This window comes from Pseudoalteromonas sp. PS1M3, assembly GCF_016865405.1.
Lineage (GTDB): Bacteria > Pseudomonadota > Gammaproteobacteria > Enterobacterales > Alteromonadaceae > Pseudoalteromonas > Pseudoalteromonas marina.
Genome location: NZ_AP022625.1, coordinates 519,043 through 711,752, shown reverse-complemented (window position 1 = coordinate 711,752; position 192,710 = coordinate 519,043). Strand labels below are relative to the sequence as shown.

Sequence of the window (192,710 nt, the reverse complement as noted above, 5' to 3'; positions counted from 1 at the left end):
CCTGTTCTCCTTTGATTTTTTATCATATAAATATGCTAATTAAACTTTAGCGTATTTTTAACAATTAAGAAACCTAATTAATAGAGACTACAACGGCGGCTATGGGGACTATTTCTAATCAACTAAGTTTCAGACTATTCAATATAATGTTTTTTATAGCGCTTTGTTAATTTGAGAGATCTAATTTGGTCGCAAATTAAAGTAAACACTGCTGATGCATTTTCTTTCGCACCTTTGCCTTGGCCTATACGACGAATTTGCCTTTTTACTAATGCCATGGTGGCAAGGCCTGCTATGGTTTTATCTTTAATCTGAACGTTTGGCGCTGCAGGAATAAACTCGGGTTGTTTTTGCCAAATACTGACTAAATCAGGTTTATACGCAAGTGCCGTTGCAATACCGGCCAAAGCTACGCCAGAATCAATAACATTATTAGCCACTGATAGGCGACTGATACCACCCGTGGTCATAATAGGAATACTGGATTGTTCACTAATTGTTTTGGCAAATTCTAAAAAGTACGCTTCACGAGCGAGTGTACGTTCATCGGCCGTTTTACCTTGCATGGCAGGTGCTTCGTAACTACCGCCCGAAAGCTCAACAAAATCTATATTTAAGTCACTTAATAGAGTAATTACTGCTTGGGCGTCGCTAGGTTCAAATCCACCGCGCTGAAAATCAGCCGAATTTAGTTTAACCGATACCGAAAAGTTATTTGCGCAACTAGCCTTAATCTTTTGCGTTATTTGTGTGAGTAAACGCGCTCGATTTTCAAGGCTACCACCGTATTTATCATCACGCTTATTGGTTAAAGGCGATAAAAACTGTGCTAATAAGTAACCATGAGCCGCATGTATTTGCACGCCATCGAACCCTGCCTTTTGTGCTTGTAATGCCGTATTTGTGAATCGCTCAATCACATCATCAATTTCATTGTGTGTCATTGCTTTTGGCTGGCCAAATAAATGAGAGTGTTTTCCCATGCTTAATGCCACATTGGAGGCTGAAAGAACCTTTCCCCCCATTTTTTTAAACACTTGACGACCTGGGTGATTAATTTGCATCACAATTTTACTGTCGTTTTGCTGCCCTAAACGCGCAAGCTCCGCAAAAGGCGTTATATCGGTATTATGCTCAAGCGCAAGGCCACCGGGGCCAGTCATAGCTAAGTGATCAACCATTACATTACCGGTAATAATTAAACCAACCCCGCCCTTAGCCCATGCGTTATAACAATTTTTAAGTACTTGAGAGGGTGTGAGATCGGCATCTGCTAGATTTTCTTCCATGGCCGCTTTTACTAGCCTATTTTTTAATACTAAACCGCTAGGTAAAGTAACCGATGTAAATACGCTCTGTTGTTGATTTTTTGGCATGTTAGTAACCGTTTAAATTGACATTAATGCCACTATAACTTTAAAGTCAGCTTTAAGGTCAAGGCAGTATTTATAACTAATTTAGGACCACTATGAAAATAAGTGAGCTTGCAAATCTTGTTGGCGTTGCCCCCAGTACAATTCGTTATTACGAAGGTAAAGGTTTATTACCAAAAGGCAGCCGCAACAGTAATGGTTATAGGCAATACGAGCATTCAAGCATTGAGCAAATAAAAATGATTAAGTTTGCACAAAGTTTAGGGTTTTCGTTAGAGGAGATACCAACATTAAAAACGCCAGAAAATGATCTGGATCACACTGTTATTATTGAGCGTTTGCAGCAAAAGCAAAACGAAGCGAATGCGCTGATTGCTCAGCTGCAAAAAAAGTCGCAGCGTATTGGTGATTTAGTCACGCAATTAAATGCTAGCTGGTCAAATGGACAATGTTTAACACAACAACAAATGAGTGACTTATTGGATGAGGTTCAGTTTTAACGGTTAGGTGCTTTGATCTGTGTTAAAAATACCCAAGCAAAAAACACCATAAACACAAAATCGTTGATACCGTAAATACTGTAAAAAATCCCAGCGAATACATCTTTATCGTAAACGTCATCAAGGTTATTGTTTGCTAACCATAATGACCAAGCAACAACATAAACCAGTTTTTCAATTACAAAAGCGCCAGCTAACCACTTTATATTTGAGGTAATAAAAGCACTAGCCAAATATGCTAAGCCCCATATAACAATCATTAACAAGCCAAAATTAGACATAACAACAGGGTCTAGTTCGTTTATCATGGAATTTGTAAATAACCGCGAGAACAGTAAAACACCACCTATATTCATGGCCGCAGCCATAATAAAACCAAATTTAATTAGTTTATTTTTTGTCATGTTTTTCTTCCTATCAGGCTTATTAATTAAAAGCGGAAAACTTAATCACATATTTTGTTAGTGAACTTCAAGCTGCATTGCTGTTTTTAAAATACCATGTGCGGGCAACCACTGTTTATATTCAGAAAAGCCATGTTTTTTATATAAATTTATTGCTGGCGTATTTGCTACAGCAGTTTCTACTATAGCTTTATTATACGTATGCAAAGTAAGCGCATGAGTAATTAACTTCCCTGCGATTCCTTTTTTAAAGTAGCAAGGGTGCACTGTTAAGCTTTCGATACTTAAGCACTTATTTTTTACTGTAATTTCTATAACCCCCGCAAGCGTACTCTCATAATAAAAACCATAAAATAGCGCGTTGCTGCGCACAATGGCATGCTGCGTTCTGCTAAGAGGGGGAAAATGTTCAGCCTTTATTAAAAGCGCCTCTATTTTATAAGCACATTGAAAAACGTTATAAATTTGCTCTGCAACAGAAGGAACTGCATTTTTTAGTTGAGTGATCATTTTAATTTCACTTATTTATTTTTAGATACTGCAGCGATTGGAAAAAATGAATTATTAATTGGTATATTCAATTAGCTCTTCAACGTATAAATACCCTTTTTGACGCTGAGTTAACTTAATGAATGTTTTTAGTGTTGGTGCATACAAGTGTATGTCTTGTGTGTCGGCTGAATAGCCTCTCGAATTAGTAATTTTACCCGTGTACTCAATGGTGTAGGCTTTATATGTGCCCGCCTCTACTTTTTCATCTTTAAAAGAGACAACTTTAGCGTTTTGAATTGTTGAGCCTTTGGTGCCATCTTCGCTTTCCCAGTGCTCTTCAAATACCCATGTTTTGCCTACATATAACGGCCAATAATAACGAGAGGTTTTACTGTTATTTGGTTTTGTTAATACCTTTAGTAACGTAGACCCCTTAGCCGTTAACATACTAAGTGCGCCATTTTCGCTGACTATTTGTTTAGTATCGGTGCCTTGTGCACGTATTTCATTGCTAGGTGTTACCCCTTTATATTTCCATACCCACTTTTCTCCTTCACTATAATCAGCTTCTGTTGGCTGATACGCTTTTTCATTTGAAGCTTGGGCAAAAAAGCTTAATAGGCTTAAGGCAAAAATAATAATTTTAGCGTTCATTCGCGTTGTTCCTTTTATTGATTTTTGTATGTGTGTTCAAGCCAAATAATTAGGTGCATTGACCTGAAAAAAGTGTGAACAATAGCGCTTACAATTTATAAGCGCTTTTATAAAGCTAAAAGGACTAATCTAACTCTAGCTGTGCTCGCTCTACGCTCTCGTTGGGTAACTCTTTTTGAACAGATACACCAAGCTCTTTAAATTCGGCGGCTTGTTTAATTAAGTTTCCCTTACCTCGGTAAAGCTGAGAAAAGGCCTTGTCGTAACTTTCTTTTGCTCGGTCTAATTGTTTACCAACACCTTCCATGCTGAGTAAAAAGCCATTTAATTTGTTGTAGAAGCGCTCTGCTCGATTTGCCAGCTCCTTTGAATATTTAGTTTGCTCTTCAAAACGCCACAGCTGTTTAACAATATTTAAACTGGTTAACAGCGTAGTGGGAGTAGCGACCAGAATGTTTTTTTCTATCGCTTGTTGATAAATATCACTTTGATATTTAAGCGCCTCTACAAAGGCTGACTCTATAGGTACGAACATAATGACAACCTCAGGTGAATTTAACCCAGGGAGGCGGTCATATGACTTACTGGCTAGTTCGTTTATTCGAGCCGTAACTGCATTTACATGCTCTTTAATAGCTTGATTAGCATCTAGTTCATTTTCAGCATTTACATAACGGGTGTAGGCATTAAGGGATGTTTTTGCATCTATAACTAAATGTCGCTCTTGTGGTAAGTACACTACAACATCTGGGCGCAAACGACCGTCCTCGGTATTAAACGAGACCTCGCGTTTGTAATCGGTACCCGCGCGTAAGCCTGCGCTATCGAGTACATTTTCGAGCATGAGTTCGCCCCAGTTACCTTGGGTTTTCTTTTGCCCTTGTAAGGCGTTACTTAGCTTATCGGCTTGCTCTGTGATGGATTGGCTTTTGGCTTGTAAATGTAAAAGCTCAGTTTTTAATTGTGCACGCTGTTTTAAGTCCTCAACATGAATTGATTCCATTTTATCTCTAAAGCCTTTTAACTCACCTTGAACGGGTTTAAGCAGTTGTTCAATACTTTCTTGGTTAGTCACTTTAAAGCTTTGGGTTTTTTCATCGAGGATTTTATTGGCTAAATTTTCAAACTCTTTTTTAAGTACGTTTTTACTTTCTTCTATTTGAGCTAACTGCTCAGTAAAGCTTTGCTGCTTTTGCTCAAGCATAGTTCGCATGGAGTTAAGCTCTACATCGCGTTGATTATATTGTGCACGCAACTGCGTTATTTCTGTTTCGGCTTTTTGCCAAAACTGATTGTATTGCATGCTTTGTTTTTCTTGTTCACTGCAGCGCGTTTTAAAATGCTGCGCTTCGTCGCGTTGTTCTTGGTGGCTATGCTCAAGCAACTCATGTTCATCTTGTAAGGCGCTAAGTTGCTCAGCTTTGTTATCGAACTGACTTTGTAATAAAGAGAGTTGCTGTTGTTGCTCGTTAATTGCTTTTTTTAATTTTCTGCGAGGCAAAACACCAATAACACTATAAAGCACAACACCTGCCGTAAACCCTGCAGCTGTGCTTACCCAATCAATTTGGGTGAGTATTTGAGTAATCATAAAATAAACTTATAAAATTTATGGACATGCCATCATAACGAATAAGTTTGAGTAGAAGTAGGGGGTAACAAATAACAGCCATAAAAAAAGCCAGTTCAAATGAACTGGCTCAACCATTACTAAATAAGTAACACAACAGGGGAATCAACATAAAACTTGAATTAACTGCAATTAATCAACAAGCACAATAGTAGACGCCCTGTTTTGAATTAAGTTCATTAAAAGATCAAATTATTTTAAAAAACTGATCTTTGGCAAATAAAGCATTAAACGGTAAAAATTAAACATAAAAAAAGCCAGTTCAAAATGAACTGGCTTGATCATTACTAAATAAGTAACTAAATGGGGGGGAATCAACATGAAAACTTGTGTTAACTGCAATTAATCAACAAGCATAATAGTAGACGACCTGAGTTCAAATAAGTTCAAAAAAAAGCTCAAATTAATTTAAATAACTTTAGCCCCGACTAATAAGCAACTAAACACTAAAAACAGGCATAAAAAAAGCCAGTTCAAAATGAACTGGCTTAATCATTACTAAAAATTAGTAACTAAATAGGGAATCAACATGAAAACTTGTGTTAACTGCAATTAATCAACAAGCATAATAGTAGACGCCCTACAGTTAAATAAGTTCAAAAAAGATCGCACTAATTTTAAAATAAATTAATTTTTTATAAGTGATAGCATTTGTTGCTCATCGAACTGTGTAAAACTCATTGATTTGTCTGTAAATAATGCATCAACAAGTGCTTGTTTATCTTCTTGCATTTTAAATACTTTTTGTTCAATTGAATGACTCATAATCAACTTATAAACAAAAACTGGGTTTGTTTGCCCAATACGATAGGCACGATCGGTGGCTTGTTTTTCTACTGCGGGGTTCTACCATGGATCGAAATGAATAACCGTATCGGCTTGCGTTAAATTAAGCCCAGTGCCGCCTGCTTTTAAGCTAATTAAAAAAACAGACGTTTTGCCACTGGTAAACTCATCTATAACTTTATCGCGATGGCGAGTTTGGCCTGTTAATAAACTAAAGTTAATGTCCAATTCAGTTAATTGCTTAGCAATTAAATCTAACGCTGATGTAAATTGGCTAAATATAATTACTTTACGCCCCAAACTTAGCATTAAAGGAAGGTGAGTAGATAACCATTCTAATTTTGCAGACCCGGCTTGTGTATCAGGTTCAATGAGCTTTGGATGACAACAAATTTGTCTTAGCTTCAGTAAAGCCTCTAAAAAGGCAAGTTTACTTTTTTGAACGCCTTGCTCAGCAAATAAATCAATAAGTTTTTCTTCAAGGGCACGTGTTATCCCTTGATACATTTCTTTTTGTTTGGGCTCAAACTCAAACTCTTTAGTTATTTCTGTTTTTTGCGGCAGTTCTTGCGCCACTTGTGCTTTTGTTCGGCGCAGTATAAACGGCATTATGAGTGCTTTTAATTGCTCTGCACGCTGCATGTCGGCCTCACGCTCAATAGGCGTTTGAAAATGTTGTTTAAAATGAGCCTGAGAGCCTAAAAGAGAGGGCATAGCAAAGTCGAGTAAAGACTTGAGTTCAAGCAAGTTGTTTTCGATTGGGGTACCGCTTAAGCACAATTTAAAATCAGCATTAAGACGTTTTACCAATCGAGATACTTGCGCCGTGTCATTTTTAATATATTGCGCTTCGTCTAGCACTATGTTTTCAAAAAAAAGCGGTGAATAATAAGCTATATCACGTTTTAACAAAGGGTAAGTAGTCAATATACACTGTGCTTGCGCTAGGTGTTGCAGTGGCTCGTTACGATTAGACCCAAATATGGTGGTTACCTTTAATCCTTTGGTAAATTTAAGTATTTCGTTTTGCCAGTTACTCACTAAACTGGTTGGACACACGATTAGTGTAGGACCTGCCTGCGGACGATTATACGTACTCGTTAAAAACGCAATAACCTGCAGCGTTTTACCTAACCCCATATCGTCAGCTAAAATGCCACCAAGTTTGTGGCGTTTTAAAAAACTCAGCCAATCAACACCTTGCTGTTGATACTCTCTAAGTTCGACAGACTCATTTAAACCATGCAACGATACGCTCGGCATTGTTTTATGTGTATTGTTAAGCTCCTCAAGATAGAGCTCGAGTGAGTCGTCGTGCAGCTCAACATTAATTGCAGTGTGTTTTACAAGTTCTGGCAAGTACGAAAGGGGTATATTGAATTCGTCACGTGTTTTTACAAACTCAAAACGTTGCTTAAAATCAGACAAAACGTTCATGGCTGACTTATTAATAACACCAAATTGGCGGCCAACAGGGTAGTAATGAAATAACTGACTTTGTCGATTTAACGATTGATAAAGTGAATCTTCATTGCTAAAAAGTTGTGAAAGCTTGCTGCTGTTAATAAGCACTTTACAGTGCATTTGATGCCCTGCAGCTCTATTAGCAATCAGTGTAACTTCACTTTGCGGATTGGCGATACCCATCTTACCAACAGTTACTTTCCAACCATGCTCTTTAAAGCTAGGAAATACCTCGTAAGTTAACCAGTGCAAATGAATTGCTGATTGCTTATTAAAAGTAAACTCGCTTTGTAAACCCCCTTTACAAAATTCAAAACCTAAATTAACAAGCTCATTGGTTACTGTATTTTCAAACGCGCTGTTAATTAAATTATTTGGCGCTGTACCTGCGGGGTAATGTTTATTTTTATACTTAAATGATAAAGACAGCCTTAAACCAGTCTCTTCCATAGTCACTTTAATTACTGCATTACTTGCTGTATGCGGTAAAACAGATTGCGTATTGGTAGGATGGGGAATAACACCCGCACCAAAGTTATCTGCAAGCTGTTTATAAATACGGTCGAAATTAGGGCTGTGTATTGCAGGCATGGTTTGTAAGTGGGCTATTTCATCGCCACTTAACGGTGTGCGTATACGGCCAACTTTTAAGTGGTCAAGGTCAAGGTATGTAGGAGGTGTAGTTTTGAGTACCGCCCAATTTTTACTTTGTTCTAAATTAACGACTAATTTTGTAAGCTCTTTTTCTTGTTGCCAATTAAAACTAAGCGCCTGGCCACTTTGAGGCTTTATTGCAGTTCGAGAACGATGCAAAAATAAGCGCTCGGTTGCAATCAACTGCTGTAACGCGCTAAACCCCCATTGACCTTTTAACTCAAGACTACCAACTGCATTTTGTGAACGAATCCAACTATAAAGTCTAAAGTCGCTTTCAAGTAAATCATTTGGCGTTATAAAGCTATTTAATTGCTGGTCGGTTAGATTGCGCCCTAAGGTATAATTTTGGTCTTTGTCGAAATTAGCTATTTTAGGAGATATAAATACTTTTTTATTTTCAACACTTAATACAAAAAGTAGTACTTGAGACGGTGTTGTTGATTCGGTACTTTTAAGTGTACTTAATTCGCTGAACCAATCATTTATAAAATAGTCTTCGCCATACTCACCGGAGTGCTCAATTTTGAGCTTTAACAAAATGGCTGCTAGGTGTAGGCATTTAGATTTGATATTACAGGTACAGTGGGTATCAACAGAATAACCTGTTGGTAATTTACTGATCTCGATTCGCTGATTATAAGAGGCGCCGGTATCACTTTGAACGGTTGAGTCTATCACCGAAAAATCACTGTTATGTTCTAACCAGGCGATTTTACCATTTTTATAATACGCTTTACCCTTTGCCAACACATTTGGCTTAAACAGTTTATTTATAAAACGCTCAGAAAGAGGAAACTGGGTAGCCTGCTCATTTTTAATTTCTTCAAAAATAGCCAGTAAATCATTTTTTGATAAGTTAGCAGACATGTCACTCAAAAGATTAATTTTTTAAAATAATTTTCCCAGTATATGCCTTATAAGCGCTGAGCTAAAGCACTATTCACAGTAATGTAAACTGGTTGGAGTTGATAGGTTAGTAAAAATTCGGTTTAAGGTGTTAAACAGCAGCGCAATAAAAAACGAACAGTAACCCACAAATAACAAACAAAATATAAACACCTTACACACAGCGTAGGGGCTTTACAGATCATAATTTTACTAAGAGATAAGATAACTACAGAAGAAGGACCAGAAAATGGATAGTAGTTAGTAAAAAAATGATCTCATTAAGGCTATTTAAGTAAAACAGCTATAACAACACTAATATAGATCAAATTTTTACTAACTAGACAGACTGCTAGATCATAGTTTAACTAACTGATAGGACCTAGCAGATCGTTATTTTACTAACTAATTAAATGCACTTAATAACTTGGTCAACTGCTCTAAACGTTTGTCGGTCATTACTTTATTATTAATTTTAATCGACACATCGCCACTTTTTAAGTTTCGTTGCAACATTACATACTCGTTTTCCAACACAGCTTCTTTCTTTGAAGGTGCTTGAGGTTCTGCAGTCAATAACTTAGTGATAGCCATAGCACGCTTGTCGTCACTTGTGATGGCGTTTACCTCAGCGTTACTAGCAACATTAGCTACTAACAGGTTAAAGCTCTCAGCATCGCGCTCCTTGGCAATAACAAGCTTTTTAGCGACTTCTCTACCAACGTGATTTGCTGTTGGGTACAAAGCAATAACAGAAGACGGTATTTGCTCATACGCTTTTATTGCATCTGCAATTGCTGTGTGGGATACACCTTCAATGGCTGCAATTTCGCGATACGATCCTTTTTTACCTTGTTCAAGAAGTTCGTTTTTGGTTTGTTGATAAGCTTGACCTAATTCCCACAAGCTGGGGGCTATATATTGGTCAGACGAAACAGCTAAAATTTTAGCATCTTGCTCTGTGAAATCGCTTGAACTTAAAACAAGATAATCTGCATTACCTAAAATACATGCCATTCTGCGGCGAGAACCAGCGAGTACTAAACTTGTATCTCCTTGCTCCCAAAGCAGAGCAGGATGCTGATTTCGTCCGTCTTCACGAATAGCAGGAAGAATATCCGACACCGATTTTTCATTTAAAAGCGACTGAACACGACGGTTTTTGCCATAAACATGAGTCGTTTTTTCAATATCAGCATGTGAGATTACTTTACAAACAAGGGTAATTTGTCGCGAAGAATCACTCGGTGCTGGCATTTTAATTACATCGCCAGCATTAGCTTGTTCTAAAAGCGCATCTAGGCTGCTATTTCCTACAGCTGTTGCAAATGGGTCTAAGCGGGTGTCGTTTTTACGTTTTTTAGCCATTATTATTTAACATCCTTACTTAGGTGTATTTAATTTTGATTGAGTAGATTGCCAATTGGATCTGATCAGCATTTCAAGTTCGTCAACAACGTCTTTAATATTTTCTTGAGCACGCATAAGAGACTCGCGACTTGCTAAACTGTCTGATGCTTTTTGATCAAAAATGGTATTGAACGATGATGAGCTCGCCGTGATAGCTGAACTGTGGTTAATTGGGTAACTCATTACTTGGCGACCAAAAGCACTACGTACATCTTTAACAATGTCACGTTGTGAATGGTTACCTTTTACGTAATTAGTAACTAAAAACTGCATAAAGTCCCAACCTTCATGGCCAAGTGCGGCAACAGTATGATAAATCTCACCTAAACGTTTTAAATATTTATTATTAGCATCAAAATCAACAGCTTCTGGATGAACAGGAATTAACATAGCAGTAGATGCCATTAATGCATTATAAAACATAAAGTTAAGGGTAGGGGCAGTGTCGATTAGTAATATGTCGAACTCGTCTTTTACCGGATCAATTACTTTTTCGAGTAATTTGTGATAGTGACGTGTTTCTTCATAATTTGATGTGTCTTTGAGTAAAGTGGCGGTTTCGTGTTCAAAGTAAAAGTCATCCATACCTGAAGGTAAAACACGAATATTAGGAATATGTGTTGGTAAAAATGAACTTGAAACAAATTCTGGCCAGGTTTCACCGTCGTCTAAGTCGATACAATCGCGCATTAGATCCCCAACAGTAATGGGATCGTGTTCACTCGATGGGAAAAAACTCGATGAAGAACCTTGAGGGTCTAAATCTATAATCCCAATTCGGTATCGCTTAATATTAGTAGTGGCAAGTGCCGCTGCAATGTTAACCATACTGGTTGTTTTGCCACAGCCCCCTTTGAGTGAATTAATAACAATAACTTGTAGTTTATCACTATCAGAACGGTGATCTGGCTTTATGTCCATAATATCTGCCATTGCAAATATATTAACCAATGTGTAAGCATAATGGCCGTTAGCGCCCCGTTTAATATTCAAATCGTCAAAATCGCCATTATCATGACGACGTTTTAGTGTACGATTGTTACATCCTAATAAATCAGCGGCTGCTTTTTGGGTGTATGTTCTTAATTCTTTTTCTTCTGATTTAAGATGAGCGCGATAATGTTGAATACGTCCTTCTAATGACTTTTCAGCAACTTCGGCAGTTGCTTTTAAAAGTCGATATGTATCAAGCGCATTATTGTTAATTGACATACTTTCCTTCCTCAAAGTTAAGCAATTAGTATAATGTCCATTCAAATACCTGTAAACAACTATTTATGACGACATGTGTTTTAAAAAGAAGACATCATAATATAAATTTACACCTTTAATATTGCTTAGTATAAATAAAGAAGTTTAAAGGTGGTTAGATATATAAGGTAATAAAGGTTAAGAGGTTAAAAGTATAGTTTAACTATATGATAAATATAGATAAACTATAAAAAGTTAGATCAGCATTATACGTGGTTAAGATCAGATCTTTAATAACTAACAGATCAGCATTTTATTAACTGCTAAATAAATTTTATAGTTATACACAGCTTACCCTTAAGGTTATAAACAAATAGGTCGATTAAGATCATGCTTTTACTAAGTAAATTAGAATGTTATGCACCGTTCAATGTAGAAAAAGCAGGTATCAATTGGTATAGATCTGATCTGTAGTAAGTACAGATCAGATCTATGCTAACTAACTAAGTCCTTATCCACAGGCTAGTATGAAAAAGAGCAAATTTGTCGTGCTTTGCAGTCTAAATTTAGCATAGTAGTGGACAAATTTATAACTGAGTTAGTAAAAATGAGATTTGAAATGCACGTGTTAGTATAATAATGATCTTAAATTAAAGAAAAATGCTAGTACTTAGTATAAAACTGATCTGAGTAGATTAATTAGAGCCAGATCACTTTTATACTAACTTAAACATTTAACTTTTTTTGTTTTATGTGTTGTTATTAGCTGTCGCAATAATAAATGGAAATAAGAACAATGAGCCGAAAGGTCAACATCTCGGTAGATAACTTGCCTGATACACTAAGAGGCCAAATTCACGGGGTGGAAAGTGCAATTGATAATGAAAGTTTAGCACTATTTACTGATAACAAAGATGTTCGCATTTCTATTGAGAATGCAGCTCATGGTTTACGTGCCTATTCAAATACATTTAATCATTACGATTTATGGGGACGTTTTGTTCGCTCGGGTCATAAAAAACTTCCATTAGAAGAAGCGCCTAAAAAAACAATCATTACACGTAAAATATCAGAAAAAGTAGATGGTATTTTATACGATGGCGAAATAAAAATAACACCAGCCGTTGTTAGTACCCGCAAAGACGGTGAAGATATTGAATACCTAGTATGGCCATCAGATAGAGAAGAAAAAGTAGAACGAGCTCTTATCCGTTTAGCCTCAAAAGGTAAAATAGTAAAAATAAATTTTAAGTCCGGTATTCAATATGCCGTTGTTTTTTCGATGAACGAATTAGCACAAGAACTTAAAGCCGTTGGTCAGTCCATGCCATATCCTGCAATTAAAGAATCACTTGAAGCACTTCAAGGGTCAAAACTTTCATTTAAATACTCTGCAACAGATACTAAAAATTCAGATATTGATGATTCATTCTACGAGTCAAATATGAATTTTTTATCGTCTTTGCATTTTAGTGGGAAAAAAGGTCAGGGCGGTAATGTTAAATGTGTTGCCTGTTTAAATGCTTTCGTTCATAACATGATCGATAACTTAGAATATAAAGGTTATTATTTTAACAGTGCGCAAGAACTAAAGCGTGGTTTATCACGTTGGATGATGCTGCGTTTGTATCACTTATGGCGCTACGCGGCACCGGGTAAAACATATCATTTTAGATTACTTTCTATTATGGAAAAATATGGTTCGATATACTCAACCGACAACATAACAGAAAACAAATTAAAAGCATTACGTCGTGATATGACAACTACCATGAAAGACCTTATAGAAAAGGGTGCCATTTCAGAATACAGCATTACCAATGTTAAAGACGATAAGACCGGTAATATTATAGATTACACCTATGAAATGCATCCGTCAGATCAGTTTTGTGATGAAATACTTACATTGAATAAGCATAACAAACGTATAGAGATTCAAGGCGGTAAACGCATAGTTGAAAATGCCGTTTTAATAGATGAAGATAAAATAGAAGAAATAGTCGAAAAATAGTTTTTTATTTATCTTTGTTATACAAATACTAAAAGGCCACTAAATGTGGCCTTTTTAACATAATTAATTTGTTACTTGTTCAAGGTAAAGCCTATCAACCAGAAAATCATAATCTCGTTTTCGAGGATGACTATCTGGCTTTTCGTAATCTGGTAAGGTTCCTATTTTAACATCGGGCTCTGGGTTTATTAATATAAATGGTAATGCAGCACTAACGTGGTAACGATTTTGTGCAGTGTATCTGATATTTACTTGAGGACTAACTCGAGTAGGGCGTCTTATTCTTAGTTTTTCCTTTTCACCTAAGCTAGCAATCCTCATTTGTTCTTGAGCGACCAGAGATTGCCACTTTTGCTGATCGATCATTCTTGGATTTGTATAACCTGCAGATTTACTCAACATTTCAAGAGCCATCTTTTTAGTGAGGGTTTTAGTTGCATGTTTGTGCATCCATGTAAATCTAACAGAAAAAGGTGATTCACTCTCACTGTGTATTTTTCTGTATGCAGCTAAAGTAATTAAATTTGGTACTGCATTATGAACAGCTTCAAAACGAGCGTCGTTGTTATCAATACTTAGAATACATTCCTTAAATGCTGCTTTAGCTTTATTAACCTGATTAATCCTATCATTGAGTGCCTGTTTATTAGCATTTTTTATAACTAACAAACCAGGGTGCCTTTTAAGTACTCGGCTACTTAACCCTGACTTTGTATACATATCAGTAAATGAATTTAGAATAGCTCGTAGGGCATTATCTCCCGTTAGTTTTGAAACGGGTATACTTTGCGGGACATTATTTTCTTCACTAGTAAGAACCTCAGGCAATTTATAGTATTCAGCTTTTGAGTATTCACATTGTTTGAGTTCATCAATTAACAATGAGGTAAGCTCACTCATTAAATCAAACTGACTTCTTATTTTTATTTTAGAGACCATCACACACCAAGAACACATCTTACTTTAACTAGAAATGATACTAACCTTTTGCTCTGATAGCTAGATTTTAATTAATCATTTGTCGCTTAGATTAACATATACTATTAATTTTGTATGATGTGTTCTTACGTATTTGACATATAAGCTATTATTTATATTAAATATTATTAATGTTATAGGTCCGCCGCTTAAACTAGGTTTTGCTCCTTTAGCATATATAAATATAAATACAATCCTCATGATTATAATTTTTAAATTTAACTGTAAAGTTTAGAATACAATTGACGCAAATTAAGTATGATGTGTTCTTTCTTATTCTGTATATAATATCTGGTATTAAGCTTAGTGTTCTCGAACTCTTTGAAATTAACATTTATAAGTGTAATTAACTGATAATAAATGGTTTTAGTAATAGTTTGATTAAGCTAATTTATGAAATATATACATATGGAAAGTTGTTAATTGGTGTTTATAACTAGCCCATAACAAAATAATTAGTAAATAGTGAATTTAGTACTTGAACAGAGGTACGTGCATACGTTAATTTCAGTACATCAGGTAAAGTAGGAATGAGGAAAGAATATGCAATCGTGGAACCCAAATAGCTGGAGAGAGCTGCCAATACTGCAGCAGCCACAATACCCAGATCAAGACGTGTTAAAATCTGTTGAAGGCCAATTAAAAACTGCACCCCCATTAGTTTTTGCAGAAGAAACTCGTAGTTTATTTAAGCAACTTGAAGATGTATGTGAAGGCCGTGCATTTTTACTTCAAGGTGGCGACTGTGCAGAATCGTTTAGTGATTTTAATGCAGCAAACATTCGCGACACATTTAAAACAATTTTACAAATGGCTGTAGTTTTAACCTACGGCGGTAAATGCCCAGTTGTAAAAATTGCCCGTATGGCTGGACAGTATGCAAAACCACGTTCTGCTGATTTAGAAACTATTGACGGTGTTTCACTTCCATCATACCGTGGCGACATAATTAACAACATAGACTTTACAGCTGAAGCCCGCATACCCGATCCGCAACGTTTAATGACGGCTTACCACCATAGCGCAGCTACATTAAACTTACTACGTGCATTTGCACAAGGTGGCCTTGCAGATTTACACCAGGTCAATCGCTGGAACATGGGGTTTGTAGCCGCCAATCCTCAAAAGCAAAAGTACCAACAGCTTGCTGATAAAATTCAAGACGCACTAGAGTTTATGGAAGTGTGCGGTATTAATTCGACCATTGCACCAAGCCTTAAAGAGACAGATCTCTACACATCTCACGAAGCATTGTTACTGGGCTATGAAGAAGCACTAACACGACGCGATCACTTATCAGGCGACTGGTATGACTGTTCAGCGCATTTTGTTTGGATCGGTGAACGTACACGTCAATTAGACCACGCACACATTGAGTTTTTTAAAGGAATTAAAAACCCAATTGGTGTAAAAGTAGGTCCTGGTATGGACCCAGATGAATTAATCCGCCTAATTGATGCATTAAATCCTGACAATATTCCAGGACGACTAACCTTAATTACACGCATGGGGGCAGATGTACTGCCAGAGAAACTACCAGCACTCGTACGTAAAGTACAACAAGAAGGGCGTAAGGTAATTTGGAGTTCAGACCCAATGCATGGCAATACTGAAAAAGCGACCTCTGGATACAAAACGCGTAATTTCGACAATATAATGCGCGAAATCAGCCAGTTTTTCTCTGTTCACAAAGCAGAAGGTTCATATGCAGGTGGCGTACACCTAGAAATGACAGGTCAGCACGTTACAGAGTGTACCGGCGGAGCATATGGTCTATCAGACGACGATTTAGCACAACGCTACAAAACACAGTGTGACCCACGTCTTAATGCAGACCAAGTATTAGAGCTAGGGTTTTTAGTTGCTGATTTATTAAAAAACGCACGTAAATAAAGTTTCGAACATATAAAAAAAGCCGCTTAACAGCGGCTTTTTTGTGGCGTAAATATTTAACTAAGTTAGTACTTACGACGCTCTAAATCCGTATCCATTAATATTTTTGCAGAAATTTCTTCAACAGAATGGTGGGTTGAATTGAAGTAGGCAATTTTATGACGCTTGTAAAGCATTTCAACCTCACGTACTTCAATACGACACTGCCTTATAGATGCATATTTAGAGTTGGCCATGCGTCGATGCCTAATTGCAGCAAGTCTCTCTGGGTCAATAGTTAAACCAAACAATTTATGTTTATAAGGTACTAAACATTTCGGCAAGCCTTCGCTTTCTAAATCTTCTTCTGTAATAGGGTAGTTTGCTGCTTTTATGCCATATTGCAACGCTAAATATAAGCTCGTTGGGGTTTTACCACTTCGGCTCACACCTATTAAAATAATATCTGCCTCGGAAAAGTTTTTGATATTGCCGCCGTCGTCATTCATTAAAGCATAATTCACCGCGTCTATTCTAAAGTCATAACTTTTTTCGTGTATAGAGTGTGTACGGTGCATTTTTGGTACAGGCGCCACCTGTAATTCTTTTTCAATTTTTTCGCTATAAGTGGTCAAAAAATCATACGGGATAGCATCCGCTGACTTTATGATTTCGCTCAAACTGTGATTCACAAATGTAAAAAACACAAAGGGTTTTTCACCTGTTTTTGCAGCTGTTGCATTAATTAACGCTTTAATTTCGTGTGCTTTTTCTTCTGTTTCTACGAAAGGAATAGTTTTATGATTAAAATCGATTGGAAACAAAGATAACGTTGCATGACCAAACACTTCTGATGTAATTGCTGTTCCATCAGATATATAAAATGCAGTTCTCATAATTAACCTTTTTGTTACTTTTAATCCCTAAAATGGGTTACTCACGGTTTACGCGAGGACTGTTGCCAGTGTAGAATGAAGGTGGCCTTTATAAAAGGTTTTCTTTCTTAACTCTCACAGTTTCAACTACAATTTGTTTTTTGGAGAAAGACCCGTGCAAGAATACGTTCTCTGGTATCAAGAGCTTGGTATGCAAGATGTTCCTCGAGTTGGCGGTAAGAACGCCTCTCTTGGTGAAATGATCTCTAACCTAGCTAACGCTGGTGTACAAGTACCGGGTGGTTTCGCAACAACCGCCGATGCTTTTAATGAGTTTTTAGACCAATCAGGACTCAATGCCAAAATTCATGACATCCTAGATACACTCGATGTTGATGATGTAAATACACTCGCCAAAGTAGGTGCCGATATCCGCCAATGGATAATCGATACACCATTCCAACCAAATTTAGACCAAGCCATTCGCGATGCATACAGCCAACTTCATGGCGACACATCAGCTGATGTTTCATTTGCTGTACGTTCATCAGCAACCGCAGAGGATATGCCAGACGCATCTTTTGCAGGCCAACAAGAAACATTTTTAAATGTTGTTGGTATCGATTCGGTTATGGTTGCTATAAAGCATGTATTTGCATCTTTGTTTAACGACCGCGCAATTTCTTATCGTGTTCACCAAGGTTATGATCATCGTGGTGTTGCATTATCTGCAGGCATACAGCGTATGGTACGCTCTGATAAATCAGCATCTGGCGTTATGTTCAGTATCGACACTGAATCTGGCTTTGAAGATGTTGTATTTGTAACCTCAAGCTACGGTTTAGGTGAAATGGTTGTACAGGGTGCTGTTAACCCAGACGAATTTTATGTACATAAACCAACATTACTAAAAGATAAGCCATCAGTAGTGCGTCGTAATATTGGCTCTAAAGCCATTCAAATGATTTATTCAAACGACAAAGCACATGGTAAACAAGTAGAAATAGTTGACGTAAACCCTGAACTTTCTAACAAATTTTCGATTACAGATGAAGAAGTACAAGACCTTGCAAAGCAAGCTGTAATCATTGAAAAACATTACGGTCGTCCTATGGACATCGAATGGGCAAAAGACGGCAACGACGGCAAACTATATATAGTACAAGCTCGTCCAGAAACTGTACGTTCAAACGAAGATACAAATGTAATGGAGCGTTTTCAGTTAAACGGTTCAAGTAACGTTGTTGTAGAAGGTCGTGCAATTGGTCATAAAATTGGTAGCGGTGTTGTACGTGTTCTTGACTCGATTGATGAAATGGATCAAGTGCAAGTTGGTGATATTTTAGTCACCGACATGACCGACCCAGACTGGGAACCTATCATGAAGCGTGCAGCAGCGATTGTTACAAATCGTGGTGGCCGCACATGTCACGCAGCAATCATTGCTCGTGAACTGGGTATCCCTGCAGTTGTAGGATGTGGCAATGCAACCGACCTAATCAAAGCTGGTCAAGAAGTCACTGTATCATGTGCCGAAGGCGATACTGGTTTCATTTACGAAGGTATTTTAGACTTTGAAGTGCTTACTTCACGTGTTGACGAAATGCCAAACCTACCAATGAAAGTAATGATGAACGTGGGTAACCCGGACCGCGCATTCGACTTTGCACGTTTGCCACACTCAGGTGTTGGCCTTGCACGTGTTGAATTCATCATCAACCGTATGATTGGCGTGCATCCAAAAGCATTATTAAATTTCGACGCACAAACAGATACCCTTAAAGAAGAAATAACCGACATGATTGCTGGTTACGATTCACCAGTAGAGTTTTATATTTCAAAACTTGTTGAAGGCATTTCTACGCTAGGTTGTGCGTTTGCTCCCGAGCGAGTAATTGTTCGTATGTCTGATTTTAAATCTAACGAATACGCTAACTTAGTGGGCGGCCAACAATACGAACCTGAAGAAGAAAACCCAATGATTGGTTTTCGTGGTGCAGCACGTTATATATCTGAAGACTTCCGCGACTGTTTTGCACTAGAGTGTGAAGCAATCAAGCGTGTACGCAATACTATGGACATGACTAACATTGAGATCATGATTCCATTCGTACGTACACTTGAAGAAGGTAAACGCGTAATTGAATTACTAGAAGAGCATGGCCTAAAACGTGGCGAAAATGGTCTTAAAGTAATTATGATGTGTGAGCTGCCGTCAAATGCATTACTTGCCGAAGAGTTCTTAGAGCACTTTGACGGTTTTTCAATTGGATCTAACGATTTAACACAGTTAACACTAGGTTTAGACCGAGATTCTGGTTTAATTGCTCATTTGTTTGACGAGCGTGACCCAGCAATTAAAAAGCTTCTTTCTATGGCAATTCAAACAGCCAAAGCAAAAGGAAAGTATGTAGGCATTTGTGGACAAGGTCCTTCAGATCACGAAGACTTTGCTGCATGGTTAGTTGACCAAGGTATAGACTCTGTATCATTAAACCCAGATACAGTAATCGAAACTTGGTTATACTTAGCTAAAAAATTAGCTAAGTAACCTGTTATAGCTATGTAAAAGCCAGCATATATTGCTGGCTTTTTTGTTGGTCAATTTATTTTAACTGCGTGCTAATTTTTTATCTAAATACTGACAAGATTTAGTCAGTGCTTTTTGGCAAAGGGTCAAATAATAACGCGCTTTTGGGTAATAAAACGAATAACACAATAAACCAGCCATAAAAAATATAAGTGATGGACCAGGTACAACCGCAAATATTAATCCTAATAAAATAAATAACGCACCCATGATCTGTAATACAATTTTTTTCATATAAATGACCTCTCATGTAGTTAACTTGATTATAATTACAGCAGCGCTTAAATCGACTAAAAGAGTGTTACAAACTGTAAATTCTTCAATTTCTATTAGCAATCAGCATGATATAATTAACCAAATGTCTAAAAGTATGCCGTTATGATCGCAACAATTACTCAGCAAGATGCCGCGTCAGACCTTGTCGCAAATTACCTAAATACATTACAAAAGCAAGGCTTTACCGGTGATACAGATGCAAGTTATGCAACACGTATTACCGCTTCAACCGATAACAGTATTTACCAGCAATTGCCAAAAGGTGTCATTTTTCCCAAAAACGAAAAAGACATTCAACTTGCTTTGCAAACTGCATCACGGGACCCTTTTTTATCATTAACATTTGGACCGCGCGGTGGTGGAACTGGCACTAATGGTCAGTCTTTAACTCCGGGTATTGTTGTTGATTTATCCCGCTACATGCGTGAAATTCTAGAAATTAATGTCGAAGAAGGGTGGGTTCGAGTTCAAACTGGCGTAATAAAAGATCAGCTAAATGACTTTTTAAGACCTTATGGATTTTTCTTTTCTCCCGACTTATCTACCAGTAATCGTGCAACTATAGGCGGTATGATCAGTACCGATGCTTCAGGGCAAGGTTCACTTGTTTACGGTAAAACAAGCGATCATGTTTTAGGCCTTACAACCTATTTAGTAGACGGTACACCAATGAGTACCGCTCCAATAAATGTCGAAAAAGCAAAAATAATTGCAGAGCAAGACACGCTAGTTGGCACAATATATAAAACTGTACTTAATATAGCAATTAATGAACGTGATGCTATTTTAAATAAGTTTCCTCGGTTAAATCGTTTTTTAACCGGCTATGACTTAGAGCACGTCCTAAGTGATGACTTACTTACTTTTGATATGAGCCGTTTAATAACAGGTTCAGAAGGTTCACTAGGTATTGTCACCGAGGCAAAATTAAACCTTACACCGATTGCCGAATTTAAAACACTTATAAATATTAAGTACGATAGCTTTGATTCAGCACTTCGTCACTCTCCATTTTTAGTTGATGCCCGTGCAACTTCAGTTGAAACTGTCGATAGCAAAGTATTAAACCTAGCTCGCGAAGATATCATTTGGCATTCAGTATCGGACTTAATAACCGATGTGCCAAATAAAAATATGCAAGGGCTCAACATGGTTGAGTTTAATGCAGTATCACCCGACGATATAAAAGACAAAGTAGATACGCTTTGTACATTGTTAGATGAATGTGTAGCCAATCAAACCAATGGTGTAATAGGCTACCAGCTAACAAATGATAAAAGTGACATTTTAAAAATTTACGCAATGCGTAAAAAGTCAGTTGGTTTACTTGGAAACGTAAAAGGCAGCCAAAAGCCATTGGCCTTTGCAGAAGATACTGCAGTACCGCCTGAAAATTTAGCCGACTATATAGTTGAGTTTAGAGCCTTACTCGACAGTCATAATCTACAATATGGTATGTTTGGCCATGTTGATGCCGGTGTTTTGCATGTAAGACCCGCACTGGATATGTGCGATCCTGAACAAGAAAAACTTTTACGTACCATTTCAGATGAAGTTGTTAAACTCACAGCTAAGTATGGCGGTTTAATGTGGGGCGAACATGGTAAAGGCTACCGAAGTGAGTATGGACCTGAGTTTTTTGGTGAACATTTATTTACCCAACTGCGCATAATCAAAACAGCGTTCGACCCATATAACCGAATAAACCCAGGGAAGATATGCACACCTATCGATAGTGAAGACTCACTAGTTAGTGTTGATGGGCAGAAAAGATCGTGGTTCGACAAACAAATTTCAATTGATGTTAAAACGAGTTTTAACAACGCCATGACCTGTAACGGAAATGGTATTTGTTTTAATTATGATGAAAACTCGCCAATGTGTCCGTCGTATAAAGTAACCGGCGATCGCCGTAACTCACCAAAAGGGCGAGCAAGTTTAATGCGTGAATGGCTACGCCTTCAAGAATCTAAAAACATAGATCTGCTGGGTGTAGAAAAAGAATTAAATAAAGGTGAAGTAATTACCTGGTGGGAAAGGTTTGTACATAGCCGAGAAAAAAAGAAAGGCATTTACGATTTTTCACACGAAGTAAAAGCATCTATGGATGAATGTTTAGCCTGTAAAGCATGTACAACTGCTTGCCCTATTAAAGTTGATGTACCTACTTTTCGTGCGCGCTTTTTAAATTATTATCACAGTTATTATGCGCGTCCACTCAAAGATTACTTAGTGGGTAATATTGAAATTAGCGCGCCACTTATGGCTAAATTCGGTAAAATAATAAATCCAATCGTTAAAACAAAATTTGTTAGCAGCATAATTAAAAACACGGTGGGTTATGTTGATACACCACAACTGAGCATTCCGTCACTAGCAAAACGAATAAACAAAGCACAGCAATTTAATTTTGAATTTTTGACTAATTTAACCGCCGAACAACAAAGTGAATACGTTTTAATAGTTCAAGACCCGTTCACTAGCTTTTATGAAGCCGAACTAGTTGAAAGTTTTATAACCTTAATTGCTCAACTTGGTAAAAAACCAATGTTGTTACCTTTTAAACCTAATGGTAAACCACAACATGTAAAAGGTTTTTTGCACGAATTTAAAGTAACTGCCAAAAATTCCGCAGAATTTTTAAATCAACTAAACGATATTAATGCGCCACTAGTGGGATTAGATGCGTCTTTGGTTATGTGTTATCGCGATGAGTACAACACAATTTTAGAAAATAACCGCGGCGATTTTAACGTACAACTTGCTCACGAATGGTTAGAAACGCAATCTTTTAAAGGGCTAACTGCAAATAATAATAATGAAACTGAATTTACATTATTAAGTCACTGCACAGAAACTACATCTTTGCCAAAAGCAGCTAATGTTTGGAAAACTATATTTACAGATATCGGACTAACTTTAAATACAACTAATACCGGTTGCTGTGGTATGGCGGGTACTTACGGACATGAAGCACAAAATCAAGATAACTCACGCGCACTTTACGAAATGAGTTGGAAACCCATAGTTGAAAAAACTAAATCAGAGCAACTTTTGTCAACTGGATTTTCGTGTCGTAGCCAAGTAAAACGCTATGAAAAGTTTAAGCCTAAACATCCTATCGAATTACTTGCCCATGTACTAAGTTAAAATTTTTTTAAATATATTTAAAAGGCGTAACTTAAATTTAGTTACGCCTTTTTTATTTTACTTTGCACTTTTAAAACTTTCAGCAATCGGTTTTGTACTAATACCATGAATAAATACACTAAACAAAATTGTAGTCATGGCAATGCTCGCAATCTGAAATTTATTTTCTATTTGCTCGTCAATCACCATAAGCGTAAATACAATTGAGGCCAATCCTCTTGGCCCAAACCATGCAAAGGTAAAACGCTCTTTTAAATTTAAAGATGTAAAAAGTAATGACAACATTACAGGTATAATTCTTATCAATGTAGTACTTAATAATGCATACGTTACTATTTCAAAATTTAATTTTGGCAATACTAAATAAGCACATGCATAACCGAACAAACACCAAATCATCAGAGACGTAAAGTCAGCAATATGTTCTGAATCTTCTATTAATTCAGTACGCACTGTTTTAGTTGAAAACTTATCAAACAATAAACCCGCTAAAAACACAGCAATAAAACCACTGCCATGCAAATATTGGGTAACAGAAAATACCGCCATTGCAAAACCTAATAATAAAAATGGGCTAGTGTTTTGAGCAAAGTAATGCCGCCTCATTGCAAAATTTAAACTTGGAATAAAAATCGAAATACTCGTTATAGCAACAAGTAATGCAATACCTAACTCTCTTGAAAATACACTCACTACATGAGAGGTTGTAATTGCTGACTCAGGATTTTTTGCCAATAAAATAAATATTAAAAATACGGGTACACATAATCCATCATTTAATCCGCTTTCGGTATTGATCCCTTCACGAATTTTTTCGGGCACTTCACTGCTTGATAGTAATCCTTTGCTAAGTGCTGCATCTGTTGGCGTTAAAATAATAGCAATTAATGCCGCTTGAATTAACGAAAGCTCAGCAAACAAAAATAAACCAACCGCAATTCCCAGTAATAATGTTAAGGGGAGGGCAATAAATAATAATAAGCCAGGGTATTGAAAACTATGCCTTAATACACTTAGTTTAGATTTAGCCGCATCCGAAAATAAAAATATACTCAAAGTTAATTCTATAAACGGCAGTAATAAATCAACGCCCGCTTTTAACTCACCGCCATTATTGGGCATTAAATTGGCTAATGTAATACCGCCAATAACAAAAAACATAGGGCCAGTTACTTCTGTTTTTTCTAGTTGGCGAAGCGTCAATGAATATATTAAAAACAAAGCGCCTATAAACGCTATCACTAAGTAGGTCATTAAATTTTCCTTTTAGCTCCGGATTTTGCTCGCTCTTTAATATTTGTTTGAATATAAATTTGATCGGTGGTCGCAATTTTTGCATGTCCTAAATCTTCAGATAAATGCTTAAGTGGCCGCGTTTGCGCATCGTGTGTTGCTCCCGTATGGCGCAGCCAATGGGCAGTTGCTGCACCTAATTGTTCAGCATCATCTTTAAAACCATCATCCAACAATGATTGTTGCGCATAATCAAAACTTTGTTGAACTAATCGCCTAATTTGCCTAACAGTCATACCACCTTGGCCTCTAATTTTATGAACCAGTGGCTCGGCTTCATCAACGCGGGGAAGGGCAGGTAGCCCTCGGTATAATCGGTAACGTTTTAAATATTCAACAAAATCATCACTTAACGTAACATCTCGTAGCTTGTTACCTTTACCCATTATTCGTAAAAACCAAAAGCCGTCGTTATCTTGCCAAAAGTGAGACATAACCGGTGACCACTGAGGTCGCTCAGATAATTCAGAAATTCTTAAATATAATCCCTTTAAACACGCTAGGGTAAATAAGTTTCGTTCTAAATCTGGGTTTTGTTCACATAAATCGCGAGTTACTCCAAACACATACTCCCATTGTATATCGCTTAATGTGTCTGGGATCTGAATTTGAGATTGCACAACTAAATACGGGCTATTTTTTTTCACTACTGGTACAAAGTTAGCAAACGTTTTTTCTTCAAGTAATGAAAATTTATAAAATACATTAAGCGCTGTAAACATAGCCGACAATGTTTGTTGGCTAGCCGTAGATTCTTTAAGCATAAAAGGGCGCCAGTTTTTATTTAATCGGCGAATCCCTTGCTCATCTTTATAACGCCACTGAACAGAAGTCGTTGCCCACTTTTTATCGGGTTCAACCATAAAATCAACATAGGCTTCAATATCTTCACGTTTTAATTCGAATACTGACTTTTCGGCAATTAACCACGACCATAAATAAAACCGTTCAAGTTCGTTTCTAAATCGACTGTATGTTGCTTCTGATTTTCGGCCATAGACATATAAAAATTGATGTAAAAATTTAAGATCCGATTCTGATTCAGTTACAGTCAAGGCAACTTGCTGTATAAAGGTTGCAAGTTCTGGGTATTCCGAATTAAGAGTACCGTCATCAAGATGAGCAATTTGATATCTTAATTGTTTTAACGTATCGACCAACGCAACAAGCATAGTATATAAATATTTAATTAAATAAGTTAGTTACAGAATAACCTTTAAGTCCGATACTGTCTAGTATTGGACATAGCAAATAACTGTTTATTTTAGGCTATGCTTAAATGGCCATGCCAAACCTTATTAAGGAAAAGTTATGAAACAAGTTAGTATATTATTTTTACTTACACTCTCGTTAATACTCACAGGTTGTGCGACTACTGGTAGTGCATCTCCTAGTGAAAAACGTTCTTTAGTACAAAGTATGAAAAGTAACACACTTAGTAAACTTTATACTAAAAAGCCAGATGTTAAAACGCAAATAGCAAACTCTGCTGGTTATGCTGTTTTTGATAACGCGAATGTTAACGTTATTCTTGCTAGTTTTGGTGGTGGTTATGGCGTAGTAAAAAATAACCTAACAGGTAAATCTACTTACATGAACATGGGTGAAGCTGGTTTAGGGTTAGGTTTAGGTGTTAAAGATTTTAATGTAGTTATGATTTTTCATACCCAAGCAGCAGTAAATAGATTTATTGAACACGGTTGGGCGTTTGGTGGGAACGCAGATGCTGCAGCAAAATACGAAGATAAAGGTGGAGCATTGGTGGCCGAAGCCATTGCAGACCAAGTTACTGTATATTCTGTAACCGAAAATGGACTTGCTCTACAGGCTGTTCTAAAAGGGACTAAATTTTGGGTAGATTCTGAGCTAAATTAACCGTTAATAACTCTCCTAAAAGCGGGCTGATTTGTATAATCACGCTCGCTTTATTGTTAATATCGAAATTTAACATAACGTAATTTATGGGTTGTCAGTTGTCAGTTGTCAGTTGTCAGTTGTCAGTTGTCAGTAACATGAAAAATTAGAACCGTTTAAAATCAAACTTAGCCGTATCTAAATATTTATCAAAAGCTTCAGCCAATTTTTCAGTTTCACTAAACACAGTATTCCAATATTTAATACGCGTGTCGGCATCGAGATCGGTAAAGTCGTTTCTGACTGGAATTTTTCCGTAAGGTAAACCGGCTACAAATTCTTTTGATGGGGTGATCATCACCACGTTGTCGTAATTTTGTGGTGCTACTTTGCGTTTTAAGTTTTTATCAAACCACCCTGCTTTTGGGTCGCTATTAAAATGCGGATACAAAATTAAGCCAGGGTTATTAATTTTTACATCAAAGTGGTAGTCGATTATTCCGCCATCGCGATACATGCCTTGTGGCGAGCCTGCAATATTTTTTATACCTTCCATAACAAGCGGTATAGAGCCCGATGCAAGTAAGGCATCTTTTAAATTTGTTTGGTTAAGTGCTATGTTTTGCGTTTTAAAATTATAACCGTCGGTTATTGATAAATTACTGTTTGGCGCACCAAAAATAAATCGCTCGTACTGCGAGCCTAATAATTTTCGGTTTACGCGGTTTAGCATGTAACTTATTGATAAACCTAAAAGCTGAATTAATTTATTTTCGCTGGCTATAAAGCCATTAGATTTAGCGACTATAAAATGTGCTTTAAATACGGGGTTATTTATTATTTCGGTAACGCCATTATCGCCAAATACATCTTCAAGTAATGCGCGGGCTTTAATTGTAATTTCAGCAGGTGTTGGTTTATTACTTGAATAACGCGTTTGCGAATACGATGTTGCTAAACGCTCAATGGCGGCAACCGGGTCGTTTTGTGCAAAACACGCAGAGCGAAATGCGCCAGCTGATGAGCCAATTAAATTAAGCGGTTGGGTTCGGTTTTTAAAAAATTCACCAAAAATATATTTGTCTAATCCAAATAAAGTAAACCATTTAGGCCCGCCACTTGCGCCTAAAAATGAAGTAAATAGTTCAGGCTTAAAGCCTTGCTCGTTTATTATTTTTGCTGCGTTCTTCCCTGCGACAATGTCGATCATGTCTGTATTTTTACCTTTTATATATGTATTTTGAACTCTTTAACGCGCTACAAATGTGAATAGTTATGCAAAATTAAAAAGCGGTTTTATGCTGCCATAAAACCGCTATTTGTAGTTAAAGTTAGCTAAAATACATGAATTAATCCCAAATGCCGTCTTCGCATTTTCCCTGAACTTTTACATCTTTTACTTTAAATTCGGGTTCTATACCTTTGTCTCTTTGCGTGTGGTAATCGTGCGTTACCGACAAAATAGTAGGTGTTAACAGTATGATAGCGATTACGTTAACGACTGTCATTAACCCTAACGCAATATCGGCTAAATCCCATACTTCTTTTAATGTGGCCGATGCGCCCCACAACATCATTGATAAATATAGTAAGGTGTAAATACCACGCCCTACTTTGTTATCGAGCTTAAATAGATGTAAGTTACTTTCAGCGTAGGCGTAGTTAGCTACCACCGAAGTAAAGGCAAATAACGTAATGGCTGCAGCTACAAAGTACACGCCACCTTGCGCCAAATGCGCGGTCATAGCGCTTTGTGTTAAACGTATGCCTTCCATTTCTCCGCTTATGTCTATATCAGCTAATAAAATAACAACGGCTGTACAACTACAAAGTACGATTGTATCGAAAAACACACCAAGCATTTGTATGTAGCCCTGTGTTACAGGGTGATTAGGAATAGGGCTAGCACTTGCACTGGCATGCGGAACACTCCCTGCGCCCGCTTCGTTAGAATATAAACCGCGTTGAATACCATTTTTAATGGCAGCCCCCATCGCGCCTGCTCCCGCTTCTTGTAATCCAAAGGCTGAAAAAAATATATCTTTAAGCATGGCCGGTACTTGAGTAAAGTTTATAACGGTAATAATAACGGCGGCTAATACAAAAATAATGCCCATAATGGGCACTACGCGCTCTGCAAACCGGGCAATGGCTTTAAAGCCGCCTAATATAATTGAGCCTGCAAGAACTGTAATAACAATACCGGAGTAAAACGTGGGTACTTCAAATGCGTAGTTTAGTGCATCAGTAATCGTATTGGTTTGCATTGCGCTAAAAGTAAACCCGTACCCCAAAAATAAGCACGCGGCAAATACAATTGCGAAGGCACGGCTTCCCAGCCCTTGTTGAATGTAATACGCAGGGCCACCTCTAAATTCGCCGTTACTATCGCGAATTTTATACACTTGGCCTAATATACTTTCTGCAAATCCGGTTGCCATGCCCAATACAGCAATGACCCACATCCAAAATATTGCACCACTACCACCAAGCGATATAGCGACTGCAACACCGGCTAAATTACCCGTACCTACCCGAGCACAAAGCCCTGTACACAATGCCTGAAATGACGAAATGTCGTTTTTATTACATTTACTGCTGCCTTTTAATAGGCTAAACATATGCTTAAATTTAACTATTTGAATTGCTTTTAAACGCACAGAAAACCATACGCCGGTGAAAAGTAAAATATAAATGAGTACCTGACCTTCTCCCCACAAAAGGTTATTTACACTTTTTACTACCGTATCGAACATTGCAGATTCCTTATTATATTTTTATAGTTATGCGCTTTAACATAGGCATTTTAAAATGTACTGGCAACGCTTAATATTTTATACGAAATAAAGGCAACCTTGTTGCCTTTAGGTTTTGTCATTTGCTTTGTAAATGTACCCCTGCAATCATACACCTTACTGAACCACCAGCAGATTCAATGGTAGGTATTGGCAAAGGCACTAGTTTAGCCGTTTTTTGTATTGCAATTATTTGCTCGGCTGTAAGCGCATTATAGGCGGTTTGTGACAGCGCTAAAATTCGCCCATTTTTACCGTGTAATTCAATGGCATTCCCGCAAAAGTTATTTATTTGCTCAACCGACAAATCAATCACTTCGTGATGACTTTGTAAAAAATGCCCTACCAGCTCACTGCGTTGGTCTTCAGGCACCATATTTAAGCCAATCATTACAAACTTGCTAGCCACACACATTAGTACATTAGTGTGATACACCGCTATACCTTGCTCGTCAGTTGCATTAAACACAACCGGCTTGAACGAAAGTAAATTACACACCGTATTAACGACCGACCTTGTTGTGCGTTTAGATTCTACCGCGTAGGCAAGTTTATATTGGTGATCGAGCACCAGTGAACCGGTACCTTCCAAAAATGAATTTTCTTTCGCTAAATGCGCATAATCAGTCACTACCGCCACTTTATAGTGATCCGTTAAAAAATCAATTATATCTTTACGATATTCTAATCTTCTGTTTTCAACAAACATTGGGTAAATAATTAATTCCCCATTTTGATGGGTAGAAAACCAGTTGTTTGGAAAAACCGAGTCGGGTGTGTGTGTTTGCTCGTCTTCAAATAAATGAACGGTTACACCTTCGTTTTGTAGTAACTCAACCGCGTGGGTCACCTCTTTAAATGCTTGCTCGCTTTCATTTTTTACTTCACATTCGCTTTGAAATGCATTGTCGAGCATGGTTTGTGGATTAGAAGTAAAGTGATGCGGACGAACCATAACAACCGCGTTCGGTGCTTGTTGTGTTAGGCTCATGCTGCACTCTCTTTATCTTTATGCGGTATTTCAAGAACTGAAAATAAATTGCGTGGGTCGCCCTGCTGAGTGATCAGGTCGAGTATTTCGTATTCTCCTGACTTAATAAGCTGCTCGCGAATATACACTAACGCGCTAAAGTCTTCGCTTGCAAAGCCTACACCGTCAAAAATAGTAAGCTCTTTTTCGCATGTACGACCAAGGTGCTGTTTATTAATTACTTTATGAAATTCGGTTACAGCAAAACACCTGCTCATTTGTTGAATTTCGCCCTCTACTCTAGTTTGTGGTTCGTACTCTACAAATACATTAGCACGCTCCAACAACGCTGAATCAAGCTCAGTTTTTCCAGGACAATCGCCACCAATCGCATTAATATGAACACCTTGTGGGATCATATCGTTCGTTAAAATTGTTGCGTTGGTTTTATCGGCCGTGCATGTGGTAATTATGTGCGCGCCCTTTATTGCTTCCTCTACACTTTCACAGATAGTCACGGTTAAGCCTTTATTGTTTAAGTTATTAAATGCTTTTTGAGAAGCTGCTTCGTCTATATCGTATAAACGAATGTGCGTAATACCTAATACCGCTTTAAATGCTAAAGCCTGAAATTCTGACTGAGCCCCATTGCCAATCAGAGTTAAGGTTGTTGAGTTTTTTGGTGCTAAATAAGTAGCCACAAGCGCTGATGTTGCAGCAGTGCGTAGTGCGGTTAATAAGCACATTTCGCTAATCATTACCGGGTAGCCGCTATCAACATCTGACAAAATACCAAAAGCCGCAACCGTTTGAAGTTCCTTAAACGTGTTTTTTGGATGGCCATTGACATATTTACAGCTAAACATTTTTCCATCGCTTACCGGCATAAGCTCTATTACACCATCCGGAGAGTGAGCTGCATAACGCGGCGATTTATCAAACTCATGCCACCGAGCAAAATCCTGTTTTAACGTGTTAGTTAGGCTAACTAATACGTTTTCTATTCCTAATGTATTTATTAGCTTAGCCATAGCTTGAACATTTACAAATGGAACGCCTTGTTTTGGCTCTGCTATAAAATGACTCATGACTACCTCTGTAATAATAATATGAACTAATTAAAATAAGTTTATCGACTACAGATGCCATTTAATATGGCAATACTTTATACAAATAGTAGTGATTTTTATCAATTTGCTATGCATAAATGTAAAGTTTTAGTATTTTGTATAAAAAATAACTAGAGGTAAGCGAATGCTCCCTTACATTTACGACTCTTTAGATAACGCCTTAATAGCCGAATTAAGAAAAGATGGCCGTGCTTCTATTTCAGCCCTAGCCGATGTTTTAAAGGTGTCGCGCGGGACAGTACAAAATCGTTTAGACCGTTTAGTTTCATCGGGCGCGATATTAGGCTTTACGGTGCGTGTACACGAACACATTGAAACCGAAGCAGTAAGAGCAATAATGATGGTAGAAGTGGTGGGTAAATCTACATCGCAGGTAATTAAAACTATGCGCGGCATACCAGAGCTCACTAAATTGCATACCACTAACGGCGCTTGGGATTTAGTAGCAGAAATACAGACGGCAAATTTAGGTGAGTTTGATGGCGTACTCAGGCAAGTGCGCGAAATAGAAGGCATTTTAAATAGCGAAACCAGTATATTATTATCATCTACTTAAGCATTAATGTTAACACGTGAATATTAATATCGCCTTGCTCATGTCTGATCTTACAGTTTAAGTAATTAGATTTAGACCTCATTTAGCAGACAGCTATTAGGGGTTTTGTGCCCATCCCCTCGAAATGAACCTTAAGATTATTTTCTGACCGATCATAAGTTATGATGATGAAAAATAATTATAAAGGTCAACCATCATCACTAATTCAGCCACTAAACGTATTCACATACTTAACGAATCCGAAATAAACGAACTTTACGCTCTACCTAACTTTAATCGTACAGACAGGGAAGACTATTTTTCACTGGATAATGAGACCCAAAAGCTCGTTAATGAGTTAAGACGATTAGAAACCAGAGTATATTTTATTCTGCTATTAGGGTATTTCAGATCACGGCCTATTACCTTTAACTTTTCGTTTGATGATGTTGTGGTTGATCTTGATTATGTTCGAAGTAAATATTTCAATGGCAAAGACATGCTATTAACTGATTTATCTCGAACAACAAAAACAAAGCTGGTTAGTAAATTACTTAAACATGTAGGTTTTTCAATTTACCAAAGCAAAATTAACAAAGCCCCATTAATTGGAAGATTAAATGATGTTGTAAAAATAAATTTAGAGCCTAGATATGTTTTCGATGAGTGCATTGCATATTTTGGTCAAAATAGAATAGCGCTAGCGGGTTACACAACGCTGCAAGATACTATATCAACGGTATTATCAAATGAACGCAATCGTATTGAAGTTGTTCTCAATGAAAATTTAACACTATCCACAAAAGCAACATTGCTGAAATTACTTGAATCAAATAATACCTTTACTGATTTAGCTAAATTAAAAAAGATGGCTAAAGACTTCTCGGCCAGTCAAATAGCACAAGAGTTGAAGACACATAAAATTATACGTTCACTTTATCCTGAAATTAAAGTGCTTATTACTGAACTGGAGCTATCCCCTAAAAACCTTGAATACTACGCGTCATTAGTTAAACACAAGACCGTTTATAAACTTAGAAGACACGATGACAGCCAAACTATTTTATATCTTGTTTGCTATTTATTTTTTAGGTACCGAGAAACCAATGACAATTTGGTTTCCGCTTTTATCTATATGATCAGAAAGTTAACTGAATCAGCTAAAGGCTATGCAAAACAACGCATTGTAGAAGATGTCACTATTGTTCGCACTAAATTAAAATCTGCGGGTAGTTTATTAAAGTATTTTATCGATGCCGACATGGACGATAACCTTAGCTTTGGTGATGTGCGTAAGAAAGCCTTTGAACTTATTCCCGCAGAGAGTATTAAGTTACTAAGTGATCATCTAGATAACAATGACTTTGATGGCCGTCAATATGAATGGCAATTTATCGATAAACAATCGAGTAAAATTAAAAAACTTATCCGCTCACTCTTCTTGTCTATTGATATCGAGTTCATTCACCTAAAAGATGAATTACGCGAACAATACACCACAGCTCACGAAGAATTAGGGGCGTTCAAAACGATAAAAACAATTAACATCAATGTGGTACCTAAAAGTGACCGAGAATATTTCGAAGGCGATAATACCAAATTAATTGCTAATCGGTTTGAGTACTTTCTTTACCGAAAAGCAGAACAGCTATTTCATAGCAACAGCCTGACCGTTAAAGAGAGTGTTAATAATAGAAGCTTAACTTCTGACTTAATCCAACCTAAAGAATGGGAGAAAAAGGCTGAAATAATTGAAAATACAGGACTTGATAAGTTGAGTGCTTCCATTAATCAAACATTAACGGATAAGAGTCAACAGCTAGAAGCTAAGCTGAAGGAAGTAAGTGAACACATTTTTAATGGCGACAATAAGTATGTTGAATTTATTCCTGGCAAGGCCGAACTTAAGTGGTCTATTCCTAATAAACGATGGCAAGAAACTATCGACAATCCACTTTATAGTCAAATTCAACATATGGGTATTGTTGAACTCATGCTATTTGTTGATCAAAAAACAGACTTTTTAAAATCATTCACTCACATTTCAGTTAACAAAGAAAAAGCACCGGCTAATAAGGAGGATTTGATCGCTTGCATCTTAGCTAATGGCACCAATTACGGTTTATATAAAATGGCGAATATTTCCGACCGTTCCATGGGTAAATTACGCAGTGTCGATGATAGTTATATTCGATATGAGACATTAACACAGTCGAATGTTCAGGTTTCCAATGCAATAGCCACGTTACCAATATTTGCCTATTACCATGTCGACGATAACCAATTGTTTTCAAGTATTGATGGTCAAAAATTTGAGTGCCGCATTAATACCTTTAAGGCGCGTTATTCATCTAAATATTTTTCTAAAGGTAAAGGCGTTTCGGCGCTTACATTAGTTTCAAACCATGTTCCAGTGAGTACGCAAGTGATTGGTGCTAATGAGTATGAAGGTCATTTTGCTTTCGATTTACTTTATAATAATTCATCAGACATACAGCCAAGTACGTTATCCACTGATACGCATGGTACCAACAATGTCAACTTCGCTATTTTGGACTTCTTTGGCTATACGTTCGCCCCTCGATACGCAAAAATGAAAAAAATATTTTTTAATTTATTTGAAGTGTCTGAAGAAGATGGTGGACGTATTCAATTGATAAAAGAAATCAATCATAAACTCATTACTGAAGAGTGGGATGACATTCAACATATCTTGTGTTCATTGAGCCGAAAGACTACCACACAAAGCACTATCATTAGAAAGTTGAGTAATGGCAAGAGTCGCACATTGGCAGCCATTCATGAATACGACCGTTTGATAAAATCAATTTATGTTTTGGAATACGTTGATAATTCCACGCTACGCCATTATGTTCAGCAAGCCTTGAACAGAGGTGAAGTGTAGTGGTCAACTAATTTTGGCCACAGTTTTAGAATCTTGATATCTAACCTCAGATTCATTCGGCGCTAAACCAGCATTATAATGATGTGGTCTAACATTATTGTAATATCCGTTGATATAATCACTCACACTATATTTAGCATCTTTAAAGTTTTCGTATCCAACCTTTGGCATCCACTCCGTTTTAAAGCTTCTAAAAAATCGCTCCATTGGCGCATTATCCCAACAATTTCCGCGCCTGCTCATACTTTGTGTAATTTTATAGCGCCATAAACGTTGACGATATTTTAAACTTGTATAATGACTACCTTGGTCTGAATGAAACATCAGTCCTGTCGGTTTTCCTCTACTTTCATACGCGAGTTCAAGTGCTTTTAGCGTTAAATTAGTATCTGGCGACAACGACATGGCCCAACCAACGACTTTACGTGCAAATAAATCAATAACAACGGCTAAATAAGCCCAGCGATTACCTACCCAAATATACGTCACATCACCGCACCACACGGTATCTGGCTCAACAACATCAAACTGCCTATCTAGCAAATTTGGGATTTCAAGATGCTCATTACTACCCCTTTTATATTGATGTTGTGGTACTTGGCAGCTCTCTAGTTTTAGTTTAATCATGAGCTTAGCGGCGCGATAACGGCTTAATTCAAAACCGTTATTCGTTGCAATTGCTGCGATTGTCCGTGCCCCAGCTGAGCCACCGCTCATTGCATGTATTGCTTTAACTTCAGCCTCTAGCCTTACTTGCTCTGGCGTCGGCGTTGTATCCCGTATGACCCAGTACTTATAGCTGCTGCGATGCACATTGAATACACTACATAGCACACTAATTGGATAACGCTCTCGTTGATTTAACTTCTCGATTAACGAGAATTGTTCAGGGAGTCGGACATCAAGAGAGCGGTAGCCTTTTTTAATATATCCTTTTCTAATTCAATGCGTTGGATTTGCTTTTTAAGTTCGCGGATTTCAATTTGTTCGGGCGTCATTGGTGAAGCAGATGGTGTCTGGCCATTCCGCTCTTGCTTTAATTGAGTAACCCACTTACTGACGGTTGATTTACCCACCCCCATCGCTTTGGCTGCTTCTTCTTGAGTATAACTTTGGTCAACTACAAGCTGAGCTGTTTCTAACTTGATTGCCGCAGAATACGTTGCGCGTTTTAATTTCGTCATTTTTTCACCCAAATTTGTATGCTTATTAGCATAACATTTCTTTCTTAATGGGTGGCCAAATTAACTATGCCACTACAAAGCGTACCACCAATTAAAACGAGCTATAACTTCCGTTAATGGTAATAAATTTCGTGGCGGTAATGATTACCAAGTATCACAATGGAACGACTGCGCCCGACTTATTTCAAACTGTATTATTTATTATAATTCTGCGTTACTGTCGGCATTTCTGCAAATTCAAGAAAAGAATGGTAGGCAAGACGTTGTTGATATTATTTCAAGATTATCACCTGTCGCTTGGCAGCATATAAATTTGAATGGTGAATATGCCTTTAATAAAGACCGTAAGGAAATTGATTTAATCGGTTTACTAAATGGTATTGAAACACTTGATAGTATCAATTGAAAACCAAAATAACGGTTATCATAAAGTATACTTTATGATAACTACATTTGACTATTATCAAAACTACTCTCATAATGTTTTTATCAAAACATCTTAGAGTATAAAATAGGTTTATGCCAAAAATTGGATACGCAAGAGTTAGCTCGACGGGACAAAGTTTGGAAGTACAACTTGATAAATTAAATTTAGCCGGTTGCGATAAAATTTATCATGAGAAGCAGAGTGGGAAAACAGCTGAACGTCCAGAGTTTCAAAAGTGCATGAATTATCTTAGGGAAGGAGACACACTCGTTATCACCAGATTAGATCGTCTTGCGCGTTCAGTTATTCATTTGTCACAAGTTGCTGAGCGCTTTCAGGAAGAAAGTATTGATCTAGTGGTAATTGATCAAGCAATTGACACATCAACGCCCACAGGGCGCTTAATGTTTAACATGTTAGCGGCAATCGCAGAATTTGAAACAGATTTACGCTCAGAAAGGCAATTAGAAGGTATTGCCAAAGCTAAAGAACTCGGAGTTAAATTTGGGCGGCCAACAAAAAGAACTGATGAAATAGACTTAGAAATTTATAATAAAAGGAAAGAAGGCGTATCTATTGGTCAATTGGCAAAAGGTTATGACTTAGGCTCGGCTACGATTTATAGAATATTGAATGATGTTCTTGAAAAAACACCAACTGATACAACGAAATTATAAAGCTTGACCTAATTTATTATTTATTTCAGATAGTTTAACTTTAAACTTCTAATGCCGATTCGAGAGGATGGGCACACCCCCCTAATAGACTAAATTCACGCAAAGCAATCTTTATATTGTTTTGGCGTTGCCGCGACTATTTGTTTAAAGTTTCGATGAAAATGACTTTGATCAGTAAAACCTAAATCTACAGCTACTGAAGCTATATCTGTCCCATAACGTAATAGCGTTTTTGCTTTATTAATCCTTCTTGCTAATTGATAAGCGTGTGGTGTCATTCCAAACTCCTTTCTAAACGCATGGATTAAATAATAACTACTTAGTCCAGCAGCACAGGCTATGTTATCTATTTTAATATTTTTCTCGAAATTATCAGTAATATAATCTCTGGCAAGCGCTAAAGCGTTGTGTTTTGATTTTTTTATTACCGTTTCTTTTCCTTGATCTTCTTTAATTAAGTGGGAGAAAAATGATATTGCAGACTGTTCTTTATGTAATTGACTGGAGTTACTCACTAAAATATTAAATAGTAATTTAAACTGATTGAATGTGTGTTGGTTTGTTAAATGGTGTTGATGAAAAGGCATAAACTCTTTTGTAGTATTATCTAACACCTCACTTTGTATACAATGCAACCATTGTGGGTCAACAAACAACATTTTATAATTCCATGTATAACCATTTTTAGGGTTACAAGAATGAACATCACTTGGGTTAATAATGACGGTTGAGCCATTTCCTATTTCTTCTTTTTTTCTTGTGTTAAAATATTCGCTAACGCCTTTCTCGACAATACCAACGGAAAATTCTTCATGGGTATGCTTTTTATAACAAGCTTCTGAATTATCAGCACTTCTAGCTTCTATCGGGAGTCCTATTGAATGATAAAACAAGGGTTTTCCGTTATTCATATTTATACTATCTCCTTGTAAGCAGCAATCTAATATATTAGTAAATAAATAACAGTACTTGCTAATATACAACCCATGATTAAATTAAAAATCTTATAATGTTCAGGGTGTGACAACAGTTTTTTAATAGTCACCCCCATCACCGCCCATATTGATATTGATAAAAAGCATACCACAAAGAATACCAAGCTAAATAATAATATCGATGATGTATTATTTTCTCCATTAGATGAAAAAACTGTAACGCCTGAAATGGCTACGATCCATGCTTTTGGGTTTAGCCATTGGCAAAGTAATCCTTCTACTATGGTAGGTGGAGTAGCTTGATTTTCTTCATCAACTTTACTTATAGGAGAAAATGCAATTTTATAGGACATATATAATAAAAAAGCAGCCCCTATATAACTTAAGTAATTCATAATCTCAGGGTTTTCATGAAATACTTCTATAACACCAACGCCCAATAGTAACAGAATACTGGTAAAACCTATTGTAGCACCGGTTATATGGTGTAAAGTTTTATTGAAACCAAAGTTTGCTCCAGAAGATGTTGCTACTATATTTACTGGCCCTGGTGATATTGATGTAACAAATGCAAATAACGCCATAGCTATAAGTGTTGACATAATAGTCCTTATAATCTTTAAAAATTAGTTACTTCAGCACCTTCAATAAAACGGTGCTCTTGTAAATCGACAATTCGATACCTTTTAGGCTTTACCTTACCTTCCTTACAATAACCAGCCATCGCCTCCCAATGACCAGCCTCAAACTCATTCGTAATGTGCAGCTCACTTAGCCCTTTTATTCCTTTATAACGGTACAAGCCAAAATCAATTAAGCGTACTGGATAACCTTCTTCCAGAGATAAAGGTTGACCATCAACATCGAAAATCAACATAGCTTTTCTTTCGAAAGCATCATCGATACGAATAGTTGAATCATATTTTCCTTTTTCAGCTGTGCCTATACTAATTTGCTTAAGAAATTTACCTTTAAATTGGCTTTCTTTGATTTTTAAATATTTAAATAGATCTTCTAAATAAATTCCTGTCCAAGTTCTACGAATGCTCCAATTGCATACGCATACAACCCTACGGTTTTCTGTTCGCTGAAGAATAGATCTTAGTTCGTTATAATTAATTTGAATTGGTTTCTCTTGATCAGGTATAAATATATTCAAAGTCCATTTGTTTAAATCAGCTAATGATGGTGGCCCTTCTTGGTAATACCGTAATGAAGATGGCTTTTTTTCAATCCAAGGAGTTTTAGGTATAGTATTATTCATTTTAAATTTTACTCACTATCTTTTATTAATAACTTTACGCAACGAAACCCGACAATATTATCTCTTACAGTTGGAGGATATGGATCTCTACTGCTACAGCGCATATATTCACTATCATGTAAGCCAGACCCCCCTCTTGTAACAAAGTCATCTGTAATACTGCTTTTATATAATGGATTTATACCACTTTGATCCCAGTTATAATTAGGGGAATAATTGTCTTGGCACCATTCTGCTAAGTTTCCAGCCATATCGATACAACCAAAGGGTGATCTATTTTGTATATGAGCATGCCAAGGTGTCGAACGCCGATTTAATTCCGTTGGCTCACAATCAGGAGCAAAATTTGCTAGTAATAGTGATGCTTCAGCATTCCCCCAAGGATATTTGCGATTATCGTTTCCTTTCGCTGCAAACTCCCATTGAGCTTCGGTAGGTAAACTTTTACCTACAAATTTTGCATATGCGACAGCTTCATGCCAACTAATACCTGTGACAGGTTGATCTGCTTGGTTCCAATTAGGATCATTCCAGTATAGAGGTTCTTTGATGCCCAATTGCGAAATAAACTCTAAACCTTCTGAGCTCCATAAATCCGCTTCTTGGTAGCCTCCCTGTTCTATAAAAACTTGAAAGTCTTCATTAGTGACTGGTTTCACATCCATAAAAAATGGATCTAACTTAACTTGCATAAGTGGCATTTCATCTGGAGATTCTAATGAACCACGTGTGAATTTTTCACCAGAAATCAAAGTCATATTTATCATCTAAGTAATCCTAAATTTCCAGTAAACTTGTTAACAATTTTCTTGTTACCATATATAGCTATTCCCAAATATTCTAAACTCATTGCTGTAACTTCTGATAGGCGATTAGAATAATCTTCATAATTTTTAGTCATTTGTGCTGCATGATTAAAATCAATAACAATTAAGTCTGGTTCGTACTCCCTAAGTTGTTGACGCAGACTTGACAATGAACTTCCATCGCCCGTTAATATCGGGATAGGTATAGTGGTTATGCCCTTATGAACTTTACCATCATAATCATTAATATCTTCACCTATAAGTTCAGGTTTTAATTTCCCTAAAGACAGTGTTAATATAGCAGCCGTATTAGCAATAAGTCCTATAGGTAAATTTTTATCAATTATTATTGCACAGCGCTCAATAGACATTGCTTATGCTCCTTTAAATTTATATTAGTTTTGACAAATACAACCCACGTCATTTCAATAATTAGTGGGAGTGAAATTATTTCTAAGTTGGAATGTTTAGCGGCTATTTCATTAGATAAACAACAATCATATAATCCATTACTGACATCCTGAGCACCTTTACTGGTGGCTTCGGTATAATGAACTTCAATTTTATCTTCCGAAAATTCATAGCCATTGTTTTGCATTGAAGAAATGACATCGTTTAATCGTGATGCGGGGGCTTTATGAGTTACTATAGAGATTCGTTTTTTATTCTCTAACTTTCTTTTTAATTCATCTTTACTGCGAGAACAAATAAAATAATGCGGAGGGCTAAAGAAAAAAGAACCCATTAGTGTTGTTTTTGGATTCATATAGAAATAATCTGAATCCCGATATGCATTAGCAACTAAAAGAGCACAGTCGGTATGATTTTCAGTATAAGCGGACGCTAGTTCAAAGCTGCTAAATAAATGTATATTAAGCTTCCTACCTAGTAGTATTTCCATATGAAGAGCTGCTGCCTCGCTACTTGAACCAACAGGTCCGAGTGTTGAAATACAGGTAATGGATTCATTGTTACGTAGCCAAAATCCGTGTTCAGTAATCATCTTATCGAAATTCCCTTCAAGCTTTAATTTATCTAGAGTAATAAGTTAAAGCTCATGGTTAGATGATTATTGTATAAAACTGCTTTTTTGAAAGTAATTTTAAATTGATGAGTATATGGATAACTTTAGTTTTTTGAGTGGTGATAATGGTTTCCTCTAATTTTTTTCATTATCATACATTAATTTATTGTTCAAAAAATAGGCTTAAGGTTAATTTCGAGGGGATGGGCGCAAAACCCCTCGATGCCTGCGGGCAGATCAAGTGCTTGCCAGGATTTCAGGCGCTCAATATGTTCGAGCATGTGGCGAGAGTTCGGTTTGGCAGGCGACTGGCGCAGCCATGCCAGCCACGTCACTTTACTGCCGTCCTTGCGCTTGAGAAGTTCGTCCAGGCGCTGACGGTGGGGTGATAACAAAGAATCGGTCAGCGCCGCGTAAATGCGTCGGTTGGCACGGGTGATGGCCTCGGCGCTTGCGCGCTCGATGGCATTCATGGCGGGCAGGATAATGCTCTGCCGCCGCAGATTCTCGACAAGTGCGCTCGCCAGCACGATGCCTTTGTCGGTCTGCAAGGCCAGCTCGGTCAATGTATGCACGGCTTGCCGATAGTGGCTCATGGTGAAGGGCTTGAACCCAAAAACCGTTTGCAGCTCGACCAAGTGCTCCCGCCGTGTCTGTTCGCGCTGGCCGTACTCGCTCCAACTTTCCACTGGCATCTTGAGTTGCGCGGCCATCATGCGCAACAGGGGCGGAAACGGAAGCTCATCGACGCCCAAAAAGGTGCCAGGGAATCGCAAGTAGCAAAGCTGCACAGCGAAGCCCAATCGATTCGCGGCGCCGCGACGCTGACGGATCACCGACAGGTCGGTTTCGTTGAACGTGTAGTGCCGTATCAGTTCGTCTTTGGCATCTGGCAGTGCCAGCAGGCTTTCGCGCTCGGTGGCGGACAGGATTGAGCGGCGTGGCATGGTCAGTCTTCCCGCAGGTACTGGTACAAGGTTTCGCGGCTGATGCCGAAGTCACGGGCCACCAAGGTTTTTTGGTCGCCTGCCGCAACTCGCCGTTTCAACTCGGCAATTTGTTCGCTGTTCAGCGATTTCTTTCGTCCCCGGTAGGCACCGCGCTGCTTGGCCAGCACGATTCCCTCGCGCTGACGTTCGCGGATCAGGGCGCGCTCGAACTCAGCGAAGGCTCCCATGACCGACAGCATCAGATTGGCCATCGGTGAGTCCTCGCCGGTGAACTTCAGCCCTTCTTTGACGAACTCCATGCGCATGCCCCGTTGTGTCAGCCCTTGGACGATGCGGCGCAGGTCATCAAGGTTGCGTGCCAGCCTGTCCATGCTATGCACCACCACGGTGTCGCCCTCGCGGACGAAGGCCAGCAGCCTTTCCAGCTCGGGACGCTGGGTGTCCTTGCCAGAAGCCTTGTCGGTGAACACCCGCGCCACCTGAACACCCTCCAATTGCCGTTCCGGGTTCTGGTCGAAGCTGCTGACGCGGACATAGCCGATGCGTTGACCTTGCAAGATGCCTCCAAAGGCAAAAGTGTCAGGATGAAATCTATTACCTTTGACGGAATATGTCAATCAATAGGAAATTTAACTCTATTCTGACATCGTTTGCACATGGCATCTGACATCAAGTTAGGGTATACGTGTCATTTTCAGAAGGCGATAGCACGAATTATCAAAAGTCGGCCGCACGGTTTTTTCTGACGGTTGACGTCACCTCAGAAAACGGAAAATAAAGCACGCTTAGGCGTAGTTCCCTTGGCTACACCGCGTCGGTACTGCGCGGTTCTTTCTTCCCTTGCAGTGAAGCAATCAGCGGGCAAGAAACATTCCCCTGCCGCAGGTGGCAGGCACACACAAGTTCGGAAAGCACCGACTCCATACGCGCCAAGTCAGTCATTTTTTCGCGCACGTCCTTGAGCTTGTGCTCGGCCAGGCCGCTGGCTTCCTCGCAATGGGTGCCATCCTCCAGCCGCAGTAGCTCGGCGATTTCGTCCAGGCTAAAGCCCAGCCGCTGGGCCGATTTCACGAACCGCACTCGTGTTACATCCGCCTCGCCATAGCGGCGAATGCTGCCATAGGGCTTGTCTGGCTCCGGCAGCAGGCCCTTGCGCTGGTAGAACCGGATGGTCTCCACATTGACCCCGGCCGCCTTGGCAAAAACGCCAATGGTCAGATTCTCAAAATTAATTTGCATATCGCTTGACTCCGTACATAACTACGGAAGTAAGCTTAAGCTATCCAAACCAAATTTGAAAGGACAAGCGTATGTCTGCTCTCACCGGCCAACCGCCGCTGCGAACTACCACCCAAACACGGCTAACTGCATTGGCAATTGCCGAAACGAAAAGGAACGATGCAATGTATTTGAATATCACCGGAATGACCTGCGACTCGTGCGCGACACATGTCAAGGACGCCCTGGAGAAAGTGCCGGGCGTGCTGTCGGCGCTCGTGTCCTACCCGAAAGGCTCCGCGCAACTCGCCACCGATCCCGGCACCTCGCCAGAGGCGCTGACCGCCGCTGTGGCCGGCCTCGGCTACAAGGCCACACCCGCCGATGCCCCATCCACTTCAGCGCGGGGCAGACTGCTGGGCGGTGGCGACAAGGCTGGTGGTGATGGGGACGGACTGCACGTCGCCGTTACAAACATGGACAAGACTATTTATTCCAAAAAGATTGCTGAAAGCCTCTCATCTGGCAATCATCCAGAGGAGTTCGCAACCCTTTTTGTTACGCTCCTTCGTCAGCTTGTGCTGGGAAGGCCTGTTTCACTCGTAGCGCTCGACGCCGCGCTCGGTTGGCCTGCGCAGAGAGTTGCAACCGTACTTGAGCAGGCGCCCGGTACCGAATATGACGAACAGGGCAATATCCTTGGCCTTGCTCTAACACTTCGCGAAACCCCTCACGTTTTTGAAGTGGAGGGGCGCCGCTTATACACCTGGTGTGCGCTCGACACCTTGATGTTTCCTGTTTTGATTGGCAAGACAGCCCGTGTCGCCTCTCGCTGTGCTGCCACCGGTACGCCGATTACTCTCACAGTTGCGCCAGAAGCAGTGCTTGATGTCGAACCGGCAGAAACAATGGTGTCACTGCTAACGCCGGGTACTTCACCTGACATTCGCTGCTCCTTTTGCTGTCATGTGCACTTTTTTGCATCACCTTCTGCTGCAAATGCATGGGCTTTGACGCACCAGGGGATAGAAGTCGTGCCTGTCGAGAGTGCATTCGGTCTCGGGCATGAGATCGCGCATAAGCTGTTAGAAGATAGCGAGCGAAGTACACTATGAATGCGTATTCGATATCGAAGCTGGCTGAAGACGCGCGCGTCAGTGTGCATGTTGTGCGCGACTACATGACACGCGGCCTGTTACACCCCACCCGGCGAACCGAAGGTGGCTACAACGTTTTCGATAGCAAAACACTAGGAAGGTTGCGCTTTCTACGCGCAGCCTTCGAGTCCGGAATCAGGCTCGATCAACTGACGCGACTTTGCAGAGCGTTAGACGCAGGCGATAGCGAAGACTTGCACGGATGTGTCGAGCAACTGCGTCGGAAGATCGATGTGCGCCGAAAAGAGCTGATGGTGATCGAGACCTCTTTAGGCGAGTTGGCGTCCAGTGCATAACCTCACTTTCGCTGTGAGGAGCACGCTACTTAAGGATGACCAAGGTACCATTTTAAGGAAAGCAACTGATGGACAAGAAACTTGCGATGAAACTGCTTGCCCGCGGATTTGGCGCCTGCCTGCTCCTGTACATCGCGGCCCTGGCGTTGGTGTGGAAGGGGCCCTTCCTTTCTTGCTGTCCGGTCAACTTTCAGCGGCCAACGACGGCAAAGGCACAGCCGACAAGCCGGGTAGCGTATTGTCATTTTCAGAAGACGACTGCACCAATCAACGAGACATGAAGCCTGCTGTGCATACGGCTCCTGACAGCCCGATATCAGGACTCCTCTGCACGAAACTCGTCTATGCTCAATACTCGTGTGCACCAAAGCGAGGCGAGCATGGCGACCGATACCGTACCGATTGCCGAGCGCGGCGTAGCCACCCTGTCAGAACAGGCATGGGAGCGTGCTCGCTGCCGCGCGGAGATCATTGGGCCGTTGGCGCAGTCGGAGACGGTCGGGCATGAAGCGGCCGACGCAGCAGCCCAGGCGCTGGGTCTGTCCCGGCGGCAGGTCTACGTCCTGATCCGCCGTGCCCGGCAAGGTTCGGGGCTGGTCACTGATTTGGCTCTTGGACAGTCGAGCGGTGGCAAAGGTAAAGGCCGCTTGCCGGAGTCGGTCGAACGAATCATCCGCGAGCTACTGCAAAAGCGCTTCCTGACCAAGCAGAAGCGCAGCTTGGCGGCGTTCCACCGTGAAGTTGCGCGGGTGTGCAAGCTGCAAAAGCTGCGGATGCCGGCGCGCAACACGGTCGCGTTGCGGATCGCCAGCCTTGATCCACTCAAGACCACTCGACTTCGGGAAGGCCAGGATGCGTCCCGCATCCTGCAAGGTGTTGGCGGTGTTCCTCCGCCAGTCTCCGCACCGCTGGAGCAGGTACAGATCGACCACACAGTCATCGACCTGATCGTGGTGGACGAGCGCGACCGGCAACCGATTGGCCGTCCGTACCTGACCCTCGCCATCGACGTGTTCACCCGCTGCGTGGTTGGCATGGTGGTCACGTTAGAAGCGCCATCTGCCGTCTCGGTCGGCCTGTGCCTCGCACACGCCGGTTGCGACAAGCGCCCTTGGTTGGAAAGGTTGGACGTGGAAATGGACTGGCCGATGAGCGGCAAGCCCGCGCTGCTCTACCTGGACAACGCGGCCGAATTCAAGAGCGAGGCGCTACGCCGTGGCTGCGAGCAGCATGGCATCCGGTTGGACTATCGGCCTCTCGGGCAGCCGCACTATGGCGGCATCGTGGAACGGATCATCGGCACGGCGATGCAAATGATCCACGACGAATTGCCGGGGACGACCTTCTCCAACCCTGACCAGCGCGGGGAATACGCCTCCGAGAAGATGGCCGCCCTGACACTGCGCGAGCTGGAACGCTGGCTCGCATTGGCGGTTGGCACCTATCACGGCTCCGTGCACAACGGCCTGCTCCAACCGCCGGCCGCACGCTGGGCCGAAGCTGTCGCGCGTACCGGCGTTCCAACCGTCATCACTCGCACCACGGCTTTTCTGGTCGATTTCCTGCCCGTCCTCCGCCGCACCCTGACCCGCACTGGCTTCGTCATCGACCACATCCACTACTACGCCGATGCGCTCAAGCCGTGGATAGCTCGGCGCGACCGCCTGCCTGCGTTCCTGATCCGGCGCGACCCACGCGACATCAGCCGCATTTGGGTGCTGGAGCCGGAGGGGCAGCACTATCTGGAAATTCCATACCGTACCTTGTCGCACCCGGCTGTCACCCTCTGGGAACAACGGCAGGCGCTGGCGAAATTGCGGCAGCAAGGGCGCGAACAGGTGGATGAGTCGGCGCTGTTCCGCATGATCGGGCAGATGCGCGAAATCGTGACCACTGCGCAGAAAGCCACGCGCAAGGCGCGACGCGGATCGACGCCAGCATCTCAAGTCAACGGAACAACCTGTCAAAACCACGCCACCAGCGGACACGGACATGGCAGACCCGCAGGCGGACAACCAGCCACCTGCCAAACCGTTCGACCAGATTGAGGAGTGGTAGCCGTGGACGAATATCCCATCATCGACCTGTCCCACCTGCTGCCGGCGGCCCAGGGCTTGGCCCGTCTCCCGGCGGACGAGCGCATCCATCGCCTTCGCGCCGACCGCTGGATCGGCTATCCGCGAGCAGTCGAGGCGTTGAACCGGCTGGAAGCCCTGTATACGTGGCCAAACAAACAACGCATGCCCAACCTGCTGTTGGTCGGTCCAACCAACAACGGCAAGTCGATGATCGTCGAGAAGTTCCGCCGCGCCCACCCGGCCAGCTCCGACGCCGACCAGGAGCACATCCCGGTATTGGTCGTGCAGATGCCGTCCGAGCCATCGGTGATCCGCTTCTACGTCGCGCTGCTCGCGGCGATGGGAGCACCATTGCGACCGCGCCCACGGCTGCCGGAAATAGAGCAACTGGCGCTGACACTGCTGCGCAAGCTCGGTGTGCGTTTGCTGGTGATCGACGAGCTGCACAACGTCCTGGCCGGCAACAGCGTCAACCGCCGGGAATTCCTCAACCTGCTGCGCTTCCTCGGCAACGAATTGCGCATCCCGCTGGTCGGTGTGGGCACACGCGACGCCTACCTGGCCATCCGCTCGGATGACCAGTTGGAAAATCGCTTCGAGCCGATGATGCTGCCGGTGTGGGAGGCCAACGACGATTGCTGTTCACTGCTGGCCAGCTTCGCTCCCGCTGCGGCGACCTTCGTCGATTGCCACGCTGGACATGGCTCGCTACCTGCTCACGCGCAGCGAGGGCACTATTGGCGAGCTGGCGCACCTATTGATGGCGGCGGCCGTGGCCGCCGTGGAGAGTGGTGAGGAAGCGATCAACCACCGCACGCTCAGCATGGCCGATTACACCGGTCCCAGCGAGCGGCGGCGGCAATTCGAGCGGGAACTGATGTGAAGCCAGCGCCACGCTGGCCACTGCATCCGGCACCCAGGGAAGCCGAAGCCCTGTCTTCGTGGCTCAACCGCGTGGCCCTTTGCTATCACATGGAAGTGTCCGAGCTGCTGGAGCACGATCTTGGTCACGGCCAGGTTGATGACCTGGACACCGCGCCACCACTGGCGCTGCTGGCGATGCTCTCCCAGCGGAGCGGTATCGAGCTGGATCGGCTGCGCTGCATGAGTTTCGCCGGCTGGGTGCCTTGGCTACTGGACAGCCTTGATGATCAGATTCCAGCCGCATTGGAAACCTATGCGTTCCAGCTCTCGGTACTGCTGCCGAGACTCCGCCGTAAGACGCGATCCATCACGAGCTGGCGTGCCTGGCTGCCCACCCAACCGATACACCGCGCCTGTCCGCTCTGCCTGAACGATCCGGAGAACCAAGCCGTACTGCTCGCGTGGAAGCTGCCCCTGATGCTGAGCTGCCCACTGCATGGCTGCTGGCTGGAATCCTATTGGGGCGTACCAGGGCGGTTTCTCGGCTGGGAGAACGCCGACGCCGAACCGCGCACTGCCAGCGACGCGATTGCGGCGATGGACCAGCGTACCTGGCAGGCACTGACGACCGGCCACGTGGAGTTGCCGCGCCGACGCATCCACGCCGGATTGTGGTTTAGGCTGCTACGCACGCTGCTCGATGAGCTGAACACCCCGCTTTCGACGTGCGGCACCTACGCTGCGTAATACCATGATGCCGATCGCTCAATACCATTCAAGCCGATCACTTTTTTGTCTGTCAGTAGACCTCAGTAAAATCTAACTTGAGTGATCGGCATCAGTCAAGAAATTTAGTTTTTTTCGCATCGACTCGCCTTTTAATTCCAACTTTATCGCCCCGTGCACAAGCCTATCTAGAATCGCATCCGCGTGTGTCGATTCTCCGATCATTTCATACCAATTTTCTATCGGTAATTGACTCGCTATTAAGGTCGATTTTGTATCATATCTTGCATCAATTAATTCCAGTAAATCACTCCGTTGTTGAGCCGTTAATGGCTCTAATCCCCAATCATCTAAGATCAGTAAATTGGCAGAGCTAAGCTTGTTGATCAGTTTTCGATAACTACCATCGGCTTGCGCTAGAAACATCTTTTCTAATAGCTCTTTGAGCCTAAAATAATAAACGCTACTCCCTTGTTGGCAGTGGTTTTGACCAAGCGCGCAAGCGAGGTAAGTTTTGCCACAACCTGTTGCTCCTGTGATCAAGATGTTTTGGTGAAGACGAAGCCATTCACCTTGTGCTAATGAACGGATCTGAGCTTTATCGAGTTGTCGTGCTGCGCCATAGTTGAGTTGGGCAAGTGTGCCGCCAACTCTGAACTTTGCTTGTCGCGTTAGGCGATCTATTTTACGCTGATCACGCTGCGTTATTTCATGTTCAAGCAATAAACTTAGCCGCTCTTCGAAGCTTTGTTCAACGTATAAATTGGGTTGCTCGTATTGCTGCAATAGCGCATCACGTATGCCGCTTAGCTTTAAATTACTTAACTGATTATTAACTTGTTGATTGATATTTTGCATAATGAATCGCCCCGTGTTTGCCAGAGACTCAATAACTTGAGAAACTGGAACTATGAAAAAATCAAATCGCTATACATCAGAATTTCGTGAACGTGCAATTAGGCTTGTTACCACACAACAGCATGAATACCCTTCTCTTTGGGCTGCGCTAGTATCGATTTCAGATAAACTGGGATGTACCCCAGAAACACTTAGAGCATGGGTCAAGAAATCTCAAGCTCAACCGTCTAAACCCTCTTCTAATACGCAATCAACTGAAGAACGCCTTGCCGTCTTAGAGCGCGAGAATAAAGAGCTCAAGCGAACGAATGATATCCTGAGGTAAGCTGCCGCTTTTTTCGCCCAAGCGGAGCTCGACCGCAAACAGAAGTAATAGTGGATTTTATTGATGCTTGCAGAGAGCATTACGGTGTCGAGTCAATTTGCAAGGAATTGCCGATTGCACCATCAACGTATTATTCTCATAAACAGATACAAAGAGAGCCTGAGCGACTGTCTAACCGCAAAAAGCGTGATGCTGAGCTGATAATACTCATTCGCGAAGTGTGGGAGGATAATATGTCAGTTTATGGTGCAAGAAAAATATGGAAGCAGCTACAGCTTGACGACCATCAAGTCGCCCGCTGTACAGTCGAACGATTGATGCGAGTTATGGGAATTCAAGGTGTTCGTCGGGGTAAAGCACATAAGACAACGATACCTGACGAGCAACAAGATAAGCCACTTGATTTAGTTAATCGTCAATTTACTGCTGAGCAGCCAAATCAACTTTGGGTAGCTGACATCACCTATGTTGCCACATGGAGTGGGTTTGTTTATGTCGCTTTCGTGATAGATGTTTTTTCACGATACATTGTAGGTTGGCGTGTATCAACGACAATGCACACAGAGCTTATTCTTGATGCGTTAGAGCAAGCTATTTGGCATCGTGGCAACCCCGAAGGGTTAATTCACCACAGCGACAGAGGCAGCCAATATTTGTCTATACGATACACTGAGCGACTTGCTGAAGCTGGAATTCAAGCGTCTGTAGGCAGTGTGGGTGACTCTTATGACAATGCATTGGCTGAAACAATAAATGGATTATTTAAAACAGAGATTATTCGCAGAAATGGCCCGTGGAAGAATGTTGATGCTGTTGAATACGCAACGTTAGAGTGGGTCAATTGGTTTAATAATCAACGCTTATTATCTTCAATTGGGTATATTTCACCAGCTCAATATGAAACAGACTACTATGATAATTTAAACGAGTCAGGTAAAGTGGCCTGACTTAAACAAACTGGTCTCCGATGAACTCGGGGCGATTCAACTTAGCTGGTTTACTTAGTGATGTAGAATCAATAAGTTAAAGAATGCCATCTGTTTGTATTTCTAATTCAAAAGGTACTGCGCATCAAAGTGCCATTAAAAATTGGAGGTGTTGATATTCTATATGCTTGATATATACAAGCTAACATTGATAGAAAACAGATAAGCTAACAAGTTTTTAGTCGAGCCATGAACTGTTCTATAATTGTTCTAATTGCAAAACTCTTCAATTTGGTTTGTTACTAGATTTAAAAATACTTTTCTATGCTCGATTTTAGTAAGTAGCAGCTTTTGGATGTCTTCAGGAACTTTTCTTTCTCCTGCATCTATTGCCATTAGTAATGGCTTGATATCAACTACAAGAAGACCTGCCGCCCTTGCTGCTCGAATGAACTTTAATCTCTTTGCATATTCTCTCCAGCTTTGATCACCCAATTGCATTAACTTTGATCGCTTATTCTCATTAAGCTTTGATCACTAAAATCACTTGTAAATGATCACATTTATGCTCTTAATGATTTTGCCGATCAAAGCTTAATACCACTCGTAACCGAGTTCACGTTTTATCATTTTTGTAGGTGTGTTAAACCGTTATCTGAATCGTTTGATGAGGATAACAACAATGACAACAAGACCTATATCTATGAGTAAATTACATTCCATTTTACGGCTGAAGTACTCAGCACAATTATCCCATCGAGAGATTGCCAGAAGTTTAAATATTTCACCTGGTACTGTGGCTAATTACCTTAAAAAGGCCAATGAGTTAGGCTTAAATCAATGGCCAATACCAGAGGATAAACAGCAAAATACATTTTTCAACACCAAACTCAAGCGCTTCTCAACGCGTAAAAAAAGACACCCAACGCCTGACTGGTTAAATATCAATAAAGACTTAAAACAACATAAACACCTAACATTACAGCTCGTATTTGATGAGTTACTTGAAAAAGTGGGTGAGCCTTATTACAGCTACAGTCACTTCTGCCGAGCTTATAAACAATGGTTAGGTACCCAGCGACTCTCAATGCGTCAGCAGCATAAAGGGGGTGAAAAGCTGTTTGTGGATTATTGTGGCCCCACAATTACCATTACTTGTCCGACGACACAAGAAAAGCGCACTGCTCAGATATTCGTTGCTGTACTAGGTGCATCAAATTATACCTATGCTGAAGCAACGTATAGTCAGCAACTTGAAGATTGGGTAATGAGTCATGCGCGTTGCTTTGAATTTTTAGGCGGCGTTCCTGACGTTGTTATTCCCGATAATCTCAGAAGTGCTGTCAGTAAAACCTGTCGCTACGAGCCTGATTTAAATCCGACGTACCACCAGTTAGCCGAGTACTTTAACGTTGCTGTCATTCCGGCTAGACCTTATAAACCCAAAGATAAATCGAAGGCTGAAGTCGGCGTACAAATTGTTGAGCGTTGGATCATGGCACGCTTACGTAACCAAACCTTCCACAGCTTAGCGCAACTCAATCATGAAATAGCAAAGCTACTGGATATGATGAACAATAAGGTGATGAAGCAATATCAACAATCACGCAAACAGCTATTTGATATGGTGGATAAAAACGCATTAAAGCCATTGCCTGAAAAGCCCTATCAATATACACAAATCAAAACAGTACGTGTGCATATTGATTACCATGTTGAAATAGAAAAACATTACTACAGCGTGCCTTATCTGTGGGTTAAAAAACAATTACGCGCACACATATCCAATCAACTCGTGCAGCTTTATTATGACGGCACTTTAATAGCACAGCATCCTCGCTCAAACCGTTTAGGCGGACATACGACACAGACACATCATATGCCAAAGGCGCATCAAAAACAGCATGAGCAGTCACCGATAAATTTACGCTCATGGGCATTGAGTATCGGTGATTATACTCATCAAGTCGTTGAATTATTGCTTAATAGCAAACGTCATCCAGAGCAAGCTTATCGCACCTGTTTAGGGGTATTAAGTTTAGCTAAAACGTATTCAAAAGAACGCCTCGAGCGAGCATGTTACCGAGCAATTTGCATGAATACGACCACACACAGATCTATTAAGCAAATGCTGCAAAAAGGGTTAGACCAACAACCATTACCCACACTCCAAACAGAGCCAGAAAAGCCAATTACACACAGCAACATACGTGGCACAGATTACTACCATTAAGGAATGTAAACATGATAGAAACAATTAATCAGCAACTTCAATTGCTCAAGTTATCGGGTATAAAGCAAGCACTCAAGCAGCAGCTTGAACAGCCAAACCTATATCAAGAACAAAGCTTTATAGAGCGCGTCAGTTTATTGCTAACGCATGAAATTGATACGCGTAACCAAAGAAAAATAGAGCGACTGGTGCGACAAGCAAAATTCCGCGTACCGGGTCAGTTAAATCAACTCATTTACTCGCCGAAGCGTAATCTAGATAAAGCACAAATACGCGGCCTCAGCCAAAGCACCTGGCTGAGTTTACATCAGAATATATTAATTACAGGCGCCACAGGCTGTGGCAAAACCTACCTCGCGTGTGCATTGGGTCACGAGCACTGTTTACAAGGAAAAAGTGTCTTCTATATTCGATTAAAAGAATTACTTGAAAGTCTATTTCTAGCACAGGCCGATGGCAGTTATCGAAAATTATTGGGTAAACTCATTAAATACGACTTACTTATTTTAGACGATTGGGGGCTAGAGCCACTCAGTGCTCAGCAACGAAGCGACTTACTTGAATTAATCGATGCTAGATATGGTTATAAATCACACATCATCATTAGTCAGTTACCACAGGAAAACTGGCACCAAATGATCGGCGAATCAACGCACGCTGATGCTATTTTAGATAGGCTGATTCATGGTGCAATTAAGTTGAATTTAAAAGGAGAATCGATACGAAAACAGTTAAATGAATTGACTGATGATGATCAGTTAAGTTAATTTAAAAATGGCTCTACAAAATGATAAATCAAGCGATCAAAGCTGATGAGAATCGGTGATCAAAGTCATGAGAATACGCAATCTCTTTAATGCACATAAACCGTAGAGGGCATAACCTGATTTAGTTTTTTCTTCGCAGTGTATTATATTCTCAAGTGCATAATTCCTTATAGTATGGACAGACGTTTGTGCAGCTTGTGCCAGTTGAGAAATACTCAAAGGAAAATCCAACGCATCATCATCACTATTAATGAACTTACTGATGTCAGGGATCTCCGTTAAAAAACTGACTTCACCAACAGGAATGTTTTCAACCTTAGATTTAATCATGGTTTAGCATGTTTCCAATTTGTGTTGTTAATGGAATGCCTTAATATATCTTGATTACATTCAATCAATTGGCACTCCATTAACATTTCTATAAGTATATTACCGTTAAATGATTACCCCGCGCAGCAAGATAGCTCTTTAACGTCTTTGCTAAAGGTTTGAGCGCATAGCTTCAATCCTTCAACCATCGTCAAATACGGAAATAGTTGACCTGCTAAATCCTCTACGGTCATGTTGTTATGAATGGCTAATGCTGCACTTTGTATAAGTTCACCACCTTCATGCGCGAGTATTTGTGCGCCTAATATCTCACCTGTTTGTTTTTCTGCAACTAGTTTGATAAATCCATCAGTTTCAAAATTTGCTAATGCTCTAGGTACGTTTTCCATATCAAGTACACGACTTATCGTATCTATTCCTTCCGCTGAAGCTTGTTCTTCAGTTAGACCTACCGTAGCAACTTGTGGGTCAGTGAATATAACAGCAGGCATGGTAGATAGATCGAGTTGTGCATTTCCACCCGTCATATTAATTCCGGCTCTACTTCCGGCAGCAGCAGCAACATAGACAAACTGTGGCATATTGGAGCAATCACCTGCGGCATAAATGTTAGCTGTTGATGTTTCCATCATACTATTAACAACAATGGCACCACTTTTATCTGTTTTAACACCAACGTTTTCTAAACCAAGCTTGCCAGTATTTGCATGGCGACCAGTAGAAATAAGCAATTTTTCAGCGATTAATGTTCCTTCGTCAGTTTCCAATGAAAACCCATTGCTACCATAAGAAACATGACTTGCTTGCGTATTATTAAGTACACGAATGCCTTCTTTTTCAAAACATTCAGTCAGCTTTTCACCTAATAACGGATCTTCTGCATATAAAAGCGTATGTCGTGCTAATACTGTTACACTACTACCCAAACGGGCATAAGCTTGTGCAATTTCCAGTGCTATAACAGAAGAGCCGATGACAACCAGACTACTTGGTAACTCCTCCGAAAATAAAGCTTCGGTTGATGTCCAATAAGGAGTATCAATTAGCCCATCAATAGGTGGAACGCTTGGTGTAGAGCCTGTAGCAATTAAAATGCGATCTGCAACTAACTCTTCTTCACTACCATCAGACTTTTGAACTAACAAGGTATTTTCATTTTTAAAACGCGCATAACCTTTAAGTAAAGATAGCGCGGGGTTGTTCTCTAAAATACTTTGATATTTAGCATCGCGTAATTCTTCAACGCGAGCATTTTGCTGATGTGCTAATAAGGAGCGGCTAAGTTGTGGTTGAATATTCTCTAAACCATCAAACGGGTTAGTACGCTGCTGGTGCGCTAATTGTGCAGCACGGATCAATATTTTTGAAGGCACACAACCTACATTGACACAGCAACCTCCGATAACATCAGCTCCCTCAATGATAGTAACTCTTGCTCCGCCTTCTGCGGCTTTAATAGCACTGGCAAAAGCTCCTGAGCCACTACCAATAATGGCGACATGTAACTGTTCTGGCTGAGAGTTATCTGACGAGCAACAACTATTCGTTGACATATTTTATTCCTCTTTAAACGTTAAGCGGTACAAGTTTCATCGTCACAGCGCTTATTCGCTGGAGAAACCATGTCCCAAATTGATACGGCAACCATCAGTCCTAACCCAGTATAGGTAGCGTATGAACTCCAGCCATATTGAAACCAAGGGTATAAGGATAATAAGACTAAAACAGGTCCAGTTATGCCTATGAGAGTGCGTTGCCATTGGCGGTGACTAAACCAACCTAAGATATTCATTGCCAGCGCTAATACTGCAAACAGTGGTAACAACGTATTGATAAATACCCCTTCCCACTGACTAAGAAATCCCATCCCAATTGCCGCACCAAGACTAGCTATCGCGGGAAAACACATGGCGCATCCCATTGCCGAAACAAGTGCACCTATAGAGCCTGCTTTATCTCCGATACGCGTAACTAGTTCTAAGGGGCTAAACATTACTTATTTTCACTTTTTAAATTTGAAGGGTAGCCAGCGTTGGTAGTCGCTGCAATTAATGCATTGATGTTGGTTTTAGTGTCATCAAAAGAAACAACAGCTAGCTTAGGCTTGTAGGTAACTTTCGCATTTTCAACGCCATCAACATTTTCTAATGACTTTTTAACTGTGATTGGACATGTCGCACAGTTCATCGTTGGCACTTCCAGTGTAACTGTTTTTACTTCAGCAAAAGCACCAAAACTAGAAAGTGAAAGCAGTGCGGTTAATAATAATTTTTTCATAATTAGCTCCAAATTTTAAAATGTTATAAATTTCTTGATCTGTATATTAAGCAAACAAAAGTATCCAATAATTACTGGTCACTAAAATTGTCGCAACTATAGCGCTCAGCCAGAAAATGACTTTTCGTTGTTGCTGTTTCTTAGGAATTGCACAGGCCGTTCCCGGCTCACACTCTTCTACAGGACGGTAAATTTTCCAACCTGAGTAACCAAACAACAACACTACAAATGCGATAAATAATGGCCTATAGGGTTCAAATGCAGTTAAATTACCAATCCATGAGCCACTAACCCCCAGTAGTAGCAGGACTAAAGGACCTACACAGCATACGCCTGCGCCTAATGCTGCGATGATGCCTCCTATCATTGGAAGGTTTGATTCTTTTTGATTCATATGGATACCTCATTAAGTGATAATGCAAGTGTATTGTATGTACCTAGGTACGGAGTCAAGAGTGATTTATAAAAAATTTTATATTGGATAATCTGCTACGACAAATATGGGGAATAAGCTGACTTGAATTAAGGCGCAGACGTAAAATTGGATATGCTGTTTTAGTAGGAAATGGTAGTTAACCGAATCGTTTACTTCGGTTGCAACGAATCAATTATTGGGCAGTAGCTATCGTCATCATTATTTTGGCATTGTCCTAAATGTTCTTCCAAAGCGTGTTCTAACAGCAACAAGTCAGCCATCTTTTTTTGTACTGCGATCAGCTTTTTATTAGCTAACTCTTGGACTTTACTACATGGGCTATCGTTTAATGCAAGTAACCCTTCAATCTCATTTAGCGTAAAACCTAATTCTTGAGAACGCTTAATAAAGTGTATTCTGTTTACCGTTTCATTCGGGTAATGTCTATAGCCCTGCATAGGCTTTGGTGGCTGATTAATTAAGCCTTTGCGTTCATAAAAGCGAATTGTCTCGACATTTACGCTCACTTCTTTAGCCAACATACTTATGGTTCGTTTAGACACGTTATCAATTACCTTACTGACTTTTTGTTTACTTACTTTATATCTAATTAAAGTGACCATCAATGAATACCAGTTTAAACATCGCTAATTGATTTTGTTTTTTCTTCTATTAAATAAGTAAAGTTACCGTTGTTACAACAATATTAAACCACAACAATGTATGGTTTATCCTTTTTCATTATCAAAGTCCAAATTAGTGTTATTACATGCAGTTCTACATGAGTACACCCTAAAGATACTGTTAATATATCACAGGCAATTACGTAATGACACCACTTAAATAAACCTATATGATATGACACCATCTAAATAGACCTAATTAGGCAAAAATGTTCATAAGAGCATATTTACGAGCATCAACTTCTGAGCAAGATGCAAATAGAGCAAAAAGCTCATTAAAAAAATTCGTTTCTTGCTTCAGCAAACGAATTGCTTCTTTTTATATAGAAAATAAATCTGGTAATTCTTTAGATAGACCAGAGCTAATTCGTTTATTGGATGAATCAGAGTCCGGTGATGTTTTGTTAGTTGAATCAATCGATCGTTTAACAAGGCTAAGCCCTGATGATTGGAAAACTCTTGTAGCCTCAATAAATGAAAAAGGAATTAGTGTTGTTAGTTTAGATCTACCAACCAGTCATTTAACATTTGGCAGTTTTCCAAGTGATGATTTTATGAGATCAATACTTAGTGCTATTAATAATATGCTGTTAGAAATATTAGCGGCCAGTGCATATAAAGAATATCGAGAACGTGAACGTAAGCAAAAAGAAGGTATTGTAAAAGCACAGCAAAAGGGACTTTATCACGGTCGTCAGCCTGATTTAGAGGCTCATGATAGGATTGCCTCGTTTACTGAAGCTGGATTTAGTATTAATAAAACGGCTGAAGCAGTTGGAGTTAGTCGAAGTACGGTAATTAGAGTTAGAAAAAAGCTTAAAAATTTAGACTAAGGTTAATTTCGAGGGGATGGGCGCAAAACCCCTATTAGCAAGAAGTAGTTAGTCAAAATCTTAATGTCTGAAGTCAAGATTTGACCCTAGGCTTTTAATTAATACTGTCGAGTGAGCATATAGTCGGCAATGTAATTTAAATACGCAGAGCGAGTTTTTATTTTCAATCCGTCGAATTTATGCTGTATATATGCAGAGTAATAGCTCAGTCGCTCGCATAGTCAAGAAAACGACCCAGTCGCTCGTTTTATACTGAGAAGAAAAGCGAGCACGCATGAATTTTAATAACACTGGCAATTAGTTGACAAGTTTGTTAAAAATAAACCAATAAGAAAACGAGCTACGCTGTGGTAGAAATACGCGCGATTAGCTCGCTATAAACATGTTAAATTGCAAAGGAAGCATCGTGTCAAAACTTAATGAAACGTGGGATTTATTCGCATTATGGATCTCTAAAAAGATTCGAAGTCCATTTTCAAATTTCGCTACAAAATTCACATTAATTATTGGAAGTACGATTGTTGCTTCCCCGATAATTGAGCATTTGCTATTCAATGCAATACTCAAGCAGTGGTTGAATATAGATTTAAATATTGAAGTACCAGATCTTAATGCTTATATATTTGGTTCATCATTAATCGTTTTTTCATTAATTCATAATTTAATATATGTAAAATTAACCAATCAATATCAAGTTAAACTTAAAGAAGTTGAAGGCTCTGTTTATAAAAAATTGTGGGAGCACTTAGACACAGTTATTGATAATTCGGCTAGGTTAATTAATTTGTATACTAAAGTGTATGATGAGAGCTTCGACGAGTATGCTCTGAAAGCTGAGGAATCAATAATCGCTTGTGCTGATTTTCTTAGAAAGAACCGCCCATTTTTCTTTTCTGAAAACTTTTATGAAAAGTGTGTAGATATCAATAGCGTTTCTTATAAAATTACTGAGTATTATCGTGTCTGCTTAAAAGCACAAAAATATGATAAAGGTCTTTTAAAATCACAGGATATTAATAATGTTAGTCTTGAGAGAGTTTTCAAAGAATTTAATTTCCTTGAAGCCCAAAAAGATGTGAAGAACTTATTTTCACCTGCTAAAGAAGACTATGAGTTAATCTGCTCTGAAATAAGAAAGCGCATAAATGCAATTTAATCGGGTAGCCGGAGGTCTCTAACCTCCAGCCCCCACACCACCCATCATGCGGGTCCGCAATGGGCGGTTCATCTCCCGTAATGAATATTGATCCAAATATCTTTCAATGACACTAAACCTTGTGATGCTAAATAGTCATTACCTAGCGCAATGTTAATTCCTTTTGTTTTTGAGCTTCTACAAGGGCCTTTACTGGTGATACCACAGGCTATGGCGAGTCGCTCGCTAACACCCAATCTCATTAAACTGCGTACTTTAGTGCGTGGTTTACGCCATTGTCGCCAGTAGCACATTCTTATCCTGCGACGGATCCAGTGATCTAAATCCACCGTTAATTGATAAGCATTGGCTATTAGGTAATAGTATCCCCATCCGCGTAAGTATTGCGTCAGTTTATGAATTTGTAGGGTCATTGAGATCCCCCAGTTGCGGTTAGTGAGTTCTCTTACATTTGCTTTAAATTTCTTTAGCGCTTGTTCGTGGATCTGCACTTGAGCGTAACGGAAGGTAAACCCGAGAAATTTCGAGCCTGATACGGGACCGACTCGACTTTTCGATTCATTCACTTTGAGTTTTAATCGCTGAGTGATAAACGCAGTAATTTCCCGTTGGATTATGAGTCCTTCGCTTTTCGTTTTTACTAAAATGATTATGTCATCAGCGTAACGTGCAAACTTAAGGTGTTTGTAGGTTAGCTTCTTATCTAATTCATCGAGTAAAATATTGGAAAGTAAAGGGGATAATGGCCCACCTTGAGGGACTCCTTTGGTTGACTCAAACCACAGACCCGTTTCGCGCTCTGCGATCCCCGCTCGGAGGTATTTACCAAGTAGGCGCATGAGTGCTTTGTCTTTGACTTTACGACCAACACGATTCATCAGCATGTCATGGTTTACTTCATCAAAGAACTTAGACAAGTCAATATCAACTGCTGTTTTATAACCTTGTTTAACACAAGATTGAACATGATTTACTGCTTGGCTGGCTCTTTTATGAGGGCGATAACCATAACTATGTGGTGAAAATAGAGGCTCAAAGTAAGGGCTAATCACTTGAGCAATAGCTTGTTGGATCACTCTGTCGATAACAGAAGGGATCCCAAGCATTCGCTCACCGCCATCGGGTTTGGGTATCATCACGCGTTTGACTGGCAAGGGTTGATAAGTGCCGCTAAGTAATTGTTGTTTAATACCCAGCCAATGTAACTTAGCGAAGTCATTAAATTCCTCAATACTCATATTATCAATACCCGCAGCCCCTTTATTGCGCTTAACATGTTGCCATGCTGCACCAATATTGTGGTTGCTCAGTACCCTTGCCATCAGGTCACGATCTGTTTTGTTGTATTCATTCGAGGTATTATTCACAGTCGAACGCCGTTCATCACTATCACAACACGGTGATCTATGTGAATTCAAGTTCATTTGTAGTATCTCCTCTGGTTAAGATGTTCAGGCCTTCACCGTGTCCCCTCCATTACGATGGGCGTTTGGCTACTATGCCGTCTGCTGACTTCTGATAAATCACTCTAGCGATTACTCGATAAAGCGCGTCGAAACTAACGCTTGTTTACTGCTATTTCGCTCGCTGTAGGTCGCAGCAACCAAAGCGCCAAGGGTTGAACAACCAGTCCCTAACTGGTAATCTCCAAGCGTTAGCGCGGATGCGTGTTTATCAGATCTCCCCGAATAAGGTGCATCGACTTTCTCTGCACAACTGCATCATCTACGGTGGCCGTTAGATCACATGACTTCGCTATCTTGTGCTAGCTCGTCTCCAGCCTACGCCTCATATGATGTTTTTGTTCATCAGCTCACAGATTTGCTAGCGGCTTCCTCTAGACTATATCTCGCGATTTAGCCCTTGCCATTCGCTAGTAGTTATCGTTTAATAACAGTGTGTTATTTAAACGGTGATCTTCCTACAGAGGACTTTCACCTCATAAGTCAATGCCCATGTCGGGCGTACACAAGGCGTTTAAACGGAACTAAAACAGTGGGTTACGTTTCGCTTCGCTACACATTTTAACCCACAATTTTAGTCCGCTTAACGCGGCGTTATATTTCGAGGAGAGTTCGTGTACAAGCTAACTATTGCAATAATATTAATGTCACTCGTAGGGTGTGCATCGGTGCCAGCAAATTATGGAAAGCCAGAAGTAGGATCAAAAATAGGAGTAATGTTACTTATAGATGAGTCACCAACATATCAACATATTGGCACGACTATCTTTAGTAATAAAAATCTTAGTGAAACTTCAAACACTAATTATCATCAGAAATTTAATCATAAAATATCAACTATATTGACAAACCATGGCCACATTCCTAAATTAATTACTGCAAATCCAAGTCTTCTTGAAAACAAGAACTCCTTATTTAGTTACGTTGATTTTAAAGATAAATATAAAGCTACTCTGGATAAAATTGCTCAAGAAAACACCCTAGATTTCATAGTTATTGTTTATCCTCCATCTGGACCAGCGTGGGTAAACTCATCGGCTTATCTATCAGGTTATGGTTTATATTCTAGGTGTATCTTCGGATCATGCGATGCTTATGCTTTAAATTATGTGAGTGCTAGAATTTATGACGCTAAAAATAAAACATCTCTAAATCCAATGGATTTCGGTTTCTTTGAGCAAGTACCAATGCCAGAAGTTAATATTCCTGATGAACCTAATGAGATTCAGGCTGATCAGGTGGATGCTGCTGCAGATAAAGCACTCAACAACTTCATGACTAAATTCACTGAAATGCTAAAAACCTCAGAGTTTATTTAAATTGAAATATAACAGGTGACTAAGGTTATGACTGTCCGCAAATCACTGTGACTATCATATTTAGTAAAGACTTATTCAGTTAAACAACAGTAATATTTTACGGTTGTTTCTAAACTATTCGCTTCACAGCTACATGGCGTAGCTGTGTGCATAATCTACAATACGTGCATTTTGGCTTTTTAAGTATTCACGGCCTGCTTTTACACCAAGCTTATGATCTTTACGTAGATCGTCGTTTGTACTGCCTAACAGTTTGCTGTGCAGTGTTTCGTCTGCAAAAATTTGTATAATTTCTACATCACTTGGCGGGTTTGCCATAAAGTTTAGCTCGTCTAAGTAAGCTTGTTCGTGCTGAATTAGGTAGTCGAGTGTTTTTGGGCAGTAACCGGCAGCTGTAGCAAGCGATCTAAGCTTTTGAACCCATGCAGATTGCGCTTGAAAATCAGCATCTACCGTTCTAATAACCACAATTTTACGTGCCCCACGGTTATACGCTTCGCGTACTGGTAATGGTGCTGCTAGCCCTCCATCAAGAAAAAAATCTTCTTGGGCTTTGTTTATTTGCGTGGTTTCGTTAGCCGCTTGCGCATTTAACCAAGGCGTTAATTTAACACCTTGTTTGTATAAAAATGGTAAAGCACTTGACGCTTTTAATAGCTCTCTCCATTGATGCTCTTCACCCGTTGGCGATAAGTAATAGGCTTTTCTGTCGCGTGCGTTTGTAGCAGTAATAAGTAACTCACGTTCACCTAAAGACGTTTTAGCTGTTTTAAAGTCAATTGCTCTATTTACTTCTTTGGTTTTATCAAAGTACCAGTCTAAATCAACAATGTGTTTTCCCATTAAGCCACGACCTAGCTGAAAAAAACGTTTATTACGAGACAGCCCTCTAATTAGGCGTTTAGCGTAACCTTTTTGACGTGCTAAATAACTTGTTAAGTTTTGTGAACCTGCCGACGTACCAATAAATAAATCGAATGGGTCGTAGTTTTGCTCTAACCACGCATCAAGTACACCTGCGGTGAAAATCCCTCGCTGTCCGCCACCTTCAGCAATTAACGCAACCTTAGGCTGTGCTATTTTAGTTACTGAAGAAGCTGTTGCGCTGTTTAGAGAGTTCACGGTGTACCTGCCTTTAATTTAGTAATGTTTGTTTCAATAAATACATTTTATAGAATTAAAGTAATGCCTTAAAATTGATTGTTTAAATCAGTTTGATTGATAAAATAGAACGAAAAACTATCCATTAGTACACTTAGCTAATAATGACCAATGCGTTTTTCTTATTTTAAATATTTAGGCATCACATCAATTAATTTAAATTGTAAATTACTGATTGATGCCACTACTTTAACAAGCCTTAGGTGTACGCTTGCTTAACTAAAATAAAAATGAGTATTGACGAGTGTATTAAATAGCTAAATAACCTATTTTACTTAGCTACAAAGAATTAAGCCGTTTGTTTATTAGCTTGGCGCTCTAACTTGTAGTTTTCTGAATTTAAGCCTTTTTTCCAGTAACCTGATGCCACTATGTTGCCCCTTGGTATTGAATGCGTGTTAGTTAATGCTGCTTTAAGCTCACGCACTAGCCCAGCCTCAAGTGCCATAAATACAATAGGCGGCTGTTCATAATGCTGTAGTGTGGTTAATGCATTAGCCATCTCAACCTCTGGCGTTGTAGTTATTAACCAAGTGACCTGGCGCGTTGAATCTAAGCTGATTATATCCGCTTTAGTCGGAGCATGAATAAACGCGTCAATTTTGGCGTTTATTGGCAATTGCTTAATGTAGCCTTTTATAGCGTTTACTGAGGTCAAATCGCCCATCAATATATAATGAGGGTGGGTAAAATTATCTAGCTTTTTAGGACCGGGGCCTGCAATAGCCAGTTCATCACCTACTTTAGCGGCTTTAGCCCAGTTAGTTGCAGGACCTTGGTGCATATTAATAACAAAATCGAGCGTAATTGCACCATTGCTTTTATTTACATTTTGTATTGTGTACGAACGCATACACGCCGTTTTTAAATTGAAGTCGGCCACACCGTTTTTTGGAATAAGCACTTTTACATAACTACCAATGTGATCGGAAGTTAAATCTGTAAACTCTTCAGAGCCTAAAACTATACGTTGTAAATGTGGGGTTAGTTGCTTTGTGCTTAATACTGTTGCTTTGCGTACTTTTTTTGCCATATAAATTAACCTCATTGATTAAAAATCACTGCTTTATAAAGCAGACATTGCACAACGCCCCATTGGTTGATAAAATCAACTATATAGATTTAATTGACTTTGTCAACCATTTGGAATGTGTTATGAACACCTCTTTAGCCAATACGCTATTTATGTTAATGCAAAACTACCGGGTAACCATACGCGAAGCCATTAATGCCAGCGAGCTCGGTTTAAATGCAATGCATGTACGTTGCTTACATATTATTGCAAATACCTCGCAGTGCACAGCAAACGACATTGTGAATAAAACCCAACGAGATAAGGCTCAAATAGCGCGGCTTGTAAAAGAACTTATAGCTTTAAAGCTTATAAATAAGTGTGCCAGCGAACACGATAAGCGCTGTTTTATTTTAACGTTTACAGATCAGGGGGCCGTGCTTTTTGAAAAATTACTGGCCGCAGAAAAACATGTAAACGATCAAATGTGTAAAACGTTAAACCCAAATCAAATCAATGACTTTTTAAACACGGCTCAGCAAATGATCAAAAATATGCAATGATCTTTACTTCATTACTTGGCATAAGTTAAACAAAACACATATACTGTACACTTATACAGTATATGTGTTTTGGTTATTTATTTATGTTTGTTATTCCTATTTATATAGAAGCAGGTATTTGCGGGTTTGAGTCTCCTGCAGCACAATACACTGAGCTTGGCGTTTCCCTTGATGAGCTATTAATAAAGCACCCTGATGCCACTTTTATTGGTATTGCGTCGGGTAGCTCTATGCAAGAAGTAGGGATTTTTGAGGGTGATTTACTTGTAGTAGACCGAGCAGAACACGCTAAAGATGGCGATGTAATTGTGGCTAATTTAAATGGCTTATTTGTGTGTAAGCTACTTGATAAAACAAACGCTCGATTACTATCGGCTTCGCCTTTATATCAACCCGTTAATATTACGCCTAGCGATGAATTTCAGCTTGAAGGCGTAGTCAGTTTGTCAATTCGTATGCATCGCCAAAGCCCTGAGTTACTTTCATGTATGCCTTAGTCGATGCCGTGGCGTTTTATGCCAGCGCCGAAAAAGTATTTGATCCCGCCATTCGTTCAAAACCTGTGGTTGTGCTCACTAATAACGACGGTTGCGTATGTGCGGTATGCCCTATTGCGCGACGTTTAAATATTCCTAAATTTGGCCCTTATTTTAAAGTTAAGCAGTTACTAGAACAAAACAATGTGGTTGTACGCTCTAGTAACTATGAACTATACGCTAATTTAAGCGACCGAATGATGAGTGTGATTGGCCGCTTTTGTGACACCCAGCATATTTACAGTATTGATGAATCGTTTTTGCACTTTAGCGGCTACGAAAACGTTGTAAAAGATTGGCATACTTACGGACACCTTATTAGACGAACCGTATGGCGAGAAACAAAACTTCCCGTTGGCGTGGGGTTTGGGCCAACGCCTACACTTGCAAAAGCGGCAAATCATGCAGCTAAAAAATTAACAGGCTTTGACGGTGTTGCTGTCATAAATGACGAAGCAAGCCGGCGAGCTATTTTACAGCGCATGGACTGCCAAGATGTATGGGGAATTGGCAAGCGCTTAGCTAAAAAGCTAAAAATAATGAACATAAACACCGCATGGCAACTTGCCCAACAAAACCCAAAAACTATGCGCCGCGCTTTTAGTGTGGTGGTAGAGCGCACAGTAAGCGAGCTTAATGGCTTAGTATGTTTAAACTGGGATGATGTACGCCAAGATAAACGCGAAATTTACTCAACTCGCAGCTTTGGAGAGCGTATTTATGAACCAACCGCTCTTAAAACCGCTTTAATTAACCATGTCACTATTGTGGGCAAAAAACTAAGAGCCCAAAAGTCGCTAACAAAGCAATTATATATTTTTGCATCTAGCTCATCTCATGAAGATGTATTTTATAAAAAGTCTTATATGTATCAGTTTAGTATGCCAACAAACGATACTTGCGTTATGGCCAATGCGGTGTCTGAAGTGTTTGAAAAAATTTACCAACCTGGCGTGCGGTTTTATAAATGTGGTGTAGGTGCACTAGAGCTTACCGCTGAGCAATTTCAGCAAAGTGACTTATTTGCACCACAACAAGATAACCCAAAGTTAATGGGCTGTTTAGATGCTATTAATACCCGATACGGCAAGGGTATGTTGGGCTTAGCAAGTAGTAAACTAAACGATCGCTGGCATATGAACAGAGATTTTTTATCGCCTCAGTACACAACCCGCTGGCGGGATATACCAAAAATAAAATGCGATTTATAGACGCTTTAATTCAAACTTGCACTCAACACTTGCTGAGCTTAATGTATAAATAAGCATGTCGTTAGGTAAAAAACGAATGCTTTGTCGAATTGTTTTTTCGTTTACAGGATCCTCACAACGGCTCATTCGTAAACCATTATCAAGCCCATCACTTTTATATTTTAACGAACTAGTAATAAAGCAAAAGTTTGGCTTTTGTATAGTTTGAGTTCCGTTATGTAATGAGCCAAACACAATTTGTTCACCCAGCTTAAACCCCTCACTTGGGTTACTTGCATTAATTAAACTCAAGTCACTGTTTACGCATAACCCTGAATTAGCAGAAACCACCTTATATGTACCAAGTTTTGATTTTAAAAGGGGTATAAAGCGTGCCTTATTGCTTGGCTCAGCGGCTACGTGGACGCTGACCAAAACAAACATGAATAAAGTCAATTTGATGTGTTTCATTAAGTAAACGTATCCTTATGCGTTAATTATTTTTTAGTTCGTATACTAAATGGCTTAACTTTATTACATAGCTAAATATAACAGAGATTTACTACTAGAAGACAAGGCTATATAAAAAGAAAAAACTAAATTAAGGCATGTAGTTATTAATCACACTTTGAGATACGTTATCGAACAATAAAACGATTTAAAATAATGCGCTAAATTAAGCGCATTACTATAAGATTTACTGCCAATATTTTGCGAATAATTGCGGGTAGGCTTGTTTTAAAAATTTTGCTTTGTCTTTAAAGCGTTTACCTGCGGGTTGATCGCCTGATGGCACGAAGGGTAATTCATCCTCATTGCGCTCTTCATATAATAAGCCGGCGATGAGGTCGTATTCGTCAATATATGGGTAAGGCTGTTCATTTAAGTGATAAACAGGTGTACATAATGCAATGGAGTCGGCATTAACGAGCGCGTTATCAAACACAGTTTTACCGCGTGAAATAAGCCAACATCTAAATTCACTAAAACCATATTCGTCATTGCAGCCTGCCATAACAAATGCAGCGCCAAATAAATCCCATGTAAAACATTTACGCATATTTATGCCAAAAAACTTATCAAATGCAATAAGTTGCTGATCGTCTAAATTGCTTAGATTTGCTCTAAGGTGATCGCTTACACTTTGCGGATCAAGGCCTAAGTCGGGTGTAGTCACTAATTCCCAAAAAGCCTGCTCTGATAACGCTGCCATTATAGAATCTCTTTTACTCGGCCTACTTGGCCATCTTCTAATCTCACTTTAATACCATGCGGGTGGTTTGGTGATTTAGTTAATAAACGCTCTACCACGCCTTCCGTTAATGTCCCGCTTCGTTGATCTTCTTTTAAAACAATATTAACTACAGTGCCTGGTGATATTTGCGAACGAGAAGGAACAGCCATTATTTAAACCCTAAATATAATTTTTTTAATTATAACGCCCAACTGCAGGCAAACCAACAAAACCCATTTTAATTGGCAAAAAACACGATATGTGTCGGTTTCATCGTCAATTTAATACCCGCTAGTTGAGTAATAATTATAGATTTAAGGTGTTCAATCTCAGAGTCAGCGTTATTAAGCGCTATAGTATCTTCAAAATAGCAGTTAACTTTTAAGGTGTTAGCTTCGTTATTTAAATCAACAGTGTGAGTAAGGTATGCAAAATCGGTCACTGAGTCTTTTATAGACTCACAGGCTTTAGTCAGCGCTGCGCGTATTTGTTTGTCTCGTTGTTTTTGTGTTTTAGTCATGAGGAGGATTATTTACTTTTTTCTGCTTGTTGTTTTTTAAATTCTTCGTAATTTGAGTCTTGCTCTTTAAGGCACTCATAATACTCTTTATCGGCTTTGTAATTACATTCGTTAAGGCGGGCTGATTGCAATTGTTCAAAGCGTGCGTCGGAACTACACCCAGCTAAAATAGGTAATCCGATTATAAATACAGCACACACTTCTAATTTATTAATAACCATTAAATTTCCTTACACTATTGCGTTTAAAAAGACGTTAAATTATGCCGAATATATTGTATATTAGCGCCATAAAAATCTTCGTATTTACAGGACCACTTATTATGATGTCGCAGTTACAAGCCTTGTTTCAGCGTATAGACAAAAGCAAGATATTTCAATCATTTGTTATAGCTGTCATTATTGTTTCTGCCCTTACTGTAGGCGCTCATACCTATAGTCTTCATCCTACGGTTGAGCTTGCACTTAACTGGATGGATATTGGCATAACCGCATTCTTTTTAATTGAGCTGATTATTCGCTTTGTTGCAAGCAAAGGCATAAAAGACTTCTTTTCGAAGGGCTGGAATATATTCGACACCATTATTGTATTGGGTAGTTTATACCCCGCTGCGGGCTCTACAATGCTAATAGCGCGTTTACTACGTATATTTAGAGTGCTCAGGTTAGTGTCGATGATACCTGAACTTAGACTACTCGTTAACTCCTTGCTCAAAGCAATTCCGCAAATGGGCTACATAGCTCTGCTTATGTTTGTTATTTTTTATATTTACGCCGCTATGGGCAGTATGATGTTTGCCGACATTAACCCCGTGCTTTGGCAAGATGTGTCTATTTCAATGCTAACGCTATTTAGAATAGCGACCTTTGAAGATTGGACCGACATAATGTACGAAACAATGGCGGTGTATGAGCTAAGCTGGATTTACTACCTGACCTTTATATTTTTAACCGCCTTTGTATTTTTAAATATGATGGTTGGCGCAATTTTAGAAGTAATGGGTGAGGAACACCGAAATGCACGAGAAGAACAGGCCGATAACGACTCGCTTCCTGCAACACAAGGACAAGTTAACGAATTACAAGCGCAAATAGCAGAGTTAAAAACATTGCTGAGTAAAAAGTAACAGTTTAAGCCTCACAAAATATGTATGTGGGGCTTAAAACTCAATTAGCCTGTGAATCGCCCCGTGTTTGCCAGAGACTCAATAACTTGAGAAACTGGAACTATGAAAAAATCAAATCGCTATACATCAGAATTTCGTGAACGTGCAATTAGGCTTGTTACCACACAACAGCATGAATACCCTTCTCTTTGGGCTGCGCTAGTATCGATTTCAGATAAACTGGGATGTACCCCAGAAACACTTAGAGCATGGGTCAAGAAATCTCAAGCTCAACCGTCTAAACCCTCTTCTAATACGCAATCAACTGAAGAACGCCTTGCCGTCTTAGAGCGCGAGAATAAAGAGCTCAAGCGAACGAATGATATCCTGAGGCAAGCTGCCGCTTTTTTCGCCCAAGCGGAGCTCGACCGCAAACAGAAGTAATAGTGGATTTTATTGATGCTTGCAGAGAGCATTACGGTGTCGAGTCAATTTGCAAGGAATTGCCGATTGCACCATCAACGTATTATTCTCATAAACAGATACAAAGAGAGCCTGAGCGACTGTCTAACCGCAAAAAGCGTGATGCTGAGCTGATAATACTCATTCGCGAAGTGTGGGAGGATAATATGTCAGTTTATGGTGCAAGAAAAATATGGAAGCAGCTACAGCTTGACGACCATCAAGTCGCCCGCTGTACAGTCGAACGATTGATGCGAGTTATGGGAATTCAAGGTGTTCGTCGGGGTAAAGCACATAAGACAACGATACCTGACGAGCAACAAGATAAGCCACTTGATTTAGTTAATCGTCAATTTACTGCTGAGCAGCCAAATCAACTTTGGGTAGCTGACATCACCTATGTTGCCACATGGAGTGGGTTTGTTTATGTCGCTTTCGTGATAGATGTTTTTTCACGATACATTGTAGGTTGGCGTGTATCAACGACAATGCACACAGAGCTTATTCTTGATGCGTTAGAGCAAGCTATTTGGCATCGTGGCAACCCCGAAGGGTTAATTCACCACAGCGACAGAGGCAGCCAATATTTGTCTATACGATACACTGAGCGACTTGCTGAAGCTGGAATTCAAGCGTCTGTAGGCAGTGTGGGTGACTCTTATGACAATGCATTGGCTGAAACAATAAATGGATTATTTAAAACAGAGATTATTCGCAGAAATGGCCCGTGGAAGAATGTTGATGCTGTTGAATACGCAACGTTAGAGTGGGTCAATTGGTTTAATAATCAACGCTTATTATCTTCAATTGGGTATATTTCACCAGCTCAATATGAAACAGACTACTATGATAATTTAAACGAGTCAGGTAAAGTGGCCTGACTTAAACAAACTGGTCTCCGATGAACTCGGGGCGATTCACTGTTACTCATTCGATATACTTTCTACTGTTTCAAACGATATCACGTCGTCCACTTCCATTTTAAACGCCTCTAAAAACGCATTTTTTAATACCGACACCACTGCCTGAAACGTAGATATATCGGTGTTGTATAATGTGCCATCGATCGGTATGCGCGCAGCAACTAACTCAGATTCATCATTTTCAAGTAATTCGCTGAGTATATCTATGCTGCCTTCAAAAATAGCAGTGAACAATCCGTCGTCGTCTTTTTCTATATCTTCACGCCACGAAAAAACACTCAAGTCATAAACACCGGCCTTTGCATAGCCGTTTAAAACATTGTCTTTTGCAGCAACCTCCATTGCACCATCAATGCCTCCTGCTTCAATGTCAAACGGAGTGTACACTTTAAAAACCGTTTCTAAATGTTTAACCGAAAAACGTTGAACCTCTACATTAAAGTCAAAGTTTGCTTTTTCACTAAATGGGTCTAATTGCCCTTTAAGAGACAATGCAGCTTCGCCCATTAAATCCCCTTCAATGTTTAACGAAGTCACTAAGGTTTTTGTAAGGTTTTGAGCATTGGTTATGTTTTTAATCTCTGCATCAATATTTGAGATATAGGTAGGTTTATCACCCTCGCTGGTGGCATTTACTAACGAAACTTTACCGTTATCAATACTTAAAGTGTCAATTGAAAAAGGGACTAAATTATTAGCAAGCCCTACCCAGGTTGTTTCATTTTTAACTTGTTTATTTTGCTCTGTTTTATTAGGGGCTTTGTCGTAAACCACAATTTCAGGGTAGGTAAATTGCATATTTGTCACTAAATTCCCTTTCAGTAGTGCTGACCATGAAAGCGAAAAATTGAGTGTTGCAACGCTAAGTAGTGGTTTAGGCGCTAAATTATCCTCTTTGGCATAAATTTTTATGCCGTCAATAGCATACGCACCGCGGTACAAATATAAATCAACGTCACCTACGTGGCCTGTTATTCCCTGCGTGTCTTTAATTTGTTGATTAACATAATATTGAATAGCATGGGGCGCACCAACACGGAATATTAATAAAAGCACAATGATTAAAACAAAACCAGTAAACCATTTAGCTCGAGTAACCTTTGAAATTAACGCCATATAACCATCCTTATTTGTGTAATTATGAGCATGACAATGTGTAAAAACTACACAAAAATAAGCACAACTGCGCTGTTAAGTACTTAAATTACTGGGTGCACGCAAAATACTATTTTAACTTTTGCAATGGGTATGCCACACAGACAGTTATTTAAAAGCCACAAAAGAGTGTAAAAGGAAGGAATAAAAACTAAAAAGGGTTAGCACTATGCTAACCCTATAAAATAAAGAAATTAAAAAACTAAAATTACTCAGCGTCTACAATAATGCGAAGCATACGACGAAGTGGCTCTGCTGCACCCCATAAAAGCTGATCGCCCACTGTGAATGCGCTAATATATTTAGGTCCCATAGCAAGCTTACGAATACGTCCCACTGGGATACTTAGCGTGCCTGTTACTTTAACCGGCGTTAAATCGGTGGATGTAATATCACGCTCATTTGGAATAACCTTAACCCACTCGTTGTGCGAAGCTAATATTTCTTCTATTTTCTCTACGCTTATGTCTTCGCGTAATTTAATAGTCATTGCTTGGCTATGACAACGCATTGCGCCAATACGAACACATAAACCATCAATAGGTACAGGCTGCTGAGTAGAGCCTAAAATTTTGTTAGCTTCAACTTGTGCTTTCCATTCTTCCTTTGATTGTCCACTTGGCATAGGCACGTCAATCCATGGGATCAAGCTACCTGCTAATGGCACGCCAAATTGATCTTGTGGTAAATCGCTTGAAGCCATTTTTTCACTGACTATTTTATCAATTTCTAAAATAGCTGAACTTGGGTTATCGAGTTGCTGAGCAACACTTGAATGAATAGCGCCCATTTGTGAAATCAGCTCTTTCATATTGCGTGCACCCGCACCCGAAGCTGCTTGGTAAGTCATAGGGCTTACCCATTCAATAAGGTCTTTCTCAAACAAACCACCTAAAGCAAGGAGCATTAACGATACCGTACAGTTACCGCCAACAAAGGTTTTAACGCCTTGCTCTAAACCTTGAGTAATGACATCTTTATTTACAGGGTCAAGAACAATAATGCTGTCATCACTCATACGAAGTGCAGAAGCTGCATCAATCCAGTAACCATCCCACCCCGATTCACGAAGCTTTGGGTAAACCGCTTTGGTGTAATCGCCCCCTTGACACGTAACAATAATATCCATTTTTGCAAGTTCAGATACATCGCTTGCATCAAGTAGCGGTTTTGCATCACCCGCTAAATCAGGACCAAGTTGTCCGGCTTGTGAGGTAGTAAAAAAAGTGGTGTCTATATTGGCAAAATCATTTTGCTTTTCCATACGCTCTAATAACACAGAGCCAACCATGCCACGCCAACCGACCAAACCTACTTTTTTCATTGTTTTATCCACTGTTTTGTTCATAAAAAATGCCTTAATACATTAAAAATTAAATTCATTGCGTGAGATTCAATTTTCAAGTTAACAAACTAACACTGCTAGACGGCTAAAACTAGTCAATAAAACAGAACTTAAAAATTTTTCATGCGAAATTAAGGTATAAAAAAAGCCCTGTATTTAATACAGGGCTTATAGCGCGAATGTACAAGGTTTAACGCAAGCTAAAATTAAAATTCATAACTATAGCTTAAGCTAAACTCGGTGCCTGTTTCTTGGCCCCAAAGGGTTAAACCTTCTTGCTCTATTTGTTTTTCTTGGCCAAGAATATTCTTCACTTTAAAATTAACTTTAGAGTTAAAGTTAGGAAAGTAAGAATAAACTAAATCAAGTGAGTGAAATGACTTTTCTTCAGCATCTTCGTTTCCACGCGTACCTGGTACGATAATTCGCGGCCCAAACACATTGTAAATAACCGATGTTGAATGAAAACCGTCATCTGAATCGTAACCCATTTGTAAGTTAGCAACCCATTCAGAGTGGCCTACTAAACGGCGTTTGTTGTTAGTAACAATGTTTGAAACGGTATCGGCTTCGAGTGCTTCTTTAAGTTGCGTTTCAAATAATGAATCGACATTATCTGAGTCATTTATACCTAAATTGACGCTCGAATCAGATAGCGTTACGTTACCCGACAAAAATGCAGACGACCAATCTTTATTAATAAAACCAAAGTCAGTTAAAAAATCTACCTCAATACCAGATAGCTTACCCGACTGCGCATTAGCCGTAAGTAATTGCGGAGACGCACCACCTACACCTGCAAGTTCAACCATTTCAATTGGGTTTTCTATGTCCTTGTAAAACAATGCAACTGACAGGTTATTACCTGTTGGCATGTACCACTCAAACCTAAAGTCAACATTCGTTAATTCAGAGCTTTGTAAGCTAGGCGAACCACGAACCAAAAATTCAGTCAGCGGGTCAACAAAAAACGAAGTACTTACATCACGTAAATCTGGGCGAATAGTGGTTTCACTCACGTTTAAGCGAAACTGCATTTCTTCATCCATGATGTACGTAACAGCAAGTGATGGAAAAAAAGTATCTTCGTTAATGACAACGTCTTGAATTTCTTCAAGCGTGTTTTCGAATAAGTTTGAATGTGCCTGATAGCCAATCGATACTTGTTTGAAATCTTCCCAGCGAACACCGCCGGTAATACGCCATGTATTTTCAAAAAAGTAGTCAGCCATAAAGTAATAAGCATCTAACTTATGCGCTGCACTGTATTTGTCACCGTCAGTTGTGCCATCATCAAAAATACCTGAACCCGTAGCACTTGTGTAAAACGCGTCGTTTGATGTGTTTGCATCAGCAAAAATATCGCTAATGTTATTACCAAACGTAAACTCATCGCTTATACCACGGTGCGTTATGCCAAATTTAACATTGCTTGCATCACGTTTTTTTTCTGAAAAGTCACCGCCAATTTTAAGTTCGAGCTCGTAGCCGTCCCCATAAAAAGGTAACCCCATGTTCCAACCAAATGTTTCTACGTCATCGTGAAGTACCTGGTATTCACGCGTAATATTAGTTGCTGCAACATCTTGAAGCTGCTCTGACTCAAATACACCGTCGTTATAGTTTTGTTGAAAAACAACATCTAAACCGCCTGGTGCGTTACGATTAGCTCTACTTAAGCCACCATACCAATCAAAAAATAAATTATTTAGCTCTGGAAAGTTATGCGTGCCTTTAAGCTGAGAAGAAAACATTTCACGTTCTTCGTAGCTAATATCAACACGGCGAAGCTCAGTAACACCCTCTTCGGTTTCATTGGCATCGTAATAGTTACGATTACGAACCCGATCGCTCATATCGTGTAGCGCAATGTTAGTAAGCTCAAATCGATGGTTTGAGTTAAACTCATAGCCAAGATTTAATGTTCCGCTCCAACGAACATTTTGTTCAGTCGATGTGCCATCGTAATATTGTGCAAAACATTTGTTCTCACAACCCAAACTACCTAGGCTTGAACCACTTTGTTCTTGAACAACTTCCCATTCGTTGTCATAAGAAACAGCCGCAAGCACACCAAAGGTACCTATTTCGCTTTCTAGTCTATCGCCCACGGCAACAGAAAAGCTCATAGCTGGGTCAACATCTTCCTTGCTAATGCCTACATTCCAATCAAGCGATTGAATAAGATTTTTACGCTCTTCAAGCGTAGAATTAATATTGCCTTCAAGGCCTGCGTCGCTGGTAAGTGCGGTAGTAAATACATTAGATAGCGCACGTGTGCCATCATCACGGCCCATCCAATCATCATCACCGCCTTCGTAAAAGTAGCCAGAATCACTATTTGACGTGTTATACGATGAGCCTACTTGTACTTTAAATAAAAAGTCAGACGGAATAGACTTGGTACGAATGTTGACATTACCACCACCAAAATGCGCAGGCATATCTGGTGAAAATGATTTTTGTACACTTAAGCTTTCGATTATTTCAGATGGAAATAAATCGAGCGGCACAACCGAGCGAGTAGGATCGGGGCTTGGTACATACATGCTATTTAATTGTGTACTTGAGTAACGCTCACCTAAACCACGCACATATATAAATTTACCGTCAACTAAGGTTAAGCCTGTTACACGGCGAAGAGCCGATGCAGCATCACCATCGCCGGTGCGTGAAATTTGGTCGGCACCCATAATATCAGCAACAAACGCCTGATTTTGGCGTTCTTGCAGTACTGCACCTGCGCTCCCTTTGAGTCGTTGCCCTACTGCAACCACTTCTTCTATTTCTTGCTCTTGAATGTCGGCTTCTGCAGCAGCAGTATTTACCGACCAACCAAATAGTGCAGCCAAAACGGCGCAATTTAATGTTGATAAGGCAAGTTTAGAGGGTTTATAAGAATTCATTTTTATACTCCGAAACAAAACAAGACATTAGCCGGGCTTTCGCCCGGCCTAAAGCGTTTAAGGTTAAAGACCTACTTTTACCCAACCCGCTGTCCAGTCTGTTTGTGCATCCATTGCACCAATGTAATCTACTGTATCAAAGTAGCTATCTAGGCTAGAAGAATCAAAACCTGCACCTAGTAGTAATGATTCACTTGAAGGCATGTAACCGTTACTCGCTAGTGCAAGACTTGCAGCTGTTTGCACTGAGTTACCAGCTTGACCTAAGAACCAAGACTCAACATTGCCATCACCAATTGCTTGAGTACCAAAGTTGTTAGCTGTTTCACACGCAACCACTGAGTGAGTGATAGTAAGTGAACCGTCTTCGGCACGTGGTGCTGAGTCAGAACCTACACGTAAACAGTTTGCGTAATCTGCGCCACCCGTTACCACTACGTTTTTAAGTATGCCCGCAGTACCTGCACGTAAGCGAATACCGTTTACGCCTGCGTCACCAATAATGGTTACATTAGAGATAGTAGGCATAGTAAGCGGTGATGCATCTGAATCAAATTCAGAGTTATCAGCTTCAATCGCGTTATCGCCCTCAGATCCTGATTGTTTGATAAGTACGTATTGCGCTTTACCCGTCCAACCAAATGACCAATCTAAAGAGTCGTCACCAATATTTGTAAGCACTAAGTGGCTGATGTTTGCAGTGCCACCGAAAAACTCTACGCCGTCATCTAGGTTTTCATGAACGTGGATGTAATCTAGCTCTGTTTGGCTACCTACACCAGCAAGTGATATACCGTTTAGTTCATCACCATTACCTAAAGTTTTGCCGGCTTGTTTTACAGCAACATACTTTAATGTACCTGAGTTATCTTCTGGGTCATTACCACCAAATTGGCCAGCATCACCTTCAGCAGATATACCACAGTTTGCAAGTTCATCAGCTGTTGCTTCACCTTCTTGGTCGCCACATGAGTTAGCCGGTGCATTACCTAATAATACTAAGCCGCCCCATTGGCCAATCGTTGTTTCGCCACCCGTTACATCTTGAATAGACGTCATGGTGATTGGCTGAGTTGCTGTGCCTACGGCCTCAATTTTTGAACCACGACGAACAACTAAAAAGTCATCGCCCGATTCACCAATTAATGTTGTACCAAACTGAACATACAATGTTGTGTTATCTGCCCGGTCATTACCAACAGCTGTACGTCCTTTTAAAATCCAATGTGCATCATTTGTTAGTGTTACATCAGCTGTGAATACCACATCTGAATTTAACTGATAAACAGGCTTATCGGTAATAGCTGGGAAACTTGAAGACACATCTGTTGCTAGCCCTTGCTCTAATGCGTTTTGGATATCAGTTGGGAAGCTAGGTTTAATAGCAACGGTCCAGCCTTCCATCCAATTATTATCACCGTCAAACGCACCAATGTAATCGGTTTTAGTGAAGAACGAATCAAGGCCAGAGGTATCAACACCTGCACCTAGTAAAGGTGAACTTGACTTAGGTGTATATCCATCAGTTGCTAAGCTTAGGTTTGCAGCCGTGAGTGTTTGGTTGCCTGTTTGGCCTTCAAACCACGATTGAACGTTACCACCAGCAATCGCTTCGCTACCGAAGTTATTATCTTCATTACAGGCTACTACTGAGTTTTCAATAGAAAGCTCACCCGATTCTGCATTAGCTACCGAGTCAGAACCTACACGTAAACAGTTTGAATACCCATCTGGGCCAGTGATAACAACATTACGAAGCACACCCGCTGTACCTGCACGTAAACGAACACCGTTAGTACCATCTGCACCTACAATAGTTACGTTAGAAATAAGTGGCTTAGTCAATGGCGTTGCATTTGAATCAAATTCAGAGTTATCAGCTTCAATGGCATTATCGCCCTCAACAGCACTTTGTTGAATGTAGATATTTTGTGCACGACCAGTCCAACCAAACGACCAGTCAAATGCGTCATCGCCAATATCAGTCAGTACAATGTTACGTACGTTTACTGTACCACCAAAAAACTCTACACCGTCGTCTAGGTTTTGGTGAACCTGGATATATTCAACCTTAGTTTGTGAACCTACACCAGCAAACGAAATACCGTTTAGTTCATCGCCATTACCCAGTGTTTTACCAGCATGTTTTACAACAATGTAACGAAGAACACCTGAGTTATCATCGCTGATATCACCACCAAACTGACCTGCATCACCTTCTGCCGATACACCACAGTTAGCCAGTTCTTCTGGTGTAGTCTCACCTTGTTGGTCGCCACAAGAGTTAGCAGGAGCATTACCAAGTAATACTAAACCACCCCATTGGCCAATATTTGTTTCGCCACCCGTTACATCTTGAATAGATGTCATAGTGATAGGTGCTGTTGCATTACCATTAGCGTTAATTTGTGAACCACGGCGAACAACTAAGAAATCGTCACCAGTTTCACCAATAAGCGTAGTGCCCGCTTGAACGTAAAGTGTAGTTGCATCAGCGCGATCGTTACCTACCGCAGTACGGCCATTTAAAATCCAATGCGCATCGTTTGTAAGCGTTACATCGGCTGTAAATGTTGTATCTTGTGTTAAACGGTAAACAGGCTTATCAGTAATTTGTGGAAATTCACTTGATACATTGGTCGCTAAACCTTGATCCAACGCATTTGAAATATCTGTTGGGAAGCCACCATTAATACCTACTGTCCAACCTTCCATCCAGTTAGTTGTACCATTAAATGCACCAATTTGCCCATTGGCAATAAGCGGTGAACCCGGCAGTGGTGTGTAACCATTATCATCAAGCATTAAATCTGCAGGAGTTAGCGTTTGGTTGCCGTCTTGAGCTTCAAACCACGATTTAACATCGCCGCCATTAATAGTTTCACTACCAAAGTTGTTAGCTGTTGTTTGACATGCAACAACTGAATTAGTGATAGTTAATGTACCGTCTTCTGCGCGTGGCACAGAGTCTGAACCCACACGTAAACAATTTTCATAAGTAGCTGGCCCCGTTACGAATACATTACTTAATGCGCCCGCAGTGCCTGCACGTAAACGAATACCGTTGTTACCTTCAGCACCTACAATTGTTACGTTTGAAACGGTTGGCATTGTAAGTGGTGTTGCACTTGAATCAAACTCAGAGTTATCTGCTTCAATCGCATTATCACCCACGTTTGCAGCTTGTTGAATGTATACGTTAGTTGCAGAGCCTGTCCAACCGAACGACCAGTCAAGAGAATCATCACCAATGCTGGTTAATACAACATTGCTTACATCAACTGTACCACCGAAAAACTCGATACCGTCATCAAGGTTTTCGTGTACTTGAATGTAATCAACAGTTGTTGCAGAACCTACACCAGCAAACGAAATACCGTTTAGCTCATCGCCATTACCCAGAGTTTTACCTGCTTGCTTAACGATTAAGTACTTTAATGTACCTGAGTTATCATCTGCAACATCGCCACCAAACTGGCCGGCGTCACCTTCAGCAGATACACCACAGTTAGCTAGCTCATCGGCTGTTGCTTCACCTTGTTGGTCGCCACATGAGTTAGCAGGTGCATTACCTAATAATACTAAACCACCCCATTGACCAATGGCTGTTTCACCACCTGTTACATCTTGAATAGAGGTCATAGTAATTGGCTGGCTTACTGTACCAACCGACTCAAGCTGTGAACCACGACGAACAACTAAAAAGTCATCGCCAGATTCACCAATAATTGTTGTGCCTTGTTGAATATAAAGCTTTGCGTTATCTGCACGGTCATTACCTACTGCTGTACGACCATTTACAATCCAATACGCGTCGTTAGTAAGTGTTGCATCGGTAGTGAACGTTGTATCTGCTGTTAGGCGATACACTGGCTTATCAGTAATTTCCGGAAATTCGCTTGATACGTCTGTGGCTAAGCCTTGAACAAATGCGTTATCAATAGTAGTAGGAAAACCAGTTGTGCCGTTTTGTGAATCATCACGAGATGACGTTTCACCGCCTGTGTCTGAGCCGCCTTCAACAACGTTTGTTATTGTATCGCCTTCGTTAATTGTTGTGTCGCCTTCAGATACTACTAAGTCACCACCACAACCCGCTAAAGATACTGCAGTTGCAATCAAACTAACTTTGAATAAGTCAGATAATTTCATTGTTCACTCCGTTAAAGTATTTAATTATTTTGTTAGCGCTTTATAAAAACTCAAGTCACTTTAAAGCACTTAATAATGCGTTAAGGTCACTTGAGTTATCAGCAGGGCTTACCTTACGGGAGCTATATGACACTGGAGTTACACTTTAATAAACATAACATGACAAAACTATATTATTAAAATTCAACAACTTAATTGCTAAGGCAATAAAAAAAGCCGACTCAATTATTATTGAGCCGGCTTGCGTAGTGCGATTATGAAATTGATATTACAAGCACCAACGAAGTAGTGACTTGTTGTTTTAAAATTTAAAGCAGAGCGGTTCTTAACGTTTCAGCATGTACTTTTTCACGTTTAACATACTTAATCCATTGCTTAGCCAAACGCTGTGATTTTTTGTGTTTTTCAGCTTGTTCAAACGCTAAAATAGACGCATCGAAATTTTGCAAATTGTACTGCGCCATACCCAGTGCAACAAAGGCATTTGACTCAAAATCAAGTCCCCCTTTATCAAGCGCTTTACGAGCTGAATCGGCAGCATCTTCATAGTGCTCTGTATTAACATACACCTCAGCTAAACGCTGATCGTATTGCCCATGATCTGATAAATCGGCGGCTTTAACAAAATACTCTATCGATTTTTCATCTTCTTTTGCTTGGATCATCGCCTCGGCTACAAACGCATAGTTTTTAGCTGTTTTTTCGGCAATGCCATTATCTATTGCTTTACTCATAACTTCTGCCGCTTTAAAAGCAAGTCCATTGTATAAGTAAACTTGAGCAAGTTGGCGTAAGTCGGCTCTTGATGTTAAAAACCCTTGCTGATAGGCAGCTTCAATAACAGCTAATTGCTTTTTCTCTTGCCCTGTTTCACCATACATACCCGAAAGCTGTACCCAGTATTCTGGTTTATCATAAAGCTTAACCATGCGTTCAAGCACTTCAACCACTTTGTTAGTTTGATTTAGTGAATAAAACATAGCGCGCTGTAATACAAGCCAGTTTTCTTTTGGGGTTTTACCTTCGTCATCACTTAATGAAATAACTTTAGTGATGTAGTCTAGGCCTTGCTTATAGTCTTTTAACTGGTAATACGTTTGTGCACGAAGTAAGTAATACCCTTCAGGTATTGGCTGAGTGTTAATCTCATCCCAGTTATCCAAAAAGGCAATGACTTTATCGTAATCGCTGTTTGCCATTGCAAGCTGCGCTAAACTAAAAGTAGTGCTTAAACGCAATGTTTCAGGGATCCCTTCTTCTGCCACAACGCGTTCAAATGAAGCTATCGCTTTTGGTAAGTCATTTTGATTGTAGTAAATGAACCCGTAAAAATTATGCATCATGGCTATTTCGTACGAGTTCATACTTGAAGAACGTTCATTAATGCTATCGAGCGCTTCAAGTCCAGCTTTTACATCGCCATCGTCTGCCAATTTTTGTGCGCGAGCCAGTTGGCTGTATACTTTTTCACGAAGCGCAGGAACGCGTTTTGTTTTTTGCTCCTGCGCCGCTTGAGCACTTGCAATTGATACGCCAGGTAATAACGTTAGTGCACTGGGTGTAACAATACTGAACCCTATCGCAGTGGTACAAAGTAGTGTTACTTTTAAAAGTTTAGTTTTGGTTAATAATTTCATAATCGCCTCACGGTCTTTTCTAGTTAGCTACTATCCGCCAATTTGAAAAGATATTTTGTTCTGAACACCCGCTACTTCAACAGCTTCACCGTTGACAACACGCGGTTTATATTTAAATTTAAGAGCAGCGTCCATTGCAGCCCGATCAAATAACGACTCTGGCTCTGCTTTTAAAACTTGCGGATCGCGAACGGTACCTTGCTTTGTCACTGTAAATTCAACAATCACATACCCTTCAATACCGCGCGATAGCGCACGACGCGGATAAACCGGTGCAACTTTTACAATGGGTAAATATTCGCCATCGCTCGTTTCCAGTGCTAATCCACCCGCCAGGTTCACTTCGGCATCAACATTAGCACCAAAGTCAAAGTTGTTAGCGTTGGCATTAGCATCACTACTTTGCATTTGTGGCGACTCCATTGGTGGTGGCGGCTCTTTTGGCGTAGGTGGCTTTTGTGGTTTACGCTCTTTCTTTTGAACACTTTCTTCTTTTTTCAAACGAACAAAATCAAGTACATTGCCTTTAGCTGGTTCGCTCATTGCCCCTTCACCGCCGGTTATAAGTGCTTGCATGCCCAAAAACAGCATAAACGTGACTACACCGGCAACAATTAATGCTACTAAATAACGCATTACTTACCCTTACGCTTCTTGAGCCGCAATTGACACATCAAACACACCTGCAGCGCGTGCGGCATCCATTACTTTAATTAACGTATCGGTGGTTGCTTTTTTATCGGCTTGAATTACAACGCTACCTTGTGGGTTTTCAGCTTTTAAGCGTTCAATATTCGCCTGCACTGCGCGAACATCTATTTGGCGTTTGTTAATCCAAATTTCACCCTTATCTGAAATAGCAACTAAGATATTGGCTCTTTCTTTTTTAACCGCAGTTGCGGCTTCTGGGCGGTTTACGTCAATGCCTGCTTCTTTAACAAATGAAGCTGTTACAATAAAGAAGATAAGCATAATAAATACAACATCTAGCATGGGTGTCATGTTTATTTCTTCAGCTTCATCTTCTTGCATTAAATTACCTAAAGGCGCTCTCATTTTTATTCTCCTGATATGAGCGGGTATGTTTAGCCGCTCATAAAACTTATTTAGTGATCTAGCAACATGCTATCTTCAAGTAGTTCTACTTCACGTTTGGCTTTACGCTGTAAGTACGTTGAGGCAAATACACCAGATAATGCCCCTACCATACCCGCCATCGTCGGGATTGTGGCTTTAGATACACCTGACGCCATTGAACGCGCACTCCCGGTGCCTGTTATAGCCATTACATCAAACACTTCAATCATGCCCGTTACTGTGCCAAGCAACCCAAGTAGTGGACACAAAGCCACCATGACATTGATAAGCGGAAGGTTTGCATTTAAACGCATACTTGCTCGCGAAATCATAGCTTGGCGTATTTGCTCAGCATTCCAACTATTGCGTTCGTTACGGGTTGACCATGTTCCTTTAATGCTATTTTTGTATCCGCGAAACCCGTTGAAAAAGTATATAAATCGCTCGAGTATCAATAACCACATCGCGAAGATTAACACCCCAATGACCAAGAGGACTTGGCCACCGGTGTCGAGAAAATCACGGATAGCATTGATTGAGTCAATCAATAGCACCATGGTTTATTCTCCCTTCTCGCTTCGCTCAGCAATGATACCTGCGCTTTGCTCTTGTAAAATAAGCAGTAAGCCTTTTGAACGCGTGTTTAGTAATGTGTATATAAACACTGTTGGGATTGCCACAACTAAGCCAAGTACGGTCGTAACTAGTGCCTGAGAAATACCACCAGCCATTAGTTTAGGGTCGCCAGTTCCAAATAATGTGATTGCTTGGAACGTGTTGATCATACCGGTAACTGTACCTAGCAAGCCAAGTAATGGGGCAACAACAGAGATGATTTTTATAAGCGTTAAGTTACGTGTGATTTTTGGCATTTCACGTAAAATTGCTTCACTTAATTTAAGCTCTAACGTGTCGTAAGCAACATGTGGGTAGTCGTCTTTTACTTTCATTACACGACCTAGCGGATTGTCGTCACGCGCTACTGAATCTTTTAATTGGCGACGAATTTTTCCACCAACAAGTAACAATGAAATAAAGCGCTCAATTGCAATTAATAAAGCAAGCAAACCAACACCTAAAATTACATAACCAACCGCACCACCTTGATGAACTTGCTCTGATGTATCTGGTGCTTGAACAAGTAAACCTAAAATAGAGCCTCCTGTTGGGTCTAATGCAAACTGTACAACACCACTTTTAGCGTCTTGTAAGTCAGCAGCTGTAGCGGTATAACGAGACACTGGTTGGCGAGTAAGCGCGCTCAGCGTGTTTGTTCCTGGGTTATATTCTAAGTATTGACCCTGTGAAATTAAGTTAAAGGCACCAACACGAACAACTTCTTGCTCTGCTTTATTTCCACCTTCAACAATAACTGAAGTATTAAAGCGACTGACTTTACCTTGCTCAGTCATTTCACGTTGCAGCTCGTACCACACCTTTTCAATATCTTCTATTGAAGCAAGCTTAGACGTTGAACCCATTTTTTGAGCTAACTCGTCCATAAAGTCACTACGGCCCGGTAATTCTGCTGATACAACCGAAGTAGCAAACTTATTACTAGAGTCCCCAGCGACTTGCTGTAATACCCCAAATAACTCTTTAAGTGATCCCATTCGCCTAGATAAGGTATCGGTTAAGTTTGCTAATTTAACTTCGTTTTCTTCAAATTGTGTTTCAAGGCGCTCTGATTCAACAAGCATTTGGTTTCGCTTTGCAGTTGTATCATTTAACATTTGAACTTGCTGGTTTTGGCGAGAAGTAAACTCCTGCTCTCGTTGTTTATTTTGCGCACTTTGAACGGTCTTGCCGTTTTCTAATGTTTTTAATAATGAATCAAGATCCATTGTTTCTGCCGCAGTGGTAACGCCTGCAAAACCGAGGCTTGTAACAAACAATGCCATTTTTGTCATTTGAGTAAACAATTTCATTTTTAACCTCTTATTCTGCTGCGTGTACTGGCAGAGTTAGCATATCTGGGGCAAGTTGCTTGCGCGCAATACGTAAACCTTTATTGATTTGACTAATTGTTGAATCTGGTAATGTTTCAAACGTTTTAGTCTCTGTGTTGTAGCTACCAGCTTGCTTACCATCACGTGTTAGGTAAATCAGCTCTAATCGGCCAATGCGTAAAAAGTCAACTTCACGCTCTTTACCGTTTACATCTAACAATGCGGTGTAAGCTTCAATAGTGCGCCCGTAGTCTACCTCTACTTGGTAAGCTTCTAGCACACGACGAAATTTTTCACTCGAGGTGATATCAGCGCGGTCCATCATGGCTTTAAGTGATACTAAACGCTTAGCGCGCTCGTCTTGCAAAAAGGGAATGTCTAACGATACAAACTGCTCAAGACCGGTGATCATTCGCATCATAAGTGGTGTAATTTGGCGCTCAATAATAGAAACCTGATCCATTGATAGGTTAAGCGATTCCATTTCTTCAATTTGATTATTAAGCTGTTTATTTAACTGCGCGTTATAAACAGCTAAACCGTCAATCTCTTTATTGAGCGTTTTAAATTGCTGTAAACGTCCTTGCATTGAATCTGCAATCTTGTCTATTTTTGTTTGTGATTGCGCAGCTGATTTATTAATTTCGCTGCTTTTATCAATAACCTTATCTAAATCGTTAGCGTGTACTGCTGCACTTGCGGCCACAATACCAGCTAAGATTAATGGTTTAACGCCTTTCATCGCATACACCTTTACTCGTTAATTAGCGGATTTGCTAGGTTGTATTTCAAGCCAATAAACAGAGCTTTAGTGGCTTGAATAATTCAATGAAGGGAAGTTTATAGATAAAAGATGACAAGGATGTTGCGCAAAAAAGTCGCTTTTATGACAGCTGTCATAATTAGGACTTATAGCAGAATAAAGACGGTCGAAGCGTTAAAATTAACGCTGCCTAATCAATAATATTTAAAATTTGGCTGTAAGTACTTTGCCAGTCTGTGTAATTAACGCCAATAGGATAGTAGCTGTTGTTATGAATAAGTACCAAGGAAGGAAAGCCATTAATAGGCAACGCATTAACAAATGCCAACTCGTCACTCAATTCATTATTTAATGATGAACTGACTAATTCATTTTCAAATCCCTCTTTATCTAGACCAATGCCTTGAGCGAGCGCTACCAAGGTGGCTTCATCAGAAGGGTTTTGCGCATTTAAATAGTAAGCATGTTGGATTGCTTCTATCATTTGCGCTTCTTTATTGGTTTTACGCGCGATCAGAGCTGCTCTACAAGCCGGGTAAGTAGAACGTCGAGGTTCGCAATTACGCCAAAAGTCATGATTAAACTGGGTACCTAACTGCTTTTGTATTTTGTGCCACGTATCTTCAAGCATTTCTTTCATTGCTTTTGGCATAGGCTGCTGACTATCGGCAGCTAAGCCGCCCACTTTATATTCAACAATAATTTTATGCTCAAGTTGTTCTTTTAATTTTAGCCACGTAGGTGCATAGCCCCAACACCAACTACACATTGGATCGTGTATATAAATTAACTTACTTTGAAACATAACAACTCCTACATAAAAGCTGAAACAACTTTATTTCGACCCGTTTCCTTTGCTTTATAAAGGCATCGATCGGCTTGTTTTAAAGCATCATTGTAATCTGATAGTTTATTTACTTGTGCTACACCTATGCTACAGGTAAGTACTACGTTTTTACTATCAACATTCAAAAGTGTTGTATTGGCGACACTTTCTCTAAAGTTGTTAGCAATGTGCTCTGCAATTTGAATAGTCGCTTTTGGGAGAATAACCACAAACTCTTCACCACCATAACGCGCTTTTATTGAATCGCTACTGAAGTGTGACTCCAGCATTTTAGTAAATTCTATTAGGACAGTATCACCACTATCATGACCATAGTTATCATTAATAGATTTAAAGTGATCTAAGTCCAAAAGTAAAATTGAGAACGGTAAATAATTATCGGGATTATCGCTAACCAGCTTAAAAAAATGAGATGTAACAAAACGCCTATTGGCAGCCCCTGTTAGCTGATCGGTATACGCATCCTTTTTTTGTGCCAAAGTTATTTCAGCAATAGATTGATGGCTTTTATATCTAAAAAATTCACCAATCAACGAAAAAATAAACACCAAACTAAACGAAGCCATAAAACGTGATTTTTCTACAAAACCGTAATCGACCTGCCCAAAATTAGGGCCGTATAATAGCCCTAAACAGCAGACCAATAAAAACCCACTAAGCCATAACCCTAATTTAACACCGAGAGTAGCAAAGGTAACAACTGGATAAAACATGAGCCAATACAGCGCTGTGTTCTCTTTACCACCTGTGTAAATAAGCGCAATACACATAATAAAAATGATTAGCATGGTTATTAAAGACACAACCTCTAGCTTACCGGTTTTGAAGAAGTAAACAGTGCAGGCAATGATCGTCATATTAGCAACGAGCAAAGCCACACTTAAGATGGGCGAATACACATCATAATTAGATAGAAGTAAAAAACCCAATATAAGAATAGCAAAGGCTATCATTGTAAATAATGAAAGTGCTTGGCGTTGCCTGTCCGAATTGTAAACGCTATCTATGTTAATTAAATTGCGCCAATTTGACTTAGCTAATTTTTCCTCTTCCATATCTATACTTTAAACTTTTGGACCATTTGTTCTAAATCACCGAATTGTTGTCTCAGTTTTGTACATTCGTTCAGAGTATTATTTAGATTGGTTTTACTTTGAATAGATAGTTCACTGATAGTTTGTATATCTGCATCTAGTGATTTAACAACTTGATTTTGTTCTTCTGTAGCGTCTGCAACGGTATGATTGGCAACACTTATTTGTTTTATATCTTCTATAACTTGCTGCATTAATTTTCCAACTGCATCAGCTTCTGACACGCTTTTTTCACTGCCTTGTAAACTTGTTTTCATTAACTCCACAGCCAAAGTTGACCCTTTTTGCAATTCTATGACTGTTTCTTCAATCTCTTGCGTTGATTCTTTGGTGCGATGAGCTAATTGTCGAACTTCATCTGCCACTACTGCAAAACCACGCCCTGCTTCACCTGCGCGAGCTGCTTCAATAGCTGCATTCAATGCAAGTAAGTTGGTTTGTTCACTCACGCCTTTAATCACTTCTAAAACATTACCAATGCTTTCTGTATGTTCATTTAAGCTATTAATAGTTTGTTGAGCTTGCACTATATTGGCAGATAACTCATGGATCCCTGCAACATTAGTGCTTAATATTTCCTGGTTTTGTGTAGAGTGCTTATTCGCATCTTTTGCAAGTGTTGATGCGTCAGACGCACTATTAAATATATCTGATGTCATCCCTGTAAATTGATTAATTGCAGCTGCAACGCTATCAGTACGCATACTTTGATCGTCATACATAGCAAGTGAAGAATGTGTTTGTGATAGCAGACTGGCTATTACGTCATCAAGAAGTATTGTTGTATCTTTAACTTGTTCGATTGATGATTGAATTTTTTCAATAAACACATTGAATGAATGGCTGAGTTCACCAAACTCATCGTCATTTTCTATCTCTAAACGACGTGTTAAATCACCTTCTCCCTGTGAAATATCTTTTATAGCGTCATTTAACCGATTCATTGGACGCATTAAATAACGAAGTAAAAATTGCATTAAAATTACAATTACGATTGTACCCACAATTAAGTAAATAAATGCCGTTTCACCAAAACTAGATACACTAGCAAATGCTTTTTGTTGATCAATAACAACCCCTAAATACCAATTTACATTTTCAATACCACGTATTTTATTAAACGAAACTAATTTAGTTTCGCCAGCTATTTGATATTCAACAAACTCGCTACTAAGTGATGGTTTGGTGCCAAATAACTCAGCGATATTTTTTAGGTTAACATTGCTTTGTGGGTGACTTAATATTTGGCCGCTGTCATCGAGTAAAAAACCATAACCCAGCCCTAAAAAATCAATATTATTAATAATTTCTGTCACAGTTTGCATATCAATATCAGCACCAGCAACACCAACAAAACGGTCATTGTGGTTTATAGGCACAACAGCAGATATAGTTAACTCGTTAGTTGTTACATCAATATAGGGAGTAGTAAAGGCAGTATTGGTTTTGTTTTCGACTAGCTTATACCAAGGACGTGATGTTGCATCAAAATCTGGCGGTAAAACGATGCTTTGATCATTTAAAATAAAATTACCGTTAGATTGGCCAATATAGGTGTTTTTAAAACTACCTGCTAACCCTGCTGTGTTTAATTGTAGTAATGTAAGCGTATTTGGATCTGATGGTTGGTGGGTTTTAGCAAACGCGCTAACAATGGCCAGCTTTGCATTTAACCAGCTAGCTATATTTTGAGAAACAGATTCTGAGTTTTGTTGCAAGACGAGAGCAAGCTGATTTTGTGTTTGGTTTTTTAAGGTAAAGTAGTTATTTACAGTGAATAACCCTAATACCAAAACGAGTACAACAGACGCTGCTATTGTGACTTTTGTCGTAAACTTGAATGCCCCAAACATAAATGCCCTTTAATTTATTTTTAGCATTCTAGTTTTAGCAAATATTGTGAGCATTGTCTTAGCTATTTTCGGTTTTTCCGAAAATAGCAGCTAAAAACAATAAAAAAGGACTAGAAAAACTTAATTACAAATTTTAAGTAATTAATTTTACATAAATAATGTTCAATAGATAACAAAATTTGGAATGTTCCAAATAAAAAGAAAATAATAATGACTGAATACGTATTCAGCTATTATTATTCAATACATTTTCTACCATTTTTTAGCTAAACGAACAGCATTTAAACCATACCAAGCTATAAATACATAACATACCATAGGCACGAAAAAGCTATCTTGAATATTTACGGTATCGGCAATATACCCTTGCAATAAAGGCACTAATGCACCACCTACAATCGCTAAACATAGCCAACCGGAGCCTTTACTAGTTAACGGGCCTAATTTTTCAATCGCAACAGAAAATATAGTTGGAAACATAATTGAATTAAACAACCCGATTGCCAATACTGAATACAAAGCGACATCACCTTGTGTAAAAATGGTGATTAATAACAACGCAATAACACTGATAGCATTAAAGGCAATTGCTTTAGAAGGCGCAATTTTTTGTAACAACGCAGAGCCTACAAAACGCCCAACCATTGCTCCGCCCCAATAATAACTAATAAGTGCCGCGGCAGCATGCTCTTCAAGCCCAGCAATGTGTGCTTCACCAAAGTAATTAACTAAAAAGCTACCTATAGCTACTTCACCGCCTACATAACAAAATATTGCTACAACCCCCATAGTAAGGTGAGGTGCTTGCATTAAAGAACGAGTTTCGGTGTCTGTGCTGTCTTCCTTATGGGCTTCAATTTCAGGTAACTTTATAAATGCAAACACAATGGTAATTAATAAAAGTGCTGCAGCCAACATTAAATAAGGCACTTTTACTGATTCTGCCGATGCAGCAGACGCAGCGAATGTGCCAGCAGTACCGAAAAAGAGAATGCCTCCTACGTAAGGCCCTACTGTAGTACCCAGGGCATTAAGCGCTTGCGCTAAGTTTAATCGTGAAGAGGCGGTTTTATCTGGGCCAAGAGCCGCAACGTATGGATTAGCTGATACTTGCAATACGGTTATACCAGCAGCGAGTACAAACAATGCGCCTAAAAACAACCAATACTCATGCACTACTACCGCAGGGTAAAAAAGCATACAACCAATCGAAGCAATAATAAGGCCCGTTAGAATACCTTTTTTATAACCAAGCTGTTTAACTAAAATACCAGCGGGAATAGATACAATGAAATAGGCACCAAAAAAGCAAAACTGCACTAGCATTGCCTCAAAGTAGCTAAGATCAAATACGCCTTTTAATCGTGGAATCAATACATCATTTAATACTGTAATAAAACCCCATAAAAAAAACAGGGTTGTCATTGCAGTTAGGGGAAACAGATAATTTTTGTTGTGCTGTTTATTAACGCCATAATCGTGATGTGTGTTCAGTGTGCTCATTTTTATTTTCACTCCATTAACAAGTTAAACTGATTCTACATTGTTAATAAGTTGTTTGGGCACAAGGTAATTAGAACGTTCCAAACCATCATACTTATTCAAACTGCACATTCTTCTGAAACAGTATTGATTAAACGCTCAGTCTCACCGCTATTATAAAATATATATAAGGCTTGATTTATGTCATCTAGCACTTCAAGCCAGTTAGGAGTTAGCTTACTTATAGCAAAATACAATGAGTTATAATGTAGTGGTTTACCATCTTGCTCAACTGCATTAAGCAGTTTTATTTTTTCATTTTGGTTAAGCTCAGAAAACGTAACTGAATGGGTTAACACCGAAGGATCGCCTATAATAAGATCGACCCGCTTGGCAAAAAGTAATTGCATTAACTGCAAATCGTTTACCGCACTAATAACTTTAAACTCTTCATTATCCATCATGGCATCAAATTCAGGCGTGTTTTGATACCCTCTTACAACACCTATTGTTGAGCCTTTTAATGAGTTTAGATTACCTGTAAAAATACCATGTGCGTTTTTTCGCTTTAGAAATACAATATTTCCACCTTGAAACGAATTTGAAATACCAAGCAGCTCTCTTCGCATTTTATTTTTAACATAGTCTGAAGGCGCAGTGTCTTCAATAAAGTACTCAGGCATTAAAATATCGGCTTTTCCAAGTTCCACATTACGCACAGCTCTTGCCCAAGGTAAAAATTCTAAATAAACGCTGTAACCCTGACTATTAAGAACAGCAACGGCAAAATGATAGACCCACCCTTTGTTACATAAGTCGTTACTTATATAAGGCGGCCAATCTAAAGTAACAATATGTAATGTGCGTTTACTATTTGGGGCGCTATATAAAAGCCCCGATTTATAACGCTGCCCTTCTACAGTTTTAAGGCTATTTTTATGAATGAAGGTTACGCTTTGACTCGCGAAACTAAAACAACTAATAAAGGACAACAAAAAGACTACAATGCGCATAATAAAGCTATCGTCAAACTAATAGTCAGTTAAGTGTAGGCGTTATTTACACTTTTGAAGGAGGAATTAATCAAGAGAATGAAAAATTGGTAGAACGTGAAATTGAATATAGACAGTGTCTAATGCCAACTAGCAGATTTAATTGGCATTACAAAAGTTATAAAGCAGGTTTAACCCATTTCATTTTATTATTGGTATCGCGCGAACTTATTATTGTGTCATCACTGCTTTTAACACCACCTAATTTAGAAAGCCTATCGTAAAGTACTACATTACAGGTTGCAGCTAAGTTCATGCACCCTATAGTAGGAATGTAAACTACTTCATCGCACCACTTTAGTACGTCTTTAGGAACAGAACCATCTTCTGGGCCCAAAACATAAAATGCATTTTCTGGGTGCTTAAATTCAGGGAGCGGTGTAGCCCCTTCAATTAACTCAACGACAACAACGGTTGCCCCTTCAGGTTTTACTTTTTCTAGGCTATCGGTAGAGGTTAATGGAATACGTTCAACCACATTTTTAGTATCGGTATGAAATTTTTGCGCATTAAGATATCGATTACCCGTAAAATAAACCTGCTTTGCGTCGTAACACCCAGCAGCTCGTAACACACCGCCAACGTTAGTAGGGCTCTTCGGGTTTATTAAACCAATACTCGCTTTTAACTTGCTCATTAATCGCAATCCTTTGTTGGCCACTCAGCAATGTATAAATCAAAATCATCTAATTTTACATTACTGTCTTTGACTGTTTTATCTTTTACTGAAATACCGAGATCATGCATAAGTGTTTTATCGCCGTTATTTAATAACGGGTGCCACGAAGCTAAACCACGCCCTTCATGCAGGCGGCGGTAACTGCAGCTCTGCGGCATAAAGAAAATATCTTTAAGGTTTTCTTTGGTTAGTTTTACGCAAGAAGGGACAAGTGTTTGGCGGTTTTCGTATTCGCTACACCCACAGGTATTATTATCTAAATACTGACAAACAATATTTGTGAAAATGAGCTGTTCACCTTCACGTAGCTGATCGGTTGGGGCAAAATCGTCTTCATCTTCACTATCTATAAACGTATTTAAACAACATTTACCACAGCCATCGCAAATAGCCTCCCATTCATTTTGGCTCATTTCGCTCAAGCTTTTTGTAAGCCAAAACTGTGTATTTGCTAACTGTTGATCAAACATAGTGTTCTCGCGCCCTTTTAAGAGCGCGCATTCTAACGTATTGCACTAAATGGCGCAAAGCGAATACCTCAATTTGATAATCACTTTGCGCTATTCATTAACGCTGCGATTGCACCCAACGCTTTATTTTTTTCTCCAAAATAGGCATGGGTAATGCGCCATCTATTAATATTTGCGTATGAAACGCTTTAATATCAAATTGGGAACCTAGCTCTTTTTTACAATAATCGCGAAGTTCTTTAATTTTAAACTCCCCTAATTTGTACGAAAGTGCTTGCCCTGGCCACGCAATATAACGCTCAACCTCTGCCACTACATCGCTTTCAGCCATTGATGAATTAGCAAGCATGTATTGTATACCTTGCTCGCGCGTCCACCCTTTTGCATGAAAACCAGTATCGAGCACTAAACGCATTGCCCGTAATTGCTCGTCAGCCAAACGCCCATACCACATATAAGGATCGGTAAATAATCCAAGCTCTTTCCCTAAACTTTCTGCATACAGTGCCCACCCTTCAGCAAAAACCGTATACCCACCAAATTTACGAAAATCAGGTAAACCGTCTATTTCTTGTTGAAGAGCAATTTGAAAATGATGACCAGGTGCCGCTTCATGAATCGAGAGTGTTTCGAGTAAAAACTTAGGTTGTGCTTTTAAATTAAAAGTATTGATATAAAAAATACCCGGACGTGAACCATCTGGTGCAGGGGCTGCATAAGAAGCACCCGCCGCAGACTGAGCACGATAAGCCTCTACTGGTTTAACAATGTAGGGCGCTTTAGGAGCCACATCAAATAACTGCGGTACTTTTGCATCAATTTTTTTCTTAACATTTTCGTACGCTTCAATAAGCTCATCAGCGGTATTAAAGTAGAACTCATCTGAATCACGCAAGTGAGTAAAAAATGCAGGCAAATCGCCGTCAAAGCCAACGGTGTGTTTTACCTTTTTCATTTCGCTCAAAATACGCGATACTTCGCTTAAACCAATATTGTGAATTTCGTCAGCAGATAAGTTAAGCGTTGTGTTTTTCTTTATTTGGTATTCGTACCAAGCTTTACCATTAGTAAAATCACTGTAGCCTACTGACACACGACTACTAGGTATATAATCGTTAATTAAAAATGTGTGCATGCTTTGATAAGCCGGCACTAATTGCTTCATGATTAGATCGCGGTATTTCGCTGTTATTTCTTGTTTTTGCTCAACTGTAAACGAATTTGGTAAGTTTTTTATAGGTCCCCAAAACAGTGAGTCTTCAGGCTTATTTACAACATGCGCACTAAATTGTGGAGCTAACTTTTTTGCAAGTGGCAAAGGTAAAACAATATTTTGTTTTATACCTTCAGCCATAGAAAGCTCAACACTTTTAAGCCATTTGATGTAGCCATCACTACGTTTTAAAAAATTATCGTAATCCTGTACTGTTTTAAAAGGTTGTGCACTTTGCCCAGAGCCAAATCCAGCAAACACATTATGTGCTCCCGACATTTGATTAATAGGCAGAAAGTAGCTTGGAAATTGCATCCCCTCGAGGTTAAGTGCAAGGTCACGTTTTAAAATCTCATAACTTAATAGCGCTTGCCCTGTTAACTGCTTTGAATCAATGTAAGCAAGGCGTTGTTGATACTTTTTATAAAAAGCCGCCTTTTTGTTACGATTTGTCGCTGAAATTTCAGGCGTGAACTGATCATTAAATTCATTTTTACCGCTATATGTTGCCATTATTGGCGAAAGTGCAAGCGACTCGTTGTAGTATTGATCAACAAGCACGTCTAATTGCTGTTCGGCAGATAATTCTGAAACCACAGCATTTATAGATGATGAAACGGGTTTACTATTATTTTGTTGAGACGTTGTGCTACTACACCCCATAAGCGCACCGATCACTGAAGAAGCGACCAGTGCTAATTTTAATAATTTCATATTAATCCTTATAAAAAACTCAGCTCGATTATGAGCTTTAAATTAAGCTAAATAAAGTAGTAACTTAGTCGTTATTTTATTGCACTTTTACTTGAGCTTGGTAAAGTCAAAACAACGTAACTTTCATATAAAAGAATTAAAAAGTGAAAAAGCACCTATTATCAGCCTCAATAGCCATATTATGTTTGAGCAGTCTACCTGCCCAGGCAGTCACCTACATTTCTGCAAAAGCCATGTTAGATGTAGAAAATGGCACACTCATTCAATCGCCATTAATTACTATTGATGACGGTGTGATCACCTCAATAGAACGTAATAAAAAGCCGCAACTAGGTAAAAGTGATGAACTTATTAATCTGCCACAATTAACACTAGTGCCTGGATTGATGGACATGCATGTACACTTAACGAGTGATCCTACTGTTTCTCGTAGTGAGCGCTTGGGTCAATCAATCCCACGCATGGCAGTTAAATCGGCTTATTTTGCTAATAAGACCCTTGAAGCAGGTTTTACTACCGTAAGAAATGTGGGCGCAGATGGTTATAGCGTTATTGCGGTACGAGACGGTATTAATGCGGGTGACATTGTAGGTCCACGAATTTGGGCAGCAGGTCCTTCACTGGGTATAACTGGCGGGCACTGTGACAATAACCGTTTACCGCCTGAGCTAAAATATACTTCAGCAGGTGTTGCAGACGGTCCATGGGCGGTTAGAACAAAAGTACGTGAAAACATAAAGTACGGTGCAAACGCTATAAAATTTTGTGCTACAGGTGGTGTTTTTTCAAAGGGTACCAAAGTAGGTGTACAACAATATTCGCTTGAAGAAATGAAAGCCATTGTTGAAGAAGCGCACATGCGCGACCTTCCCGTTGCAGCACATGCACACGGCACAAGCGGCATAAAAACAGCTATCATTGCAGGTGTTGACAGCGTAGAACACGCAAGCTTTTTAGACGATGAAGCCATAGCCCTGGCTAAAAAACATGGCACTTGGCTTTCTATGGATATATACAACACAGAATACACTTTAAGCTTTGGCGAACAAAATGGTGTAGACGAAGAAAACCTAAACAAAGAACGCCAAGTTTCTAAAAAACAAAGAGATAGCTTTAGCCGAGCTGTAAAAGCTGGTGTGAACATGGTATTTGGAACTGACGCTGCCATCTACCCACATGGTGATAATGCAAAGCAATTTTCACGTATGGTTCAATTTGGCATGACTGAACTGCAAGCCATTCAATCAGCTACCATAAACAGCGCTAAACTGTTAAAAATGCATAATACACTAGGGCAAATAAAAACGGGATATGCCGCCGATATTATTGCTGTTGAAGGAAACCCATTAAAAAACATTTCAACATTAGAGCAAATACCGTTTGTGATGAAAGCAGGTATTGTTTATAAAACTGAAAAATAAAATTTAAATCTAAGTTAAGGCTGGCTTTATAGTGTTAGCCTTTACTTTTAACGTTAAAATTCATTAAATTTTAATTCTCAACCCTAAAAACACTAAAATTAAAAGATTAGTAAAACAATGTGTTAAAGGTAAAGCTTTAATAGCATTGTTTTACCTGGTCTCTATTGTCATTTTTAGTTTATTACTCTTAATTTGGGAGAGCTGTTAAAGAAAATCATATTGCAATTTATTTTTCTTAATTGCCAAATTCGTCCCCTCCTTTATATTTGTTTGGTTTTTATTAACTAAGCCCGCTTATTTGTATGAAAAACATGCAAACAGTTGTTTTAATCTAATATTTATTGAACTTTTAGTATATTTTGCAAATAATAATCATTACCATTAGCGCAAATCAATAAATGCGAATGGTTATCATAATGAAACAGTTTAATTACTCACTCCTCACCCTTGCTTGTTTAAATGCACAAGCCGCTTTAGCATCAACCACTGCAGAACAAGATATTGAACACATAAGTGTTTATCAAAAACAAAATCAAGTTGTTATGAGTTCGGGTCTTGCCACAAAGTCAGATATGTCCTTAATGGAAACCCCTGCTCCTGTTGTTATTATTGATCGTGAACTAATTGAATCACAGGGCGTAGACAACCTACAAGATCTTGTCCGTAATGTGAGTGGTTTAACCCAAGCGGGTAATAATTATGGCATTGGCGATAACCTGGTTATTCGTGGTCTTGACGCCAATTACACTTATGATGGTATGTATGGGGGAGCTGGACTTGGAAACACCTTTAATCCAACTCGCTCATTAACCAATATTGAGTCGGTTGAAGTGTTAAAAGGCCCAGCTACAGGTTTATATGGTATTGGTAGCGCTGGTGGTGTAATTAATTTAATTGAAAAAAAACCTGAGTTTGAAGAAAAACATAAAGTCGCTTTAGAGCTTGGTCAATGGGACAGCTACTCTCTTGCTTTTGACAGCACAAATGCACTTAGCGACAACTTAGCGTATCGCGTAATGGCTAAAACGGCCTCGAGCGATGGCTTTCGCGATTTAAAAGAAGAGCGTGATGAAATTTATACATCACTTAAGTATGTGTTAAACGATAAACAAGACGTTATGCTCTCTGCTGCCTATATTGCATATTCCGGAGCATCGTGAACAGTGATTCCGGCCCATCGTGAACACCCGTTCTGGTTTTAGCGTGAACGCTCATTCCGGTTTTATCGTGAACACTTTTGACTGATTTTCCGGAATCGGTGTTCACACCAAACCAGTACAATTTCAACGCATTGATTATTAATTACTTTGTTAAGCTATTTCCTTTTTGTATTACTGAGGAAGGGATATGGCGACTAAGAGGATCACAATGCGTAAAATTCGAGAAGTGTTGAGGCTACATTTTGCTGCCCAACTCAGTGTCAGAAAAATAAGTGCCAGCACTAAGATCAGTGTCGGTGGTATTCAAAAACTACTCACTAAAGCCAGAGCTTTATCGTTAAGTTGGCCACTGCCCGACGAGCTTGATGATTCTGTGCTTGCTAGTCAGTTCTATCCTCGCGCCGACACTCGGCCATCCCAGCGATTTGAAGTGCCAGATTGGCCAGCCATTCGAAAAGAATTAACGGGCAAAGGCGTCACCAAGAACTTACTCTGGGAAGAATATACTCAGCAATATCCGAATCGTTGTTACAGCTATTCTCAGTTCTGCGATCGCTATATGACCTGGCTTAAAAAGCAAAAACGTTCGATGCGACAAGTGCATAAAGCAGGAGAAAAACTCTTTGTCGATTATGCGGGTCAAACGATGCCCATTGTTTGTAATGCGACGGGTGAAGTGAAGTTCGCCCAGATATTCGTGGCGGTGATGGGCGCATCAAATTATACATTTTGTGAAGCAACCTGGAGCCAAAGTCTACCCGACTGGATCGGCAGTCACGTGCGAGCATTTGAATTTATCGGCGGTATACCTGACATGGTTATCCCCGATAATTTACGCAGTGGTGTCAGTAAAGCGTGTCGCTACGACCCTGATGTTAACCCGAGTTATCAGCAATTGGCCGCGCATTATGGCACCGTGATTGTGCCTGCTCGTCCCAGAAAACCACAAGATAAAGCCAAGGCCGAAGTGGGCGTGCAAATCATTGAACGCTGGATACTCGCCAAGTTACGACACCAAACCTTTTTCTCATTAGCTGAGCTAAACCATTGCATCAAAGCCTTACTGCTTGAGGTCAATAATAAGCCCTTTAAGCAACTGAGTGGGACACGACAATCATGGTTCGAGTCAATCGACAAACCCGCCCTCGCGCCTATGCCCAAACTAGCTTATCAATTCACGGATATTAAACACGTCAAAGTGAATATTGATTATCACGTTCAGTATGATAACCATCTTTACTCGGTACCCCATCACTTGGTGGGTGAAAAGCTTGAACTTCATGCCAAAGACAACTTGATTGAGGCTTATTTCAAGCATAAACGCATCACCAGTCACCCGAGAAAATATCATCCGGGCATGACCACCACATCCGAGCACATGCCTGTAAAGCATGAGAAGCATCATAAATGGTCACCAGGGCGTTTAATGAATTGGGCGAAAGATATTGGAGATGACGTTTTGCTCTGGGTGAAAGCACAATTGGCACAGAAACAACATGAAGAACAAGCGTATCGTGTGTGCTTAGGCTTACTCAACCTATCAAGAAGCTATCCCGCCGATCGGCTCAATAACGCCTGTGCGATAGCCAATCAATACAGTTTATATCGGTTAAAACATATCAAAGACATACTCAGTAGCAACCAAGATAAATTGCCGCGAACGCAAGAAGAGCCGTCGACGTTATTGCCACAATCCCATGAAAATATCCGTGGTCCTAAAAGCTTCCATTAAGGTAAGGAAATTCTATGTTAGAACAAACGATAACTCAGCTTCGTCAACTCAAACTCAGTGGTATGGCCAACGCCTTAGTGAGCCAAATGGAACAACCAAGTACTTATGAAGGGTTGTCCTTCGATGAGCGACTACAACTGCTAGCAGACAGTGAAGCCCAAGACCGAGAGAGCCGAAAACAACAACGCTTACTTAAAGCGGCAAAACTTAAATTAGCCGCTAACGCCAGAGACATAGATTATCATCACCCGCGAGGTCTCAATCAATCGATGATGGCATCGCTACTGCAATGTGATTGGCTGAATAAATCACAAAACTTACTGATCACAGGCCCTTGCGGTAGCGGTAAAACCTATATCACTTGTGCGCTTGCGCATACAGGATGCATGAAAGGCTACAGCGTTAAATATTACCGACTCTCAAGGTTGATGCTTGCGCTGACACAAGCCAAAGCAGATGGCACTTACAGTCGAATGTTACAGTCACTCGCTAAGATCGACTTACTCGTTTTAGATGATTGGGGGCTTGAGCCACTTAAAGCGGCACAACGAAATGACTTAATGGAGATCATGGATGATAGGCACGGCAGTTCATCAACCGCCATCATCAGTCAATTACCCACCGAAGAATGGCATCAATCCATCGGCGATAATACCTTAGCCGATGCCATTTTAGATCGACTAATGCACAATGCTCATCGGATAAAATTAAAGGGGGAGTCTATGAGAAAAATTCAATCTAAAATTGACCATCGTGAACACTTAGGTTAAAAATGTCATGAACCCAATGCGTGGAATTTAAGTGTTCACGATAAAACCGGAATCGGTGTTCACCATCACCGGAATACGCATATATTAAGGATTCAATTGCTGTTGACTCAATTGGCCACCCTATTCGCATATACAACGCAGAGACAGCGAATGGCTTAACTGCTGGTGAAGTAACCGCTGCAGACTTAGTAAACGATCCGACAGGCAGTGGCTTACAACTGACAAGTGAACAGCAATTACAATTAGCGAACTCTCTTTCTGCAACAGATGGTTTAACACCCTATGACTTTGGTACCAATGGGATTATTTCACCAATGGCCGATGATAATGAAGGTGAAGAATTACGATTTAAGCTTACGCATAATTACTTTATTACTGATGACTTATTCTTAAACCAGCAACTACAGTACCGTAATTACACATCAAGCTTTGCTCGTCAAACAGGGGCTTTTAATTACGTGTACTCAACTCGCAGTGGCGTTATTAATCAAGACCCTCGTGCTCCTTTAGTTGAAAATGATGTACTTTATCCATTTGCAGCTAGGCGCCAAGAGTATCGCCAAGTAGAAGCAGATGAAAAATCATGGCAGTACTTTTTAGATTTAAGATACGACTTTGAGATAGGCGATATTGATAACGAACTCTTAGTTAATGCAAATTATGAAGACCGAGATATTGGTTTCAAACAATACTCTATTTATGACAGCGATAAAGTAATTTACGACACTGATGGTAATGTGCTTTATCAAGGTGCTTTACCCTACATCTATGACATGAGGCAACCAAATTGGCCAATCGGTGGCTTTGACGATTACGACCCGCTAAAAACGAGTGATTATAATAAAAAGGTTCAAGCATGGGGAATGGGCGTTCAGCATGTAGGTTATATTAATGACATACTGACTACACGCATAGGAGTCGCCTATAACCGTATTAAGCAGAGCTACGAACATAATGGTGTAGATGAACGTTACAGTTCAAGCCGTGCAGAGCCAACCCCTGAGGCAAACACATCTGATTCAGGTTTAACCTATAATTTAGGTGCTACTTATCAGCCTACTGAAGATTTTTCTGTGTTTGTTAATCACTCTAAAGGCCGAACCGCATACAGTGTATTAGGCTCTGTTGCTGGTAACGAAGCAGATAGAGAAGACTCAGAGTCAATAAGTAATGACTTAGGCTTTAGGTATAAAGCATTTGACGACCAGCTACTAGCTACTTTAGTTGTGTTTGAAAGCGCTCGTACAAATCTTGAATACAGTAACCCACTGTATGAAGCTGGTGTGTCTGGCCCTGATATAGTAGAAAGCTACTTTGATGGCGAAGAGCAAACCAAAGGCGTTGAGCTTGATTTAAATGCGTATTTAAATGAGCAGTGGAAAATAAATGTTAACGGCGTATATCAAGACGCGCGTGATAAATCTAACCCCAATAGCAGCGCTTACGACACTCGTCAAAAAGGGGTGCCTTATGTAACTGCAAGCACATGGGTTACTTACTATGCAAACATATTTAATTTACCCGAGTCAGTTAATATTAGCGGGGGTATTACTTACGTTGATAACAGAAGTACTAACTCAAGTTCATTTAGTATTCCTGATGGCTATGTACCTGGCTACACTGTGTACGATGCTGCAATTTCGTATACAACTAAACAGTGGAACATGCAGCTTAATTTAAACAACCTATTTAACAAACAGTATTATTCTAAAGCGATGTTTTTAGGCGGTATGCCTGGTGAAGAGCGTAATGCTAAATTAAGTTTTAGTTACACACTTTAGCGGTTAAAATTTATGGGTGCTTGTATTTACAAGCGCCCTTAATATTTAAAAACTATGCATAAAATGGCTTAAATTGTATTTAAGCCAAACTAAGATTATTTTAGTGCACTTAATGCCTTGCTATCGCAAATCAACATGCTAGCATTTAATTTCTGAAATTACTGAAAGTTAATGATATGACTTTATCTGAAAAGAATTTTACCTTTGTGATGCATTGTGGCGAAATGGGCAGCCGTTGGGGCTTTAACCGTACAATAGGCCAAATGTGTGGTTTACTAATCATTACTAAAAACCCGATGACAGCGAATGAAATTGCCGACTCACTAAGTATCTCTCGTGGTAATGTAAGTATGGGCATAAAAGAGCTGCAATCTTGGCAATTAATTAAAGTTCAGCACATTCCGGGTGATCGTAAAGAGTATTATGCGCCTGCAGGCGATATTTGGGATATGGCTAATCGAGTATTTGAAGAGCGAAAAAAACGTGAAATCGATCCAACGCTCAGCCTTTTGCGAGATAACTTACTTGACGAAGCGAATAACGAAGAGGAAGTGTATGCCCAAAAGCAAATGGAAGAAATTCACAATCTACTTGAAACGGTCACTAAATGGTCGTCTGAGTTACAGCGTTTAACTCCCGAGCAGCTCAACAAACTTATGAAACTGGGATCAGGAATTGGCAAGGTCATCGATTTAAAAGAGAAAATTTTTAAAAAAGAATAAAGCCGCATTGTGCGGCTTTATTTTTTGTTGAACTATATTTTTGGGTATCCGATTCTATCAGACAAATAACCCACACTCGTTGCAAAGTAATAAGAACGGTTCCAATGCATTAACACTTTGTAATTATCATAGGCCAAAAACATACGGCCGTTGATATCATCGGGCATAACCAGTGCTGCTCGTACATCAACATTAGGCAATGCAGTACCGTCGACTCTTCTCACCCCTAAAGCCTGCCATTCATTGAGTGAACGCTCAGAGTCATTCCAATACTCAAGCCATTGTTTACGTGTTTTAGTACCACGAACTAAAATATATTTATTGTCAAAGTTATCAGGAAGCATAACTTGACGACCCCAAGTTAATGAATCGTTCCACCCTTCTTGCTTTAAATAATTAGCAATTGAAGCAAACGCATCTTCTTTTGTAGTCCAAATATCTTTGCGACCATCATTGTTATAATCAATTGCGTAAGCATTAAAAGACGTTGGCATAAATTGAGTTTGCCCCATAGCCCCAGCCCAAGAACCTTTAAACTTATCTAAGGTAATATGACCCGATTTTAAAATGTCTAAAGCCGCCCACAACTGGCGTTTATAAAGTGCTTCACGGCGGCCATCAAAGGCAAGTGTCACTAATGATGAAATAACATTGTGACCGCCTTGAATAGTACCAAAGTTACTTTCAAGACCCCATAAAGCGACTATAAAGCGTGCTTGTACGCCAAACTCTTTAGCTACTTGCTCAAGAATATCTTTGTTCTCAGCATAAAGTTTACGAGCACGGTCAATTTTCCATTGTGGTACACGTTTTGGTAAATAGGTCTCGAGTGTTTCTTTCACTTCAGGCTGGTTTTTATCAGCTGATACCACTTTCTCTTTATAAGTCGCGGTCGCAAATGCACTATCAATTAACGACGTTTCGTAGCCTTTTGCGATTGCTTCTTCTTTTAGGTTTACTAAGTAATCTTTAAATTCGGCTTGTGTTTTGGCAACAACTGACGAACTCAAGCATAAACCACATAATACAACTGCCAGTTTTTTAATCACGATCGGCTCCATTTTGTTTTCTTAGTTCAGTAAGCAAATTATCTTCCGGTGGTGGAAGTTGTAAATAGTATCCTTGATCGGTTAATGCACCCTTAACGGTTTCCAAATCCGCACCACCTAGGTGCTCACGTTTAGCTAAGTTGATGAGCATCACATATTGAGGTTTGCCAAACATAGCCATTAGAGGTTCTGGAACTTTGCTAAAATCATCTCTTTTTTCAACAAATAAGAAGGTATCCGTCTTTTTCTTACTTTTATATACCGCAGTTAACATTATGACCCTATAAATTCTTGCACAACAATGCTGCACACTATACCATGAGAGTAATAATAAGTTAGAAAATTTAGATTAGAAATTTTGATTAAGGCCTTATTCAGCCTGTGTTTATCTAATTATAATTTCTTATCATACAATTCAATTGAGCGTGTATGTCGGACCAAATTTTTGAGTTAAAAGGGAATCTTTTTACGTTATCAGTTTTACATCTTTATAGTGCTGATATAAACCTTTTAGCAGAACAATTGTACGTAAAAATAGCCCAAGCCCCTCGTTTTTTTGAAGGAGCCCCTATTGTTGTCAATTTAGAAGAAGTAAAAAGCAGCTCTTTAGACTTTGTTCATTTAAAGTCACTTATCGAACGAATGAGCTTCAACGCAGTGGGTGTATGCAATGGCTCTGATGGGCAGCATGCAAATGCCAAAAAAGCTGGCTTTTCAGTATTAAATTATTCGCAAGACGTAAAAGCAGAGCCCGTTGAAAAGCAACCTAACACGTCAATTGTCGAAAAAAATATTATACTTCCAGCACAAATAATTAACGGTACTGTACGCTCGGGTCAACAGGTGTATGCAAAAGACCGCGACCTTATTGTATTAGGCGCTGTTAGTCATGGTGCAGAAGTAATAGCAGATGGCAACGTACATATTTACGGAACCCTTCGTGGTCGCGCAATAGCGGGCGCAAAAGGATTAGAAAACGCACATATATTTTGCCAAAAGCTAGAAGCAGAACTTGTTTCCATAAATGGCAACTACTGGATCAGTGACTCTCTACAAGGTGAGTTTTGGGGCAGTGCAGTGCAAATACAACAAAAAAATGAATCATTAGAAATTTCAGCTTTGGTTAAAGGATAAATTTCATGGCAAAAGTAATTGTCGTTACCTCGGGTAAAGGTGGTGTTGGTAAAACAACATCAAGTGCCGCAATAGGCACAGGCTTAGCATTAAAAGGCTACAAAACGGTTATTATCGATTTTGACATCGGTTTACGTAACCTTGATTTAATTATGGGGTGCGAGCGCCGCGTTGTTTATGATTTTGTAAACGTCATAAACGGTGAAGCAAACCTAAACCAAGCACTTATCAAAGACAAACGTGTTGAGAAGTTATTTTTACTGCCAGCATCGCAAACGCGTGATAAAGATGCACTAACTCGTGATGGTGTAGAACGCGTTTTAAACGAGCTAAAAGAAGACTTTGATTATATTGTATGTGATTCACCAGCAGGAATTGAAGCGGGTGCGATGATGGCAATGTATTTTGCTGATGAAGCGATTGTAACCACCAATCCAGAAGTGTCATCTGTACGAGACTCTGACCGTATTTTAGGTATTTTGCATAGCAAATCTAAACGCGCTGAAGAAGGCCTTGAAAATATCAAAGAACACCTATTATTAACACGCTACAACCCTGAGCGTGTTGCTAAAGGTGAAATGCTTTCGGTAGAAGACGTACAAGACATATTAGCTATCGATTTGTTAGGTGTTATTCCTGAGTCACAAGCAGTATTGAGTGCATCAAATTCAGGTCAACCGGTAATATTGGATGGCGAATCAGATGCTGGTCAAGCATATGCTGATGCCATAAACCGCTTACTTGGTGAAACCGTCGATTTTCGCTTCTTAGATGTAGAGAAAAAAGGCATTTTTAAACGGATTTTTGGAGGCTAATGTGTCGTTACTTGACTATTTCCGCTCAGAAAAGAAAAACAGTGCGTCTCTTGCAAAAGAGCGATTGCAAATAATTGTCGCACACGAACGTTCTCAGCGTGGAACACCTGAATACCTACCACAATTAAAACAAGATATTTTGGATGTAATTCGAAAATATGTGAACGTTAATAGTGATGCAGTGCAGGTACAATTTGATCAGAATGAAGACGACCTAGCTGTATTAGAGCTAAACGTAACTTTACCTGACGAAGAAAAGAAATAACTGAAGAATGGGCGCGTTAAGCGCCCTCTTTATAACTAACAACTACTAAAATATTAACCTTTTAGGTATCCCACTCTTTTAAAGCTTCTTTAATAAAGCTATAACGCCAAGAGCTCAATAAATCTGGCTTTATATGTGTCTTTTTTTGCTCTGCCGTCAACTTCCAATTCCAGCTAATTAATTGATTTACTTGTTTTTTAGATGCTAAAACATCCTCAGGAATATTATTAGCTTTAGCAACTTTCGTTATTTTTTGCTTAATATCTTTTGCCGTTTGTTTATAATTAGGAAAATCGATTAAACGCTTCAACACTTGCGGGTGCTCGTCAACAGCAATTGCTTTAGCTTTTTCTATACACTTTAAAATCTCAACCCCTGAGCGATTAACTTCAATCGATTCTACACCCGGTATTTGACGCAATGAATTTAAACTAGATGGCCCTCGCTTAGCGATTTCGGTCATGTTATGTTCTTTCAACACAAAATTAAGAGCAAGGTTTTTACGTATTGCTTTATTACGGCGCCATATTGCTAGCTCTTTTAATACAGCTAATTCATGTGGTTTTAACTGCCAAGCATTTTTAATATCTTTATAGAGCAATTCATCCGGTGTTTGAAAAGCCCGTTTATTAGCAATTAATTCGCTCTCATCCAAAATAATCTCAAACAAATCAGCTTTGTTAATGCGATCGATAATTAATTCAAAGCACGGTAATAAATGAAATGTATCAGCGGCAGCATAATCAAGTTGCTTTGTAGTTAGCGGTCGTTGTAACCAATTGGTACGTGATTCGCTTTTATCTATTTCAATACCTAGGAGTGTTTTAACCATAAGGGCAAACCCCATACAGTTTCCTTCACCAAGCAATTGCAAAGCAAATTGAGTATCAAACAATGGTGCAGGAACAAACCCAGCATATTTTTGAAATACTTCAATGTCTTCAGATGGTGAATGAAGCACTTTTAAAACTGCGGGGTCTTTTAAAACCTGCCAAAAATCAAATAACGAGAGCTCAGCTAAAGGATCGATAAGTGCTAGATGCTCACCGTCAAAAACCTGAATGAGTGCAACTTCTGGATACAAAGTGCGACGACGCATAAACTCGGTATCAATAGCTAATATAGGCTTATTTTGGATCTGCTCAACAAAGGTATCAAGCTGAACTTGTGTTTGAATTAATTGATATTGCACTTAGTCTCCTACAATAAAAAAGCCGGCTAATGCCGGCTTTTTTATAGTTTTCTAATCTTTCAAGGCTCGTCTGAGTATTTTACCTACGTTTGTTTTAGGTAACTCATCCCTAAACTCAACGAGTTTTGGAACCTTGTAATTAGTTAAATTATCACGACAATGGTTTATTATATCTTTTTCAGTTAAAGAAGGGTCTTTTTTAACAACAAAAACTTTAACTTGTTCACCGCTGACATCATGAGGAATACCAACAGCCGCCACTTCAAGCACACCGTCGTGCATTGCAACAACTTCTTCAATCTCATTTGGGAAAACGTTAAAGCCAGATACTATAATCATGTCTTTTTTACGATCTACTATATAGAAGAAGCCTTCATCGTCATATGTAGCAATATCACCTGTTGCAAACCAACCGTCTTGTAAACATTCGGCTGTGGCATCTGGGCGCTTATAATAGCCAAGCATAACCTGAGGGCCTTTAACGCATAATTCGCCAGGCTCACCTTTAGCTGCCTCTACACCATTCTCAAGCATTAGCTTAATGTCAGTATTTGGTGCAGGTAAACCAATAGAACCGTTATAAGACTCTAAGTCGTAAGGGCTAATTGTAACAAGTGGAGCACATTCAGTAAGGCCGTAGCCTTCCATCAGTTTTGACCCCGTCACTTTTTGCCACTTTTCAGCAACAGGACGTTGAACCGCCATACCACCACCTAACGACATTTTTAGGTGGCTAAAATCAAGTTCATCAAAACCTGGTGTGTTTAGTAAACCATTAAATAATGTGTTAACACCGGTGATTGCTGTAAATTTAGTTTGGCTTAACTCTTTTACAAAACCCGGCATATCACGCGGATTAGTAATCAATAAGTTTAAACCACCATATTTCATGAACGTTAAGCAGTTAGCCGTAAGTGCAAAGATATGGTAAAGCGGAAGTGCAGTAACAACCACTTCTGTTCCACGGTTTAGTACCTTATCTAAACAACCAGTCACCTGCTCAAGGTTACCCACCATATTACCATGGCTCAACATAGCACCTTTAGATACACCGGTCGTACCGCCTGTGTATTGTAAAAATGCTAGGTCAGATAAATTTAATTCAGGGCGTGTGTAAGCATTTTCGTCAGCGTTTAACAAATCTGAAAATTTAATCGTGTTTGGTAAGTTGTATTTAGGCACCATTTTTTTAACGTGCTTAACAACAAAGTTAACAATGTGCTTTTTAAAGCCACCCACCATGTCACCAACTTGAGTAACCACGATGTGTTTAACGTCTGTTTTACCTAAAGCCTTTTCAAGAGTATCTGCAAAGTTTGCAAGAATGAAAATGGCGCTTGTGTCTGAATCTTTTAACTGATGTTCGAGCTCACGTACAGTGTATAAAGGGTTAACGTTAACTACCACACACCCGGCGCGTAAAATACCTAAAATAGAAATAGGTGTTTGTAATAAGTTAGGCATCATTACGGCAACTTTGTCGCCTTTTTTGAGTCCCAAATCATTTTGAATATACGAGGCAACTTTTTTAGTTGCTGTGTCTATTTCTTCATACGACAACGTTTTACCCATGTTTGTGAATGCAGGTAAATCTTTGTAATCAGAAAAACTTTTTTCGAACACTTCGAGTAACGAGTTGTAATGCTCAGGATCGATTGTTTCAGGCATACCTTCTGGGTAGCGCTTAAGCCAGATTTTTTCCACTCTTAGCCCCTGTTTATAGTTATATTTTTATTAACCTTAATCTAAGTAAGGCACTTTAACAATTGAGCAAATACTCTAATGCGGGAATAATCCCACATTTAACGTCAATATACAATTAACGTGCACCACTTTGCACCATAAATGCTTGAATGTGTTCATAACATTCTTTGCTACTTTGCATATGGCAATGGTGCCCACCCTCCACATTAACTACACTCAAGTCATTGTAATAATTAATATATTTTTCTAAATTTTGTTTTACAAACGCGTAACCTTGGTTACCTAAAATTAATTGGCATGGTGCAATTAATTCTTTTATTGCACCAATACATTGCACTTCATCAAACCTAAAACCTGAATGATTTTTGAGCTTAGGATCGGTTGTTAGTGCAAAACCCTTAGAGACTGTTTTGATATTTCGTTCCATCAATAGCGAAATTAATTCAACATCTAAGTCGGTTGTTTTAGACCGTGCCTCGTAAATATCTTTTTTACAGGGATATATTCTTGTTTTTTTATTATGCGTTCTTGCACGATTAAGCACAGCATTTTTTAGTTGCTCCGTAACTTCCTCGCTGGGTGTTGTTACGCAGCCAATACCCTCAATAAAATTTACCGATTTAACCATTTGACTAAAGCAACTGGCGAAAAAACCCGCGACCATAGCTCCCATAGAATGCCCGACTAAATGAACTTTGTCAGCACCAATGGCTTCAATAAATTGATAAACATCATCGATGTAATCAACAAAATAGTAATGAGCGTCATCACTGCGCCACGATGTTAAACCATGTCCAGAAAAATCAATACAGTACCAAGTTTGCTCTGGCTTTTGGCCATCAAGCATGGGCTTAAAACTATTACAATTATCTAACCAACCGTGAAGTGCTATTACTACCTCTTCACCAGAGCCTATTTTTAAACCATGAATATCTAAATTACGTGTTTTAATATTAAATGGCCGCACATAAACCCCTTTTTATTTTTTTAAATTTATAACATACAAGTTGTCAGACCACTAAATAGTTTCACTAAATGTTTGTTATTTTAGTCGCTGAGGCTACAACTGCAACCTAGAAGAATAAATAAAAACCGTCATTTATTCATAATGTTATTTTTAATTTAGCTCGACTATTATGTGTGTTTTTTTTGTTATTTGGTGTTTCCTAATAGATATTTTAAGGCTTTACAATAATTTTTACGCACAATAATCAGCTTATATATAGCTAAATCATCATTTGTCGCAATCTATTAATTTATTTATCATAGTTAAGGTATACAATAATTTAGCTATTAATAAAGTACACTCAAAAGGTACATAAAACATGAAAAAACAATTAAGTGTGTTAGCTCTAATGTGCACTGCATCTGGTGCAATGGCCGAAACTGCACCTAAAAATGTAATTTATATGATTGGTGATGGCATGGGGCCTGCTTATACTACTGCTTATCGTTATTTTAAAGATGACCCCACTACAAAGTCTGTTGAGCAAACCGTTTTTGATACCATGCTGACAGGAATGGCGCGTACTTACCCTGAAGATCACACAGTTGTAACCGATAGCGCCGCAAGTGCGACAGCGTTGAGCAGCGGGCATAAAAGTTATAATGGTGCAATTGCCGTAGATACTGATAAAAAACCACTTAAAACAATGCTTGAAATCGCTAAACAGCGAGGCATGACTACAGCCCTATTAGCTACATCACAAATAAACCACGCTACACCAGCAAGCTTTGCCGCTCATAATGAATCACGTAATAATTACGACGAAATTGCTAATGATTATATTGATAATAAAATTGCAGGCAAACTACCCGTTGACCTAATGCTGGGTGGTGGTACTAAATACTTTATTCGAGACGATAGAAATTTAGTTGACGAATTTAAAGCCGCGGGTTACCAGTATGGTGACGATATTCAAAACCTTGATCAAATTACGCAACTTCCAGCTATTGGTTTATATGCCGCTAAAGGCTTACCTTTTGCCTTAGACGAAAACCCAACAAGGTTAACTAAGCTTACTTCTAAAGCACTCGACCTTCTAGACAATCAAAATAAAGATGGTTTTTTTGTAATGATTGAAGGTAGCCAAATTGATTGGTGTGGGCATGCAAATGATATAGCCTGTGCCATGGCCGAAATGGATGACTTTGCATCTGCTATCGAAAAAGCTAAAGCGTATGTTGATAAAAATAAAGATACTTTATTAGTTATAACTGCTGATCACTCTACAGGAGGCTTAACATTGGGTGCGCACGGCCAATATAAGTGGGAAGCAGATGTTGTGCATGGCGTAAAAGCAACAGCGGGTACAATTACACAACACTTACTTGAGTCTGATGATTTAAAATCAGTGTGGAATAAATATACCAGCATTGCATTTACCCCTGAAAACAAAATAAAACTTGAGCAAGCTAAATCTATGGGTGACAAAGCACTCAACTTAGCCGTTAAAAGTATTATTAGTGACACAAGCTTTACTGGATGGACTACGGGTGGCCATACTGCAGCAGACGTACAAGTTTTTGCTTATGGTAAAGGGAGTGAACAATTTGTTGGCTCTCAAAATAATACAGATATAGCTGATAAGTTAATACACTTTATAGAACAGTAAAATACGTATAAAGCAAAAAAAACCGAACAATGTGAAGTGACCCCCAATAGTTGGACAATCCAATTACTGGGGGTCTTTTTATGTCCAAGTACAAAAGAATATTTAAGTTAAAGCTCGCACAACTTGCTGAGCAGGAAAACTCTGAAGCATTAAGTAGAAAGTACAATATTAGCGCTCGGCTTATTCGTTATTGGTTTCAGGTCTACCTGCTTAATGGGTCAAAGAGTTTTATCCATAAACAGTTACCTTATTCAGGCGAGTTCAAAATTCATGTGCTCGAGACGATGGAAATTAATGATTGGTCTTTGGGTTATACTAGCGCCTATTTCGACTTATCATCCCCAGGTATTTTATTTCAATGGCAAAAGCTTTATGCTCACGGGGGTATAACCCGACTAAAACCACAGAAAAAAGGTAGGCCTCGCGTGACGAATCATTCTTCAACTCCTAAACCATCAGCAGACATGTCTGAAAAAGAGCTCAGGGAAGAATTGGATTATCTACGTGCAGAGAACGCAGTCTTAAAAAAGTTAGAAGCCTTGGCTCAGGCCAGAAAGAAAAAAGCAAAGACAAAACGATAGTTGTCGAAGAGCTCAAGGCAAAATACAGCTTACAACACTTATTAAAGGTCACAGGGCTTCCCAAGAGTGTGTATTATTACCATCGTAATACACTGGTTCAGCCCTGTTCCAACACTGACTTATGCGAAAGAATACGTGATATCTATCACAAGCACAAAGGACGATACGGCTACCGTAGGGTAACTTGCACGCTAAGAGCAATGGGTTTGATGGTTAATCATAAGCGCGTGCAACGCTTGATGGGCGAACTTGGCTTGAAATCAAAAGTCAGACCTAAACGCTACACCTCTTACAAAGGTGAAGTCGGTAGAATCGCTGAAAATGTTCTCAAGCGTGAATTTACGGCAAAGAAGCCCAATCAAAAATGGGTGACCGATGTCACTGAATTTAAAGTCAATGGAGAAAAGGTATACCTGTCACCGGTAATAGACCTATTTAACCAAGAAGTGGTCAGCTATGAGGTAAGGACATCTGTCACGCTACCACTAGTGACTGACATGCTTAAAGCCGCAACAGCAAAGCTGTTGAAGCATGAGAGACCACTCGTCCACTCAGACCAAGGTTGGCAATATCAAAATAAACGATATCAACAACACCTGAAAAAGCATGGGCTAATTCAAAGTATGTCTCGAAAAGGAAACTGCTTAGACAATGCCGTTGCAGAAAACTTCTTCGGCATATTAAAAACTGAGATGTATCACAATGAGACGTTCAAGGACGCAAATGAACTCATTGAAAACATCAAAGAATACATCGATTATTACAACAACGAACGCATTAAGCTAAAACTAAAAGGCCTGAGTCCGATACAATATCGAAATCAGGCCTTGGTTGCCGCTTAGAAATGAGTCCAACTTATTGGGGTCACTTCAATGTTCGGTTTTTTTATTAAAGGTTGATTACTTTTAAGCGTAAATATCTACCCCAATTAAATTTTGTACTTCAGCTCTGCGTTCTAAATTTGCAAACTCAGTATAGGTAGAAATGGCTTTGCTATTTTTTGCACTAGGCTGGTCGTAAATTGTTTGGCTGAAGTTATCACCCTTTGCGCTAGTTTTGAACAATCGATTAGCAAGCTCAACGCCCTCGGCACTGGTTTTTACATAATCAGTATTTGTTTTTTGATCAGCAGCTTGATCTGCCAAACCTTGTGGTCTTGCAGTTACTCCCTTAGCAGGGATTACTCTACCAGGAATATCACCTGTAAAAAAACCTGAGCCAATAGGCAGCGTCATCACGCTTCTCCAACCTTAAACATAACTAAAATTATGATTTAAAAACAATCAATTTGCAAATTAACGCGGTACTGTTTTATTCGCGCCCTGGTAACTTTTTCCATGTTACGGTATCACGAACGTACTTTGGTTGGGCATCACTTGCTTGAACGCCCTGGCCTGCAATAAATGCGGCATCAACAAAGGCAAGCATAAAACGTGCATCTGGTAACGTTATGTCTGTATTAATAGTGATGTTTTCAAAGTTTGCTAATGCATCAGGGTACGTTTTAAAACCTGTGCCTACTGCAACTGATGCTTCGTTACTCGTTATATACTCATTAGTTAAAAGTTCAGGTTTAATAACACACTCGTTATTAACTAATTCCATTAAACCATTATTTTCTTGGTATTGTGCAAAGTAAATTTCACCCATACGCGCATCTATACTTGGAAAAACAAGTGAGCTGTTGTTTTGCTCGTATGCTTGTTGCGCCATAACAGCCAATGTAGAAACACCTACCAATGGTAAATTAGTTGAGTACGCTAACCCTTGAGCTATAGCAACACTAATTCTTACGCCTGTAAAACTACCGGGCCCTTGGCCAAAACCAATAACATCCAGTTCTTTTAATTTACAATTTGCTTTGGCCAAAAACTCATCAATCAAAGGTAGAATTTTTTGACTATGCTGCTGAGGGCACTCTTCAAAATGATGAAATGTCTCTCCCTTATAATGTAAAACAAGTGATAGTGCTTCTGTTGAAGCATCAAGGGCAAGAATATTACTTTTGATCATTTTATTACTCTAATTAATTTGTTGTAAAAATGTATTAGCGACTTCTAAGCTTCGCGTACGACGCATTGCAGGTAAGCTTTTTAAGAACACTTGACCATATTGGCGTGTTACTAATCTATTATCACATATAACAAGCACGCCTTTATCTTTGCTATCACGAATTAATCGCCCTACACCTTGCTTTAAGGCAATAACTGCTTGTGGTAATTGGATATGTGCAAATGGGTCTTTTCCCTGCATTTGGCAATCCTGCATTTTAGCTTGCAACAAGGGATCGTCTGGCGCTGCAAAAGGCAATTTATCTATAATAACACAGCTTAATGTACTGCCTCTCACATCTACCCCTTCCCAAAATGATGCCGTACCGAGTAGAACTGCATTACCATGGCGGGTAAATTTTTCTAAAATAATCCGCTTAGACATTTGCCCTTGCATATAAACGGGGTAGTCTATTTGCGTTGTGAGCCCCTCTGCAACTAAATGCATCATACGGTAACTTGTAAAAAGCACAAAACAGCGCCCTTGCGCTGATTTTATAAGCTCAAGGGTTAATTTTACAATAGCATGAGGCATATTATCAGCATGCGATTCTGGCAAGTATCTTGGCAAACACAATAATGCTTGGTTTGGGTAATCAAACGGGCTGTCAACCATCATGCTTTGTGCTGGTTTTAGCCCTAAGCTTGCATTAAAGTGGTCAAGCTTATTATCAACCGAAAGCGTTGCAGAGGTAAACACAAATGCAGCACCGGTGTCTTGCATCATTTGTGAAAATTTTGCTGATACATTTAACGGCGTAATATTTATAGTTAAAAAGCGCCGTGTTGTCTCATACCAGTAACTAAAACCAGTTTGTGCTGTATCAAAAACCCGCTCTAATTGACCTTTAAATGCTAAAGCCCGTTCAAACGGGTGTTCTATTTTATCGCTTCTGTCTAAGCATAGTTTTAGTACTTGATAAACAAAGTCCAAATCGCTAATGACACGATGCAGTGCTGCACATATTTGCTTATCGCTAAGCTTTTCTCGCCAATCACCTCTACTGCCATCGACACCAAACTGCAAGCGTAAATCAGCTACACTGGTCTCTAATTTATTCAAGCTTTTACCAAGTTGTAACATATCAGGAATTTCAGCTCGGTATATCGCGCGTAAATCGTTAATTAAATCCACCAGCTTTTTAGTACTTACACTTTCACCAAAATAGTCGCTGGCAATTTCGCTTAGTTGGTGAGCTTCATCAAAAATATAAGCGTCGGCTGTGGGCATCAATTCAGCAAAGCCACTTTCTTTAACAGCCATATCTGCAAAAAATAAGTGATGATTAATAACAACAACGTCAGCTTCAGCAGCAGTTAAACGCGCTTTTCGTATGTAACACTCTTGAAAGTCTGGACACTCTTTACCTAAACAATTATCTGCAGTGGAGTTCACATAAGGTAAAACTTTGGCGTCATCTTCTATACCAATACAATCAGCTAAATCGCCTGATTGTGTTTCACTTGCAAATTTAGCAACCATGGCAAGTTGATGCATAACATCGGAATCGTCTGTAGGCACATGCGCAACATGTTGATTTAGCCTGTAAGTACATAAGTAATTAGCGCGACCTTTTAGTAAGGCCGTTTTTTTTGTAGCACTGAGTGCCTTTACTAATTGTGGTAAATCACGATGATACAGTTGCTCTTGCAATGCTTTAGAGCCAGTAGAAATAATTGTTCTACCCTTAGACTTAAGCGCGGGTGCCAAGTAAGCGAACGTTTTGCCCGTACCTGTGCCGGCCTCAACAACGAGTTGGGAACTGTTTTTTAACGCTTGGGCAACTGCAACGGCCATATCAATTTGCGGTTGACGTGGTGTGTAGCCATCAAAAGATAACGCTAAGGGGCCGGTTGCACTAAACAATTGTTTGATAACAGCAATCACATTTTAAAAACAATAGCGCGATTTTACGTAAGGCTGTAACCAAGGGCAAGCAAATCCCCCTCCTAACAAAATATAAAAAATTAAAATTAAGTAATAAAGACTGCAAAAGGAGCAATACATATAAAATATTTACTTACCAATATTTGAAAAATCGAGAGCTAAATGCGGGTAATAGTGATCACAATTTTTGTTAATGAGGGCCGTTGGCATTGCCACAAATTGACCATGATCTTTTAAATACTCCATATGCTTTTCGCCGTCAGCAGTAAATTGATGAAATAAAGAGTGGTTTACTCCATCAAATTCTAATGGCTTTATATTAACGAGATCACACAGCTCTTTATTAAAGGCAGGTGTTGATTTCACCCACTTTCCCTCAATAAACTGCTCTACATAAGCGTGCATTGTAAACACATCATTTTTTAGTAACTTGTCTAACTTAGGTGTACTTAAATGATTACGAACATCTGCCAAACCCAAGCGGGCAGGAATATTAATAGCTCGGCTCAATGCAATTTGTAATGATGCCTTTGGAATACAGTATGCTGCTTTATTGTCTAAGCAATAGTCACTACTAAGTGACTTTGCCCCATCTAAAAGTGTAAAAGGATCATATTTAATTCCATCTCTTACAAGATAATAAATTGATACGGCCTTAGTACGTTCGTCATGGCCTTTAACATTTTTCAACCAGTTATTTATTTCACTGTGCTTTTGATTAAAATAAGCATCATTTTGTATATACTGCTGCAAACCATTCCCCTTTGTGACTCTGATTTTTATAAATTAAAATATTTAAAATGCATTTAATATTAAATAAAACAACTTTAAAACAGTCACTTAAAAAATAACCGCTATTTAAAGTAGGTTTTAATGTTACTAATACAAAAATTAAAATAATATGTCTGCACGGGTACTTTTAACAGTCCGATTGGGCCAAATGAAATTATGAAAAATATAGCAATTATTGCCTACGAGGGATGCTGGGCCGTCAGCGTATTATTAGCTAAAGACTTTTTTACCATTGTTTCGTTACTCGACTCGCATTATTTATTGCCTCAAAGTTATAACGTAGAAATAGTTACAACAGACGGTGCACCTATAACAAGCTCAAGTAATTCAATTGTTGTTGCCGATAATTCGCTTTCTGACAAACCGTATGATTTAGTAATTATTCCACCAATTGAGGGCTCTAAATTAAAGAGCATGCCCTCTAGCAGTATATTAATAATTGAATGGTTAATACCTAAAATCAATAGTAGCACGTCTATTCTCAGCTTGAGCACTGGTTCTTATTTTTTAGCCGCCACAGGCGAGTTAAATAACACAGCCATTGCAACTCATTGGAGTTTGGTTAAACCATTAAGAAAACTATTTCCCGACTGCCAGTTTATTAATCATAAATCGTATTTAAAAATGGGAAGTATCTATACAACGGGCTCTTTTGAGGCGGGAATAAGTGTACTACTAGAAATAGTTGCAAAAGACAAAGGCGATCGCTTTTCCCAGCAATGTGCCACACATTTACTTATTTCTGACTCTGGTAAGTTAAATTTTGCATTACCAAAATATAGTAGCCACAGAGACGAAAAAATTAGTGAAGTGCAAGACTGGATCTATAATCACTCAAGCAGCGTAATCACAATCGTTGAGTTAGCAAAATACTTTAATTTTAGTGAACGCAATTTAAAGAGGCGATTTACGCAAGCAACCGGTATATCTATAAATAGGTACGTGCAAGAAGTGAGAATAGACAAAGCCAAAAAACTGTTACTATCTACAGATAAAACCGTAAACGAAATATCAATTAACGTAGGCTACGAAAACAGCAGTTTCTTCACCCGCCTGTTTAAAAAAAACACAGGGATAACACCCGCAAAGTGGCGTAAAAATGAATAATAAGTTTTAATTTTTGGGCACTTATGCCCATGTGTCTAAATGCTCGATACCATCGTCATCTTGATTAACGCTTTTTTTATGGGTTGACGGTAGAGTCTCATCACTTAAACCGTTTAGTTTTTTCTTTTTCTGTAATTCTCTCTTTTTTTTGTTTTCAAGTTCTACTTTTTCACTCGCCGCGCTACTTTGCACACCTGCAATATGGAATGCCCCTTTAGTTTCAATTGACAGTCGCGTTATTCTACCCAAATAAGGGATCATCATATCCATTAATACATCCTTAAAGCCAAAGCCTAGTTGTGAGTGAAAATCAACCAATTGATATAATACAAACTAATGCGGTTACATCTATAGTATCGGCAGTTATAAGATATGCTTTAATTAAGCTTAAAAAACACTTGCCATAGTGGTGCATAATATGTTTTTATAATCGCGAAATTTATTAAAACAGATATTTGTTGAGCGTTACGTTAGTAACGAGCAGCACAAAGGAAATAAAATGCGCTTAAACCTGACAACAGTACATCATCACCACCATTCACCGGAATAACCTGTCAGGTCTTTCGCTGAGAGGTTATTCCTAAAAGGAACCTCTGGCGATTCAAAACACATTGATTCATTTTCGCCCTGAGGTTCCCCTCGGGGTTTTTAGTTTTTAAATTAAAGGAAAATGAATAATGAATAACACAAATCGTCTACGTATCGCCATCCAAAAAGGCGGTCGCCTGTCTAAAGATTGTCAAGACTTACTAAAGCAACTAGGTGTTAAATTAAACCTACGTGAGCAACGCTTAATTGCACACTCAACTAATATGCCAATTGACGTACTTCGTGTGCGCGATGACGATATTCCGGGCTTGGTAATGGACGGTGTATGTGATTTAGGTATTGTTGGCGAAAACGTGCTAGTAGAAGTTCAAGCAGAACGTGAACGCCAAGGTGTACCAAGCGAAGTTAGCAAACTAGCAAAACTAGACTTTGGTTACTGCCGCCTTGCACTTGCATGGCCACAAGAGCTTGGCCCACGTGATAAAAGCTGGTTTGAAGGCAAACGTATTGCAACAACCTACCCAGAAATATTAACGCAGTGGTTAAAGCGCGAAGGCATTAATGCAAGCACTGTAATGCTTACAGGCTCAGTAGAAGTAGCCCCACGTGCCGGTCTTTCTGATGCAATTTGTGATTTAGTTTCAACCGGTGCAACGCTAGAAGCGAACGGCTTGATTCAAGGTGATACAATTTTAGAATCAAACGCATGTTTAATTCAAAATAAAGACCTGCAAGATGAAGACAAACTAGCGCTAATCAATAAGCTTATGCCACGCCTTCGCGGTGTTAAACAAGCTAAAGAAAGCAAATACATTATGCTACACGCGCCAAAAACTAAACTTGATGAAATTTGCGAAATTTTACCAGGCTCTGGCCAACCTACTCTACTTGCACTTGCTGGTAATGAAGAGTACGTAGCGCTTCACATGGTAAGCAGCGAAACATTATTTTGGGAAACAATGGAGCAGCTTAAAGCCCTAGGCGCTAACTCTATTTTAGTAATGCCAATTGAAAAAATGATGGAGTAAGTACCATGCTTCGTTGGAATGAGGAATCTTCACAAGTACAAGCAGCGGCGCTAATGCGCCCTGCGGTTTCTGCCAGCGCAAAGGTTGAAGCAATATGCCAAACAATTATGAGCGATGTGAAAGAGCAAGGCGATAAAGCCTTACTTGATATGGCTAAAAAGTTTGATAATAGAGCTAACCCTCGTTTACGTGTACCGCTTGATGAAATAAACGCATCAGAGCAGGCACTAAGCGCAGAGCTTAAATACGCAATTGACACCGCTTATGCAAACGTGAAACGTTTTCACGAGGCGCAATTGCCTAAAGATATTAAGTTATCAACCCAAACTGGCGTTGAATGTGAACTGAAATATCAGGCCATCGAAGCTGTGGGTATTTATGTACCTGGTGGCAGTGCTCCACTGCCATCATCGGTTATTATGCAAGGTGTACTTGCACAATTAAGTGGTGCTAAAACCGTCGTACTTGCAACCCCTGTGCAAGGTGATGAAAGCATTAACCCTGCGATATTATATGCAGCTAAGTTATGTGGCATTACAACTTTAATTGAAAGCGGTGGCGCAGGTGCTATAGCTGCAATGGCCTACGGCACTGAATCAGTGCCTAAAGTGAACAAAATTTTTGGCCCAGGTAATAGCTTTGTAACGATGGCCAAACAGCTTGTTGCACAAACAATTCCTGGTATGGCAATCGATATGCCAGCAGGCCCGTCTGAGGTGTTAGTAATAGCAGATGAGCGTGCAAACCCAGAATTTATAGCGGCAGATTTACTCTCGCAAGCTGAGCACGGCGCAGACTCGCAAGTTATTTTATTATGTAACAGCGAAAGTATCATTGAGCAAACGCAGCAGGCACTTACACGCCAGCTTGCTAAATTAAGCCGCAAAGATACAGCCGAGCAAGCTTTGGCTAATTCATCACTTATTTTAGTGGACTCTGTTGAGCAAGCATTTGACGTATCAGCGCAATATGGCCCTGAGCACTTAATTTTGCAATTAGCAGATTCAACACCTTACTTAGATAAAGTAAAAAATGCAGGCTCGGTATTTGTTGGCGACTACACGCCAGAATCAGCGGGCGATTACGCATCGGGTACTAACCACGTGTTACCTACCTACGGTTACAGTGCAACCTACTCAAGCTTAAACTTGCTTGATTTTTTCCGCACTTACACAGTACAAACTATAAGTAAAAGTGGCCTCACACAGCTGTCAAAAGCTATTTTACCACTTGCAGATGCAGAAGGCCTTGATGCCCACGCTAATGCGGTTTCAATTCGTTTAGAGGCAATTAAAAATGAGCAATGAGAGCGCACAAGCGTCTAGCTTATTACCACAAAATATTGCAGCCCTTGCTGCATACAGCTCTGCAAAAAGTGAAAAGCTAACCGGTACTACGTGGCTAAATGCTAACGAAAGCCCGTATGCTAAAAATATTGAGCTGAGTATTGAAGATTTAAATCGCTACCCAGATCCACAGCCGCAATTGGTTATTGACCGCTACGCTGCGTATGCAGAGCTTGAAAGCGAAAACGTATTAATGACTCGCGGCGCCGATGAAGGCATTGAGCTTTTAGTACGTACCTACTGCGAACCTGCAAAAGACAGCATTGCGTTATTTTTGCCAACCTACGGTATGTACAAAGTAACCGCTGATACGCATAACGTTGCAATCAATGGCTTAACCCAAGCGCTATTACTTGATGGCAGTGTTGATGAAATAGTTGAGGCTGTGGGCAGCTCAAAACTGGTGTTTATTTGTAACCCAAATAACCCAACTGGTAGCTTAACCCCCCTTGAAAAAGTAAAAGCACTGGCAACAGCGCTTGCCGGTAAAGCCTTAGTTATTGTTGATGAAGCCTATATTGAGTTTTGCCCTGAGCAAAGTGCTACAGCGCTGATTAACGAATATAGTAATGTAGTGGTACTGCGCACTTTATCTAAAGCGTTTGCGCTTGCAGGGCTAAGAACCGGTTTTACACTTGCACAAAAAAGTGTACTTGCACCTATTCGTAAAGTGATTGCGCCGTATCCGGTATCTGGCGTAGTGGCAAGTATTGCTGCGCAAGCAATTGCACCTGATGCAATTACATCAATGCGCCGCCAAGTGACTATTTTAAATAGCTTAAAAGCTAAACTTGTACAGTGGTTAAACTCCTCCCCCGCTGCATTAAAAACTCTCACTGGTGAAGGTAACTTTGTTACCTTAAAATTAGCCGACAAAAACTACTTTAAAGTAGCACTTGAACAAGGCTTAGTGATGCGCGCGTTTACCCTATACGGTGAAGACGATTGGCTACGAATTTCAATTGGTAGTGAACAAGAGCTCGAACAAGTAAAAATTTGGTTAGATGGCCTTGATAAGCCAGCAACCTCACCTCTTTTATCAGGACAAGAAGTATCATGAGTAACCCCTATTTATTTATTGACCGTGACGGCACCATAATTGAAGAGCCAATCACCGACAAACAGGTAGACAGCCTAGAAAAATTAGCGTTTTTACCTGGTGTTATCCCGGCTTTATTACAGTTACAAGCCGCAGGGTACCGTTTAGTGATGGTATCGAATCAAGATGGCTTAGGCACAGACAGCTTCCCGACTGCTGACTTTGACATAGCCCAAGATAAAATGATGGACATAATGCAAAGCCAAGGCATTAGCTTTGACGAGGTATTAATTTGTCCACACTTTGACGAGCAAAACTGTGATTGCCGTAAACCTAAAACAGGTTTATTAACTGAACTTATGCGCTCTGGCAAAGTTGATTTAGCACGTTCATATGTCATTGGCGATCGCCAAACCGATATTGGCCTTGCTCAAAATTTATGTTGTGAAGGCATTTTGTATGATGGCAGCTGGCCTGCCATTGTTACAAAGCTTACAACGGCTAACCGCGAAGGCCGTGTTACGCGTAACACCAAAGAAACCCAAATTGATGTAGCCATAAACCTAGATCAAACTAAAAACGGTAGTATCGAAACAGGCCTTGGCTTTTTTGATCATATGCTTGATCAAATTCGCACGCACGCCAACATTGGTTTAAACATTAAAGCGAAAGGCGATTTACACATAGACGAGCACCACCTTGTTGAAGATATTGGTATTGCCCTAGGTGTTGCACTTAAACAGGCGCTTGGCACTAAATCGCAAATAGCGCGCTATGGTTTTGCACTACCAATGGATGAATGTAAAGCAGAGGCACAGATTGATTTATCGGGCCGCGCTTCATTTGTATTAAACGCTAATTTTAGCCGCGAAAAAGCCGGCGATTTAGACGTACAAATGGTGGAGCACTTTTTCAAAAGCTTAAGCGATAATGCCGCTATTAGCCTTATTTTATCGGTGAGCGACGGTAACTGTCATCACCAAGTAGAAGGCTTATTTAAAGCGTTTTCACGTGCCCTTCGTATGGCAGTAGCACAAGACACGACCCAACAAACAGCCAGCTCTAAGGGATGTTTATGATTGCTATAATTAATACCGGGTGTGCCAATATAAATTCAGTTCGTTTTGCCTTTGAACGCTTAGGTCAAACGCCAACGGTCATTACCTCGCCAGAGCAATTAGCTGGCTTTGAGCGTGCAATATTACCAGGCGTTGGACATGCATCTGTTGCCATGAAGCGCCTTGTAGATAACGGCTGGCAACAAGCTATAAATGAATACCAGCGCCCTCTCATGGGTATTTGCTTAGGTATGCAGTTACTGTGCGAAAGCACCGAAGAAGGTAACGTTCAATGCTTAGGTAAAATACCAGGCCAAGTAAAAGCCCTTGATGTTGGCAATTTAACATCGCCGCATATGGGTTGGAATAACTTAAGCGTAAATAAAGAGCATGCACTTACCAAAGGCTTAACGCAAGACGAGCAAGTGTACTTTGTACATAGCTTTGCGCACACCGTAAACGATGCAACACTTGTAAGCGGCGAATACGGCCAAACCTTTTCGGCCATAGTTGCAAAAGACAACTACGCTGGTATGCAGTTTCACCCAGAGCGCAGTGCAAAAGTAGGCACACGTTTATTACAAAATTTTGTTGATTGGCAGTTATAAACAGCCCATTAACCAACAATAAAGAGATTATTTGTGATTATTCCAGCATTAGACGTATTACAAAATCAAATTGTTCGTTTATACCAAGGTAAGTACGACACCGCTCAGTTTTACCCTTTTGAGCTTGGCGCACGCTTAAAAGAATACGCCGACAGCGGCGCAGGTAAATTGCACCTTGTAGATTTAGAAGGTGCACGCGATCCAAGTAAAAAACAGTGGCAACATATTCAAACTGCAACTAAAGCGCTTAACGTACCATATCAAGTGGGCGGCGGTATTCGCTCAGAGCAAGATGTAAGCGATTGGCTAAAAGCCGGTGCTAACCAAGTTGTTATTGGTTCTATGGCGGTAGAAAAACGCGAGCAAGTAAAAGCCTGGATTGAACAATTTGGCGCCGAGCACTTTGTTATTGCTCTTGATGTAAATAAAACAGCCACGGGCTGGGCTCCTGCAACCCATGGTTGGTTAAGTGAATCTGAGTTTGGTTTACTTGAGCTTGTAGATTTTTATGTAAGCTTGGGCGTTATTGATTTTTTATGCACGGACATCAGTAAAGATGGCACCATGACTGGCCCATCGTTTGAGCTTTATGAAGATTTAACTCGCCATAACAGCAGCATTAAAGTGCAAGCTTCGGGTGGCGTAAGTTCACTTGATGACATTAAAAAGCTTAAAGAGCTTGGTGTAGGTGGCGTTATTTTAGGTAAATCACTGCTTGATGGCGCATTTAGTGTTGAGGAGGCGTTGGCATGTTATCAAAACGCATAATCCCGTGTTTAGATGTAAAAGACGGCCAGGTAGTAAAAGGCGTTAAATTTAAAGGCCACGAAATAGTGGGCGATATTTTAACAATGGCAAAAGCATACAGCGATGCCGGCGCCGATGAACTGGTTTTTTATGAAATCAGCGCAAGTGTTGAAAAACGCCTACTTGATGTAAATTGGGTAGAGAGCATTGCCCGCCACATCGATATTCCATTTTGTGTGGCTGGCGGTATTAAATCGGTAGCCGATGCAGCACGTGTACTAGAGCGTGGCGCTGACAAAATAAGTATTAACAGCCCTGCTATTGCCCGCCCTGAGCTTATAAAAGAGCTACACGATGAATTTGGTAAGCAATGTGTTGTTGTAGGTATTGATAGCTTTTACGATGAAGTGACCGGCGAGTATTTAGTGTATCAATTAACCGGCGATCCTAATGCATCAAGCCGTACACGTTACAAAACCGAGGAATGGGTTAAACGCGTACAAGACTTAGGCGCAGGCGAAATTGTTTTAAACTGTATGAACCAAGATGGCGTACGTAACGGTTACGACAATGAGCAGCTAAGTAAAATGCGCGCATTATGTAATATTCCTTTAATCGCATCTGGCGGTGCAGGCAGTATGCAAGATTTTGTTGATGTATTTAAACAAAGCGAAGTCGATGGCGCATTAGCAGCAAGCGTTTTTCACAAAAATGTGATTAACATTGGCGAATTAAAACAATTTTTAACCGATAACCAAGTGGCAGCAAGACTATGCAAGTAACACAACAAAACCAAACTCAAGTAGATTTTGCTAAAAGCGAAATGATCCCTGCGATTGTTCAAGATGCTCGCTCTGGTGTTATTTTAATGCAAGGGTTTATGAACAGCGAAGCACTAAAGGCGACGCTTGAAAGTAACAAAGTAACCTTTTACTCGCGTTCAAAGTCACGTTTATGGACCAAAGGTGAGTCATCAGAAAACTACTTAAACGTAGTATCGGTGCATACCGATTGTGACTACGACTCAATTTTAGTACTGGCTAATCCAGAAGGCCCAACATGTCACTTAGGCACACAAAGCTGCTTTGGTGATGACGCTAAACCTAGCCTGAGCTTTTTAGCGCAATTAGAAGATGTGATTGTTGAGCGTAAAAACGACGACCCAGCAAAAAGCTACACCGCTTCATTATTTGCTAAAGACTTAAGCCGTAGCTGTCAAAAAGTGGGCGAAGAAGGCGTAGAAGTAGCGCTTGCCGCAATGAAGCACGATAACGATGAGCTTACTAATGAATCGGCTGATTTAATTTATCACCTTACTGTATTGCTACAACGCCAAGGCTTAGCCCTAGAAGACGTTGTAAAATGCCTACAAGGTCGCCATAAATAGCGCCTACTAAAGTAAATTAAAAAGAGGCTCATATTTTATGGGCCTTTTTATTTTCCCTTTTAGTTGAATAAATGATGTGTGTTATAGTGCATGGCTCAATTTATCGGTTACTGTGAACTATGAAAAACTATATTATCCTTCTTATTATCATGTTTATTTTAGCGGGCTGTACCAGCAAAACTAATCAGACCACAATTACAGCAACTACAACGCATCAGTCAGTAAAAACCAAAATCACATCCGATGAATGTAGCAGCGTAAATAACCTAATAAATGGTTATGAGTTTGGTTTTAATTCAATCAAAGCAGATAAAGTGAATAACCCGTTTTCAAACCAATGGCACACTAATACTCATATCATTGGATCTGCCTGTACAATTACTTTAAATAAGTCTGAGCAAGTAAGTTACCAATGCCAAACACCTGTTAAAGCGCAAACGCATGCAGTAAATTCGCATCAAACACTTGCTGAACAGTTACGCCAATGCCTATCAAAAACAGGTTGGTTTGAAAGCCAAAAAGAAACAGCCAGTTCAATTTACAGCACCTTTGTACTTGATACTAAAAACCCGGTTATTACACTGTCTACAAATCAAGAAGGTAATGGGTTTTCTACTCGCTTTGAAATTGCTCCACCGTTAGGATTTTAATAATGCGAAAAACGAATAAAAACACATCTAAATTAAAAAGCGACTGTTTAGGCATATGTGAACGTCGCAGCGGTTATTGCACTGGGTGCGGTCGAACTAATGAAGAAATATTTGATTGGATCATTCTTTCTCAAGAAGAAAAAAACGCCATTTTAGCACAGCCGCGAGCTGACTTAAAAAATCCATAAATTTGCCATTTGCGTGTAACAGCCCCTCTTTAGTATTGCTGAAAACGCTAGGGGGTGAACATCATGGCAGCATTATTTGTAATAAACTTAGCGCGCTCAACGCAGCGACTCGCAAATACTCAAACGCAACTGGCACGTGTTAGCTTGCCATTTGAACGTATTGATGCCGTAGATGGCGCACAATTGAGTACACTACAAAAGTACCTACATTACAGCCCGCAATTGAATAAACAACAGTATCACTATCCGCTAAGCAATGGCCAAATTGGCTGCTATTTAAGCCACCGTAAAGCATGGCAAAAAATAGTTGATGAGAAATTAAAATACGCGATTGTGCTAGAGGATGATTTTTATATTGATGACAGCATTCATAATGCGATAAAAAATATTGAGCAGCTACAGCAGCCCTGGCAGCTTATTAAACTCGCCGCTTATGAAAACCGCACTCGCCCTATTGCCTATCAGCAAAACCTAAATAACCACCAGCGATTAGTCATACATAAAAAACTAATGACCGGCTGCTGCGCCACAGCAATAAGCTATGAAGGGGCTAAGCAATTACTTAAAGCCACAGCTCAATTTGGCCGCCCTGTAGATTGCGACTTACAACATATTTGGGAAACACACGTAAATGGTTTTTCGCTTATGCCATACCCTGTTTCGCAAAATACAGATATACAGAGCGATATTGCAAGCTGCGCTACTAAAACCAAGGTTAAAAAAGCTTTTTTGCGGCGTAAAGCACAGCAAATTAAAAGCTGTATTTTTAATAAGGTTTGTACAAGCGCCTTTGTAAAAAAATTTAAACAAAATGAAAAAGGAGCCTCAAAGGCTCCAAGTTTAATTACTCAACGCTTATAACATCCTTAAAAGTTGAGAACCTGGTATGCCAGTTTGCGGTAATAACGCGGGGGTAACTGCAAATACTTCTGGGATTTTACTACTGATTTCGTTCATCTTTTTGCGGTTATTTTGTTTATCATAAACATAGTATTTAAGGATATTTCCGTATACATCATCTTTTGCATCTACCTGCTCTAGAGTTTTTAAAGCCTTATCGTAATCAGCAAGGTAAATGTATGCCAGTGCTAAGTTATCAGCAGAGCCAACATGTAGTTTCCCTCCAAGCTGTTTTGATAAATCTTCAAGCTCTTCAACTGCAAGCTCATAACGCCCTAGTTGTATATACGCGGTTGCTAGTGAATTTTTTAAAAAGTAAGGCGGGTTACTACCAGGCTCATACCATTTTTCGTAAGCACTCAATATATCTTCATATTGCTCGAGTTTAGAGTAAACGTGATTTAGCAGCCTAAAGCTTTGTAGTTTGATTTCAGCTTCTTCAAAACCAGCAAGTTTATCTCTATTTAAGTGCCATTGTTGAATGCCTTGCGCAGCTTGGGTTAACAGTTCAGAGTTATCACTTTTTGCCCCTGCTGCACTTTTAAGAAGTTGTGCAAGTTGTTGATTATAAGCTTCACTTTTTACAGGTACCTGAGAAGTTTTACTACTTTGCTGTTTACTACTCGTATTACCATCTACAATTTGCGCTGCAGCTAAAGCACTAAAAGACATTGCCGCCGCAACCATAACCAAATATTTACTTTTCATTGTTTTTTCCTTGTTTAACATTTTGATCCTCTGAATATTAAAGCTCTTAGAATGAGCAATATTCAAAAGTGGGGGGGTAAAAAAGTTGTTTTTATTTATAACGTTTTGCTTTTTTAGTAATAAGCTGGCTAAATCTAATTGGTATTTATCTTTTAGCTTTTCCATACACAACTCGTCACAGCTAAGTTCAAGTTGCTCTCTTGCTAAACCAGTTAACTTTAAGCAGATAGGATTCCACCATAAAACGCTTTCTATAAAACAAATAAGCCACGTCCAATAAATATCACCTTGTTGTAAATGGGTTGCCTCGTGCTGAATGACTGAATCTAATTCTTCACGATTTATCATCGTCGACTCTAACCAAATAACAGGCTTTATTAATCCTGTAGCAAAAGCTGGCTCTGTATGGGTTGTTAGCCTAATTGGATACTGATTTTTGATGTGTTTAAGTTCAGGACTTGGCTTTGAGTTAATGTATAGATTTTTTATAAGCTTTACATATAAGCCCATGCGTAATAAAAACAATCCAAAACCGGCTAAAACTAAAACCATAAAAACATTACTAAGTGATGGCAATAAGTCCCATATACCCATATCGCTTTGTAATTCGTCCTTAGTTGCTACTTGTTCAGCGTTTGGTATTAATGCTTTAACATCGGGAATTAATTGCGCCACGTTGAATGTGTAACGATTTGTCCCTTCAAATAACGGTAGCTGGGAAAAGTACTGCCAAGGGACAAACCAACATGCCAAGGCAATCATTAAAATGTAAAAGTTTAATCGTGCAGGGGCATTTTATAACCCTTTTACTGTAAGTAAAATACATAAGCTAATAAGCGTGCAAGTTAGTAAATAATCCGTCATTACCCTCTCCTTTAATCTAACTTCTTATTTTTTAAAAGCGTTTGTAAGTATTCTATATCTTCATCATTTAGCTTTTCTTCTTTGATAAAGTGGGCAATTAAACTACGAGAATTACCTTTAAAAAATCGTTGCATAAAACTAGGCATAGCTTGCTCAGATAACATGTCTTGAGTCACGATAGTTCTAAATACGATAGCTCGCCCTTCAAGCCCACAGCGCTCTATAGCACCTTTTTGCTCTAGCCTATCAACAATGGTTTTAACCGTTGTATAAGCTACTTTTTTATCTTTTTGTTTATCTGATAAAAGTACTTTATGTAGTTGACTTGCGGTGCAGGGTTCTTCCTGCCAAAGCAGCTGCATAATATCCATTTCAAAATCACTAAGTTTCATTGTTGCTCCTATTACTACACTTGTAGTTGTACTGTTACAAATGTAGTAGTAAGAAACCTTAGTGTCAAGACAAAATTGACATATGAATAAAAAATAAACGATAGAAATATAAAAGTCTTAAGAAGGTTTTATAGAAAAGGCATATAAAATAAAGAGATATACTTATTAATCGATTTTAGAAAAACATAAAAAACGAGAGTGTATTTTCAACTAACGCTTTTTATGCTTTAAAGTTTTTTATGACAGGTAGTGAGGTAACTATGCTTTATCGAGCGCTTGGCTTACATCCGCAATTATGTCAGCAATGTTTTCAATACCGACTGATAGACGAATTAAATCGCGGCTCACACCTGCGCTTGCAAGTTCTTCATCATTTAATTGACGGTGCGTGGTTGACGCTGGATGGCACGCAAGCGACTTTGCATCGCCAATATTAACTAAGCGTAAAATCATGTTTAGTGCATCAATAAAACGAGTACCCGCTTCAAGGCCACCCGCAATACCAAAACTTAAAATACCCGATGCTTTGCCACTGGTGATTTTTTGGCTCATTTCTTTATACGGGCTTAATGTTAAACCAGCGTAGTTAACCCAAAGTACTTTAGAGTGATTTTCTAAATACTCAGCTAACTGCTGTGCATTTTCGCAGTGGCGATCCATTCTTAAGCCTAAGGTTTCAAGGCCGATTAAAATGTCGGATGCGTTTTTAGGGGCAAGCGCTGCACCAGTATTTCTCAGTGGCACTACTCTACAACGCCCAATAAATGCAGCTTCAGCAAAGGCTTCGGTATAAACCACATTGTGATACGACGGATCGGGCTCGTTCATCATTGCAAAGCGTGTGGCATTGGCTTTCCAATCAAATTGACCTGAATCAACAATCATACCGCCAATAGCTGTACCGTGCCCGTTTATGTACTTTGTCAGTGAGTGAACCACTATATCGGCGCCTAGCTCAAATGGCCGGCATAAATACGGTGTAGCCACAGTATTATCAACGATAAGTGGGACACCTTTGCTATGAGCAATCTTAGCTAAACGCTCAATATCAACAATATTACCTGCAGGGTTACCGATAGATTCACAAAAAACAGCACGGGTGTTGTCATCAATGGCATCTTCGAATGCGCTAAAGTCATCAGCCTTAATCATACGCGCTTCAATACCTTGGCGGGGTAATGTATGGGCAAATAAATTATACGTACCGCCATATACTTGGCTGGTGCTGACAATATTAGTGCCTACTTCACATAAGCATTGAATCGCATAGGTAATAGCTGCCATGCCCGAGGCTACCGCTAGCGCACCAATGCCACCTTCCATTGCAGCAATACGCTGTTCAAGCACGGCATTAGTAGGGTTCATTATGCGGGTGTAAATATTACCTGGTACTTTTAAGTCGAATAAATCAGCACCGTGTTGCGTGTTATCAAACGTATAAGAAGAAGTGTGATAGATAGGCACGGCTGCCGATTTGGTCGTAGCCTCAGATTCGTAACCGTGGTGCAGTGCTAATGACTCTAATTTCATAATTAATTCCCTTGGTAAATTATTAAAACATACCACTTAAGGGTAATTAAATGCACGTAAGAATATAAATTCACAATAAAAGAACAATTAAACCCCTTGATTCGAAAATTAAGATTAAACTAGTTAATTTAATTTTAGAACTCCTACTAACTCATACTAGAGCATGCACAAAACTTGTTAATTCTTATTGTCTATTAAATTGTCACCTCAAAACATAGCAGACGCTGAATGTGAAGTGCAGATTTAACTCGACCGATTTAAGAGCAATGGCACAGTCAAAACCCAGCAAATACGGGCTCATGCTGCTATATATGGAAGTAATAAATTAAAGTGGTCTTAAATCGATTTATGTTTGAATTAGAAAACCATTTAAAAAATGTTATTTAAACACGGTAGTTACATCGCACCCGTTACAAAGTTTACTGCAAGTTAACTATAAAAACGTATCGAAAAATCAATGAGGTCCTGCTCAGGTATTGGTTTACTAAAATAATATCCTTGAGCTAGATCGCAACCAAGTTCTTTTAATATTGTGAGTTGTTCTTTTGTTTCTACACCTTCAGCGACAACTTTTAACCCTAAACCATGTGACATGGCAATTGTTGCTTCTACTAAACTGTAATCCTCATTATTTTTTGTAATCCCATTTATAAAACCACGGTCTATTTTTAGTACATTAAACGGGTACTTCCTTAAATAACTTAACGAGGAATAACCTGTGCCAAAATCATCCATTGACAATATAACACCTAAATTTGTTATATCGTTTAATGTGTCAGTAATGCTGGACTCTCCACTCATTAAAACACCTTCTGTAATTTCAAGTTCAAGACTTTGGGGTTCAATGTTCGCATTTGATAACGATGTTTTGATAAAGTTAAACAGGCTCAGGTCTTTAAATTGACTAGGAGATAAATTTACTGCAATTGAAAAATTTCTGTTGAGCTGTTCTACGTTCTTCCATCGATTGAGTAAACTAAGTGACTCTTTAATAACAAACTCACCAATAGATATGATCACGCCTGTTTTTTCTGCAATAGGGATAAACTCATCTGGTGCCACACTTCCTAGTACAGGGTTTAGCCACCTGAGTAATGCTTCTGCCCCTATAATCTCGTTCTTTTTAACATCAAATTGCGGTTGGTAATAAAGAATGAATTCATTGCGCTGCAATGCACCTCGCATTTGCTCTTCTATTGTTAAGCGTCGTTGGATTACAGTATTCATTTGATTAGTAAAAAACGAGTATGTATTTCGACCCAGAGCTTTGGCTTGATACATTGCCGTGTCGGCGTTTCTTAATAAGTCAGACACAGATTTTCCGTTATCTGGAAACATTGCTACCCCAATGCTAATTGTTAACATTAACTCTCGCCCCTCAATTGTGAAAGGTTCTCGAAAATTTTGCAGGAGTTTTTCGGCAATACCCACAGCATTTTGTTGAGTGGAAATTCCTTTTGACAAAATAATGAACTCGTCGCCACCTAAGCGACCAATTGTGTCAGCTTTTCTTAATGCCCTTTGTAAACGATTGGCTGTTTCAATTAAAACTTTATCGCCTGCTTCATGACCTAGTGAATCGTTAATTTTTTTAAAATCATCTAAATCTAAGAAAAATACCGCTGCTTTCTCATCATTACGAGTCGCCTCAACTGTTAGCTGTGATAAACGGTCAAGAGCGAGTAAACGGTTTGGTAATTGTGTAAGGCTATCGAAATAAGCTTGTTTACGAATGAGTTGCTCTGATTGGTGTTGTTCGGTTATATCTCGAATAATTATCATTATTTGGTCGTATTTTAAAACTTTGTTAATTCTTGCTTCAAAATACACCTGCCCTTGAGGAACGGACAGCTCATATTTAAACGTTACAATTTCATCTTGTTCAATTGCTTTTTCTATGTAAACTTCAAACTTTTTAGCAACACTCTTCGGTAAAATATCAAGCATATTATTACCAACAAATTGGTCAGGGGAGACATAGAGGGCATCTTGATTATTAGCATGGTAATCGATAATTATTCCGTTATAGTCCATTAAAAAAAGCAAGTCTGGGATTGCTTCAAAAATGGTTTTTAGCATTTGTTCTTTAAATGTGGCAATGGCTTGGGCTTTTTTTACATCCGACAAATTAATGTCTATACAATACATTTGCTTGTTTTTAAATTCATTTTCAAACATTGCGTGGCTTGAATAAACGTATATGTCAGTTCCATTTTTATGTTTAAGTAATATTTCTGCAGCAGGGATTGCTACGCCTTCATTGATCCACTTTGTATGAGCCTCAATTACCATGTCTCTCATAGGGGCTGGTACTATCAGTTCTTCTAGCTTCTTTCCAAGTGCTTCCTCTTGTTTATAGCCATAAAGGAGTTCACTCCCTTTGTTCCAATACACAACTCGCCTTTGATCATCATAACCTTGCACTGAGATTGAATTAACACTTTCAAATAATTGGTGCAATGAATCGTTAGTTACAAACTGTTTAGATAATTGATTCACAATTGAGTTGGCAGTCATGCTGTGACTATCTCCTTTAAAATTTCCTTATTTTATAATAGAAGTTAATTGTTGAATTTCCATACACATATATTTAAAAAATAAGCTTAGGTTTATTTTTAATTGTTGGAACAATAAAAAAGGAGCCTTAGCTCCTTTTTTACTATTTTTAAATGCTATTTAGTATCATTGGGGTGCTCAACACCCATCCAAGCTTTGAAAAGGGCTTTTTGTTTCTCACTTGCTTGTAAATTAGCAGTTAACTTTTTAGGTTTATCAAACTTTTCAGTTAATACTAATGTGAGGCTTTGTAGTGCATCACGACGAATAAAGTCAATAACCACTTTATCTCCAGGTTTAAACGTCTCAAGGCTAGACTTTAAATCTTTACCAACATGGAGCTTATTAATAGCTACAATTTTATCGTTAGTTGTTAAGCCTGCTTTCCACGCGCTACCACCGCGTTGAACATGCGTTAATGTTAAAAGCTGGCCGGTATTTTTAGCCACTGCGTCTATGCTGGCAATAGCCTTAGCACCTTTCGGTCGCTCTAAAGTCAAACCTACTTTATTAAGCAACTCGTCAAAATTAATATTTGCAGGTGAGTCAACATGCTCTTCCCACCAATTTGAATAATCGAGACCTGTCAGGTTTTGTAAAATGCTTAGTACGTCTTTTTCATCAAAGCCCGCTGGTAGCTTATGATTGTTATATAGTGCTTTATGCACATCACGGTAACTTACTTTACCCGCTGTTTTTTCTAGTAAGTCAATATCAAGTACCATTGACAACAATGAGCCTTCTGAATATATGTTGGTACTGTAGTTGCGTCCGTGATCCCCACCTTGGTTAATCCATTTATCAAAACTCGTTTCACTGGCACTTTGAACTTCTCTGCCTGGTGTTTGTAAGTGCCGATTTATGGTTTTTGTTAGGCCTTTAAAGAACTCATCTGTCGTTTCAATGCCTGAACGCACTAATAAATGATCCTCAAAGTAGCTTGTTGAGCCTTCTGCAATCCAAAGTAATTTTGAGTAATTCATATTGGTGTAATCGTAAGGTACCAATCCATTTGGACGATATGCTTTTACATTCCAAGTATGAATAAACTCATGAGCTGCTGTGCTTATGAAACCTAAATAATCTTCACGAGAGCCAAATCGATCACGCGGCCTTTGAATTATGGTCGAATTTAAATGCTCGGTTGCACCACCAGCGCCAGAAGTTGCATGCACCATAAACACGTAGCGCTCATATGGGTAACTATCCCAAATTACATTACCGGTTGTTACTAGCTTTTTAAGATCACGCAGCATTAATTCAACGTCGTAGTTACCCTCTCCCCAAATAACTAATTCGTACTCACGTCCATCAACGATAAATGAGTGAAGCTGGTTAATACCTGTTTCTATAGGCGAGTCCACAAGCACATCGTAATTAGCTGCCTTGAACGAATGAGTAGAATCTAAATTATCCATTCCAGATACTGAACGCCACTGCTTTGGAACATCTAAATTAACCGTTACAGGCTCTTGTCGAAATGATTCGCTAAACATAAAAAAGCCAGAAGCGTCTATAAAAGCGTGGCTATCATCAATATGGCGAGCACGTTTGCCAAGCTCGTTTGCATAGACCTGATACCCTACACTTACTTCTGTGGGTGTATCAATGTGAACACGCCATGTGCTGTGATCGATTTTTTCCCACTTTAAAGGATTACCCTCTTTATCTGTTGGGTTAAAGTAACGTACGCCATTGGCAAGATTTAGTATTTCATAACGGCCGGTGCGCCAAGAAGGTAATTTAATATCAAGATGGGCTTGTGCTGATTTAGGGAATTGAACGCGCACATCACCAAGATGGTGTTGGGGCTGTTCAATACTTAATGAGTAGTTAACATCTGCAAATGCAGATGCAGATAACGCAGCACAAATTGATAAAACTAATAACTTTTTCATAGAAACCTAATTAAGACCTTAATTGTATTCAAGGTTAACAAGCGAACATTTAAATGTGAATTAAAAGCGATAAACACTCATGTATACGAGTTTGTACGCACTAGGTTAATAAAATTATAGAGTTTTTACCGAGATAACTACACTTAATATAAATTTGTTGTAGACTTAGAATAATAAAATTACAAATCATGGTGGCTTGCCTAGGTGTCAGAAAAATCTACTGCTACAGAGAAAAAACTTAAACAAGCAATTGGTGCGCGCATGGCACTTGAAGACGCGCGAAAACATCAAGTAGACACCCTCTCTATTTTCTCATCTAAATTATCTTTAGCCTGTAAGGGTCTAGACACGGAGCTTGATAACAGACTTGCTAACTTTAGAAGCGCATTAAATAAAGGCGTTGGTTTTGACGATTTATTCCCTTTAATCGACGAAACAATAGAGCTGTTAAAAAAGCAAGAAGCCATACAACTATCGCAGCAACGTGACCTGCAAGAAAGTGTTTTATCTGCTGGCAGACAACTACAAAAAACCAAAGGCTTGCCAGAGGGTACACGCCGCTCGTTAAGAAACTTACTTGATCACGAAATGAATAACGTCCACTCCACTCATGACTTTATTCCGCTACTAGAAAAATTAATAAGCTTTTATCATCAGGCATTAAACACAAAGCTACGTGCTGATAGCAATATTAGCTGTGAGGCCACGCCTGCACTAGCGCAAAAGCTGCTTGAACTCGCTAACGACTTAGTTCTTGAAGATGAAGCAACTGTAGAAATTAAACGTATTAAGAGCATTATATCTGAAAGCGATAATTTAGGTTCTTTGCTCGATACGGCCATAAATATAATTACTGTTGTTGTTAAAAATATAAATAAAGAACGAGAATCAGCGCAAAGCTTTTTATCGTCGCTTAACCAAACAATTGAAGAACTACACAAATCAATAGTCGCTACAAGTAAGCACTCAACCTCAATGGGGACTGAGTTTGAAAACCTAAATAAAAGTATTAAAAGTAAAATAGAAAGCTTAAACGAAAAAACACAATCTGCGACTTCTATTTCATCATTAAAAGAGCTTGTTGATAATGAGTTAAAGTCGTTAACTCAAGACTTTATGGCAAAAGAAAAACTAGAACGCGAAGACAGAGAAATACTTGTATCTAGTTTTAATGAGATTAATGGCCGTATTGGCACGCTTGAAACAAAGCTTACAAAATACAAAAAACGCTTAAACGATCAACGTTTTAAAAGCCTGCTGGACGGGTTAACAAAATTACCTAATAGAGCCGCTTTTGACGAACGCTACAATCACGAAATGCATTTATTTAATGTTCAGCAATCAAATGTTACGCTGGTCGTTATCGATGTTGACCACTTTAAGTCAATTAACGATAGATTTGGCCACACAGCTGGCGATATAACGTTGCAAGTTATTGCAAAAGCATTACAAAAGTCGATAAGAAAATCTGATTTTATAGCACGATATGGCGGTGAAGAATTTGTGCTATTAATGAGCGAAACCACTGTTGATAATGCAGTTGCACCGCTTGAAAAACTCAGAAAGGTTATAAAAAGTATCCCGTTTAAATTTAAAGACAAGCAAATTGAAATAACTATCTCCGTAGGCGCTACGCAATTAAAAAAAGGTGATACGCCAATTAAAGCTTTTGATAGAGCCGATGACGCTCTGTATGAAGCCAAAAATTCAGGTAGAGACCGCCTTTGTATAAGTAAATAATGTCATTCGATTATAAATATTGTAAATGTATGACTCAGTAGTAATTTACATAAATAGCAAGGAGTACGCCCATGTTAATACAGTTAAACCCAACTGGTGTATTAGATTTACTATCTCAGTTAGAGGTTGATTTATTAGAACAATCTTCTACCAGCGAACGTTATAAATTATTTAGAAATTGTGTGTTAGCGGTACTCAATGTAGGCAGCCACACAGACGAAAGTTCGCAAATATACGACAAGTATAAAGATTTTGATATTCGCTTGCTCAGCCGAGAGCGCGGTATAAAAATTGAACTTGAAAACCCTCCAAAAACAGCCTTTGTAGATGGTGAAATAATCACCGGTATACACGAACATATATTTTCAGTTATTCGCGATATTTTATTTATTTGTCAAAAGTACGAAAAAGACCTGCAAGAACAAAAAGCCATAACTCATATGGTGTTTGATATGCTCAGAAATGCGCATGCACTTCGTGTAAACAGCGAGCCTAATATGGTGGTTTGTTGGGGTGGACATTCAATAAACGAAACTGAGTACAAGTACACCAAACAAGTGGGTTATGAACTTGGCTTGCGTGGATTGAATATTTGTACTGGTTGTGGACCTGGGGCAATGAAAGGTCCAATGAAAGGTGCCACCATTGGCCATGCTAAACAACGCATTAAAAACAATCGTTATTTAGGGTTAACAGAACCCAGCATTATTGCAGCTGAACCCCCTAACCCAATAGTAAACGAACTCGTTATTTTGCCAGATATAGAAAAACGGTTGGAAGCATTTATACGCACAGCTCATGCAATTATTATCTTTCCAGGTGGTGCGGGCACTGCCGAAGAACTATTGTACTTACTAGGGATTTTATTGCATCCAGATAACGAAAAGCAGTGTTTGCCCGTTATTTTAACAGGACCAAAACAAAGTAAAGATTACTTTGAAAAACTCTGTGAATTTATCGAAATGACACTCGGCAAAGAAGCATTAGACAAATTTGAAGTGATTATTGATGATCCGAGTTTAGTAGGTCAAAAGCTAAAATCTAAAATGGCCAATGTACGCGAGTATAGAAAAAGTGAAGGCGATGCGTATTACTTTAATTGGACGCTTAAAATTGATCACGATTTTCAGCAGCCTTTTGCACCCACACATGAAAATATGGCAAGCTTAGACCTACATTTGGATCAACCAAAACAACAGCTTGCAGCAAACTTACGACGTGCATTTTCAGGTATTGTTGCGGGTAATGTTAAAGATGAGGGTGTTCGAGCAATCAAAGAACATGGACCTTACACTCTCAGCGGTGAGCCTGCCTTAATGCAAGATATGGACGTACTTTTACAGGCTTTTGTTGATCAAGGTCGTATGAAACTTCCTGGTAGTAAGTATATTCCGTGTTACAAAATAAAAGCATGAGTCGTACAGTTTGAAACCCCATTTATTATTAATTGATGCGCTTAATTTAATTAGGCGCATTTACGCAGTTGATGCTAACCAAAAACATAGCAACGAAGAGCAATTAGTGCATATGTGCAGCGAACGTGTAGCTCAAGCATGCAAAAAAATGCTTCGCATAACGGATGCAACACATGCTATTGCGATATTTGATGGGGATAAAAGTTGGCGTTATCACTTTTATGAACATTATAAACACTCCAGAGCCCCAATGCCTGAAACGCTAAAAAGTGCGTTGCATCATTTTAAATCAGCAATAGAGGAAACCGGCATTGTTGTTTTTGAACCAAAAAATGATGAAGCTGACGATATTATTGCCACCCTTGCTTGCAAAGCTGCTGATAATAAAATCACGAGTACTATCGTATCCACTGACAAGGGATTTTTACCGTATTTAAACAGTGAAATACATATTTACGATTACTTTAAAAGGCAGCATTTAGATGAACCTGCAATACATGAACGCTTTGGGGTAGATAAGAATAGACTCGTCGACTTTTGGGCGCTTGCAGGCGATAAAACGAATGATATACCTGGTGTTAAAGGCGTTGGTATAAAATCAGCTCAACAGCTTGTTAATAATTACACCTCTATAAATGAAGCATTAAGTGATGAATTACTTAATTCAGGACTACGCAAAAAACTTGAAACCAATATGGATATGTACGTTATCTCCAAACAATTGGTTAGTTTAAGAACAGATATAAATTTAGGGTTTAGTTTAAAGCAGCTCAGGCTTAATTAGTCGCAAGTAAATAGCGTGTATTTATAGCAAAACGTATACTAATACCCGTGGTAGTATTTAAGGTAAATAGTGTTGAAAAAGTTTATACGGTATTTAATTTTAGGATTGGGGCTATATGCGCTCATTGCAACTTTGGTGATTGCTTTTTACAAAGACGATCCTCAAGCTATGATTTGGCAAGATCGAGAGTCATTTAACAAGCGCTACATTGAAAAACTTTCGCTAGATTCTCAAACTACACTCAATACCGTACTTGATTATCTTGGTAGCCCAGACCTGACATTTGCTAAGCGGGATAACGAACAAGTATTACAGATTATTTTTTATCGTACTCAGCATATTACGTCAGACGGGATAACGACAATGGATGAATGCACAGGTTTATTATTTAAAAATGGCCAGCTCATTTTATGGGGACCTAGTGCGTACAGTAAATATCAGGAAGAAGTTAGGTGAAGGCATAATGGATGAGCCTCTTGCGAATCGTTTAAAGCAACTGCACGAAAATACGCAGCGTTTTTTAACCGGCTATAATAACAAAGAGCAATGGCAAGCCTTATACCCTATGGCTTGTAAATTAGCTGAACAATATAGAATCTTATACGAACACTGCCCTAATGCACTGTTGTCTAAATTAACGTTATTTAATCCTCAATACAGCTATTCGACTAATTTAGTTATAAGCCAATGTGTAATTACCGCCGGCTTATGCGCTAGCCAAAATTACGATAAAAAACTTACCGAACTTTATATTAGCGCTGCGCTTGTGGAGCATATATGTGTTTGTTCGCAGTTAAATAAGCTAGCTGAACAGTCTAAATTTAGTGCCAATGATAAAAAAATTTGGCAGCTTCGCCACCAATTTGCAGCAAAAATAATGTTGAGCTGCGGCAATAGCGCAGCCCCTATTACACATATACTCGCTAAACTAAATAAATATAAGCAAGCCCTTGTAAACACGCCTAAAACAATGCTTTACGATGGTGGAATTACGCTTGTTGCATTAGCTAATATAATAGCAATGAATATAACTCATACCCCTGCTAAAAAGCACATAAGTTTTTATCAAGCTTTGGCCGACTTATATTTACGCACGCCAAATCTGTTTGCACAACATTTGGTGAAGTCTTACGTGGCCGACGTCGGACCCTTTTTAGCTGGTAGCCGAGTTATATATCAAGATCAAAGTATGGTTTATTTAGCGACCGACAAACAAAACCGACACATTTTAGTTAACTCAGAAAATAAACAGAAATTAGCTTGGTATAGAATAAAAGCGTCACTAAAAGACAATCCCAAACAATGGAAGTGTGCAGATAAAAAGCTTATATACAGTGTATGGAACAGTGAACATATTACTATTAACCAGCCAAGCAGTTTAGATAAACCAAGGCAACTAATTGAGTTAATTAGTCAAATTAAAGTTAACCAAGAATATAGTTTTAAAGGTTTGAATAAAATAATGGGTCATCACCCTGAGATTATTGCGCGAGTATGTGAAGCCGTAAAACCTTATAATAAAGAACATCAAGCAGCTAAAGATCTCCGCCATAGCTTGTCGATGGTTGGATACAATAATGCACCTGCGATTATTCAGCGCGTTGTATTTGAGCAATTGGTGAATTCAACACCCCATCCACTACAAAGGTTTATAGTAAATAGATTAGACAGCTTAGTAAAAATAATGGCTTTATTGGTAGCACCTAATAAGCAGTATCAATTTGAGCACATAACTTTACCTCTGTATGCATATACTCATTTTATGTTAACCCAATGCAGTACTCACTTAACACGAAAAATAGCTATCGATGAAGTGCCTAACAAAACGCTAAGTGCACCATTTAGTGCATTTTTTGGTGTAGAAAGTATTAAAAATGAACACATCGAATCATTGTTTTCACAATTGCTGAGCGATAACCCTTGGGCAAACACATTGTTACAGGCAGAGCACACAGCAAAAAAACAGCTAACAAATAAACATAAGCTATGGGTCGCTTTAAAAGTAATTGCGCAACAGGTTTTCAAACCAGAACTAAAATTAACCCCATGGCAACAGCAAACTCTTAGTGAACAACTAAAATTAAATGGCTGGAATGAAGAGCGGACTTTTTACGACCAATTAGGAAATCTTCAAATATATAACAATATTTAGTTCGGTTATTACCACTATAAATACAGGTTATACCCATTATTTATTCTATAAACTGGCAAAATAAGCGTTAAATTGGTATAAATGCGCCCTTAAAATTTTCAACCATTCACATAAATGACCTAACAAGCAGCTACTCTCTCAGAGTAATTATTTATGTGCACATCAAACTCTTTAAAGGAAAAGATAATGGCCAAACAAACCATCACAGTGATCAAAGGCGACGGCATCGGTCCTAGCATCATCGACTCAGCACTTGAAATACTAAAAGCCGCAGGATGCGATTTTGATTATGAATTTGTTGATGCTGGCCTAGCCGCTCTAGAAAAAACAGGTGAGTTACTTCCACAAGAGACAATTGATACAATTGCTAAAAACAAAATCACACTTAAGGGCCCGTTAACTACCCCTGTAGGTGAAGGTTTTACGTCTATTAACGTAACACTGCGCAAGCAATTTGGCTTATACGCTAACGTACGTCCAGTAAAATCATTTGTAGGCACTAAAGCACGTTACGATGATATTGATATCATCACTATTCGCGAAAACACACAAGGTATGTACTCAGGCGCTGGCCAAGTAGTGAGCGAAGACGGCAATGAAGCAGAAGCAAAGTCTGTAATAACGCGTGAAGGCGCTGAAAAAATCGTAACATTTGCTTATGAGCTTGCGGTACGAGAAGGCCGTAAAAAAGTAACAGCGGTTCACAAAGCGAACATTTTAAAATCTACTTCTGGCTTATTTTTAAAAGTTGCTCGTGAAGTAGCTGAGCGTTACCCACAAATTGAATCAACAGAGATGATTGTTGATGCAACGTGTATGAAACTTGTAATGACACCAGAAGAGTTTGACGTTGTTGTAACGACTAACTTATTTGGTGATATTTTATCAGACCTATGTGCTGGCTTAGTAGGCGGTTTAGGTATGGCACCAGGTGCAAACATTGGTGAAGATGCTGCAATTTTTGAAGCTGTGCACGGTAGCGCACCAGATATCGCGGGTAAAAACCTAGCAAACCCTACCTCAGTAATTTTAGCGTCTATTCAAATGCTAGAGCACTTAAACATGGGTGACACAGCTGAACGTATTCGCAGCGCTGTTGCTGATGTAATTAAATCAGGTGACCGTACTACACGTGATTTAGGTGGCAGCCACGGAACAACTGATTTCACACAGTCAGTGATCGACCGCCTGTAATTTAATAAAACGTTCAAAAAAGCCAGCATTTTTGCTGGCTTTTTTATGCCATTTAAGTGCGTTTAAATCTAATTGAAATTAACAACATAAAAATTAATAACCCGCCAAGCGCCCCTCCACTTGAGCTTGAACCGCTATTAGTTTGAGATTGTGCTACCGTTACGGATAAGTCATCACTAATAACCTCTCCCGTAATTGTGTCGGTTATAGTTAAAATAACAGAATAACTGCCCGCATTTTGATACGTATGACCTGGGTTTTGAACTTGAGAAAGCTCACTGCCGTCACCAAAATCCCAGCTATAAGTATAATTTTTAAACCCACCTATGACATCCGCGTTAAATTGGACCGTTAAATTATTTGTTGAAAAACCGGTATTAACTGCCAGTGGAACATTGACGTTTACATTTACGTTTTGAGATACCGACATTCCTTGGTCGTCAGTCACTGTTAGCGACAATAAATAATCACCCGAGTGTAAATAGTCATATGCAATGGCTTGTGATGCTAGCGAACTGCCATCGCCTAAATTCCACAAATAACTGTATGGTGCTAACCCTCCTGCAACTTCAGCTTTTGCCGTTAGTAGCCCTTGTGTTATTTCGTAATCAATTTCAGTAATACTCAGGGGTGCGGCAATAATGACTGTTGTTGTTGCTACCTGCTCTTCTTCACCGTTGCTTGCCGTAAATGTAACATCATAGCGTCCGTAACTCTCAAAAACGTGCGAAGGGGATAACTCAGAACTTGTTCTGCCGTCACCAAAATCCCAAGTAAACGTATCAGATGGCGAAAGCGTCAATCCATCAACTGTAAAATCTGCTGTGAAATCTGAGAGTGAGTAACTAATGCCATTTGATGGCTCGTAATTTAATAATATTTCTATGCTTTGATTATCGTTTTCTTGGTTTGTGAGCCTAAAACCAAAGCCAACTTGTGGTAATTTAACACCCGATTCAGCTTGTTCTGCAAAGCGATAGTCCATCTCGTCACTAAAAGAGCTGATAGCAGATAAATCGTCATCTCCTAGCCCTGCTCGTTGAGCATAAAGGCTAAATGCGGCATCTCTTATTTGAATAGCGGTATTTGCTGGTGATTGCGTGCTTCCTTTATTGATAGCACGCTGATCTGCGTCAACAACCAATGCAAAACCGCTACCGGGGTGCTCAGTTGTATTGTTATCATTGTGCGACTCATCGCTGTACCACAGTAATAATCCCGGCGAGTAACCTTCTTTTTGTAATCCACTATCTATACCCGAATAGTCACGCAACTGCAGGTAGTAGTAAGATGGCATAGCAAATACATAACTCCCTACTTTTGCAAACCCGGATAAGGTCGTATTACTTTGAGTTTCTGCGTTATTTTGCCAAATTAATGAACCATTTTGCTCAATGCGCATATCGTCAATAACAAAACCATAATAATGCGTATTAGCGTCTGTTAAGTATTGTACTTGTAACTCTATTGTTTGCCCTGCATAAGCAGATAAATCAAATTGATGCGTTAAGTATCCGTTAGGAAGTTGTGCATCAGGATTTAAAAATGAATCACCTGTAATATAAGGACCAATATTGCCATAGAAAGGGTTAGTAGGTTGCGTATAGTTACCCGCGATTGGCACACCATTAACCTTTATTTGAACTAAGTCATAATCTTGCTCAATGCTATAAAAAGCAACAAAGCTCAGCATAAGCGATTCTGTCGTGCTTGGTAAATTAATGGTGTTCACTAAACGAGTATTAAGATTATCGCCGGTATTTGAATAATATTGAAAAACGCCTTCGACTGGCGTTTTAAATTTTTCAAGCCTTGGTGGCAATGTGACCTTTACTTGGCTTTGTGATTTAGACGTACTTGATGCGTTATTAATCACTTGCACTGGGTTCGTAACAACCTCATCCATATCAAGGCTAAGCTGGTTTACCCAATTACCTTGGTAGCGTGTTTGAAGATATTCTAGCGCATATGGGCTAAACATTACTGGCTCAGACCCTCGTGGTGAACCCGCCCACGTACCTGACGACATAACCGACCATGAGGCGACAGGCTCACCTACCGTATTAGACTGTAAATCGTATTCATCTTTTAAACCTAAATCGTGCCCAAACTCATGAACAACAACACCAATGGCGGCATCAATAGGGTTTATTGTGTATCCAAATAGCTTTATATCACTCCCAACAACTTCAGTTGGTTGGCTATTTTCGTCTAAAACATAATAACGATGTGACCAAATTGCATCTGTTGATAAATAACCCCCGCCCGACTCTTCACCAATACTAGAATGAAAAATCATAACATGATCGATTATCCCATTTGGTTCGTCGGTAATACCATCACCGTCTATGTCATCAAGATCAGTTAAGTCATAATCAGCCAAATTAATATTAAATTGTGCAACCGCTTTTTCAACAGCTTCTTTTACAAGGCTCGGCGCATTTTTATCTCGGGTAGAGCCTAAACGTTCACCATAAAATTTAGCGTTATTATTTGCAGTTACCCACCCGTAAACTTGCCCTTCAAAATTAAGGCTGTTGCCAGAAGCCGCTTTATAATAATCGGCCGCCGATAAAAGAACCTGTCCGTCAGGGCCTTCATAGCCGTTAGTGTTAAACAGCATCTGCTGGTAATGATCGTGGGAGTAGTCGGTATAAAACATATCAGTGTCTTGGGGAGTTAACTGGTTTTCGTCGTGCTTTAAATCAGGAAAATCAACTAAAATAGTTAATACTTTAACGGTATTGACTCGATCATCTGGGGTTAACCCCGCTGAAAAACTAGATTGTTCACTAGGTAAGAGCCCCTTTTGTATTGAGTTATATGTCGATAAACGAGGTAGCTGACTAAACCCATTTTTTAACGCTACTTGCACAGGTGATTTGTTATTGATGTATTCATTGTAAGACGCTTCTAACTCATCGGAAGTTAAGTCTTCTTTTTTATTAAGCCAATACAAAATTCGTTCTTTGTTGGTCACACCTACATCGTGCGGAGTAGATGTTTTAGCTACAGTTATAGAGCTAAACAACGTAGTAATAAGAGTAAGTAACGCTATTTTGTTCACTGTATATTCCTCAAACAATTTGTTAAGCACATCATACCTAATAACAACTATTTAAACATGTTATAAACCAGCTTAAAGTATACGTAAGCAATCTATAATTGCTTACTACTAAAACAACAGCAAACAAAGCAAAAACAAGCGCACTGCATATTATCTCCCTAAAAACTTCAAATCAAACGCACAAAAAGCAACAAACCACTAAAAAACAATAAAAAACGAATTTAAAATGCAAAAAACAACATTCAAGGTTGACATAAACACTTAAAACACTTAAAAATAAACCCATATAAAATTTCACATCAAAGCAGTGTTTTGCTGAGTAGAGTAAATAACTATGAAAACACAATTTAACCTTCTAGTCGTTCTCGTACTGGTCTTAGTAATAAGCCCAGCGGGGATGTATTAAAAGGTAATACTGCTTTTTAAAAACCCCCGCACCACGCGGGGGTTTTTTTATGCACAAAAAAGCGCAGAGGAATGAGGATGAGCAAACAAGAGTATAATGGCTCTGAACTAGTCGTTCAGGCATTAAAAGAATTAAAGGTAAAATATATATTTGGCTACCCAGGTGGCTCAGTATTAGATTTATACGATGCACTTTTTCAACAAAATGATATTGAGCACATCTTAGTTAGGCATGAACAAGCAGCAACACACATGGCTGACGGTTATGCACGTGCTACTGGTGAGGTCGGTGTTGTTCTTGCTACTTCAGGCCCTGGTGCTACAAATTGTATAACCGGTATTGCAACTGCGTACATGGACTCAATTCCGATGGTTGTATTATCTGGGCAGGTACCTACTAGTCTAATTGGTGACGACGCCTTCCAAGAAACAGACATAGTTGGTTGCTCTCGACCAATTGTAAAACACAGCTTTAACTGCAGAAGTGCACAAGAAATACCTGCAATTTTGGCAAAAGCTTTTTATATTGCAAGCACTGGTCGCCCTGGGCCTGTTGTTGTTGAGCTACCAAAAGATATGCTTAATCCTGCTGTCAAATTTGAATACGACTTCCCTGCAACGACTGAACTTCGAACTTACAGCCCAAATACCAAAGGCCATTCAAAACAAATTAGAAAAGCAGTGGCCGCTATATTGGAAGCTAAAAAGCTAGTTATATATTCTGGGGGTGGCATTATCATCTCAAACACCTCAGAGCAATTAACACGCTTAGTAGAATCATTGAATGCACCTATTACCAACACTTTGATGGGTCTGGGTGGTATTTCAGGGGTTCACCCCAATTTTATCGGTATGCTCGGGATGCATGGCACGCTAGAGGCCAACAAAGCTATGGCAAATGCCGACGTTATATTAGCATTAGGCGCTCGCTTTGATGATCGGGTTACAAATAACGTTAAAAAGTTTTGCCCTAATGCAACTATTGTTCACGTAGATGTAGACCCTACCTCTATTTCTAAAACCATTAAGGCGCATATACCTGTGGTAGGTTGTTTAGACACTGTACTTAAACAACTACAAGATGGAATAGACAAAAGCACAATTCAAATAGATCGCAGTGCACAAGAAGATTGGTGGCGACAAATTATTAGCTGGCGCGAACAAAAATGTTTGGGTTACAAACAAAGCCCTTCAGAAAAAATCAAGCCTCAAGCTGTCATTGAAGCGCTTTATAAAGCAACAGACGGCGAAGCATACATCAGCTCTGATGTAGGGCAGCATCAAATGTTTGCAGCACAGTATTACCCATTTAAATACCCTCGCCAATGGATCAATTCAGGCGGATTAGGCACTATGGGCTTTGGTTTACCGGCTGCCATGGGCGTTAAGCTCGCATTTCCTGATAAAGAGTCGGTGTGCGTAACTGGCGATGGTTCTATTCAAATGAACATTCAAGAGCTTTCTACGTGCTTGCAGTACAACTTAGCCGTTAAAGTCGTCTCTCTTAACAACCGCTCATTAGGAATGGTACGCCAATGGCAAGATATGGTGTACGGCGGTCGTCATTCATCATCTTACATGGACTCACTACCTGACTTTATAAAATTAGTTGAAAGCTATGGCCACGTTGGTATTCAGGTAAACACACTTGACGAGCTTCAACCCGCGATTGACAAAGCAATGAGCATAACGGATCGTCTAGTATTTTTAGACATACTTGTCGACGAAAAAGAACATGTGTACCCAATGCAAATTAAATTAGGTGGCATTGACGAAATGTGGTTACGTAAAGGAGTTAAAGCATAATGCGTCGTATTTTATCAATATTATTAGAAAACGAACCCGGTGCACTATCTCGTATTGTTGGACTATTTTCACAACGAGCATATAACATTGACAGCCTAACGGTAGGTACTACTGACGATCAGTCTTTATCGCGTATTACCATAACAACAATGGGTGACGACCGAATTGTTGAACAAATTACCAAGCAAGTTAACAAGCTCGTTGATGTATTAAAAATTATTGATTTAACAGAAATGAGCCACATTGAACGAGAACTACTCCTTGTAAAAGTATTTGCACAAGACGAAACAACGCGTGCCGCAGTTACTCGTGTAGTAGATGTGTTTAAAGGTGATATTTTAGATATGGGCCGTCAGAGTTACAGCTTACAACTTGTGAGCAGCACAGACAAAATAGAATCATTTTTAGATACGCTACGCCATGAAACAGATATCATAGAAGTTGTACGTTCAGGTGCAGTTGGAATTGGTAGAGGCGATAAAGCCTTAAAAGCATAACTTTTCAAATACTGAGCCGTTACATTACGGCTTTTTCAACACAAAAAAAAAGGGCTTATTAGCCCTTTTTTCAATTAATTTGTAAAACCAATTATAGGTTTACTTGGTCTTTAAGACCTTTACCTGCTTTAAAGCTTGGGATAGTTGCCGCTGCGATTTGGATCTCAGCACCCGTTTGAGGGTTACGGCCTGTGCGTGCAGCACGTTCTTTAACTGAGAAAGTACCAAAACCAACTAATGCTACTGAATCACCTTCTTTAAGTGCAGAAGTTACAGCGCCAGTAAACGCGTCAAGAGCACGTGTAGCAGCGGCTTTAGAAATTTCCGCGTCAGTAGCAATTTTTTCAACTAATTGAGCTTTATTCATTGTTAGATTCCTATTCGTTATTATTTTGCCTTCGCAAAACCTATCTTTATGTATTTTTTAAAAGTTAGCAACAGCAAATTGCAATTTTTAGTTAAAATCTTATAAAACACATAAAATTATATTAATTTCCGCTAAAATACAGCATCTTGTGTTAACAAAGACTTAATTTTTGTACAATTTTGGTGCATGTTAATCAGCATATAAAAACTATATTTTTTCGATAACTAAGGTCACTTCCCCGACCTCGACACCAAACTTAACAATAGATGTGCGGTTAATCAAGCGCGATTGTGTTACCAAGTACATCCAATCATCAAAATTAACTTCTAAAGTGCTTCCGTCATAAGGGAGTTCTACGTTGTAGTTCCAATGAAATACACTGCCATCACTCTTACCTTGCGCAACGCCAAGAACGTCTGCAGCAGTCCCTGTAAGGGTGTTATCGTCATTAAGGGTTATTTTCCAGATGCGTTTTTGTGTTTCACCATCATCATACACAAAGTCTTCTTCTATGACGCCCTGGTTGCCCTCCCACGTAGCGTTCATATCAACGACTAACTTACGGGTTAACTCACCTTTAAAGTCTTGCACTATGCCATATGCTTTTAATTTGCCGCTAAAGAAAGTTTTAAAGTCAAAATTGGGAGTTGTTTTACTGTAGTGTTCTACATTAGGCGCTGAGCAACTAACCAAAAAAAGTGCAAATACACACACAAAAATCGTTTTTAACGCGTTATTAATAATCATTTTAATTTCCTAATAGTTTTTTTCTTAAAGCTGGCTCTGACGTATTTTTACCTAACCAAATAGCTAAAAAATCACTTGAAAACGCAACATCATCAATTACGCCAACCTCGCTATCGTTATGCAAAAAAGTACTTTTGCCTTCCTTATCAGTTATCAGCGTTAACGAATCACCTTTACCTATGTTTGGCCAAATAGACAAAAGCACCTCATCGTACTTGCCGACTAGATTTTTTTTACCTATGTGCTCCCACTGCTCATTGGTTGCTTTAACTATATCTTTGGCGTCAAAATCACGTAAATAGGTCAGCTTAAATTTGACAGGGTGTTCACCCAAAGCATAATCGCCAGAAGGGGTATACAAGGTGGCGTCGTAAACATCCCAAAACAAGTATTCCATTCTACCCTCGCCCACTTTGCTATATTCAACATTAGCAAAGGCAGAAGTAGACAATAAAAGACATAAAACAGTTGTCGTTATGATTGATTTCACGATTAAAGTCCTTCTTTTAATAACAAATAAAAGGGTAAACTAATTTTGACTTGCTAAAATAATCGACTTAATTTTTTGGTTTATAAATACAATAAACGTAAAGGCTGCCGACCAAATAACACCGTAGGCTACCCAAAACTGCCATAGCGGTAAGCCTAAATTAATTACGTTAAAACGCGCACCCGCCCAGTAGCTAGCTGGCGCAAAAATAAGGCAAACAACAAATACCTGCCAAAGTCTTAATCGACTTAAAAAATGCATCGATGTATTTAATGAAAGAAGCAACGCGGCCCATAGAAGTACCAGCCAAATTGGAAAAGGATCAACTTTAAATGAAAGTAGACCAAGCTCCACCGCTATGTATTCAAGTAGCAAAGCGATAGGAAGCGCTTTTAGTAGCAATAATCCATCTTGTTTTTTTTGCTTTGATAAGTAAAACATTAAGCCAATGATGCCAGCGCTAAATAAAAGTGATTGTCCTTCAAGCAGTAATGATAAAAACCACACTGCTTGAAACAAGACAAAATTAATAAGCGAGTGCAATTTTATCTACATTGCTGCTAAAGCGAGGTTTGCGCGCCATTAAATGTACAGTACTGGTTGCACGCGTTCTAAATGCACCTTCACAGTACGCAAAATAAAATAACCACAACCTATAAAAGCGGTCATCAAATTTCGTGCGGTCTAGGTCAGGCCAACTTTTGATAAAGCGTTCACGCCAGTCAGCTAAGGTTCGTGCGTAATGCGTTCCAATATCACTAACAGTATGGATAACCATATCGGTGTTATTTTTGATTTGCTCACTCATTTCGTTTAATGAGGGTAAACACCCACCAGGGAAAATATACTGTTGAATAAAATCTGAATTTTTAAGGTAGTGCTTGTATCGCTGATCGCTTATGGTGATTGCTTGTATCAACATTGCGCCATCGTCTTTGAGTAGCGAACCGCACTGGGTAAAAAAGCTAGGTAAATATTCGTGGCCAACCGCTTCAATCATTTCAATCGAAACGAGTTTGTCGTATTTGCCCGTGAGTAGTCTGTAATCAAGCTTAAGAAGCGAAATTTTATTCTCTAAGCCTAACTCTTTAATTTTTTCTGCAACAAAGTCATGTTGCTCGTCAGATATTGTTGTAGTCGTCACGTGGCAGTCGTAATGTGTTGCTGCGTAAATGGCAAATGCGCCCCATCCTGTGCCAATTTCTATAACGGAATCGCCAGGTTGCAATTCTACCTGTTCACATATGCGCTTTAATTTGTACTGCTGCGCGTCTTCTAGACTGGCATCTTTTGATGGATAAACAGCACACGAGTAAAGCATTTCTTTACTCAAAAACGATTCGTATAAATCGTTACCTAAATCATAGTGAGCAACTATATTTTTTTTAGAGCCTGACTCAGAATTTTTATTTTTTAAATGAGTTAGTCTGTGGGCAATGTTGCTGAAAAACGCGAATTTTTTCTCAAACTCGTCTAACTGTTTTTCATTTATAGCAAATAACTCAATTAGTCGGGTTAAGTTGTCACAACTCCATTGACCTAAAATGTAAGACTCGCCTGCGCCAACACTTCCAGATAATGCAAACGCCTTGTACATCGCTTTGTCATGAATTGTTACCGTTACTTTTAAGTCGGATGATGCATCTCCAAAAACAAGCTGCAGATCTTCATCAATAACGGTGATTTGCCCTGTTTCTATTGAAGAAAAAGCTTTAAATACTAATTTTTTATAAAGCCCTGTAAACCAGCCCGTGTTTTGTTCGCAATTTAAGCTAGACACTTTTTCCATTAGAACACCTATATTATTTTTATTACTGCTTGTATGTAATTTGTGACTTTTAAGAATGACCTAAAAAAGGCACTCTTTTTATAAACAGCTTCAACGCTTGGTAATAAATACCTTTAAATATTGTCCACGTCATTGCTGGGAATCGCTTTAACAACTGACTCATTTCTTTTTCAGTCAGTTCTTTGCGGGTTAATCGAAGAGTAGCATCAAATAGCAATTCTCCATCCCGCTTATTTTCAATATGAATCAATGTTTTATCTTGCGTTAACCTAATTGTCCAATGATAGTTCATATCAAGGTTCATAAAAGGTGATACGGAAAATACTTTTTTAAAGTTCACTTTTTTTTCTAGTGGTATCAAGTAGTAGTGTCGCTCATTCCATGGCGTATTACTTACTTCAGCCACCATGTACTTAAACTCACTGTCGCTATGACCATAAAAGAAAAAATTTACAGGGCTAAAGTAAATACCAAAGCAACGGAGCTGTCCTAGCATGTATACATGGTTAAAAGTCTCAGTTACACCAAGCGATAATAACTGATGATTTGCACGTTCAATGATTGACGCATCATTATTGTGGGGCTTATTAACAAAGTAGTCTGATTCGTTAAACTTTAATGCTTTTGAACCAGACGTACCTAACCATTTATGCTTATTGTTCAATTGCTCTGGGTTGTTGAGATCAACCCACATCATATAAAGTGGATTACTAAAATGATGAGTCTTAACAGCAAAACGGCGATGCTTAACATCGCCTAAATAAACAGCACTAGTCAAATTCAACCCCTAACTGCCTTGCCACATCTACACCACTGCGTACACCATCTTCATGAAAGCCGTTGTACCAATAGGCACCACAAAAATAACTATTATTTTGACCATCGATCGTTTGTTTAAGCCCTTGCGCAGCAATAGACTCTTTGTTGAAAACAGGGTGATGATAAGTGAATTCACGCAATATTTTGCTTTTATCTATCCCTTCAAGGTGGTTTAACGTAACGCAAAACTGCGTGTCTGATTGAATACCTTGCAATATATTCATCTGGTAAGTAACAACAGCTGCTTTGTCGGTATTGTTATTTAATAAATAATTCCAACTAGCCCAAGCGGCTTTTCTGTCAGGTAGTAAATTTGTATCTGTATGAAGTACTACTGAATTTTCAGTATAAGGAATTGCGCCAAGTACTGATTTTTCTTGGCTTGTTGCATCACCAAGTAGTTTGAGTGCTTGGTCTGAGTGGCACGCAAAAATAACTTTATCAAAAAAGTGCTGCTCGCCATTAGCAAGCTCAATGGTTACATCGTCATTTGCACGTGTTACCGATTTAATATCAGTGTTAAGCTTTATTCTGTCAGCAAACCCTTTAATTAATGGGTTAATGTATTCACGTGATCCACCCGGTACAACATACCATTGCGGCCTATTTGTGATATCTAAAAGGCCATGATTAAAGAAAAACTTTACAAAAAACTCTACGCCTACGTTTTCCATTTCTTTAATACTAGTAGACCAAATAGCTGCGCCCATAGGTAAAATATAATGATATTTAAAAAAGTCGTTAAACTGATTTTCATTAAGTAGCTGACCGAGTGTTTGCGATTGCTGATATTCGCCTTTTTCGTGTATGGCTTTACATAGTTTGTTAAATTTAACTATGTCAGATAACAAGCGCCAAAATTTAGGCCTAAAAATATTTCTTCTTTGTGCAAACAAACTGGTGAAGGTATGGCCATTGTACTCAAAGCCTGTTGCCTCATTATGAACACTGAAGCTCATTTGGGTTTCTTGCTTTTTTATACTAATACGCTCAAGTAGCTTTTCAAAATAAGGGTAGGTTCGGTTATTAAAAACAATAAATCCGGTATCCACGGCGTAATTAACGCCCTTAATATCTACGTCAACAGTCGCAGTATGCCCGCCAATATAATCGTTTTTTTCAAATAAAGTGACATCGTAGTGTTTGTGAAGCAAATGCCCACATGTTAAACCTGATACACCAGTTCCTATTATTGCTATTTTTTTCAACGGGTTAATCCTTTTGCTATTTTAAGCCAAAGCGGCAAAGGCAATATCCGCAATGCTTTTAATATAAGCGTAAAGCGATACGGAAAGTGTACCTCTTTACGTCGTTTGTTTATTCCTTTGATCATATAATCTGCCGCTTCTTCAGCGGTCACTGCCATAGGCATGGGAAAATCGTTTTTTTCAGTCAGAGGCGTTTTTACAAACCCTGGGTGAACTAACGTGACATCCACATCCATCAAATCAACGGCTAGGCTTTTAGCTAAATAACTTACGCCCGCTTTAGACGCCCCATAAGCCTCGGAGCGTGGTAACGGTAAGTATGTAACGCTTGAACTAACAATAACTAATTGACCGCCACTTTTAACTTTAGGGAGTAATGCTTCTAAGCAGTAGCCAACCGACAGTAAATTTGCATTAATTACGCGCTCAAACAAAGCACTGTCAAAGTTTTTTGCGTCGTCTATGTATTCACAATTGCCCGCATTAAGAATTACTCGGTCAAAGTGTGGGTATCCAATGGTTGCTTCTTTAATATCTTTTAGGCTTGTTGCATCAAACTTACAACTTTCTATGTTGTTATGTTTTGAAAGCTCAGCTAGTTTTTCTGTATTACGTCCACATGCAATAACGGTGTCGCCCATTTGTGCATATTTAATAGCTAGTTGTTCGCCAATGCCTGACGTTGCGCCTGTAATTAAGGTAACCATAATTAGCCCGCCCTCTTATCAATGTAACTAACCACACTACCTAGAATTGGAATATGCTTGTAAAGTAGTTCGCCTACGTTGAAATAATCACGATGCTTAACAATTTTATCATTATCAAAAATTAGCTTACTGTGCCCCTGCACAGATATGGTTTTGCCAGAGGCCAGTTTGGGATGTGAATAATGCATAGTCCAATAAACAAATGCATTGTTGTTGATACCAAACGAATCCGTTATATCAAATTGACAATGCTTAACATTGCTATATAAATTTGCAAAATAGTCACGCAAACTTTCTATGCCGTTAATTTCGTGCATCGGATCAATAAATTGAATATTGTCGGCATAAATGTCACTTAATAAGTCCAAATTAGAGCTATTAAGTTGCTGGTAAATATCAACAAATTTATCTACTGGTAACTGGTTATCCATATCATACCTTAAATGCAGCGAGCGCACGTTCACGTGCAGCTTTGTGGTCAACAATTGCTGGCCAGTAACATTCACTTCCCTTGCCTGTTGCAGCTAAGTAAGTATGCGGAAAATGAATGTGTTTATCTGGCACATTTTCAAGCTCAGGCAAATACTTACGTATAAACTTACCTGTTGGATCAAAGCGCTCACTTTGAGTAATAGGGTTGAAAATCCTAAAATACGGTTGTGCATCACACCCTGTGCTTGCAGCCCACTGCCAGCCACCATTGTTAGAAGCTAAATCGCCATCAATAAGGTGCTGCATAAAAAAGCGCTCACCTTCACGCCAGTCAATTAATAGGTGTTTAGTTAAAAAACTGGCCACTACCATTCTTAAACGGTTATGCATCCATCCAGTTTGCTTAAGCTGTAACATAGCTGCGTCTACGAGTGGGTAACCAGTTCGACCTTCGCACCACGCGTTAAATTCTTTTTCACTTTTTCGCCATTCAACAGGATTGTATTTCTCGTTAAAGTTTTCACCACGAGAGAGCTTCGGGTACTCTGCAATAAGATGCCTGTAAAACTCTCGCCAAATAAGCTCGTTAACCCACGTGAATGTTTTACTTTTTGATGTAGTCAGAATGTCGGGGTAACGTTGCTGTATATTAATTAGCAACTGCTTTGGGCTAATAATGCCCAGCGCTAAATACGGGCTCAAACCCGATGTACCTTTAATACTGGGGATATCACGCTGATCGTCGTAGCTTGTTAACTTATCGCAAATAAAATTATCAACTACACTCAAAAGTGTTTCATCATCAACAGGCCATTTATCCGAACTACAATCGCTTTCAAGGTGCTGGCTTTTTTCAATTTTTATAGGGTTTTGTTCTAGTGGCCATTGCGCCAAGCTAAAGTGAGTATCTTGATACTGTTTTAACCATGCGCGTTTAAATGGTGTGAATACTTTATACATTTCATTACTTTGGTTTTTAATGCTACCAACAGGCGCAATTAAATCTCCTTCGTATAATGTAAAAGTAATGGAACGTTTGTCACATTGCGCTAAAACAGCTTTGTCTCGATTTACTTCGTTAAGCTCATATTCTGTATTAGCAATAATATGCTGAATATCATGAGTTTCACAAAACGAAAGTAGCTCAGATTCACAATCACTAAAACTGGGAGCGTTTATTACATTAAGCGTTATCCCGAAATTGGCAAGTTGCTCTTGCAAATAAGTTACACGTCGCTTTAGTAAATCAATTTGTATTGGCGCTGCTTGGTGTTGTTGCCACTGCTTTTCGCAAACAAAAAAAATGGCGTGTTTAGCGCCATTATTTAGCGCTTCTATTAACGCTTCATTCGAAAAAAGGCGCAAATCGCGCCTAAACCAAAATAATGTATTCATTAAATACCAAATCGTAGTTTTAAATCATGAGGATAGGGATTAAAAAACACCTGTTTTTCTAGGTACTCTTTAGGGTGAACTTTTAGATGGTGCTTAAGTAAAGTAAGAGGCACATAAAGCGGCACTAAACCAGAGCGATACTCGTCTATTGCTTCACGCAGTTCTTGCTTTTCTACCTTAGCAAGGTCTTTTTTAAAGTAACCTTGTAAATGCATTAAGGTGTTACAGTTATTACGACGAGATGCAGGTTTTTTAAGCCCTGTCATTAAACCTAAAATGTATTCATCGGCCAATGCGTTTATATCATCACCAGCGTAGGTTCCAAGTAACTTGCCAAGCTCTCGATAAGCTTGGTAATTGTGTGCCATTAATAAATACTTATGCTTTGCATGAAATTGCGTTAAGTGATGAACACTTAATGGTTCTTTTACAAGCTGCTGCCAACTGTTTAGAACGTACACGCGCATTACAAAATTTTCACGCAGGTGTATATCGTTTAACCTACCATTTTCCTCGCAAGGCAAAAGTGGGTTGTGCTTCATAATTTGTTCTGCAAAGAAACCAACGCCCTCTGAGGTATTACCCGTCCCAGCCTCGTTGTATATTTTTATACGCTCCATGCCACAACTTGGGCTTTTGGCACAAAATACAAAACCACTCAACTCTTTAGCTTGCTCAGTAGCAACCTTTTTACCGTACTCGGTTAACTGCGGTCCAACGTCACCAGAGCCATCAGGACGGCAAACTTTAATTGTGTCGCCAACTCGAACTTGGCGAATTGTAGGTCGAGGAATTGGTAAGCCAACCGCAACCTCAGGACAAAAGCGTGTGTATTCAACATGCTTTGCAAGTTCGTCCATACAAAAGTTTGACCTTTTGTGACCTGTATCAAATCTAACTTTCTCGCCTGCTAAGCAGGCGCTTATACCTATTTTTATTGTAGTTTTTTGCATGTAATCTCTTAGTAGATTAAATTACCAATTGGATTTAGTAATTTACTTAGCCCTTTATTAAAATGTAGCGCACTGCTCACAACTGTAAAGCATAAACACCCATCTTTTGTTATTGGCGTGTGTTGATGGCGACCATCTTGCCAAATAAAGTCACCTGGCACGTAGTGTCCGTCTTCATCACAAAACTCACCGTCAAGTAATAGGGTTATTTCAAAACCTGTGTGCGTATGTTCAGGAATTTCACCGCCCGCATCTATGTGCAGTAAACTTGAACGTAATGCGCCATCGTCTAGTGCTACACGTGAACGGGCTAATTTGCCAACTTGAGTAAACTTGCTGTGCGAAATACGAGTCAGAGCACGAGGGAGTTGGTAATTGTGATCATTTACACTTACTTTAACTGGCTCTACTTCATATACTTCGTCTACAGAATCGTCTGCAGTAATTAAGTCAAGCACATTCATATCAAACTCTTCAAGCAACTGAGATTGGTTATTAACCGGATTCTCAAAAGCTTCGGTGTCTTCACTAAACAAAGCATCTGCGTTGCTTGCTTCTATTTTTGCTACTTTTTCTTGGCAAACAGGACACATATCCACATGTATCGAAACTGCAAGGCTCAAAGAGGCACTTAACGACGCTGAACAATACTCTGTAAGTAGTGTTTCACTCGGGTGATGTTTAATCATGCTGATCTCCCATTTCATTACGTAATTTCTGCAAGGCTAAACGTAATCGTGATTTTACCGTGCCTACTGGAATATTAAGTTGTTGAGCTAATTGCTCTTGCGACATATCTTGAAAATATACACCACGAACGACCTCACGTTGAGCGATAGGCAATTTATCAAGGTAGCGTTTAATTTGTTTGTCTTCTAAATGGTCAGTGTATTCGTGATTTGTGTCTTCAGAATCATTAATTAAAGGCCAAATGTCTTCGCTGATATTTTCTTCTTTATTGCTCTTCATTTTACGAAGCATATCAAATGACGCATTACGCATTACTGTATAAACCCACGTAGTCGCAGCACCCTTATCGCTGTTGTATAAGTGTGCTTTACGCCATACAGACGTTAATGTTTCTTGTACAAGCTCCATTGCTTGTGCTTCCACACCAAATTGCTTTATTCCAAAGCGTTTAATTTTTGGTGAAAAGTATTCAAATAAATAGGCAAATGCTTTTTTATCACGGTCTTGTGCAACCGACAGTAATGCTTGCATAAGTTCAGAACTAGGCGTTTCTGGCATGGCAGTATACTTACCTGTATTAGGTTCACAACGAGTTGACTGTTGTTGACTTACCATAGTAATTGATCCCATTATTGTTTTGATAAAGGTAATACGTGCAATAAATGGTACGAGATCACATTATTTAGGCAAATTCGTTATTAATTACAGTATGGAGGAAATTAAGTAAGTTATCAAAGTTAGTTTCGAACGCAAGTTGTTGTTTTTTCTCGATCGAAATAGGTAACAACTCAAGCCAACGGGCGGCTATCCAAGCTAAATTATTAAAGTTAGTTGTTTTGTAAAGTAGGCTAAGTTCAGGGTTGCCATAAAAAACGTTACGCAATGCGTCATGCAATAAAAAATGCTCACCCACTTGTTTGTTTTTATCGCTATACCAGTAAGGCGTTTTGCAATCAGATATTAAACCATGGCGAAGTTCTTCTTCGTCTTGGTAAACATCATTTATTTGAACACTTTTAGACGCAAAAACATCAATAAGCAGCACGTCATTATCGTCTTGGTCAAAGTCGATTATATCAACCAAGCATCCTTGGGCGCTAATGTTAAAAGGTGTGTCGTGCTCAAACGTACATAGCACAAACCCCGTGTTATTTTTTAATGCGGTTTTAACCATGTTTAAATAACGAGGTTCAAAAATACGCAAACGCGTATAACCTTCAGGTAAAATAAAAATGGGTAATGGGAAAATCGCACGTTTCATAAAGTCTACTTCTATCAATAACACTGCCTTTATTTACGTGCGTTTTTACTAAGTCGATCAGCTTTAAATAAACCGAATTAATTGCATTATACTTAATTGGTTAAATATTAAGCCACCCACCCATACTCTTTAATGCTTGTACAGATACATACGCAGTTATAATACTCACTACGGGTGCCAACATAAGTGCAAATAATCCAAGTTCGGTACTCATCGCCTTATTCCTTTAAGTTGCTTATTTTGCGTTATTAACTGCAGGGTCTTTACTTTCTGCCGCTTCATTACTCACTAAATCAGCAGGCTCAATTAACGTTTCCAGTGTTAATTTTGTATCAAAATAAAGTGTTTCTTTTATAGATTTTTCAAGCTCAATGGTGGTTTGCTTAATGTAGGTAGTTACAGTGTTTGTTAAAATATCAGTTACATCTAGGTCCACTTCTGTCGCGTTTACTTGCGAAGAACCTAATACTAATAAACTAGCCATAGCGATTTTAATTGAATGTTTCATAATGGTATTCCTTGTTTGTGTATTGTTTAGACGTAGTTATATACTCAAGGGTTGTGCCAAGATGAAAATAAAGTTTAAATTGCTGATATTAATAAAGTTTTAATGAGCTGGTTAATTTATTGAAATTCAGGAAAGGTTAATTTAACCACGTAGTTTTATTTTTTAGCCACTTTTTAGTTAAAAAATAAATAGGGGTATGCTTAATTTTTTTATGCTAGCTAAAAAATTTAAATACAAAATGGCACGGTGAATTACAAAGTCATTACAAAAAAACACACAACTTTAAATAATGGTTTTGAAATAACAAAAAAGTGAATACAAAAAAATGGGGAGGCCTGGGTTTACTTTTTACCTAAACGATAGGCATCAACCATACTCAGCACCCAAATAATTATCATAAGTGGCAAGTATTTGTATTCTGCAAGTTTTGCACATGCCAGTGACGGCTCTTTTGCAGCACCTAATATAGAGGTGATGGTCATCGGTATTTTTCCTGCCACAATTTCATTGGCTGTACATTGTGCAACGGCAAATATATCTTTCATCGTTAAAATTAATAATACCGAAAACACACCAGCAAATATTGCACCTATTAAATGTTTTTTTAACGAAAAGTGCCCTGCCCCTGGGTAAATAATGGCTGTTAGTAATGCGGCTTTTAAATTTGCTTTCATGGTTATTAACTTGAGTTTTGTTGTAAATAGGCCAACCCATAGTGAATTATTTTTGTTTAAAATCAAGAAAAGCTTTAACTTATACAGTGATTGAAAGTTTCAGCGTACACTTGTACACTAAACTCAAATTAAATAGTGGTAGGAGCAGTAATGTCACTCGACGCCCCTTATTCTCGTAAAGAAGAACAGCTCAATGTTATAAGCCACGCACTCGGTATTTTTTTTGCTGTTTTTGTTATGTGGGATTTATTTAACCAAGCAACCAGCACTAAAGCCAATATAAGTACCGCAATATACGGTAGTAGCTTATTTATACTATTTTTATCATCAACACTATACCACGCGAGCGTGCAACCTAAGTTGCGTGCCTTGTATAAAAAGTGTGACCACTGCGCCATTTATTTACTTATTGCAGGCACATACACTCCTTTTTTATTACTCTCACTAACGGGGGCCTGGTCATGGGGTACACTCACCTTTATATGGACCGTTGCGATTGCAGGTGTTGCATACAAAATACTTGTTAAAAATGGTAACAAAAAAATATCCCTAGCCACCTACCTACTCATGGGGTGGTTTGCATTAGCAATTATCTATCCATTGTATTCAAGCATTGATGTAAAAGCTTTGTATTGGCTACTCGCTGGCGGAATTTTTTATAGCGCAGGCACACTATTTTACAGCGCTAAAACAACTCAATTCAGTCACGCAATTTGGCACTTATTCGTAATAGCTGGTTGTGTTTGTCATTATATTTCGATCAGTACCTACGTTTATTAATGGCTGCTTAGAGCTTGAGTTAACAGTTACTTTTTAATTTCGTCAAAGTATAGTGCTTGCATAGTCAGGAAAACGACCCAATCGCTCGTTTTTATCTTGCATTAAAAACCTGAACGACTGTATTTTGTTAGTACTAGCAAATGCTTAAGAAGTTTGTTACAAATGAGTAATTAAGACAAACAAGCGATGCTATGGTAGAAATACGCGCGATTAGCTCGCTATAAACATGTTACGTGTCTTTTGAAGATCATCTAAGGAATTGAAGATTGGCAAACCCAAATAATTCATTGTCGCAAAAAGTTACCAGATTGGATGATGATATTTCTAAGATTAAATCTGATCTCAAAGAGAATAAAATTCGCCCATCTACTCAGTGTGGTAAGTGGCCTGTAAGAGTATATCGGCCTCTTATTTCCCCGAAATTAGACAGCAAAGTAATTCTCACTGACTCAACTTGGCAGTTTGTAGAGATATATCTAAAAAGAAATTGCACGAATAGTGATGCTGTTTTCTATTGGCAGCAGGCAAAAAATTTCTATGAAGCAACCAAACAGCTTGATCTTATATCTAAGCCATTAACAACGTATTACTGTTTTCTAAATGCAACAAAGGCTTTGCTGGAGTGTAAGTCAATTGATTATCATTTTTCGCATGGGGTTTCTGGAAAGGTATCAGATGGCCACAAACGTCTAAATAATGAGCTTGTCAGGTTTCAGGTTAGAGGTGTACTTTCGGGGTTATGTGTTTACCTAGAAGAACCAGTTACACCAGAGTCAACAGAGAGAAAGTTTGAAGAATATAATCTGAAAGACATTTTATATAATTTACCCTATGTTCATCGAGCGTATCATTCAACATACGGTAATCAAGCTGAAGTATTTATTCCTGTATTAAATCCTAGAATTGTTCACGACAAAAGTCGAGGTAAATGCTGGCTTGAACTCCAATTAGAGCCAGAGCATTCAAATGCAACAACGTTAGGTAGACTTGTGGGGTATAGTTTAGATCGTAGGTATCGAAATGACGAAATTTACACCGTGAGAAGGAATAAAGATTTTAAATGGAATGCACCAAGAAATAAACCTGACTTGATTAGTAATAATAGGCTAAAAAATTATTTAAAGAATAGGCGCTCTGAAATGGCCTATATTTATAGCGCAAACGACCTCTGGTACGTTAAAAGAAAAGACTTAAAATCTACATCTGTAATTAGTCGTAGCACGCTGCCTCTAACTTATGCTGCAATGCATAGGCTAAGTGAGCTTGCTCGGTATGAACCACAGTCGCTAAGAGCACACTTAGAAAAAGATGCGTCTTGGCTACTTAGTGAGTTCATCGAAAAATCCATAGTACAGTTTATTGATCAAATATCCTGTGAAATCACTGGAAATGAGTTCCGGATGACTGGGTTTCGCTCATGAAAACACGTAATCGGGTAGCCGGAGGTCTCTAACCTCCAGCCCCCACACCACCCATCATGCGGGTCCGCAATGGGCGGTTCATCTCCCGTAATGAATATTGATCCAAATATCTTTCAATGACACTAAACCTTGTGATGCTAAATAGTCATTACCTAGCGCAATGTTAATTCCTTTTGTTTTTGAGCTTCTACAAGGGCCTTTACTGGTGATACCACAGGCTATGGCGAGTCGCTCGCTAACACCCAATCTCATTAAACTGCGTACTTTAGTGCGTGGTTTACGCCATTGTCGCCAGTAGCACATTCTTATCCTGCGACGGATCCAGTGATCTAAATCCACCGTTAATTGATAAGCATTGGCTATTAGGTAATAGTATCCCCATCCGCGTAAGTATTGCGTCAGTTTATGAATTTGTAGGGTCATTGAGATCCCCCAGTTGCGGTTAGTGAGTTCTCTTACATTTGCTTTAAATTTCTTTAGCGCTTGTTCGTGGATCTGCACTTGAGCGTAACGGAAGGTAAACCCGAGAAATTTCGAGCCTGATACGGGACCGACTCGACTTTTCGATTCATTCACTTTGAGTTTTAATCGCTGAGTGATAAACGCAGTAATTTCCCGTTGGATTATGAGTCCTTCGCTTTTCGTTTTTACTAAAATGATTATGTCATCAGCGTAACGTGCAAACTTAAGGTGTTTGTAGGTTAGCTTCTTATCTAATTCATCGAGTAAAATATTGGAAAGTAAAGGGGATAATGGCCCACCTTGAGGGACTCCTTTGGTTGACTCAAACCACAGACCCGTTTCGCGCTCTGCGATCCCCGCTCGGAGGTATTTACCAAGTAGGCGCATGAGTGCTTTGTCTTTGACTTTACGACCAACACGATTCATCAGCATGTCATGGTTTACTTCATCAAAGAACTTAGACAAGTCAATATCAACTGCTGTTTTATAACCTTGTTTAACACAAGATTGAACATGATTTACTGCTTGGCTGGCTCTTTTATGAGGGCGATAACCATAACTATGTGGTGAAAATAGAGGCTCAAAGTAAGGGCTAATCACTTGAGCAATAGCTTGTTGGATCACTCTGTCGATAACAGAAGGGATCCCAAGCATTCGCTCACCGCCATCGGGTTTGGGTATCATCACGCGTTTGACTGGCAAGGGTTGATAAGTGCCGCTAAGTAATTGTTGTTTAATACCCAGCCAATGTAACTTAGCGAAGTCATTAAATTCCTCAATACTCATATTATCAATACCCGCAGCCCCTTTATTGCGCTTAACATGTTGCCATGCTGCACCAATATTGTGGTTGCTCAGTACCCTTGCCATCAGGTCACGATCTGTTTTGTTGTATTCATTCGAGGTATTATTCACAGTCGAACGCCGTTCATCACTATCACAACACGGTGATCTATGTGAATTCAAGTTCATTTGTAGTATCTCCTCTGGTTAAGATGTTCAGGCCTTCACCGTGTCCCCTCCATTACGATGGGCGTTTGGCTACTATGCCGTCTGCTGACTTCTGATAAATCACTCTAGCGATTACTCGATAAAGCGCGTCGAAACTAACGCTTGTTTACTGCTATTTCGCTCGCTGTAGGTCGCAGCAACCAAAGCGCCAAGGGTTGAACAACCAGTCCCTAACTGGTAATCTCCAAGCGTTAGCGCGGATGCGTGTTTATCAGATCTCCCCGAATAAGGTGCATCGACTTTCTCTGCACAACTGCATCATCTACGGTGGCCGTTAGATCACATGACTTCGCTATCTTGTGCTAGCTCGTCTCCAGCCTACGCCTCATATGATGTTTTTGTTCATCAGCTCACAGATTTGCTAGCGGCTTCCTCTAGACTATATCTCGCGATTTAGCCCTTGCCATTCGCTAGTAGTTATCGTTTAATAACAGTGTGTTATTTAAACGGTGATCTTCCTACAGAGGACTTTCACCTCATAAGTCAATGCCCATGTCGGGCGTACACAAGGCGCTGCTACGGAAAAATTACTCGCTGGCGCTCCCAAATTTCCGCAGAGCGCGGCGTTATAACTTTTATTGGAGTTTGAGTGAGAAATAGAAATCATGAGCTATCAGAGATTCTCGTTGGTTTGATCGGTGATCTAACTATTTCAGTTAGTATCATTCGTGAATATGAAGATAAGCCTTATATGCACAAACCAGAATTAGTAGCTAGTCGACAAAGTATTTGGAGACTGTGTTTTAACTCAATTGTATTAAACTGCTGCAAGTACGTTGAGTTAAATCGTAAGTACTCTCGTGAATTTAACGAAATGACTCCTGAGTTGAATAAAATTCGGGGGCAGTATAACGAGCTAATTACTAGCAACAAATCACTGTTAACCTTGCGAGATGACTACGTGGCTCATATTAACTCACTGAAAACAAAAAAGTGTCTAACACCAGACGAAGTACAAAATCATATTATCACTATGATTGGTGGTGGGACTAATGCGGCAGAGTTTCTAGATTGGATATGTCCTGATGATTATGAATCATCTAACCCGAATGAAAGTTTAGTCGGGGTAGTGACGCAGCTAAGAGACCTACTGGTATCAAAGTTATAACAAAGCATTTAAGAGTGATTCGCAACGCTTGGCAGTATGATGATACTTGAAAATGGAAATATTGTAGATGCGAATGGTAAAGTTACATTTGTTAGCATTGCAGCATTTGAATCTGACGTTTGTAGTTTAAATATATGCTTTCTTTGTACGAAAGTTCTAAACCCACAGAATCAGAATAAAGAGCACATCATACCTAATTGGATTCTAAAGCGATTTGACCTTCACAATGAAGCCGTGAATTTACCTAATGGTTCAAAATATAAATACAACCAATATGTGATTCCCTGTTGCATCGAATGTAATAGCCTACTTAGTGCTGAATTGGAAACTCCATTGAGTAAGGCGTTTTCAAGAGGTTTCGATGATTTGGTTAATTATATTGAGAAGAAAGGATACTTGAACCTTTATTTGTGGATGGCGCTTCTATTTATTAAAACTCATGTTAAAGATCAGTCTCTACGAATGTACTTAGATCGAAGGGTTGAGTATTCATCAATCGCAAAAGGAGTAGGTTATGAGTGGGAAAGTTTTCATCATGTTTATTGTTTAAGCCGTGTGCCCTATACCCAAGCAACATTAGAACAAAATTGTGTAGGATCTTTCTTTATTGTTCCGGTTGAAAGTATTGATGCAGAAAAAGAGTTTGATTATATGGACGTCTCTTACGCAAATACTTCAGGAGTTATTATTGGAGGCATTGGCATTATTACTGTATTCGGCGACGCTGGCGCCGTATATAATCAGATCCAACCAACAGTTATAAATAAGTTAAGTGGTTCAGTTACAAATATGCAATTTAGAGAACTTGTTGCTCACTTCGCCTGTTGTAGTTTACATCTAAAGAATAACCCCAAGCACTCTACTATTTCGGATTCCTCGGGAGTTCAACCTCCACGTATGATATGTACTTTGTTAAATTCAAATCCTGAATTTGAAAATTATAATGACCTAGTATTTGGTAGTTTGATGGACATGTTACTAGGCGATCTACTTGATGGTAAAGTTGCTTTACCTGACTTTCGAGAAAAGTTGAAATCAGGTCAACTATCCATACTTTTTGATAGTTCGGGGCAAGTGATTGCGCATAACAAGAGCTTTAAACGAAACTATGCTCCTCACCCGATTTAGTGGACACCTCATCATTACTTTAAGGAGGCTAATATGCCTAGATATACCCAATCTAGAAAGACATATTTTTACCCCGCTAATTTCAAAATCAAAGCAGTCAAACTTAGCTTACGAGACGATACCGAATTAAAGGACGTTGCCGAGGCGTTAGGTGTTCATCTGTTAATACTGAGTACTTTGCAAAAATATCTAGAAGGTATTTTACTGTGCCGAATGGCACTAATTTATCGGATCTACACTGGCAATTAGCCTAAAGTGTTAATTTTACTGCCATCTACACTCACGCATATTTACTTTGTCGTTTATAAAAAGTACACCTTCTGATAATAATTTTTGACGCTGTTCTTGGTACTTGTTACTGCCTACAGGGAACGCTATTTTACCTTGGCTGTTTACAACACGATGCCATGGAATAACCGAATCACTTGGCATTATTTTTAATAAACGGCCAACTAAACGTGAGTTTTGCGGAAATCCAGCCAACGTAGCAACTTGACCATAGCTTGCTACTTTTCCTGCTGGGATACCGGCTATTACAGTATAAATAAGGGTTTCTTTTTCAATATCCATTTTTATCAGCGTAAGCCTTACTTAGTTGTTTAAATTGCTCCCATACAGTGCGTGCCACAGGGCCATGATGAATAGCATGCTGCCTAAACGCTCTTATTTGTGCGCTAAATTTATGTTCGCGATCTGTAATATGGATTTCTTGTAATAAGCCTGCTTTTATTTCAGGTTTGCAATGCTCTAGGCTCATCATTGCCCATCCGGCCCCTGAAAGTAAAAACGATTTTAAAGTTGCTACATCGTCTATTTTCATCATTGCAGAACCTTTAGAGTAAGATAGCCTATCGCTGTCTATGCTTAAATCGCTTTCAAACATAGCTAAACACGGATAGGTTTGTAATTGTGTGTATGTTAACTGTTGGGGTAATAACCCTTTAGCACTTACTATACCAATATCGAGCTTACCTATGGGCACGCTTTCTAAGTCACCTGTAGCATGAAATAAATCAAACCAGGGGCCAATACCTAACTCTGCTTGCCCACTATTAACTTGTTCTAATGATACAAACCGTTTGCCACTGGTAATACAAAACTCTGTACTCGTAAACTGCCTAAAAGTATTACTTATGATCTTGTTATAACTTTGTTTATGACAGAGCTGTTCGTAACAAATTTGATATTGGGGTTCATTTCCTAACGAAAGCTCTTCTGCGAGTTTGGCAAGCTCGTCATTTGCATGCAGTAACTGTTGTGCCTCACGATGAAAAATACGTCCTTTTTCAGTAAGCTGTAACCGGTACTTAGTTCTATCTAGCAGCTCAAAGCCTATTTGCGCTTCTAAGTTTTTTATAGCCAACGTTAGCGCGGGCTGTGTTTTATGAAGCTTTTGCGCAGCACCGCTCAAACTTGCGCTTTGCACTATGGCATCTAATATTACTAATTGATTCAGCTTCATATACCGCCTCAAAACATTATAAGTAAAACTTATTGAGTATCTAAAATTTAATGAATTTTATTTTATATGTTTGCAGCGTATCCTGCACTTACTTATTTTGCCAATATTGCAACGGAGAAGACATGAAACTCTTTCGTCTATGTTTACTAACAACGACCCTACTTAGCTTAATTGCCTGTTCTGAGCCAGAACAACAAGTTAAAGAAGAGCCCATTCGCCCTGTTAAGCTGTTCAATATTGGCCATGACTCTCAAATCAATATTCGTAGTTTCCCAGCTGAGGTGGTTGCAAACCAAGGATCTTACCTTGCATTTAGGGTAAACGGAGAACTTATAGAGTTTCCGGTTCTTGCTGGGGAGCACGTTGAAAAAGGCGATTTACTAGCCAAATTAGACCCTGAAGATTTTCAACTCCAGTTTGATGAACGTAAAGCACGTTACGAACTAGCAAAATCGCAACTGAGCCGAATTGAACAATTATTCGAGAAAAAAATTACCAGTCAATCTGAGCTAGACCAAGCAACCGCCAATATGCAAATTGCTGAGTCGGCATTTAAAATTGCTGAAACCAACCTAGAGTACAGTGAATTGCGAGCCCCTTTTGCGGGCACTGTTGCCAAAGTGTTTGTAAAGAATTTTGAAAATATTCAAGCTAAACAAAATATTTTGCGCCTAGAAACGCGTGATTTAATGGACGTAGAAATTCAGGTTCCTGAAAAAATAGTGGCACGATTCAAAAAAGGCACTGATTACCACCCTACTGTTAAATTTGATGGTTTTGAAGATAAAGAATACTCGCTCGATATTAAAGAATGGGACACTCAAGCCGACCCAGCAACACTCACTTATAAAGTGGTGTTTTCGTTACCCGTGCCTGATGACTTTAACTTACTAGCAGGTATGACTGGCCGCGTTTTAATTGATTTAAGTAAAGTAACACGTTCGCAGGTTGCTTACACAATACTCCCTATTGAATCGGTTTTTTCTGATCCACAAGAAGCAATTAAAAATAATGCCTATGTTTGGCTTTATGATGAAAATACCGGCCAAGTCCATAAGCAAGCTGTTGAAGTTGGCCAATTACACCATGATGGCATAGAGGTACTTAGCGGTATTAAAGAGGGCCAAATTGTGGTGTCTGCGGGTGTTCACTCGATTGAAGAAGGCATGAAAGTTCGTCCATGGAATAAAGAGCGAGGCTTATAATTATGAGCTTTGCACAATTTTCTATAAAGAAAAAAGTAATTAGTTGGATGTTTGCCCTGCTGCTTTTAATTGGTGGTAGCGTATCGTATTTTGATTTAGGCCAGTTAGAAGACCCTGAATTTACACTTAAACAGGCCATGGTTATTACCATGTACCCTGGCGCATCACCGCAGCAAGTCGAGGAAGAAGTTACTTTTCCACTCGAAAATGCAATTCAACAGTTACCCTATGTTGACCACGTGACTTCTATTTCATCCAACGGGAAGTCGCAAATTGCCGTGGAAATGAAGAGCACTTATCGAAAAGAGCAACTTCGCCAAATTTGGGATGAAATGCGTCGTAAAATAAACGATCTTTCTCCGTCTTTACCCAGTGGTGTTTATCCAAGTACAATTTTAGATGACTTTGGCGATGTATATGGTGTTTTATATTCTGTTGTAGGTGATGGCTATTCTTACGATGAACTAAAAGACTACACCGATTATTTAAAGCGTGAACTGGTATTAGTTAAAGGGGTAAGCAAGGTAACGATTGCAGGTGAGCAACAGCCGCAAGTAATGGTAGAAATATCTACCCGTAAATTAGCCCAACTTGGTATTGCACCTAGCCATATATTTGCTTTGTTACAATCTCAAAACACGGTGTCTAACGCGGGTAAAATTAGAGTGGGCGATGAGTCGATTCGTTTTCATCCTACCGGCGAATTTAAAGATGTTAAAGAACTTGAAACTCTGCTGATTTCTAAACCGGGTGCGAGCGAGCTTATTTATTTGGGTGATGTTGCCGAAGTATTTAGAGAGTACGCTGAAGTACCCACTAATGTAATTAGATATAACTCTGAGCAAGCGCTATTAATTGGCGTATCGTTTATGAATGGCGTTAATGTGGTTGATGTGGGTAAACGTATTGATGCTCACTTAGCAGAACTTGAGTACCAGCGCCCGCATGGTATTGACGTGAATGCTGTATACAACCAGCCAAAAGAAGTAGAAACCTCGGTAGACGGTTTTATTGTTAGCCTGCTAGAAGCAATTGCGATAGTAATTGTGGTACTCCTTATTTTTATGGGCCTTAAAAGCGGTATTTTAATAGGCGGTATTTTATTACTAACGGTTTTAGGCACCTTCATTTTTATGAAGTTGTTTGCCATAGACTTACAACGTATATCGTTAGGTGCGCTTATTATAGCCCTTGGTATGCTGGTAGATAACGCCATAGTGGTTACCGAAGGAATTTTAATTAACCTAAAACGTGGCCAAACCAAACTTAAGGCCGCAGTTAACATTGTGGAGCAAACTAAATGGCCACTGTTAGGTGCAACTATTATTGGTATTACTGCATTTGCGCCAATTGGTTTAAGCTCTGACGCAACCGGTGAGTTTGCGGGCAGCTTGTTTTGGGTGTTGTTTATATCGCTGTTACTTAGCTGGATAACCGCTATTACTTTAACTCCATTTTTTGCAAACCTTATGTTTTCAGAAAATGAATTTAAAAAAGATAAAAACACCGAAGACGATTCAGATAACGACCCATACCAAGGGTTTATTTTTACAGGCTATAAAGCACTATTAGATTTAGCAATGCACTATCGTAAGTCAACAATGATCCTCATGGTTGTATTACTGTGCAGTGCCGTAGTGGGTTTTGGTTCGGTTAAGCAGTCGTTTTTCCCTGCATCAAACACACCTATGTTTTATGTAGATTACTGGCAACAACAAGGTTCGGATATTCGTGCCACATTAGATGGCATAAAGAAGCTTGAAAACTATTTGCAACAAGAAGAACTTGTAGAAGAAGTAACAAGTACAACCGGGCAAGGTGCGCCGCGCTTTATGCTTACTTATGCGCCTCAAAAATCTTACTCGTCGTATGGACAACTTATTATAAGAGTAAAAAACCGCGAAGCAGTTGCGGTTGTTATGCAAAAAGTCCGTGATTATTCTCAAAATACACCGTTATCAGCTCAACTAAAAATAAAGCCTATGGAGATTGGGCCTTCTACTGATGCAAAAATAGAAGCCCGTTTTACAGGCCCTGACCCTGTCATTCTTAGAAAACTCGCAGCTGAAGCTGAAAAGCTTATGGCTCAAGATGACGGCGCATTTAATATTCGTAATGATTGGCGTGCGCGAACCAAAATGATTCGTCCACAGTTTAACGAGCAAAAGGCACGACGCTTAGGAATAAGTAAATCAGATTTGGATGATGTGCTGCTTACAAGCTTGTCGGGTAAACAGGTGGGTGTATACCGTGATGGTACTCAATTACTGCCAATTATTGCGCGCTCCCCTGCTAATGAGCGTCTTAATGTAGATAGCGTTCATGATTTACAAATATACAGCCCTGTTTTAGGTGTATTTGTACCAGTAACTCAAGTGGTAGATGAGTTTATAGTTGAATGGGAAGACAGCCTAATCATGCGTCGCGATAGAAAGCGGACAATAACGGTAATGGCCGACCAAAATGTGCTAGGAGATGAAACAGCCGCTAAATTGTTTGCCCGAGTACGTGGCCCTGTTGAATCTATAGAGCTACCTCATGGTTACTCATTAGAATGGGGCGGCGAATATGAATCTTCAAGCAAAGCTCAAAAAGCTATATTTGGGTCTTTGCCGCTTGGCTACTTAGCTATGTTTGCTATTACGGTTTTACTGTTTAACTCATTAAAACAGCCTCTTGTAATTTGGGCCACAGTTCCACTGGCAATTATTGGTGTCAGTGCCGGTTTGTTAGCAATGAACGCGCCGTTTAGTTTTATGGGCCTACTTGGGTTATTAAGCTTAAGTGGTATGCTCATTAAAAATGGCATTGTATTAGTCGACCAAATAAACCTTGAGCTAAAAGCGGGCAGCTCACCTTACCAAGCGGTTTTTGATTCTGGGGTGAGCCGTGTGCGGCCTGTAGCAATGGCTGCAATCACTACAATACTCGGTATGATCCCTTTGCTGTTTGATGTGTTCTTTCAATCTATGGCGGTCACAATTATGTTTGGTTTAGGCTTTGCGACCATACTTACATTAATAGTAGTGCCTGTTTTATATACTATGATCTTTAGAATTGAATACCAACCACGTAGATAAAGACATATTAAGTGTTTAACTAAATAAAAATGCCACAGCGTAAACTGTGGCATTTTTTATAACTTAAATTAATACAGTGGTAATTGCTTAGCTTATTTTTTTAAACTTAGCTTAGTGCGTGCGCCTGCTTTATTGCTAGATGCACTATTTGCTTTCGCCGTTTTTGGTTTACCAACATAGGTTGTAGATCGCTTTTGATATGGTGCATTAGTTCGATTATTTTTTTGCTCATCGCCTCGCTCTTTTTGCTTATTACGACGAGGGTTTTCACCCTGAAAGTCGCGCTTAGGTGATATAGCAGCATTTTTATCAACTTGCTTGTTAGTATCTATCGAGTGTTCTTGGGTTTTGCCTGAGTCAGCAATTGAGTCGTTTATTTGCGCCATTTCAACATCGGATAAATGACGCCATTGACCCACTTTTAAGCCTTTTAATGTTACATTCATAATACGAGTGCGCTTTAAAGTCACCACCTCGTAACCTAAATACTCACACATTCGGCGAATTTGGCGATTTAACCCCTGAGTTAAAATGATCTTAAATTCTTTAGGGGCTGTTTGTGTAACCTTACACTTTTTAGTAACAGTATCTAAAATAGGAATGCCGTTGGCCATTTTAGATACAAATTGGCGGTTAAGGGGCTTGTCTACGGTGACAACGTATTCTTTTTCGTGGTTATTACCCGCACGCAAAATTTTATTTACAATGTCGCCCTCGTTAGTTAAAAATATTAACCCTTCAGAGGGTCTATCTAGGCGCCCAATTGGAAATATACGATCGGGATAATTAACCGCTTTGACAATATTGCTTTGAATTTTACGTTCGGTTGTACACGTTATACCCACCGGTTTATTGTAGGCAATATAAACGCGTTTAGGTGGTGTTTTTAATGGTTTACCATCGACCAATACTACATCGGTTGCTGCAACCTTCACGCCCATTTCTGGCGCATTACCATTAACTGACACACGACCTTGCTCAATATATTTATCGGCTTCACGGCGTGAACAAAAACCTGTTTCACTAATAAATTTATTTAAACGTTTTAATTCGGTCATATCACTTAATGGTATTAATTTTTTAGGGTCGCTAGTGTATACCCAAACCACCTAAAAATGCGAGTTATGCCGCCGATTTAATGTCGGTTAATTTGCGCCACAGCACTTCAAGCGGCCCTTGTTTAAAATAACGACTATAAAATAACGTAAATAATAACTGCACAGCAACTAAGCTGCCAGCAACTAACCAGTAATCTATTCTGTTAAAGCTAAGTATCCACTCTGGAAATAACACTCTATAAATAAGCAATTGCATAACTGTTTGGCTTATATACAGTGTGAATGCCATGCGACCCGCCTGCTGTATTAGTTTGCCAAACTGTGGGCTATTATTACAAAACTTAACAATTACATGAATATAAAGCCCTGCCATACACAGAGCAGCGAACATGTTAGAAATTTCTTGTAAACTCATCCCCAAACCACCAGTAAGCGTTGATGTGCTTAGTCGTATACTACAAAATATAAGTACACCTAAGCCACACACCCACAACTGCTGATTTGATAGACCTTTGTTAAATATTCCCTCTTTATACGCGTAAATGCCAATTAGCATGATGCCAACGCACATCCACATCGTCATTAGCGGCACTGTGATTAGCATAAGGATATTTATAAAAAGATTTTCATTAAAGTAATCACTGTAATGAGGACTAAATAACTCAATAAACTTGGCAGAATCACGAAAGCTCTGATCGTCAGGAATAGTGAACAACACTAAAAACGTAACAACCGCCGAGAGCCCAGTAAACTCAAGCCCTCTTTGCAATAGCTTAGGGTTGTCGGTGTCTAGATATTTAATAATAAACCAGCCAGACACCCCATAAACAAACAAAATATCACCAGCCCAAAGTAAAAAGCCATGTATAAGACCAAAAATTATGAGCCAATATAATCTACTTTTTATTTGCACCGATGATTTAAAGCGCTGCCATTGAATATACAAACCTGCGCCAAAAAGTAAGCTAAACAGCGTTCTAAATCGGCCTTCTATAAACAGTATATTAAAATATTCAATGATGGTGTCGCTTACAGGGGGGATGGTTAAAGGCACATAACCAAATTCCATAAAACCAAAGGCATAGCCATTCATAAACACTAAGCCAAGCACGGCAATGCCGCGAATAAAGTCCATATTATAATTACGCATTAAAGCTGTTTTCCGTTAAATATTATTTTTATAGCTGTCGGCCCAGTCAACCGACTTCTGGTAAAGCTCTGGTAGTATATCACTTTGTATATTTAAAAATATAACAGCTTGTTCGAGTGCCCACCAGCTGCCGGTTTCGTATGCTTTAACAACTTTTAAAATGTAATACAGTGTGTTTTTTTCTTCGAGCAAGGCTGCTTTTATATCATCCTGGAAAGGTAATTTTTCAACAAGCAAGCTCATTGGTTGATCTAATATAGCGTCAAGAAGCGAAAACAAGCCGGTTAAAAACGCCTCTCCTGACTGATGCTTGGCCACTTTTTTAGCAATCAATTCACAAAAGCGCGCACGGACGACGCACACTTGCATTAGCTCTGCAGGCTTTTTACCAGCGGTGTGAGCGGTAACAATTAAACTAACAAACTTTTTTAACCGCTCTTGGCCCAAATAAACCAGCGCTTGCTTTAAGGAGGCTATTTTACTTTGTATGGGAAATACGCCGCTGTTAATTAAACGTAGTAATTTATAAGCCAGTGCGGCATCCAATTCAAACAACGCTGCTATTTTGGTTAAATCTGGATTGGGGCCCATTATTTCAGCATATATTGCAACGACTAACCCGTAGTTATAATCAATGTCGTTGTGCTTCATCATGGTGGGTTTTGCAAAAAAGTAACCTTGAAAGTAATCAAAGCCCATGCCAGCAGCAACTTCGTATTCTTCCTGAGTTTCTATTTTTTCTGCGAGTAACTTAATTTGTTTGTGATCTTTGAGCTTTTTTATAATAGGGTGAATATCGTCTAATGGGGTTATGGTTATATCAAATTTAATGAGTTTAACCAGCTTTAAAAAGCGATCCCATTGCGGTTTATATACAAAGTCATCAAGGGCTAAATTAAAATTACTATGAAAGAGCTCTCGGCATAACTCGTAATTTGTATCAGTGGGCTCTATGCTTTCAAGAAGCTCTATCACAACGTCTTGGCACGGTAAAAAGGCACACAGATCAAGCTCTAAAGATTCAGGCCCAATGTTGATGAGCGCTTTTTTACCAGAAGTGATATGGCGTGTGCCCAAATTAAGTTGATTTTCCATAATAAGCCTTGCAGTTGCCTGCCCTTCGGCTATATCAGGAAAAAAGTTTTTAGGACTGTCCCTAAAAAGTAGCTCGTAAGCAACTACTTTTTGACGCCGATTGAAAATTGCTTGCCTTGCAACAAATACAGACACTTTACCTACTTTATTTAATTCCATTAATACCAAGTTATTAATAGCGTAAATAATCTAAAATGTCACTTCGCTTAAGTTAAATTAAACAAACTTTATCGGTACAAGGTTGAAATGTAATCACTTGCAACCTGAGACCACGAAAAGCGTACTGCTTTAGCATTAGATTTTATTTGCTGCCATTTTTTGGGATGTTGCTTATAAAATGCTAGCGTTTCGGTTAAACATGAAAGCAAAGTATGTGTTTGCTCACGTAATGTTGCGCCATTAAAACTAAACCCATTTTGATTGTGTTTTACCGTATCTTTTAATCCACCAACACTATGTACCAAACAAGGTTGGCCTGCGCGCATTGCCAGCATTTGGCTTATTCCGCAAGGCTCAAACGAACTAGGCATTAAAAATAAATCACCTAATTGATACATTAAATCACCTACTTTTTGCGCATAACCTTTTAAAAATAGTAAATTTTCGTTACGTGCCATGGCTTTTGTAAACAATGCTTCTAGCGCTTTATCGCCAGAGCCTAATATGATTAAACGCCCACCCTGTTCATTAATACTATTACATACTGCGTCTATCGCAAGTTCACCATTTAATGGCTGACATAATAACAATACTTTTTGTTCTGTGAGTCTACCTACGCTTGTAACAATTGGCCCATTATTTGGTGTTGCTTTAAATTGCTTTAATCGTTGGTGCGCAATGTAGTGAACGCTTTCAAGCTGTTCGCTGTTGCTCATCCAAGCAAGTAAGCTTTTTTCTGCCTCGTTGTACAACTCGTCCATAACTGCATTTGCAACTTCCAATGCAGGGTATTCACAGCCATTCAAAATGCCGACCACTTTACCTTGTTCGGCTGCATTTTGTAGGTCTTGTTCAAGCCCCTCCCCACCAAAAAAGCCATCATTGTAATTACTGGGTTTAAGCACTTCTTGGCTGTAGGTAGGCGACACTAAATGAATTTTGTCTGCTAAATTAATGGCGCTTCGCATTGGGTTAAAACAATTTGCATACCTTGGGTCGCACAAGTGTTGCCCGTTGTAACTTAATGATGGAAACCAAGCTTCTAAGCTCGATTCATCGTGCTTAAAAGGCCTTATTCCTTGTAGTGCTATATTGTGCACTGTGTACGCTAAATGTATATCGTGTAAAGCACTGTAACGTGGCTCAAACTTAAGTAAAACAGCAACGCATGCGCTATGCCAGTCATGTAAATGCAGCGTACTAGGGCGTTTAAGTAGTCCTTGCAATAATGCTTCGCAAACAGCCGCATTAAATAGCGCAAACTTTGTTGCATCGGTTGCAAATGGCCTACCCGGTGCATCATTACAATAAACGCTACCCGATTCACTAAACATTGGGTGGCTTATTACAATTTGAGTTATGTTATTTTTTGTCTGATCCACTTTAAACAAAGTCATTACATGAGATTGAGCATTAAACGCCACGGTTACTTCACCTATGTAATGCCTATTTAATGGCTCAAATCCATAATCTGGGATCACCACATCAACCGATACGCCATGCTTCGCAAGAGCCTTCGGGGCATCACGGACTACATCTGCTACACCGCCTACTTTAGCGCCAGGTAACGCATCGTTCTCTGCTGCAACCATTAATACATGCATTAATTTACTACTTCCTTTGTTTTAATAAGCTCACCCGCTTTAGGGCAAGCTTGTTTTGCCTAACTCTGTATTAAGCTAGTTTCTTATTTTCTTGTGTTTGACGCTCTAACTTTTTAGCAAGTTCACTAAGCATGTCGCGTGTAACAAGTACAATGCCTTTTTTTGATACCCTAAAACCATTTTCTTCATCTGTTTTACGGTCAAAACCTATTTCAAGCCCTGCAGGTATTTCACAGCTTCTGTCTATTATTGCACGTTTAATTTTACATCCGCGGTTAATAATAGCGCCCGGTAAAATAACCGATTGTTCAATTTCACAAAACGAGCGCACATGCACGTTAGAAAACAACAATGATTTTCTTACTGCCGAACCCGAAATAATACACCCTCCCGAAACTGTAGAATCAAGGGCCATTCCTCGCCTGTCGTCATCATCAAATATAAATTTAGCTGGGGGTAATTGCTCTTGGTATGTCCAAATTGGCCACGCTGGGTCGTATAAGTCAAGTTGAGGCTCAGGCATAACAAGCTCCATGTTAGCCTCCCAAAATGAGTCGAGTGTTCCTACATCGCGCCAATATGGCTGACCTTCTTGTTGAGGGTCTCTGAATGGGAATGCAAAAACGTTATGCTCTTCAATAATAGCGGGTATTATGTCATGCCCAAAATCACGTCCTGACCCTTCATTTTCAGCATCTTTCTTTAGTTGCTCAAATAAGAACTCAGTATTAAATATGTAGTTACCCATGGATGCTAAACATGTACCCGGCTTGCCTGGCACTGAGCTTGGCATAGCTGGCTTTTCATCAAAACGACAAACACGGCTTTCTTCATCTACTGTCATTACACCAAAGGTATCTGCAGCTTCTTCAACAGGTACTTCGATACAACACACGGTCATATCGGCCCCTTTTTGAACATGTTCAGCAAGTAATGCACCGTAATCCATACGATAAACGTGGTCGCCTGATAAAATCATTACATATTTAGGTAACTCATGACGAATAATATCCATATTTTGAAAAACAGCATCGGCGGTGCCGCAATACCATTCATCACCATGGCGTTGTGATGCAGGTAATATTTCAACCGATTCACCTAATTCCTTTTTAAAGTGCCCCCAAGCTCGATTTACGTGGCGAATAAGTGAGTGAGATTTATACTGTGTTGCTATACCCACACGCCTAACACCCGAGTTGATACAGTTAGACAAAGGAAAATCAATAATTCTGTGTTTACCACCAAAGTAAACGGCTGGTTTTGCACGCCAGTCGGTCAATTCGTGCAGGCGAGAACCACGACCACCAGCCAGTATTAACGCATACGTTTCTCTAGTTAGGCTACTTATGTAGCGATTTGCATAATTAGGCATACTATTCTCTCCATTTATCTAGCTTTTAGTGGCTTTACTGGTAGTTGTCGTTGAGTCAGTGTCACTAGTATTGAGTGGGGTTAAATGCCAAATGTCGTCACTGTATTGGCTTATGGTCCTATCACTTGAAAATATGCCACTGGCAGCGGTATTTAAAATACTCATTTGCGTCCAATAAGCTTGATCAGCATAGGCTTTATCTACTTGCTTTTGTGCAGATACGTAGCTTTCGAAATCATGTGCAACAAGCCATGGATCGTGTGGGCTCTTAATTGCATTAATTACATCGTCAAATAGGCAAGGTTCAAATAAATTAAAGTGCCCGCTTTCTAACAAGTGCATAACATTGGCTAAGTCGCTATTTTGTTCAATTAAATGTGCGGGGTTATAACGCGATTTAATATCATCAATCTGATGCGCCTCTGCACCAAATAAGAAGAAATTATCGGCACCAACGGCATCTCTAATTTCGATATTGGCGCCATCTAACGTGCCAATAGTTAATGCACCATTCATCATGAACTTCATATTACCGGTGCCTGAAGCTTCTTTACCGGCAGTTGAAACTTGCTCAGACAAATCAGTAGCTGGACAAATAACTTCCATGGCTGTCACATTGTAATTAGGTAAAAAAGCCACGCGTAAATACGACGACGCGAGGGGATCTTTATTGATGACATCTGCCACATTATTGATTAGCTTAATTATTTTTTTAGCCATGTAGTAACCCGGTGCAGCCTTACCACCGAGTAAAACACAACGTGGCACTAATCCTTGTGTATCACCACGACGAATGCGGTCATATAAATGGATAACATGGAGTATATTTAGTAACTGACGCTTGTATTCATGAATCCGTTTAACTTGTACATCAAACATCATGGATACATCAAACTCTACACCACAGCGCTCTTTCACTAAATCAACTAAACGTTGTTTGTTTGTTACTTTGGCTTTTTGCCACTGTGCTTGAAATGATGTGTCATCATAAAAACGACGTAGCTGGTTTATTTGAGCAAAGTCACGTACCCAATCGGTGCCTATTTTCTCACTAATCAATTCACTCAATGTAGGGTTACAATGGGCAAGCCAACGGCGAGGTGTAACCCCATTGGTTTTGTTATTAAACTTGTTAGGCCAAAGTGTATAAAACTCTTTAAATAAACCCGCTTTTAATAGCTCTGTGTGCAGTGCAGCAACACCATTAACTGAATAGCTGCCCACAATGGCTAAATAAGCCATGCGAATTTGCGGTTCGCCACCTTCCTCTATTAGTGATAGCTCTCGCTGTTTATCAACATCACCAGGCCAATGCTGAGCAACTTCGGCTAGAAAACGTGCGTTTATCTCAAATATTATTTCTAAAATACGGGGTAACAATTTTGAAAATAATGAAACTGACCATTTCTCTAACGCTTCTGGTAATAATGTATGATTTGTATAGGCCATTGTTTTTGTTGTTATTTGCCATGCATCATCCCAGTCGAGCTCGTAATCATCAACTAACACTCGCATAAGCTCTGCCACAGCAATACTTGGATGAGTATCGTTTAATTGAAAAACATGGTAATCGGCAAAATCAGTAAAGCTTTCACCATGATCACTCACCCACTGATCAACAATATCTTGAATACTTGCTGATGATAAAAAGTATTGTTGGCGTAGTCGTAGCTCTTTACCATTTTCACTGCTGTCGTTAGGGTAAAGTACCATAGTGATTTGTTCGGCTAAGTTTTTTTGTGCAACGGCTTCTGAATAACTACCCGCGTTAAATTCAGTTAGGTTAAATTCGTCGGTCGCTTCTGATTTCCATAAGCGCAGCGTGTTTACAATATTGTTTTTATAACCAGGAATGGGCACATCGTAAGGCACTGCTAACACGTCATGGCTACTAACCCACTGGCGGTGTTCTCTACCTTGTTTATCAGTATAACTATTTACATAACCACCGAACTTAATACGCTTAGAATGCTCGGGAGCACTTAGCTCCCAAGGGTGCCCCTCACGAAGCCAATTATCGGGTTGCTCTATTTGATTACCATCACTAATTGATTGGTTGAACATTCCGTATTCGTATCTAATGCCGTAACCCACAACGGGTAAAGCTAAACTTGCACAGCTATCTAAAAAACACGCAGCTAAGCGCCCTAAGCCACCATTACCAAGGCCTGCATCATGCTCTGCGTCTTCGACCGTTTCAATTTCGGTACAATATTCTTGTAGTGCCGATGACACTTGATCCTCTAAATCAAGATTTAATACCGCATTTCCCAGAGCACGGCCCATTAAAAACTCAAGTGAAAGGTAACTGGTTTTTCTGCTTTTTTGCTGTTTGATTTTTTTATTAGTTTCTCGACACCGTGCCACTAAACGATCGCGGATCGTCAATGCTAATGCATGGTACAAATACAGCTGCGACTCACCCACTTTGTCTCGCCCTAGGGTGTAATAAAAATGGCGCGTTAAATCATCTTTTAAGGTGCTTTCGTCTATTACTGGGCCTTCTTGCCACCCCTTTACAACACATACTTGTTCAACTTGCTTAGCCATTAGCTACGTCCTCTAAGTTAGCACTAAAAACCCAACTACTTTGTGCAGAAATTTCAACGGGTGCATCTTGATGAGTTGTTAAAGATGCATTATTTACACTTGATAAAACCATTTGCCACGAGGCATTAATCGGTGATGGAGGCAACTGACAACTGACTGGTTTTTTATTAGCGTTGAATACAATAAGTAATGCGTGTTTATTTTGCTTATCTAGTAAGCTATACATTAAAAATTGACGCGAATTCTCATGCCAATGCGAATCTGTCATAGTGTCACCTGTTTCGGTAAACCATTTAACAGTAAAGCGCTCGTCTATATCGTCTAAAAATACACTGTGTTTAAATGCACTATGAGCACGTCTAATTTTAAGGGCATCGTCTATAAAACGTGTTAAAGAATGATTAAGTTGTGAGTCTTTCCATGCAAGCCAACTCGTACGGTTATTTTGACAATATGCATTGTTATTACCCCCTTGAGAATGTGCCATTTCGCTGCCAGCAGCAATCATAGGCACACCTTTAGAAAGGATTAATGTGAGTAAAAAGTTTTTTTGTTGTTGTAATCTTAATGCGGCTATTTTTTCATCAGTGCTAAAGCCTTCTGCCCCGCAATTAAATGAGTAATTAGCACTGTGGCCATCTCTGTTTTGCTCGCCATTTGCTTCATTGTGTTTATGCTCGTAACTCACTAAATCTGCAAGGGTAAATCCATCATGGCTGGTTATAAAATTAATACTATTTAATGGGCCTCGATGGCTATGCTCAAATATATCAAACGAGCCATGTAAGCGTTTAGCCACGTTGGCTATAATCCCTTCATCGCCTTTCCAAAAACGACGAATTACATCTCGGTATTGGTCATTCCACTCTCGCCAAGGTGGAGGAAAAGCCCCGAGTTGATACCCACCAGGGCCAATATCCCATGGCTCACTAATTAACTTTACCTTATTTAAAACAGGGTCTTGAGCAATAGTTTGTAAAAACGTATGCGCTGAACTAAACCCAGCCTTTGAGCGGCCCAGTATTGTTGCTAAATCAAATCTAAAGCCATCAACACCCATTACTTCAACCCAATATCGCAGGCTATCGAGTACGAGCTGCAAGGTTTTTGGGTGATCTATATTAATGGTGTTACCACACCCCGTATCGTTTATATATACATTGGGTTGAGCTTCTACTGTACGGTAATAAGCAAGGTTGTCTAACCCGCGCAACGACAATATGGGGCCATCATTACCCGCTTCAGCTGTATGGTTGTAAACAACATCTAAAATAACTTCAATATCTGCAGCATGAAGCTCCTTAACCATCTGTTTAAACTCGTTAATATCGTCGTTTACCAAATAGTCTTTGTGAGGAGTGAAAAAGTTAAGCGTGTTGTATCCCCAATAATTTTGTAGGCCTTTGCCTGTTAAAAATTGCTCGCTAATAAAGGCATGCACAGGGAGTAGCTCTATTGTTGTGACTCCAAAACTTTTTAAATGGTCAATAAAATGCGGGTGACTCAATCCTAAAAATTTGCCTTGCAGCGTCTTAGGTATTTTAGGATGACGACACGTAGTCCCTTTTACATGACACTCATAAATGACTGTTTTAGACCATCTGTGATTCGGTTTTTTATGTTCATAAAAATCAATTGATGACACTTTTGATTTTGGTATATCAATGGCATTGTTAACGGTACTTTTGGTGCCTATTGGCATTTGGCCATAATGGCGTTCACTCCATGTAAACTCACCAAATAAATCTTTTGCGTAAGGGTCAATTAATAATTTATGTTCATTAAATAGCGAGCCAGTATCAGGGTTATATTCACCCTCAACCCTAAACCCATAAAGTGCCCCAGTGGTGAGAGGTGCAATATGGATACTCCAAATACCACCTTCATTTATATTCATAGCCACTTTTAGTATTTCAGAGTGGCCACTTTTATCAAATAAACACACATACGCTTGTGTCGCTTTTGGCGCGTACAATGAAAAATTAACACCATTTAAATGCAAGCTCGAGCCAAGAGGCTCAACAAGGCCGTGAGTTACTTCAAATTGATTACTCATCTTGTACCTTTTGCAAATAAATTGTTGTTAAGCCACCCATAGCAATAGTGATGCTTTGGTTAAAACCATGTTGAGGATTGTCGTTAGTGACAACAGTATTTGATTGGTTTTGCGATACTTTAATACCCGAGCCAAAAAATTCGCTTTCATCTGTGTTTATTATTACTTTATAAACGCCTTTGCTCGGAACGCCTAAGGTATATTCTTGATATGACATAGGCGTAAAGTTGGCAATCACAACTACAAAGTCATGGGCATTTTTAGCGTAACGTACAAAGCTTAAAATGCTTTGCTCGTTATTATTGTTGTCAATCCAATCAAATCCTGCGGCACTTGAGTCAAGTTCATACAGCGCGGGTTGATTTTTATAAACCTCATTTAACGTTTTTACTGTCTGCTTTATACCTTTATGACTTTCATGTTCTAGTAAATGCCAATCAATAGAATGATCATGCCCCCACTCAGCACGTTGAGCTATTTCCCCCCCCATAAATAATAACTTTTTACCTGGGTGTGCCCACATAAATGCATAATAAGCACGTAAATTTGCGAATTTTTGCCAATCATCGCCCGGCATTTTTTCAATTAGCGCGCCTTTCCCATGAACAACTTCATCGTGACTCAGCGGTAAAATAAAGTTTTCACTAAATGCATATACCATCGAAAACGTGATTTCGTGATGGTGATGTTGCTTATAAAGTGGATCGCGTTGCATATACAACAAGCTATCGTTCATCCACCCCATATTCCATTTATAGCCAAAGCCTAGGCCATTATGCTCAACACTCTGCGTAACACCTGGCCAAGCAGTCGACTCTTCTGCCACCATCATAATGCCAGGGTTGTTTTTATAACTGCGTAAATTAACCTGTTTGAGGCATTCAATTGCACCAAGGTTTTCGCGACCGCCATAGCAATTAGGTATCCACTCACCTTCTTTGCGGCTGTAATCTAAGTACAACATTGACGCAACGGCATCTACTCTTAAACCATCTAAGCCAAATTGATGAAGCCAATACATTGCATTAGAAATCAAAAAGCTCTTAACTTCTGGACGGTCATAATTATAAATATAAGTATTCCAATCTGGATGAAAGCCTTGGCGCATATCGGCATGTTCGTACAAGTGTGTACCATCAAATCGGTGTAAACCATGGGGATCACTTGGGAAATGCCCAGGAACCCAATCAAGTAAAATCCCTACATTATATTTATGGCATTGCTCTACAAAATATTTAAAGCTGTTGTAATCGCCAAAACGACTGGTTGGAGCAAACAGCCCAACAGGCTGATAGCCCCATGAACCGTCAAACGGATATTCACTTATGGGCATAAGCTGTAAGTGGGTAAAGTTCATTTCAAGCGCGTAGCTTACGAGTTTGTCGGCAAGTTCGGTATAACTTAAATAACGATTACCTTCACCTCGCTGCCACGACGCTAAGTGCACCTCATAAATACTGATTGGTGCGTCTATATGATTACGCTTTTGCCTATTGCTTATTGCTTGTTCACTTAACGCTATTGCCTCTGGTTTGTATTGAAGAACACTCGCGGTACCAGGAGCCTGTTGCATTTTAAAAGCGTAAGGGTCTGCTTTTTCTATTACCTCACCACTTTGCGCTGTAATGGCAAATTTGTAGCACATGTCTGCTTTAAGGTCGGGAATGAATAACTCCCACACACCACTGGCAGGGTGAAAACGCATAAAATGTCGATTCGCTTGCCAAAAATTAAACTCACCAATAATTGAAACGCTGGCTGCATTAGGTGCCCACAAACAAAAACGAACGCCATCTACATCTTGCTGGTTGGTAAAGTGCGCGCCAAAGTGCAAGTATGCATGCTCTAAACTGCCCTCGTTAAATAAGTACATGGCATCTGTATCAAGCTCACTGTTAAAACTATATTCATCAAAAAAAGTAGTTGAAGTGTCGCTATATTTGGCTGTACATAAATAAGGCGAGGTAGGCAAATGACTTACACGAGCTATAAATAAATCACTGTGCTTATATCTTTGCGTTTCGACTAGTTGATTGTCAATTGACAAAGAAACATGTTGGGCACCAGGTAAATATACACGCACTTCTATATTTGATTCACTTACTTTATGTGCACCTAAAAAGCTAAATGGGTCTTTAAATCGCCCTATGTTAAGTGCATTAACTTGGGCATCGTAGTCAGCGCTTTGAGATTTAGGTAATGCCGAACTATTTGAAGCTGTACTGCTCATTTAATCTTTCCTTATTGAATCGATTGCAGCTAAAAGCGTGGCGTTGTTTGCAAAAATTTCTTCACATGTATGTGTTAATACACGTCGCCAATTTGGATATTCTTTGTCTGTACCAGGAATATTCACCGGATATTTCTGTTCATCTAAATCATCTATTTGTAGTGCAAACAATCGAGAATCTGAGCCAGCTAAACACTGGCTAAGCGCACGGTAAACCGACTTAGCATCGCTGTGTATCGTTAATGTAAGATTAGCTGTAGCATTGATAAAACGAAGCAATCGCGTTTTTTCATCGATTTTCTGGTTGGTAATTTGCGTTGATTGTTGGTCGTCAATTAAATGATATTGTTGTTTTATAGCTATGTCATCGTGCTGCCACCAGCCTGTAAAAGGCGGTACATCGTGATTTGCAATCATCAATAAGCACTGAGGGGGTAATTCGTGTAACGGTAAAAAATCACCATCGTTTTGCTTTTCAAAATAAAACAAACTGTTTGAAAAAATACCACTACTTGATAATGCATGTTTTACTTCTGGTGGAACAATGCCTAAATCTTCACCTATAACTATGCTTTGATTAATATGCGACTCTATTTTCAAAATGGCCAACAAATGTTCAAAGGGGTAATAAATATAGCAACCATCTCGCTGACCATTATTTTCAAAACACCACCACAAGCGGCGAATAGCCATAACATGGTCGATTCTTAGCCCGCCTACATTCTGCATATTTTCACGAATTAACGAGCGGTAAAATGAGTAGTTATTGTGTGCTAAACTTTGCGGATTTAAAGCCGGTAACCCCCAATCTTGCCCGCCCTCAGCCCAAGGATCAGGCGGAGCACCCACACTGGCATTATCGGCGAATAATGACTGTTGTGATTTGAACTCAACACCATCGCCAGCGCACCCAACAGCTAAATCATTAATCAGACCTATTGCCATACCTCCTTTCATACACCGCTCTTGACATATACCAAGTTGAAGATGCGCTTGCCACTGTAGGTAATAATCAAAAAGAGGGGTTTGTGAATCTATTATTTGTAAGGTGGGCTGATGTTTATCGCAAAAAGCATTGAATGCATCACGACGAAGCTTACTGGCTGTTAATTCAAAATGGTTGTACAGTGCTTTAAATAATTTATATTTAACGCAACTAACATCCTCGTAATTAATAAACCGTCCGCTTTTATTTAACAGAGAAGTCGCCTCATTACTTTGCATAATTTTTGCTAATTCAGTATTGTTTTTACTGTCTTCGCACAAATCAACAGAAATGTATAAAGGGTTTAGTAACGCACGACTATTAGGGCTGTATGGGCTTGCACGCTCAGGCATTTCGCAAAACAACAAATGCAGAGGGTTGAGCAAAATGTAATCCATATTGTGCTCACAGCACAAGTCAACTAGCGTGAGTAAGTCTGAAAAGTCGCCAATTCCCAATCTTTCATTATTTTTAAGCGTATATAACTGAACCGACAACCCCGTTTTTTTTGTATCTTCAACTTGAAAAACACGCTCGGGCACAGACCAGATCTCAGTACTTGCGTGCTGTTCACCTACTGTAATGTCTGCGTGGTAATACCCTATTGGTATTGAAGGTAAAGGCAGTGCAATTTCAATATAACGGACGCCATTAAAGTGGTATTCACCTGTAATTATTAAATCATCAAGGTTAGTAAATTCACACTCTATTCCCAGTTGTTCAACACTTACTGATGCAGTTTGGCTAAGTTGTCTGTCATCTATTTTCACTTTTAAATAACAGTCTGTTTGCTCAATTAAACTTACATTGGGCAAGAGCTGCATCCAAGGCTCTACATCGAGCTTGTAATTTAATTGAGCTATTTTGTTATAGTTGTTGGTATCAACACCACAACATTGCAGGGCACGCTTACGTGTATCTTCACTGAAAAATATCTGCTCGCCTGTGTATTTAGTAAACTCATAACCAATACCGTGTAAGTAAAACAACTGCGAAAGTTCGTTCATTTACAGGCCTTAATTAATACGTTGGGTATTAACAATACTATTTTCAGTTCCAAAACTGTTAGCCTCATAAGCGTCTGCTTTATGATCGTTATCCCAAAATTCGCCATTTATTAAATACCGAAAGTGGTATTGTTGATCAAGAGGAAGGCGTTGTTTGCATTTAAACACACCTTGTTTTTTATTAAGCTTCATTGGCACGGGCTGCCAGCTGTTAAACTCGCCAATTAAGCAGACCTCTTGCGCATCTGGGTGAGCAAATTCAAAGGTGATTTCCGCTTCATCTTTTGTTTTAAAAAATCGTTTGTGCAACATAGTAGGCTCCAACTAAACAGTAAAAGGTATTTAATTATTGCCACAGGGCCTATTTTTAAGCTGGCAATGTGGGAATGTATTCAGTCAAACTTTAAGCTAACTGTAGTAAAGCAAAATTTTGTTTACGCAATATTACAGTGCAACAAGTCTTTTTTATCGCACTTTATTAGTGCGTAAAACATAAAATATAGATATTAAGAATGACATATTTAGTACACAGCAATTTTCAAACCAATTAGAGCGATTTAACTATTTAATACTTACCTTTATTACACTGATGACTTGGTTTGAAGTAAAAAGAGAGCTTACTCAATAAACTGCTTTTGTTACGTATTCACATCAGTGATAATACACATCAATTTAACGCTCTGAAATATCGTAAATTTCATGTTGAAAAAAAGCATTTTATTAACTACGGCATTCATTTTTTTAGTTGTCGCAGTGTTTATTATTTCCTCAATCTACACCTTATATAGTAAAAAGGAAATTTCATTCGACCCTAAACTCAAAGAAATATCAGGCATTGAATTTGATAAGCGCGATCGCTTGTGGGCAATTAATGATGGGGGTGACGATCCAAAACTTTACCGCTTAAATAGAGATGGGTCGATTGCGCAAGAAATTTTAGTATCTAATGCTAAAAACATTGATTGGGAAGACATGACTCAAAATAAATTTGGTCATTTCTTTTTAGGTGATTTTGGCAACAATAAAAATGATAGGCGTTGGCTTACTATTTATAAAATAGAGAATCCAATTGATATCAAAACCGATACAACAAATGCCGAAATAATAAAGTTTACGTATCCTGAAATGGATGGCAATCCAATAAAACCAAGTAATCGTAATTTTGATCTAGAAGCGTTTGTAGCCTTGGGTCGCCACCTTTATTTATTCACTAAAAACCGCACAGAACCTTTTGATGGCATTACAAATTTATATAAAGTAGGCGACCACGCAGCTAACTTTAAAGCCCAATTAATAGGATCATTTAAAACCTGTACAACAATGGAAAAACTGTGCTGGATAACCTCTGCAGCGTTAAGCCCAGATCGTAAAAAACTCGTACTACTCGACTCTACCAGTATTTGGTTATTTGAGAACTTTAAAGGTGATCAGTTTTTCTCTGGTGATGTGTCTAAAATAGATTTAGGCATCGTTACGCAAAAAGAAGCCATCACTTTTTATGACGATAATACAATTGTATTCACCGACGAAGAGTTTAAAGGAATTGGTGGTAATGCCTACTTTATAAAACTTGATAAAGCAAAAAAAGTGGTTGTTAAACGCGCTCTCCCATAGTGCAATAAAACATAAATTTACATAGGAAGTACATCAACGTTTAAACTTGGTTTCTAAAATAACCGAAGAAGTTGTGCGTTCCACACCATCTAAATTACCAATATCATCGAGTAAGTGGCTGAGTTTTTCTAAGTTTTGTGCTTGTACAACTGCAATTAAGTCAAACTCACCACTAATAGCATAAAGCTGTGATATCGCATCAATTTGCTTTAGCTCAATATTCGTCTTAGTAGTAAGCTTTTGAATCACCTTTATTGACACATGTGCCGATACCATTTTACTTAAAAAAGCATCGCCGTAATCAACGCTATAGCCTTTAATAACACCCGTTTCTTCTAATTTAAGCATCCTACTTTGCACTGTAGAACGCGATAAATTAAGGATTCTAGCTAAGTCAGAAATACTCGCTCTGGCGTTGGTTTTAAGAACAGAAAGTAGCTTTTCATCTTGTGGAGTTATCATATTGCTTATTGATTTCGTTATTTTGACTTTTATTGTAATCAATTTTCACAAAATAGCACTGCAAATTTAACCTATAACCTTCGATAATAACCTCTAATAACAAAAATTACCTAGCTGAGAAAACGCTAACGTTTTTATTTTGCTAATCTTTATTCAATATTCACAATTTTTAGGTGTACATAATGCAAGTAACAAGAGACTTATTTAATGATGTAATGGTGCCAAACTACAACCCTTCAGCTGTTATTCCAGTGCGAGGCGAAGGCTCACGTGTATGGGATCAAAATGACAATGAGTTTATTGATTTTGCAGGCGGTATTGCCGTTAATTGTTTAGGCCACTGTCACCCAGCGCTTATTAATGCGCTAAAAGAGCAAGGCGAGAAAATTTGGCACTTATCAAATGTAATGACTAATGAGCCTGCCCTGCGTTTAGCACAAAAAATGGTTGAAGCGACATTTGCTGATAAAGTGTATTTTGCAAACTCAGGTGCAGAAGCTAACGAAGCGGCTCTGAAGCTTGCTCGTCGTTTTGCACTTGACGTACACGGCGAAGAAAAGTCACAAATTATAGCGTTTAACAAAGGTTTTCACGGTCGTACATTTTTTACTGTAACGGTGGGTGGACAAGCTGCTTACTCTGATGGCTTTGGCCCAAAACCTGGCGACATTATGCATTGTGATTACAACGATATTGCAGCATTTGAAGCACTTATCAGTGATAAAACATGTGCCGTGATGATGGAGCCACTTCAAGGTGAAGGCGGCATTATTTCACCTACCGACGAATTTGCTAAAAAAGTACGCGAATTATGTACTAAACACAATGCACTGCTAATTTTTGATGAAGTACAAACAGGCGTTGGCCGCACTGGCGATTTATACGCTTACGAAGGCTTAGGTGTAGTACCCGATATTTTAACAACCGCTAAAGCGTTAGGTGGTGGTTTTCCTATAGGTGCGATGATCACACGCACTGCTATTGCAGAGCATTTAAAAATAGGTACGCATGGCTCTACGTACGGTGGCAACCCACTTGCCTGTGCAGTAGCAGAAGCAGCCTTTGATACCGTAAATACACCTGATGTACTAAACGGCGTAAAAGAGCGTGAACAGTTATTCCGCGATGGCTTAAACGCAATAAACGAAAAATACAACGTATTTAGCGAAGTACGTGGTAAAGGTTTACTTATTGGCGCTGTATTAAACGATAAATTTGAAGGCCGCGCACGTGACTTTTTAGTTGCCAGTGCTAACAATGGTTTAATGAACCTTGTTGCAGGCATGAACGTGATTCGTTTTACCCCTTCTTTAGTTATTCCATTTGAAGATATTAAAGAAGGCCTAGCACGCTTTGAAAAAGCAGTAAGCGACGTAGTAAACGGCTAATTTAATTAAGCGCGCCTCAGGGCGCGCTGTTGGAGCAAGTAATAAATGCAAGTATTACGTCCTATTACCACTGCAGATTTTGCTGCACTTAAGCAAATTGCGATTGAATCGGGCCATGGGTTTACCTCACTGCCTGTGGATGATGAGCAATTAAAAGACAAAATAGACCGCGCCGAGAAAAGCTTTGCTAAAAATATCAATCAGCCACTCGATGAAAGCTACTTATTTGTTTTAGAAGACAGTGAAACAGGTGAGGTCATTGGCACAACCGCCATAGAAGCCGCTGTTGGCTTATCGGTGCCGCTGTACCATTACCATTTAGGTAAAACAGTACACCACTCGCCTACATTTAATGTTTATAACACCGTTGATATTTTAAGCATGTGTAACGATTACACCGGATGCTCTGAAATATGTACTTTGTTTTTGCGCGAAAACAGCCGCAAAGGCTTAACCGGGCGCTTTTTATCACGCTCACGCTTTTTATTTATGGCGCAGCACAGCGAACGCTTTGCCGATACCGTGATTGCTGAAATGCGCGGCGTAAGCGACGAAGATGGTCACTCACCGTTTTGGCAGTGGTTGCAAGAGCACTTTTTTAGTATTGAGTTTCCTCAGGCTGATCACTTAGTGGGGCTTGGCGATAAAGTGTTTATTAGTGAATTAATGCCTAAATACCCCATTTACGTCAACTTACTCAGTAAAAAAGCCCAAGCAGTGATTGGCAACGTGCATGATAAAACTAAACCGGCGCTCAAACTGCTCGAAAAAGAAGGTTTTGAGCATCGTGGCTATGTTGATTTGTTTGATGCAGGGCCAACGGTAGAAGCTAAGCTTGGTAATATTCGCAGTGTTCGTGAGTCTCAAGTATGCCCTATTACAATTGGCGAGCTGGAACATATTAGCCAGCACAGCTCAGATACTTTAGCCGTTTGCAATCAAGGTGTAAGTGGGTTTAGAGCAACCTTTACCCAGCACGCCCACTATAACCACGCTAAGCACACATTAGTAATAAGCCAAGAAGTGGCTGATGCCCTTAATCTATCCCAAGGAGATGCAGCGCGTTTTTTCCGCCTGTAAAACAAATATGAACACACACCTTATAAATAACCAATGGCAAACAGGCCAAGGCCCCGCTTTTAACTCTGTTAACCCAAGTAACGGCGAAGTTGTATGGCAAGGTAATGGCGCAAATGCCGAGCAAGTAGATTCTGCAATTAATGCAGCTAGAGCCGCACAAGTACAGTGGGCCGATACGCCAATTGAGTCGCGTATTACCATACTTGAAAACTTTGTAGCACAATTAAAAGAGCACAGCGAAGAATTTGCAGCCATTATAGCGCGCGAAACCGGCAAGCCTCTTTGGGAAACACGCACAGAAGTAGGCGCTATGACAGGTAAAGTGGCCATTTCTATCAAAGCCCATAATGAGCGTACCGGCACCACAGAAAACCCAATGCCAGGAGCAAAAGCATTTATACGCCATAAACCACACGGCGTTGTAGCTATATTTGGTCCTTACAACTTCCCTGGGCATTTACCAAACGGCCATATCGTACCGGCTATTTTAGCGGGTAACACCGTGGTATTTAAACCGTCTGAGCTTACACCTCACGTTGCTGAATTTACTTTAGCACTTTGGTTAAAAGCGGGCTTACCAGCGGGTGTTATTAACCTAGTGCAAGGTGAGGTAGAAACAGGTAAAGCACTTGCTTCGCATCAAAACATAGACGGCTTGTTTTTTACCGGCAGCTCAAACACCGGCCATTTATTACATAAACAGTTTGCAGGCCACCCAGATAAAATATTAGCACTTGAAATGGGCGGTAATAACCCATTAATAGTTAAAGATGTAGCCGATATAAACGCTGCAGTGCACGATATTATTCAGTCTGGCTTTATTACTTCTGGCCAGCGCTGTACTTGTGCCCGCCGCGTGTTTATTGAGAATTCAACCAATGGCGATGCCATTTTAGAAAAACTAATTAGCGCGACTAAAAATATTGTTGTTGACGACAGTTTTGCAACTGA

At 39.5% G+C, this 192,710-nt stretch carries 167 protein-coding genes, 10 pseudogenes and 2 other annotated features (1 of these 179 running past the window's edge); of the genes and pseudogenes, 70 read left to right on the top strand and 107 right to left on the bottom strand.

Annotation, left to right across the window (positions count from 1 at the left end; genetic code table 11):
- Positions 1-134 precede the first annotated feature (134 nt).
- A complete protein-coding gene (locus PS1M3_RS19900) occupies positions 135-1,376 on the bottom strand; it encodes an NADH:flavin oxidoreductase/NADH oxidase family protein (RefSeq protein ID WP_203987643.1) in 1,242 nt (413 codons plus the stop codon).
- A 92-nt stretch (positions 1,377-1,468) separates the two neighbouring features.
- On the opposite strand from PS1M3_RS19900, the gene PS1M3_RS19895 reads away from it, so the two are divergent.
- Positions 1,469-1,873, top strand: coding sequence for a MerR family transcriptional regulator (locus PS1M3_RS19895; RefSeq protein ID WP_010556155.1), 405 nt, complete (start codon positions 1,469-1,471; stop codon positions 1,871-1,873).
- Here PS1M3_RS19895 and PS1M3_RS19890 read toward each other — a convergent pair.
- The 7 genes and pseudogenes from PS1M3_RS19890 to PS1M3_RS19860 form a co-directional block, all read right to left on the bottom strand.
- The gene (locus PS1M3_RS19890) at positions 1,870-2,277 is read right to left on the bottom strand and encodes a hypothetical protein (protein ID WP_203987640.1); all 408 of its coding nucleotides are present in this window, start codon (positions 2,275-2,277) and stop codon (positions 1,870-1,872) included. The genes PS1M3_RS19895 and PS1M3_RS19890 overlap by 4 nt on opposite strands.
- Positions 2,278-2,334: 57 nt before the next feature.
- Complete coding sequence (locus PS1M3_RS19885; RefSeq protein WP_203987637.1) at positions 2,335-2,787, bottom strand: GNAT family N-acetyltransferase; 453 nt, start codon at positions 2,785-2,787, stop codon at positions 2,335-2,337.
- A 54-nt stretch (positions 2,788-2,841) separates the two neighbouring features.
- Positions 2,842-3,423 carry a hypothetical protein gene (locus PS1M3_RS19880; RefSeq protein ID WP_138740725.1) on the bottom strand — a complete coding sequence of 194 codons (582 nt, stop codon included), beginning with the start codon at positions 3,421-3,423 and terminating at the stop codon, positions 2,842-2,844.
- Positions 3,424-3,547: 124 nt separating this feature from the next.
- Entirely contained in the window at positions 3,548-5,014 is a 1,467-nt protein-coding gene (gene rmuC, locus PS1M3_RS19875) for a DNA recombination protein RmuC (protein ID WP_138740726.1), read from the bottom strand.
- A gap of 666 nt (positions 5,015-5,680) precedes the next feature.
- Positions 5,681-8,827, bottom strand: a pseudogene (locus tag PS1M3_RS19870) (DEAD/DEAH box helicase).
- A 423-nt stretch (positions 8,828-9,250) separates the two neighbouring features.
- Entirely contained in the window at positions 9,251-10,213 is a 963-nt protein-coding gene (locus tag PS1M3_RS19865) for a transcriptional regulator (RefSeq protein WP_203987634.1), read from the bottom strand.
- 15 nt (positions 10,214-10,228) lie between these two features.
- Positions 10,229-11,467 (bottom strand): AAA family ATPase, encoded by a 1,239-nt coding sequence (locus PS1M3_RS19860; protein WP_006793244.1) that lies wholly within the window; start codon positions 11,465-11,467, stop codon positions 10,229-10,231.
- A gap of 775 nt (positions 11,468-12,242) precedes the next feature.
- Here PS1M3_RS19860 and PS1M3_RS19855 point away from each other — a divergent pair.
- A complete protein-coding gene (locus tag PS1M3_RS19855; RefSeq protein ID WP_006793243.1) occupies positions 12,243-13,457 on the top strand; it encodes a hypothetical protein in 1,215 nt (404 codons plus the stop codon).
- A 63-nt stretch (positions 13,458-13,520) separates the two neighbouring features.
- Here the strand turns inward: PS1M3_RS19855 and PS1M3_RS19850 are convergent, their stop codons facing one another.
- Positions 13,521-14,396 (bottom strand): DNA replication terminus site-binding protein, encoded by an 876-nt coding sequence (locus PS1M3_RS19850; protein WP_039037341.1) that lies wholly within the window; start codon positions 14,394-14,396, stop codon positions 13,521-13,523.
- Positions 14,397-14,978: 582 nt separating this feature from the next.
- On the opposite strand from PS1M3_RS19850, the gene PS1M3_RS19845 reads away from it, so the two are divergent.
- The gene (locus PS1M3_RS19845; protein ID WP_203987632.1) at positions 14,979-16,328 is read left to right on the top strand and encodes a class II 3-deoxy-7-phosphoheptulonate synthase; all 1,350 of its coding nucleotides are present in this window, start codon (positions 14,979-14,981) and stop codon (positions 16,326-16,328) included.
- A 65-nt stretch (positions 16,329-16,393) separates the two neighbouring features.
- Here PS1M3_RS19845 and PS1M3_RS19840 read toward each other — a convergent pair whose 3' ends face one another.
- Positions 16,394-17,203, bottom strand: a complete 810-nt coding sequence (locus tag PS1M3_RS19840; RefSeq protein WP_006793240.1) for a pyruvate, water dikinase regulatory protein — start codon at positions 17,201-17,203, stop codon at positions 16,394-16,396.
- Positions 17,204-17,357: 154 nt separating this feature from the next.
- Between PS1M3_RS19840 and ppsA the strand changes: the two genes are divergently transcribed.
- Positions 17,358-19,733 carry a phosphoenolpyruvate synthase gene (ppsA, locus tag PS1M3_RS19835; protein WP_203987629.1) on the top strand — a complete coding sequence of 792 codons (2,376 nt, stop codon included), beginning with the start codon at positions 17,358-17,360 and terminating at the stop codon, positions 19,731-19,733.
- A gap of 60 nt (positions 19,734-19,793) precedes the next feature.
- Here ppsA and PS1M3_RS19830 read toward each other — a convergent pair whose 3' ends face one another.
- Positions 19,794-20,006, bottom strand: coding sequence for a PGPGW domain-containing protein (locus PS1M3_RS19830; RefSeq protein ID WP_008131796.1), 213 nt, complete (start codon positions 20,004-20,006; stop codon positions 19,794-19,796).
- A 144-nt stretch (positions 20,007-20,150) separates the two neighbouring features.
- Here PS1M3_RS19830 and PS1M3_RS19825 point away from each other — a divergent pair, with 144 nt between their 5' ends.
- Positions 20,151-23,198: an FAD-binding and (Fe-S)-binding domain-containing protein gene (locus PS1M3_RS19825; RefSeq protein ID WP_203987626.1), complete on the top strand. Its 3,048-nt coding sequence runs from the start codon at positions 20,151-20,153 to the stop codon at positions 23,196-23,198.
- Positions 23,199-23,255: 57 nt separating this feature from the next.
- On the opposite strand, the gene PS1M3_RS19820 is transcribed toward PS1M3_RS19825, so the two are convergent.
- The gene (locus PS1M3_RS19820) at positions 23,256-24,452 is read right to left on the bottom strand and encodes a sodium:proton antiporter (protein ID WP_203987623.1); all 1,197 of its coding nucleotides are present in this window, start codon (positions 24,450-24,452) and stop codon (positions 23,256-23,258) included.
- Positions 24,452-25,663 carry a site-specific integrase gene (locus PS1M3_RS19815; RefSeq protein WP_203987620.1) on the bottom strand — a complete coding sequence of 404 codons (1,212 nt, stop codon included), beginning with the start codon at positions 25,661-25,663 and terminating at the stop codon, positions 24,452-24,454. Before PS1M3_RS19815 ends, PS1M3_RS19820 begins: the two co-directional genes overlap by 1 nt.
- A gap of 139 nt (positions 25,664-25,802) precedes the next feature.
- On the opposite strand from PS1M3_RS19815, the gene PS1M3_RS19810 reads away from it, so the two are divergent.
- A complete protein-coding gene (locus tag PS1M3_RS19810; RefSeq protein WP_138740732.1) occupies positions 25,803-26,366 on the top strand; it encodes a YSC84-related protein in 564 nt (187 codons plus the stop codon).
- Positions 26,367-26,511: 145 nt separating this feature from the next.
- On the opposite strand, the gene PS1M3_RS19805 is transcribed toward PS1M3_RS19810, so the two are convergent.
- The 4 genes from PS1M3_RS19805 to PS1M3_RS19790 form a co-directional block, all read right to left on the bottom strand.
- Positions 26,512-27,555, bottom strand: a complete 1,044-nt coding sequence (locus PS1M3_RS19805; protein ID WP_203987617.1) for a patatin-like phospholipase family protein — start codon at positions 27,553-27,555, stop codon at positions 26,512-26,514.
- Positions 27,556-27,694: 139 nt separating this feature from the next.
- Positions 27,695-29,101: a sodium:alanine symporter family protein gene (locus tag PS1M3_RS19800; RefSeq protein ID WP_138740735.1), complete on the bottom strand. Its 1,407-nt coding sequence runs from the start codon at positions 29,099-29,101 to the stop codon at positions 27,695-27,697.
- Positions 29,102-29,219: 118 nt separating this feature from the next.
- Positions 29,220-30,131, bottom strand: coding sequence for a citrulline utilization hydrolase CtlX (ctlX, locus tag PS1M3_RS19795; RefSeq protein ID WP_138740736.1), 912 nt, complete (start codon positions 30,129-30,131; stop codon positions 29,220-29,222).
- Entirely contained in the window at positions 30,128-31,198 is a 1,071-nt protein-coding gene (locus PS1M3_RS19790) for an ornithine cyclodeaminase (RefSeq protein ID WP_138740737.1), read from the bottom strand. The genes ctlX and PS1M3_RS19790 overlap by 4 nt, the downstream gene beginning before the upstream one ends.
- A 166-nt stretch (positions 31,199-31,364) precedes the next feature.
- Between PS1M3_RS19790 and PS1M3_RS19785 the strand changes: the two genes are divergently transcribed.
- Both PS1M3_RS19785 and PS1M3_RS19780 read left to right on the top strand, forming a co-directional pair.
- Entirely contained in the window at positions 31,365-31,796 is a 432-nt protein-coding gene (locus PS1M3_RS19785; RefSeq protein ID WP_138740738.1) for an Lrp/AsnC family transcriptional regulator, read from the top strand.
- A gap of 193 nt (positions 31,797-31,989) precedes the next feature.
- On the top strand, positions 31,990-34,680 hold the full coding sequence (locus tag PS1M3_RS19780; RefSeq protein ID WP_203988074.1) for a Tn3 family transposase: 2,691 nt from the start codon (positions 31,990-31,992) through the stop codon (positions 34,678-34,680).
- Positions 34,681-34,683: 3 nt separating this feature from the next.
- On the opposite strand, the gene PS1M3_RS19775 is transcribed toward PS1M3_RS19780, so the two are convergent.
- Positions 34,684-35,864 (bottom strand): IS3 family transposase gene (locus PS1M3_RS19775; RefSeq protein WP_203985558.1). Its coding sequence is split into 2 segments (ribosomal slippage): positions 34,684-35,606 and positions 35,606-35,864, totalling 1,182 coding nucleotides; the frame shifts between segments, so codons are not numbered across the junction.
- Positions 35,865-35,952: 88 nt separating this feature from the next.
- On the opposite strand from PS1M3_RS19775, the pseudogene PS1M3_RS20170 reads away from it, so the two are divergent.
- A pseudogene (locus PS1M3_RS20170) lies at positions 35,953-36,270 on the top strand (Tn3 family transposase); the annotation flags it as partial.
- 113 nt (positions 36,271-36,383) lie between these two features.
- Entirely contained in the window at positions 36,384-36,968 is a 585-nt protein-coding gene (locus PS1M3_RS19765; protein ID WP_138686820.1) for a recombinase family protein, read from the top strand.
- A gap of 95 nt (positions 36,969-37,063) precedes the next feature.
- On the opposite strand, the gene PS1M3_RS19760 is transcribed toward PS1M3_RS19765, so the two are convergent.
- The 9 genes and pseudogenes from PS1M3_RS19760 to merR (PS1M3_RS19720) form a co-directional block, all read right to left on the bottom strand.
- Positions 37,064-37,879, bottom strand: coding sequence for an AraC family transcriptional regulator (locus PS1M3_RS19760; protein WP_138686821.1), 816 nt, complete (start codon positions 37,877-37,879; stop codon positions 37,064-37,066).
- A 29-nt stretch (positions 37,880-37,908) separates the two neighbouring features.
- Complete coding sequence (locus tag PS1M3_RS19755) at positions 37,909-38,505, bottom strand: LysE family translocator (RefSeq protein ID WP_138686822.1); 597 nt, start codon at positions 38,503-38,505, stop codon at positions 37,909-37,911.
- Positions 38,506-38,522: 17 nt separating this feature from the next.
- Positions 38,523-39,167 (bottom strand): molybdopterin-dependent oxidoreductase, encoded by a 645-nt coding sequence (locus PS1M3_RS19750; RefSeq protein ID WP_171040125.1) that lies wholly within the window; start codon positions 39,165-39,167, stop codon positions 38,523-38,525.
- Between the two features lie 8 nt (positions 39,168-39,175).
- Positions 39,176-39,934, bottom strand: coding sequence for a formylglycine-generating enzyme family protein (locus PS1M3_RS19745; RefSeq protein ID WP_138686823.1), 759 nt, complete (start codon positions 39,932-39,934; stop codon positions 39,176-39,178).
- Complete coding sequence (locus PS1M3_RS19740; protein ID WP_138686824.1) at positions 39,931-40,344, bottom strand: DUF2000 domain-containing protein; 414 nt, start codon at positions 40,342-40,344, stop codon at positions 39,931-39,933. The genes PS1M3_RS19745 and PS1M3_RS19740 overlap by 4 nt, the downstream gene beginning before the upstream one ends.
- Positions 40,320-40,976 carry a hypothetical protein gene (locus PS1M3_RS19735; RefSeq protein WP_138686825.1) on the bottom strand — a complete coding sequence of 219 codons (657 nt, stop codon included), beginning with the start codon at positions 40,974-40,976 and terminating at the stop codon, positions 40,320-40,322. Before PS1M3_RS19735 ends, PS1M3_RS19740 begins: the two co-directional genes overlap by 25 nt.
- Before the next feature lie 239 nt (positions 40,977-41,215).
- A pseudogene (locus PS1M3_RS19730) lies at positions 41,216-41,944 on the bottom strand (DUF4158 domain-containing protein); the annotation flags it as partial.
- A 2-nt stretch (positions 41,945-41,946) separates the two neighbouring features.
- Complete coding sequence (locus PS1M3_RS19725) at positions 41,947-42,504, bottom strand: recombinase family protein (protein WP_138686826.1); 558 nt, start codon at positions 42,502-42,504, stop codon at positions 41,947-41,949.
- A gap of 247 nt (positions 42,505-42,751) precedes the next feature.
- Entirely contained in the window at positions 42,752-43,186 is a 435-nt protein-coding gene (gene merR / locus PS1M3_RS19720; protein ID WP_138686827.1) for an Hg(II)-responsive transcriptional regulator, read from the bottom strand.
- Positions 43,187-43,350: 164 nt separating this feature from the next.
- Between merR (PS1M3_RS19720) and PS1M3_RS19715 the strand changes: the two are divergent.
- The 6 genes and pseudogenes from PS1M3_RS19715 to PS1M3_RS19690 form a co-directional block, all read left to right on the top strand.
- Positions 43,351-43,635: pseudogene (locus tag PS1M3_RS19715) on the top strand (cation transporter); the annotation flags it as partial.
- A 6-nt stretch (positions 43,636-43,641) separates the two neighbouring features.
- Positions 43,642-44,280 (top strand): organomercurial lyase MerB, encoded by a 639-nt coding sequence (merB, locus tag PS1M3_RS19710; protein WP_203988068.1) that lies wholly within the window; start codon positions 43,642-43,644, stop codon positions 44,278-44,280.
- Positions 44,277-44,618: a mercuric resistance transcriptional repressor MerD gene (gene merD, locus PS1M3_RS19705; RefSeq protein WP_138687409.1), complete on the top strand. Its 342-nt coding sequence runs from the start codon at positions 44,277-44,279 to the stop codon at positions 44,616-44,618. Before merB ends, merD begins: the two co-directional genes overlap by 4 nt.
- Positions 44,619-44,998: 380 nt before the next feature.
- Positions 44,999-46,676: pseudogene (locus PS1M3_RS19700) on the top strand (Mu transposase C-terminal domain-containing protein).
- A gap of 2 nt (positions 46,677-46,678) precedes the next feature.
- Positions 46,679-47,579: pseudogene (locus PS1M3_RS19695) on the top strand (TniB family NTP-binding protein).
- Positions 47,576-48,301, top strand: a pseudogene (locus PS1M3_RS19690) (TniQ family protein); the annotation flags it as partial. The pseudogenes PS1M3_RS19695 and PS1M3_RS19690, both read left to right, overlap by 4 nt.
- A gap of 78 nt (positions 48,302-48,379) precedes the next feature.
- Here PS1M3_RS19690 and istB (PS1M3_RS19685) read toward each other — a convergent pair.
- On the bottom strand, positions 48,380-49,144 hold the full coding sequence (gene istB, locus PS1M3_RS19685) for an IS21-like element ISShfr5 family helper ATPase IstB (RefSeq protein ID WP_008111090.1): 765 nt from the start codon (positions 49,142-49,144) through the stop codon (positions 48,380-48,382).
- Between the two features lie 52 nt (positions 49,145-49,196).
- Between istB (PS1M3_RS19685) and PS1M3_RS19680 the strand changes: the two genes are divergently transcribed.
- Positions 49,197-50,416, top strand: a protein-coding gene (locus PS1M3_RS19680) for an IS3 family transposase (RefSeq protein WP_371816617.1) whose coding sequence is annotated in 2 segments (ribosomal slippage) — positions 49,197-49,467 and positions 49,467-50,416 — 1,221 coding nt in all. Because the reading frame shifts where the segments join, the coding sequence is not laid out codon by codon here.
- Positions 49,475-49,591, top strand: a sequence feature (AL1L pseudoknot). (Overlaps the previous gene by 117 nt.)
- 249 nt (positions 50,417-50,665) lie before the next feature.
- Here the strand turns inward: PS1M3_RS19680 and PS1M3_RS19675 are convergent.
- On the bottom strand, positions 50,666-50,896 hold the full coding sequence (locus PS1M3_RS19675; protein WP_239104506.1) for a hypothetical protein: 231 nt from the start codon (positions 50,894-50,896) through the stop codon (positions 50,666-50,668).
- Between the two features lie 181 nt (positions 50,897-51,077).
- Between PS1M3_RS19675 and istA (PS1M3_RS19670) the strand changes: the two genes are divergently transcribed.
- Both istA (PS1M3_RS19670) and istB (PS1M3_RS19665) read left to right on the top strand, forming a co-directional pair.
- On the top strand, positions 51,078-52,628 hold the full coding sequence (gene istA, locus PS1M3_RS19670) for an IS21 family transposase (RefSeq protein ID WP_008466912.1): 1,551 nt from the start codon (positions 51,078-51,080) through the stop codon (positions 52,626-52,628).
- A gap of 11 nt (positions 52,629-52,639) precedes the next feature.
- A complete protein-coding gene (istB, locus tag PS1M3_RS19665; RefSeq protein ID WP_203984839.1) occupies positions 52,640-53,395 on the top strand; it encodes an IS21-like element helper ATPase IstB in 756 nt (251 codons plus the stop codon).
- Positions 53,396-53,431: 36 nt separating this feature from the next.
- Here the strand turns inward: istB (PS1M3_RS19665) and PS1M3_RS19660 are convergent, their stop codons facing one another.
- The 6 genes from PS1M3_RS19660 to merR (PS1M3_RS19635) all read right to left on the bottom strand — a co-directional run bounded on the left by PS1M3_RS19660 (position 53,432) and on the right by merR (PS1M3_RS19635) (position 57,040).
- Positions 53,432-53,725 carry a MerR family DNA-binding transcriptional regulator gene (locus PS1M3_RS19660; protein WP_203987613.1) on the bottom strand — a complete coding sequence of 98 codons (294 nt, stop codon included), beginning with the start codon at positions 53,723-53,725 and terminating at the stop codon, positions 53,432-53,434.
- A gap of 113 nt (positions 53,726-53,838) precedes the next feature.
- On the bottom strand, positions 53,839-55,278 hold the full coding sequence (gene merA, locus PS1M3_RS19655) for a mercury(II) reductase (RefSeq protein WP_138687159.1): 1,440 nt from the start codon (positions 55,276-55,278) through the stop codon (positions 53,839-53,841).
- Positions 55,279-55,298: 20 nt separating this feature from the next.
- On the bottom strand, positions 55,299-55,718 hold the full coding sequence (gene merC, locus PS1M3_RS19650) for an organomercurial transporter MerC (RefSeq protein ID WP_008110850.1): 420 nt from the start codon (positions 55,716-55,718) through the stop codon (positions 55,299-55,301).
- Positions 55,718-56,002, bottom strand: a complete 285-nt coding sequence (gene merP / locus PS1M3_RS19645) for a mercury resistance system periplasmic binding protein MerP (RefSeq protein ID WP_008110847.1) — start codon at positions 56,000-56,002, stop codon at positions 55,718-55,720. Before merP ends, merC begins: the two co-directional genes overlap by 1 nt.
- Positions 56,003-56,048: 46 nt before the next feature.
- Positions 56,049-56,396: a mercuric transporter MerT family protein gene (locus tag PS1M3_RS19640; protein WP_203987610.1), complete on the bottom strand. Its 348-nt coding sequence runs from the start codon at positions 56,394-56,396 to the stop codon at positions 56,049-56,051.
- Between the two features lie 191 nt (positions 56,397-56,587).
- Positions 56,588-57,040, bottom strand: coding sequence for an Hg(II)-responsive transcriptional regulator (gene merR, locus PS1M3_RS19635; protein ID WP_203987606.1), 453 nt, complete (start codon positions 57,038-57,040; stop codon positions 56,588-56,590).
- 269 nt (positions 57,041-57,309) lie between these two features.
- Here merR (PS1M3_RS19635) and PS1M3_RS19630 point away from each other — a divergent pair, with 269 nt between their 5' ends.
- Entirely contained in the window at positions 57,310-57,933 is a 624-nt protein-coding gene (locus tag PS1M3_RS19630; protein ID WP_008110837.1) for a recombinase family protein, read from the top strand.
- A gap of 406 nt (positions 57,934-58,339) precedes the next feature.
- A complete protein-coding gene (locus PS1M3_RS19625) occupies positions 58,340-59,089 on the top strand; it encodes a hypothetical protein (protein ID WP_138740582.1) in 750 nt (249 codons plus the stop codon).
- A 68-nt stretch (positions 59,090-59,157) separates the two neighbouring features.
- Here PS1M3_RS19625 and ltrA (PS1M3_RS19620) read toward each other — a convergent pair whose 3' ends face one another.
- The gene (gene ltrA, locus PS1M3_RS19620) at positions 59,158-60,513 is read right to left on the bottom strand and encodes a group II intron reverse transcriptase/maturase (protein WP_239104505.1); all 1,356 of its coding nucleotides are present in this window, start codon (positions 60,511-60,513) and stop codon (positions 59,158-59,160) included.
- Positions 60,514-61,220: 707 nt separating this feature from the next.
- Here ltrA (PS1M3_RS19620) and PS1M3_RS19615 point away from each other — a divergent pair.
- Positions 61,221-61,871 (top strand): hypothetical protein, encoded by a 651-nt coding sequence (locus PS1M3_RS19615; RefSeq protein WP_138740583.1) that lies wholly within the window; start codon positions 61,221-61,223, stop codon positions 61,869-61,871.
- A gap of 129 nt (positions 61,872-62,000) precedes the next feature.
- Here the strand turns inward: PS1M3_RS19615 and PS1M3_RS19610 are convergent, their stop codons facing one another.
- Both PS1M3_RS19610 and PS1M3_RS19605 read right to left on the bottom strand, forming a co-directional pair.
- Positions 62,001-62,993 carry a patatin family protein gene (locus PS1M3_RS19610; protein ID WP_058429282.1) on the bottom strand — a complete coding sequence of 331 codons (993 nt, stop codon included), beginning with the start codon at positions 62,991-62,993 and terminating at the stop codon, positions 62,001-62,003.
- A gap of 328 nt (positions 62,994-63,321) precedes the next feature.
- Positions 63,322-64,065 carry a siderophore-interacting protein gene (locus tag PS1M3_RS19605; RefSeq protein WP_203987603.1) on the bottom strand — a complete coding sequence of 248 codons (744 nt, stop codon included), beginning with the start codon at positions 64,063-64,065 and terminating at the stop codon, positions 63,322-63,324.
- A gap of 122 nt (positions 64,066-64,187) precedes the next feature.
- Here PS1M3_RS19605 and PS1M3_RS19600 point away from each other — a divergent pair, with 122 nt between their 5' ends.
- The 3 genes from PS1M3_RS19600 (at position 64,188) to PS1M3_RS19590 (ending at position 66,354) form a co-directional block, all read left to right on the top strand.
- Positions 64,188-64,607, top strand: a complete 420-nt coding sequence (locus tag PS1M3_RS19600; protein ID WP_203987600.1) for a MarR family winged helix-turn-helix transcriptional regulator — start codon at positions 64,188-64,190, stop codon at positions 64,605-64,607.
- An 83-nt stretch (positions 64,608-64,690) separates the two neighbouring features.
- Positions 64,691-65,104 carry a translesion error-prone DNA polymerase V autoproteolytic subunit gene (gene umuD / locus PS1M3_RS19595; RefSeq protein WP_010556176.1) on the top strand — a complete coding sequence of 138 codons (414 nt, stop codon included), beginning with the start codon at positions 64,691-64,693 and terminating at the stop codon, positions 65,102-65,104.
- The gene (locus PS1M3_RS19590; protein WP_203987597.1) at positions 65,092-66,354 is read left to right on the top strand and encodes a Y-family DNA polymerase; all 1,263 of its coding nucleotides are present in this window, start codon (positions 65,092-65,094) and stop codon (positions 66,352-66,354) included. Before umuD ends, PS1M3_RS19590 begins: the two co-directional genes overlap by 13 nt.
- On the opposite strand, the gene PS1M3_RS19585 is transcribed toward PS1M3_RS19590, so the two are convergent.
- The 5 genes from PS1M3_RS19585 to PS1M3_RS19565 form a co-directional block, all read right to left on the bottom strand.
- On the bottom strand, positions 66,349-66,804 hold the full coding sequence (locus PS1M3_RS19585) for a hypothetical protein (protein WP_203987595.1): 456 nt from the start codon (positions 66,802-66,804) through the stop codon (positions 66,349-66,351). The two genes, PS1M3_RS19590 and PS1M3_RS19585, sit on opposite strands and share 6 nt — an antisense overlap.
- Positions 66,805-67,030: 226 nt before the next feature.
- Positions 67,031-67,546, bottom strand: coding sequence for a DUF4240 domain-containing protein (locus tag PS1M3_RS19580; protein WP_203987592.1), 516 nt, complete (start codon positions 67,544-67,546; stop codon positions 67,031-67,033).
- On the bottom strand, positions 67,546-67,737 hold the full coding sequence (locus tag PS1M3_RS19575; RefSeq protein WP_006793492.1) for a YwbE family protein: 192 nt from the start codon (positions 67,735-67,737) through the stop codon (positions 67,546-67,548). The genes PS1M3_RS19580 and PS1M3_RS19575 overlap by 1 nt, the downstream gene beginning before the upstream one ends.
- Before the next feature lie 68 nt (positions 67,738-67,805).
- Positions 67,806-68,087: a hypothetical protein gene (locus PS1M3_RS19570; protein WP_203987590.1), complete on the bottom strand. Its 282-nt coding sequence runs from the start codon at positions 68,085-68,087 to the stop codon at positions 67,806-67,808.
- A gap of 8 nt (positions 68,088-68,095) precedes the next feature.
- Positions 68,096-68,308: a hypothetical protein gene (locus PS1M3_RS19565; protein WP_006793490.1), complete on the bottom strand. Its 213-nt coding sequence runs from the start codon at positions 68,306-68,308 to the stop codon at positions 68,096-68,098.
- A gap of 101 nt (positions 68,309-68,409) precedes the next feature.
- Between PS1M3_RS19565 and PS1M3_RS19560 the strand changes: the two genes are divergently transcribed.
- Positions 68,410-69,213 (top strand): ion transporter, encoded by an 804-nt coding sequence (locus PS1M3_RS19560; protein WP_006793489.1) that lies wholly within the window; start codon positions 68,410-68,412, stop codon positions 69,211-69,213.
- 102 nt (positions 69,214-69,315) lie between these two features.
- Positions 69,316-70,535, top strand: a protein-coding gene (locus PS1M3_RS19555) for an IS3 family transposase (RefSeq protein ID WP_223230517.1) whose coding sequence is annotated in 2 segments (ribosomal slippage) — positions 69,316-69,604 and positions 69,604-70,535 — 1,221 coding nt in all. Because the reading frame shifts where the segments join, the coding sequence is not laid out codon by codon here.
- Positions 69,594-69,710 (top strand) — a sequence feature (AL1L pseudoknot). It overlaps the preceding gene by 117 nt.
- 42 nt (positions 70,536-70,577) lie before the next feature.
- On the opposite strand, the gene PS1M3_RS19550 is transcribed toward PS1M3_RS19555, so the two are convergent.
- From PS1M3_RS19550 to PS1M3_RS19465, 18 genes are all read right to left on the bottom strand, one after another.
- Positions 70,578-71,693 carry a DUF748 domain-containing protein gene (locus PS1M3_RS19550; RefSeq protein ID WP_203987588.1) on the bottom strand — a complete coding sequence of 372 codons (1,116 nt, stop codon included), beginning with the start codon at positions 71,691-71,693 and terminating at the stop codon, positions 70,578-70,580.
- Positions 71,694-71,940: 247 nt separating this feature from the next.
- Positions 71,941-73,080: an aspartate-semialdehyde dehydrogenase gene (gene asd, locus PS1M3_RS19545; RefSeq protein WP_138740591.1), complete on the bottom strand. Its 1,140-nt coding sequence runs from the start codon at positions 73,078-73,080 to the stop codon at positions 71,941-71,943.
- A gap of 203 nt (positions 73,081-73,283) precedes the next feature.
- Positions 73,284-75,983: a TonB-dependent receptor domain-containing protein gene (locus PS1M3_RS19540; protein ID WP_138740592.1), complete on the bottom strand. Its 2,700-nt coding sequence runs from the start codon at positions 75,981-75,983 to the stop codon at positions 73,284-73,286.
- A gap of 63 nt (positions 75,984-76,046) precedes the next feature.
- Positions 76,047-80,135, bottom strand: coding sequence for a hypothetical protein (locus PS1M3_RS19535; RefSeq protein WP_203987586.1), 4,089 nt, complete (start codon positions 80,133-80,135; stop codon positions 76,047-76,049).
- Between the two features lie 308 nt (positions 80,136-80,443).
- On the bottom strand, positions 80,444-81,772 hold the full coding sequence (locus tag PS1M3_RS19530; protein ID WP_203987583.1) for a lipopolysaccharide assembly protein LapB: 1,329 nt from the start codon (positions 81,770-81,772) through the stop codon (positions 80,444-80,446).
- Positions 81,773-81,802: 30 nt separating this feature from the next.
- A complete protein-coding gene (locus PS1M3_RS19525; protein ID WP_006793482.1) occupies positions 81,803-82,408 on the bottom strand; it encodes an energy transducer TonB in 606 nt (201 codons plus the stop codon).
- A 9-nt stretch (positions 82,409-82,417) separates the two neighbouring features.
- Positions 82,418-82,828 carry a biopolymer transporter ExbD gene (locus tag PS1M3_RS19520; protein WP_006793481.1) on the bottom strand — a complete coding sequence of 137 codons (411 nt, stop codon included), beginning with the start codon at positions 82,826-82,828 and terminating at the stop codon, positions 82,418-82,420.
- Between the two features lie 50 nt (positions 82,829-82,878).
- Complete coding sequence (locus PS1M3_RS19515) at positions 82,879-83,406, bottom strand: MotA/TolQ/ExbB proton channel family protein (protein ID WP_006793480.1); 528 nt, start codon at positions 83,404-83,406, stop codon at positions 82,879-82,881.
- A 3-nt stretch (positions 83,407-83,409) separates the two neighbouring features.
- Positions 83,410-84,777, bottom strand: coding sequence for a MotA/TolQ/ExbB proton channel family protein (locus tag PS1M3_RS19510; protein ID WP_203987581.1), 1,368 nt, complete (start codon positions 84,775-84,777; stop codon positions 83,410-83,412).
- Positions 84,778-84,787: 10 nt separating this feature from the next.
- A complete protein-coding gene (locus tag PS1M3_RS19505) occupies positions 84,788-85,540 on the bottom strand; it encodes a DUF3450 domain-containing protein (protein ID WP_058429271.1) in 753 nt (250 codons plus the stop codon).
- A gap of 211 nt (positions 85,541-85,751) precedes the next feature.
- Complete coding sequence (locus PS1M3_RS19500) at positions 85,752-86,366, bottom strand: DsbA family protein (RefSeq protein WP_203987577.1); 615 nt, start codon at positions 86,364-86,366, stop codon at positions 85,752-85,754.
- Positions 86,367-86,374: 8 nt separating this feature from the next.
- Positions 86,375-87,463, bottom strand: a complete 1,089-nt coding sequence (locus PS1M3_RS19495) for a GGDEF domain-containing protein (RefSeq protein WP_203987574.1) — start codon at positions 87,461-87,463, stop codon at positions 86,375-86,377.
- 2 nt (positions 87,464-87,465) lie between these two features.
- Entirely contained in the window at positions 87,466-89,355 is a 1,890-nt protein-coding gene (locus PS1M3_RS19490; RefSeq protein ID WP_203987571.1) for a methyl-accepting chemotaxis protein, read from the bottom strand.
- Between the two features lie 252 nt (positions 89,356-89,607).
- Positions 89,608-90,858 carry a sugar MFS transporter gene (locus PS1M3_RS19485; protein WP_203987569.1) on the bottom strand — a complete coding sequence of 417 codons (1,251 nt, stop codon included), beginning with the start codon at positions 90,856-90,858 and terminating at the stop codon, positions 89,608-89,610.
- A 98-nt stretch (positions 90,859-90,956) separates the two neighbouring features.
- The gene (locus PS1M3_RS19480; RefSeq protein ID WP_008131735.1) at positions 90,957-91,850 is read right to left on the bottom strand and encodes an ABC transporter substrate-binding protein; all 894 of its coding nucleotides are present in this window, start codon (positions 91,848-91,850) and stop codon (positions 90,957-90,959) included.
- A 157-nt stretch (positions 91,851-92,007) separates the two neighbouring features.
- Positions 92,008-92,526 carry an RNA methyltransferase gene (locus PS1M3_RS19475; RefSeq protein WP_006793471.1) on the bottom strand — a complete coding sequence of 173 codons (519 nt, stop codon included), beginning with the start codon at positions 92,524-92,526 and terminating at the stop codon, positions 92,008-92,010.
- Positions 92,526-93,038 carry a YcgN family cysteine cluster protein gene (locus PS1M3_RS19470; RefSeq protein WP_203987567.1) on the bottom strand — a complete coding sequence of 171 codons (513 nt, stop codon included), beginning with the start codon at positions 93,036-93,038 and terminating at the stop codon, positions 92,526-92,528. Before PS1M3_RS19470 ends, PS1M3_RS19475 begins: the two co-directional genes overlap by 1 nt.
- A 97-nt stretch (positions 93,039-93,135) precedes the next feature.
- Positions 93,136-94,965: a DUF885 family protein gene (locus PS1M3_RS19465; protein ID WP_203987565.1), complete on the bottom strand. Its 1,830-nt coding sequence runs from the start codon at positions 94,963-94,965 to the stop codon at positions 93,136-93,138.
- A gap of 143 nt (positions 94,966-95,108) precedes the next feature.
- Between PS1M3_RS19465 and PS1M3_RS19460 the strand changes: the two genes are divergently transcribed.
- The 6 genes and pseudogenes from PS1M3_RS19460 (at position 95,109) to PS1M3_RS19435 (ending at position 102,551) form a co-directional block, all read left to right on the top strand.
- A complete protein-coding gene (locus PS1M3_RS19460) occupies positions 95,109-96,386 on the top strand; it encodes an amidohydrolase family protein (protein WP_203987563.1) in 1,278 nt (425 codons plus the stop codon).
- Between the two features lie 416 nt (positions 96,387-96,802).
- Positions 96,803-97,525: pseudogene (locus PS1M3_RS19455) on the top strand (TonB-dependent receptor plug domain-containing protein); the annotation flags it as partial.
- A gap of 208 nt (positions 97,526-97,733) precedes the next feature.
- Positions 97,734-99,278 carry an IS21 family transposase gene (gene istA, locus PS1M3_RS19450; protein ID WP_024600838.1) on the top strand — a complete coding sequence of 515 codons (1,545 nt, stop codon included), beginning with the start codon at positions 97,734-97,736 and terminating at the stop codon, positions 99,276-99,278.
- A gap of 14 nt (positions 99,279-99,292) precedes the next feature.
- Positions 99,293-100,048 (top strand): IS21-like element helper ATPase IstB, encoded by a 756-nt coding sequence (gene istB / locus PS1M3_RS19445; protein ID WP_008108839.1) that lies wholly within the window; start codon positions 99,293-99,295, stop codon positions 100,046-100,048.
- A gap of 77 nt (positions 100,049-100,125) precedes the next feature.
- Positions 100,126-101,829 (top strand): annotated as a pseudogene (locus PS1M3_RS19440) (TonB-dependent receptor); the annotation flags it as partial.
- Between the two features lie 176 nt (positions 101,830-102,005).
- On the top strand, positions 102,006-102,551 hold the full coding sequence (locus tag PS1M3_RS19435) for a GbsR/MarR family transcriptional regulator (RefSeq protein WP_006793466.1): 546 nt from the start codon (positions 102,006-102,008) through the stop codon (positions 102,549-102,551).
- 32 nt (positions 102,552-102,583) lie between these two features.
- Here PS1M3_RS19435 and PS1M3_RS19430 read toward each other — a convergent pair whose 3' ends face one another.
- On the bottom strand, positions 102,584-103,600 hold the full coding sequence (locus PS1M3_RS19430) for a lytic transglycosylase domain-containing protein (RefSeq protein ID WP_203987561.1): 1,017 nt from the start codon (positions 103,598-103,600) through the stop codon (positions 102,584-102,586).
- Positions 103,593-103,874 (bottom strand): YcgL domain-containing protein, encoded by a 282-nt coding sequence (locus tag PS1M3_RS19425; protein WP_006793464.1) that lies wholly within the window; start codon positions 103,872-103,874, stop codon positions 103,593-103,595. Before PS1M3_RS19425 ends, PS1M3_RS19430 begins: the two co-directional genes overlap by 8 nt.
- Before the next feature lie 155 nt (positions 103,875-104,029).
- On the opposite strand from PS1M3_RS19425, the gene minC reads away from it, so the two are divergent.
- From minC to minE, 3 genes are read left to right on the top strand one after another with little or no spacing between them, the layout of a single operon-like run.
- A complete protein-coding gene (minC, locus tag PS1M3_RS19420; RefSeq protein ID WP_010556195.1) occupies positions 104,030-104,734 on the top strand; it encodes a septum site-determining protein MinC in 705 nt (234 codons plus the stop codon).
- A 5-nt stretch (positions 104,735-104,739) separates the two neighbouring features.
- Positions 104,740-105,549, top strand: a complete 810-nt coding sequence (minD, locus tag PS1M3_RS19415) for a septum site-determining protein MinD (protein WP_006793462.1) — start codon at positions 104,740-104,742, stop codon at positions 105,547-105,549.
- Position 105,550: 1 nt separating this feature from the next.
- Positions 105,551-105,814, top strand: a complete 264-nt coding sequence (minE, locus tag PS1M3_RS19410; RefSeq protein WP_006793461.1) for a cell division topological specificity factor MinE — start codon at positions 105,551-105,553, stop codon at positions 105,812-105,814.
- 61 nt (positions 105,815-105,875) lie between these two features.
- On the opposite strand, the gene rnd is transcribed toward minE, so the two are convergent.
- The 3 genes from rnd to PS1M3_RS19395 form a co-directional block, all read right to left on the bottom strand.
- Positions 105,876-107,006: a ribonuclease D gene (rnd, locus tag PS1M3_RS19405; RefSeq protein WP_203987559.1), complete on the bottom strand. Its 1,131-nt coding sequence runs from the start codon at positions 107,004-107,006 to the stop codon at positions 105,876-105,878.
- Between the two features lie 51 nt (positions 107,007-107,057).
- Complete coding sequence (gene fadD, locus PS1M3_RS19400) at positions 107,058-108,710, bottom strand: long-chain-fatty-acid--CoA ligase FadD (protein WP_203987557.1); 1,653 nt, start codon at positions 108,708-108,710, stop codon at positions 107,058-107,060.
- 115 nt (positions 108,711-108,825) lie between these two features.
- A complete protein-coding gene (locus tag PS1M3_RS19395) occupies positions 108,826-109,677 on the bottom strand; it encodes an alpha/beta hydrolase (protein WP_203987554.1) in 852 nt (283 codons plus the stop codon).
- Positions 109,678-110,035: 358 nt separating this feature from the next.
- On the opposite strand from PS1M3_RS19395, the gene PS1M3_RS19390 reads away from it, so the two are divergent.
- The 3 genes from PS1M3_RS19390 to PS1M3_RS19380 all read left to right on the top strand — a co-directional run bounded on the left by PS1M3_RS19390 (position 110,036) and on the right by PS1M3_RS19380 (position 112,748).
- Complete coding sequence (locus PS1M3_RS19390; RefSeq protein ID WP_203987551.1) at positions 110,036-111,325, top strand: alkaline phosphatase; 1,290 nt, start codon at positions 110,036-110,038, stop codon at positions 111,323-111,325.
- A gap of 80 nt (positions 111,326-111,405) precedes the next feature.
- Positions 111,406-111,906, top strand: coding sequence for a transposase (locus PS1M3_RS19385; RefSeq protein ID WP_203987548.1), 501 nt, complete (start codon positions 111,406-111,408; stop codon positions 111,904-111,906).
- A complete protein-coding gene (locus tag PS1M3_RS19380; protein ID WP_203988066.1) occupies positions 111,816-112,748 on the top strand; it encodes an IS3 family transposase in 933 nt (310 codons plus the stop codon). Before PS1M3_RS19385 ends, PS1M3_RS19380 begins: the two co-directional genes overlap by 91 nt.
- A gap of 63 nt (positions 112,749-112,811) precedes the next feature.
- Here PS1M3_RS19380 and PS1M3_RS19375 read toward each other — a convergent pair whose 3' ends face one another.
- The 4 genes from PS1M3_RS19375 to PS1M3_RS19360 form a co-directional block, all read right to left on the bottom strand.
- The gene (locus PS1M3_RS19375; protein WP_203987546.1) at positions 112,812-113,141 is read right to left on the bottom strand and encodes a hypothetical protein; all 330 of its coding nucleotides are present in this window, start codon (positions 113,139-113,141) and stop codon (positions 112,812-112,814) included.
- A 76-nt stretch (positions 113,142-113,217) separates the two neighbouring features.
- Positions 113,218-113,919, bottom strand: coding sequence for a tRNA (adenosine(37)-N6)-threonylcarbamoyltransferase complex dimerization subunit type 1 TsaB (gene tsaB, locus PS1M3_RS19370; protein WP_203987544.1), 702 nt, complete (start codon positions 113,917-113,919; stop codon positions 113,218-113,220).
- 9 nt (positions 113,920-113,928) lie between these two features.
- A complete protein-coding gene (locus PS1M3_RS19365; protein WP_203987542.1) occupies positions 113,929-115,845 on the bottom strand; it encodes an ATP-dependent DNA helicase in 1,917 nt (638 codons plus the stop codon).
- 129 nt (positions 115,846-115,974) lie between these two features.
- Positions 115,975-116,598, bottom strand: a complete 624-nt coding sequence (locus tag PS1M3_RS19360) for a transglutaminase-like domain-containing protein (RefSeq protein ID WP_203987540.1) — start codon at positions 116,596-116,598, stop codon at positions 115,975-115,977.
- A 195-nt stretch (positions 116,599-116,793) separates the two neighbouring features.
- Between PS1M3_RS19360 and PS1M3_RS19355 the strand changes: the two genes are divergently transcribed.
- Positions 116,794-117,744, top strand: coding sequence for a GlxA family transcriptional regulator (locus tag PS1M3_RS19355; RefSeq protein WP_203987538.1), 951 nt, complete (start codon positions 116,794-116,796; stop codon positions 117,742-117,744).
- Between the two features lie 21 nt (positions 117,745-117,765).
- Here PS1M3_RS19355 and PS1M3_RS19350 read toward each other — a convergent pair whose 3' ends face one another.
- Positions 117,766-118,014, bottom strand: coding sequence for a hypothetical protein (locus PS1M3_RS19350; RefSeq protein WP_203987536.1), 249 nt, complete (start codon positions 118,012-118,014; stop codon positions 117,766-117,768).
- Positions 118,015-118,421: 407 nt separating this feature from the next.
- Here PS1M3_RS19350 and hisG point away from each other — a divergent pair, with 407 nt between their 5' ends.
- From hisG to PS1M3_RS19295, 11 genes are all read left to right on the top strand, one after another.
- Entirely contained in the window at positions 118,422-119,321 is a 900-nt protein-coding gene (gene hisG, locus PS1M3_RS19345) for an ATP phosphoribosyltransferase (RefSeq protein WP_008129142.1), read from the top strand.
- A 5-nt stretch (positions 119,322-119,326) separates the two neighbouring features.
- A complete protein-coding gene (hisD, locus tag PS1M3_RS19340) occupies positions 119,327-120,628 on the top strand; it encodes a histidinol dehydrogenase (RefSeq protein ID WP_138739711.1) in 1,302 nt (433 codons plus the stop codon).
- Positions 120,618-121,727: a histidinol-phosphate transaminase gene (gene hisC / locus PS1M3_RS19335; protein WP_138739710.1), complete on the top strand. Its 1,110-nt coding sequence runs from the start codon at positions 120,618-120,620 to the stop codon at positions 121,725-121,727. The genes hisD and hisC overlap by 11 nt, the downstream gene beginning before the upstream one ends.
- Positions 121,724-122,785 carry a bifunctional histidinol-phosphatase/imidazoleglycerol-phosphate dehydratase HisB gene (gene hisB, locus PS1M3_RS19330; protein WP_006793446.1) on the top strand — a complete coding sequence of 354 codons (1,062 nt, stop codon included), beginning with the start codon at positions 121,724-121,726 and terminating at the stop codon, positions 122,783-122,785. Before hisC ends, hisB begins: the two co-directional genes overlap by 4 nt.
- Entirely contained in the window at positions 122,782-123,372 is a 591-nt protein-coding gene (hisH, locus tag PS1M3_RS19325; protein WP_004586382.1) for an imidazole glycerol phosphate synthase subunit HisH, read from the top strand. The genes hisB and hisH overlap by 4 nt, the downstream gene beginning before the upstream one ends.
- Positions 123,373-123,405: 33 nt before the next feature.
- On the top strand, positions 123,406-124,140 hold the full coding sequence (locus PS1M3_RS19320; RefSeq protein ID WP_203987533.1) for a 1-(5-phosphoribosyl)-5-[(5-phosphoribosylamino)methylideneamino] imidazole-4-carboxamide isomerase: 735 nt from the start codon (positions 123,406-123,408) through the stop codon (positions 124,138-124,140).
- On the top strand, positions 124,122-124,901 hold the full coding sequence (gene hisF, locus PS1M3_RS19315) for an imidazole glycerol phosphate synthase subunit HisF (protein WP_006793443.1): 780 nt from the start codon (positions 124,122-124,124) through the stop codon (positions 124,899-124,901). Before PS1M3_RS19320 ends, hisF begins: the two co-directional genes overlap by 19 nt.
- Complete coding sequence (gene hisIE, locus PS1M3_RS19310; RefSeq protein WP_006793442.1) at positions 124,892-125,506, top strand: bifunctional phosphoribosyl-AMP cyclohydrolase/phosphoribosyl-ATP diphosphatase HisIE; 615 nt, start codon at positions 124,892-124,894, stop codon at positions 125,504-125,506. The genes hisF and hisIE overlap by 10 nt, the downstream gene beginning before the upstream one ends.
- Before the next feature lie 119 nt (positions 125,507-125,625).
- The gene (locus PS1M3_RS19305; protein WP_033025356.1) at positions 125,626-126,156 is read left to right on the top strand and encodes a hypothetical protein; all 531 of its coding nucleotides are present in this window, start codon (positions 125,626-125,628) and stop codon (positions 126,154-126,156) included.
- Between the two features lie 2 nt (positions 126,157-126,158).
- The gene (locus tag PS1M3_RS19300; RefSeq protein WP_006793440.1) at positions 126,159-126,344 is read left to right on the top strand and encodes a DUF1289 domain-containing protein; all 186 of its coding nucleotides are present in this window, start codon (positions 126,159-126,161) and stop codon (positions 126,342-126,344) included.
- A 63-nt stretch (positions 126,345-126,407) separates the two neighbouring features.
- On the top strand, positions 126,408-127,205 hold the full coding sequence (locus PS1M3_RS19295) for a glycosyltransferase family 25 protein (protein ID WP_203987531.1): 798 nt from the start codon (positions 126,408-126,410) through the stop codon (positions 127,203-127,205).
- Here the strand turns inward: PS1M3_RS19295 and PS1M3_RS19290 are convergent.
- The 5 genes from PS1M3_RS19290 to PS1M3_RS19270 all read right to left on the bottom strand — a co-directional run bounded on the left by PS1M3_RS19290 (position 127,200) and on the right by PS1M3_RS19270 (position 135,192).
- Positions 127,200-128,714: a M56 family metallopeptidase gene (locus PS1M3_RS19290; RefSeq protein ID WP_008129166.1), complete on the bottom strand. Its 1,515-nt coding sequence runs from the start codon at positions 128,712-128,714 to the stop codon at positions 127,200-127,202. The genes PS1M3_RS19295 and PS1M3_RS19290 overlap by 6 nt on opposite strands.
- A 113-nt stretch (positions 128,715-128,827) precedes the next feature.
- Complete coding sequence (locus tag PS1M3_RS19285) at positions 128,828-129,208, bottom strand: BlaI/MecI/CopY family transcriptional regulator (protein WP_008129167.1); 381 nt, start codon at positions 129,206-129,208, stop codon at positions 128,828-128,830.
- A 258-nt stretch (positions 129,209-129,466) separates the two neighbouring features.
- Positions 129,467-130,738: an O-acetylhomoserine aminocarboxypropyltransferase/cysteine synthase family protein gene (locus tag PS1M3_RS19280; protein ID WP_203987529.1), complete on the bottom strand. Its 1,272-nt coding sequence runs from the start codon at positions 130,736-130,738 to the stop codon at positions 129,467-129,469.
- Between the two features lie 429 nt (positions 130,739-131,167).
- Entirely contained in the window at positions 131,168-133,255 is a 2,088-nt protein-coding gene (locus PS1M3_RS19275; protein WP_203987527.1) for a bifunctional diguanylate cyclase/phosphodiesterase, read from the bottom strand.
- A 155-nt stretch (positions 133,256-133,410) separates the two neighbouring features.
- The gene (locus PS1M3_RS19270) at positions 133,411-135,192 is read right to left on the bottom strand and encodes a M61 family metallopeptidase (RefSeq protein ID WP_203987525.1); all 1,782 of its coding nucleotides are present in this window, start codon (positions 135,190-135,192) and stop codon (positions 133,411-133,413) included.
- Between the two features lie 204 nt (positions 135,193-135,396).
- Here PS1M3_RS19270 and PS1M3_RS19265 point away from each other — a divergent pair, with 204 nt between their 5' ends.
- The 6 genes from PS1M3_RS19265 to PS1M3_RS19240 all read left to right on the top strand — a co-directional run bounded on the left by PS1M3_RS19265 (position 135,397) and on the right by PS1M3_RS19240 (position 142,477).
- Entirely contained in the window at positions 135,397-136,932 is a 1,536-nt protein-coding gene (locus PS1M3_RS19265) for a GGDEF domain-containing protein (protein WP_008129175.1), read from the top strand.
- A 71-nt stretch (positions 136,933-137,003) separates the two neighbouring features.
- Positions 137,004-138,347 carry a nucleotide 5'-monophosphate nucleosidase PpnN gene (ppnN, locus tag PS1M3_RS19260; RefSeq protein ID WP_203987523.1) on the top strand — a complete coding sequence of 448 codons (1,344 nt, stop codon included), beginning with the start codon at positions 137,004-137,006 and terminating at the stop codon, positions 138,345-138,347.
- Positions 138,348-138,357: 10 nt separating this feature from the next.
- Entirely contained in the window at positions 138,358-139,131 is a 774-nt protein-coding gene (xni, locus tag PS1M3_RS19255; RefSeq protein ID WP_008129180.1) for a flap endonuclease Xni, read from the top strand.
- A gap of 69 nt (positions 139,132-139,200) precedes the next feature.
- Positions 139,201-139,587: a DUF3192 domain-containing protein gene (locus PS1M3_RS19250; RefSeq protein ID WP_033019488.1), complete on the top strand. Its 387-nt coding sequence runs from the start codon at positions 139,201-139,203 to the stop codon at positions 139,585-139,587.
- Between the two features lie 7 nt (positions 139,588-139,594).
- On the top strand, positions 139,595-141,283 hold the full coding sequence (locus PS1M3_RS19245) for a hypothetical protein (protein WP_033025369.1): 1,689 nt from the start codon (positions 139,595-139,597) through the stop codon (positions 141,281-141,283).
- A 186-nt stretch (positions 141,284-141,469) separates the two neighbouring features.
- Entirely contained in the window at positions 141,470-142,477 is a 1,008-nt protein-coding gene (locus PS1M3_RS19240) for an isocitrate dehydrogenase (RefSeq protein WP_006793428.1), read from the top strand.
- Positions 142,478-142,529: 52 nt separating this feature from the next.
- Here PS1M3_RS19240 and PS1M3_RS19235 read toward each other — a convergent pair whose 3' ends face one another.
- On the bottom strand, positions 142,530-145,544 hold the full coding sequence (locus tag PS1M3_RS19235; RefSeq protein ID WP_203987521.1) for an immune inhibitor A domain-containing protein: 3,015 nt from the start codon (positions 145,542-145,544) through the stop codon (positions 142,530-142,532).
- 483 nt (positions 145,545-146,027) lie between these two features.
- Here PS1M3_RS19235 and PS1M3_RS19230 point away from each other — a divergent pair, with 483 nt between their 5' ends.
- Positions 146,028-147,755, top strand: a complete 1,728-nt coding sequence (locus PS1M3_RS19230) for an acetolactate synthase 3 large subunit (RefSeq protein WP_008129190.1) — start codon at positions 146,028-146,030, stop codon at positions 147,753-147,755.
- Positions 147,755-148,252: an acetolactate synthase small subunit gene (gene ilvN / locus PS1M3_RS19225; protein ID WP_006793425.1), complete on the top strand. Its 498-nt coding sequence runs from the start codon at positions 147,755-147,757 to the stop codon at positions 148,250-148,252. The genes PS1M3_RS19230 and ilvN overlap by 1 nt, the downstream gene beginning before the upstream one ends.
- A 91-nt stretch (positions 148,253-148,343) precedes the next feature.
- Here ilvN and PS1M3_RS19220 read toward each other — a convergent pair whose 3' ends face one another.
- The 16 genes from PS1M3_RS19220 to PS1M3_RS19145 form a co-directional block, all read right to left on the bottom strand.
- A complete protein-coding gene (locus PS1M3_RS19220) occupies positions 148,344-148,619 on the bottom strand; it encodes an HU family DNA-binding protein (RefSeq protein ID WP_006793424.1) in 276 nt (91 codons plus the stop codon).
- Positions 148,620-148,826: 207 nt separating this feature from the next.
- A complete protein-coding gene (locus tag PS1M3_RS19215; protein ID WP_008129191.1) occupies positions 148,827-149,366 on the bottom strand; it encodes a DUF3833 domain-containing protein in 540 nt (179 codons plus the stop codon).
- Position 149,367: 1 nt separating this feature from the next.
- Positions 149,368-149,844 carry a chalcone isomerase family protein gene (locus PS1M3_RS19210; protein WP_370587932.1) on the bottom strand — a complete coding sequence of 159 codons (477 nt, stop codon included), beginning with the start codon at positions 149,842-149,844 and terminating at the stop codon, positions 149,368-149,370.
- A gap of 51 nt (positions 149,845-149,895) precedes the next feature.
- Positions 149,896-150,405: a DUF2878 domain-containing protein gene (locus PS1M3_RS19205; RefSeq protein WP_033025361.1), complete on the bottom strand. Its 510-nt coding sequence runs from the start codon at positions 150,403-150,405 to the stop codon at positions 149,896-149,898.
- Positions 150,383-151,645, bottom strand: a complete 1,263-nt coding sequence (locus PS1M3_RS19200) for a cyclopropane-fatty-acyl-phospholipid synthase family protein (protein ID WP_008129194.1) — start codon at positions 151,643-151,645, stop codon at positions 150,383-150,385. Before PS1M3_RS19200 ends, PS1M3_RS19205 begins: the two co-directional genes overlap by 23 nt.
- A 49-nt stretch (positions 151,646-151,694) precedes the next feature.
- The gene (locus PS1M3_RS19195; protein WP_008129195.1) at positions 151,695-152,423 is read right to left on the bottom strand and encodes a DUF1365 domain-containing protein; all 729 of its coding nucleotides are present in this window, start codon (positions 152,421-152,423) and stop codon (positions 151,695-151,697) included.
- Positions 152,416-153,672 carry an NAD(P)/FAD-dependent oxidoreductase gene (locus PS1M3_RS19190; RefSeq protein ID WP_203987519.1) on the bottom strand — a complete coding sequence of 419 codons (1,257 nt, stop codon included), beginning with the start codon at positions 153,670-153,672 and terminating at the stop codon, positions 152,416-152,418. The genes PS1M3_RS19195 and PS1M3_RS19190 overlap by 8 nt, the downstream gene beginning before the upstream one ends.
- Positions 153,669-154,379 carry an SDR family NAD(P)-dependent oxidoreductase gene (locus PS1M3_RS19185; protein WP_008129197.1) on the bottom strand — a complete coding sequence of 237 codons (711 nt, stop codon included), beginning with the start codon at positions 154,377-154,379 and terminating at the stop codon, positions 153,669-153,671. The genes PS1M3_RS19190 and PS1M3_RS19185 overlap by 4 nt, the downstream gene beginning before the upstream one ends.
- Before the next feature lie 2 nt (positions 154,380-154,381).
- Positions 154,382-154,810, bottom strand: a complete 429-nt coding sequence (locus PS1M3_RS19180; protein WP_006794850.1) for a nuclear transport factor 2 family protein — start codon at positions 154,808-154,810, stop codon at positions 154,382-154,384.
- Between the two features lies 1 nt (position 154,811).
- Positions 154,812-156,206, bottom strand: a complete 1,395-nt coding sequence (gene phrB, locus PS1M3_RS19175; RefSeq protein WP_008129198.1) for a deoxyribodipyrimidine photo-lyase — start codon at positions 156,204-156,206, stop codon at positions 154,812-154,814.
- Complete coding sequence (locus PS1M3_RS19170; RefSeq protein ID WP_010556229.1) at positions 156,206-157,159, bottom strand: DUF523 and DUF1722 domain-containing protein; 954 nt, start codon at positions 157,157-157,159, stop codon at positions 156,206-156,208. The genes phrB and PS1M3_RS19170 overlap by 1 nt, the downstream gene beginning before the upstream one ends.
- An 8-nt stretch (positions 157,160-157,167) precedes the next feature.
- Complete coding sequence (locus PS1M3_RS19165) at positions 157,168-157,848, bottom strand: ChrR family anti-sigma-E factor (protein WP_008129204.1); 681 nt, start codon at positions 157,846-157,848, stop codon at positions 157,168-157,170.
- Positions 157,841-158,464, bottom strand: coding sequence for a sigma-70 family RNA polymerase sigma factor (locus PS1M3_RS19160; RefSeq protein WP_008129206.1), 624 nt, complete (start codon positions 158,462-158,464; stop codon positions 157,841-157,843). The genes PS1M3_RS19165 and PS1M3_RS19160 overlap by 8 nt, the downstream gene beginning before the upstream one ends.
- Positions 158,465-158,531: 67 nt before the next feature.
- Positions 158,532-159,110 (bottom strand): LON peptidase substrate-binding domain-containing protein, encoded by a 579-nt coding sequence (locus tag PS1M3_RS19155; RefSeq protein ID WP_033025371.1) that lies wholly within the window; start codon positions 159,108-159,110, stop codon positions 158,532-158,534.
- Between the two features lie 235 nt (positions 159,111-159,345).
- Positions 159,346-159,618, bottom strand: coding sequence for a hypothetical protein (locus tag PS1M3_RS19150; protein WP_008129211.1), 273 nt, complete (start codon positions 159,616-159,618; stop codon positions 159,346-159,348).
- A gap of 341 nt (positions 159,619-159,959) precedes the next feature.
- Positions 159,960-160,292, bottom strand: a complete 333-nt coding sequence (locus PS1M3_RS19145; RefSeq protein ID WP_008129213.1) for a hypothetical protein — start codon at positions 160,290-160,292, stop codon at positions 159,960-159,962.
- A 150-nt stretch (positions 160,293-160,442) separates the two neighbouring features.
- On the opposite strand from PS1M3_RS19145, the gene PS1M3_RS19140 reads away from it, so the two are divergent.
- The gene (locus PS1M3_RS19140) at positions 160,443-161,072 is read left to right on the top strand and encodes a hemolysin III family protein (RefSeq protein ID WP_008129215.1); all 630 of its coding nucleotides are present in this window, start codon (positions 160,443-160,445) and stop codon (positions 161,070-161,072) included.
- Between the two features lie 266 nt (positions 161,073-161,338).
- A complete protein-coding gene (locus PS1M3_RS19135; RefSeq protein ID WP_008129217.1) occupies positions 161,339-162,493 on the top strand; it encodes a YaaC family protein in 1,155 nt (384 codons plus the stop codon).
- A 78-nt stretch (positions 162,494-162,571) separates the two neighbouring features.
- Here the strand turns inward: PS1M3_RS19135 and ltrA (PS1M3_RS19130) are convergent, their stop codons facing one another.
- Positions 162,572-163,927, bottom strand: coding sequence for a group II intron reverse transcriptase/maturase (gene ltrA / locus PS1M3_RS19130; RefSeq protein ID WP_239104505.1), 1,356 nt, complete (start codon positions 163,925-163,927; stop codon positions 162,572-162,574).
- Positions 163,928-164,657: 730 nt separating this feature from the next.
- Here ltrA (PS1M3_RS19130) and PS1M3_RS19125 point away from each other — a divergent pair.
- The 3 genes and pseudogenes from PS1M3_RS19125 to PS1M3_RS20105 form a co-directional block, all read left to right on the top strand.
- Positions 164,658-165,074 carry a hypothetical protein gene (locus tag PS1M3_RS19125; RefSeq protein ID WP_238530294.1) on the top strand — a complete coding sequence of 139 codons (417 nt, stop codon included), beginning with the start codon at positions 164,658-164,660 and terminating at the stop codon, positions 165,072-165,074.
- Between the two features lie 36 nt (positions 165,075-165,110).
- A complete protein-coding gene (locus PS1M3_RS19120) occupies positions 165,111-166,202 on the top strand; it encodes an HNH endonuclease (RefSeq protein ID WP_138739693.1) in 1,092 nt (363 codons plus the stop codon).
- A 33-nt stretch (positions 166,203-166,235) separates the two neighbouring features.
- Positions 166,236-166,400: pseudogene (locus tag PS1M3_RS20105) on the top strand (IS3 family transposase); the annotation flags it as partial.
- Between the two features lie 66 nt (positions 166,401-166,466).
- Here the strand turns inward: PS1M3_RS20105 and PS1M3_RS19115 are convergent.
- A complete protein-coding gene (locus tag PS1M3_RS19115; protein ID WP_008127844.1) occupies positions 166,467-166,772 on the bottom strand; it encodes an MGMT family protein in 306 nt (101 codons plus the stop codon).
- Positions 166,762-167,664, bottom strand: a complete 903-nt coding sequence (locus PS1M3_RS19110; RefSeq protein ID WP_008127847.1) for a LysR family transcriptional regulator — start codon at positions 167,662-167,664, stop codon at positions 166,762-166,764. Before PS1M3_RS19110 ends, PS1M3_RS19115 begins: the two co-directional genes overlap by 11 nt.
- A 122-nt stretch (positions 167,665-167,786) precedes the next feature.
- Here PS1M3_RS19110 and PS1M3_RS19105 point away from each other — a divergent pair, with 122 nt between their 5' ends.
- Together PS1M3_RS19105 and PS1M3_RS19100 are read left to right on the top strand one after the other, a co-directional pair.
- A complete protein-coding gene (locus PS1M3_RS19105; protein ID WP_008127849.1) occupies positions 167,787-168,869 on the top strand; it encodes an efflux RND transporter periplasmic adaptor subunit in 1,083 nt (360 codons plus the stop codon).
- A gap of 2 nt (positions 168,870-168,871) precedes the next feature.
- Positions 168,872-171,949, top strand: a complete 3,078-nt coding sequence (locus PS1M3_RS19100; RefSeq protein ID WP_203987517.1) for an efflux RND transporter permease subunit — start codon at positions 168,872-168,874, stop codon at positions 171,947-171,949.
- A gap of 92 nt (positions 171,950-172,041) precedes the next feature.
- Here PS1M3_RS19100 and rluF read toward each other — a convergent pair whose 3' ends face one another.
- The 10 genes from rluF to PS1M3_RS19050 form a co-directional block, all read right to left on the bottom strand.
- Entirely contained in the window at positions 172,042-173,007 is a 966-nt protein-coding gene (gene rluF, locus PS1M3_RS19095) for a 23S rRNA pseudouridine(2604) synthase RluF (RefSeq protein WP_203987515.1), read from the bottom strand.
- Between the two features lie 64 nt (positions 173,008-173,071).
- Complete coding sequence (locus PS1M3_RS19090) at positions 173,072-174,157, bottom strand: DUF418 domain-containing protein (protein ID WP_239104504.1); 1,086 nt, start codon at positions 174,155-174,157, stop codon at positions 173,072-173,074.
- Between the two features lie 15 nt (positions 174,158-174,172).
- On the bottom strand, positions 174,173-175,387 hold the full coding sequence (locus PS1M3_RS19085; protein ID WP_033025164.1) for an EAL and HDOD domain-containing protein: 1,215 nt from the start codon (positions 175,385-175,387) through the stop codon (positions 174,173-174,175).
- A gap of 92 nt (positions 175,388-175,479) precedes the next feature.
- Complete coding sequence (locus PS1M3_RS19080) at positions 175,480-177,015, bottom strand: glycogen synthase (protein WP_008127864.1); 1,536 nt, start codon at positions 177,013-177,015, stop codon at positions 175,480-175,482.
- A gap of 70 nt (positions 177,016-177,085) precedes the next feature.
- Positions 177,086-178,387, bottom strand: coding sequence for a glucose-1-phosphate adenylyltransferase (gene glgC / locus PS1M3_RS19075; RefSeq protein WP_006791778.1), 1,302 nt, complete (start codon positions 178,385-178,387; stop codon positions 177,086-177,088).
- An 18-nt stretch (positions 178,388-178,405) separates the two neighbouring features.
- Complete coding sequence (locus PS1M3_RS19070) at positions 178,406-180,937, bottom strand: glycogen/starch/alpha-glucan phosphorylase (RefSeq protein ID WP_203987513.1); 2,532 nt, start codon at positions 180,935-180,937, stop codon at positions 178,406-178,408.
- Positions 180,930-182,993, bottom strand: coding sequence for a glycogen debranching protein GlgX (gene glgX, locus PS1M3_RS19065; RefSeq protein WP_203987511.1), 2,064 nt, complete (start codon positions 182,991-182,993; stop codon positions 180,930-180,932). The genes PS1M3_RS19070 and glgX overlap by 8 nt, the downstream gene beginning before the upstream one ends.
- Positions 182,986-185,223: a 1,4-alpha-glucan branching protein GlgB gene (glgB, locus tag PS1M3_RS19060; protein ID WP_203987509.1), complete on the bottom strand. Its 2,238-nt coding sequence runs from the start codon at positions 185,221-185,223 to the stop codon at positions 182,986-182,988. Before glgB ends, glgX begins: the two co-directional genes overlap by 8 nt.
- Positions 185,224-187,215, bottom strand: a complete 1,992-nt coding sequence (gene malQ / locus PS1M3_RS19055) for a 4-alpha-glucanotransferase (RefSeq protein ID WP_203987507.1) — start codon at positions 187,213-187,215, stop codon at positions 185,224-185,226.
- A 9-nt stretch (positions 187,216-187,224) separates the two neighbouring features.
- Positions 187,225-187,527 carry an isoamylase early set domain-containing protein gene (locus tag PS1M3_RS19050; RefSeq protein WP_008127875.1) on the bottom strand — a complete coding sequence of 101 codons (303 nt, stop codon included), beginning with the start codon at positions 187,525-187,527 and terminating at the stop codon, positions 187,225-187,227.
- A gap of 387 nt (positions 187,528-187,914) precedes the next feature.
- Between PS1M3_RS19050 and PS1M3_RS19045 the strand changes: the two genes are divergently transcribed.
- Complete coding sequence (locus PS1M3_RS19045; RefSeq protein ID WP_203987504.1) at positions 187,915-188,829, top strand: hypothetical protein; 915 nt, start codon at positions 187,915-187,917, stop codon at positions 188,827-188,829.
- 33 nt (positions 188,830-188,862) lie between these two features.
- On the opposite strand, the gene PS1M3_RS19040 is transcribed toward PS1M3_RS19045, so the two are convergent.
- The gene (locus tag PS1M3_RS19040; RefSeq protein ID WP_006791771.1) at positions 188,863-189,291 is read right to left on the bottom strand and encodes an Lrp/AsnC family transcriptional regulator; all 429 of its coding nucleotides are present in this window, start codon (positions 189,289-189,291) and stop codon (positions 188,863-188,865) included.
- Between the two features lie 182 nt (positions 189,292-189,473).
- Here PS1M3_RS19040 and PS1M3_RS19035 point away from each other — a divergent pair, with 182 nt between their 5' ends.
- The 3 genes in view from PS1M3_RS19035 to astD are tightly spaced (at most 45 nt apart) and all read left to right on the top strand, a layout consistent with a single transcriptional unit that may run on beyond the window.
- Positions 189,474-190,679 carry an aspartate aminotransferase family protein gene (locus tag PS1M3_RS19035; RefSeq protein WP_203987501.1) on the top strand — a complete coding sequence of 402 codons (1,206 nt, stop codon included), beginning with the start codon at positions 189,474-189,476 and terminating at the stop codon, positions 190,677-190,679.
- Between the two features lie 45 nt (positions 190,680-190,724).
- On the top strand, positions 190,725-191,759 hold the full coding sequence (gene astA / locus PS1M3_RS19030) for an arginine N-succinyltransferase (protein WP_203987498.1): 1,035 nt from the start codon (positions 190,725-190,727) through the stop codon (positions 191,757-191,759).
- Positions 191,760-191,766: 7 nt separating this feature from the next.
- A protein-coding gene (gene astD / locus PS1M3_RS19025; RefSeq protein ID WP_203987495.1) for a succinylglutamate-semialdehyde dehydrogenase crosses the window boundary here: on the top strand, positions 191,767-192,710 show its 5' portion. 523 nt of this gene lie beyond the right edge of the window; the window shows 944 of its 1,467 coding nt (coding positions 1-944); its start codon is at positions 191,767-191,769; the stop codon falls past the right edge of the window.

What these genes read in the sequence shown, in the direction of transcription:
- PS1M3_RS19045 (WP_203987504.1), top strand. Translation starts at nt 187,915, where the DNA reads ATGTTGAAAAAAAGCATTTTATTAACTACGGCATTCATTTTTTTAGTT.
- PS1M3_RS19510 (WP_203987581.1), bottom strand. Translation starts at nt 84,777, where the DNA reads ATGAAATTGTTTACTCAAATGACAAAAATGGCATTGTTTGTTACAAGC.
- rmuC (WP_138740726.1), bottom strand. Translation starts at nt 5,014, where the DNA reads ATGATTACTCAAATACTCACCCAAATTGATTGGGTAAGCACAGCTGCA.
- tsaB (WP_203987544.1), bottom strand. Translation starts at nt 113,919, where the DNA reads ATGATCAAAAGTAATATTCTTGCCCTTGATGCTTCAACAGAAGCACTA.
- PS1M3_RS19605 (WP_203987603.1), bottom strand. Translation starts at nt 64,065, where the DNA reads ATGGCAAAAAAAGTACGCAAAGCAACAGTATTAAGCACAAAGCAACTA.
- PS1M3_RS19295 (WP_203987531.1), top strand. Translation starts at nt 126,408, where the DNA reads ATGGCAGCATTATTTGTAATAAACTTAGCGCGCTCAACGCAGCGACTC.
- PS1M3_RS19800 (WP_138740735.1), bottom strand. Translation starts at nt 29,101, where the DNA reads ATGTTCGATACGGTAGTAAAAAGTGTAAATAACCTTTTGTGGGGAGAA.
- PS1M3_RS19125 (WP_238530294.1), top strand. Translation starts at nt 164,658, where the DNA reads ATGCACAAACCAGAATTAGTAGCTAGTCGACAAAGTATTTGGAGACTG.
- PS1M3_RS19390 (WP_203987551.1), top strand. Translation starts at nt 110,036, where the DNA reads ATGAAAAAACAATTAAGTGTGTTAGCTCTAATGTGCACTGCATCTGGT.
- PS1M3_RS19110 (WP_008127847.1), bottom strand. Translation starts at nt 167,664, where the DNA reads ATGAAGCTGAATCAATTAGTAATATTAGATGCCATAGTGCAAAGCGCA.
- PS1M3_RS19805 (WP_203987617.1), bottom strand. Translation starts at nt 27,555, where the DNA reads ATGATCGACATTGTCGCAGGGAAGAACGCAGCAAAAATAATAAACGAG.
- merC (WP_008110850.1), bottom strand. Translation starts at nt 55,718, where the DNA reads ATGTTTAGCCCCTTAGAACTAGTTACGCGTATCGGAGATAAAGCAGGC.
- PS1M3_RS19090 (WP_239104504.1), bottom strand. Translation starts at nt 174,157, where the DNA reads ATGCGTAATTATAATATGGACTTTATTCGCGGCATTGCCGTGCTTGGC.
- PS1M3_RS19840 (WP_006793240.1), bottom strand. Translation starts at nt 17,203, where the DNA reads ATGAGAACTGCATTTTATATATCTGATGGAACAGCAATTACATCAGAA.
- PS1M3_RS19035 (WP_203987501.1), top strand. Translation starts at nt 189,474, where the DNA reads ATGCAAGTAACAAGAGACTTATTTAATGATGTAATGGTGCCAAACTAC.
- asd (WP_138740591.1), bottom strand. Translation starts at nt 73,080, where the DNA reads ATGAACAAAACAGTGGATAAAACAATGAAAAAAGTAGGTTTGGTCGGT.
- minD (WP_006793462.1), top strand. Translation starts at nt 104,740, where the DNA reads ATGGCAAAAGTAATTGTCGTTACCTCGGGTAAAGGTGGTGTTGGTAAA.
- PS1M3_RS19590 (WP_203987597.1), top strand. Translation starts at nt 65,092, where the DNA reads ATGTATGCCTTAGTCGATGCCGTGGCGTTTTATGCCAGCGCCGAAAAA.
- PS1M3_RS19830 (WP_008131796.1), bottom strand. Translation starts at nt 20,006, where the DNA reads ATGAAAAAAATTGTATTACAGATCATGGGTGCGTTATTTATTTTATTA.
- PS1M3_RS19485 (WP_203987569.1), bottom strand. Translation starts at nt 90,858, where the DNA reads ATGAGCACACTGAACACACATCACGATTATGGCGTTAATAAACAGCAC.
- PS1M3_RS19270 (WP_203987525.1), bottom strand. Translation starts at nt 135,192, where the DNA reads ATGAAAAAGTTATTAGTTTTATCAATTTGTGCTGCGTTATCTGCATCT.
- PS1M3_RS19570 (WP_203987590.1), bottom strand. Translation starts at nt 68,087, where the DNA reads ATGACTAAAACACAAAAACAACGAGACAAACAAATACGCGCAGCGCTG.
- PS1M3_RS19560 (WP_006793489.1), top strand. Translation starts at nt 68,410, where the DNA reads ATGATGTCGCAGTTACAAGCCTTGTTTCAGCGTATAGACAAAAGCAAG.
- PS1M3_RS19115 (WP_008127844.1), bottom strand. Translation starts at nt 166,772, where the DNA reads ATGGATATTGAAAAAGAAACCCTTATTTATACTGTAATAGCCGGTATC.
- PS1M3_RS19105 (WP_008127849.1), top strand. Translation starts at nt 167,787, where the DNA reads ATGAAACTCTTTCGTCTATGTTTACTAACAACGACCCTACTTAGCTTA.
- PS1M3_RS19050 (WP_008127875.1), bottom strand. Translation starts at nt 187,527, where the DNA reads ATGTTGCACAAACGATTTTTTAAAACAAAAGATGAAGCGGAAATCACC.
- PS1M3_RS19515 (WP_006793480.1), bottom strand. Translation starts at nt 83,406, where the DNA reads ATGGTGCTATTGATTGACTCAATCAATGCTATCCGTGATTTTCTCGAC.
- PS1M3_RS19185 (WP_008129197.1), bottom strand. Translation starts at nt 154,379, where the DNA reads ATGGTTACCTTAATTACAGGCGCAACGTCAGGCATTGGCGAACAACTA.
- PS1M3_RS19425 (WP_006793464.1), bottom strand. Translation starts at nt 103,874, where the DNA reads ATGTTAACTGCGGTATATAAAAGTAAGAAAAAGACGGATACCTTCTTA.
- PS1M3_RS19495 (WP_203987574.1), bottom strand. Translation starts at nt 87,463, where the DNA reads ATGGAAGAGGAAAAATTAGCTAAGTCAAATTGGCGCAATTTAATTAAC.
- PS1M3_RS19275 (WP_203987527.1), bottom strand. Translation starts at nt 133,255, where the DNA reads ATGACTGCCAACTCAATTGTGAATCAATTATCTAAACAGTTTGTAACT.
- PS1M3_RS19540 (WP_138740592.1), bottom strand. Translation starts at nt 75,983, where the DNA reads ATGAATTCTTATAAACCCTCTAAACTTGCCTTATCAACATTAAATTGC.
- PS1M3_RS19435 (WP_006793466.1), top strand. Translation starts at nt 102,006, where the DNA reads ATGACTTTATCTGAAAAGAATTTTACCTTTGTGATGCATTGTGGCGAA.
- PS1M3_RS19565 (WP_006793490.1), bottom strand. Translation starts at nt 68,308, where the DNA reads ATGGTTATTAATAAATTAGAAGTGTGTGCTGTATTTATAATCGGATTA.
- hisB (WP_006793446.1), top strand. Translation starts at nt 121,724, where the DNA reads ATGAGTAACCCCTATTTATTTATTGACCGTGACGGCACCATAATTGAA.
- PS1M3_RS19465 (WP_203987565.1), bottom strand. Translation starts at nt 94,965, where the DNA reads ATGAAATTATTAAAATTAGCACTGGTCGCTTCTTCAGTGATCGGTGCG.
- PS1M3_RS19240 (WP_006793428.1), top strand. Translation starts at nt 141,470, where the DNA reads ATGGCCAAACAAACCATCACAGTGATCAAAGGCGACGGCATCGGTCCT.
- PS1M3_RS19740 (WP_138686824.1), bottom strand. Translation starts at nt 40,344, where the DNA reads ATGTCTATTGAGCGCTGTGCAATAATAATTGATAAAAATTTACCTATA.
- PS1M3_RS19200 (WP_008129194.1), bottom strand. Translation starts at nt 151,645, where the DNA reads ATGGAAAAAGTGTCTAGCTTAAATTGCGAACAAAACACGGGCTGGTTT.
- PS1M3_RS19580 (WP_203987592.1), bottom strand. Translation starts at nt 67,546, where the DNA reads ATGGCAGCGTTATCAGAGCAGGCTTTTTGGGAATTAGTGACTACACCC.
- PS1M3_RS19860 (WP_006793244.1), bottom strand. Translation starts at nt 11,467, where the DNA reads ATGTCAATTAACAATAATGCGCTTGATACATATCGACTTTTAAAAGCA.
- PS1M3_RS19470 (WP_203987567.1), bottom strand. Translation starts at nt 93,038, where the DNA reads ATGTTTGATCAACAGTTAGCAAATACACAGTTTTGGCTTACAAAAAGC.
- umuD (WP_010556176.1), top strand. Translation starts at nt 64,691, where the DNA reads ATGTTTGTTATTCCTATTTATATAGAAGCAGGTATTTGCGGGTTTGAG.
- rluF (WP_203987515.1), bottom strand. Translation starts at nt 173,007, where the DNA reads ATGACCGAATTAAAACGTTTAAATAAATTTATTAGTGAAACAGGTTTT.
- PS1M3_RS19585 (WP_203987595.1), bottom strand. Translation starts at nt 66,804, where the DNA reads ATGAAACACATCAAATTGACTTTATTCATGTTTGTTTTGGTCAGCGTC.
- ilvN (WP_006793425.1), top strand. Translation starts at nt 147,755, where the DNA reads ATGCGTCGTATTTTATCAATATTATTAGAAAACGAACCCGGTGCACTA.
- ctlX (WP_138740736.1), bottom strand. Translation starts at nt 30,131, where the DNA reads ATGAGCCTAACACAACAAGCACCGAACGCGGTTGTTATGGTTCGTCCG.
- PS1M3_RS19855 (WP_006793243.1), top strand. Translation starts at nt 12,243, where the DNA reads ATGAGCCGAAAGGTCAACATCTCGGTAGATAACTTGCCTGATACACTA.
- PS1M3_RS19220 (WP_006793424.1), bottom strand. Translation starts at nt 148,619, where the DNA reads ATGAATAAAGCTCAATTAGTTGAAAAAATTGCTACTGACGCGGAAATT.
- PS1M3_RS19745 (WP_138686823.1), bottom strand. Translation starts at nt 39,934, where the DNA reads ATGATAAATATGACTTTGATTTCTGGTGAAAAATTCACACGTGGTTCA.
- PS1M3_RS19640 (WP_203987610.1), bottom strand. Translation starts at nt 56,396, where the DNA reads ATGAATCAAAAAGAATCAAACCTTCCAATGATAGGAGGCATCATCGCA.
- PS1M3_RS19630 (WP_008110837.1), top strand. Translation starts at nt 57,310, where the DNA reads ATGTTCATAAGAGCATATTTACGAGCATCAACTTCTGAGCAAGATGCA.
- PS1M3_RS19165 (WP_008129204.1), bottom strand. Translation starts at nt 157,848, where the DNA reads ATGATTAAACATCACCCGAGTGAAACACTACTTACAGAGTATTGTTCA.
- PS1M3_RS19865 (WP_203987634.1), bottom strand. Translation starts at nt 10,213, where the DNA reads ATGGCTAAAAAACGTAAAAACGACACCCGCTTAGACCCATTTGCAACA.
- PS1M3_RS19520 (WP_006793481.1), bottom strand. Translation starts at nt 82,828, where the DNA reads ATGAGAGCGCCTTTAGGTAATTTAATGCAAGAAGATGAAGCTGAAGAA.
- PS1M3_RS19280 (WP_203987529.1), bottom strand. Translation starts at nt 130,738, where the DNA reads ATGAAATTAGAGTCATTAGCACTGCACCACGGTTACGAATCTGAGGCT.
- PS1M3_RS19140 (WP_008129215.1), top strand. Translation starts at nt 160,443, where the DNA reads ATGTCACTCGACGCCCCTTATTCTCGTAAAGAAGAACAGCTCAATGTT.
- PS1M3_RS19155 (WP_033025371.1), bottom strand. Translation starts at nt 159,110, where the DNA reads ATGAAACGTGCGATTTTCCCATTACCCATTTTTATTTTACCTGAAGGT.
- PS1M3_RS19550 (WP_203987588.1), bottom strand. Translation starts at nt 71,693, where the DNA reads ATGGCGTTAATTTCAAAGGTTACTCGAGCTAAATGGTTTACTGGTTTT.
- PS1M3_RS19900 (WP_203987643.1), bottom strand. Translation starts at nt 1,376, where the DNA reads ATGCCAAAAAATCAACAACAGAGCGTATTTACATCGGTTACTTTACCT.
- PS1M3_RS19150 (WP_008129211.1), bottom strand. Translation starts at nt 159,618, where the DNA reads ATGAAACATTCAATTAAAATCGCTATGGCTAGTTTATTAGTATTAGGT.
- istB (WP_008108839.1), top strand. Translation starts at nt 99,293, where the DNA reads ATGTTAGAACAAACGATAACTCAGCTTCGTCAACTCAAACTCAGTGGT.
- PS1M3_RS19290 (WP_008129166.1), bottom strand. Translation starts at nt 128,714, where the DNA reads ATGATTGCCTTGGCATGTTGGTTTGTCCCTTGGCAGTACTTTTCCCAG.
- PS1M3_RS19215 (WP_008129191.1), bottom strand. Translation starts at nt 149,366, where the DNA reads ATGATTATTAATAACGCGTTAAAAACGATTTTTGTGTGTGTATTTGCA.
- PS1M3_RS19475 (WP_006793471.1), bottom strand. Translation starts at nt 92,526, where the DNA reads ATGAGCAAGTTAAAAGCGAGTATTGGTTTAATAAACCCGAAGAGCCCT.
- minC (WP_010556195.1), top strand. Translation starts at nt 104,030, where the DNA reads ATGTCGGACCAAATTTTTGAGTTAAAAGGGAATCTTTTTACGTTATCA.
- merR (WP_203987606.1), bottom strand. Translation starts at nt 57,040, where the DNA reads ATGGTCACTTTAATTAGATATAAAGTAAGTAAACAAAAAGTCAGTAAG.
- istA (WP_008466912.1), top strand. Translation starts at nt 51,078, where the DNA reads ATGACAACAAGACCTATATCTATGAGTAAATTACATTCCATTTTACGG.
- PS1M3_RS19755 (WP_138686822.1), bottom strand. Translation starts at nt 38,505, where the DNA reads ATGTCAACACTTATAGCTATGGCGTTATTTGCATTTGTTACATCAATA.
- PS1M3_RS19535 (WP_203987586.1), bottom strand. Translation starts at nt 80,135, where the DNA reads ATGAAATTATCTGACTTATTCAAAGTTAGTTTGATTGCAACTGCAGTA.
- istB (WP_008111090.1), bottom strand. Translation starts at nt 49,144, where the DNA reads ATGCAAAATATCAATCAACAAGTTAATAATCAGTTAAGTAATTTAAAG.
- PS1M3_RS19355 (WP_203987538.1), top strand. Translation starts at nt 116,794, where the DNA reads ATGAAAAATATAGCAATTATTGCCTACGAGGGATGCTGGGCCGTCAGC.
- PS1M3_RS19160 (WP_008129206.1), bottom strand. Translation starts at nt 158,464, where the DNA reads ATGGTAAGTCAACAACAGTCAACTCGTTGTGAACCTAATACAGGTAAG.
- PS1M3_RS19890 (WP_203987640.1), bottom strand. Translation starts at nt 2,277, where the DNA reads ATGACAAAAAATAAACTAATTAAATTTGGTTTTATTATGGCTGCGGCC.
- PS1M3_RS19850 (WP_039037341.1), bottom strand. Translation starts at nt 14,396, where the DNA reads ATGGTCTCTAAAATAAAAATAAGAAGTCAGTTTGATTTAATGAGTGAG.
- PS1M3_RS19230 (WP_008129190.1), top strand. Translation starts at nt 146,028, where the DNA reads ATGAGCAAACAAGAGTATAATGGCTCTGAACTAGTCGTTCAGGCATTA.
- PS1M3_RS19490 (WP_203987571.1), bottom strand. Translation starts at nt 89,355, where the DNA reads ATGTTTGGGGCATTCAAGTTTACGACAAAAGTCACAATAGCAGCGTCT.
- PS1M3_RS19880 (WP_138740725.1), bottom strand. Translation starts at nt 3,423, where the DNA reads ATGAACGCTAAAATTATTATTTTTGCCTTAAGCCTATTAAGCTTTTTT.
- PS1M3_RS19070 (WP_203987513.1), bottom strand. Translation starts at nt 180,937, where the DNA reads ATGGCTAAGCAAGTTGAACAAGTATGTGTTGTAAAGGGGTGGCAAGAA.
- PS1M3_RS19120 (WP_138739693.1), top strand. Translation starts at nt 165,111, where the DNA reads ATGATGATACTTGAAAATGGAAATATTGTAGATGCGAATGGTAAAGTT.
- istB (WP_203984839.1), top strand. Translation starts at nt 52,640, where the DNA reads ATGATAGAAACAATTAATCAGCAACTTCAATTGCTCAAGTTATCGGGT.
- merP (WP_008110847.1), bottom strand. Translation starts at nt 56,002, where the DNA reads ATGAAAAAATTATTATTAACCGCACTGCTTTCACTTTCTAGTTTTGGT.
- PS1M3_RS19350 (WP_203987536.1), bottom strand. Translation starts at nt 118,014, where the DNA reads ATGGATATGATGATCCCTTATTTGGGTAGAATAACGCGACTGTCAATT.
- PS1M3_RS19885 (WP_203987637.1), bottom strand. Translation starts at nt 2,787, where the DNA reads ATGATCACTCAACTAAAAAATGCAGTTCCTTCTGTTGCAGAGCAAATT.
- PS1M3_RS19180 (WP_006794850.1), bottom strand. Translation starts at nt 154,810, where the DNA reads ATGGATAACCAGTTACCAGTAGATAAATTTGTTGATATTTACCAGCAA.
- PS1M3_RS19660 (WP_203987613.1), bottom strand. Translation starts at nt 53,725, where the DNA reads ATGATTAAATCTAAGGTTGAAAACATTCCTGTTGGTGAAGTCAGTTTT.
- PS1M3_RS19305 (WP_033025356.1), top strand. Translation starts at nt 125,626, where the DNA reads ATGAAAAACTATATTATCCTTCTTATTATCATGTTTATTTTAGCGGGC.
- PS1M3_RS19845 (WP_203987632.1), top strand. Translation starts at nt 14,979, where the DNA reads ATGCAATCGTGGAACCCAAATAGCTGGAGAGAGCTGCCAATACTGCAG.
- ltrA (WP_239104505.1), bottom strand. Translation starts at nt 60,513, where the DNA reads ATGAACTTGAATTCACATAGATCACCGTGTTGTGATAGTGATGAACGG.
- PS1M3_RS19480 (WP_008131735.1), bottom strand. Translation starts at nt 91,850, where the DNA reads ATGCGCATTGTAGTCTTTTTGTTGTCCTTTATTAGTTGTTTTAGTTTC.
- hisG (WP_008129142.1), top strand. Translation starts at nt 118,422, where the DNA reads ATGAATAACACAAATCGTCTACGTATCGCCATCCAAAAAGGCGGTCGC.
- hisH (WP_004586382.1), top strand. Translation starts at nt 122,782, where the DNA reads ATGATTGCTATAATTAATACCGGGTGTGCCAATATAAATTCAGTTCGT.
- hisIE (WP_006793442.1), top strand. Translation starts at nt 124,892, where the DNA reads ATGCAAGTAACACAACAAAACCAAACTCAAGTAGATTTTGCTAAAAGC.
- PS1M3_RS19300 (WP_006793440.1), top strand. Translation starts at nt 126,159, where the DNA reads ATGCGAAAAACGAATAAAAACACATCTAAATTAAAAAGCGACTGTTTA.
- PS1M3_RS19170 (WP_010556229.1), bottom strand. Translation starts at nt 157,159, where the DNA reads ATGCAAAAAACTACAATAAAAATAGGTATAAGCGCCTGCTTAGCAGGC.
- PS1M3_RS19530 (WP_203987583.1), bottom strand. Translation starts at nt 81,772, where the DNA reads ATGAAATTATTAACCAAAACTAAACTTTTAAAAGTAACACTACTTTGT.
- PS1M3_RS19100 (WP_203987517.1), top strand. Translation starts at nt 168,872, where the DNA reads ATGAGCTTTGCACAATTTTCTATAAAGAAAAAAGTAATTAGTTGGATG.
- PS1M3_RS19750 (WP_171040125.1), bottom strand. Translation starts at nt 39,167, where the DNA reads ATGAATAATACTATACCTAAAACTCCTTGGATTGAAAAAAAGCCATCT.
- PS1M3_RS19375 (WP_203987546.1), bottom strand. Translation starts at nt 113,141, where the DNA reads ATGACGCTGCCTATTGGCTCAGGTTTTTTTACAGGTGATATTCCTGGT.
- PS1M3_RS19815 (WP_203987620.1), bottom strand. Translation starts at nt 25,663, where the DNA reads ATGCTTGTTGCGTTGGTCGATACGTTAAAACAATTAAGATATCAAATT.
- PS1M3_RS19525 (WP_006793482.1), bottom strand. Translation starts at nt 82,408, where the DNA reads ATGCGTTATTTAGTAGCATTAATTGTTGCCGGTGTAGTCACGTTTATG.
- glgX (WP_203987511.1), bottom strand. Translation starts at nt 182,993, where the DNA reads ATGAGTAATCAATTTGAAGTAACTCACGGCCTTGTTGAGCCTCTTGGC.
- PS1M3_RS19895 (WP_010556155.1), top strand. Translation starts at nt 1,469, where the DNA reads ATGAAAATAAGTGAGCTTGCAAATCTTGTTGGCGTTGCCCCCAGTACA.
- PS1M3_RS19810 (WP_138740732.1), top strand. Translation starts at nt 25,803, where the DNA reads ATGAAACAAGTTAGTATATTATTTTTACTTACACTCTCGTTAATACTC.
- PS1M3_RS19080 (WP_008127864.1), bottom strand. Translation starts at nt 177,015, where the DNA reads ATGCATGTATTAATGGTTGCAGCAGAGAACGATGCGTTACCTGGCGCT.
- glgC (WP_006791778.1), bottom strand. Translation starts at nt 178,387, where the DNA reads ATGCCTAATTATGCAAATCGCTACATAAGTAGCCTAACTAGAGAAACG.
- PS1M3_RS19505 (WP_058429271.1), bottom strand. Translation starts at nt 85,540, where the DNA reads ATGAAAGGCGTTAAACCATTAATCTTAGCTGGTATTGTGGCCGCAAGT.
- PS1M3_RS19385 (WP_203987548.1), top strand. Translation starts at nt 111,406, where the DNA reads ATGTCCAAGTACAAAAGAATATTTAAGTTAAAGCTCGCACAACTTGCT.
- hisC (WP_138739710.1), top strand. Translation starts at nt 120,618, where the DNA reads ATGAGCAATGAGAGCGCACAAGCGTCTAGCTTATTACCACAAAATATT.
- PS1M3_RS19820 (WP_203987623.1), bottom strand. Translation starts at nt 24,452, where the DNA reads ATGACCTACTTAGTGATAGCGTTTATAGGCGCTTTGTTTTTAATATAT.
- istA (WP_024600838.1), top strand. Translation starts at nt 97,734, where the DNA reads ATGGCGACTAAGAGGATCACAATGCGTAAAATTCGAGAAGTGTTGAGG.
- phrB (WP_008129198.1), bottom strand. Translation starts at nt 156,206, where the DNA reads ATGAATACATTATTTTGGTTTAGGCGCGATTTGCGCCTTTTTTCGAAT.
- PS1M3_RS19760 (WP_138686821.1), bottom strand. Translation starts at nt 37,879, where the DNA reads ATGAATAACGGAAAACCCTTGTTTTATCATTCAATAGGACTCCCGATA.
- merA (WP_138687159.1), bottom strand. Translation starts at nt 55,278, where the DNA reads ATGTCAACGAATAGTTGTTGCTCGTCAGATAACTCTCAGCCAGAACAG.
- PS1M3_RS19790 (WP_138740737.1), bottom strand. Translation starts at nt 31,198, where the DNA reads ATGAGTCATTTTATAGCAGAGCCAAAACAAGGCGTTCCATTTGTAAAT.
- PS1M3_RS19600 (WP_203987600.1), top strand. Translation starts at nt 64,188, where the DNA reads ATGAACACCTCTTTAGCCAATACGCTATTTATGTTAATGCAAAACTAC.
- PS1M3_RS19040 (WP_006791771.1), bottom strand. Translation starts at nt 189,291, where the DNA reads ATGATAACTCCACAAGATGAAAAGCTACTTTCTGTTCTTAAAACCAAC.
- PS1M3_RS19825 (WP_203987626.1), top strand. Translation starts at nt 20,151, where the DNA reads ATGATCGCAACAATTACTCAGCAAGATGCCGCGTCAGACCTTGTCGCA.
- ppnN (WP_203987523.1), top strand. Translation starts at nt 137,004, where the DNA reads ATGTTAATACAGTTAAACCCAACTGGTGTATTAGATTTACTATCTCAG.
- PS1M3_RS19675 (WP_239104506.1), bottom strand. Translation starts at nt 50,896, where the DNA reads ATGCAATTGGGTGATCAAAGCTGGAGAGAATATGCAAAGAGATTAAAG.
- glgB (WP_203987509.1), bottom strand. Translation starts at nt 185,223, where the DNA reads ATGAGCAGTACAGCTTCAAATAGTTCGGCATTACCTAAATCTCAAAGC.
- PS1M3_RS19765 (WP_138686820.1), top strand. Translation starts at nt 36,384, where the DNA reads ATGCCAAAAATTGGATACGCAAGAGTTAGCTCGACGGGACAAAGTTTG.
- hisF (WP_006793443.1), top strand. Translation starts at nt 124,122, where the DNA reads ATGTTATCAAAACGCATAATCCCGTGTTTAGATGTAAAAGACGGCCAG.
- merD (WP_138687409.1), top strand. Translation starts at nt 44,277, where the DNA reads ATGAATGCGTATTCGATATCGAAGCTGGCTGAAGACGCGCGCGTCAGT.
- PS1M3_RS19500 (WP_203987577.1), bottom strand. Translation starts at nt 86,366, where the DNA reads ATGTTTCAAAGTAAGTTAATTTATATACACGATCCAATGTGTAGTTGG.
- PS1M3_RS19735 (WP_138686825.1), bottom strand. Translation starts at nt 40,976, where the DNA reads ATGATTACTGAACACGGATTTTGGCTACGTAACAATGAATCCATTACC.
- astA (WP_203987498.1), top strand. Translation starts at nt 190,725, where the DNA reads ATGCAAGTATTACGTCCTATTACCACTGCAGATTTTGCTGCACTTAAG.
- PS1M3_RS19145 (WP_008129213.1), bottom strand. Translation starts at nt 160,292, where the DNA reads ATGAAAGCAAATTTAAAAGCCGCATTACTAACAGCCATTATTTACCCA.
- PS1M3_RS19285 (WP_008129167.1), bottom strand. Translation starts at nt 129,208, where the DNA reads ATGAAACTTAGTGATTTTGAAATGGATATTATGCAGCTGCTTTGGCAG.
- PS1M3_RS19785 (WP_138740738.1), top strand. Translation starts at nt 31,365, where the DNA reads ATGCTCCCTTACATTTACGACTCTTTAGATAACGCCTTAATAGCCGAA.
- merR (WP_138686827.1), bottom strand. Translation starts at nt 43,186, where the DNA reads ATGCAAATTAATTTTGAGAATCTGACCATTGGCGTTTTTGCCAAGGCG.
- PS1M3_RS19575 (WP_006793492.1), bottom strand. Translation starts at nt 67,737, where the DNA reads ATGGCTGTTCCTTCTCGTTCGCAAATATCACCAGGCACTGTAGTTAAT.
- merB (WP_203988068.1), top strand. Translation starts at nt 43,642, where the DNA reads ATGGACAAGACTATTTATTCCAAAAAGATTGCTGAAAGCCTCTCATCT.
- ltrA (WP_239104505.1), bottom strand. Translation starts at nt 163,927, where the DNA reads ATGAACTTGAATTCACATAGATCACCGTGTTGTGATAGTGATGAACGG.
- malQ (WP_203987507.1), bottom strand. Translation starts at nt 187,215, where the DNA reads ATGAACGAACTTTCGCAGTTGTTTTACTTACACGGTATTGGTTATGAG.
- PS1M3_RS19245 (WP_033025369.1), top strand. Translation starts at nt 139,595, where the DNA reads ATGGATGAGCCTCTTGCGAATCGTTTAAAGCAACTGCACGAAAATACG.
- hisD (WP_138739711.1), top strand. Translation starts at nt 119,327, where the DNA reads ATGCTTCGTTGGAATGAGGAATCTTCACAAGTACAAGCAGCGGCGCTA.